This is a genomic window from Bacillus paranthracis (assembly GCF_024296885.1).
Classification (GTDB): Bacteria; Bacillota; Bacilli; order Bacillales; family Bacillaceae_G; genus Bacillus_A; species Bacillus_A paranthracis.
Window position 1 is genome coordinate 4,863,187 of record NZ_CP101135.1, and the last position, 230,686, is coordinate 5,093,872.

The 230,686-nt window shown below is 36.9% G+C and carries 224 protein-coding genes, 1 tRNA gene, 1 pseudogene and 1 riboswitch (1 of these 227 cut by a window edge); of the genes and pseudogenes, 50 read left to right on the forward strand and 176 right to left on the reverse strand.

Annotation, left to right across the window (positions count from 1 at the left end; translation table 11 throughout):
- Positions 1-24: 24 nt before the first annotated feature.
- From NLJ82_RS25285 to NLJ82_RS25300, 4 genes are all read right to left on the reverse strand, one after another.
- Positions 25-258 (reverse strand): mersacidin family lantibiotic, encoded by a 234-nt coding sequence (locus NLJ82_RS25285; protein ID WP_000033706.1) that lies wholly within the window; start codon positions 256-258, stop codon positions 25-27.
- 31 nt (positions 259-289) lie between these two features.
- Positions 290-523, reverse strand: a complete 234-nt coding sequence (locus NLJ82_RS25290; protein WP_000033704.1) for a mersacidin family lantibiotic — start codon at positions 521-523, stop codon at positions 290-292.
- A 31-nt stretch (positions 524-554) separates the two neighbouring features.
- Positions 555-788 (reverse strand): mersacidin family lantibiotic, encoded by a 234-nt coding sequence (locus tag NLJ82_RS25295; RefSeq protein WP_000033704.1) that lies wholly within the window; start codon positions 786-788, stop codon positions 555-557.
- A gap of 293 nt (positions 789-1,081) precedes the next feature.
- Positions 1,082-1,157 (reverse strand) — tRNA-Arg (locus tag NLJ82_RS25300).
- 205 nt (positions 1,158-1,362) lie between these two features.
- On the opposite strand from NLJ82_RS25300, the gene NLJ82_RS25305 reads away from it, so the two are divergent.
- The 8 genes from NLJ82_RS25305 to clpP all read left to right on the forward strand — a co-directional run bounded on the left by NLJ82_RS25305 (position 1,363) and on the right by clpP (position 5,947).
- The gene (locus tag NLJ82_RS25305) at positions 1,363-1,569 is read left to right on the forward strand and encodes a DUF1657 domain-containing protein (RefSeq protein ID WP_000216166.1); all 207 of its coding nucleotides are present in this window, start codon (positions 1,363-1,365) and stop codon (positions 1,567-1,569) included.
- A gap of 93 nt (positions 1,570-1,662) precedes the next feature.
- Positions 1,663-2,148 carry a YhcN/YlaJ family sporulation lipoprotein gene (locus NLJ82_RS25310; protein ID WP_001170598.1) on the forward strand — a complete coding sequence of 162 codons (486 nt, stop codon included), beginning with the start codon at positions 1,663-1,665 and terminating at the stop codon, positions 2,146-2,148.
- A gap of 29 nt (positions 2,149-2,177) precedes the next feature.
- On the forward strand, positions 2,178-2,654 hold the full coding sequence (gene spoVAC, locus NLJ82_RS25315) for a stage V sporulation protein AC (protein ID WP_000095407.1): 477 nt from the start codon (positions 2,178-2,180) through the stop codon (positions 2,652-2,654).
- Positions 2,655-3,671, forward strand: coding sequence for a stage V sporulation protein AD (gene spoVAD, locus NLJ82_RS25320; protein ID WP_000938956.1), 1,017 nt, complete (start codon positions 2,655-2,657; stop codon positions 3,669-3,671).
- Entirely contained in the window at positions 3,668-4,018 is a 351-nt protein-coding gene (gene spoVAE / locus NLJ82_RS25325; protein ID WP_000575919.1) for a stage V sporulation protein AE, read from the forward strand. Before spoVAD ends, spoVAE begins: the two co-directional genes overlap by 4 nt.
- Before the next feature lie 9 nt (positions 4,019-4,027).
- Positions 4,028-4,234 carry a DUF1657 domain-containing protein gene (locus NLJ82_RS25330; RefSeq protein WP_000215890.1) on the forward strand — a complete coding sequence of 69 codons (207 nt, stop codon included), beginning with the start codon at positions 4,028-4,030 and terminating at the stop codon, positions 4,232-4,234.
- A 20-nt stretch (positions 4,235-4,254) separates the two neighbouring features.
- Positions 4,255-5,124, forward strand: coding sequence for a DUF421 domain-containing protein (locus tag NLJ82_RS25335; protein WP_000018916.1), 870 nt, complete (start codon positions 4,255-4,257; stop codon positions 5,122-5,124).
- Positions 5,125-5,365: 241 nt separating this feature from the next.
- Positions 5,366-5,947 carry an ATP-dependent Clp endopeptidase proteolytic subunit ClpP gene (gene clpP / locus NLJ82_RS25340; RefSeq protein WP_001049162.1) on the forward strand — a complete coding sequence of 194 codons (582 nt, stop codon included), beginning with the start codon at positions 5,366-5,368 and terminating at the stop codon, positions 5,945-5,947.
- 314 nt (positions 5,948-6,261) lie between these two features.
- Here clpP and NLJ82_RS25345 read toward each other — a convergent pair whose 3' ends face one another.
- From NLJ82_RS25345 to NLJ82_RS25460, 24 genes and pseudogenes are all read right to left on the reverse strand, one after another.
- Positions 6,262-6,510, reverse strand: coding sequence for an HPr family phosphocarrier protein (locus NLJ82_RS25345; RefSeq protein ID WP_000250307.1), 249 nt, complete (start codon positions 6,508-6,510; stop codon positions 6,262-6,264).
- A gap of 23 nt (positions 6,511-6,533) precedes the next feature.
- Entirely contained in the window at positions 6,534-7,484 is a 951-nt protein-coding gene (gene whiA / locus NLJ82_RS25350; RefSeq protein ID WP_000006561.1) for a DNA-binding protein WhiA, read from the reverse strand.
- Positions 7,485-7,573: 89 nt separating this feature from the next.
- Positions 7,574-8,527, reverse strand: coding sequence for a gluconeogenesis factor YvcK family protein (locus NLJ82_RS25355; RefSeq protein ID WP_000712178.1), 954 nt, complete (start codon positions 8,525-8,527; stop codon positions 7,574-7,576).
- Positions 8,528-8,530: 3 nt separating this feature from the next.
- Positions 8,531-9,412, reverse strand: a complete 882-nt coding sequence (gene rapZ, locus NLJ82_RS25360) for an RNase adapter RapZ (protein WP_000138457.1) — start codon at positions 9,410-9,412, stop codon at positions 8,531-8,533.
- Positions 9,413-9,432: 20 nt separating this feature from the next.
- Positions 9,433-9,891 carry an NUDIX hydrolase gene (locus NLJ82_RS25365; protein ID WP_001190080.1) on the reverse strand — a complete coding sequence of 153 codons (459 nt, stop codon included), beginning with the start codon at positions 9,889-9,891 and terminating at the stop codon, positions 9,433-9,435.
- 228 nt (positions 9,892-10,119) lie between these two features.
- Entirely contained in the window at positions 10,120-10,926 is an 807-nt protein-coding gene (locus NLJ82_RS25370; RefSeq protein ID WP_000455203.1) for a DUF368 domain-containing protein, read from the reverse strand.
- Between the two features lie 164 nt (positions 10,927-11,090).
- The gene (gene trxB, locus NLJ82_RS25375; protein WP_001288072.1) at positions 11,091-12,047 is read right to left on the reverse strand and encodes a thioredoxin-disulfide reductase; all 957 of its coding nucleotides are present in this window, start codon (positions 12,045-12,047) and stop codon (positions 11,091-11,093) included.
- A gap of 84 nt (positions 12,048-12,131) precedes the next feature.
- Positions 12,132-13,643, reverse strand: coding sequence for a tetratricopeptide repeat protein (locus NLJ82_RS25380; RefSeq protein WP_000517738.1), 1,512 nt, complete (start codon positions 13,641-13,643; stop codon positions 12,132-12,134).
- 145 nt (positions 13,644-13,788) lie between these two features.
- Positions 13,789-14,295 (reverse strand): acyltransferase, encoded by a 507-nt coding sequence (locus tag NLJ82_RS25385; RefSeq protein ID WP_001255080.1) that lies wholly within the window; start codon positions 14,293-14,295, stop codon positions 13,789-13,791.
- Positions 14,296-14,318: 23 nt separating this feature from the next.
- Positions 14,319-14,969: a pyrophosphatase PpaX gene (gene ppaX, locus NLJ82_RS25390; protein ID WP_000700963.1), complete on the reverse strand. Its 651-nt coding sequence runs from the start codon at positions 14,967-14,969 to the stop codon at positions 14,319-14,321.
- Between the two features lie 67 nt (positions 14,970-15,036).
- A complete protein-coding gene (lgt, locus tag NLJ82_RS25395; RefSeq protein WP_000924232.1) occupies positions 15,037-15,849 on the reverse strand; it encodes a prolipoprotein diacylglyceryl transferase in 813 nt (270 codons plus the stop codon).
- 24 nt (positions 15,850-15,873) lie between these two features.
- Entirely contained in the window at positions 15,874-16,803 is a 930-nt protein-coding gene (gene hprK, locus NLJ82_RS25400; protein WP_001127250.1) for an HPr(Ser) kinase/phosphatase, read from the reverse strand.
- A gap of 156 nt (positions 16,804-16,959) precedes the next feature.
- Positions 16,960-17,340 (reverse strand): phage holin family protein, encoded by a 381-nt coding sequence (locus NLJ82_RS25405; RefSeq protein WP_001267308.1) that lies wholly within the window; start codon positions 17,338-17,340, stop codon positions 16,960-16,962.
- Positions 17,341-17,452: 112 nt separating this feature from the next.
- Positions 17,453-17,834 (reverse strand): annotated as a pseudogene (locus NLJ82_RS25410) (DUF4275 family protein).
- Between the two features lie 59 nt (positions 17,835-17,893).
- On the reverse strand, positions 17,894-20,770 hold the full coding sequence (uvrA, locus tag NLJ82_RS25415; protein WP_000045569.1) for an excinuclease ABC subunit UvrA: 2,877 nt from the start codon (positions 20,768-20,770) through the stop codon (positions 17,894-17,896).
- A 5-nt stretch (positions 20,771-20,775) separates the two neighbouring features.
- Positions 20,776-22,752 (reverse strand): excinuclease ABC subunit B, encoded by a 1,977-nt coding sequence (gene uvrB / locus NLJ82_RS25420; RefSeq protein ID WP_000441048.1) that lies wholly within the window; start codon positions 22,750-22,752, stop codon positions 20,776-20,778.
- A 275-nt stretch (positions 22,753-23,027) separates the two neighbouring features.
- The gene (locus tag NLJ82_RS25425; RefSeq protein ID WP_000062166.1) at positions 23,028-23,648 is read right to left on the reverse strand and encodes a hypothetical protein; all 621 of its coding nucleotides are present in this window, start codon (positions 23,646-23,648) and stop codon (positions 23,028-23,030) included.
- Positions 23,645-24,406 (reverse strand): MerR family transcriptional regulator, encoded by a 762-nt coding sequence (locus tag NLJ82_RS25430; RefSeq protein ID WP_000260367.1) that lies wholly within the window; start codon positions 24,404-24,406, stop codon positions 23,645-23,647. Before NLJ82_RS25430 ends, NLJ82_RS25425 begins: the two co-directional genes overlap by 4 nt.
- Positions 24,407-24,506: 100 nt before the next feature.
- Positions 24,507-24,734 (reverse strand): hypothetical protein, encoded by a 228-nt coding sequence (locus NLJ82_RS25435; RefSeq protein ID WP_000524119.1) that lies wholly within the window; start codon positions 24,732-24,734, stop codon positions 24,507-24,509.
- A 16-nt stretch (positions 24,735-24,750) separates the two neighbouring features.
- Positions 24,751-25,143 (reverse strand): hypothetical protein, encoded by a 393-nt coding sequence (locus tag NLJ82_RS25440; protein WP_000043107.1) that lies wholly within the window; start codon positions 25,141-25,143, stop codon positions 24,751-24,753.
- A complete protein-coding gene (locus NLJ82_RS25445) occupies positions 25,140-25,361 on the reverse strand; it encodes a hypothetical protein (protein ID WP_001150191.1) in 222 nt (73 codons plus the stop codon). Before NLJ82_RS25445 ends, NLJ82_RS25440 begins: the two co-directional genes overlap by 4 nt.
- Positions 25,362-25,379: 18 nt before the next feature.
- A complete protein-coding gene (locus tag NLJ82_RS25450) occupies positions 25,380-25,769 on the reverse strand; it encodes a hypothetical protein (protein ID WP_001000179.1) in 390 nt (129 codons plus the stop codon).
- A gap of 11 nt (positions 25,770-25,780) precedes the next feature.
- A complete protein-coding gene (locus NLJ82_RS25455; RefSeq protein WP_000538359.1) occupies positions 25,781-25,978 on the reverse strand; it encodes a helix-turn-helix transcriptional regulator in 198 nt (65 codons plus the stop codon).
- A gap of 242 nt (positions 25,979-26,220) precedes the next feature.
- Positions 26,221-27,243, reverse strand: a complete 1,023-nt coding sequence (locus NLJ82_RS25460) for a YeiH family protein (RefSeq protein ID WP_000438458.1) — start codon at positions 27,241-27,243, stop codon at positions 26,221-26,223.
- A gap of 151 nt (positions 27,244-27,394) precedes the next feature.
- Between NLJ82_RS25460 and NLJ82_RS25465 the strand changes: the two genes are divergently transcribed.
- The 4 genes from NLJ82_RS25465 to NLJ82_RS25480 are packed head-to-tail and all read left to right on the forward strand — an operon-like array spanning position 27,395 to position 29,620.
- Positions 27,395-28,288, forward strand: a complete 894-nt coding sequence (locus tag NLJ82_RS25465) for a LysR family transcriptional regulator (RefSeq protein WP_001100005.1) — start codon at positions 27,395-27,397, stop codon at positions 28,286-28,288.
- A 51-nt stretch (positions 28,289-28,339) separates the two neighbouring features.
- A complete protein-coding gene (locus NLJ82_RS25470; protein WP_001219201.1) occupies positions 28,340-28,708 on the forward strand; it encodes a MerR family transcriptional regulator in 369 nt (122 codons plus the stop codon).
- A 4-nt stretch (positions 28,709-28,712) separates the two neighbouring features.
- Entirely contained in the window at positions 28,713-29,258 is a 546-nt protein-coding gene (locus NLJ82_RS25475; RefSeq protein WP_000497632.1) for a flavodoxin family protein, read from the forward strand.
- Between the two features lie 2 nt (positions 29,259-29,260).
- Positions 29,261-29,620: a hypothetical protein gene (locus NLJ82_RS25480; protein WP_000186327.1), complete on the forward strand. Its 360-nt coding sequence runs from the start codon at positions 29,261-29,263 to the stop codon at positions 29,618-29,620.
- A 248-nt stretch (positions 29,621-29,868) separates the two neighbouring features.
- Here the strand turns inward: NLJ82_RS25480 and NLJ82_RS25485 are convergent, their stop codons facing one another.
- The 16 genes from NLJ82_RS25485 to NLJ82_RS25560 form a co-directional block, all read right to left on the reverse strand.
- Complete coding sequence (locus NLJ82_RS25485; RefSeq protein WP_000637525.1) at positions 29,869-30,180, reverse strand: YbjQ family protein; 312 nt, start codon at positions 30,178-30,180, stop codon at positions 29,869-29,871.
- 67 nt (positions 30,181-30,247) lie between these two features.
- Positions 30,248-31,963, reverse strand: a complete 1,716-nt coding sequence (locus NLJ82_RS25490; protein WP_000944630.1) for an ABC transporter ATP-binding protein — start codon at positions 31,961-31,963, stop codon at positions 30,248-30,250.
- A gap of 293 nt (positions 31,964-32,256) precedes the next feature.
- Positions 32,257-33,459, reverse strand: coding sequence for a PDZ domain-containing protein (locus NLJ82_RS25495; protein WP_033670100.1), 1,203 nt, complete (start codon positions 33,457-33,459; stop codon positions 32,257-32,259).
- A 91-nt stretch (positions 33,460-33,550) separates the two neighbouring features.
- A complete protein-coding gene (locus tag NLJ82_RS25500; protein WP_000830291.1) occupies positions 33,551-34,987 on the reverse strand; it encodes a S41 family peptidase in 1,437 nt (478 codons plus the stop codon).
- Between the two features lie 118 nt (positions 34,988-35,105).
- Positions 35,106-35,999 (reverse strand): permease-like cell division protein FtsX, encoded by an 894-nt coding sequence (ftsX, locus tag NLJ82_RS25505; RefSeq protein ID WP_000645018.1) that lies wholly within the window; start codon positions 35,997-35,999, stop codon positions 35,106-35,108.
- Positions 35,989-36,675: a cell division ATP-binding protein FtsE gene (gene ftsE / locus NLJ82_RS25510; RefSeq protein ID WP_000594317.1), complete on the reverse strand. Its 687-nt coding sequence runs from the start codon at positions 36,673-36,675 to the stop codon at positions 35,989-35,991. The genes ftsX and ftsE overlap by 11 nt, the downstream gene beginning before the upstream one ends.
- A 289-nt stretch (positions 36,676-36,964) precedes the next feature.
- Entirely contained in the window at positions 36,965-37,288 is a 324-nt protein-coding gene (gene cccB, locus NLJ82_RS25515) for a cytochrome c551 (protein ID WP_000727968.1), read from the reverse strand.
- 443 nt (positions 37,289-37,731) lie between these two features.
- A protein-coding gene (prfB, locus tag NLJ82_RS25520; protein ID WP_096334510.1) for a peptide chain release factor 2 occupies positions 37,732-38,830 on the reverse strand; the annotation gives its coding sequence in 2 pieces (ribosomal slippage) (positions 37,732-38,757 and positions 38,759-38,830; 1,098 coding nt in all).
- A 144-nt stretch (positions 38,831-38,974) separates the two neighbouring features.
- Complete coding sequence (secA, locus tag NLJ82_RS25525; protein WP_000579382.1) at positions 38,975-41,482, reverse strand: preprotein translocase subunit SecA; 2,508 nt, start codon at positions 41,480-41,482, stop codon at positions 38,975-38,977.
- A 276-nt stretch (positions 41,483-41,758) separates the two neighbouring features.
- A complete protein-coding gene (hpf, locus tag NLJ82_RS25530; protein WP_000671191.1) occupies positions 41,759-42,301 on the reverse strand; it encodes a ribosome hibernation-promoting factor, HPF/YfiA family in 543 nt (180 codons plus the stop codon).
- A gap of 320 nt (positions 42,302-42,621) precedes the next feature.
- Positions 42,622-42,819 carry a cold shock protein CspC gene (gene cspC / locus NLJ82_RS25535; RefSeq protein ID WP_001162041.1) on the reverse strand — a complete coding sequence of 66 codons (198 nt, stop codon included), beginning with the start codon at positions 42,817-42,819 and terminating at the stop codon, positions 42,622-42,624.
- Positions 42,820-42,945: 126 nt separating this feature from the next.
- Positions 42,946-43,650, reverse strand: coding sequence for a ComF family protein (locus NLJ82_RS25540; RefSeq protein ID WP_002028884.1), 705 nt, complete (start codon positions 43,648-43,650; stop codon positions 42,946-42,948).
- The gene (gene comFA / locus NLJ82_RS25545) at positions 43,650-44,999 is read right to left on the reverse strand and encodes an ATP-dependent helicase ComFA (RefSeq protein WP_000900493.1); all 1,350 of its coding nucleotides are present in this window, start codon (positions 44,997-44,999) and stop codon (positions 43,650-43,652) included. The genes NLJ82_RS25540 and comFA overlap by 1 nt, the downstream gene beginning before the upstream one ends.
- A gap of 126 nt (positions 45,000-45,125) precedes the next feature.
- Complete coding sequence (locus NLJ82_RS25550; protein ID WP_000499502.1) at positions 45,126-46,571, reverse strand: C40 family peptidase; 1,446 nt, start codon at positions 46,569-46,571, stop codon at positions 45,126-45,128.
- A 147-nt stretch (positions 46,572-46,718) separates the two neighbouring features.
- Positions 46,719-47,033 carry a winged helix-turn-helix transcriptional regulator gene (locus NLJ82_RS25555; protein WP_000400857.1) on the reverse strand — a complete coding sequence of 105 codons (315 nt, stop codon included), beginning with the start codon at positions 47,031-47,033 and terminating at the stop codon, positions 46,719-46,721.
- A 173-nt stretch (positions 47,034-47,206) separates the two neighbouring features.
- On the reverse strand, positions 47,207-48,049 hold the full coding sequence (locus NLJ82_RS25560) for a DegV family protein (protein ID WP_000844764.1): 843 nt from the start codon (positions 48,047-48,049) through the stop codon (positions 47,207-47,209).
- Positions 48,050-48,288: 239 nt separating this feature from the next.
- Between NLJ82_RS25560 and NLJ82_RS25565 the strand changes: the two genes are divergently transcribed.
- Both NLJ82_RS25565 and NLJ82_RS25570 read left to right on the forward strand, forming a co-directional pair.
- The gene (locus NLJ82_RS25565) at positions 48,289-48,924 is read left to right on the forward strand and encodes a YigZ family protein (RefSeq protein ID WP_000926695.1); all 636 of its coding nucleotides are present in this window, start codon (positions 48,289-48,291) and stop codon (positions 48,922-48,924) included.
- 74 nt (positions 48,925-48,998) lie between these two features.
- A complete protein-coding gene (locus tag NLJ82_RS25570; protein WP_000392774.1) occupies positions 48,999-50,132 on the forward strand; it encodes an LCP family protein in 1,134 nt (377 codons plus the stop codon).
- A gap of 33 nt (positions 50,133-50,165) precedes the next feature.
- Here the strand turns inward: NLJ82_RS25570 and wecB are convergent, their stop codons facing one another.
- Together wecB and NLJ82_RS25580 are read right to left on the reverse strand one after the other, a co-directional pair.
- Positions 50,166-51,281, reverse strand: a complete 1,116-nt coding sequence (wecB, locus tag NLJ82_RS25575) for a non-hydrolyzing UDP-N-acetylglucosamine 2-epimerase (protein ID WP_000140134.1) — start codon at positions 51,279-51,281, stop codon at positions 50,166-50,168.
- A gap of 74 nt (positions 51,282-51,355) precedes the next feature.
- Complete coding sequence (locus NLJ82_RS25580) at positions 51,356-52,726, reverse strand: UDP-glucose dehydrogenase family protein (RefSeq protein ID WP_000287647.1); 1,371 nt, start codon at positions 52,724-52,726, stop codon at positions 51,356-51,358.
- A 489-nt stretch (positions 52,727-53,215) separates the two neighbouring features.
- Between NLJ82_RS25580 and tagO the strand changes: the two genes are divergently transcribed.
- The 3 genes from tagO to NLJ82_RS25595 all read left to right on the forward strand — a co-directional run bounded on the left by tagO (position 53,216) and on the right by NLJ82_RS25595 (position 58,007).
- Positions 53,216-54,289 (forward strand): UDP-N-acetylglucosamine--undecaprenyl-phosphate N-acetylglucosaminephosphotransferase TagO, encoded by a 1,074-nt coding sequence (gene tagO, locus NLJ82_RS25585; protein WP_000378309.1) that lies wholly within the window; start codon positions 53,216-53,218, stop codon positions 54,287-54,289.
- A gap of 200 nt (positions 54,290-54,489) precedes the next feature.
- Complete coding sequence (locus tag NLJ82_RS25590; protein WP_000597163.1) at positions 54,490-55,227, forward strand: polysaccharide deacetylase family protein; 738 nt, start codon at positions 54,490-54,492, stop codon at positions 55,225-55,227.
- A 104-nt stretch (positions 55,228-55,331) separates the two neighbouring features.
- On the forward strand, positions 55,332-58,007 hold the full coding sequence (locus tag NLJ82_RS25595) for a sigma-54-dependent transcriptional regulator (protein ID WP_000820984.1): 2,676 nt from the start codon (positions 55,332-55,334) through the stop codon (positions 58,005-58,007).
- Between the two features lie 177 nt (positions 58,008-58,184).
- Here the strand turns inward: NLJ82_RS25595 and exsM are convergent, their stop codons facing one another.
- A complete protein-coding gene (gene exsM, locus NLJ82_RS25600) occupies positions 58,185-58,598 on the reverse strand; it encodes an exosporium regulatory protein ExsM (protein ID WP_000207029.1) in 414 nt (137 codons plus the stop codon).
- A gap of 189 nt (positions 58,599-58,787) precedes the next feature.
- On the opposite strand from exsM, the gene NLJ82_RS25605 reads away from it, so the two are divergent.
- The gene (locus NLJ82_RS25605; protein ID WP_000429769.1) at positions 58,788-59,969 is read left to right on the forward strand and encodes a chromate transporter; all 1,182 of its coding nucleotides are present in this window, start codon (positions 58,788-58,790) and stop codon (positions 59,967-59,969) included.
- Between the two features lie 38 nt (positions 59,970-60,007).
- Here the strand turns inward: NLJ82_RS25605 and chbG are convergent, their stop codons facing one another.
- The 5 genes from chbG to NLJ82_RS25630 all read right to left on the reverse strand — a co-directional run bounded on the left by chbG (position 60,008) and on the right by NLJ82_RS25630 (position 64,225).
- Positions 60,008-60,712 carry a chitin disaccharide deacetylase gene (gene chbG, locus NLJ82_RS25610; RefSeq protein ID WP_000593481.1) on the reverse strand — a complete coding sequence of 235 codons (705 nt, stop codon included), beginning with the start codon at positions 60,710-60,712 and terminating at the stop codon, positions 60,008-60,010.
- Positions 60,713-60,762: 50 nt separating this feature from the next.
- Positions 60,763-62,088, reverse strand: a complete 1,326-nt coding sequence (gene celF, locus NLJ82_RS25615) for a 6-phospho-beta-glucosidase (protein ID WP_000145749.1) — start codon at positions 62,086-62,088, stop codon at positions 60,763-60,765.
- Positions 62,089-62,091: 3 nt separating this feature from the next.
- Positions 62,092-62,415, reverse strand: a complete 324-nt coding sequence (locus tag NLJ82_RS25620) for a PTS lactose/cellobiose transporter subunit IIA (RefSeq protein ID WP_000989050.1) — start codon at positions 62,413-62,415, stop codon at positions 62,092-62,094.
- Positions 62,416-62,598: 183 nt separating this feature from the next.
- The gene (celB, locus tag NLJ82_RS25625; RefSeq protein ID WP_001168828.1) at positions 62,599-63,906 is read right to left on the reverse strand and encodes a PTS cellobiose transporter subunit IIC; all 1,308 of its coding nucleotides are present in this window, start codon (positions 63,904-63,906) and stop codon (positions 62,599-62,601) included.
- 16 nt (positions 63,907-63,922) lie between these two features.
- Positions 63,923-64,225: a PTS sugar transporter subunit IIB gene (locus tag NLJ82_RS25630; RefSeq protein ID WP_001023569.1), complete on the reverse strand. Its 303-nt coding sequence runs from the start codon at positions 64,223-64,225 to the stop codon at positions 63,923-63,925.
- Positions 64,226-64,608: 383 nt separating this feature from the next.
- Between NLJ82_RS25630 and NLJ82_RS25635 the strand changes: the two genes are divergently transcribed.
- Complete coding sequence (locus NLJ82_RS25635) at positions 64,609-65,754, forward strand: polyamine aminopropyltransferase (protein ID WP_001123989.1); 1,146 nt, start codon at positions 64,609-64,611, stop codon at positions 65,752-65,754.
- A gap of 27 nt (positions 65,755-65,781) precedes the next feature.
- Positions 65,782-66,153: an adenosylmethionine decarboxylase gene (gene speD / locus NLJ82_RS25640; protein WP_000456819.1), complete on the forward strand. Its 372-nt coding sequence runs from the start codon at positions 65,782-65,784 to the stop codon at positions 66,151-66,153.
- A gap of 92 nt (positions 66,154-66,245) precedes the next feature.
- Here the strand turns inward: speD and NLJ82_RS25645 are convergent, their stop codons facing one another.
- The 5 genes from NLJ82_RS25645 to NLJ82_RS25665 all read right to left on the reverse strand — a co-directional run bounded on the left by NLJ82_RS25645 (position 66,246) and on the right by NLJ82_RS25665 (position 69,182).
- The gene (locus tag NLJ82_RS25645; RefSeq protein WP_000460270.1) at positions 66,246-66,650 is read right to left on the reverse strand and encodes a DUF3021 domain-containing protein; all 405 of its coding nucleotides are present in this window, start codon (positions 66,648-66,650) and stop codon (positions 66,246-66,248) included.
- 3 nt (positions 66,651-66,653) lie between these two features.
- The gene (locus NLJ82_RS25650) at positions 66,654-67,103 is read right to left on the reverse strand and encodes a LytTR family DNA-binding domain-containing protein (protein ID WP_000868207.1); all 450 of its coding nucleotides are present in this window, start codon (positions 67,101-67,103) and stop codon (positions 66,654-66,656) included.
- A 133-nt stretch (positions 67,104-67,236) separates the two neighbouring features.
- The gene (locus NLJ82_RS25655) at positions 67,237-67,554 is read right to left on the reverse strand and encodes a PTS sugar transporter subunit IIA (RefSeq protein WP_000379638.1); all 318 of its coding nucleotides are present in this window, start codon (positions 67,552-67,554) and stop codon (positions 67,237-67,239) included.
- A 9-nt stretch (positions 67,555-67,563) separates the two neighbouring features.
- Positions 67,564-68,865, reverse strand: coding sequence for a PTS cellobiose transporter subunit IIC (gene celB / locus NLJ82_RS25660; protein ID WP_000617774.1), 1,302 nt, complete (start codon positions 68,863-68,865; stop codon positions 67,564-67,566).
- A 14-nt stretch (positions 68,866-68,879) separates the two neighbouring features.
- On the reverse strand, positions 68,880-69,182 hold the full coding sequence (locus NLJ82_RS25665; RefSeq protein WP_001023546.1) for a PTS sugar transporter subunit IIB: 303 nt from the start codon (positions 69,180-69,182) through the stop codon (positions 68,880-68,882).
- A gap of 223 nt (positions 69,183-69,405) precedes the next feature.
- Here NLJ82_RS25665 and NLJ82_RS25670 point away from each other — a divergent pair, with 223 nt between their 5' ends.
- The 3 genes from NLJ82_RS25670 (at position 69,406) to NLJ82_RS25680 (ending at position 72,604) form a co-directional block, all read left to right on the forward strand.
- Positions 69,406-70,623, forward strand: a complete 1,218-nt coding sequence (locus NLJ82_RS25670) for a dicarboxylate/amino acid:cation symporter (protein ID WP_000649370.1) — start codon at positions 69,406-69,408, stop codon at positions 70,621-70,623.
- Between the two features lie 248 nt (positions 70,624-70,871).
- Positions 70,872-72,029, forward strand: coding sequence for an acyltransferase (locus NLJ82_RS25675; protein WP_000194291.1), 1,158 nt, complete (start codon positions 70,872-70,874; stop codon positions 72,027-72,029).
- Between the two features lie 194 nt (positions 72,030-72,223).
- Complete coding sequence (locus tag NLJ82_RS25680; RefSeq protein WP_000609840.1) at positions 72,224-72,604, forward strand: VOC family protein; 381 nt, start codon at positions 72,224-72,226, stop codon at positions 72,602-72,604.
- 53 nt (positions 72,605-72,657) lie between these two features.
- Here the strand turns inward: NLJ82_RS25680 and NLJ82_RS25685 are convergent, their stop codons facing one another.
- The 4 genes from NLJ82_RS25685 to NLJ82_RS25700 form a co-directional block, all read right to left on the reverse strand.
- Positions 72,658-73,476: a class C sortase gene (locus NLJ82_RS25685; protein ID WP_000827782.1), complete on the reverse strand. Its 819-nt coding sequence runs from the start codon at positions 73,474-73,476 to the stop codon at positions 72,658-72,660.
- Positions 73,477-73,594: 118 nt separating this feature from the next.
- Positions 73,595-75,289, reverse strand: a complete 1,695-nt coding sequence (locus NLJ82_RS25690; RefSeq protein WP_000755296.1) for a SpaH/EbpB family LPXTG-anchored major pilin — start codon at positions 75,287-75,289, stop codon at positions 73,595-73,597.
- Positions 75,290-75,312: 23 nt separating this feature from the next.
- Positions 75,313-78,240 (reverse strand): isopeptide-forming domain-containing fimbrial protein, encoded by a 2,928-nt coding sequence (locus tag NLJ82_RS25695; protein ID WP_001028700.1) that lies wholly within the window; start codon positions 78,238-78,240, stop codon positions 75,313-75,315.
- A gap of 525 nt (positions 78,241-78,765) precedes the next feature.
- Positions 78,766-80,766: a YhgE/Pip domain-containing protein gene (locus tag NLJ82_RS25700; protein WP_000676338.1), complete on the reverse strand. Its 2,001-nt coding sequence runs from the start codon at positions 80,764-80,766 to the stop codon at positions 78,766-78,768.
- 135 nt (positions 80,767-80,901) lie between these two features.
- On the opposite strand from NLJ82_RS25700, the gene NLJ82_RS25705 reads away from it, so the two are divergent.
- A complete protein-coding gene (locus tag NLJ82_RS25705; RefSeq protein ID WP_000421897.1) occupies positions 80,902-81,786 on the forward strand; it encodes a LysR family transcriptional regulator in 885 nt (294 codons plus the stop codon).
- 47 nt (positions 81,787-81,833) lie between these two features.
- On the opposite strand, the gene NLJ82_RS25710 is transcribed toward NLJ82_RS25705, so the two are convergent.
- On the reverse strand, positions 81,834-82,919 hold the full coding sequence (locus NLJ82_RS25710; protein WP_001231568.1) for a hypothetical protein: 1,086 nt from the start codon (positions 82,917-82,919) through the stop codon (positions 81,834-81,836).
- 91 nt (positions 82,920-83,010) lie between these two features.
- Positions 83,011-83,160, reverse strand: a complete 150-nt coding sequence (locus tag NLJ82_RS25715) for a hypothetical protein (protein WP_000283184.1) — start codon at positions 83,158-83,160, stop codon at positions 83,011-83,013.
- A 253-nt stretch (positions 83,161-83,413) separates the two neighbouring features.
- Between NLJ82_RS25715 and cydA the strand changes: the two genes are divergently transcribed.
- From cydA to NLJ82_RS25730, 3 genes are all read left to right on the forward strand, one after another.
- Positions 83,414-84,769 (forward strand): cytochrome ubiquinol oxidase subunit I, encoded by a 1,356-nt coding sequence (gene cydA / locus NLJ82_RS25720; RefSeq protein WP_000381967.1) that lies wholly within the window; start codon positions 83,414-83,416, stop codon positions 84,767-84,769.
- Complete coding sequence (locus tag NLJ82_RS25725) at positions 84,762-85,787, forward strand: cytochrome d ubiquinol oxidase subunit II (protein ID WP_000544181.1); 1,026 nt, start codon at positions 84,762-84,764, stop codon at positions 85,785-85,787. The genes cydA and NLJ82_RS25725 overlap by 8 nt, the downstream gene beginning before the upstream one ends.
- 329 nt (positions 85,788-86,116) lie before the next feature.
- Positions 86,117-87,475: an arsenic transporter gene (locus tag NLJ82_RS25730; RefSeq protein WP_000021132.1), complete on the forward strand. Its 1,359-nt coding sequence runs from the start codon at positions 86,117-86,119 to the stop codon at positions 87,473-87,475.
- Positions 87,476-87,729: 254 nt separating this feature from the next.
- On the opposite strand, the gene thiC is transcribed toward NLJ82_RS25730, so the two are convergent.
- Both thiC and lldP read right to left on the reverse strand, forming a co-directional pair.
- Positions 87,730-89,490 (reverse strand): phosphomethylpyrimidine synthase ThiC, encoded by a 1,761-nt coding sequence (gene thiC / locus NLJ82_RS25735; protein ID WP_000814468.1) that lies wholly within the window; start codon positions 89,488-89,490, stop codon positions 87,730-87,732.
- A gap of 113 nt (positions 89,491-89,603) precedes the next feature.
- Positions 89,604-89,719: riboswitch (TPP riboswitch) on the reverse strand.
- A gap of 71 nt (positions 89,720-89,790) precedes the next feature.
- Positions 89,791-91,449 (reverse strand): L-lactate permease, encoded by a 1,659-nt coding sequence (lldP, locus tag NLJ82_RS25740; protein WP_001099329.1) that lies wholly within the window; start codon positions 91,447-91,449, stop codon positions 89,791-89,793.
- Positions 91,450-91,746: 297 nt separating this feature from the next.
- Here lldP and NLJ82_RS25745 point away from each other — a divergent pair, with 297 nt between their 5' ends.
- Positions 91,747-92,064, forward strand: coding sequence for a magnetosome magnetite crystal formation protein family (locus NLJ82_RS25745; protein ID WP_001014115.1), 318 nt, complete (start codon positions 91,747-91,749; stop codon positions 92,062-92,064).
- A 68-nt stretch (positions 92,065-92,132) separates the two neighbouring features.
- On the opposite strand, the gene NLJ82_RS25750 is transcribed toward NLJ82_RS25745, so the two are convergent.
- Together NLJ82_RS25750 and NLJ82_RS25755 are read right to left on the reverse strand one after the other, a co-directional pair.
- Positions 92,133-92,624, reverse strand: coding sequence for a metal-binding protein (locus tag NLJ82_RS25750; protein WP_001139067.1), 492 nt, complete (start codon positions 92,622-92,624; stop codon positions 92,133-92,135).
- A 50-nt stretch (positions 92,625-92,674) separates the two neighbouring features.
- Complete coding sequence (locus tag NLJ82_RS25755; protein ID WP_000435502.1) at positions 92,675-93,040, reverse strand: YkvA family protein; 366 nt, start codon at positions 93,038-93,040, stop codon at positions 92,675-92,677.
- Between the two features lie 545 nt (positions 93,041-93,585).
- Here NLJ82_RS25755 and NLJ82_RS25760 point away from each other — a divergent pair.
- From NLJ82_RS25760 to NLJ82_RS25785, 6 genes are all read left to right on the forward strand, one after another.
- A complete protein-coding gene (locus tag NLJ82_RS25760) occupies positions 93,586-95,514 on the forward strand; it encodes an LTA synthase family protein (protein WP_000665331.1) in 1,929 nt (642 codons plus the stop codon).
- 476 nt (positions 95,515-95,990) lie between these two features.
- Positions 95,991-96,875 carry a D-amino-acid transaminase gene (locus tag NLJ82_RS25765; RefSeq protein WP_002028859.1) on the forward strand — a complete coding sequence of 295 codons (885 nt, stop codon included), beginning with the start codon at positions 95,991-95,993 and terminating at the stop codon, positions 96,873-96,875.
- A 210-nt stretch (positions 96,876-97,085) separates the two neighbouring features.
- A complete protein-coding gene (locus tag NLJ82_RS25770) occupies positions 97,086-98,834 on the forward strand; it encodes a C40 family peptidase (protein WP_000760284.1) in 1,749 nt (582 codons plus the stop codon).
- Between the two features lie 345 nt (positions 98,835-99,179).
- A complete protein-coding gene (locus NLJ82_RS25775; RefSeq protein ID WP_001051014.1) occupies positions 99,180-100,391 on the forward strand; it encodes a NupC/NupG family nucleoside CNT transporter in 1,212 nt (403 codons plus the stop codon).
- Between the two features lie 247 nt (positions 100,392-100,638).
- Complete coding sequence (locus tag NLJ82_RS25780) at positions 100,639-101,394, forward strand: GGDEF domain-containing protein (protein ID WP_000654292.1); 756 nt, start codon at positions 100,639-100,641, stop codon at positions 101,392-101,394.
- Positions 101,391-102,692, forward strand: a complete 1,302-nt coding sequence (locus NLJ82_RS25785; RefSeq protein WP_000988772.1) for a glycosyltransferase family 2 protein — start codon at positions 101,391-101,393, stop codon at positions 102,690-102,692. Before NLJ82_RS25780 ends, NLJ82_RS25785 begins: the two co-directional genes overlap by 4 nt.
- A gap of 146 nt (positions 102,693-102,838) precedes the next feature.
- Here the strand turns inward: NLJ82_RS25785 and NLJ82_RS28710 are convergent, their stop codons facing one another.
- Together NLJ82_RS28710 and opuD are read right to left on the reverse strand one after the other, a co-directional pair.
- Positions 102,839-102,973 (reverse strand): hypothetical protein, encoded by a 135-nt coding sequence (locus tag NLJ82_RS28710; protein ID WP_000833067.1) that lies wholly within the window; start codon positions 102,971-102,973, stop codon positions 102,839-102,841.
- 741 nt (positions 102,974-103,714) lie between these two features.
- On the reverse strand, positions 103,715-105,232 hold the full coding sequence (opuD, locus tag NLJ82_RS25790) for a glycine betaine transporter OpuD (protein WP_001230133.1): 1,518 nt from the start codon (positions 105,230-105,232) through the stop codon (positions 103,715-103,717).
- A 664-nt stretch (positions 105,233-105,896) separates the two neighbouring features.
- Between opuD and NLJ82_RS25795 the strand changes: the two genes are divergently transcribed.
- Together NLJ82_RS25795 and NLJ82_RS25800 are read left to right on the forward strand one after the other, a co-directional pair.
- On the forward strand, positions 105,897-106,769 hold the full coding sequence (locus NLJ82_RS25795; RefSeq protein ID WP_000733324.1) for a cell wall-binding protein EntA: 873 nt from the start codon (positions 105,897-105,899) through the stop codon (positions 106,767-106,769).
- Positions 106,770-106,848: 79 nt separating this feature from the next.
- Entirely contained in the window at positions 106,849-107,151 is a 303-nt protein-coding gene (locus NLJ82_RS25800) for a DUF3910 family protein (protein ID WP_001102524.1), read from the forward strand.
- Between the two features lie 40 nt (positions 107,152-107,191).
- On the opposite strand, the gene NLJ82_RS25805 is transcribed toward NLJ82_RS25800, so the two are convergent.
- The 3 genes from NLJ82_RS25805 to NLJ82_RS25815 are packed head-to-tail and all read right to left on the reverse strand — an operon-like array spanning position 107,192 to position 110,632.
- Positions 107,192-108,571: a zinc ribbon domain-containing protein gene (locus NLJ82_RS25805; RefSeq protein WP_000666874.1), complete on the reverse strand. Its 1,380-nt coding sequence runs from the start codon at positions 108,569-108,571 to the stop codon at positions 107,192-107,194.
- 13 nt (positions 108,572-108,584) lie between these two features.
- Positions 108,585-110,138 (reverse strand): hypothetical protein, encoded by a 1,554-nt coding sequence (locus NLJ82_RS25810; protein WP_000271607.1) that lies wholly within the window; start codon positions 110,136-110,138, stop codon positions 108,585-108,587.
- A 5-nt stretch (positions 110,139-110,143) separates the two neighbouring features.
- Positions 110,144-110,632 (reverse strand): zinc ribbon domain-containing protein, encoded by a 489-nt coding sequence (locus NLJ82_RS25815; RefSeq protein ID WP_001281743.1) that lies wholly within the window; start codon positions 110,630-110,632, stop codon positions 110,144-110,146.
- Between the two features lie 157 nt (positions 110,633-110,789).
- Between NLJ82_RS25815 and NLJ82_RS25820 the strand changes: the two genes are divergently transcribed.
- Positions 110,790-112,409, forward strand: a complete 1,620-nt coding sequence (locus tag NLJ82_RS25820; protein WP_000939166.1) for an SWIM zinc finger family protein — start codon at positions 110,790-110,792, stop codon at positions 112,407-112,409.
- Positions 112,393-115,149: a DEAD/DEAH box helicase gene (locus NLJ82_RS25825; RefSeq protein WP_000610072.1), complete on the forward strand. Its 2,757-nt coding sequence runs from the start codon at positions 112,393-112,395 to the stop codon at positions 115,147-115,149. Before NLJ82_RS25820 ends, NLJ82_RS25825 begins: the two co-directional genes overlap by 17 nt.
- Positions 115,150-115,173: 24 nt before the next feature.
- On the opposite strand, the gene NLJ82_RS25830 is transcribed toward NLJ82_RS25825, so the two are convergent.
- Positions 115,174-115,659 carry a VanZ family protein gene (locus tag NLJ82_RS25830; RefSeq protein WP_001080714.1) on the reverse strand — a complete coding sequence of 162 codons (486 nt, stop codon included), beginning with the start codon at positions 115,657-115,659 and terminating at the stop codon, positions 115,174-115,176.
- A 110-nt stretch (positions 115,660-115,769) separates the two neighbouring features.
- Here NLJ82_RS25830 and NLJ82_RS25835 point away from each other — a divergent pair, with 110 nt between their 5' ends.
- Positions 115,770-115,994: a DUF1659 domain-containing protein gene (locus tag NLJ82_RS25835; protein WP_000257702.1), complete on the forward strand. Its 225-nt coding sequence runs from the start codon at positions 115,770-115,772 to the stop codon at positions 115,992-115,994.
- A gap of 67 nt (positions 115,995-116,061) precedes the next feature.
- A complete protein-coding gene (locus NLJ82_RS25840; protein WP_001197595.1) occupies positions 116,062-116,277 on the forward strand; it encodes a DUF2922 domain-containing protein in 216 nt (71 codons plus the stop codon).
- A gap of 19 nt (positions 116,278-116,296) precedes the next feature.
- On the opposite strand, the gene NLJ82_RS25845 is transcribed toward NLJ82_RS25840, so the two are convergent.
- A complete protein-coding gene (locus tag NLJ82_RS25845) occupies positions 116,297-116,695 on the reverse strand; it encodes a DUF4359 domain-containing protein (protein WP_000747726.1) in 399 nt (132 codons plus the stop codon).
- Positions 116,696-116,889: 194 nt separating this feature from the next.
- Between NLJ82_RS25845 and NLJ82_RS25850 the strand changes: the two genes are divergently transcribed.
- Positions 116,890-117,396: a competence protein ComK gene (locus NLJ82_RS25850; RefSeq protein ID WP_001001401.1), complete on the forward strand. Its 507-nt coding sequence runs from the start codon at positions 116,890-116,892 to the stop codon at positions 117,394-117,396.
- 91 nt (positions 117,397-117,487) lie between these two features.
- Here the strand turns inward: NLJ82_RS25850 and NLJ82_RS25855 are convergent, their stop codons facing one another.
- From NLJ82_RS25855 to NLJ82_RS25945, 19 genes are all read right to left on the reverse strand, one after another.
- Positions 117,488-117,922, reverse strand: coding sequence for a sigma-70 family RNA polymerase sigma factor (locus NLJ82_RS25855; protein ID WP_000801288.1), 435 nt, complete (start codon positions 117,920-117,922; stop codon positions 117,488-117,490).
- A 217-nt stretch (positions 117,923-118,139) separates the two neighbouring features.
- A complete protein-coding gene (gene yknW, locus NLJ82_RS25860) occupies positions 118,140-118,808 on the reverse strand; it encodes a YknW family membrane protein (protein ID WP_000387910.1) in 669 nt (222 codons plus the stop codon).
- 113 nt (positions 118,809-118,921) lie between these two features.
- Positions 118,922-120,124: an ABC transporter permease gene (locus tag NLJ82_RS25865; RefSeq protein WP_000054372.1), complete on the reverse strand. Its 1,203-nt coding sequence runs from the start codon at positions 120,122-120,124 to the stop codon at positions 118,922-118,924.
- Complete coding sequence (locus tag NLJ82_RS25870) at positions 120,121-120,801, reverse strand: ABC transporter ATP-binding protein (RefSeq protein ID WP_000631616.1); 681 nt, start codon at positions 120,799-120,801, stop codon at positions 120,121-120,123. The genes NLJ82_RS25865 and NLJ82_RS25870 overlap by 4 nt, the downstream gene beginning before the upstream one ends.
- Positions 120,798-121,991 (reverse strand): efflux RND transporter periplasmic adaptor subunit, encoded by a 1,194-nt coding sequence (locus tag NLJ82_RS25875; protein ID WP_000249050.1) that lies wholly within the window; start codon positions 121,989-121,991, stop codon positions 120,798-120,800. The genes NLJ82_RS25870 and NLJ82_RS25875 overlap by 4 nt, the downstream gene beginning before the upstream one ends.
- Positions 121,992-122,231: 240 nt before the next feature.
- Positions 122,232-123,566 carry an MFS transporter gene (locus NLJ82_RS25880; protein ID WP_000477605.1) on the reverse strand — a complete coding sequence of 445 codons (1,335 nt, stop codon included), beginning with the start codon at positions 123,564-123,566 and terminating at the stop codon, positions 122,232-122,234.
- Positions 123,567-123,585: 19 nt separating this feature from the next.
- On the reverse strand, positions 123,586-124,620 hold the full coding sequence (locus tag NLJ82_RS25885; RefSeq protein ID WP_001225605.1) for an ABC transporter substrate-binding protein: 1,035 nt from the start codon (positions 124,618-124,620) through the stop codon (positions 123,586-123,588).
- Positions 124,617-125,399: a DUF3919 family protein gene (locus tag NLJ82_RS25890; protein WP_000826593.1), complete on the reverse strand. Its 783-nt coding sequence runs from the start codon at positions 125,397-125,399 to the stop codon at positions 124,617-124,619. The genes NLJ82_RS25885 and NLJ82_RS25890 overlap by 4 nt, the downstream gene beginning before the upstream one ends.
- Positions 125,400-125,465: 66 nt before the next feature.
- Positions 125,466-126,896: a HAMP domain-containing sensor histidine kinase gene (locus tag NLJ82_RS25895; protein WP_000054038.1), complete on the reverse strand. Its 1,431-nt coding sequence runs from the start codon at positions 126,894-126,896 to the stop codon at positions 125,466-125,468.
- Positions 126,897-126,907: 11 nt separating this feature from the next.
- A complete protein-coding gene (locus tag NLJ82_RS25900; RefSeq protein ID WP_000699569.1) occupies positions 126,908-127,579 on the reverse strand; it encodes a response regulator transcription factor in 672 nt (223 codons plus the stop codon).
- Between the two features lie 122 nt (positions 127,580-127,701).
- On the reverse strand, positions 127,702-128,646 hold the full coding sequence (gene manA / locus NLJ82_RS25905; protein WP_000138682.1) for a mannose-6-phosphate isomerase, class I: 945 nt from the start codon (positions 128,644-128,646) through the stop codon (positions 127,702-127,704).
- Positions 128,647-128,663: 17 nt separating this feature from the next.
- Positions 128,664-130,616, reverse strand: a complete 1,953-nt coding sequence (locus NLJ82_RS25910; RefSeq protein WP_000865785.1) for a PTS fructose transporter subunit IIABC — start codon at positions 130,614-130,616, stop codon at positions 128,664-128,666.
- A 143-nt stretch (positions 130,617-130,759) separates the two neighbouring features.
- Positions 130,760-132,706, reverse strand: a complete 1,947-nt coding sequence (locus tag NLJ82_RS25915) for a BglG family transcription antiterminator (RefSeq protein ID WP_001042643.1) — start codon at positions 132,704-132,706, stop codon at positions 130,760-130,762.
- Between the two features lie 159 nt (positions 132,707-132,865).
- Positions 132,866-134,590, reverse strand: a complete 1,725-nt coding sequence (locus NLJ82_RS25920) for a phospho-sugar mutase (RefSeq protein WP_000637920.1) — start codon at positions 134,588-134,590, stop codon at positions 132,866-132,868.
- Between the two features lie 94 nt (positions 134,591-134,684).
- The gene (gene galE / locus NLJ82_RS25925) at positions 134,685-135,677 is read right to left on the reverse strand and encodes a UDP-glucose 4-epimerase GalE (protein WP_001084642.1); all 993 of its coding nucleotides are present in this window, start codon (positions 135,675-135,677) and stop codon (positions 134,685-134,687) included.
- A 117-nt stretch (positions 135,678-135,794) separates the two neighbouring features.
- On the reverse strand, positions 135,795-136,811 hold the full coding sequence (gene galE, locus NLJ82_RS25930) for a UDP-glucose 4-epimerase GalE (protein ID WP_000996526.1): 1,017 nt from the start codon (positions 136,809-136,811) through the stop codon (positions 135,795-135,797).
- Positions 136,812-136,851: 40 nt separating this feature from the next.
- Positions 136,852-137,550, reverse strand: a complete 699-nt coding sequence (locus tag NLJ82_RS25935; protein ID WP_001201611.1) for a sugar phosphate nucleotidyltransferase — start codon at positions 137,548-137,550, stop codon at positions 136,852-136,854.
- A complete protein-coding gene (locus tag NLJ82_RS25940; protein ID WP_001050066.1) occupies positions 137,547-138,518 on the reverse strand; it encodes a DMT family transporter in 972 nt (323 codons plus the stop codon). The genes NLJ82_RS25935 and NLJ82_RS25940 overlap by 4 nt, the downstream gene beginning before the upstream one ends.
- Positions 138,499-140,379: a phosphotransferase gene (locus NLJ82_RS25945; RefSeq protein ID WP_001163831.1), complete on the reverse strand. Its 1,881-nt coding sequence runs from the start codon at positions 140,377-140,379 to the stop codon at positions 138,499-138,501. Before NLJ82_RS25945 ends, NLJ82_RS25940 begins: the two co-directional genes overlap by 20 nt.
- 248 nt (positions 140,380-140,627) lie before the next feature.
- On the opposite strand from NLJ82_RS25945, the gene NLJ82_RS25950 reads away from it, so the two are divergent.
- Complete coding sequence (locus NLJ82_RS25950; protein ID WP_001172488.1) at positions 140,628-142,079, forward strand: oligosaccharide flippase family protein; 1,452 nt, start codon at positions 140,628-140,630, stop codon at positions 142,077-142,079.
- A gap of 64 nt (positions 142,080-142,143) precedes the next feature.
- Here the strand turns inward: NLJ82_RS25950 and NLJ82_RS25955 are convergent, their stop codons facing one another.
- The 39 genes from NLJ82_RS25955 to nuoA all read right to left on the reverse strand — a co-directional run bounded on the left by NLJ82_RS25955 (position 142,144) and on the right by nuoA (position 180,253).
- Positions 142,144-143,811, reverse strand: coding sequence for a hypothetical protein (locus NLJ82_RS25955; RefSeq protein ID WP_000260570.1), 1,668 nt, complete (start codon positions 143,809-143,811; stop codon positions 142,144-142,146).
- 41 nt (positions 143,812-143,852) lie between these two features.
- The gene (locus NLJ82_RS25960; protein WP_000505985.1) at positions 143,853-144,578 is read right to left on the reverse strand and encodes a LicD family protein; all 726 of its coding nucleotides are present in this window, start codon (positions 144,576-144,578) and stop codon (positions 143,853-143,855) included.
- A gap of 41 nt (positions 144,579-144,619) precedes the next feature.
- Positions 144,620-145,438 (reverse strand): SGNH/GDSL hydrolase family protein, encoded by an 819-nt coding sequence (locus tag NLJ82_RS25965; protein WP_001034185.1) that lies wholly within the window; start codon positions 145,436-145,438, stop codon positions 144,620-144,622.
- Between the two features lie 99 nt (positions 145,439-145,537).
- Positions 145,538-146,452, reverse strand: a complete 915-nt coding sequence (gene tagU / locus NLJ82_RS25970; protein WP_000727045.1) for a polyisoprenyl-teichoic acid--peptidoglycan teichoic acid transferase TagU — start codon at positions 146,450-146,452, stop codon at positions 145,538-145,540.
- Positions 146,453-146,563: 111 nt separating this feature from the next.
- Positions 146,564-147,511 (reverse strand): mannose-6-phosphate isomerase, class I, encoded by a 948-nt coding sequence (manA, locus tag NLJ82_RS25975; protein WP_000285522.1) that lies wholly within the window; start codon positions 147,509-147,511, stop codon positions 146,564-146,566.
- Between the two features lie 36 nt (positions 147,512-147,547).
- A complete protein-coding gene (locus NLJ82_RS25980) occupies positions 147,548-148,921 on the reverse strand; it encodes a sugar phosphate nucleotidyltransferase (RefSeq protein ID WP_000767076.1) in 1,374 nt (457 codons plus the stop codon).
- Between the two features lie 46 nt (positions 148,922-148,967).
- Positions 148,968-150,095: a glycosyltransferase family 4 protein gene (locus tag NLJ82_RS25985; protein ID WP_000684574.1), complete on the reverse strand. Its 1,128-nt coding sequence runs from the start codon at positions 150,093-150,095 to the stop codon at positions 148,968-148,970.
- 14 nt (positions 150,096-150,109) lie between these two features.
- On the reverse strand, positions 150,110-151,195 hold the full coding sequence (locus NLJ82_RS25990) for a glycosyltransferase family 4 protein (protein WP_000727309.1): 1,086 nt from the start codon (positions 151,193-151,195) through the stop codon (positions 150,110-150,112).
- A gap of 15 nt (positions 151,196-151,210) precedes the next feature.
- Positions 151,211-152,515, reverse strand: coding sequence for a hypothetical protein (locus NLJ82_RS25995; RefSeq protein ID WP_000375150.1), 1,305 nt, complete (start codon positions 152,513-152,515; stop codon positions 151,211-151,213).
- A 27-nt stretch (positions 152,516-152,542) separates the two neighbouring features.
- Complete coding sequence (locus NLJ82_RS26000; RefSeq protein WP_000703598.1) at positions 152,543-153,376, reverse strand: glycosyltransferase family 2 protein; 834 nt, start codon at positions 153,374-153,376, stop codon at positions 152,543-152,545.
- A gap of 63 nt (positions 153,377-153,439) precedes the next feature.
- Complete coding sequence (locus NLJ82_RS26005) at positions 153,440-154,105, reverse strand: sugar transferase (protein WP_012644719.1); 666 nt, start codon at positions 154,103-154,105, stop codon at positions 153,440-153,442.
- A 27-nt stretch (positions 154,106-154,132) separates the two neighbouring features.
- Positions 154,133-155,005, reverse strand: a complete 873-nt coding sequence (gene galU, locus NLJ82_RS26010; RefSeq protein WP_001045393.1) for a UTP--glucose-1-phosphate uridylyltransferase GalU — start codon at positions 155,003-155,005, stop codon at positions 154,133-154,135.
- A gap of 239 nt (positions 155,006-155,244) precedes the next feature.
- The gene (locus NLJ82_RS26015) at positions 155,245-156,012 is read right to left on the reverse strand and encodes a tyrosine-protein phosphatase (RefSeq protein ID WP_000566190.1); all 768 of its coding nucleotides are present in this window, start codon (positions 156,010-156,012) and stop codon (positions 155,245-155,247) included.
- A 108-nt stretch (positions 156,013-156,120) separates the two neighbouring features.
- A complete protein-coding gene (locus NLJ82_RS26020) occupies positions 156,121-156,822 on the reverse strand; it encodes a CpsD/CapB family tyrosine-protein kinase (RefSeq protein WP_001207168.1) in 702 nt (233 codons plus the stop codon).
- Positions 156,812-157,555, reverse strand: a complete 744-nt coding sequence (locus tag NLJ82_RS26025; RefSeq protein WP_000393168.1) for a YveK family protein — start codon at positions 157,553-157,555, stop codon at positions 156,812-156,814. Before NLJ82_RS26025 ends, NLJ82_RS26020 begins: the two co-directional genes overlap by 11 nt.
- 275 nt (positions 157,556-157,830) lie before the next feature.
- Entirely contained in the window at positions 157,831-158,508 is a 678-nt protein-coding gene (locus NLJ82_RS26030) for a CpsD/CapB family tyrosine-protein kinase (RefSeq protein WP_000467925.1), read from the reverse strand.
- A gap of 519 nt (positions 158,509-159,027) precedes the next feature.
- Positions 159,028-159,462 carry a 3-hydroxyacyl-ACP dehydratase FabZ gene (gene fabZ / locus NLJ82_RS26035; protein ID WP_000931959.1) on the reverse strand — a complete coding sequence of 145 codons (435 nt, stop codon included), beginning with the start codon at positions 159,460-159,462 and terminating at the stop codon, positions 159,028-159,030.
- Positions 159,463-160,032: 570 nt separating this feature from the next.
- The gene (locus NLJ82_RS26040) at positions 160,033-161,034 is read right to left on the reverse strand and encodes a rod shape-determining protein (RefSeq protein ID WP_000457987.1); all 1,002 of its coding nucleotides are present in this window, start codon (positions 161,032-161,034) and stop codon (positions 160,033-160,035) included.
- A 161-nt stretch (positions 161,035-161,195) separates the two neighbouring features.
- Complete coding sequence (spoIIID, locus tag NLJ82_RS26045; RefSeq protein WP_000544012.1) at positions 161,196-161,468, reverse strand: sporulation transcriptional regulator SpoIIID; 273 nt, start codon at positions 161,466-161,468, stop codon at positions 161,196-161,198.
- Positions 161,469-161,775: 307 nt separating this feature from the next.
- Entirely contained in the window at positions 161,776-161,910 is a 135-nt protein-coding gene (locus NLJ82_RS26050; protein WP_000008903.1) for a hypothetical protein, read from the reverse strand.
- A gap of 141 nt (positions 161,911-162,051) precedes the next feature.
- Entirely contained in the window at positions 162,052-162,957 is a 906-nt protein-coding gene (gene spoIIQ / locus NLJ82_RS26055; RefSeq protein WP_001214938.1) for a stage II sporulation protein SpoIIQ, read from the reverse strand.
- A gap of 161 nt (positions 162,958-163,118) precedes the next feature.
- Positions 163,119-163,823, reverse strand: a complete 705-nt coding sequence (locus NLJ82_RS26060) for an ABC transporter permease (protein ID WP_000144473.1) — start codon at positions 163,821-163,823, stop codon at positions 163,119-163,121.
- The gene (locus NLJ82_RS26065) at positions 163,823-164,665 is read right to left on the reverse strand and encodes an ABC transporter ATP-binding protein (protein WP_000170844.1); all 843 of its coding nucleotides are present in this window, start codon (positions 164,663-164,665) and stop codon (positions 163,823-163,825) included. Before NLJ82_RS26065 ends, NLJ82_RS26060 begins: the two co-directional genes overlap by 1 nt.
- A 181-nt stretch (positions 164,666-164,846) precedes the next feature.
- Entirely contained in the window at positions 164,847-165,854 is a 1,008-nt protein-coding gene (locus tag NLJ82_RS26070; RefSeq protein WP_001185948.1) for a LytTR family transcriptional regulator DNA-binding domain-containing protein, read from the reverse strand.
- Positions 165,855-165,952: 98 nt separating this feature from the next.
- Positions 165,953-166,972, reverse strand: a complete 1,020-nt coding sequence (gene spoIID, locus NLJ82_RS26075) for a stage II sporulation protein D (protein WP_000672635.1) — start codon at positions 166,970-166,972, stop codon at positions 165,953-165,955.
- Between the two features lie 209 nt (positions 166,973-167,181).
- Complete coding sequence (murA, locus tag NLJ82_RS26080; RefSeq protein WP_000411260.1) at positions 167,182-168,486, reverse strand: UDP-N-acetylglucosamine 1-carboxyvinyltransferase; 1,305 nt, start codon at positions 168,484-168,486, stop codon at positions 167,182-167,184.
- Between the two features lie 39 nt (positions 168,487-168,525).
- Positions 168,526-169,230, reverse strand: a complete 705-nt coding sequence (locus NLJ82_RS26085) for a YwmB family TATA-box binding protein (protein WP_000767921.1) — start codon at positions 169,228-169,230, stop codon at positions 168,526-168,528.
- Positions 169,231-169,281: 51 nt separating this feature from the next.
- Positions 169,282-169,518 carry a DUF1146 family protein gene (locus tag NLJ82_RS26090; RefSeq protein ID WP_000940742.1) on the reverse strand — a complete coding sequence of 79 codons (237 nt, stop codon included), beginning with the start codon at positions 169,516-169,518 and terminating at the stop codon, positions 169,282-169,284.
- 213 nt (positions 169,519-169,731) lie between these two features.
- Positions 169,732-171,246, reverse strand: coding sequence for an NADH-quinone oxidoreductase subunit NuoN (gene nuoN / locus NLJ82_RS26095; protein ID WP_002081244.1), 1,515 nt, complete (start codon positions 171,244-171,246; stop codon positions 169,732-169,734).
- 7 nt (positions 171,247-171,253) lie between these two features.
- Entirely contained in the window at positions 171,254-172,756 is a 1,503-nt protein-coding gene (locus tag NLJ82_RS26100) for an NADH-quinone oxidoreductase subunit M (RefSeq protein ID WP_000998912.1), read from the reverse strand.
- A complete protein-coding gene (gene nuoL / locus NLJ82_RS26105; protein WP_000568207.1) occupies positions 172,753-174,615 on the reverse strand; it encodes an NADH-quinone oxidoreductase subunit L in 1,863 nt (620 codons plus the stop codon). The genes NLJ82_RS26100 and nuoL overlap by 4 nt, the downstream gene beginning before the upstream one ends.
- 29 nt (positions 174,616-174,644) lie before the next feature.
- Positions 174,645-174,959 (reverse strand): NADH-quinone oxidoreductase subunit NuoK, encoded by a 315-nt coding sequence (nuoK, locus tag NLJ82_RS26110; RefSeq protein WP_000100082.1) that lies wholly within the window; start codon positions 174,957-174,959, stop codon positions 174,645-174,647.
- Entirely contained in the window at positions 174,952-175,476 is a 525-nt protein-coding gene (locus NLJ82_RS26115; RefSeq protein WP_001012803.1) for an NADH-quinone oxidoreductase subunit J, read from the reverse strand. Before NLJ82_RS26115 ends, nuoK begins: the two co-directional genes overlap by 8 nt.
- Positions 175,473-175,892, reverse strand: coding sequence for an NADH-quinone oxidoreductase subunit NuoI (gene nuoI, locus NLJ82_RS26120; protein WP_000677191.1), 420 nt, complete (start codon positions 175,890-175,892; stop codon positions 175,473-175,475). Before nuoI ends, NLJ82_RS26115 begins: the two co-directional genes overlap by 4 nt.
- Before the next feature lie 25 nt (positions 175,893-175,917).
- Entirely contained in the window at positions 175,918-176,919 is a 1,002-nt protein-coding gene (nuoH, locus tag NLJ82_RS26125; protein ID WP_000573430.1) for an NADH-quinone oxidoreductase subunit NuoH, read from the reverse strand.
- The gene (gene nuoD, locus NLJ82_RS26130; protein WP_000621465.1) at positions 176,919-178,019 is read right to left on the reverse strand and encodes an NADH-quinone oxidoreductase subunit NuoD; all 1,101 of its coding nucleotides are present in this window, start codon (positions 178,017-178,019) and stop codon (positions 176,919-176,921) included. The genes nuoH and nuoD overlap by 1 nt, the downstream gene beginning before the upstream one ends.
- Before the next feature lie 4 nt (positions 178,020-178,023).
- Positions 178,024-179,379 carry an NADH-quinone oxidoreductase subunit C gene (locus NLJ82_RS26135; RefSeq protein ID WP_001283192.1) on the reverse strand — a complete coding sequence of 452 codons (1,356 nt, stop codon included), beginning with the start codon at positions 179,377-179,379 and terminating at the stop codon, positions 178,024-178,026.
- Positions 179,376-179,894, reverse strand: a complete 519-nt coding sequence (gene nuoB, locus NLJ82_RS26140; protein WP_000236331.1) for an NADH-quinone oxidoreductase subunit NuoB — start codon at positions 179,892-179,894, stop codon at positions 179,376-179,378. Before nuoB ends, NLJ82_RS26135 begins: the two co-directional genes overlap by 4 nt.
- Positions 179,885-180,253: an NADH-quinone oxidoreductase subunit NuoA gene (gene nuoA / locus NLJ82_RS26145; protein ID WP_000179275.1), complete on the reverse strand. Its 369-nt coding sequence runs from the start codon at positions 180,251-180,253 to the stop codon at positions 179,885-179,887. The genes nuoB and nuoA overlap by 10 nt, the downstream gene beginning before the upstream one ends.
- 290 nt (positions 180,254-180,543) lie before the next feature.
- Here nuoA and NLJ82_RS26150 point away from each other — a divergent pair, with 290 nt between their 5' ends.
- On the forward strand, positions 180,544-183,273 hold the full coding sequence (locus NLJ82_RS26150; RefSeq protein WP_000744981.1) for a putative bifunctional diguanylate cyclase/phosphodiesterase: 2,730 nt from the start codon (positions 180,544-180,546) through the stop codon (positions 183,271-183,273).
- Between the two features lie 74 nt (positions 183,274-183,347).
- On the opposite strand, the gene NLJ82_RS26155 is transcribed toward NLJ82_RS26150, so the two are convergent.
- The 19 genes from NLJ82_RS26155 to NLJ82_RS26245 form a co-directional block, all read right to left on the reverse strand.
- Positions 183,348-184,001 (reverse strand): DUF975 family protein, encoded by a 654-nt coding sequence (locus NLJ82_RS26155; protein WP_000622456.1) that lies wholly within the window; start codon positions 183,999-184,001, stop codon positions 183,348-183,350.
- A 49-nt stretch (positions 184,002-184,050) separates the two neighbouring features.
- Entirely contained in the window at positions 184,051-184,845 is a 795-nt protein-coding gene (locus NLJ82_RS26160; protein WP_000578801.1) for a DUF975 family protein, read from the reverse strand.
- Positions 184,846-184,977: 132 nt separating this feature from the next.
- Entirely contained in the window at positions 184,978-185,379 is a 402-nt protein-coding gene (atpC, locus tag NLJ82_RS26165; protein WP_000847211.1) for a F0F1 ATP synthase subunit epsilon, read from the reverse strand.
- Between the two features lie 20 nt (positions 185,380-185,399).
- Positions 185,400-186,806, reverse strand: coding sequence for a F0F1 ATP synthase subunit beta (gene atpD, locus NLJ82_RS26170; RefSeq protein WP_001032591.1), 1,407 nt, complete (start codon positions 186,804-186,806; stop codon positions 185,400-185,402).
- A 119-nt stretch (positions 186,807-186,925) separates the two neighbouring features.
- A complete protein-coding gene (gene atpG / locus NLJ82_RS26175) occupies positions 186,926-187,786 on the reverse strand; it encodes a F0F1 ATP synthase subunit gamma (RefSeq protein ID WP_000157696.1) in 861 nt (286 codons plus the stop codon).
- Between the two features lie 408 nt (positions 187,787-188,194).
- Positions 188,195-189,703 carry a F0F1 ATP synthase subunit alpha gene (atpA, locus tag NLJ82_RS26180; protein ID WP_000027518.1) on the reverse strand — a complete coding sequence of 503 codons (1,509 nt, stop codon included), beginning with the start codon at positions 189,701-189,703 and terminating at the stop codon, positions 188,195-188,197.
- A gap of 11 nt (positions 189,704-189,714) precedes the next feature.
- A complete protein-coding gene (gene atpH / locus NLJ82_RS26185) occupies positions 189,715-190,257 on the reverse strand; it encodes a F0F1 ATP synthase subunit delta (protein ID WP_000064683.1) in 543 nt (180 codons plus the stop codon).
- Complete coding sequence (atpF, locus tag NLJ82_RS26190; RefSeq protein ID WP_001142617.1) at positions 190,254-190,760, reverse strand: F0F1 ATP synthase subunit B; 507 nt, start codon at positions 190,758-190,760, stop codon at positions 190,254-190,256. The genes atpH and atpF overlap by 4 nt, the downstream gene beginning before the upstream one ends.
- 129 nt (positions 190,761-190,889) lie before the next feature.
- Complete coding sequence (atpE, locus tag NLJ82_RS26195; protein ID WP_000052064.1) at positions 190,890-191,108, reverse strand: F0F1 ATP synthase subunit C; 219 nt, start codon at positions 191,106-191,108, stop codon at positions 190,890-190,892.
- 56 nt (positions 191,109-191,164) lie between these two features.
- Entirely contained in the window at positions 191,165-191,884 is a 720-nt protein-coding gene (gene atpB, locus NLJ82_RS26200) for a F0F1 ATP synthase subunit A (RefSeq protein ID WP_000399870.1), read from the reverse strand.
- A gap of 7 nt (positions 191,885-191,891) precedes the next feature.
- Entirely contained in the window at positions 191,892-192,284 is a 393-nt protein-coding gene (locus NLJ82_RS26205) for an ATP synthase subunit I (RefSeq protein WP_000567600.1), read from the reverse strand.
- Positions 192,284-192,508 (reverse strand): AtpZ/AtpI family protein, encoded by a 225-nt coding sequence (locus NLJ82_RS26210; protein ID WP_001171223.1) that lies wholly within the window; start codon positions 192,506-192,508, stop codon positions 192,284-192,286. Before NLJ82_RS26210 ends, NLJ82_RS26205 begins: the two co-directional genes overlap by 1 nt.
- 26 nt (positions 192,509-192,534) lie before the next feature.
- Positions 192,535-192,648 carry a DUF4024 domain-containing protein gene (locus NLJ82_RS26215; RefSeq protein WP_000232961.1) on the reverse strand — a complete coding sequence of 38 codons (114 nt, stop codon included), beginning with the start codon at positions 192,646-192,648 and terminating at the stop codon, positions 192,535-192,537.
- A gap of 378 nt (positions 192,649-193,026) precedes the next feature.
- Positions 193,027-193,656: a uracil phosphoribosyltransferase gene (gene upp, locus NLJ82_RS26220; protein WP_000517539.1), complete on the reverse strand. Its 630-nt coding sequence runs from the start codon at positions 193,654-193,656 to the stop codon at positions 193,027-193,029.
- A gap of 271 nt (positions 193,657-193,927) precedes the next feature.
- A complete protein-coding gene (gene glyA, locus NLJ82_RS26225; protein WP_000349818.1) occupies positions 193,928-195,169 on the reverse strand; it encodes a serine hydroxymethyltransferase in 1,242 nt (413 codons plus the stop codon).
- A 216-nt stretch (positions 195,170-195,385) separates the two neighbouring features.
- Complete coding sequence (locus NLJ82_RS26230; protein WP_000136362.1) at positions 195,386-195,958, reverse strand: TIGR01440 family protein; 573 nt, start codon at positions 195,956-195,958, stop codon at positions 195,386-195,388.
- Positions 195,959-196,024: 66 nt separating this feature from the next.
- Positions 196,025-196,468, reverse strand: a complete 444-nt coding sequence (gene rpiB, locus NLJ82_RS26235) for a ribose 5-phosphate isomerase B (RefSeq protein ID WP_000869919.1) — start codon at positions 196,466-196,468, stop codon at positions 196,025-196,027.
- 95 nt (positions 196,469-196,563) lie between these two features.
- On the reverse strand, positions 196,564-197,004 hold the full coding sequence (locus NLJ82_RS26240; RefSeq protein ID WP_000832384.1) for a low molecular weight protein arginine phosphatase: 441 nt from the start codon (positions 197,002-197,004) through the stop codon (positions 196,564-196,566).
- Between the two features lie 246 nt (positions 197,005-197,250).
- Positions 197,251-197,748: a PTS sugar transporter subunit IIA gene (locus NLJ82_RS26245; protein ID WP_000473666.1), complete on the reverse strand. Its 498-nt coding sequence runs from the start codon at positions 197,746-197,748 to the stop codon at positions 197,251-197,253.
- A 387-nt stretch (positions 197,749-198,135) separates the two neighbouring features.
- On the opposite strand from NLJ82_RS26245, the gene NLJ82_RS26250 reads away from it, so the two are divergent.
- Positions 198,136-198,522 (forward strand): DoxX family protein, encoded by a 387-nt coding sequence (locus NLJ82_RS26250; protein ID WP_000968618.1) that lies wholly within the window; start codon positions 198,136-198,138, stop codon positions 198,520-198,522.
- A 159-nt stretch (positions 198,523-198,681) separates the two neighbouring features.
- Positions 198,682-199,293 carry a flavin reductase family protein gene (locus tag NLJ82_RS26255; RefSeq protein WP_000949040.1) on the forward strand — a complete coding sequence of 204 codons (612 nt, stop codon included), beginning with the start codon at positions 198,682-198,684 and terminating at the stop codon, positions 199,291-199,293.
- Positions 199,294-199,487: 194 nt separating this feature from the next.
- Here NLJ82_RS26255 and NLJ82_RS26260 read toward each other — a convergent pair whose 3' ends face one another.
- The 14 genes from NLJ82_RS26260 to spo0F all read right to left on the reverse strand — a co-directional run bounded on the left by NLJ82_RS26260 (position 199,488) and on the right by spo0F (position 212,726).
- Positions 199,488-199,766 carry a DUF3935 domain-containing protein gene (locus NLJ82_RS26260; protein WP_000197470.1) on the reverse strand — a complete coding sequence of 93 codons (279 nt, stop codon included), beginning with the start codon at positions 199,764-199,766 and terminating at the stop codon, positions 199,488-199,490.
- A gap of 230 nt (positions 199,767-199,996) precedes the next feature.
- On the reverse strand, positions 199,997-200,545 hold the full coding sequence (locus NLJ82_RS26265; RefSeq protein WP_000142468.1) for a manganese efflux pump MntP: 549 nt from the start codon (positions 200,543-200,545) through the stop codon (positions 199,997-199,999).
- A 77-nt stretch (positions 200,546-200,622) separates the two neighbouring features.
- Positions 200,623-201,663 (reverse strand): L-threonylcarbamoyladenylate synthase, encoded by a 1,041-nt coding sequence (locus NLJ82_RS26270; RefSeq protein WP_000557336.1) that lies wholly within the window; start codon positions 201,661-201,663, stop codon positions 200,623-200,625.
- Between the two features lie 108 nt (positions 201,664-201,771).
- Positions 201,772-202,230 carry a GNAT family N-acetyltransferase gene (locus NLJ82_RS26275; RefSeq protein WP_000758436.1) on the reverse strand — a complete coding sequence of 153 codons (459 nt, stop codon included), beginning with the start codon at positions 202,228-202,230 and terminating at the stop codon, positions 201,772-201,774.
- 49 nt (positions 202,231-202,279) lie between these two features.
- On the reverse strand, positions 202,280-203,146 hold the full coding sequence (gene spoIIR, locus NLJ82_RS26280) for a stage II sporulation protein R (protein ID WP_002092582.1): 867 nt from the start codon (positions 203,144-203,146) through the stop codon (positions 202,280-202,282).
- Between the two features lie 112 nt (positions 203,147-203,258).
- Entirely contained in the window at positions 203,259-204,110 is an 852-nt protein-coding gene (prmC, locus tag NLJ82_RS26285; RefSeq protein WP_001267032.1) for a peptide chain release factor N(5)-glutamine methyltransferase, read from the reverse strand.
- Positions 204,110-205,177 (reverse strand): peptide chain release factor 1, encoded by a 1,068-nt coding sequence (prfA, locus tag NLJ82_RS26290; RefSeq protein WP_000887065.1) that lies wholly within the window; start codon positions 205,175-205,177, stop codon positions 204,110-204,112. The genes prmC and prfA overlap by 1 nt, the downstream gene beginning before the upstream one ends.
- 390 nt (positions 205,178-205,567) lie before the next feature.
- Positions 205,568-206,155 (reverse strand): thymidine kinase, encoded by a 588-nt coding sequence (locus NLJ82_RS26295; RefSeq protein WP_000280862.1) that lies wholly within the window; start codon positions 206,153-206,155, stop codon positions 205,568-205,570.
- 108 nt (positions 206,156-206,263) lie between these two features.
- The gene (locus NLJ82_RS26300) at positions 206,264-206,509 is read right to left on the reverse strand and encodes a type B 50S ribosomal protein L31 (RefSeq protein WP_000643437.1); all 246 of its coding nucleotides are present in this window, start codon (positions 206,507-206,509) and stop codon (positions 206,264-206,266) included.
- 399 nt (positions 206,510-206,908) lie between these two features.
- Positions 206,909-208,180 (reverse strand): transcription termination factor Rho, encoded by a 1,272-nt coding sequence (gene rho, locus NLJ82_RS26305; RefSeq protein ID WP_001053898.1) that lies wholly within the window; start codon positions 208,178-208,180, stop codon positions 206,909-206,911.
- A 405-nt stretch (positions 208,181-208,585) separates the two neighbouring features.
- A complete protein-coding gene (gene glpX, locus NLJ82_RS26310) occupies positions 208,586-209,551 on the reverse strand; it encodes a class II fructose-bisphosphatase (protein WP_000442333.1) in 966 nt (321 codons plus the stop codon).
- 116 nt (positions 209,552-209,667) lie between these two features.
- Positions 209,668-210,957, reverse strand: a complete 1,290-nt coding sequence (gene murA, locus NLJ82_RS26315) for a UDP-N-acetylglucosamine 1-carboxyvinyltransferase (RefSeq protein ID WP_000413260.1) — start codon at positions 210,955-210,957, stop codon at positions 209,668-209,670.
- Positions 210,958-211,289: 332 nt separating this feature from the next.
- Entirely contained in the window at positions 211,290-212,147 is an 858-nt protein-coding gene (locus NLJ82_RS26320; protein WP_001131850.1) for a class II fructose-bisphosphate aldolase, read from the reverse strand.
- A 210-nt stretch (positions 212,148-212,357) separates the two neighbouring features.
- Positions 212,358-212,726, reverse strand: a complete 369-nt coding sequence (spo0F, locus tag NLJ82_RS26325; protein WP_000398594.1) for a sporulation initiation phosphotransferase Spo0F — start codon at positions 212,724-212,726, stop codon at positions 212,358-212,360.
- Positions 212,727-212,927: 201 nt separating this feature from the next.
- Between spo0F and NLJ82_RS26330 the strand changes: the two genes are divergently transcribed.
- Positions 212,928-213,452 (forward strand): DUF2529 domain-containing protein, encoded by a 525-nt coding sequence (locus NLJ82_RS26330; protein WP_000912423.1) that lies wholly within the window; start codon positions 212,928-212,930, stop codon positions 213,450-213,452.
- 30 nt (positions 213,453-213,482) lie between these two features.
- Here NLJ82_RS26330 and pyrG read toward each other — a convergent pair whose 3' ends face one another.
- From pyrG to NLJ82_RS26370, 8 genes are all read right to left on the reverse strand, one after another.
- Entirely contained in the window at positions 213,483-215,090 is a 1,608-nt protein-coding gene (gene pyrG, locus NLJ82_RS26335) for a CTP synthase (protein ID WP_000170452.1), read from the reverse strand.
- Between the two features lie 257 nt (positions 215,091-215,347).
- Entirely contained in the window at positions 215,348-215,881 is a 534-nt protein-coding gene (gene rpoE, locus NLJ82_RS26340; RefSeq protein ID WP_000346281.1) for a DNA-directed RNA polymerase subunit delta, read from the reverse strand.
- A 155-nt stretch (positions 215,882-216,036) separates the two neighbouring features.
- The gene (locus NLJ82_RS26345; protein ID WP_000238597.1) at positions 216,037-216,666 is read right to left on the reverse strand and encodes a TetR/AcrR family transcriptional regulator; all 630 of its coding nucleotides are present in this window, start codon (positions 216,664-216,666) and stop codon (positions 216,037-216,039) included.
- A 64-nt stretch (positions 216,667-216,730) separates the two neighbouring features.
- Complete coding sequence (gene acdA / locus NLJ82_RS26350) at positions 216,731-217,870, reverse strand: acyl-CoA dehydrogenase AcdA (protein WP_000545533.1); 1,140 nt, start codon at positions 217,868-217,870, stop codon at positions 216,731-216,733.
- 21 nt (positions 217,871-217,891) lie between these two features.
- Complete coding sequence (locus NLJ82_RS26355) at positions 217,892-219,022, reverse strand: acyl-CoA dehydrogenase (protein ID WP_001011168.1); 1,131 nt, start codon at positions 219,020-219,022, stop codon at positions 217,892-217,894.
- A gap of 72 nt (positions 219,023-219,094) precedes the next feature.
- Positions 219,095-219,946: a 3-hydroxybutyryl-CoA dehydrogenase gene (locus tag NLJ82_RS26360; RefSeq protein ID WP_000538850.1), complete on the reverse strand. Its 852-nt coding sequence runs from the start codon at positions 219,944-219,946 to the stop codon at positions 219,095-219,097.
- A 49-nt stretch (positions 219,947-219,995) separates the two neighbouring features.
- The gene (locus NLJ82_RS26365; RefSeq protein WP_001998670.1) at positions 219,996-221,279 is read right to left on the reverse strand and encodes an acetyl-CoA C-acetyltransferase; all 1,284 of its coding nucleotides are present in this window, start codon (positions 221,277-221,279) and stop codon (positions 219,996-219,998) included.
- A gap of 9 nt (positions 221,280-221,288) precedes the next feature.
- On the reverse strand, positions 221,289-223,400 hold the full coding sequence (locus tag NLJ82_RS26370; protein ID WP_001086792.1) for a (Fe-S)-binding protein: 2,112 nt from the start codon (positions 223,398-223,400) through the stop codon (positions 221,289-221,291).
- Positions 223,401-223,706: 306 nt separating this feature from the next.
- Between NLJ82_RS26370 and cls the strand changes: the two genes are divergently transcribed.
- The 3 genes from cls (at position 223,707) to NLJ82_RS26385 (ending at position 228,693) form a co-directional block, all read left to right on the forward strand.
- Complete coding sequence (gene cls, locus NLJ82_RS26375) at positions 223,707-224,900, forward strand: cardiolipin synthase (protein WP_000465817.1); 1,194 nt, start codon at positions 223,707-223,709, stop codon at positions 224,898-224,900.
- 32 nt (positions 224,901-224,932) lie between these two features.
- Positions 224,933-225,886, forward strand: a complete 954-nt coding sequence (gene uvsE / locus NLJ82_RS26380) for a UV DNA damage repair endonuclease UvsE (protein WP_000605891.1) — start codon at positions 224,933-224,935, stop codon at positions 225,884-225,886.
- A 128-nt stretch (positions 225,887-226,014) separates the two neighbouring features.
- The gene (locus tag NLJ82_RS26385; RefSeq protein WP_002092573.1) at positions 226,015-228,693 is read left to right on the forward strand and encodes a DUF4084 domain-containing protein; all 2,679 of its coding nucleotides are present in this window, start codon (positions 226,015-226,017) and stop codon (positions 228,691-228,693) included.
- Between the two features lie 17 nt (positions 228,694-228,710).
- Here NLJ82_RS26385 and papR read toward each other — a convergent pair whose 3' ends face one another.
- Together papR and plcR are read right to left on the reverse strand one after the other, a co-directional pair.
- Positions 228,711-228,857, reverse strand: a complete 147-nt coding sequence (papR, locus tag NLJ82_RS26390; RefSeq protein WP_000734741.1) for a quorum-sensing peptide PapR — start codon at positions 228,855-228,857, stop codon at positions 228,711-228,713.
- Between the two features lie 88 nt (positions 228,858-228,945).
- Positions 228,946-229,803: a transcriptional regulator PlcR gene (gene plcR / locus NLJ82_RS26395; RefSeq protein WP_000542922.1), complete on the reverse strand. Its 858-nt coding sequence runs from the start codon at positions 229,801-229,803 to the stop codon at positions 228,946-228,948.
- A 415-nt stretch (positions 229,804-230,218) separates the two neighbouring features.
- Between plcR and NLJ82_RS26400 the strand changes: the two genes are divergently transcribed.
- Entirely contained in the window at positions 230,219-230,542 is a 324-nt protein-coding gene (locus NLJ82_RS26400) for a bacillolysin (RefSeq protein ID WP_012644730.1), read from the forward strand.
- 12 nt (positions 230,543-230,554) lie between these two features.
- Here NLJ82_RS26400 and NLJ82_RS26405 read toward each other — a convergent pair whose 3' ends face one another.
- Positions 230,555-230,686: the end of a response regulator transcription factor gene (locus NLJ82_RS26405; protein WP_000619256.1), read on the reverse strand. 471 nt of this gene lie beyond the right edge of the window; the window shows 132 of its 603 coding nt (coding positions 472-603); its start codon lies beyond the right edge, outside the window; it ends in the stop codon at positions 230,555-230,557.

Consider the following 230,686-nt stretch of genomic DNA (forward strand, 5'->3'; position numbering starts at 1 on the left):
ATCCTCTCGTTTTGGTTTTTTATTTTATTTACAAATCTTAATTGACGTTGTTAACCCGATAATGACTCCCACACAAAGTGGTGTTGTTTCTGGTTGTACATCTGATGCCCCTTGGATTTCCGCTAACTCTTCTTCGCTTAATTCATTTAACGCTTTTCCCGATGGGTGTTTCGGTAAGTCGTTTAACTTCTCTCTTACTTGTGGATCTTTCCATGCCTCTACTAACTCTTCTTTTGTGAACTTGTATCCTTTTGACATTTTATTCATCCTCTCGTTTTGGTTTTTTATTTTATTTACAAATCTTAATTGACGTTGTTAACCCGATAATGACTCCCACACAAAGTGGTGTTGTTTCTGGTTGTACATCTGATGCCCCTTGGATTTCCGCTAACTCTTCTTCACTTAATTCATTTAACGCTTTTCCCGATGGGTGTTTCGGTAAGTCTTTTAACTTCTCTCTTACTTGTGGATCTTTCCACGCCTCTACTAACTCTTCTTTTGTGAACTTGTATCCTTTTGACATTTTATTCATCCTCTCGTTTTGGTTTTTTATTTTATTTACAAATCTTAATTGACGTTGTTAACCCGATAATGACTCCCACACAAAGTGGTGTTGTTTCTGGTTGTACATCTGATGCCCCTTGGATTTCCGCTAACTCTTCTTCACTTAATTCATTTAACGCTTTTCCCGATGGGTGTTTCGGTAAGTCTTTTAACTTCTCTCTTACTTGTGGATCTTTCCACGCCTCTACTAACTCTTCTTTTGTGAACTTGTATCCTTTTGACATTTCATTCATCCTCTCGTTTTTTTTATTTATTTGTTTGTTGTTCTCTACAGTTATAAATTTACAAGATTTAAACTTTTTAGATAACTTCGCAAAATTGCATATTTTTAACATTTTTAAAATAAAAAAATTCCTAACCTACAAAATGTAAGTTAGGAATCTCAGTTCTAAATTCAAGATTAAAGAAACAATAATTGACTAACGATAATATCAAAAAGACCCTTTGCACATGGTATTTTTACTTACCACATACAAAGGGCCTCTCCCAACACAAAATAATATTAAAGTTTATATAACGCGCCCAGAGGGATTCGAACCCCCGGCAGACGTGGTACCGGAAACCACCGCTCTATCCGACTGAGCTATGGGCGCATGGTTATAGAAAACACTTCATTTTCTTCTCATAATAATAGCAATAAAATCCATCTAAATCAATAAAAATATCCCCGTAATCCTTTATGACGCTTAGTTATGAGTATATTAACAAAACACCCACCCCTAAATTTTCCAATCATAAATTCAACCCAACTCACAAATTATAATCTTTGAATTGATATTCCAAAGGGGGCTTCATTCAATGACTGTAATTACGAAATTAAAACAAACTGTTTCTGGATTAAAAAGTGCACAAGCTAGCTTAGAGGGATTCGCTCTTGATACGGATAATCAACAAGCTAAGCAACTTTTCCAAACAGCTGCACAGCAAACACAAACGATTATCGATTCTTTAAACCCACGCGTTGAAGAAGTCCAACAAGAAGAACCACAATACTCACAGCAATAACGAATCAGTCTTGCTGTGAAATAGAAAAAGGATGATATGCAGTCATCCTTTTTCTATCACATTACATATTGCAATAGAAATGGAATGATAAATATGCAAAAACTCGGACTCATAACCGTATTATTTGCCCTTCTATTTAGCTCTTTTACCGGATGTGATAATAGTCCTTTAGATAAAAAAGTGAAAGAAGAAGCAAAACGAACGGAGAAAGAGAAAGGTCCAAAGTTAACAAAAACGAGTATGGAATCCTTTAATCAATCTATATCACAAGGAGCCAAGAAAAGAGCTCTCACTATGGATGAAATTATAAAAAGTACAGCAGTAAATTCAAATTTAGATCTCTACATAGCAGTTACACCTGAGCATCACGAAAGATTTGGATTAAAACCTCTCCGTAAGAAGCTCCAAAAGCAGCTAAGTGATGAGCACCCCACTTTCGATGTTCGTGTAAGTACAGATAAAAAAATCTTTATGTTACTTGAAAAGCTTGAAAGAAAAATTAAGGAAAAGAAAGTATCTAAAGATGAAATTAATAAACAATTAAAATTCATTGGTAAAAAAATGGAGTCTAACACTTAACGCTTTTTAAAAGAAAAGGAAGGTTTGCAATGTCTAGTAAAGATAAAAACTTAACCCCTGTGCAACAGGAATATAAAAAATTCGAGCAAGAACGCGAACCGAAGCGTCCTGTCTTAAAAAACTGTATAAAAGCCTTTTTCGTTGGTGGTTTCATTTGCCTAATTGGGCAACTCATTTCTACTTTTTATATTACGTATTTCGATTTCACTGAACGCTCAGCAGGGAATCCAACAGTAGCAACTCTTATTTTCATCTCGATGTTACTAACTGGGTTCGGCGTATATGATCGTCTCGGTCAATTTGCAGGTGCTGGGACAGCTGTACCTGTCACTGGATTTGGTAACTCTGTTGTCGCCGCATGTATCGAGCACCGGACGGAAGGGTTTGTCCTTGGCGTTGGCGGTAACATGTTTAAATTAGCCGGCTCCGTTATTTTATTTGGTGTATTTTCAGCTTTCGTCATCGCACTTATTAAAACGATTCTCGTTCAATGGGGAGGGCTATAAATGTTACAAGGACACCGAACGTGGGTATTTGAAAACAAACCAGTTATTATTTCGACAGGAGTCGTCGGCGGGCCGTTTGAAGCAAAAGGAAAAATCCCCGAAGACTTCGATATCCTTCATGAAGATTTATGGCTCGGACAAGATTCCTATGAAAAAGCACATAAAATTTTGTTCGAAGAAGCTTGTAGCCGCGCCACTGAAAAAGCAGAACTTCGTAAAGACGATATCCAATTTGTACTCGCAGGAGATTTAATTAATCAAATTACCCCTACAAGCTTTGCTTGCCGTACACTGGGCACTCCTTATCTCGGACTATTCGGCGCTTGTTCTACTTCTATGGAAGGTTTAGCACTTGGGGCGAGTATCGTAAATGCAAAAGGCGCAAAATATTTATTAACTGGTGCATCAAGCCATAACACCGCCGTAGAAAAACAGTTCCGCTACCCTACTGAATATGGTGGACAAAAGCCACCTACCGCGCAGTGGACAGTAACTGGAGCAGGAGCCGCTATTTTAAGCGATACTGGAAACGGCCCTAGGGTAACATCAGCCACAATCGGAAAAGTGGTTGATATGGGATTAACAGATCCGTTTAATATGGGAGGCGCAATGGCTCCAGCCGCCGTCGATACAATTGAGGCCCACCTACGCGAACGCCAAATTGACGCCTCTTACTACGATTTAATCGTAACCGGTGACCTCGGACATGTCGGCCGCGAAATTGCTTATGACTTATTACATAAACACGGAACGAAAGTAACGAGCGAACAGTTCCAAGATTGCGGGCTACTCATTTATAGAGAAGGGCAACCTGTCATAGCTGGGGCTAGTGGACCAGGATGTTCCGCAACAGTCGTGTACGGTCATTTATTAAACAGAATGAAAAGAGGAGAGTTCAAAAAAATACTTGTCGTTGCGACAGGCGCTTTACTATCTCCACTTACATTCCAACAAGAAGAAACGATTCCGTGCATCGCTCACGCCGTTTCAATTGAATTCGGAGGTGCAACGCAATGATTTTTTTCTGGGCTTTCGTCATTGGCGGACTCATATGTGTAATTGGCCAACTTATGTTTGATGTCGGCAAACTAACACCCGCTCATACAATGGCAACACTCGTTGTTGCTGGAGCTATATTAGATGGATTCAATTTGTATGAACCATTAATTGACTTCGCTGGAGCTGGGGCAACCGTACCTATTACAAGCTTTGGTAATGCCCTCGTTCACGGCGCAATGGAAGAAGCCGCAAAACATGGCATCGTTGGCGTTATTACCGGCATGTTTAAAGTAACAAGCGCCGGTGTATCCGCAGCTATTATTTTCGGCTTCATCGGAGCATTGCTATTCAAACCGAAAGGATAAGGTGTTTGTATGACAGTTATTGCTAATGTTAAAACCTGCCTTGCTAGTGTAAGGGGGGCTCAAGCAAGTTTAAGCTCCCTTTCTTTAAATTCACAAGATGAAGAATCAAAACGTGTATTTCATGAATGTATGTTAGAAATGGACAGCATCATCGCTGATTTACAGAATAGAGTTTCAGTATTAGAACGTGAAGAACCTCAATATAAAGGGTTTTAAGTAGACTGGAGGAAATGACTATGTCTCACCTGCCGGAATGGACACTTGTCATTCTTCGCTCTGTATTCATATTAATTATTTTATTCGCTATTACGAAATGGTTAGGGAAAAGACAAATCTCTCAGCTCTCCTTTTTTGAATACATTGCCGGAATGACAATCGGTGACATCGCTGCCCAAGTATCTACAGGGCTCGATTCAAAATTTTTCCACGGCGTCTTTGCGATACTCATTTTCGCTGTGGTACCTTTTTTAACAGGAATCCTCTCTTTAAAGAACAAAACAGCTCGGGACTTCTTTGAAGGGAAATCTACCGTATTAATAAAAGACGGAAAGATACTCGAAGACAACTTAAAGAAAGAAAAATATACAAGTGATGAATTACTGGAACTTCTCCGTGGAAAAGGTGCTTTCAGCGTAGCTGATGTTGAATTTGCTGTCTTAGAACCGAGCGGAGAATTAAATGTATTATTAAAGAAAGATTCCCAGCCACTTACAGCAAAAGACATCGGTTTAAAAGTAGCAAACGAAAAAGAACCACAAACTGTTATTATGGATGGCAATGTCTTAGATGAACCGCTATCCGCAAGTGGACATAACCGCGCTTGGCTACATGCTGAACTAGAAAAGCTCGGTGTTGTTATCGAAAATGTCTTTCTCGGTCAAGTTGATTCATACGGACAACTGACTATCGACATTTATAATGACAAACTACAAATGCCTTCTCCTCAAAACAAACCTTTATTATTAGCATCATTAAAAAAATGTCATGCTGATCTTGAACTATTTTCCTTAGAAACAAAGTCGAAATCAGCGAGCGAAATGTATAGTAAAAACGCGAAACAAATCGAAAAGATTTTAAATAAAGTAACCTATCTTTTAAAAGAATAGATATCGAAAGAACGCTTCAGTCAAAAGGCGTTCTTTTCTTTTTTTCTACAGTTTTTATAACGTTTAAATTTATGTAATTCGGTTATGATGTTGAAGATACATAAGCAGGGAATTTCAAAAACATAGCGAATATTTCATGGTACAACTACATATTTTTTTGATTTAAAGTGGTTTCGTTTGACCTTTATTGACCATAATTGTATTATAAGACTAAGAAAGCTTTATAAGGAGGAAATAACAGATGAATTTAATTCCTACAGTAATTGAACAAACAAATCGTGGAGAACGCGCTTACGATATTTACTCTCGACTATTAAAAGACCGCATCATTATGCTTGGTAGCGCAATTGATGACAACGTAGCTAACTCAATCGTTTCCCAGCTTTTATTCTTGGAATCTCAAGATCCAGAAAAAGATATTCACATCTACATCAACAGCCCTGGTGGTTCTATCACAGCAGGTATGGCAATTTACGATACAATGCAGTTTATTAAACCGCAAGTATCAACAATCTGTATCGGTATGGCTGCATCTATGGGTGCATTCTTACTCGCAGCAGGTGAAAAAGGAAAACGTTATGCACTTCCAAACAGTGAAGTAATGATTCACCAACCACTTGGTGGTGCACAAGGTCAAGCGACTGAAATCGAAATCGCTGCTAAACGTATCCTATTCTTACGTGAAAAACTAAACCAAATTCTTGCTGACCGCACAGGTCAACCACTTGAAGTGCTACAACGCGACACAGACCGCGACAACTTCATGACAGCAGAAAAAGCTTTAGAATACGGTTTAATCGATAAGATCTTTACAAATCGTTAATAGATATTTAAAGCGGAAGCGGCTTATTTAGAGTCGCTGGAGCTGGATACATAAAAAAGCGCCTATTACAGGGCGCTTTTTTATAGTTAAATCTCCGCACGAACATACCCCACTCAGTATCCCTCTAAATATATCGGCGATTTTTCAAATATATCGACCGTAACTCCAATTATATCGGCGATTATTTTAATATATCGACGTTTCGACACAACTTATCGACTTACCGACAATTCTCGACAAGAACGCACATCCCACATACCCCCACCAACAAGCCCCAAACAACAAAAAAGCTATCGCACATGCGCGATAGCTTCTTATTGTACATATGCAGCTAGTGCCTCTAAAGCCTCTTCTGCATCTGAACCTTCTGTTGTAATTGTTATCATGCTACCAGTTCCAATTGCTAAGCTCATAATCCCCATTATGCTCTTTGCATTTACTGTCTTCCCATCTTTTTCGATGAAAATATCTGCATGAAAGCGATTGGCCTCTTGTACAAACAACGCAGCCGGACGTGCTTGTAAACCGTTTTTTAATGAAACCTGAACTCTTTTTTGAACCACAGCTCCATTTCCCCTTTAACCTCTTATTTTTTTGCTACCGTTTCCCCCGCGCGTAATTTCTCTGCAATATCATCAATTTTACGCAAACGATGATTAATACCCGATTTACTAATTTTCCCCCCGGATACCATCTCACCTAATTCTTTCAATGTTACATCTTGATAATCTCTTCGTAATTGCGCAATTTCTCGTAGTTTATCCGGCAATATATCAAGACCAACCGTCTCATCAATATAACGGATATTTTCAATCTGCCTTAGCGCTGCACCAATTGTTTTATTTAAATTAGCTGTTTCGCAGTTCACTAAGCGATTTACAGAATTACGCATATCACGTACGATTCGAATGTCTTCAAATCTTAAAAGTGCATTATGAGCACCTATAATATTTAAAAACTCTGTAATCTTTTCTGCTTCTTTCAAATACGTAATGTACCCTTTTCTTCTTTCCAACGTCTTACTATTTAAATCAAATCCGTTCATCAGTTCACATATAGCATCATTATGTTCCTTATATAACGAAAAGATCTCTAAATGATAAGATGATGTTTCTGGGTTATTTACTGAACCACCTGCTAAAAATGCACCGCGTAAATACGATCGTTTACAACATTTCTTCTCAATTAATTCTTGTGATATATTTCGAATAAATGAAAAGTCGTCTCGAACGATATGAAGATCAGCTAATATTTCGCGTGACTTCTCAACAAGCCTTACGATATATACATTGTTTTTCTTCAATCGCATTTTTTTACGAACAAGTAATTCTACCGTCACGTCATATCCTTTTTTCAAAAGCGTATAAATCCTTCTTGCAATTGCCGCATTTTCCGTTTGAATATCGATTGATAGACGACGATTTGAAAAAGAAAGCGATCCGTTCATGCGAAGTAACGCTGATAATTCTGCTTTCTCACAACATTCCTTCATCTCCAGATTCGTCAACTCTTTCTTTGTTTCTGATGCAAATGACACAGTCAACACCTCCTTATACGATTATTGTGGAACAAAAATCTTGTCCTATATGAAATGAGGAGCGTTACCCCAAACGAGGCAACGCACATCTACAACAGTGAATATAAAATAGAAGCTAGTTTTAATGTATCGTGTCTTACAACACGGTCATCATACTTCGCTAATTGATCTTGAATCACATTAATATTATTTTCAATAAAACGCTCTTCATCTACTACAACTGGTGCCGACATTTCTTCCTCGTATAACTGACGTAATTCACAAGGAATATCACGGTTATTGACAATTGCAGTATCGATAAACGGTTTACCTAAATGATCATGTAACGCCTGCACATGGTCAAACGCAGTATATCCCATCGTTTCACCAGCTTGCGTCATAACATTACACACATATACCTTCTTTGCTTTTGCAGCAAGAACAGCGTCCCCAATTTTGTTAACAACTAAATTCGGTAATATACTCGTATACAAACTTCCTGGACCGAAAACAAGTAAATCAGCTCGTTTAATTTCAGTCAACGTTTCATGTAACGGCTCTACATCTTCTGGAGTTAAAAAGACACGGTTAATTTTCTTTCCGAAATAAGGAATCTTTGATTCACCTGTTACAATTTCTCCGTCTTCTAGTTCCGCATGTAGTACTGCACTTTGATTCGCTGCTGGTAATACACGTCCTCTAACATTTAAAACTTTACTCGTTTCTGTAATAGCATGGAAGAAGTCTCCTGTAATCGAGGTCATACCTGCCAATAATAAATTTCCTAACGCATGACCTTTCAGCCCATCTCCCGTTGTGAAACGATGCTGGAATAAAGCTTCCACCAGTGGCTCTACATCTGATAACGCAACAAGTACGTTACGAATGTCACCTGGGGGTGGAATTTCTAGCTCATCACGTAATCTACCTGAACTGCCACCATCATCAGCGATTGTAACAACTGCTGTAATATCAACCGGATATTGTTTTAATCCTCGTAATAAAACAGAAAGTCCCGTTCCGCCTCCCATGATAACAATTTTAGGTTTTCTCTCTTTTTTCATCCCTTAATGACCCTTTCTCTTCTCCACATCACGATGAGATACATGAACGCTATACTCTGGTTTCAGATGTTTCCCAAGGTATTCTGTAAGCGTAACAGAACGATGCTGTCCACCTGTACATCCAATTGCAATTACAAGTTGACTCTTGCCTTCTCTTTTATAATGAGGCAGCATGAAAGTGATAAGATCAGTCAATTTCTCTAAAAACTTATGCGTCTCATTAAATTTCAGCACATACGATGAAACTTCTTCATCTAGTCCTGTTAATGGCTTCATATGTGGAATGTAATATGGATTTGGTAAAAAACGAACATCAAATACTAAATCTGCATCAATTGGAATACCGTACTTAAATCCAAATGACATAACATTTACACGAAATGCTTGCTCAGTTTCAGTTGAAAATAGGTGAACAATTTTTTCACGTAATTCTTTCGGTTTTAAATCAGATGTATCAAGCACAATATTCGCGCGTGCCTTCATATCTGTTAATAAATTACGCTCTGCTTCGATTCCCTTTAACGGCAGACCAGTTGGTGCAAGTGGATGCGAGCGTCTCGTTTCTTTATAACGAGTTACAAGTGTGCTATCTTTCGCATCTAAGAATAAAATATGAGGAATAATCCATGTACGTTCTGATAAATCATCAAGCGCTTCCCATAAATGTTCGAAAAACTCTCGGCCACGTAAATCAATACCAAGTGCTACTTTATTCATTTTTCCTTTTGAATCCGCCATAAGCTCAATAAACTTTGGCAATAACATCGGTGGTAAATTATCCACACAGAAATATCCTAAATCTTCAAAACTTTGTAAAGCTACTGTCTTTCCAGCTCCAGACATTCCTGTAATAATTACCATTTTTATATCATTATTCTCTGTCATCGTATCCTCTCCTTGACGGTTTAACTCGGATCTAATCGATATGAAAGCAACTCAAAATCTGGGGTATATACAAATGTACCGTAGATTATGCCATTTCCTTTAATTAAATAATCAATAATGTGATAATCTCCTGGTGCCATTGCTAAATCATCAATTTTATCAAATGTATGCCAACCAATGATGCCTTCTTCGCTCTCTAGTTTGTTTTCTCCTGCAAAATCTGTCGCTAAAAAGGAGAACATCATCCATTCAGAAACAACTTTATCACCTTCTTGGATGACAAAGGTGAAGACCCCCTTTAACGCTGGGTTCTTTAAATAAATACCTGTTTCTTCACGATACTCGCGAACAACGGAATCTCTTACAGTCTCACCACGCTCCATTTTCCCGCCTGGTGCAACCCACCAATTCCGGCGAGGTTTTTGGAGTAAGAGTACTTCATTATCTCTAATTAACACACAGTTTGTCACTCTTTGCATGTTTCTTCACCTCAGCTACTTGCAGCAAATTTCTCACTGCATACTCATTTCATTATACTATCAAAAACAGTTTGCTACAACGAAGGAGCCAGTCCTCTTCCGCTAAGCATATGCTACTCAACAATTTTAAAAAAGCTTTCTATAACAAGCAATGTAAATGCCTGGACTTTCAATGTATAGCATGAAAAATCCCCTTAACGATTTTTATCGCCAAGGGGACTCCAGCCCTTACTTCTTACCGAAATAAGTAACAATCGCAAATCCTAAAATAAAGGTAATAATTGAACTTATAATTGAAAACCCTCCAGTTGGAATACCAGGGAACACAATTACAATCGAACCGATAACTAGTCCAATAATTGCCGCAAATGTCATACTTTTATAACGATCTAATAAGAAGCTAATTCCTTTACTACTTACAACAAACCCTACCATAACACCAGCACCAATAACTGCAATTAAAGGTAAGTTGAGTGTAGTTAAAGCATTAATTGCTGTCGGATATACACCAATAATTAATAAAATAAACGATCCGCTAATTCCAGGAAGTAACATCGCCATACTAGCCATCCATCCTGCGAAAAATAAACCAATTGCATTTAAAATTGTTAACGTCGTAATTGGATCTGCTGTCTTATCTGGTTTAAAGAAAGCTGTGATCGCAACAAGAATTGCTGCAACGATTAATAAAACAATATGCTTACCTTTAAACGACGACTTTGCATCAGCTTCTCTCATTAACATCGGTAATATACTAATAATTAAACCGAGGAAGAAAAATTGAGTCGGTTCATAATGATTTGCAAGTAAATATTTAATAACATGACTTAACGTTAAAAACGCTGCTGCCACACCAGCTGCAAGTGGAATTAAAAATCCTAAATGTTTTTTCCATTCACGACTAAAGAATCCGCTAATTGCCGCAAGCAATTGTTCATAAATCCCTAACACAACAGCGATTGTACCGCCGCTCACACCAGGAATTAAATCACTAACGCCCATACAAAATCCACGATATATATTACGCCATTCCATACTGAATAAATTCCTCATTTCTTATAGTGATTTTTCCGTAAAGTCCAGTATATCAATAAGAAAGCTTATAATCCCAATATTTTTTGACAAAACTTTGACATTTTCACACAAAAAAAGAAGAAAGCTCCTATCGGTAGCTTTCTTCTCAAAAGGTATATTACCCCTTATTTTTCTGATACAGTTTTTAGTTCTTCTAATAATTCTTCTACGTAATGTTGCGCACTTTGTGCTGCGATACTACCATCACCTGTTGCAGTTACAATTTGACGAAGCATTTTTTCGCGAACATCACCAGCTGCGAAAATACCAGGAACTTTCGTTTCCATACGCTCATTCGTTTCAAGGTAACCATTTTCGTTTGTAATACCTAGTTCAACAAATGGTTTTGATAGTGGTAACATACCGATGTATACGAATACGCCGTCAGTTTTGACTTCTTTCTCTTCTCCACTGTTTACATCTACAAGTGTTACACTTCCTACTTTACCATTTGCTTCGTTAATTTCTTTTATCGTGTGGTTCCAAATAAAGTCTACTTTTTCGTTTTGGAAAGCACGATCTTGTAAAATTTTCTGTGCGCGAAGCGTGTCACGACGGTGAACGATCGTTACTTTTGATGCGAAGCGTGTTAAGAACACACCCTCTTCAACAGCAGAATCTCCGCCGCCAATAACTACAAGTTCTTTACCTTTAAAGAATGCGCCATCACATACCGCACAATATGATACACCGCGGCCGCCAAGTTCTGTTTCGCCTGGTACACCAATTTTTTTATACTCTGCACCACTTGCAACGATAATTGCACGTGCTTTATATTCTTTTTTACCAGCAATAATTGTTTTGTATTCTTTACCATCGATGACTTCTTTCACATCACCGTATGCATATTCAGCACCAAATTTCTTCGCATGCTCGAACATTTTATTTGATAAGTCTGGTCCTAAAATAGACTCATAACCTGGGTAGTTTTCTACATCTTCTGTATTTGCCATTTGTCCGCCTGGAATACCACGCTCAAGCATTAATGTGCTTAAATTCGCACGAGATGTATATACTGCAGCTGTCATACCAGCTGGTCCTGCACCAATAATAATGACATCATAAATTTTTTCTTCCGACACACTATTCACTCCTATCCATTCCTACACAATTAAGTTACCCTCATTATACTGTTCGCATCATTTTTTTCCCAATGATTTGCTTATCTATGTGTGCGTACGCTTAACAGCTTGCACATACTTTCGAACAGTCGCTACAGATACATTATACACATCTCCGAGCTCCGACTGTGTCATCTTATTTCCTTGTTCACTGCGTACGATATATTCAACCGCAGCTGACCAGCCGTATACATTTGTAAAAACTGCCCCAGATGTATATAAACGTATGAACGTACAAAACCAAAATTGTAAACACTCTTCGATTAATTCATCATCTTTTTTCGTATAATTGTATAAAGCATCCGCGATTCGCGCGCACTGTTCAAATTGCTGTAAATCAGCTGGAATACTCTTATGGCTATTCAGTAAAAAGAAATACTTTGCAAGTTGCGATACGATCGGAACACCATTCTTCGCCTGCGTTACATCAAAGAAGAATCCAACCTTCTCCGGCGTTGATAATTCATTCATTAAATATAAAGCTAGCATTTGTTCCTCTAGCGTCGCACTTTGCTGAAATGATTTTCGTAATTCTTCAAATAACACGTTTTGTCCTTCATCCGCTAAATTCAATGCATTCCACGGTTCTTTTCCCTTTTTATCAGGGTGCAATTCTACAACATGTTGCCACATTTTTTCAGCTACTTGCTGATCTTTCACCATATACGCAGAATATGCAAACCAATAATAAAAACTAACGTCTCCTTCGTATCCTTGACGCTTTAATAATTTGAACCATTTATATGCAGGCTCGAAATGACCAATTGTTGCAAGTGTCGTCCCAAGTTTCAAACGATGTTCAAACGAAATCGGATATACCGAAACTAACTGAGCAGCTAACACCTCTACTTGTTTATGCTCTCCAATTGAATATAGAAAAATAAGTGTATTACAAAGCGCATGTATATTACCAGGATTTTTCTCTAAAATCATTTCCGTTAATTTCAGCGCCTTATCTACATTACCAGATTGAAAATGCGCAATAGCTAAATTATTATGCCCCGACCAAAATTCCGGATAGTCTTTCGTAACAATTTCTAATGTAGCAATTGCTTCTTCCAATTGTCCGTTACGAATATAACGATTGGCTTCTTCCTGCATAACAATTAAATCATCTTCATCCTCAATCTCTTCCGCACCCATCGCTTCTTCTTCCATAATTTCAAGTAATTCTAATGTATCTTCAACAAATTCCTTCTCTTCTGCAACTTCTAAATAGCGATCCGCATACTTCTTCGCCTGCTGAAATAGACCCATATACGCATAATTATTTGCAATAAAATAATAACATTGTTCAAGTTCTGGATTAGATCTAACAAGCTTAAAGAAGGTTTGATTCGACTCTTGATATTCACCAGCCTCAGATAATACTGTTGCTAATTGACATAAAATAAACGGCTCCTTCTCGCTTTGTGCCGCTCTTCGAAAATATTTAATTGCATCTTGCAATTTTTGCCCTTTGTAAGCCCTCATCCCTTTTTTATAAAAGAAGTCCGCTAATTGATTAAAAGAGATAACTTGTCCGTTCTCCTTATATATTCTTTGATTTTTCCCCATATATCCTCCAGTTTTTTGTTTTCTTCGTTCACACATTCTTCTATCTATAAGTATAAACGATTCCGTAAAAAACAAAACAGTATATTATACTCAATTATTTCCTTTTTATTCATTAAAAAAGAAGAGAAATGTTACATTTTTAGCATCAACCTTCTCTAGCATCCATTTCTTCTTTTGTATAAATAACACGCATTGGATTTCCACCTACGAAAGCACCACTCGGTACATCTCTATGAACAAGTGTGCCAGCTGAAACAATTGCGCCATCTCCAATTTTCACACCCGGTAATATCGTTGTATTCGCTCCAATCATCACTTCATTTCCTACGATGATCTCTCCGAGTCGATATTCACGAATTAAATATTCATGTGCTAAAAGCGTTGTATTATAGCCGATAATCGAATTTTCTCCCACAGTTATCTTTTCCGGGAACATAATGTCCGGCATTACCATAAGCGCAAACGATGTTTTCTTTCCTACTTTCATCCGCAAAAATGTGCGGTATAACCAATTCTTGACCGATAAAAAAGGTGTATAACGTGCAATTTGGATAATCATAAAGTTTTTCATTACCTTCCAAAAAGACACTGTTTTATACACATTCCATAATGAATTTTCTCCTGAAACAGGATAGCGCGTTGTCCGTCGCACTTCACTCGCTCCTCTACTTATCTTTACGAACGATTCATGTCGGACAAAATCGGCAATAAATCACTCATTTTATCTAGCATAAAGTCTGGCTTGTAAGCCTCTAAATACGCTCTACCTTTCAATGTCCATGAAACCGCAGCTGTTTTCGTACCTGCATTTTGTCCACCAACAATATCATGATGATTATCCCCAACCATCAATGCTTCTTCTGGTTTCGCATCTAATAACTGAAGCGCTTTTTGAAGTGGCTCTGGATGTGGTTTCACATGCTCTACATCATCAATTGTTACGACAACATCAAAGAACTCATCAAGCTTTGATAGCTTTAGGCCCATCTCAACGGTTTGTCTCGCTTTCGTTGTAACAATACCAACTTTATAACCTTGTTTCTTCAACTCTTGAACTGTTTCATATACAGTTTCATATTCTTCCACTAGTTCATCATGATGATCATGGTTAAATTGACGATAACTCGTAATTAACTCTTCAACCTTACTTTCATCAATCTTACTGAAAGTATCATGCAAAGATGGACCGATAAATGGCAATACATCTTCACGCTTATATTGATCTGGATAATATGTATTTAAAGTATGTAAAAAAGAAGAAATAATAAGTTCGTTTGTATTAATTAACGTTCCATCTAAATCAAATAACACTGTATTTATTTTCATTGCCTTAGTCCTTTCTCTTTCCTGAATATGAAAGAAGCAGCATCTTATAATAAGATGCTACTTTTCTCTAATTTTCTAAATATCTTTTATCAGCTTGCCCCATTTTTCGTCTCACAATAATGAAAATAATAGAAATAACAACAAGTCCAATTGACATTACTTGTGCAATACGAAGTGGTCCTAGCATTAAACTATCTGTACGCAACCCTTCTACGAAGAAGCGTCCTACTGAATACCAAATTAAATATGTGAAGAATAATTCCCCACGGCGCAAGTTCACTTTTCGTAATGCGAGTAATAAAATGACACCTGCAAAATTCCATAATGATTCATATAAAAACGTCGGGTGATAGTAAACACCATCAATATACATTTGATTAATAATGAAATCCGGTAAATGAAGGCCTTCTAAAAACTGTCTCGTTACTTCATCACCATGCGCCTCTTGGTTCATAAAGTTTCCCCATCGGCCAATTGCTTGTCCTAGTAAAATACTTGGTGCAGCAATATCTGCCAACTTCCAGAATGAAACCCCACGGCGTTTTGCAAAAAGAATTCCCGTAATAACAGCCCCGATTAAACCACCATGAATCGCCAAGCCACCTTGACGAATATTAATAATTTGACTCGGGTTTTGCGCGTAATATTCCCATTCAAAAATAACATAGTACATTCTCGCAAATAGAATAGCGATCGGTACTGCAATTAATACAAGGTCAACAAATGTATCTTTTGGAATACCTAGCCTTTCTCCTTCACGAGTTGCTAGCCAAAGACCTAATAGCACACCTGTACCGATAATAATCCCGTACCAATAAACAGGAAACGGTCCAAGTTGGATAGCTACGCGGTCAAGCTGTGGTACAGAACCTAACAGCATATGTATGACCTCCCTCTCCAATGTTTACTCCTGATTTCCTAACTCAATCGCACTCATTAATCGTTCTGAGAACTGCTGTGCTGCATTGACTCCCATACGTTTTAAACGGAAGTTCATCGCTGCCACTTCAATAATAACAGCTAAGTTTCGACCAGGACGAACTGGAAGTGTAATCTTCGTAAGTTCTGTATCAATAATCTTCATCTTCTCTTCATCAAGACCTAAGCGATCATAATTTTTCTTTTGATCCCAAATTTCAAGGTTAATAACAAGTGTAATACGCTTATAATTTCGCACTGCCCCTGCACCGAATAACGTCATAACGTTAATAATGCCTAGACCACGAATTTCTAATAAATGCTCAATTAAATCTGGCGAGCTTCCAACTAACATGTCTTCATCTTCTTGGCGAATTTCTACACTATCATCCGCAACAAGGCGATGACCACGTTTTACAAGCTCAAGAGCTGTCTCACTTTTACCGACACCACTTTGTCCTGTAATTAAAACACCAACGCCGTAAATATCTACTAACACACCATGAACAGCTGTTGTTGGTGCTAACTTACCTTCTAAATAATTTGTTAAACGACTTGATAATCTCGTTGTCGTTTGAGAAGAGCGTAATAAAGGCATGCCCGATTCACGCGATGCTTGCAGCAACTCATCTGGTACATCTTGATTACGAGTTACAATAATACATGGCGTCTCCTCAGTACAAAGCGCTTTCATTCTCTCTTGTTTTTGCTCTGACGTTAACGTGTCAAAGAACGTCAGCTCCGTCTTTCCAAGAAGCTGCACGCGATCAGCTGGATAATATGTAAAAAATCCTGCCATTTCAATACCAGGTCGTGATAAATCACTTGTGTCAATCGGACGATGAATTCCTTCTTCACCACTTATTAACTCCAATTGAAATTGTTCAATTAAATCTTTTGTCCTTACTTTCGGCATATGTATAAACCTCCACTCCGCTGCGGGTTCAGTCTCATTTGATGTAAAATTCCATTCTACCGGATATTGTACCATTTTTTTCTGGAAACAAGAAATACGGTTTCTAATAAATAGAAAAAAACATTTCATACACATCATGAAATGTTTTTCTTTTTGTCATTTTCTCTTTTTTTCATATAAAGGTTCCACAATTGCCTTTTCAATAATCATATTAAAAATTGAAATACAAATTGCCGCAACGATCGCTACACCAAACCCTGATATATTAAATGCATCTCCTAATAATGAATCTGCTATTTTTAACGTAATCGCATTAATAACAATTAAGAAGAATCCGAAAGTTACAACCGTAATTGGTAGCGTAATTAAAATTAAAAACGGTTTTACGAACACATTTAAAACAGCCAAAATAATACTCGCAATAATTGCAGTTTGTATATTTGCTACGTAAAACGCGTCTGGTGCAATCCCTTTTAAAAGTCCCGATACAGCGATTAACACAACGCTATTTACAAGAAGTGATACAATCCATCTCATTTTCTTACACATCCTTTTAAACATATATATTTCATCATACGCTAATAGATAATAAACGCAAGTATCATCCAAATACTTATATCAACTTATTCTACTCTTCATGTTTGTATACCTACCAACATCTCTTTGCGAAATAAGGCCCACACCATCTATGCTCATGCGTTTTCACAAAGGTCCAAGTGAAATCTTTATCTACAATATAAATATCACCTTTATACATATCGTCCCCCTCACACAATATATCCTCCATATGTAATAAACTCGCATCTTTTATTAACAGTACCTCATCACAATGTTGATAGAATATGTAGCAATCCTTTTTCACTTCATTATGAAACGCGTTTTCCGCTTCTTCTCCCTCTAAACACTTCTTTTTCCTCATCACTTACATGATTTGCAAAGTTATCCTCCCAGTGCTTGCGAAAACATACACCCCAACTTTGAAACTCTCTCACCTTCATATTTTTCTTTCTTAAAACATCTATAAACTCCATGTTCTCCCCCTATGAACGAAAAACCGAGTGTCATTGCCACTCGGTTTTTCATAATACCCTTATTGAGATAACTCTACTTCTTTTATCTTCTCTTTCATTCTTGCTTTATCACGATTTAAAATCTCTTTTAAATACTTACCCGTATACGAGCGCTCTTCTTTCACTACTTGCTCTGGCGTTCCGGAAGCAACGATTTGTCCACCTTTGTCTCCGCCCTCCGGTCCAAGGTCAACGATATAATCCGCTGTTTTTATCACATCTAAATTATGTTCAATTACAAGTACCGTCTCACCACTCTCAACAAGACGTTGCAGCACTTCTAGAAGACGTGCAATATCATGCGCATGTAAACCAGTCGTTGGCTCGTCTAAAATGTATAGTGTACGTCCTGTAGAACGACGATGCAATTCAGAAGCTAATTTCACACGCTGTGCTTCACCACCAGATAACGTCGTAGCTGGTTGCCCTAATTTCATATAACCAAGTCCAACATCTACAAGCGTTTGAAGTTTACGCTTAATTTTTGGGATATTAGCAAAGAACTCTACCCCATCTTCAATTGTCATTCCTAATACTTCAGAAATGTTCTTATCTTTATATTTCACTTCTAACGTTTCACGGTTGTAACGTTTACCATGACAAACTTCACACGGCACGTATACATCTGGCAAGAAGTGCATTTCGATTTTAATAATTCCATCACCACGGCACGCTTCACAACGTCCACCTTTTACATTAAAGCTGAAACGCCCTTTTTGATATCCACGCACTTTCGCTTCATTCGTTTGGGCAAACACATCACGAATATCATCGAATACACCTGTATAAGTCGCTGGGTTAGAACGCGGTGTACGACCGATTGGCGATTGATCTATATCGATTACTTTATCTAAATGCTCAAGACCTTTAATCTCTTTATGAGTACCTGGCTTCGCTTTCGCTTTATATAACTTTTGCGCTAACGATTTATATAGTACTTCATTAATCATCGTACTTTTACCAGAACCAGATACACCCGTTACCGCTACAAACGTACCAAGCGGGAATGACATTTTCGCGTTCTTTAAGTTATTCTCCTTTGCACCGACGATTTCCACTTTTCGTCCGTCACCTTTACGTCTTTCAAGTGGAACTGGAATAAACTCTTTACCGCTTAAATACTTACCGGTTAGCGAATTCTCGTCTTGCATCACTTCAGCTGGTGTACCTGCTGATACGACTTGTCCACCGTGAATACCTGCGCCAGGCCCGATATCAAGTAAATAATCAGCTGCCATCATCGTATCTTCATCATGCTCAACAACAATTAACGTATTACCTAAATCACGCATTTCTTGCAATGTACGAATAAGACGATCGTTATCGCGCTGATGCAAACCGATAGAAGGCTCATCAAGAATGTAAAGTACGCCAGTAAGACGAGAACCAATTTGCGTTGCTAAACGAATACGTTGCGCCTCACCACCTGATAAAGTTCCTGCGGCACGACTTAACGTTAAATAATCTAAACCGACGTTCACTAAGAACCCAACGCGCTCCTGAATTTCTCTTAAAATTAAATGAGCAATTTTTTGTTGTTTCTCTGTTAGCTCCACACTTGAGAAGAATTCCTGTACTTCTTGAACAGAATATTTCGTTACATCAGCAATCGTTTTTCCGCCAACGAAAACAGCTAAACTCTCAGGCTTTAAACGTCCACCTTTACACTTCGGACAAGCTTGCTCTGCCATATACTTTTCCATTTGCTCACGAACGTAATCCGAACTCGTTTCACGATAACGACGTTCAATATTTGGAATAACACCTTCAAATAAAATCTCATTTTCCTTTACTTGACCAAATTCATTTACATAGCGGAAATAAACTTTCTCTTCACCGCTCCCGTACAATACTTTATCAAATAAATCTTTCGGTATATCTTTCACAGGCACATCCATATCAACGCCGTAATGATTACATACAGATTGTAAAAGCTGTGGGTAATATTGTGAACTTGTCGGCTCCCAAGGCGCAATCGCATGTTCATTTAATGATAAATCCCAGTTCGGAATAACAAGTTCTAAATCTACCTCTAGCTTTGAGCCAAGTCCATCACAAGAAGGACATGCACCGAACGGACTATTGAATGAGAACATACGCGGTTCTAATTCCCCGATTGAAAAACCACAATGCGGACAAGCATGATGTTCACTAAATAGAAGTTCCTCTTCTCCCATCACATCGATTAACACGCGGCCCCCGCCAAGCTTTAATGCACTTTCAAGAGAATCTGCAAGACGGCTTGCGATCCCTTCTTTTACAACAATACGGTCTATTACAACTTCAATGGAATGCTTCTTATTTTTATCTAACGCAATATCTTCAGACACATCAAGCATTTCACCATCAACACGTACACGAACATATCCTTGCTTCTTAATATCTTCAAGCACTTTCACATGTGCACCTTTACGACCAGAAACGATAGGAGCTAGCACTTGTAATTTCGTACGTTCAGGATATTCAAGGACGCGGTCTACCATCTGCTCTACTGTTTGTGATGTAATTTCAATGCCATGATTCGGACAAATTGGCGTACCAATTCGCGCAAATAATAAACGTAAATAATCATAAATCTCCGTTACCGTTCCAACAGTTGAACGCGGATTACGACTCGTCGTTTTTTGATCAATTGAAATTGCTGGTGACAATCCTTCAATCGTATCTACATCCGGTTTATCCATTTGCCCTAAAAACTGGCGTGCATACGCAGATAACGATTCTACGTATCTACGCTGCCCTTCTGCATAAATCGTATCAAATGCTAATGATGATTTCCCCGAACCAGACAATCCCGTTACAACGACAAGCTGATTTCTCGGAATGGTTACATCAATATTTTTTAAGTTATGTGCTCTAGCACCTTTTACAACGATAAAATCCTTGCTCTTACTCACTCTTTTCACCCTTCCGCTTTTAATTCTAATAGTAAATCTCTTAATTCAGCTGCACGCTCGAAGTCTAACGCTTTTGCTGCTTCTTTCATTTCTGCTTCCATCTTCGCAATTGTCTTTTCACGCTCTTTTTTCGTCATCTTCTTAGCTGGCGTTGCTTCATATGTTTCTGTCTCTTCAGCAGCTGTCGTTGCACGTATCACATCACGCACACCTTTTTGAATCGTTTTCGGCGTAATACCATGCTCTTCATTGTAAGCTTCTTGTATACTGCGACGACGCTTCGTTTCTTCAATCGCAATTCCCATCGATCTCGTTATACGATCTGCGTACATAATAACGCGGCCGTTTTCATTACGTGCTGCACGGCCAATTGTTTGAATTAATGAACGTTCTGAACGCAAGAATCCTTCCTTATCAGCATCTAAAATAGCTACAAGGGATACTTCTGGAATATCTAATCCTTCTCGCAATAAGTTAATACCAACGAGAACATCAAACTTACCAAGGCGAAGATCTCGTATAATTTCAATACGTTCTAACGTTTTCACTTCAGAATGCAGGTAATTCACCTTAATTCCTACATCTTTTAAGTAGTCTGTTAAATCCTCTGACATCTTCTTCGTTAAAGTTGTAATTAATACACGTTCATTTTTTGCAATGCGATCTTGAATTTCTCCTAATAAATCGTCAATTTGTCCTTCAATTGGTCGTATATCAATTGGCGGATCTAAAAGCCCTGTTGGACGAATAATTTGTTCTATTACTTCTGGCGACTGCTCTAATTCATACGGTCCTGGCGTTGCTGAAACGTAAATAACTTGATTCGTTTTCTCTTCAAACTCATCAAATGTGAGCGGCCTATTATCTAAAGCTGATGGAAGACGGAATCCATGATCCACAAGCACTTGCTTACGCGCTTGGTCCCCGTTATACATCGCTCTTACTTGCGGCACTGATACGTGCGACTCATCCATAACAATTAAGAAATCTTCCGGGAAATAGTCTAATAACGTATACGGCGTTGCACCCGCTGGACGAAGTGTTAAATGACGGGAATAGTTTTCAATCCCTGAACAAAAGCCCATCTCGCGCATCATTTCTAAATCATAACGTGTACGCTGCTCTATACGCTGCGCTTCTAACAACTTGCCGTTATCATTTAATTCCTTTAAACGCTCTTCTAGTTCTTTTTCGATATTTTCAATAGCGACCTTCATTTTTTCTTCACGTGTAACGAAGTGAGATGCTGGGAAAATTGCTACATGATCACGTTCTGCTAATACTTCCCCTGTTAACGCATTTACTTCGCGAATACGATCAATCTCATCACCGAAAAACTCAATTCGGATACAATGCTCGTCAAGTGATGCTGGGAAGATTTCAACTACATCTCCGCGCACACGGAATGTACCGCGCTTGAAATCAATATCATTACGCCCATACTGCACATCAACAAGTTCACGAAGCAATTGATTGCGATCCTTCTCCATACCAACTCGAAGTGAAACAACTAACTCGCGGTATTCTTCTGGAGAACCTAAACCATATATACACGAAACACTCGCAACGATAATTACATCATCCCGTTCAAATAATGCAGACGTTGCCGAGTGACGCAATTTATCAATTTCATCATTAATCTGTGCGTCTTTTTCAATAAACGTATCTGTTTGCGGCACATACGCTTCTGGTTGATAATAATCGTAATAACTAACAAAATATTCAACTGCATTATTTGGGAAAAAGTCTTTCAACTCACTATATAACTGTCCTGCTAACGTTTTATTATGAGCCATGACAAGCGTTGGCTTTTGCACTTCTTTAATGACATTTGAAATCGTAAATGTCTTACCCGTTCCTGTCGCTCCAAGCAACACTTGCTTTTTCTTTCCACTATTAATTCCCTCTACAAGCTTCTCTATAGCTACCGGCTGATCACCTTGTGGGGAATACGCTGAGACAATTTCAAATTGACGTTCCAAGAAAATCCGACCTCCTCATAAAAATCTGTATTATTATTTTACCACGAATGCCCATAAAAAACCTAAAAAAACGAACAGATATTCGGTAAAGTTTTCGACAATATATATAGAAAAAGGAAGGAGAGTACACTTCCTTCCTTATCAAATCTTCTTCCGCATGAACAAACAATAAGCACCACACTAATTAAGATTCCACTTCATTTAAAATCAGCTCTTTTTCCTACTGTCATCCTCTCCTATACAAACTATCGGTATACTAAAAAAGCTACTTTCCTCTAAGAAAGTAGCTTCTCTTTCCCCTTCTCCTTCTTCGGAAAAAGAACATATGAAAATGAAATAACTGTATCCACTAAAAGTATAATCGCCCAAACTTGGCTAACCCGACTCGCTGCTTTATTTAAAACAATTCCCGTTTCTAACCAATTACGCCATTGTTCAACCGGGGCAAGACCGTACAGAAAGAAAAAGAAAATATGCACAACAACAAACAAACTAAGGTGCAATACCCAATTTTTTATTTCCTGCTTCGCATAAGCCATACCTGTTAATTCTACCTGTTCTTCTATAATAGGCGCCGGCTCATTCCGCCATTTCGCAACTAATTTTTGCGCAAATATATCAAGCTTCTTCAAATCCTTTTTCCCGTAAAAGACTGCATACAATAAAATGATTACAGTAATGATTTGAAAGTTAGAAAACTTTCCTGTTTGATAATAGTCCACTACCCCTAAAGTTAAAATAAACACTTCATTTACGAGTAGCACAATTCCCATAATAAAACTCGCCTTTTTCAAACGAAATCCGTAACGGAGTAAAAAGAAACCGATAGCCGCTAACCAAAATACAATTTCTGCCCCAATTAAAAAATACCAACGATATTCTGCGAGCATACTCATTTAGCCCTCTCCTTTTCATCATAGATACGAAAAGCTTCATCCATATATAGTAAAAGTTCTTCTTCAATCGGATACAGACTCATTTTCTGTGAATCTTCCTTCGATTTTCTAACTTCCCATAACTTATCTAAAAACGCTTCATCACCATTAGCCATTTCTAAACATTTCTGCATTAATCTCTTCGTTGCCCCTTGTACCTCATCACTAGCTACTTCTTTACCGTCTTTCATAAAAGTACGGAATTGCTTTAATAAATCTACCCATTCTAAAACATTCGGATCTTCCTTACTCATGTTTGGTAAATTATGAAGCAATTTTTGTTCTTCCTTTGAAAATACTTCATTTTGAAATATTTCACGTATACGAGAAGACTGCTTCGAAAGCTGAATCAGTTCAAACATAACTTTCCAATCGAGTTCTCCTTCCACATCTACCGAATAAACAACTGCTTGTAAAACACTCTCCATTCGATTAAATTTCTTTTGTTCTTCTTGTACAAACCGAAGTTGTTTTTCAAGCGAATTTTTTAAATCTAGCTCACCTTTTACTAACATATTCGCAGTTTCTTTTAATGAAAATCCCATTTCCTTTAAAAACAAAATTTGTTGCAAACGAATAACGTCCGCTTCACTATATAACCGATGTCCACCCTCTGTTTTACCACTCGGCTTTAATAAATCTATTTGATCATAATAACGTAATGTACGTACCGTAACCCCTGTTTCTCTCGTCAATTGTTGAATTGAAATCACTACCATCACCTCTTCTCCTTCATTATAAAAGATGACGTTACGTAACTTTCAAGTGTTTTGTAAAAAAAATACAAAAGGCTGTTTATATGCTTCGTATAAACAGCCTTTACGGAAATAACCCCTTTTGCACAGCACGACCACAAAATAAAATAAGTGCCCCAACAACAACACTCGTTGCTGTTTTATGATAATGAGCTGAAACTAATAAATAATACGATAAACCTACAGTACCAAGCATGATACAAATACTCGGCACTGGATTATGAGAGAAGTTCTGCATTCCCCAAAACAAAGCAAAAATAGCCGTAGCGACACATAATACTGGTAATCCCATCCCAGTTCCCCTTTTTCTATCTATTCCTTGTTGCTAACACGCTCGTCGATGCCATACTTATTAATAGACCAAAAATAGCAATATATAATAACTCATTTACATGTACTACTGGCCTGTCTAAATACTTATTTACACAAAGATACATAATGAACAAGAAAACGAAGCTTGTCATACTAATCGTAAAATATGACTTCATCTTATTCACAACTCGCTCATCAATCGACGGTATTCCCTCTTCTTTCAAACGCTTCTGTTCTCTATATTCCGCAATGCCATATAAAATGACTAGTGCTACATTCGATATGAAAATAGTTCTCCATGAAATACTTAACATTATTAAACTCGCATTTAAAATAAGCTCCGCTAAAAATAAACTTCCTATAAACCTTATAACATCTTGCTTACTCATACATGATCCGCCTCTTTTTGATTTCTATACTTCCACTTCGGCCAATAGTTCACAAGAAAATACACCCACAGTCCTAGTACAAATAAAACAAACGGCATACCAGCACTTCCGTAAACAATTAAATTGTACAAACTCCATATGGCTAAACTAATCGCTAAAAACAACCCTAAATATTTAAACGCTTTATCTGACTGAAATCTCTCAAACTCATCTTGCATTTTTCATTCCTCCTATCACTATGCTCGTTTGCCTACCATAACTCCTATGATGAGACTACCCGCAAATAAGGCACTGCATATCAGAAATATTTCTTGCACTGGTATAACAGTCCTGCCTATTACTTTACTCGCAACAATATAAATAATAAGAAACAGAAATGCGAATACAAATGAGACGTTTACATGCTTTTTTATATTTTCATTTACTCGCTCATCTATATCGGGAAGTTCTTCTTTTCTGTACTTACGATTTTTGTAATTTGTATACAACACTAGAAATACAATCGCTAAAATATTACTACATACGAGCGGTAAAATTGGTATAGCCGGATTCATAATATGAACTATAACGTCTCCCAAAAACAATCCAAAAGTCGCACCGATCACTAACTTTTTCGTATCGTTCATTTTTCCTCCCCTTACTCTAGCGTAAATATTTCTTCCACCTTCACTCCAAAATATTTGGCAATTTTTAAGGATAACTCTAGACTCGGATTGTAATGATGGTTTTCAATCGCCACGATTGTCTGCCGCGTCACCTGCATCGCCTTTGCCATTTCAACTTGCGTTATATGATGTTGCTTTCTTAATTCTTTAATTTTATTTTTTACACCCATAGGCTCCACCTTCAAAAGTAAAGATATCTTTACTTGAATTATAAATATTTTCCAATTATAAGTAAAGATATCTTTACTTATAATTGGAAAATATTTCACTGAACATCCACTCTAACAAAGTACAAGAGTAATTCAATTTATATCGGCGATTTTTCAAATATATCGACTTACTGACGTCCGTAGCAAGATAAGCATAAGAAAAAGCTGTCCCTAAATACCTTCGGGAACAGCTTTCTCCTCTACTACATAAATCCTAACGCATATACAAGAACATATCCAAGCACCGATAAGCAAACCGAGCCAATTAGCCCTGCCACGAATGCTTTGCTTCCTAACTTACGGAACGTTTTAAACTCTACATTTAAGCCAAGCCCTGCCATCGCCATTGCGATAAGCATATAAGCGATGACTACAATATATCCCGCAACAACTTCTGGAATCACGCCAAGAGAATGCACCGCACTCATCGCTAAAAATCCGAAAATGAACCACGGAATTGGAAGGTCGCGCCATGATCTTTTTTCCTTGCTTCCCTCACTCTTACCAAACCATAGACCAATTAAAATCGCTACTGGTACAAGCATTGCAACGCGCGTTAACTTCACGATAACTGCGATGTCTACAGCCGTGCTTCCTCCTGGCGCCGCAGCTGCGATAACATGAGCGATTTCGTGCAGCGTCGCACCCGAGAATACACCGTAGCCGTACGGAGAAAAGCCAAGCACTGGATATAATAGCGTATAAATAAGCGTAAATATCGTACCTAAAATAGCAATGATTGCAGCCCCAACTGCTGTTTCATCATCTTTTGCTTTCACTTGCGGCGCAATTGCCACGACCGCTGCCGCGCCGCAAATTGCTGTTCCACATGCTGTTAAAATCCCAAGTTTCTTTTCTACCTTAAATACTTTCGTTAGTCCGTATACAACGAAAATCGTAAATGTAATAACAACCGCAGCGATAACCAATACTTTCGGCCCTGCCTTCGCAATATCAACAAGATTTAATCGCATTCCAAGTAAGATAATCCCAAAGCGAAGCAACTTCTTACTCGCAAAGTTCGTCCCCGCAATTGCTTCATGAGGGACTCCAATTGCCGCACGCCAAACCATCCCAATTAGAATAGCAATTACTAATTGTCCCATAATATTTAAAAATGGAAGCTCCGCTAAATATTTCGCCACGATTGCGATTAATAGTGTAATCCCAATTCCTTGCGAAAATCCAAAACGCTTCTTCTTTTGTATAACAAGTGTTTGTTCCACTTTGAACCACTCCAATAATCGTATTGGAACATGCATGTTCTTTCTACTTACATTATAAGAGAGTTTCTATAATAAGTTTAATACCAATACCAAATCTCTATCATCAGAAATACTTATGATAAGATGATAGAAAAAGAAAGGAGCAGATAATATGAACGTAGACATTTTAAAAATTTTTGTTACTGTCGTTGAGCAGAAACATTTCTCCCGTGCAGCAGAATTATTAAACCTTTCACAGCCTGGCGTAAGTATGCACATTCGCAACTTAGAAAACGAATTTGGAACTACACTCATTCAGCGATCCCCGAAGCACGTTCAAGTGACCGAGGCCGGAAACATATTATATATACACGCAAAGCAAATGCTCTCTCTTTACGAAGATGCCAAACAAGAAATTAACGAACTACATAACGTTGTAACAGGAACGCTTCGCATCGGTGCTAGTTTTACAATTGGCGAATACTTACTTCCAAAAATACTCGCTAATTATGCCAATGAAAATCCACGCGTCGAAGTTCATACCTTTATTTCAAATACAGAAGACGTTTTGCAAAGCCTTCGCTCTAATCAAATTGATATCGGCTTAGTGGAAGGGCAAGTCGTATACGCCGACGTTGATGTTGAAACGTTTATGCAAGATGAAATGAAACTCGTCGTCCCGCCAAACCATCCACTACTCCGCACAAATGAAATAAATGAAAGGACACTCCAAGATCAAGTGTGGGTATTAAGAGAAAGCGGTTCTGGAACACGTGCTTATAGTGATCGCTTTATTCATCAACACCATTTAAAAATGAAACGATTCTTTACCTTTAGTAGTATCCAAAGTGTAAAGGAAGCTGTCGCTGCCGGGCTTGGCATCGCTATCCTTTCTGATTGGACTGTACGGAAAGAGCTACTGGCAAAAGAACTATTCCACGTCGAAGTTCCAGATGAACAACTCATCCGTCCATTCTCCATCGTGCGCGGCAAATATTTTATTCCGTCTAAAGCTATTCAAGTGTTTCTAAATCATGTAAATTCTTTTGCGAAAAAACAGCATTGACCTTCACATTAGTGTGAAGGTTTACAATACATGTAAAAGGAGTGAAACGCATTGCGAATTGGGGAGTTATCAAAAGAAACTGGCGTTAGCGAAAGGTCACTAAGACATTACGAAGAAAAGGGATTGCTCCCTTCGAAGCGCCTCGCAAATGGCTATCGTGATTTTGACGAAAGTGCCATCGAAAAAGTGGAGCTTATTCAAATGTACTTACAAATTGGCTTAAATTTAGAAGAGACGGCAAGGATGCTGCGCTGCCTTGAAATTGAACCGCACTTATACGACAATCCGTGCAGCAGCATCCTTACACTTTATGAAGATAAACTTAATGAAGTAACAAAGCAAATCTCATTGCTTTCCAATATTCAAACGAATTTGCAAAAACACGTTTCACTCCTAAAACAAGCAAAAGAAAAGGAATGATTACATGTTTGTTATACACGGCAGTTCAAGACAAAATGGAAATACGGAAGCTTTAACACATATGATGGTTGATGGAATTGAAACAGAACAAATTTATTTACGTGATCACACAGTCTATCCTATTACAGACCAGCGTCATGATGCAGAAGGATTCCAACCTGTAGATGATGACTACGAGCAGTTAACGAAACGCATGTTAGAGCACGACACAATTATCTTTGCTACACCATTATATTGGTACGGGATGAGCGGTCATATGAAAAACTTCGTCGATCGCTGGTCACAAAGCTTGCGCGATACATCTCTTCATTTCAAAGAAAAAATGAAAGGTAAAAAAATGTACATTGTTATCGTTGGCGGCGATAATCCGAAACTAAAAGCATTACCGCTTATCTCCCAGTTCCAATACATCTTTGATTTTGTTGGTTCATCATTTGAAGGTTATATTATTGGGGATGCGAATGGATTAGATGAAATTCAAAATGATGCTGAGGCGATAGCTAAGGCACAAGTTTATAATAACGAATTCAAAAATCACAAGCTGAAATAAGTTTGACAAACTATTTAGACTTAGCGACGCAAGAAGAATTAGAAAGCATGTTACAAGAGTATCCTGGCACTATACTTTTCATCAGCCATGACCGTGCCTTCATTCGTTCTGTTGCAGACCATATTCTACAAGTAGATGAGAGTGAACCAAGAGTATTCCACGGTAATTACGAGCAATACACAAACAGAACAACCGGGGATTCTGTAAACGTTACTGAACAAGAATTATTACGATTACAAACAAAATTAACAGAAATCATCGGCCGAATTTCCATACCAAATCAGCACGATGACATCAAATCTCTCGAACAAGAATACGAAACATTATTAGTTCAAATCCAGAAATGTAAAGAAGCACTCTAATGTCTTCCCTATATATCGACGGGACCTGCCGCATTTCCCAAGAAATATTGAAACTTCGACATATAAAGTAAAAAGCCGTGCACCAGCACGGCTTTTTACTTTATCCCGCATTAACGGGCAGTAAGACTCCCACCTCAAAATTCGGTTAAGGCAAAGAAGGTAGATGGGAGACCAACTGCCCGTTAATGCCCGATTGGTTCAACTAATAATCAGTGGGGAACAAACACCCCACTGATTAAAGTTTCACTTTATATACGAACAGCAGTCCCGCTCACCGCGACCATTAACATCCCTTCGCGAACTACTTCGTAATCCACGTCGATGCCAACAATTGCATTCGCATTTTTTTGTCTTGCGAGAGTTTTCATTTCTTCCATTGCGATGTCACGTGCTTCTTTCAATTTGCTTTCGTAAGCGCCTGAGCGACCGCCGACAACGTCACGAACAGAGGCAAAAAGATCACGAACGATATTCGCGCCCATAATCGCTTCTCCATTGACGATATCGATATACTCAATAATTTCTTTTCCTTGAATTGTAGACGTTGTTGTTACAATCATACTTTATTTCCTCCCATATGAGATTTCCATCTACTTATATGGTGTGCTAATTGGGCAAAAATTATATTTACGAACTAAATTGCGCTTCGTATAATCTGCTATATCCTCCGCCTTGTTCAATTAATTCATCATGTGAACCTTGTTCTGCAATCCCATCTTTATTTACAACGACGATTCGATCTGCATTTTTAATCGTTGCAAGCCTATGAGCGATAACTAATGTTGTACGACCGACAGATAGTTCAGCAAGTGATTTTTGAATCGCAAGTTCCGTCTCTGTATCTAGCGCAGAAGTTGCTTCATCTAATATTAAAATTGGCGGATTTTTCAAGAACATACGAGCAATCGCTAAACGTTGCTTCTGTCCGCCTGACAGTTTCACGCCGCGCTCACCGATAACAGTATCTAAACCGTCTGGTTGTGAGTAAATTAAGTCTTCTAATTGCGCACGTTTTACTGCCTGCCAAATTTCAGCCTCTGATGCTTTTAAATTTCCGTAAGCAATGTTTTCACGAATTGTTCCTGAGAATAAGAACACATCTTGCTGCACAATTCCAATTTGCTTACGGAGTGAAGATAACGTCATGTCTTTCGTATCAATACCATCAATTTGAATCGATCCAGATGATTGCTCATAAAAACGTGGTAATAGGCTACATAACGTCGTTTTCCCAGCTCCAGATGGTCCAACGAACGCAACCGTTTCACCTGCGTGGATTTTCAAACTAATATCATTTAAAATCGGTTCTTTATTTTCATAACCGAACGTAATGTTGTTATATTGAATATCACCGTGTACATGCCTCACTTCCATTGCATCTTTAGAGTCCACAATATCTGGCTCTGTTTCAAGAAGCTCTACATACCTTTTAAAACCGGCGATCCCTTTCGGATAGCTTTCGATTACCGCATTAATTTTTTCAATTGGACGGAAAAAAATATTCGTTAATAGAACGAATCCGATAAATCCACCGTACGTTAATTCTCCTTGCAGAACAAACCACGTACCACATATTAAGACGAAGAGCGTTACGAGACGCATAAGCATATAACTAATTGACGAATTTAGCGCCATAATTTTATACGCCATTAATTTCGTTGTACGGAAACGAGCATTATTAACAGCAAATTGCTCTTTCTCAAACTTTTCATTTCCGAATGCTTGTACAACGCGGATACCACCAACGTTGTTCTCAATACATGCATTGAAATCAGCAACATCTGAGAATAAACGTCTAAATGTACCTGTCATTTTTTTATTGAAGTAAAGTGCCAACCATAATAAGAATGGAATAACGAAGAACGTTAATAGCGCTAACTTCCAGTTGATCATCATCATAAATGAAAATGCCCCAACTAAAGTCATTACGGCGATAAATAAATCTTCTGGCCCGTGGTGAGCAATTTCCCCAATTTCCATTAAATCGTTTGTAAGGCGTGAAATTAAATGACCTGTTTTATTATTATCAAAAAATCTGAATGATAGCTTTTGAATATGATCAAATAATTTCTGCCTCATATCCGTTTCAATGTTAACGCCAAGCATATGCCCCCAATATGTAACAACGTACTGTAAGCCTGCATTTAACATATACACTCCAAGTAAGCCGACACAAGCCCATAAAATAAGCGTCCAGTTTTGCCCTGGCAATAACTTATCAATAAATTGATTTACGATAAGCGGGAAACCAAGTTCTAGTAATCCTGCGACGACCGCACAAGAAAAGTCGAGTATAAATAAACCTTTATACGGTTTATAGTAAGAAAAAAATTTACGTAGCATATCTTCCCTCCATTTTCCAAAATTAAAAAGACTCCCTAAATGATAACCATTATCAAATAATTATTCAAGTTATCCGTCTATGAAACTGAAAATAAGCTTTGCAATAGTTGTCGTTTTTGGCCGGAAAGTCGATATATTCGAATAATCGCCGATATATTTGCAAAATCGCCGATATATTTCAAGTTGCGCTGATATATTCGGAAAATCGCCGATATAAATTTCATTTACTAACTACCTTCCCCCGCCCCAAAAACAAAAAAAGGTATCACCACAAGGTGATACCTTTTCTTCTATTACATCGCTTCCGAATCCCACTCATGCTCCTGCTGAACAAACACAATACCTAATTCGTGATGTCCACCAGCGTATAATGCCGTTTGAGCAAGGCGAAGTTCTCCATTTGTATCTAAAACTTCTAACTTACAAAATGCTCCTGTCGTCTTCGTTTGAAGCGCATCATAAAATTCCTCAGCACTTCTTGGAATGACTCCATTTACTTTCGTAATCATTTCTCCAGGCAGTAAATTCAGCTCTGCTCCAATTGTATTTGGAATTGTATCTAGTACAACGAGTCCATCATTACGTGCAGCGAAGTACGCTGGTCTTGTTTCATCCGCAATTTTCTCTTGCATGGAAATTGTAAAACGTCCAAGCATTGCAACGCCCATTGCAATAATGGCAAGTACGTGCCACCAATAACTTGCGATTCCTAAAACAAGCACAAGTCCTGCTAATCCGTACACACGTCTTCCTGTAAATAATAAAGCTTCCGTCGGCTCATAACTTCTAATCCTTCTCATAAATCCAATTAAAAATGGAACGAGGAATAAAGAATATGTATCAGAACCGATTGAAACGACAGGCCACCATGAAATAAACTGCGTTACTGCGTCACCTGGTACGAGAATAAAAATAGGAACGATCCATAAACGCTTTGATTCGTGTAAACCAATCTTTAGTCCACGCTTACCCTTCCTAATCTTCGGCGTCGAATATCCTACTGCATTTTTAGAAATCAACAAGCCCTCTACAACGAGCATAATGCCTAGCAAAATAGCAAGGGACACAATTGTATTCTCTTCCCCTTCCCCAAGCTGTAAGAAGGAAACTGGTAGCTTAGAAGATAATAGAACACATACAATCGCGATACTATATGTATAAGCTGCTGATAAATATCGATACATAGCAGTTAATCCAAACAGTAACGTCCAAAGTAAAATGGCCCATAAGCTCGCTTTAGAAACAACAAGTCCGAGCCCAATTGTAATAATAGATACTACTAATCCGTATTTAACTCCCGCAAATAAAGATGTTCGCAGTTCAAACCAAATATCATAAACTTTAAAAGAAAAATCTTTTCGTTCTCGTAACATACGTAAGTATCCAACGAAGATACTACTTATTAAAAATACATAGACAGCAGGGTGTAAGAAAAAACGTCCAACTGCCCGCATTATTTCAAAAATCCATGCCTCCACGAACCCATTCACCACCATTTATATCATTCTTTCTTTTTATATTATCATAACTGGACAAACGTTTGTTTAACACAAAAAAATACAGGCAGCAAACTGCCTGTATTTCTTTTTATTTCGCCATTAATTTTAATGCTGACTGTAATTGTAGATCATTTTCTCCAGAACGGATTTTTTCAATAATTTTCGTTTGAATCGCCTCAGCTGTCTTTTTGTCGAGCTGTCCTGTCGCTTCCATCTTATTCGCATTTTGGAATGCTTTCAGGGCTGATTCTGTCTCTTTACTAAAGTAGCCATCTTCACGTCCTGGTACATACCCTAAACTCTTAAGCATTTCTTGGGCATGTTTTACTTGTACATCATTTGCATTGTATGAAAGTGTCTTTTCAATTTGAATTGGTGTCGCATGATAATAATCTGGTTGTTTCACTTCTACAGTTGGCTTGATTCCTTTTTTATGAATCCAGTTTCCATCCGGTGTTAACCATTTGAACATCGTTAATTTGATATTGCTACCATCTTTAAATGGAACAGCTTGCTGAACAGTACCTTTGCCAAACGTTTTTTCACCAATTAAATCGTATCCTTCTCCCTCTTTTAGCGCACCCGCTAAAATCTCTGAAGCAGAAGCACTTCCATTATCAATTAATACTGAAATTGGATATGGCTTTCTCTCTTTTAGTTCCGTAGAGAATTTCTTCTTCTCACCATTTCTTTGCTCTACTTGTAGCATCGGCTTTTTATCCGTCATAATTTCTCCTAGTATCTCTTCTACACTATTTAAGTAGCCACCTGGATTACCACGTACGTCAATAACTAAGCCTTTTATGTTTTTCTTCTCTAACTCTTTTAACTGATCCTTAAATTCTTTCGCTGTATTTTCAGCAAAAGAAGTGATTTGCATATAACCGATATCTTTTCCACTCTCTTGTTTCACAGAGCTAAACACTGTGAAGATTGGAATTTTTTCACGCTTAATTTTAAATACAATCGGATCAGCTACTCCTGCACGCTTAATTTCAATCGCAACAGTCGTTCCTTTTTTACCACGAATCTTTAATACTGCTTCTTCACGTGATAAATCTTTCACACTATTTCCATCTACAGATAAAATTTGGTCATTCGGTTTAATTCCAATCTTTTCTGCTGGTGAGCCTTTAATTGGAGATACGATAATAAGCTTACCGTCCGTTTTGTTCACCTCAGCCCCAATCCCTTCTAACTCGGGATCAAGCGATTCACTAAACTGTTTAGCCGTTTCTTTATCCATATACGTGGAATAAGGGTCCTTCAGCGTAGACAACATGCCTTGTATTGCACCTTCGACTAATTTTTCATCTTTCACGTCTTCCACATAACGTGAATCAATTAGTGCATACGCCTCATTAATTTTTGCCAAACTCCCTTGCGCAGTGCTAGCGTTTCCATTCGAAATTGTTTGCGTTACTTCTGCTGGGTTAACCCCAAATAAAGACATACCCGCAAACATTCCGCCAGCACCAATTAAAAATGCAACAACCATTCCAATAATTGCAACTCTACGTTTCAATGCGGAATTCCCCTTTCCAAAACACACAGGTGGTGTAGCAAAAGGCATCACACAGTGTGTGATGCCTTTACCTATTTCTACTATATGATAAGCTTGTACGAATTATGTTTGCAACTTTTTATACTTTTAAGAAGCGACGAATTGACATTACACTTCCCCACATACCGATTAAAGCCCCGATTAACACTAGTAAACCAGCTAATTGGAATACGAATGGGTTGTATGGTAGAAGTTCGAAAATTGTTCCGCCAAGTTTTTCGTTAAACACACCTTGCAACGAATTATACGTAACTAGAATTAAGCCAATTGGAATAATTGATCCTAATACTCCTAGGAATAATCCCTCTAATAAGAACGGCCAACGAATAAACCAGTTTGTTGCACCTACAAGTTTCATAATTTCGATTTCTGTACTACGAGCATAAATTGTAATTTTAATTGTATTAGAGATTAAGAACATCGCTGTGAATAAAAGACCAGCAATTAACACAATCCCGATGTTACGACCAGTTTTTACAGTATCAAATAATCGTTCAACTTGCCCTTTTCCGTACTGAACATTACTTACAAACTGCATTTTTTCAATCTTTTTCGCAATTGTTGCTGTATCTGTTGGTTCTTTTGCTTTTACAACGAATACGTTTTTAAGTGGGTTATCTTGTTCAAATAACTCAAATGTCTTTCCGCTATCGCCTAAGCTTTTAATTAAACGTTTTAACTCTTCTTCTTTAGAAGAATATTTAATAGAGTCTACTTTTGCAATCTTACTCATATCATCTTCTAATTTCTTTTGATCAGCTTCTTTTGCTGCTGGATCAATGTGTACACGAATTTCTACATCTTGCTCTACTTTCGTCGCAAAATGGTTCATATTCATAATCGCTGTTAAAAAGACACCTACAAGTAATAATGTAACTGTTACTGCACTAACAGAAGCAAACGTCATCCATCCGTTACGTGATAGATTCTTTACACCTTCTCGCAAATGTCGACTAAGGGTCTTAGCCTTCATATCCGTATCCTCCCTCCATCTCATCTCGAACAATTTTTCCGCCTTCAATCGCGATTACACGATGACGGATTGTATTTACGATATCTGCGTTATGTGTCGCCATAACGATCGTTGTACCACGCTCATTAATGCGCTTGAAAATCTTCATAATATCAAGAGCTGTTTCAATATCTAAGTTACCTGTTGGCTCATCGGCAATTACAACCTTTGGTCTATTAACAATTGCTCTCGCAATCGCAACACGTTGCTGCTCCCCGCCTGAAAGTTCGCTTGGAAGTGCGTCTGCACGATCTTCAAGACCTACAAGACCTAACACTTCTGTTACACGCTCACGGATTGCATCTGGCTCTTCTTCAATTACTTCTAAGGCAAACGCAACATTCTCATATACCGTTAATTTAGGTAGTAATTTAAAGTCTTGGAAAATCACGCCTAATTGACGACGGAAATATGGAACGTCTCTTTCTGCTAATGACTCGATAGTAAGACCATTTACATTAATTGATCCTGTAGATGGCTTCTCTTCACGATACATCATTTTAATAAATGTAGATTTTCCGGCTCCACTCGGTCCAACTACGTATACAAACTCGCCTTGTTTAATGTTAACTGTGAGACCAGCAATGGCTTTCATACCATTCGGGTACTCCTTATAAACATTCGTCATTTTTATCATTATTTATCACCCAATACTTAATGATTTTTTTCGAAATACTTTTCTGTACATTTGAAAATAAAAGCTAAACCTTTATTCTCTTTTAAACCACTCTTGTTGAAGGTAGTCTACTTATACTCTTTTTCTAAGCAATACTACTCTATGTAATATATTTCAGCAAAATTCTACAAACCTCATTGTAACATCAAACGGTTTCCAGTTTGGATACATTTTTGTTACAGTTATGTTACATTCCAAAAAAAGGGAAACGAGTTGATTATATGAATCAACTCGTCCATTTTACCCCTTTTTATTTATGTTCAGCTAACCACTCAGCTACTTTTTTCGCATCTTCACCTTGAATAAGTCCTGGCGACATTGAACCGCGACCTTTTTTAATAATTTCTTCGATATCTGCAGCGTCGTACTTCCCGCCTACTTTTCTTAAATCAGGTCCAGTTGCTCCTGATAAATCTGTTGCGTGACACCCAGCACAACTTCTTTGGAAAATTTGTTCTGCACTGTCTGTACTTGCAGACTGGTTCGAAGGCTTACTCTCTTCTTTATTTCCACACGCTCCTAAAGCAAAAACGACTGATGTTCCTAGCGCAATAGCCAATAATTTCTTTTTCACTTCTATCGCTCCCCATTGTTGATATTCTTTTCATTCCTAACACACTCATTTTCATTATAAGCATTATCTTTATATAGAAAAACTAAGGTGTATTTCATATTCTTCAAAAATAAAGTGAGAACCCTAATGATATAAAGCTTTTATAAGTTGTTTCAATTCTGTGAACAACTTATAAACTTCTATAAAGGATTCTTTTTGAACGGGAATTTAGAAAAATTCTGTAGAAAGCCTTACTCTATTGCCAATCTGTTTTACTATTTTCTACTTTTTACAAAACAATATACAACATTGTATGCTACATATAATCCCATCAAAAAGAGAAGTTGTCGTTTCCAACTTCTCTTCCTCTGTACTTCATCCATATAAATAAAATAGCACTCTTTATGTCCTCTATATCCTCAACGTGCGCCAACAATTTTGTTGGCTTTTTTTCACTTAGCTTATTAGATGCGAGAACGTAAGTAAGCATCAATAAACGGATCAATTTCTCCATCCATAACTGCTTGCACATTACCGACCTCTGTATTTGTACGGTGGTCTTTCACAAGAGAATATGGGTGGAATACGTAAGAACGGATTTGGCTACCCCATCCGATTTCTTTTTGTTCTCCGCGAATTTCATCTAACTCCGCTTGTTGCTCTTCTAATTTCTTTTGATATAATTTCGCTTTTAACATTTTCATCGCATGCTCACGGTTTTTAATTTGAGAACGCTCTGACTGACACGTTACAACCGTATTTGTCGGTGTATGCGTAATACGAACTGCTGAATCTGTCGTATTGACGTGCTGTCCACCTGCTCCACTTGCACGATACGTATCAATTTTCAAGTCTTCTGTACGTATTTCAATTTCAACTTCATCATTGAATTCAGGTACAACTTCACAAGATACGAACGATGTATGACGACGGCCTGAAGAATCGAATGGTGAAATACGTACAAGACGATGCACACCTTTCTCAGCTTTTAAATAACCGTAAGCGTTATGACCTTTAATTAATAAAGTAACGCTCTTAATACCAGCTTCATCACCTGGTAAGTAGTCAACAGTTTCTACTTTAAACCCACGTTTTTCAGCCCAACGTGTGTACATACGTAATAACATAGAACCCCAGTCTTGTGACTCTGTTCCACCTGCACCTGGGTGTAATTCTAAAATGGCGTTATTTTTATCATAAGGATCACTTAATAGTAACTGAAGCTCATACTCATTCATTTCTTGAATTAAGCCTTTTACTTCTGATTCAAGCTCCTCATGTAAATCTTCATCATACTCTTCTTTTAAAAGTTCATGCGTTATTTCTAAATTTTCGAATGTCTCATCTAACTGACGGAAACTCCCAACCATATCTTTTAACGCATTTGCTTCGTTAATGACAGCTTGTGCGCCTTGTTGGTCATCCCAAAATCCTGCGCCCATCATTTTTTCTTCTAATTCTGCAATTTGTTTCTCCTTAGTAGGGAGGTCAAAGAGACCCCCTAAAAGCCGCTAATCTCTTAGCCATTTTCTCTAATTCCTGTCTAATTTCTACTAATTCCATTTCCTTCACCTCTATGTAATTGCTGTTACTTTCGCATGAAAACAAGGGAAACTCTCTCCACTTATGACGGAGAGAGTTTAATCCTTCTTAATTATACATTTTTGATGTAAAAGTTTGCAAAGCAGCCTGGGCTACCGCCCTATATTACTTCCCAATGCCACAGCAGTTTTTATATTTTTTACCACTACCACATTTACATAAATCGTTGCGGCCCACTTGGTCACCTTTTACAACTGGTTTTTTCTTCGCCTCTTCGCCATCGCTAGATGGGTGAACAGCTTCACCTTGAACAACTTCTTGACGCTCTAAGTTTTGTTCAATTTCAGCTTTCATAATGTAACGAGAAATTTCCTCTTCAATAGAAGCAATCATTGATTCGAACATTGCGAACCCTTCCATTTGATACTCACGAAGTGGATCAATTTGACCGTAAGCACGTAAATGAATACCTTCACGAAGGTGATCCATCGCATCGATATGCTCTGTCCATTTCGTATCTACAACACGGAATACAACAACTTTTTCGAACTCACGCATTTGCTCTTCTGGCATAAGCTTCTCTTTTTCGTTGTAACGCTCTATTAATTTCGCGATAATTGGCTCGCTCATTTCCTCTGGAGCAAGGCGACGTAATTCTTCTTCTTTCACATCTCCTTCTTGCAGAAGGTTTGTATTTAAGTAGTCAACAAGACCTTTAATGTTCCAATCTTCTTCAATTTCCTCTTGTGTATGAAGTGCAACCGCACGCTCTACTGTAGATTTCATCATACCTTCAATAATACCGCGTAAGTTCTCAGACTCCATTACCTCTTGACGCTGTTTGTAAATAACTTCACGTTGCTGACGAAGTACATCATCATATTGTAGTAACTGCTTACGTGCATCATAGTTATTTCCTTCTACACGTTTTTGCGCAGATTCTACTGCACGAGAAACCATTTTACTTTCGATTGGCTGAGAATCATCCATACCAAGGCGATCCATCATCGCTTTCATATTATCAGAACCGAAGCGACGCATTAGTTCATCTTCCATTGATAAGTAGAACTGCGTAACACCTGGGTCCCCTTGACGACCAGCACGACCACGTAACTGGTTATCAATACGACGACTTTCGTGACGCTCTGTACCGATAACGGCTAAACCAACGTTTTTCACATCGTCTCCAAGCTTAATATCTGTACCACGACCTGCCATGTTCGTCGCAATCGTTACAGCGCCTTTTATACCTGCTTCTGCAATGATATCCGCTTCACGCGCATGGTTTTTTGCATTTAAGATGTTATGACGTACACCTTTACGCGTTAACATTTTTGAAATAAGTTCTGACGTTTCGATCGCAACTGTACCGACAAGAACTGGTTGCCCTTGTTTATGACGATTTACAATATCCTCAACAACAGCATTAAATTTACCTTCCATTGATTTGAAGATTAAATCTGCACGGTCATCACGAATAATCGGTTTGTTCGTTGGAATTACGATAACGTTCATATTATAAATGTTACGGAATTCCTCTTCCTCTGTTTTCGCTGTACCAGTCATACCAGATAACTTTTCGTACATACGGAAGTAGTTCTGGAATGTAATTGTCGCAAGCGTCATACTTTCATTTTGAATTTCTACGCCTTCTTTTGCCTCGATAGCTTGGTGTAACCCTTCGCTATAACGACGACCTTTCATAAGACGACCAGTAAATTGGTCTACAATTACGATTTCGCCTTCTTGTACAACATAATCTGTATCACGATGCATAACAACGTGCGCACGAAGTGCCTGATTAATATGGTGAAGAAGCGCTACATGTTTTAAATCAAATAAGTTTTCAATATGGAAAGCTTTCTCCGCTTTCGTAATACCATCTTCTGTTAACATTACATTTTTCGTCTTCACATCAAATGAATAATCTTTTTCATTTTCTAACGTACGAACGAATGCATTTGCAAACATGTACAGCTCTGTTGATTTTTGAGCTTGTCCAGAAATAATAAGTGGCGTACGCGCTTCATCGACTAAGATAGAATCGACTTCATCGATAATAGCAAAGTGCAGTGGGCGTTGAACGCACTGCTCTTTATATAAAACCATGTTGTCACGTAAGTAATCGAATCCAAGCTCGTTATTTGTGCTATACGTAATATCAGCAGCATAAGCCTCTTGTTTCTCTTCGCGTGACATACTGTTTAAATTAATTCCTACTGTTAATCCTAGGAACTCATGAAGTTGTCCCATTTCGCTCGCATCACGTTGTGCTAAATATTCATTGACTGTAACAACGTGAACACCTTTTCCTGTTAAAGCATTTAAATATACAGGTAATGTAGATGTTAACGTTTTACCTTCACCCGTTTTCATCTCAGAAATATTCCCTTCATGTAAGGCAATACCACCCATTAACTGTACACCATACGGACGCATTCCAAGAACACGAGTCGCAGCTTCACGAACAACCGCAAAAGCTTCAGGTAGTAAATCATCTACTGTTTCACCTTTTGTTAGACGTTCTTTAAATTCAAGCGTCTTCCCTTTTAATTGTTCATCAGTTAATGGCTTAATAGATGACTCTAATGCATCAATTTGCTCAACTGTTTTCTGCATACGTTTAATTTGGCGTTGATTTACATCAAACACCTTTTTTAAAATACCGATCATAGGAAATACGCTCCTCTTTTTATTAAAATAAAACTTCCGATTGTTTTTTCTTTTTCTCTATTACAATCAGTCGTTATAAGAATCAAATGTATGTTATGCCAATTTTTCTCCTAATTAAAAAAACTAAAATGTATATACCTAATGATAATTGTAACACTTGTCTTATAACTATGACAACAATCGGCCGAATGTCTCGTTCTAAATTAAGAAAACTTTTAAAAAAAATCTATTTTCAGCAAAAAAAAGCGCAGCCATTTCGGCTGCGCTTTTGAATTATTATTTAGTTTCGATTAAACCATATTTCCCATCTTTACGGCCATATACAACATTAGTTTCATTTGTATCAGCATTTGTGAAGACGAAGAAATTATGTCCTAGCATATCCATTTGTAAGATCGCTTCTTCAACGTCCATCGGTTTTAAATCGAATCGTTTTGTACGTACAAGTTCCAGTTGATCCTCTTCTACCTCATCCAGGACAGCTACTGCTTCTGGAAGGATAAAGTTCGTTTTCATAGAACCTTTCTCACGTAACTTACGATTTACTTTTGTTTTATGTTTACGAATTTGTCGCTCAAGTTTATCAACTACTAAATCGATAGCAGCGTACATATCACTATTAGTTTCTTCTGCACGAAGTAATAAATCAGTAAATGGAATTGTTACCTCGACACGTTGCTTGTCAGAGTATACTTTTAAATTAACTTTAATCTCTGGGAATGTATCAAAATAACGCTCTAACTTACTTAGTTTTTTCTCTACATATTCCTTTAATGCTGGAGTTACTTCAATATTTTCACCACGAATGTTGAATTTCATAGATGAATTCCTCCTTTCAAGCCTATGTACTATAATTTCGACACCGGCTTAAAAACTCCTTCTAACTTTTTTAAAAAAATTAGTGGAATTGCGATTTTTTTATCGTTTTTTGTTGAAATGAAAAGATGCATCGTTTCTATCTTTATTTTATCCTATTAACATCGTGAATAACGAATATAACTGTGGACAATTCGTTACAGAAAAGAAACAACTTTTTGACAACTCCATTCATAACAAAAACCCCTTGCAAAAAACAAGAGGTTCTACCATATATATAACGTTGCCACAAACGCAGCTTTCTCTTCCCAAAAACAATATACCTACAGTTTTACAACATTAGCTGCTTGTGGTCCACGTGCTCCCTCTACAATATCAAACTCAACTTGTTGCCCTTCTTCTAATGACTTATATCCATCTTGTTGAATAGCAGAAAAATGAACAAACACATCATCACCGTCTTCACGCTCAATAAACCCAAATCCCTTTTCTGCATTGAACCATTTTACTCTTCCTTGCATGTTCATTCCATTCCCTTCACTCTAAAAATCAGGGCATTTGCCCCATAATTTCACTATAACGAATGACAACTTACGAAGTCAAAGAAGACTTATCGTCTTTTTATTATCTCTTTCGACAGTTACAGATCAACTTCTACAGAGCGTCAAACTAGAAACTTCGCTTGCTCCTTTATCATAGAAAAGACTTCCAATTTGTCTCACTGTAATTCCTGTCGTATATACATCATCAACAAGTAAAATATGTTGTCCATGAAACATCTCTTCTCTCTGAAAATAAAAAGGATTACTTCCCGAAAGCCTTTCTTTACGCGACTTCTTACTTTGCTTTTCTGTTTCCTTCCTTCTTAATGATGAATAAAAATTTTTGACAGGCAAACAAGCTGCTAATAACTCTGCTTGATTAAAACCTCGTTCATATTCCCGTTCCCTACTAAGCGGAACAGCAATAACGGTTGAAACGTCCGTAAAATACTTTTGAAATAACTCCCGAAAAGATTGATAAAAAATACGAACTAACTCCGCATCACCTCGAAACTTAAATTGCGCTAGTATACCTTTCATATCATCATTGTACACGTACAACGAACGATTTTTAAAAGGACGATATCCTTCCTCATTCCTCCATCTTACACAGTCCATGCAAATGTCATTTTCTTTATATCGAGTAGGTAAGTCATCTAAAGGACGACCACAATCCATGCAAATTCCTCCTATAATATAGGAAAGTTTTTGCTCACATCTATCACATACATATTTTTTTGGGGACCTTACAAAGAAGGTGTACCAACTAACTGTTTCCACCATATACTCATCACAAAGTAAACAATGCATTAATCGATCAATCCTTGTTCTTTCGCATTTTTGTTCATACTTTGAATATGTTTTTTCGCGCGTACCATTGCCTCTGTCTTACCGTAATGAAAATACATAACCTCACCATATGGCTCTTCAAAACTACGCCCCGCTCGGCCTGCAATTTGTACGAGCGCACTCTCTGAAAAAATTTCTTCTTCAGCTCCTAACACAGCCACTTGTAAGTTCTTCACAGTTACTCCTCTTTCTAAAATTGTCGTTGTAACTAATAACGGAATGTCTCCCTTTCTGAAAGATGCTACTTTTTCTTTTCTCATCGAATCTTCTGCATGCACGCCATCGATTCTATTATCCAACCCTTTCAACAACTGACTTATTTCTTCTATATATCGCACATGAGGAACAAATAAAAAAATAGGATACTTTTTGTTTAAGTTCATTTTTAACCATTGTAGTAACACGCGAGGAATTTTTTTATGATGGAGGCTTTTCTTCCAATTTCCGCACCAACTAAATAGAGGAACTGGTAACGGGTGACGATGGTATCGTCCTGACACAATAACACCTTTTTGTTTCCCCTTTCTGAAATTACGCTTCCATTTTTCATCAGGGGTTGCAGTTAAATAAATACGCGCTGCTTTCTCTTTCATTGCTTGCCTAACTGCATACTGTAACATTTGATCCGCATGATACGGGAAGGCATCAATCTCATCTACAATCATCACATGAAACGCTCTATAGTAACGTAACAGTTGGTGAGTCGTTGCAACGACTAACGCTGCATCTTTTTTATGATCTACACTCCCTCCGTATAAAGCAGCTACAGTTATACTTGGAAACACTTCTTGTAATCTCGGCGCTAATTCCAGTACAACGTCCGTCCTTGGCGTTGCGATACACACTCTTTCTCCTTTTTGGAGCGCCTCTTCTATACCGTAAAATAACATTTCTGTTTTTCCAGCCCCGCACACAGCCCAAATAAAAAAAGATTCTTTCTGCTTAATCGCTTCTATAACTCCTTGCGCCGCCAACTCCTGACCAATCGATAAAGCCCCATTCCACTGTAATGGATTTAGCTCCCTGTCTCCGTTTCTTTCATGAATTCCGCGAACAAGTACAGCACATTCACTAACTCTCCCCATCGTGATACACTTCCGGCAATACGCGCATGCTTTACCGCACCTTTTACATAAAAATGATGCAAATAGCCGCTGCTCTATATTTCCGCAGCGCTGACATATATATTTAGAAGTATTCTTCGTTATACCTTGTACACATACAACCTCTCCCCTCTTTTTCAAATCACTTAATTCTCTCCGTAAATCTGAAGAGAGTTCTTCTAATAGCAACTGTTTTCCACCAAGCATTAGCAATCACCTCCAGCACTACTATAAGCCTTTCTTATAATCTCGTAAAAACGCAAAAAAGCCGATAACCTACTTATAAAATAGTAAGCTATCGACTTTATACACGTTTTTTATTCAATTATAATCCTATAATCTACCGTAACCTAAGAAATGCTTTTGGTTGTAAGAGCTATTTACGCTACCGTAAGTAACACCTGTTGATTCATCAGCAGCATGGATCATTTGACCGCCACCAATATAAATACCAACGTGAGATACGCCTGCTCTGTAAGTACCTTGTAAGAAGATAAGATCTCCTGGTTTTGCTTCAGATGGGCTAATCTTTTGTACAGAGTTCCATAAACCTCTAGTATCTTGACGACCTAAACCGTAAACATAAGAGATTAAACCACTGCAGTCAAATCCACCATTTGAAATTGACGCACTACCCCATACGTATTTTAAACCTACTAAGCCTTTAGCTTTTTCAACAACATCTTGTCTTCCGCCACCATTGTCAGCTGGTACTACTGGGGCTGGTGTTGCTTTTTTCTCTTCTTTTTTCTTAGGCTCTTCTTTTTTATCTTGTCCGTCATTGTTTGCTGGAGCTGCCGGCTCTGCTTGTGTTTGTGCTGGCTGAGCTGGAGCCTGTGACGGTTGTGCTGGAGCTTGTGCTTGTGCTTGTTGTGCAGCTTGTTCTGCTTGTTTTTGAGCAGCAACTTCTTGTGCTGCTTTTTCTTGTGCTTCTTTTTCAGCAATTTGCTGTAATTTTAATGCCTGTTGTTCAAGCTCCTTCAATTGTTCTTCCGTACTTGTCATTGAAGTTACAACTGTATCCATTTTACCGCTTAAATCGTTTACTGCCGCTGCTTTTTTCGCTTTTTCAACATCAAGTTCTTTTTTAGCAGTTTCAATTTGAGCTTGTGCTTCTTTTAATTCTTTTTGCTTTGTTTTTACCGTTTCAACATCTTTTTTCACGTTCGCTTGATCTTCTTGTTGTGTTTTCATGATGTCTTCGTCAGACTCAAGAATTTTAGAAACTGAATTTAAACGATCAACTAAATCTGCAAGATTTTTAGAGTTTACAAGAACTTCTGTTACAACGTTTGTGTTTGGTTGCTCTTGAAGTGCAACTAAACGTTTTCTTAATAACTCCTCACGTTTTGCAATTTTCGTTTGTAATTCTGCAATATCTTTATTTTTCTTTTCGATTAATTGCTCAGTGTCCGCAACTTTTTTCGTTGTTTCATCAAGCTTTGCAGCATTCTCTTGAACAGACTTATCTAAACCTTGAATTGTTTTGTTTAAGTCATTCATTTGTTTTTGTAATTCATCACGTTCTTGTTGTTGTTTATGTAAAGTGTCATTTTGTGTATTAATTTGTGATTTCACGTCAGAAATTTTATCTTCAGCAAATACATTTGGTGTTAGTCCTGAAAACATTAACCCTGCCACTAATGCGCAAGATGCCATTTTTAGCTTTTTCATTTTATTTTTTACACCGCTTTCTTTTTTCTTTTTCCGTATATAACCTATAAAATTTATACCATAATTCGGGATTTTTTTTGCTAATGTTACGCTTTTGTAAAACAAATGTAATATTATATGTAACACTATCGCAAAATATGCATATTTTTGTATATATGTGTAGAGTTTTAAAAGGTTTTTATAAGCAAAGAAAAAAACGCAAGGTTTCCCTTACGTTTTATTAAATATACTAATACGGATGAAATCAAAACGTTATTTCATCCATTTCTCAGCCCAATTTTGGACTTCATCCATAACACTTTCTAACGCTTTTCCCTTGTCCGTTAAGCCGTACTCGATTCGAACTGGTACTTCTGGATAAACATTACGAACTACAATGCCTTCGCTTTCCAATTCCTTTAAACGCTCTGATAACATACGATCGCTCATATTCGGTATAATATCTGCGATTTCTCTAAAACGTTTTGACTCTTCCAGCAAAGATTTAATAATTAAGCCAGTCCATTTCTTACTAAGCAAAGTAAAAGCTGACTCAAACTTTGGACATAAACAAGAATTATGCTCCATATGTTTCACCTCTCTTCTATTATAATATAGTTTCTTGTAAAAAGTAAGTTATAAAACTTTCCTCATTATTTTATTTTACGTACATTTTACCATTTCCAAATATTAACTTGTCAACTTCACGTAAAATATCCGTAAAAAAACCCTCTTCCGAAAGAGAGCTTTTTATATCTTTATTACTTCGTATACCATCCAAGACCTAGTGCACCTTCACCTAAATGCGTTCCAATTACAGCACCGAAATAACCTGTGCGGATTGTAACATGAGGATATTTTGCTTCTAATTCTGCCTTCCATTCATTCGCTTCCTCTTCACGTTGTGCATGAATGATAACTGCTTCCATAGGTACACCTTTACTTGCTTGCTCATCAAAAATTTCAATGATACGTTTTAACGCTTTTTTACGCGTACGAATCTTTTCAAACGGGATAATGATTTTGTCTCTAAAATATAAAACCGGCTTTACTTGTAACAGACTACCGATGAAAGCTTGCGCACTATTTAATCGGCCTCCACGTTGTAAATGGTGTAAATCATCTACTACAAAATAAGCGTCCATCGTTTTCTTCATTTCATCAAAACGGGCGATAATCTCTTTTGGATCCTTCCCTTCGCTTGCTAGCTTTGCACCTTCACGCACGTAGAATCCTTGTACTTCACAACTAATTTCAGAGTCGTACGTATATACATCAATACCCTCTACCATTTGACCAGCTGTCGTTGACGTTTGATATGTACCACTAATCCCACTTGAAAGATGAATGCTAATAACTGCATCATAATCCTTAGATAATTCTTCATATAGCTCAACAAACTTTCCGATTGCTGGTTGAGAAGTTTTCGGAAGCTCTTCTTGCTCACGTACTTTTACATAAAAATCATCTGCTGAAATTTCAGCTTCTTCTTGATAAGATTCCGTTCCAAACACAACGTTTAATGGAATCATATATATATTGAGTTCATCACGAATATGCTTCGGTATATATGCTGTACTATCAGTAACAATAGCTGTTTTCATTTTCGTACCTGCCTTATAAAAAAGTTTTTATTTCCTAATTTTACACGAAAACTAAAAATGGTGCATCCATACATGAAAATGCGGGTTTGAAATTATACTTATCATCTCGACAAATTACAACAAAAAGGTAAAATACTCATCAAAAATTTCAGCTTATTTATAAAAAATGTTTGAATATAAAAACGCCCGCTTTTAAAATGTAAAGTACTAGTCATTTTGATGGATAGGGGCGTATACAAGTGTTATTACAATATTTAACAATAAAAAACTACGGTGAACACGAAATTGTTATTCAAAAATCAAGATTCATCTGTTATGTTAGTCGTGCTACAACCGAAGAAGAGGCTCAAGAATTCATACAAAAAATCAAAAAACAAAACTGGAATGCAACACATAATTGTTCTGCTTATTTAATTGGCGAACAAGATCAAATTCAAAAAGCAAATGATGATGGTGAACCTAGCGGTACAGCTGGCGTACCTATGTTAGAGGTACTAAAAAAACGCGGTTTAAAAGATACCGTCGTTGTCGTTACCCGCTATTTTGGTGGCATCAAACTGGGCGCTGGTGGATTAATTCGCGCATATGGAAAATGTACAAGCGAAGGCATTAATCATGTCGGTGTTGTCGAGCGAAAATTAATGCGTGTTATGCAGACCGAAATTGATTACACATTACTTGGCAAAATTGAAAATGAATTACGCAATTCAAAATATGCCATTAAAGATATACATTACCTCGAAAATGTCACATTTGATACGTATGTAGAAGAAGATGGAAAACAACCATTCACGGATTGGATGATTGAATTAACAAATGGGAAATGTACAATTACAGAAGGAGATATGTTGTACTTAGAACAAGATGTTATCTAAGAATAAATACTGTATCGCCTTTAAAGATTAATGTAGTGAATTACTTTCCTACAAATGAACTAAGGAGATTATATATGGAAGAACGTTATTATCATCTCCAAAATAGCAGAATAAAAAAGAAACGAAGAAGAAAGTTTTTCTACTTCCTTATTTTCTTATTTTTATTTGGCAGTGTAGGACTTTATATATTAAATTCCTACTCTTCTCTCATGGGGATGTATAGTGGTTTTACTCGTGAAAAATCGGATTTAAGAACCGAAGATGTAGAAATTACAAAGGAGCCTTTTACACTCCTTATTATGGGTATAGAAGATTATGCAACAGACGGTCAAAACGGTCGTACAGATTCATTAATGTTTGCGACAGTCAATCCGAAAACGCAAAAGATTTCGCTTATGAGTATCCCTCGTGATAGTCGCGTTCCAATTGTCGGAAAGAATAAAGAGGACAAAATTAACGCTGCGCATGCTTACGGCGGAGAAGAAATGGCAATCAAAACTGTCGAAGGTTTTCTAAAAGTGCCTGTCGATCATTATCTTAAAATTGATTTCCAAGGCTTTAAAGGTATTGTTGATGCTGTTGGCGGTGTTACTGTTGATGTCCCCTTCGATTTTTGGGAGCGTTCAGACGTGGATTACTACAAAAAAATCGAATTTAAGCAAGGACAACAAGAATTAAATGGTGAAGAAGCACTCGCTTACGTTCGTATGCGAAAGCAAGATCCGAATGGCGACTATGGCCGGGCTGCTAGACAAAGACAATTACTAGCTGCTGTTGTTCAAAAACTAAATTCCACCTCTACCGTATTTAAAATTAAAGATTTGACAGCAGTCGTTGGAAAATATATAAAAACTGACATTCCTATTTCTGATGGCCTTGCTCTTTACAAGAAACTTTCTGGGTTTGATCCTTCCACAATACAAACACTCAAACTTGAAGGAGAAGACAAAAAAATAGGTGGTATTTATTACTTCCTTCCAGATCCAAACGGTGTTGAGGCAGTACGTAACGAAATTAAAAAAGAACTAGGAGAAAAGGTAACCACGCAAGAAAATTCAACAACAAAAACGGAATCCACTCCTTCTTCAAATTCGAACTCTAACGAGAAAGCGAAGAAAGAAACGAATCAGAATCAGAACAAAACACCAACTGATCCCCCTCCTTCTACGAATGCTCATGCAGAGTGGATTATGAGAAATCAGCAATAAAACAGCCAAATCGCATGCGATTTGGCTGTTTTTTTATTTATTAAAATGTTTTAAGATTGCTTCTACAATACGCTCTGATGCACGACCATCACCGTACGGATTAGATGCTTTTGACATCTTATCATGAGCTTCTTTGTCTGATAACAACTCATCAGCAAGACTAAAGATTGTCTCTTCGTCTGTTCCCGCTAATTTCAACGTACCTGCTTCAATACCTTCTGGACGCTCTGTTGTATCACGAAGAACAAGAACCGGTACACCAAGTGACGGAGCTTCCTCTTGTACACCACCAGAATCAGTTAACATTAAGTATGAACGAGCTGCAACATTGTGGAAATCAATTACATCTAGCGGCTCAATTAAATGAATGCGGCCATGATCGCCTAAAATATCATTTGCAGTTTCACGAACAACAGGGTTCATATGAACCGGATACACAACTTGTACGTCTTCATGCTTATCAACAAGACGCTTAATTGCACGGAACATATTACGCATTGGCTCTCCTAGGTTTTCACGACGGTGAGCTGTCATAAGTACAAGACGATCACTTCCAAGTTTCTCTAGTACAGGATGACTATATGTTTCTTTTACAGTCGTTTTTAGTGCGTCAATCGCTGTATTTCCTGTTATGAAAATGCGTGATTCATCTTTATTTTCTTTCTGTAAGTTCGTTGCTGATTTTGCTGTAGGTGAGAAATGAAGATCTGCCATTACACCTGTTAATTGACGATTCATCTCTTCTGGGTATGGAGAATATTTATCCCATGTACGAAGTCCTGCCTCGACATGACCTACTGGAATTTGATTATAGAAAGCAGCTAAGCTTGCGATAAACGTTGTCGTCGTATCACCATGTACAAGTACGATATCCGGCTTCGCTTCTTTCATTACTTTATCCAAACCTTCTAAACCACGCGTTGTAATATCGATTAAAGTTTGGCGATCCTTCATAATATTCAAATCGAAATCTGGTGTAATTCCAAAGATACTTAATACTTGGTCTAACATTTGACGATGTTGTGCTGTTACAGTCACAATTGATTCAATTTTCTCTGGATGCTTTTGCAACTCTAATACAAGAGGTGCCATTTTAATTGCTTCTGGACGTGTCCCGAAAATTGTCATTACTTTTAAACGTTCAGTCATTTCATTGCCTCTTTTCTTTCACTAGTTACAAATCCTATTATGACATATAAGAATATACATGAATACATACCTTTTTAACGAATAACGGAAAAATCCCTCTTACAAATACGTTCTCTTCCAATAGAATAATAATCTATCTCTTGCTTCTTGACATCCTCATCAGTATAACAATTCCTTCCGTCAAATAAAATAGGTTCTCTCATAAGTTGGGCATACTTTTCTAACGGATAAGCCCGGATACTCTCCCACTCTGTCACGATAAAAGCCGCACTCGCTCCTCTAATCGATTCATCTATACATTCGCTATATTGTATAGCCTCCCCAAAGATATTTTTCATATTTTGAATCGCCTTCGGGTCATATAGCACTATGTCTGCACCTATATTCATTAATTCTTGTATCATAATAAGGGACGGTGCTTCTCTTATATCATCTGTATTCGGTTTAAATGCTGCTCCCAGCACTGCAATCCGCTTCTTGTTCATATTTATTACTTTCTTCGCTTTCTCAATCAATAATAGCTGTTGTTTATTATTTACTTCAATGACGGCTTTTAACAAACGAAAATCATGTGCCACATTCCCTGCAATTTGCACAAGCGCTTTCGTATCTTTCGGAAAACACGATCCCCCGTAACCAATGCCCGCATTTAAAAAAGACGACCCAATTCTCTTATCCATTCCCATTCCTTTTGCAACATCTAATACATTAGCTCCTACCTTCTCACATATATTTGAAATTTCATTGATAAAACTAATTTTTGTCGCTAAAAAGGCATTCGATGCGTATTTAATCATCTCTGCACTTTTTATATCTGTAACATACGTTTGCAAATGTAATTTACTATATAAATTCTCAACTTTTCGCGCCGCTTCCTCATTATCAGCTCCAATTACAATACGATTTCCCTGAAAAAAATCGTAAATCCCTGAACCCTCCCGTAAAAATTCGGGATTCGATACAATATGTAATTCATGCCTATTTTGTAATGTCTCCTCAATCCATCCCCTCATAGCACCATTCGTCCCTACAGGAACAGTACTTTTTGTAACAACAATAATGTCTTTAGTCGCATATGCTCCAATATCAAAACATGCATTTTGAATATATGTTAAATCTGCTGTCCCATCTAATAACGATGGCGTTCCAACTGCAATAAATATAAATTCTGCATCATAAAATGCTTCTTCTTTACTTGTTGTAAAAGTTAAACGATTATTCTCACACGCATCATGTATTAATTCATATAAGCCAGCTTCATAAATAGGCAGATCCCCTTGTTTTATCCGTTCAATTTTCTCATCATTTATATCAAAACATGTAACCGAATGTCCCAATACTGCCAATCCTACTCCTGTAATCAATCCAACGTATCCGGTACCTATTATCGTAATTTTCATTTCCTTTTCGCACAGGAATATACAATAGAAAATATACGAATACATAGAATTTCCCCTGTGCTTCCCCCTCTCACATTAAAAATGAGAAAACTCTTTTACTTCTTTATTATATGAATTGCATTCTTCATTCTTTTTTAAGTTTTTGTAAAATTAAATATTGTCCATAAAACCAATAGAAATTTTACCGAGATTAAAGCTGCACGTTCAGGCTTGAAAAATTCCCATATTTTAACACGGAACTTACTCATTTCTACGTGTAACACTTATAATATTGAAATAAAATTATTCGCTATTAAAGAGAAAGAGAAAATGTCATATTCCAAAGCCCAATACGATTAACCTTCTCAAACGATTCAACATTCTGTATACCATTGTCATATATTCTATCCGCTTCCATTTACCATAAAACGAAAAAAAGATTGAATTCTAATCTTTTTGTGATACCATATGTTATGAGCCTGTAAATAAACATCATAATTTTCAGATAAATATATTAAAAAAAATTACGTTAGACTATAAAAGGGTGGGGTATTAATGGACTCACAAGTGATTTATGCCATTTTGGCATCTTTCATCACTGTACTCGTCGTTACTCCTTTAGTTATTAAGTTAGCTTTTAAAATAGGAGCAACAGATAAGCCAAACGCGCGTAAAGTGCACCAAAAGATTATGCCTCGTCTTGGCGGGTTAGCAATATTTATTGGTGTGGCTGTTGGATTTGTTGTCGGTGGCTTATACGAACAAAGAATGTTATCGATAACGCTAGGTGCGATTATCATTGTAATCATCGGTATTTTAGATGATATGTACGAGTTATCTGCGAAGGTAAAATTCGGTGGACAACTATTAGTTGCCATTATGATTGTAAAAAGTGGATTATTAGTGCAAGTATTATATATTCCGATCCTCGGGGATACTGAACTTGGATGGCTTGCTTACCCAATTACAGTATTTTGGATTGTAGGTATTACAAATGCCATCAACTTAATTGACGGCTTAGATGGATTATCCGCTGGTATTTCATCTATCGTACTGGCAACGCTAGCATACATGGCCTTCACTAGCCCATGGGGTACTGGAACGGCTATCATTTTACCTCTAGCACTAATTGCACTTGCAAGTACAATTGGATTTTTATTCTACAACTTCCATCCAGCAAAAATTTTCATGGGAGATACAGGAGCACTATTTTTAGGATACTGTATTTCTGTTATATCGTTACTTGGATTATACAAAAGTGTAACGTTATTCAGCTTTATCGTTCCAGTTATCATTTTAGGCGTACCTGTATTTGATACGGCATTTGCAATTATCCGTCGTATCGTAAATAAAAAACCTATTTCAGCACCAGATAAATCGCATTTACATCACCGTTTACTTGCAATGGGCTTCTCACATCGCAAAACGGTACTAATTATATACGCGTTTGGTATCTTCTTTAGCGTAAATGCTATTATTTTTACTAGTGCAACATTATGGTTATCCATTATTCTTCTTTTCGTTTTAATCTTCTTTACAGAAATTATTGCTGAAGTAATTGGACTTGTACATGAACGTTACAAACCACTTATTTCCTTTTATAAAAAAGTGAAAAAACGCGAAGACTAATTGTAGTATAGCCTTTACTATTATGAAATATTCAAATAGCATCCTCTTTCTTATAAGAGGATGCTATTTTTTATTCATTATTTTACATTTCCAAAATATAGCTTGTTTGAGAGTTCCACTATTGGAGAAAGATATACATAATAAGAAAAGGATTATATTTTCTTTTTTACATCTTGATTGTCAAACTGAGGGTGAATGTTATGATCAAGCGAGTATTTCAATACATTATTTTATTTTTAACGATTACTATGTACGCGTCATCTCATGCAGGAGCGACTACCATTCCCCCTGCTGAACATCATCCAAATACCGAAACTACCTCTTCTACCAAAAAAATCGCGTACTTAACATTTGATGACGGACCAAACAAATATACTACGCAAATTTTAAACATCTTAAAAGAAAAGAACGGAAAAGCAACTTTCTTTGTTATTGGTGGAAAAGTTCCACATTATAAAAAGACAATGCAACGATTAATTAAAGACGGACATTATATCGGGCTTCACAGTATGTCACATGATGTAAAACGCCTTTACACCGGTGATCCATCTGCTTTAATTACAGAGATGGAACAAACACAAAGCATCGTTCAGCAAGTTACAAAATTAAATTCACATCTCGTTCGTGTCCCGTATGGTAGCATGCCTTATTTAAAAAAGAATTACCGTGATGCACTTGTATCAGCCCAGTATAAAATGTGGGATTGGACAATCGATACATACGACTGGAAAAGCTATGATAACCCTTCTGCCATACTAGAAAGGGTACGTAATCAGAGCGATGAACAAGTCGAAGTAATTTTAATGCATGATTCGAGTGTAACCGTACAAATACTGCCACAAGTAATTGATTACTTACAGTCACAAGGATACAAGCTTCTTCCCTATAATCCATCTTCTCATCTCGAAGTAAACTTTTGGAAAGACACAAGATTGTAACAGCTTTAGTGCCTATGTGCTAAAGCTGTTTTATTTTTCTCTTCCCACCCTTCCCATTTTTGTGTAAAATTTTAAATAGTGATGAAGTTTCGAGGTGAATAGAAATGAAACGAATAGATCTCATTTTTAACGCAATACAAAAAAGCAATTATACAGAAGGTGTAACTGCATCAGAACTCGCTACCCTGTTGCAGCTAGATCGAGCCAATGTAAGTAGCGACTTAAACAAACTCGTAAAAGATAAACGTTTATTAAAAACAAATACGCGTCCTGTTCGTTTTTATATAGAAACGAACACTTCGTTGGAAACGCATTCAAAAGAAGCAACTTCATTAGATACATTTGCAGTTGAAAATACGAGCCTTAAAATCGCAATCGAAAAAGCGAAAGCTTCTATTCTCTATCCTCCAAACGGTATGCATACTTTACTGCTCGGAGAAACAGGCGTCGGAAAATCCATGTTTGCTTCTTTAATGCACGAATATGCAATTGAAGTTGAACAGCTTCCTAAAAATGCACCATTTATTGTCTTTAACTGTGCTGATTATGCAAATAACCCACAGCTACTACTCGGGCAAGTATTTGGGATTAAAAAAGGAGCGTATACAGGGGCAAGTGATCAAAAAGGGTTAATTGAAAAAGCACATGAAGGAATCCTTTTCTTAGATGAGGTACATCGCCTTCCTCCAGAGGGACAAGAAATGCTTTTCACCTTTATTGACCGCGGAGTATATCGCCGCCTTGGAGAAACAGAAAACGAACGTAAAGCACAAGTATTAATCATTACTGCAACAACAGAAGAACCAAATTCATTTTTATTAAAAACATTTACAAGACGTATACCAATGACTGTCACGCTGCCACCACTTCGTGAGCGTACACATAAAGAACGTTTTGCTTTACTGCAACTATTTTTCACAAATGAAGCAATTCGCTTGCGAAAAGAAATTCACGTTAGCCCGAATGCAATGCGTGCTTTCGTCTTTTACAATTGTCCCAATAACATCGGCCAATTAAAAACGGATGTACAAATTGCCTGTGCGAAAGCCTATTCTGACTTCGTGACAAAGAAACGTGATTCTGTCTATGTTTCAAGCACAGACTTACCTTGGTATATGAAAGAAGGACTATTCATTGAAAGAAAGAGCCGTCATCTATACCAAATACCGAATGAAACATTTATATTTACAGGTGATGAAGGTTGGAGTAATCATAAAATAGAAAATGAAAAACAGTCTTCTATTTACGATTATATTGACTATAAATATGAAGAACTTCAAGCTCGTGGTATTGAAGAGGAAGAATTAGAATTACTAATAGAAAATGATATTCAAAGCTTTTTCGTACAATATTTTAACCAAATGTCAAAAAAGACAAGTCATGAAAATGTTTTTAAAATTGTAGATCGTAATATCGTTTCCGTTTGTGAAAAAATTGCTGAACTTGCTGAAAAACATTTATCCAAAACGTTCGATGAAAAAGTATTTCTCGCTTTAAGTTTACATGTACAGACAACTCTACAACGTTTACAGGCCGGAAAACAAATTCATCACCCGCAATTAAATCAAATTCGTACGAAATATAAAGAAGCTTTTTCCGTAGCTATGCAATGCATTCAACTACTGGAAGACGAATTACAAATAACAATGCCTATCGATGAAGCAGGCTTTTTAACAATGTTCTTCGTTGTTGATCCAATTCCTGCCTCACAAACAGAAGTAAAAGTATTAATATTAGCGCACGGCAACGGCATAGCAACAGAAATGGCAAACGTCGCAAATGAACTGCTCGGCATTGACGAAGTAACCGGTATCGATATGCCGTTACATGAATCGCCGAAAGATTTCTTAGAGCGTGTGAAAGTGTATATGAAAACACTCCAAAATGTAAACGGGCTTCTCTTACTCGTTGATATGGGATCTCTCGCTTATATTGGTGATATATTAGAAACTGAGTTCAAAATTCCAGTGCGTGTTCTTTCCATGACAAGCACTCCACATGCACTAGAAGCGGCTCGAAAAGCTCAGCTTGGCTACTCGTTAGATGCATTATATGAAACGGTGAAGAACTTAACACCGTTTTACTTAAACGTACAAGAAGAAAAGAAAAAACCACTATCACCAATGAAATCTGTTATTTTGACAGCTTGTTTAACTGGGGAAGGCAGTGCTTTAGCTATTCAAAAAATGTTGGAGAACTATTTGCGATTTGACAAAGACTTAATTGAAATCATTCCGATTAGTATCGTCCATGAAAAAGATTTAACGAAAATGATTGAGAACATAAAAAAAGAGCGGAATATCATTTGTATTGTTACGAATTTTGATGTACAAGTGCCATGCTTAACGTATCATTTCCAAGACATTGTAAACTACACAGCGATTCAGCCAATTCAAGAATTAATTACGTATGAAGAAACATATGCAAAAATGGCTGATATCCTGGAACAACAAATGCAGCGTAACGACGGAGCATTACTTATCAAAACAATTCGTTACGCATTAAATACAATTCAAGAATTAATTTCCTTACAGCTAACTCCTGACAGTTTAATGGGTGTTATTCTGCATATGAGCTGTATGGTTGACCGTCTTCAAAAGGGAGAAAGCCTTCTCCCTCATCCAGATAAAGAGAAACGAAGACAAGATGAATACTGGATGTATATGAAAGTAAAAAAAGCATTGCAGCCAATTGAAAATACATTTGAAATACAAATACCTGATGACGAAGTGTTTTATGTTATGGACTTCTTCATTAAAAATCAGCCTGTAAAAAATTAATCGTGGCAGTTTTGTAATATATCGACCGTAACGCAGATTTCATCAGCGATTTTCAAAATATATCAGCGCAACTCGAGTTTTATCAGCGATTTTTCTAATATATCGATTTACCGTCAATAATCGCTAAAATTCGCACCTTATAACAGAAAAGGCTGTTCAATATGAACAGCCTTTTTGCTACTTCTTTACTTTCCTAATTCTCCCCCTTATTTCGCCCTTCTTATGGGACTTCGTATAAACATTTACATATACATTCGCCTGAATGATTTCTTGCAGTAAGCTATCAAACGCTCGCCCCTGTAAAGGCCCTTCAAAATCCCCCACATTAACTACACCAGTGACGACTCCTTCATTAACACTAATACCTTGCTTTAATGGACCAAATAAACTTAAAACAATTGGACCAATTTGGTTTGCTTTCCCTAAATGAATTTGGCATGATGTAACTTTTTCGATGTTTTTCAATATGACCCGATATTGCAACTTCTTTAAATCCTCACTAAATATAAACTCTGCTACGCCATAAGCTTCTGTATTTACAGGAGGTATTTCCCTCTTACCTGTTAACCTCGCAAAGAAATGTGTTGTCATACGGGCATTCTCCTTATATAAATTTCCCAGCACTACTTCTACTACTTTATGGTTTATACATAATCATTTATGACTTTTTCAAGTGTTAATTACGAAGAAAAGATTCACATAATCTTTACATTAGAATCGTTCCTTTTTCTTTACTACCTCTTGTATAATGCACTTAGAAAAACATTCTAGGAGGTCGTTTTGGAAAATAACAAATACACTTTTCACACATTATTAGAGATTTTTCTCGTCTCATTTAAATTAGGAATTACTTCGTTTGGTGGCCCCGTCGCCCATCTCGGCTATTTCCACCATGAATATGTAGAAAAAAGAAAATGGATGGATGAACGAATCTATGGAGATTTAGTAGCACTATGTCAATTCCTCCCTGGTCCTGCTAGCAGCCAAGTCGGTATGGGCGTTGGATTATTAAGAGGCGGGGTATTCGGAGCTATTATTTCATGGATTGGGTTCACTTTACCGTCTGTGCTTGTTTTGGTTTTCTTCGCCTCATTCCTTAATCAGTTCGACCTTGGAAGTGCTGGCTGGATTCATGGGCTAAAACTTGTAGCAGTCGCTATTGTCGCTCATGCCATATGGGGAATGGCGCAAAAATTAACGCCAGACCGAAATCGTGCGACGATTGCAATTGCAACTGCCTCAATCGCCCTATTATGGCCAAGTAGCTGGACACAAGTCACTCTCATTATCATATCTGGCTTTATCGGCTGGCTTTTATATCGCAACGAACCAATTAGTCAATCTCAACATATAAAAGTACCTATTTCAAAAAATATAGCAGTTTCTTGTCTCGTCTTATTCTTCGGACTATTACTACTGCTACCAATATTAAGACCGTTCTCTTATTACATCGCTTTATTTGATAGTTTCTATCGCTCTGGCGCACTTGTATTTGGAGGCGGACACGTCGTCCTCCCCCTTCTTGAAGGTGAGTTCGTACAAAACGGAATGATGACGAAAGAACAATTCCTAGCTGGATACGGATTAACACAAGCAATGCCAGGACCACTATTTACATTCGCCTCTTATATAGGAGCAGTGTTAAACGGGACGCTTGGTGCCATACTTGCAACAATTGCGATCTTCCTTCCTGCTTTCTTACTCGTTATTGGTGTTTTACCCTTTTGGGACAGTGTGAGAAAAATATCTTTCATACAAGGCGCACTACTTGGAGTCAATGCGGCCGTTGTCGGTATTTTATTAGCAGCTTTTTATGACCCGATTTGGACAAGCACGATTATGAACGCTGTAGATTTTGTTTTTGCATCTCTTCTATTTTGCTTGCTCGCTTTTTGGAAAACACCACCTTGGGTTATCGTTATACTTGGAGCCTTTGGCGGATATATTCTATCCATTTTGTAAATAAAAAAAGACGGCATAATGTAGCCGTCTTTTTTCTATTAAAACTTTACAAGCTCTATTCCTTCAGGCAACTCACTCTCTGTTAAAATACGCAATTCTTTCACGCGATCCATTACGTAAGAAGAACGCTTCACAAGCTCTGGGTCAATATAAGCTGGATGAACCATAATTTCTACCGTATGTTCACCTTGTACTCTTTCTTTTAACTTCGCAAAGTAATCTTCCGTCACACCATCTGCGTAAAAATCACTGTAAAATACGTCAGAAAATGGGCGTACTGCTCGCTCTTCTTCACAACGACGAATTGGAACATTATATTTAACAGCTAACCTTTCAAGAACATCGTGCAAAATTGGCAATCCATGCACGTGATGATGACTATCTAAATGAGTTGGTTTTAATCCGTAAGATAGGAATTTCTCAATTTGAGCAGTCCACTCTCTCTCAACTTCCTCTGGATTTACTTTCCCTTCCCATACGACACTTTGTTTATGAAACAATCCATCGCTACTTACAAGTGATGGTACGTCTCCAAGAAGCGGTTTCCCTGCCGTTAATACGAGATGTACGCCTACCCCTAACGTTTTATACTCTTTTGCTAAGCGTACCGCATGCTCTGTTCCTGGCATATTCATCATCATCGTCGTTGAATTTACAAGTCCATTTATATGTCCATCAATAATGCCGTAATTTGTACCTTCTGTAAGACCGAAATCATCTGCATTTACAATTAATTTAATCATCGTAAACCTCCTAATAGGATAAAAAAAAAGCGGGCTAAATAGCGCCGCTTTTATTTCTCTACCTTTTTGAAGAACTGCGGAAGATATTCTTTATGCGCTTCCAACATTTCATCTAAAATTTGTTTTGCCACTTTATCTGATGGTACAAGTGGGTTAATTGTCATAGCAAGCAGCGCTTTATGATAATCCCCTGTAACAGCAGCTTCAATTGTTGTGCGCTCAAATGATTTAATTTGTTGTACTAAACCGCGAACTGGTACTGGAAGATCTCCAACTGCAATTGGTTTTGGACCTTCTTTCGTAATAATACAGTTCACTTCAACAGCCGAATCATGTGGCAAGCTTGCAATTGTTCCGTTGTTTCGTGTATTAACAGGCTGGATATCACCTTTATTATTGTAAATAGACGTAATTAAGCTACATGCTGCATCACTATAATAAGCTCCGCCACGTTTTTCTAATTGTGGTGGTTTAATATCTAAATTCGGGTCTTTATATAACTCGAATAAATCATCTTCTAATTGTTTTACTACTTCTGCACGTGTACCTTTTTCAACCGAAGCTTCTTTCTCTTCTTCTAGCATTTCACGTGTTTTGTAGTAGTAACGATGGTATGGACATGGAATTGCACGAAGGCCGCGAATAAAGTCTGGCTCCCAGTTAAGCGCAGCGATATTTTCCATCGTAATTTGCTTTTCTGGATCTGTTACAAGTTCTAACACACGATCCATTACACTTACGCCATCTAAGTATACGTCTAATCCATATACCATGTGATTTAAACCTGCAAAATCAACGTGAACACGACTTGCATCTACTTCAAGCAATTTTGCAAGACCCATGCGGATTCCGATTGGAACGTTACATAGACCAACTACTCTTTGAATATTTGTATAACGAAGAACAGCTTCTGTTACCATACCAGCTGGGTTTGCAAAGTTAATTAACCATGCGTTCGGACAAAGCTCCTCCATATCCTTACAAATATCTAAAATAACAGGAATCGTTCTCAATGCTTTGAATAAACCACCAGGACCATTCGTTTCCTGACCGATTACATCATATTTTAACGGGATTGCTTCATCTTTTGCGCGAGCTTCTAATAAACCTACGCGAAGCTGCGTCGTTACGAAGTCAGCATCTTTTAATGCTTCGCGACGATCAAGCGTTAAATGTACCTCAATTGGTAAACCAGATTTTTTTACCATACGTTTCGCTAAGTTACCAACGATTTCTAACTTTTCTTTTCCTGCCTCAATATCTACTAACCAAATTTCACGAACAGGAAGCTCATCATAACGTTTAATAAATCCTTCAATTAACTCTGGTGTATAACTAGATCCACCGCCGATTGTAGCAATTTTAATTCCAGTCATGCTTTATTCCCCTTTCGCTTCAAGCTTTTTATAAAGATCGATAAACTCTGCTGCTAATTCTTTTACTGTAATCGCATTCATTAAATGATCTTGTGCGTGAATTAAAAGAACACTAATCTCTGTTTTTTCTCCTCTTGCTTCTGATTGTATGAGCTCTGTCTGGAAATGATGCGCTTCATTAATCGCTTCTTTCGCCTTTACCATCGCTTCATCAGCCTCTGCCATTTTCCCCTGTTTGGCAAATTGAAGTGCCTCCATCGCAAAGCTTCGTGCATTACCACTATTTAAAATCAATTGGAATGGAATTTGTTCTGCTGTAGTCATCATAATTACCGCCCTCTCTATTATCGTTCAACCGATTTACATACCCCTTCAGTTTGAACATTTCTATTAAAATATTAATTTATGAATGATAGTTTGGTGTTCTTGTAGATGGATCTCATCTTTTTGAACATGATATAAAGGTGATTGTTCTCACAGATAGTGTTATCTGTGAGAACAATTACTGTGTTACATAGGTACAGAGTTGTTATTTCCTTGTGCTGCTGCTTTTTCAGTACGAACAACAGAACGATCGCATAATACAACGAATGGATAATAGATTACCATCGCAATTACAAAGTTGAATAACTGTAGAATTGCGCCTGAAAGATGCCCACCTGTTACAAGATAACCACTAATAATTGGTGGTGTTGCCCATGGAATCATCGCAACTGTTTTTGGTACCCAACCAATAGATATAGCTGTATAAGAAGTAATTACTAATACGATTGGTGTTATGATAAACGGCAAGAATAAAACTGGATTTAAAATAATTGGTGTACCAAAGATTACTGGTTCGTTAATGTTGAATGCACCTGGACCAATTGATAAGCGAGATACACCGCGTAATTGTGCACTTTTTGCTACAAGTAATACAACTACTAAGAACGCTAATGTTGCACCAGAACCACCAAGATATACGAAAGTATCAAAGAATGGTTTTGTAACGATGTTTGGAACATCAAATGCAGATGTACCACCTTGGAATAACTTCATGTTTTTCTCTAATGCCGGTAAGTATAATGGCTCAATAATACCACCAACAATATTCGGACCATGTAAACCGAAGAACCAAAGAAGATGAACAAGGAGTACAATGACAATTGCACTTGGTAATGTCCCTGCTAAACTTTGCAGTGGTGATTGAATCGTATTAAAGATAAATTCATGAACACTTGTACCAGCTAATTTCACTGCTAATTGAATACCTGCAACTACTGTTAAAATAACAAATGCTGGAACTATAGCTGCAAAAGATCTTAAAACTGCTGGTGGTACTCCATCAGGCATTTTAAAAGTAATGTTTCTTTGTACGAAGAAACGGAATACTTCAGTAACAAGGAGTGCCACAATAATTGCTACGAATAACCCTTGTGCACCTGTCCAAACTAAGTTCAATCCGCCTTCTTTCGGTGTTGTTGGCGTAAGAATAATTAACGCACCAAATGAAATAATACCTGCTGACAAACCATCAACGCCGTAAGATTTTGCTAAGTTATAACTTGTTGTAAATGCTATGATTAGTGCTAGAATCGCGAAAGAACCAGTCCACATTCCACCGCCAACTTGTTTCCACGTTTCACCAAACAAACCTTTCATGAAATCTTGGAAAGCTTCAGATGGAAAACCATTAATTAGTGATGCCAGTGCACCAACTAAAATAAGTGGCATAACTGCAATAAATCCGTCACGGATCGCAGCTAAGTGACGTTGCGATCCGATTTTACCAGCGACAGGAACAATATATTTCTCCATAAATGCAATAAACTTTTGCATTTTGCTTCCCCCCTAATTATTTTTTAAGTGTTAATGCATGATCTAAAACTGCTTCTCCATTCATCATGCCGTAGTGCATTGGATTGATAACGTCGATTCCAACGTTTCTCTCATCAGCAAGCGTTTTCATTGAAGAAAGCATGTAACGAACTTGTGGTCCTAATAATAATACGTCTGCTTGATCGATATTTGTTTTTACTGCATCCCCAGATACAGCCCAAATCTTTCCTTCTAAACCGCGAGCTTTTGCAGCCGCTTCCATTTTTGTAACTAGTAAACTTGTAGACATCCCTGCTGAGCAACATAATAAAATATTCATTTGAAAATCCCCCTTGTGTAGTATAAAAAATTTATATTTTATTTATTTTTCTTTACGCTATTTATTAATGCAATTAGCGTGCCAACTTTTTAAAACCACTAAAATCAGCACTTTTTCGACTATTTCCTTTGTGTGTTAACGCTTTCAATTAGTGTGTCGATCAAAAAACACACAGTGTGTTATAAAACAACACGCTTTTAACACATAACTGTATGAAAATAGATTAGTGTTTAGTTGTCTAGTTGTGTTTAAAACAAAAAAAACACTAAAAAATTTTTTTAGCGTGAAAATCTATTAAAAAAACTCCTCTATCTATTGTCCAAGCAAACTCTACTAAATCACATAGAATAGAGTAAAGTAACACAATTCGAAAGGGGATTCCTATGCCAAAACATAGAAAACAAAGCAAAATAAAGATTTATAGAATAACAAGCTATAAAAAAGACAAACGTTCTGAATTAGACTCTAACAAATTTGAACTAGAACAGCAGAAAATAGAAAATAAGCAGGACAAGCACGGTAAACAAGGCAAACAGGACAAACAGGACAAACAGGATAAACAGGATAAACAGGACAAACAGGATAAACAGGACAAGCAAGCACAAACGGAAAATGTAGTCATAGTACCCATGGATTCACACAACCTAGATATATGGGATGAAATTTCTTTAAAAGAAATACAAGCTGGTGAACATACAAGTTTATTGAATGAAAAAAGCAATTATCAAAATATTCATTTGCTACAAGTAAGCGATATCCGTTTATATTTGGACAAGCAACTACAATTCAGTTCCGTCGATGAGCAAATTTATCATGAAGCTCTTGTGCATCCAATTATGTCAAAAGTAATTGATCCAAAACGTGTTCTCATATTAGGTGGTGGCGATGGTCTTGCCCTGCGAGAAGTTTTGAAATATGAAACTGTGCTACATGTAGACCTTGTTGATTTAGATGAGGTAATGATTAATATGGCACGTAATGTTCCAGAAATAGTATCTTTAAACAACAATGCATTTTTGGATAGTCGCGTGAATGTGCACGTATGTGATGCGAAAGAATTTCTAAATTCTCCTTCATCCTTATACGATGTAATTATTATTGATTTTCCTGATCCAGCAACAGAAATTTTAAGTACTTTATATACAAGCGAACTTTTTGCTCGGATAGCTACATTCTTAACAGAAGGCGGAGCATTCGTCTGCCAATCTAATTCACCTGCTGATGCACCTCTAGTATATTGGAGTATCGGTAACACAATTGAACATGCGGGATTAACTGTGAAAAGTTATCATACAATCGTTCCGTCTTTCGGAACTGACTGGGGATTTCATATTGCCGCTAATTCTGCCTATGTACTCGATCAAATTGAGCAATTATATGTAGTGCCAACACCTCGAACATTACCTTCTCTTCTTTCTCCTTTATTTCAATTTAGAGAAGAACATTTAGAACAACGTAATCTCGCTCTTTTAAACTCAGAATCGAATCTTGTCCTACATCAATGTTACAAACAGGAAATGGAATTTTAACAACATTATAGTAAGGAGCGCTACCTTATGGAATATTCTACTTTCGGTAAGCATATAATAGTAGATTTATGGGGAGTGGATTTTTCCCTATTAGATGATATTTACTTTTTAGAACATCATTTAGTTCACGCTGCTGATCAATCTGGTGCTCACGTTTTAAACGTAAGTACAAAAGAATTTAATCCGCATGGTGTTACTGTTTTAGTTTTACTATCAGAAAGCCACCTCTCTATTCACACTTATCCAGAAAAAAACTTTGCCGCCATTGATTGTTATACGTGCGGTACAACCGTTGAACCGCAAATAGCGATTGATTATATCGTAAGTATATTAAAACCAAATGAGATGCATATAAAAAAACTGATTCGTGGTATAGGAGAAATTGTTACTGTCGATTAAATATCACTCTTACTCATTTGTAAAAAGGAGGATTGTAAATACCATCAGTGGAACACATATTCCACTGATGGTCCAGACACATACATATTTTTTCACCTTAATTGATGATTTAATTTTTCTATTTTTCGCTTCCAATATAACGTCATCATCAACCATATAATGAAGTAAATAACAATAAAGCTTCCTATACAAACGAGAATTGGGCCGAAACGATTTGGAACCCACCCAATCCAAATGGCTGTAGGTAAAAATGTTCCTAGTAAAACAATAAAGTGAATCATCGTCTGCTTTAATATGCTCCATTCCTCCTTTTCAAAAATAAATGAAGCGAAAGAGAAGATAAGCCCTACTATATTGGCCGTAACTAAATACATAATTAATGTTTTTGTTTCTACTGTTTCCATTCCTTTTACATAACCAATCCATAAAAACAATAGACTATATACCATCGCCATCCCGAGTCCAAAGGCTATTTTATTAACTATTCTATCAAACATCTTTTAACCTCCTCCTATATTTAAAGCTTCTTTAATGAGCGGTACATATTTCCTTGAAACATATTCTTTCATTCCATTAGAAAAATGGGCACACATACTGCCACTAAAAGACATTTCAAAGCTTTTGACATGCCCTAAATTTGCAAGTATCGACTTAGAAAATCTAGCAAAATGCTTTGCAGCTAACTGCTCTTCTAATTCATATAGGCGAGCCTTCACCTCAAGACTCCCTTTCTTCGTTTGCGCCATAACTTTTCTCTCTTCTGTATAGAACCAATAAATATCATTTAAATTCAATAAATAATACTGCTGATTTAACACACCAACAATTTGATTCACATTCCCTCCTTCAATTATTTTTAAAATCTGCTGAATTTCATCTGTCACTTCTTTTGTTTTTATAATAATTTCTACTTCGTCTTGTGATGGGTCCAATTCGATGCGAACTTTCATCTACTTCCCACCCCCTTTACAACTTCATTTTTACATAAATTTGGAAATAATAAATAAAATTATGCGTAAGTGGTTCTCTTTTCGCCATAACAGTATCTTTACGAAACATAAAAAAACCTTGCATAAGCAAGGTTCATTCAGTCACTGACATCTTCCTATATAATTCTACAAATTCACTCGCTAATTCCTTCACCGTAATTGCATTCATTAAATGATCTTGTGCGTGCACCATCAGAAGGGTAACTTCGGTCTTTTCACCACCGGCTTCTTTCTGTATGAGATCCGTTTGTACACGGTGTGCCTCTTTTAATTCCTCTAACGCTTCTTGTAATTTCGCTTCTGCTTCTGTAAACTCTCCACGCTTCGCGCAATCAATTGCTTCCATTGAACAACTTCTCGCATTTCCCCCATGCAAGATTAAGTGAAAGGCCTTCGTTTCTATCGTATCCATTTTAGTTCTTTACTCCCCCTTTTCTTCCGCCACTTTTTGTTTATCCCATATTTTTAAGAACGGTAAATAAATGAAGAATGCAAGCGCAAAGTTAACAAGTTGTAAAACAACACCTGAAATTTTCCCACCTGATCCTAAATATCCACTAAATAGAATTGGTGTCGTCCAAGGAACAGCAGCACCGCTCGGACGAGCAACTAATCCCCATTCCATTGCAAAGTAAGAAACAATTGTTAACACAACTGGAACCAATATAAATGGAATTAATAAAATTGGATTCATGACAATCGGCATCCCAAAAGTTACCATCTCATTAATATTAAATATACCAGGCGCAATTGACAATCTACCTATACTTTTTAATTGCTGACTTCGGGCAAATAATAACATTCCTACAACTAAAGCAAGCGTTGCACCAGATCCGCCCATATAAATCCATAAATCAAAAAACTGTGCAGTAATCGTATTTGGTATATCTTGCCCTGCTTGGTAAGCAATTCGGTTTTGATCCATTAACGACAACCAAACGGGACTCATTACACCACCAACAATAGTAGCTCCATGAATTCCACATGACCAAAGAACATGAACGAGAATAACAGCTATTATTGCGCCCCAAAGACTAGCACCAAGTACACTAAGTGGTTCCTGTAAAATTTGCCCTACAATATTATGGATACTGCCAAAAGAAGTATTTTCTATAATTAAGCGTAAAAGCCAAATAACCGTTACAACAATAAATCCTGGAACAAGCGCGGCAAATGAACGTGTCACAGCTGGCGGAACTGTCTCTGGCATCTTTATAATTATCTTTTTTTGTACAATAAACCGATAAAGTTCAGTAGATATAAGTGCAATAATCATTGCTACAAATAACCCTTGGCTTCCCATTAATACAGCTGGGATAGCACCTTCTACAAGTACACTCTCTTTTGTACTTGGTATAATATATGCAACTTGAAATGGCGTCGCAAGTAAAAACGTCACAAGCGACAATGCCCCGGATGCTAAAGCGTCCACTTTATAATATTCTCCAAGTCTGTAAGCGATTCCAAAAACAGCTATTAAAGCCATTATATTAAAAGTTGCACTAACTGGATACCCCAAAGCCCTCTGCCAATTCTCCCCAAACAAACCTGCCATAAAATCATTATAACCTGGTATTGGTAAAGCACTAATGATGAGGAAAAATGATCCTATAATTAAGAACGGCATCGTCAATACAAGTCCATCACGAATTGCTAGCAAATGCCTCTGCTCTGCAACCTTTCCTGCTACCGGCATTACATATTTCTCTAAAAACCGTATCATCTATCCCACTCTCCTCATGGTTTCATTGACAAAGCTGCTTGCAAGATAGCTTCCCCATTACAAAGTCCGTAATGAACGGATTGAATGACATCAACAGGTACCCCTTTCTCCTTACATAATTCCTTCATTTTCGGTAATAAATAACGTACTTGTGGCCCAAGTAAAAGTACATCGGCTTTATCAATATGGCTATTTACTTCAGAACCTGATACAGCCCAAATCTTTACCTCTATTCCTCTTGCCTCTGCTGCTTTCTCCATTTTAGTAACAATCAAACTGGAAGACATTCCCGCTGCACAGCAAAGCAAAATATTCATCTCGCTTCCCTCCCCCTTCTTCTCAACCTAAATGATGGCGCATCCCTTACCACAACTAGGTTACAAATATATATGTCTAGATTTCCTGCTGTATGCCGAGCTTAAAAACAAAAATTTCTCGGTTTTCACGCTATTCCATCTATCCGTATTCTCCTAGTAAAGAGGACTTTAACTCGCTATAATAATTCAGTATGATTTTTTTAATTGATAGGAGGATATATTTATGAAGGCATATCGCTTTCCACTTATTTTATTATCTTCTATCCTAATTGGTGGTTTCATTGGTTATTTCATGGGTGCCGATGCAGTTGCTTTAAAGCCGCTTGGTGACATTTTCTTAAACTTAATGTTTACGATTGTTGTACCGTTAGTGTTCTTTAGCATCGCGTCATCTATTGCTAATATGGATGGATTAAAACGTTTCGGTAAAATTATGTCTAGTATGGCTGGGACTTTCTTATTTACAAGTATTTTAGCTGCTATTTTTATGATTATTGTCGTGAAAGTATTCCCGCCAGCACAAGGTGTTGTATTAGAACTAACCCAACCTGACAAAGCTGAAAAAGCAGTTAGTGTTGCAGATCAAATCGTCGGTATTCTAACAGTATCTGACTTCTCGAAGTTACTATCTCGTGAAAATATGTTAGCTCTTATTTTCTTCTCTATTTTAATGGGGATTGCAACTTCAGCAGTTGGTGAAAAAGGAAAACCATTCGCTACATTCTTACAAGCTGGTGCAGAAATTTCAATGAAAGTCGTATCTTTCATTATGTACTACGCTCCAATCGGACTTGCTGCTTACTTCGCAGCATTAGTTGGTGAATTCGGACCGCAGCTTCTTGGAACTTACTTCCGAGCAGCAATGGTATACTATCCAGCATCTCTCATTTACTTCTTTGTATTCTTTACGTTCTATGCATACCTTGCAGGTCGCAAGCAAGGTGTACAAGTATTTTGGAAGAACATGGTCTCTCCTACAGTTACATCTCTTGCAACTTGTAGTAGTGCCGCAAGTATTCCAGCGAACTTAGAAGCAACGAAGAAAATGGGTATCTCTTCTGACGTTCGTGAAACAGTTGTCCTTCTTGGATCTACACTTCATAAAGACGGCTCTGTTTTAGGCGGCGTATTAAAAATTGCTTTCTTATTCGGTATTTTCAACATGGAATTCGAAGGACCGAAAACATTAGCAATCGCACTTGTTGTTTCTCTATTAGTAGGAACAGTAATGGGCGCTATTCCAGGCGGCGGTATGATTGGTGAAATGTTAATCGTTTCTTTATATGGCTTCCCGCCAGAAGCATTGCCAATTATCGCAGCAATCAGTACAATCATTGATCCTCCTGCAACGATGTTAAACGTAACAGCAGATAACGCTTGTGCCGTAATGACAGCTCGCCTTGTAGAAGGTAAGAACTGGATCAAAAACAAATTTGCTTAATAGATAGAAAGAGGATGCTCGTTTTGAGCATCCTCTTTTTGTCGTTATTTGTTGATAAGTCGATATCCCTTGTCGAAACGTCGATATATTGAAAAAATCGTTGATATATTTGAAGTTATGAACGATATATCTGAAAAATCGTCGATATAATCCACTCCGCCACAAATTTGTTAAAATCTTCACAAATATTCCACATCCATTATCCATTCTCCGTACTATAATCATGTATGGAAAAGGAGATGGACATAATGACTCAAAGCGCACCAGAATTTAAAGTTTTGCAAAGCATTGCATTCCTTGCTGTCGTTTTGCAAAGTTCGTTATTATATACAATGAATCAAGAAAATGTCTTACTTGAGCAATCCCTCATTATGGGCATGCTATTTAACCTTGCAAAATTTTCAGCACCTGCATTCATATTTATCGTCGGCTTCCACTTAATTCGTCACTATACAAAGCAATTAGTATACAAAGAATATATTTCCGAAAAAGCTGCACATTTACTCATTCCTTATCTCTTCTGGTCTATTCTTTACTTATTAACAACAAACGATATGATCACATTACAAGGCGGAATAAAAAGTTTATTACTCGGAACAGCCGCACCCCATCTTTGGTATGTGATTATGATGTTTCAAATTCACCTACTGTTCCCTTTACTGTGCACACTATTTTATTGGTTTCAAAAACGAACAGAAAATAAAAAAGACATATATAAATATATGACCGTCTTTGCTTGCCTATATTTCCTCTTAATGTGGTATTCTTCGCACTACATTTTTAATGGCGAGAAATTGACTAGCTCAACCATTTTACATTATACAGACCGTTCCTTCTTCTTCTACTCATTCTATTTCGTCATGGGAGGAATCGCTGCTGTCGCACTAAAAGCGTGGCGTACATTTGTCATAAAACATATTCCGCTTATTACAATCTTATTTTTTATCTTATTTTTATTCATCAATTATGAGTTATTTAGTTTTTACGGCGCAAACTCTATTCATTTAACCGTTTCGACTTATTTAAAGCCATCTATGTTTTTATATATCGTATGCGAAATTATCATACTTTACGTGCTTTCTATTACAATCGTACAGAGACGCGGTTTCTTATATAAAGCTTTACGATTTATCGGGAATTACACATATGGTGCTTATTTAGCTCACTTTTTCTTCTTGCAACTATGTACAAAGTTTCTTTCTCTATTCACACTGCAAGAAAACACAATATTATATAGCCTATTATTATTTACAATAACAGCCACAATCTCGATTTCAGCAATGGTCATATGCAGTGCACTACCATTTCATACGTGGATTACAGGTCCTTCTCCTAGGGCAAATATGAGATGGGCGAAGATTGTACTTCGGAAAAATCACGAAAAGGTATTCAAACCATATCTTTGATATAATAAAGTGAAACTTTAATCAGTGGAGGAGTTCTTCATCCCCCACTGATTATTAATTGAACCAACCTGGCATTTACGGGCAGTTGATTCTCCACCTAACTTCTTTTCTTTTGCTGAATGTTGAGGTAGGAGTCTTACTGCCCGTTAATGCGGGATAGAATTTCATACAAGAAAAGAAAGTAGGATACACCTATGATTAATCAAATTGGACAAATTATGTTATATGTAAATAATCAAGATGAAGCCATGCAATTTTGGACTGAGACAGTAGGATTCCAAATTATTGCGGAAGAAAATAACGGACAAGGTTTTCGCTGGATTGAAATTGCACCGTCAAAAGAAGCAGGAACAAGCATCGTTCTTCACGATAAAGAGTTAATTGCAAAGATGCAACCTGAATTAAACTTAGGTACTCCTTCACTTATGTTCTTCTCTAACAACTTAGATCAACTATATAAAGATCTTTCTAAGAAAAACGTTACTGTTGGACAAGTTGTAGATTTACCTACTGGCAGAGCTTTTAACTTTGCTGATAATGAAAACAATTACTTTGCGGTAATGGAACGCAAATAATAGGCCAAAAAATGGTTCTCCTTTCATACATATACATTGAAAGGAGAACCATTTTATATTTTCTCTATAGTTTTACGCTTCTTTCTTCTATATAAAGCAATTAGAAATGCACCTACAATGATAGCACCTGCTCCTATCATTCGTTTATCTACTCCAACAACTTCCTTAATCTTTTCTTTTTCCTTTTCGTCATACGGAACACGGTGTCCTCGAACGAGCAACCTATGCGTGTTTACACCATATGGCGTACATGTAATTAGTGTCACATAATCCTGATTTTCAGCTACTGTTAAATCATCCGTTTCTTCTGGTAGCACTACTTTAATTTGATCTACTTTATATGCTAATACTTTATCTAAAGAATGAATATAAAAAATATCCTCCTCTTTTAATTTATCCAAATCTGTAAATAATACAGCAGATGGCAACCCCCTATGTCCAGTCAAAATAGAATGTGTTCCTCCTCCGCCAACTGGCAAAGAGGAATTCTCTATATGACCTACCCCTCTACTTAAAACATCCTCAGACGTTCCATGATATATAGGAAGCTTCACATTAATTTTAGGAATTTCTACATAGCCCATTACTTCTCCTACATTCAACATATCTACGTAAGAACTGGAATTTCCACTCTTATCGGAACGAAATGGGTCTGTAACGGTCTGTCTCTCCTGTTGTAGTTTCTCATTGTACTCTTTCGCTTCTTTTTCTTTACGTTTAATTTCTTCCCTTTGCAGCTCTTTCACCTTTTTGTCATATGTACTTACTTCAGAATAATGCGCTCTTGTCGCTAACCAATTACTCACCGTCGGGTATAAAAAAATACTAAGTCCTACTAAAAAGATGCATCCAAAAATAATATTACGTTTCATAATATACCCCTTTATTATGCATATGTAGTTCCATTTATCTCGCTATTTACCTAGCAGTAAATAACGAAAAGAGGAAGATGTTCTTTCTCCCTCTTTTCTCCCTATACTCGTACGCTTATTAAGCTTTTCTTCTTAAGAACATAAACGCTGCGCCCATTAATACAAGGCCAACTACTGTGAAGAGAATTGTCCCAATTCCACCTGTTGCAGGAAGAATCCAGCCACTCTTATTATTTTCTACAGTTAATTTCACCGTTTGGTTATCCTTATCAATCTTAACTTTAATTGGCTCTCTTAATTTTTGATAAGATTTCACTTCACCTTTATCCGTATACTTCGGTGCTTCAATTTCAACGATTTCGTATTCACCGTAAGGAATGTTGTTCCAATTAATTATCCCATCTTTATCAGATACGCCGACAACGTCAACACCTTTTACTTTTACAACTTTACCATCTTTTCGTAATTCAAATTTCGCACCTTCTAAAGCATCTTTAGTTGCACCGTCAATTTTTTTCAATGAAATTTTGCCATCAGTTACGATAACCTTTACAGGAGGTGTTGTTGTTTCATCGTCTGGTGGTGTTACTTTATCACCAGTTTCATAATCGATTTTTGCTATATTTTCTATTACTGTTCCACCGTTAATATCTCCATTTACTTTCGCCTTGATTTGCAAATGTAGTTCTTTTTTATCTTTTAACGCTGCAAAATTCTCTACAGTCACTGTCACTAATTGACCTGCAGCAGTCTTTTCACCTAACGTCACTTTTACAACATCAGAAGATACTTTTTCACCATCAATTGTAACAACTGGTGTACCGATAATTGTTAATCTTGGATCCACGTTATCTGTTATTACGTATTTCTTGTACAGATGAATATCACCTGGTAGTTTCGTTTTAATGTCGTATGTGAATTCTTCATCTACGTTAATTGGTAAACCATTTAAATTACCGTTAATCTTCTTATCAATTGTCGGTTTTTTATAGTTTATAATTTTATCTAGTTTTACAATTTCCCCATAGCCTGCTTGACCGTCTTTAGGGAATGCACCTGATTTTTCAACTTTAAATTCATATTTTTTAGGATCTAAAACATACCCTTCTAGTGCTTTTGACTCTTTGAAATAATATTCTCCATACAATAAACCGTCAACGCGGATTTTACCATCCTTATCTGTCTTTAGATCCTTTAATTCTTTTCCTGCTTTATCTACTACTACTTTATCAGTCCCTTTATGATATAGCGTGAACTCTACATCTTTTAATGGTTTTCCTGCATCGTCTACTTTCGTTAATTCTACTGCTCCACGCTTGATTTCATTTTTTGGATAAATATGAACGTCGTAGTTTAATTTTTTACCTTCTTTATCAGTCATTGGGATATCAATTGTATATGGCTCTGTATTTATATTTACGTTATCTGGACCGCTAACTTCTTTCACTAAGTAACGACCGATTGGAAGGTCCTTAAAAGTTACTGTACCATCTTCACCTGTTACGTCGCTAATAGGTGTTGCATTGTCAACTTTCTCAACAGCTTCTTTTACAATTTCTCCATTTCTTTCAATCACTTTAAAAGTTGCAACTTTTACAACTTCATACTTTACTCCTTTTATCGGTGTTGCCCCTTCAGGAACTTTCTGACCAGGTTCACCAGTTCCTTCTTCACCTTTTTGTCCATCTTTTTCATGCGCATATTTATGAATCGTTAAAGACCCTTTTGTCGGAACCTCATTTGCTGCAAATGCACTTGGCAGCGTTGAAAGCATTAATATAAATGCTAAAACCATACTAAATACCTTTTTCATACTCGTATTGCCCCCTTTATATTTTATAAATTACTGTCCCCTTTTCGGAAATAGAGAAATAGCGTTAACACAATGAGCAATGTGCTAAATAAGTAAATGAGATTTGTTCCAAACCCTCCTGTATTCGGAATGACCCATTCACTCTTGTTGTTCTCTACTTTCAACTTTTGCAAAGGTGATGTAAGTTCTACATGAATTGATTCCTTCAAGATCATGTAACCTGTCGGTGCTTTTATTTCTTTAATTTCATATTTACCGAATAATAGCGGTTCAGAAATTGCTTTTCCACTTTCATCGGTTACTAATTTTCCGACTACATTTCCATCTTTATCGATAATTTGAAACTCTGCATTTTTCAGTTTCAACGTATGATCCTTTGCATCTACTTTTTCAATTTCAATCTTCCCTGACGGAGGAGGTTCCACTGCTATTTCTACTGATGGTTTTTGTGGAGAAATATTATCTCCTTTTACCGTACCTACGTTCAGTATTTTTTTATCTTCATAACCATCTTTTATCTTCACTTGAAATACGATTGTATGCCATTCGGTATCTTGAATGTCGCCTAGTTTCCCTATTACTTTTCCAGCCTTATAATGACCACTGTCAGTATCTTCGGCATCCGTTACTATATTGCCATCCACCCGAATTGATCCTGGTACATATTCCACACCTTCTGGCAATTGGTCTTCTACTAAAGAATTTCTTATGATGCTATCTTTGACTGTATTACGAACCTTAATCGTATATTCAATCGTATCTTTTACTTCATACTTCTTACCTTGTTGTAAGTTCTTTACTTCTTTCACTGATTCCACTTTCGGATTCTTATAATCTACTTTTACTAGTTTTTCAGGTTCCTGCGGTGTAATGTTCTCTCCCGTTACCTTCGCTTTATTTACTATTTCTTTCCCTGCTTGATTCGTTTTCACTTTCACATGGAACACTACTGTATGCCACTCTGTATCTCGAATATCTCCAAACTTCCCGGTTATTTTTCCAGTCTTATAATGGCCACTATCCCCATCTTCAGCATCTGTGACAACCTTCCCATCTATTCGAATCGTCCCTGGCACATATTCCACACCTTCTGGTAATGGATCCTCAATAATAGCATTGTTTATCACGCTACTCGCCACGTTATTACGCATTTTCACTGTATATTCAATCGTATCTCCGACTTCATATATGCTCTTACCTTGCTGTAAGTTCTTTGCTTCTTTTACCGTTTCTAGCTTTGGATCTTTCGGTTCTATTACAATAGATTTCTCTGGTTCTTGTGGTGTAATATTCTCACCTGTTATTTTTCCTATGTTACGAATCGTTTTATCTAACTGATCCAATTTTACTTTCGCTTGGAAGGTAACTGTATGCCATCCTGTATCTGTAATATCACCTAAATTCCCAATCACTTTACCTATCGTATAGTGGCCGCTATCTTGATCTACAGCGTCCGTCACCGCTTTTCCATCTACTTTAATGGTCCCTGGTACATAATCTACCCCGTTTGGTAATGAATCTTCTATTATAATCTTTTTCGCGATGCTATTCTCAATTTTGTTACGCATTTTAACTGTGTATTCAATTGTATCTCCGACCTCATACCTACTCTTACCTTGTACATTTTTCACTTCTTTAACCGACTCTATTTCAGGGTTTCTTGCAATAACCTCGTTTACAACTTCATTGGAATTTGTATATTCCTTTGAGCCCTTCAATAAGTTGCCATAATCTATTCTTGCCTTATTTGTAACTTGCTTTCCAATATAACTTGGTAAAGCCCTTACTTTAAATTGAACTGTAATTCCATTTGGATCCTCTTCTGTATTTTGTACATCGCCTAATTTAACAGTGACTTTTTTGTCTTTATAAAAGCCTGCATCATTATCTTCTGCATCTGTTATAGCTTTTTCGGTTCCATCAGCTTTTAGTTTTATGGAGCCCGGTACATATTCTGTTCCATCTGGAATCATGTCAGTGAACATTGCTTCACCAGCAACATCTCCGCCGTGGTTTTTAACGTTCACTGTATACGTCAACTCATCTCCCGCATACACTTTTCCTTCTGGACTTACAGATTTTGTTGCCGTAACACAAGGTTCTGTTCCTAGGAAAATATCATCTAGGAAATTTCCTACTGATAGGACATTTCCGTATGTTTTTACAGCCTCAAAACCAAATCGAGTTAACGTTTGACCTGCTGGAACTGTATAAGTCCCGCTATAGCGACCCCACGCTTTATTATCATCTTCCATCGTTTGAATAGTAGGTAAGGAAGTAATATTCGCACTTGCTGATCCGATACGAACTCGCATCGTATCTTTCCCATCTCTTCCCCTATGAGCTAATCTCCAATAAATCGTTTGCCCTGGAGTCGTTTTCACATCTTGATATAACATGCCAGGTTCCCTTGCATTTAGTTCGGCAAATTGCTCTCCTTCTGCTGGAAGTGGTGAAGGCAATGGTATTCTATCTCTCGTTCTCCAAATTTCGATTACTTTATAGCGATCTGTCGTTCTCCAGCCCTCTACATTATCTTGATCAATAAAGAAGTCTTTCGTTATCCTTGGCTTTTCAAATCCACCATTTTTAAGTACAACTCTATTTTGCTGAACGCACGTGTTATCTACTAAACTTGCTGGTGCAATATCTTTTATCCAGGAAGACGTCCCAATCCGTTCCTCTCCAACCTCTACAGGAATATCCTTTGCTACATTGTGCTCATAAGGTGGACCTGGATCAAAATCTTTCACAGCTTCTGGATTTGGCTGCTCTTTTACAGAACCTATCTCTATATCTTTCGGTTGTTCTGTTATAGAATCTGTCTCCGCATGCATCGTCATGTTGTCAATAAAACTGATAGGTATATCCGCGAACACTAATAAAAGCATCAACAGTACTAAAAAGGTTTTTTGTCTTCTTAGCTTCTTTTTTCGCCTCCATATGTTCATATACGATATCCCACTCCTCCCCAGACTTCTTGACTTATTACTACGGCATTTGCATTGTACTTTCCATGTCAAACAGGAAAATTAATTTACATCATTAAGAGTGAGGATCGGTAATTTCCAAAGGAACGCTTCATCCTTATATGTATAAGAAAATTTACTGAATGATCATCCAGTAAAAAGTTCAAACAAACCAACATATAAACTATGTATGTCTCCTTTTCCTACCTTAAAAACAGTTGAATACCTTTCCCATCATGTAAAACAATGCCAATATTTAATTTGTACGTTCATTATATTTATTTCAAAAAAACTTTTCCATAATATTCTAACAATTGGCATACTCCAATTTTAGAATATTCAAAACACTTAAAGCGTACATATATAGAAAAACAAATTAATTAATCTCACCATACATCTCTTCTCTTATATAGGAACTGATGTATAAAAAAATAAAACAATGTGCTTTTTGCTACAAGAAAAGCAAAAAGAAGCCATCCAAAAAAAATCGGATAACTTCTTTTTATTTTAAGAAACTTTTTCTACATTCGTTTCCCTATGTTGTATATGGCTCGTGATCCAAGCAATTCCACCAGCAACAACGAGATAGCATAACAATATTAAAATTTGCATTTGTAATTGCGACCAATCTCCTAAAGAAATCACATCTTGTAGTCCTCTAAGAGAATGAGACATCGGGAGAAATTGTCCAATTTTGCTAAGAACAGCTATATTTAATTCTCCTGGGAAAGTACCCCCGCTCGTCGCTAACTGCAGGACAAGAAGCGTTACCGCTAAAAACTTTCCAACAAGACCAAATACTGTTACTAACATAAGAATAAACGTCATAAACGTAAAGGAAATAACGATACTTGATAAAACAAAGAGTGGCACACTTGCAACTTCTAATTTCATAACTCCTAGCACAACTACATCTACAAGCAATGCTTGAATAAGTCCAATTACATATACCAATCCTAATTTATTAATAAAATGTACTGTTCCACTTACTTTCATATTTTGTCTACGGCCAAGCGGTAAAATATTCGACGCCATAATTCCGCCAACATAAAACGCAAGCGATAAGAAATATGGTGCAATACCTGAACCGTAATTAGGTACGTCAGAAACTGTTGACTTCACTAATTGAACCGGCTCTGAGAACATCGTATTGCGTGCATCATCATTGCGAACATCTGCTATCTTCGCTGCACCCTCTCCTAATTTCGTAGAAAGTTCTTTCGCACCATCGTCAAGTTTAACAAGTCCGTTCGTTAACTGATCAACACCATGATTCAGCTCTGTTCCCCCGCTCGCAAGTTGATTGACACCTTCTTGTAATGATGTAAACCCAGTTCCCCATTTCGTAAATCCACTAGCTAAATTCGCCGCATTATCTGCTATCTTTTTCGTTCCAGCAGTAGCCTCATTTAACTTAACTCCGAATGTATTTATACCTTCTTCAATCTTATGTTGACCATCCGCAAGCTTCTTTGCACCTTGCGTCAATTGTTGCTGGCTATTATTTAAGGTGTTTGTTGCTTTAGCTAATCCATTAGACGTAGCAATAATCTTTTGAAAAGCAGGGTCTTGCTGCACTTCTGGATGACTTTTCACGTACTCTTCTAATTGTTGTTTTACACTATCTGCTGCATTGTCCGCTTTCACTTGCCCTTCAGCAAGTTTCTCACTTCCGTTCACCCATTCATTTGTACCAGCACTTAATTCACTAACCCCTGATTGTAAAGTTTTTTCACCTTGTGTCAATAACTCCATCCCGCTATGAAGTGAGGTTGCTCCTTGACTTAGCCCATTTGCTCCGTCAGTTAAGGCAGATTGGCTAGAAGCAAGTTTGTCACTTCCCTCTTTCACTTTTGATGTCCCGTCACTTAAACGATGAATACCATCTGCGAGCTGATTTGCCCCATTTCTTGCATCTGTCGTTCCTTCATGTAACTTCCCAGCACCATGACTTGCATCATTCAACCCTTGTGCTAAGTCTTGAAACTTTGAAAAGACACCTTCTGTATAAGATTTCGTAATACTATTTGAAATTTTTGTTTTCATATTTTCAACAGCTGTCGTTCCAATTTGCGCTGCTACAAAGTTTTTACCCGGATTTACTTTGTACTGCAATTGTGCTGGTTCTGGTTTTTCATTCATAAGTGTACTTACCTTTTTAGAGAAATCGGCTGGAATCGTAACAACCATATAGTACTTATCTTCTTTTAGCCCTTCCTCAGCATTTTTTTCTGATACGAAATGAAAAGCCAGTTCCTTATTCTCTTTTAAATTTTTTACAAAATCGTCTCCTGCATGAATTGTTTTCTCATCCATCGCGGCACCTTTATCTAAATTTACAATCGCAACAGGTAATTTATCTAATCGTCCGTACGGATCCCAATATCCAGCTAAAAAGAATCCTGAATAAATTAAAGGAACGATTAATAAAAAAATTAAAGCGATACGTCCATGTTTATGGTGCCACATCGCTTTCCAATCTTTAAATATAAGTTGAATTCCTTTCATGAAACATACTCCTTCTCCAAATTTAACACCATTAGAATGGTTTAACAGATTTACTATACACGTCCATTTCCATACTGTATAATACATCTTTAATTATCAATTCATTCCTTTTGGTCTATAGAAAGGAGAGTCAAAATGGAACTTCTTCAACTAAAATACTTTCAAACAGTCGCAAGATTAGAGCATATGACAAAAGCCGCTGAAGAATTGCATATCGCACAACCTTCGCTCAGCAAAACAATTGCTAGATTAGAAAAGGACTTAGGCGTTCCGTTATTTGACCGCCAAGGGCGACAGATTACATTAAACGCTTTCGGGAAAGTATTTTTAAAACGAGTAGAGCGTATTTTTCATGAATTAAGTGAAGGCGAACGAGAAATTAAAGATTTAGCTGACTTACAACAAAGCTCTATTACGCTTGCTGTTTCTATTCCAAGAATATTACCAGAACTAATCGGTTCTTTTTTACTAGAACATCCTAACGTTCGATTCCAGCAATTTCTCGCATCTACTCCTTCTATGAAACGACAACTAGATAATATAGAAATTGACTTTTGTATTTCTTCTGTGCCAATTGAAGGCGAGGAAATTATTTGGGAGCCACTTATTACAGAAGAAATTTTCTTAGTCGTCCCTTCAGGCCATCGTTTATCAGGACGTGAAAGTATCTATCTGCATGAAGTAAAAGATGAACCGTTCATTAGTATGAACACTGGTTACGGATTTCGGCACTTAACGGATGAATTTTGTAAAGAAGCTGGCTTCACTCCACATATCGCCTTTGAAGTAGATGAACCAACCGTGATTAGCGACCTGATTAAGCAAGGCCTCGGCATCGCCTTTGTCCCAAGTTTAACTTTATTAAAAAACTCTACTTTAGCATTAAATAAGTTACGTATTATTGAACCAAATTGTGAGCGAACGATTGGGTTAAGCTGGTCAAAAAAACGTTACTTATCGAAAACTGCTCAGAAATTCCGTGAATTCGTAATTGATTACTTCTCCAATATTAGGACTTAAAATGATATTAAACAATAAAAGATGCCATCCCCATAGGGTGGCACCTTTTATTTTTCACTCTTCTCTAATTCTATTTCAGCTAAAAGCGGCAAAACATTATCAAAAATATGCGTATTGTTATTTTCGCCTGTTACATATCCACCGTAATATCTACTAAATACGTTGTCATTTCGGAATGTGGCCATATGATCATATAATTCCTTTGCGAAATTTGTATCACCTGTTTGTAGTACGTACAAAATCGTTAATCCGTAAGCGGCTGGCGATTCATAATTCACAGTTTGTTTTCCCGTTTCTAAATTGTAACGACCGTATAGCTTTCCATCCTCCTGGAATTTCTTCTTTATAAATTCCAAATAAGCATCTGAGGAAAGACCACCTAAACTACGATGATATGCAACGTATGATTGGTCAATAAGATTCACTTCTTTATCGTACGTAAATGTACCATCTTCTTTATACTCTTTCGGGAATGCCCATCCATGCCTTGGGTAATCTGCTAAAAATTGAACGACTTCCTCATATTGCTGAGCAGAAACTTTACCATACTTTTTCATATAAGAGAACGCGCGCGGATTTATATATGACGTTGTTGCAAAATCATTTTGTTTCCTTGCATCTGCATCATAATAATCAACATAATAATTATCCTTCTTATTATAACGAATTACAGCATCACTCAATTGATCTGCCAAGTTTTTATAGCGCTCTTCCTTGTACATTTCATAAGCGCGATATAACTGTTCTATAATACGAAGGTCATCAATAAGTGCATTTGTAGCTGACTGCATTTCTCCCTTTTCAGAGATTTTCCATAAAACAATTTGGTCCTTATGTACAAAGTTATTTTGAATAACCTTAACTTGTTCATCGAATAACGCTTGATCATCTTTATCCAATGTATATTGTAGCCAAAGTCCTGCTGATTCTGATAAAGCTTCACGGCCTTTCGCTTCACCGGTACCTGCTTTTGTATCTTCTAAACGATATGTAGCAAGCGTCCCATTTTCATTCATCATATGTCTTAAAATAAAATGCTCCGTACGGTTTCCTTGCAAAGCTGACCAAAATACAATTCCACCTAAAGCGATTAAAAGAATAACTCCAATCACTATATATATACGTTTCCGCAAACTTTTCACCTCCCTAGTAAGGCTATCCTTAATTTTACCAGAACATACGTAAATGTAAAAAAGACAATCTATTAGATTGTCTCCCGTTCCTCTATCCCTCACAAGCCTCTTTAGAAGGTCTATATAGCGATTCTACGAGTCGATCATACTCACTACGCGTAATCTCTTTATTATATAGCTTCAGTAATAAATCTCTATGCTCTTTTGAAAATGCCATCTTTTTAATGACTTCAGGATACATAAAACATCCTCTCCATTTCACATAAACTTCTTTACCCTAAAACAGAACTTATGTTCGCATAAAAGATTATAAAATATTCCTTCCTAAAAAACAAACAAAATATTATTAAACATTAACTTCTTTTTATTCATAATATTCAATCATCATATTAACATATCCATTTTTTAAATACATATATATTTTTGGTAGTTTTTTTGAATAAATCTTCCAATTCAATCAGAAAATAATGGCAAAAAAGAAGAGGAGTTTACATATGGATACGGTAACATTAGCAAGAGCATTTTTCGGTTCTTCACTAGCATTCCACATTATCTTCGCAACACTTGGTGTCGGACTTTCATTAATGATTTTTATAAGTGAAATACTCTATCACTGGAAGAAAGATTCCGACTACGCCATTATGGCAAAAAGATGGACAAAGGCCTTTGCCATCCTTCTCGGTGTAGCAATTCCAACTGGAACAATCGTTGGTGTGCAAATCTCACTGCTTTGGCCTGGTTTTGCCAAAATTGTTGGGCAGGTTATTTCTGTTCCCTTTCAAATTGAGATTTTCGCCTTCTTTTTAGAGGCTTTGTTCATGTCCATTTATGTATATGCAGCTGACAAACTACCTCCATTCATGAGATTAATCTCGCTATTCTTCGTCATGATTGGTGCCACGGCATCCGCCGTGCTTATTACATCGGCAAATACATGGATGAATACACCCGCGGGCTTTTCAATGGGACCAGATGGATCAGTTTTTAACGTTGATCCGTGGAAAGCTTTCTTTAATCCGAGTTTTGGCACAAGCGCATTCCACGTTGTGATTACAGCCTATGCAACTGGAGCTGCCGTCATTGCCTCTATCGCTGGATTTAAATTATTAAAGAGGAATTTAAGTAAACGTGAAGTGGCGTATCATAAAAAAGGGCTACTATTAGGACTCGTCGTAACATTTATTACAGGTGCTACGATGTGGCTTTCGGGACACGAATCGGCAATTGCCTTACATAAGCATTCCCCTGAAAAACTGGCATCTGCTGAAGCTTTATTTGAAACGACATCACATGCACCGTTATCCATCGGCGGAGTTGTAGATCCTAACACACTTGAACTAAACTATGCACTAGAAATTCCGAACATGCTTAGCCTACTAGTGGGACTAGACCCTAACACCGTCGTAAAAGGTCTAAATGAATTTCCACAAGAAACATGGCCACCATTTTACACACATACATTGTTCAATTTAATGGTTGGCACTGCTGCCTTTACCTTTGCAGTTGCAGCAATTGCCCTCTTATATTGGTACTTTGTTTACCGAAAAAAAGGGGCCGAACTACCGAAGTGGCTTCTTTGGGGAGCTGCCGCATGTGGACCAGTTATGATGCTTGGCATTGAATTCGGATGGATTTTCAGCTGTAGCGGTCGTCAACCGTGGACCATTTACGGTATGCAACGTACAGTCGACGCTTCTACACGCGCTGATTTTGTCGGTCCTTTATTTATTCTATTCATCATTTTATATATTGGACTCGGTATTTTAACAGTCTTTGTGCTACGGACATTCTTTAAGAAACATCCGCTTACAAATGATTTACATCACGAAGGAGGCGATTCTCGTGCATGAGGAAAGTATTGCAATCATCATCTTATGGGCCCTTATTTTCGTATACAGTATATTAGGATCCATCGATTTTGGAGCAGGTTTTTGGGGCATGGTATACGCAAAACATCCAACGCTCGCTGCCAAGCTTGCCAACCGATACTTATCACCGACTTGGGAAGTAACAAATACGTTTCTCGTCTTTGTCGTTGTCGCATTTCTTGGCTTCTTTCCGAAAGCAGCCTTTACTCTTGCGACAGTAATGTTCGTGCCCGTTATGTTAATTTTAGTACTCGTGGCAATTCGCAGTACATTTATGGTATTTGCTTATTCTCTGCCGAAGTACCAACACCTTCTTCGTATCATTTCAGGTATTACAGGGCTCTTAATTCCAGCTCTATTAATTACCGTTTTACCAGTTACAGAAGGTGCCTATATTACAATGTCTGAAGGAAAAGAAGTACTCCTATATGGAAAACTTCTTTCTAGTCCTGTTATTTATTGTTATATGCTCTTTGGACTAACTTCGGAACTATTTCTTTCCTCTCTCTTTCTTGCTGATTTTGCGAGAGAACAAGGTTCAGAAGATGCATATAGAATTTATAGAAGAAACGCGATTATCCTTGGTCCTGCAACGCTCGTTACGGCGATTATTGCCCTCGTTGTAATGGATCCGGAAACACACTGGCTTATGCAAGGGCTAATAAAGCAATTCACATGGTTTACAGTTTCTATCGTTTTATTCATTATCGGATACTCTTCTCTTTGGTGGACAAACAAGAAGTATGACACACTAGGATACCCTCGCATTGCCGTTTTAGCAGTCGTCGCTCAATATGCATTTGCAAGTTATGCTTACGGCGTTGCGCATTTACCGTATATTATTTATCCTGATGTAACTGTATTTACAAGCTTTACAACGGTCGAAACATTCTATGCATTGCTTATTCTATATGCAATTGGGATTGCAATTTTATTACCAGGATTTATTTTCTTCTGGAATTTATTCTTGAAGGATCGAACTTTTTTGAAGGAAAAATAATATTGTAGGGCCTGTTCCAAAAGGTATTTTGGGATGGGCTCCTTTTGTCATGTTTTGTCGATAAGTCGATATAATTTAAAAATCGCTGATATATCTCCATAATCACCTATATAAATTTTATTTACTATCTTACTGCCCCATTAATTTCTAGACTCCTCTCACAATAGTTATTTCACTAAGAGAGATACTTGTCCCATAACTTGAAAAACACATATTCATTGCACTCCGGTATACGTCTAGTTCTTCTTATTTTTTGCTGAATATACTACCAATACAAACCTTAAGACAAGCTACATTACTTTAAGGAAAAGTAGAAAGGTAGGTAAAATATGAGCATTGAAATATGGATTACTATTATTGTATTCTTCTTAACAATGATTGTTATCTTTTGGCGACCTCGTGGTTTAAATGAGGCGTGGCCGGCAGCAATTGGCGCTGGCATTATCCTGATTACTGGACTTGTATCAAAACCAGACGTCATGGACATTATTAGTAAAATTGGCGGTGCCTCCATAACAATATTAGCGACCATCGTTATGGCGGTTATATTAGAAAGCTTCGGATTCTTCCACTGGTCCGCAGCGAAACTTGCAAACTTAGCAAAAGGCTCCGGGCGCCGCTTATACTGGTATATTCAATTATTATGTTTTCTTATGACTCTTTTATTTAATAACGACGGTAGTATTTTAATTACAACGCCAATCTTAATTCTTCTCCTAAAAAATCTTCAATTAAAACCGCATCAACAAATCCCTTATTTATTAAGCGGTGCTTTAATCGCTACTGCATCTAGTGCACCAATTGGTGTAAGTAATATCGTAAACTTAATCGCATTAAATATCGTGAATATGACTCTTTATATGCATACTGCTATGATGTTTGTACCTGCAACATTAGGACTATTGTTTATGTCATGGCTTATGTATACGGTTTTGAAGAAAAAACTTCCGAAAAAATTGCCTGTTTCTTCATATGATATTGAAGAAATATTCTTCACGAAAAACTTTCATCCGTTAAAAGGAAAAAATTCAGTTGATACGAAACAAAAACGGACAAAGTTCATGCTAAAAGTATTAGGCTTCGTCTTCCTTATGCGCTGTCTTCTATTCGTTGCATCCTTCTTATCCATCCCAATCGAGATTGTTGCCGTACTCGGTTCACTCGTTCTTCTCATTTGGAGATGGTACTACTTACGAACGAACCCTGTCGACATTTTGAAAAAGACACCTTGGCACATTTTGATTTTTGCTTTCTCTATGTATGTCATTATTTACGGGCTCCACAACGCAGGATTAACAGCAGCGCTTGTCCAATGGCTTGAACCAGTTGTAAGTCAACATCTGCTTTATGCTAGCTTTGCAATGGGTGGACTCGTTTCTCTCCTCTCCAATGTCTTCAATAATCACCCTGCACTTATGATTGGTACCATTACGTTAACAGAAATGGGATTAGATCCAGTCACATTAAAAACTATCTATCTCGCAAATATCATTGGTAGTGACATCGGTTCACTATTATTACCAATCGGTACGCTAGCTTCTCTCATTTGGATGTATATCCTGAAACAAAACAAAATTAAAGTAAAATGGAAAGACTATTTAAGTGTATCCCTTATCGTTATTCCACTCACAACAGTCGTTACATTATTCCTCTTATTCTATTGGGTACATCTCTTCTTCGCCTTATAAAGTGAAACTTTAATCAGTGGGGGTTTTGTTCATCCCCCACTGATTATCAGCCCTAACCAATCGGGCTTTTACGGGCAGTTGCCCCCCACCTAACTTCTTTGCTTCCGCTGAATTTTGAGGCGGGGGTCTTACTTCCCACAAATAGCGGGATAAACAACAGAAGCCCGCTTTGCTACCGTCTTAGCAAAGCGGGCTTCTTCTATATTTAAGTTAGGTACTACAGTGTGATCAATCAAGTAAAGAGGTGTAACGTGTTATTGGTATAAATGACTACCAGTGTCTTTAAATTCTTTCGCTTTCTCTTTCATTCCCTTTTCAATTGCTTCTGTCGTTTCTAAATCATTTTCTTTCGCGTATTCACGAATATCATGTGAAATTCTCATACTACAAAACTTCGGTCCACACATGGAACAGAAATGAGCTGTTTTTGCGCCTTCTGCCGGCAATGTTTCATCGTGATATTCCATCGCACGTTCAGGATCTAAAGATAAATTAAATTGATCGCGCCAACGGAATTCAAAGCGAGCTTTTGAAAGTGCATCATCGCGCTGATGAGCCGTTTTGTGCCCTTTCGCCAGATCGGCCGCATGCGCAGCGATTTTGTACGTAATAACACCTTCGCGTACATCATCTTTATTCGGTAAACCTAAATGTTCTTTCGGCGTTACATAACAAAGCATCGCCGTCCCAAACCAGCCAATCATCGCAGCTCCTATTGCGGATGTAATATGGTCATAACCTGGTGCAATATCTGTCGTTAACGGTCCAAGTGTATAGAATGGCGCGCCCTGACAAATATCAAGCTCTTTCTCCATATTTTCTTTAATTAAATGCATCGGTACATGCCCAGGCCCTTCAATCATCACTTGCACATCATGTTTCCAAGCGATCTTCGTTAATTCACCAAGTGTTTCAAGCTCAGAGAACTGTGCTTCGTCATTTGCATCTGCAATTGAACCTGGGCGTAATCCATCTCCAAGAGAGAACGAAACATCATACTGCTTCATAATTTCACAAATCTCTTCAAAATGAGTGTATAGGAAGTTTTCTTTATGATGGAATAAACACCACTGCGCCATAATCGAACCACCGCGCGAAACGATACCTGTCGTACGCTTTGCAGTAATTGGAATGTAACGAAGTAATACACCAGCGTGAATCGTAAAGTAATCTACGCCTTGCTCCGCTTGCTCAATTAACGTATCACGATACACTTCCCACGTTAAATCTTCTGCAATTCCGTTTACTTTTTCAAGAGCTTGATAGATCGGTACAGTTCCAACTGGTACAGGCGCGTTACGAATAATCCACTCACGCGTCGTATGAATGTTTTTACCTGTAGATAAATCCATAATCGTATCTGCACCCCAGCGAGTAGCCCATGTCATCTTCTCTACTTCTTCCGCGATAGAAGAAGATACAGCAGAGTTTCCGATATTTGCATTCACCTTCACGTGGAAATTACGTCCAATAATCATCGGCTCTGCTTCCGGATGGTTAATATTTGCTGGTAAAATAGCGCGACCTTCCGCAATTTCCTTACGAACAAACTCCGGCTCTACTCCTTCACGAATCGCAACATATTCCATCTCAGACGTAATGATGCCATTACGTGCATAATGCATTTGCGTAACATTTGCACCTTGCTTCGCTCTAAGCGGTTTGCGATCCATCTGCGGGAAAACAGGTGTATGTTTCGAAGCCACCTTCACACCGTCATCCTCTGGTTTTACTTCGCGCCCTTCGTATGCCTCTACATCTCCGCGCTCTAGGATCCAAGAGTGGCGCGGCGTTGGAATCCCCTTTTCCAGCTCCACTTTATACGCGGGATCCGTATAAGGACCGCTCGTATCATACACACGAATTGGCGGATTCGGGACGCCATTTGTATCGCTTTGTTCAATCTCACGCATCGGCACCTTCATACCTTCTCGTGGTCCATCCACATACACTTTCTTACTTCCTGGTAAACTCGATTTCAATTCAATTTGCTCAGCTGAAACAGACTGTTTCATAACCTTTGTTGCCCCCCTGTACGTGACAAGGACGAGATATGGCCAGCGTATGCCAAAATAAAAAGAGCCAGGTCCATAAAAAAATAAGGACCTGGCTCATAAAAGACATCATTATGTAAAGCCGTTAACTTCCCTACGCTGGTACGAGCCAGATCAGGTCCAAAGGGTTAAGAAGTTCACGCGCTTCTCTCTCAGCCTACGCATACGTTAGGCACCCCTAGTTTATCACTGATTTAATTTTCAATACTTTCTCATCATACACGATAATCTGAAAAATGCAAAGTTTATTTCTTTTGTTGTTTATGGAATCATCCACGTTAAATAATATGCCTGTACATACGTCATAATACCAACAATAATTACGAAGAATAAACTATGCTTCACTGTAAAGCGGAATAAATCTGATTCTTTCCCCGCAAGTCCAACTGCTGCACAAGCAATTGCAATCGATTGTGGAGAAATCATTTTTCCAGTTACACCGCCCGTTGTATTTGCTGCAACGAGGAGTACTTCAGATACACCGACTTGCTGCGCTGTAATTGCTTGTAAATTTGAGAATAATGCATTCGCTGACGTATCAGACCCTGTTAAGAATACACCAATCCATCCTAAGAATGGTGAGAAGAACGGGAATAGTCCGCCAGTTCCTGCTAGTGCTAACGCTAGTGTAGAAGATAGACCAGAATAGTTTGCGATAAATGCAAATCCTAATACGAATCCAATAGATAGAATTGGCATTTTAAGTTCACTTAAAGTTTCTTTAAATGTTACCACTGCATCTTTTACACTCATTTTCAAAATAAACATGGAAATGAGACAAGCAATTAAAATTGCTGTTCCCGTTGCTGATAATACATCAAACTTCAAAATTGCCTCGTAAGGCGTCGCTTTATTTACAATAGGCTCTGCTTTCATTACTAAATTGTGCAAGCCTGGAATTTCAAACTTAAATACAAGGCTTTCTAACGCGCCTCCTGGAACAAATAATGCTTTAAAGAAACTTTGGCTCCAAACCACTACCATAACCGTTAATACGATAAATGGAGACCATGCCTTTACTACTTTTCCTAACGTTAATTTCGGCATCGATGCCGCTGTTGTTGCAGCTGCTTCTCTATTTGCTTGCCCAGATTGATAAATTTCTTTCGGTTGCCATACTTTTAAGAACAGCGCTAAACTAACTAAACTTACAAGTGCCGACGTAATATCCGGAAGTTCTGGTCCTAAAAATGTCGCTGTTATGAACTGCGTAATGGCAAACGAACTACCCGCTACAAGTAAAGCAGGCCACGTTTGTCTTACCCCTTTCAACCCGTCCATTAAAAATACGATAAAGAATGGAACAAATAATGATAAGAATGGTAATTGATGTCCAGCCATTTGTCCAATTTTATGTGGATCAATACCTGTTACTTGTCCAGCAACTGTAATCGGAATTCCCATCGCTCCGAACGCTACTGGTGCAGTATTTGCGATTAAACAAAGACCAGCTGCATATAAAGGATTTAACCCAAGACCTGCAAGGAGCGCCGCCGTGATCGCTACCGGTGCCCCAAATCCTGCTGCTCCTTCTAAAAATGCTCCGAATGAAAATCCGATTAAAATAACGAGTAAACGGTGATCATTTGTAATAGATAATACAGATGCACGAATCACATCGAATTGACCTGTTTTCACAGAAATTTTATATAAAAATACCGACATAACGATGATCCAAGCGATTGGCCATAATCCGTATAAGAAACCGTATCCTGTTGCTGCCATCGCCATCGTGAACGGCATCTTATAAGCGAACAGCGCTACTAAAATTGTAAGTACAACCGTAATAAACCCTGCCACATACCCCTTCATACGGAAAACTGCTAAAGCTAAGAAAAAAAAGATAATCGGAATAAGTGCGACCGCCGCCGAAATCCAAATGTTTCCGAACGGATCATAAACTTGTGTCCATGTATTCATTGTTCTCTCCCCCTAAAGAATCCCCTTTTAAGTAGAATAACCTCATCAATAGACTATCAGGTCATCATACCTTTAAACCTAAAAATAAAAAAACGTTTAAGAAAACGTTTTCAACAACTTTCTTTTATACTGTACCATAACAATTTCCATTTAAAAAGATTTTTTTGAAAATTTTATTATTTAACGAAAAAATCTTACAAAATCGTCATGTTCTTGTCATGTTCATCGATAGAAGGCTCGCTACCTTTCCTGCATAATAAAGGTATAACAACGGATATTATTTATGAGGTGATATATATGAACGGAAACAAAATATTAGCAGCTTTATCATACTTTAGTGTATTATTTGCCCCTATCTTATTCCCGATTATTGTGTGGATTGTGGGAGATGTGGAAACGAAACCACATGCAAAACGTGCTCTATGGACACACATTATCCCAAGTATCGCTACATTCATTGGCATGATTATTTTAGGAGTTATGGGTCTTGGATCTGATCAACCGGATGTAACACTGGGCATCGGTACAATGATTGTCTTATGTATTTGCGGAATCATTAGCTTATACTACTTCATTTGGAACATCGTGAAAGGTATTAAAGTACTGAAAGCTTAATTTCCTTTTTAAACAAACGTTTGATTAAAAAGAAAAACCGTCCCAAAATACCTTTTTGGGACGGTTTTTTATCTTCTGCGTTTCTTCTTTTTTCTCATCATTTTCTTACGGCGCGTATTCACTTTATCCGCTATAATGTGAAGCGTGCTTGCCACAACAATTCCCATTACGAACGTTACAATTTCAACCTCATGTTCCTTCGCCATTTCTATTAAATTTCCGTCAAGCGCGATTACATTTAATAGGAACAAAAACGGAGAAAACACAATTAACATGTATGCAATACGAATCGCATCACCAAGTATAATTGTGTGTGTAAAGAAGGAGCGATGCGGCATCACCTTCTTATACGGATACCAAAATATACGCAGGAATCCCCATTTATTATACGCATTACTATACGTATCTAAATCCGGTGTTAAAAATGTAGTACCTACTAAAAAGCCAATTGCAAAAGTTAATAAAAAATCAAAATTTGTTAGTCCATACGAAAAGAGCAGAAACAAAACAACCGGAAGGGATATTAAGTTTATTTTCGTATGCGTTCTTCCTGATGGCATAATGCACTTCCTCGCTTACGTTCGCCCTGTCACCATGTGACAGTTCTCACCTATTGATCTAATTTCTGATCGATAAAGGATGTGTCTATATCCGAACCAAACCATTCTGCCAACTTCACTCGCGCCTTATCTTTTACATCATCATCGACGTATAGCGACGCTTGTAATAACGCAGCCATTAACGCCCCTAAATCATCCGTATAACCAATTCCAGCAACGAAATCTGGAATCGCATCAATCGGTGCAATAAAATAAGCAAGTGCTCCAATTACAATAATTTTCACTCGTTTTGGAACATCTGGTTTCTGCAAAACGTAAAACAACAATAAACTTGCATAAATAACTGACTGCCCTGCTTGCTTTGCGACATGTTTTACTTTCTTCCAAAATGCTTCAACTGAAAATTTTTGCTCCATGTAAAGGCCTCCCTATTTTTTAAAAGAAATAAGCTACAATATGTTTTCAGTAAAAGTTCATCAAAATTACACATAATCTATCAATGAACTTTCATTGTAACAAACAAACTCAAAAAGAACAAGTGTTCGTTAATTTTTACATATTCCCCTTCATATAATAGGTTTCTAGATAACCACTTACCCATTGTCATTTCTTATTTCTCAACAAGAGATTTTTCACTTTCACTTAACATTCTGCTCTACCTTTGTTATATTTTCTAGTTGACGGACATATAAACGAATGTTAAAGTTTTCTCTGGTAGTGACAAATCTCATACAAAAAATGTAAAATGTTATAGTGTTTCTCAGAAATGAATTTTGTTGTATAATACAGAAATGACGTTATGCTTATGAGTAACACAAGAAACTAAAAGGGTATGCATAGTTATAGTCGTATATGGGTGAATATAGAACCTCTAATTATGGCCAAGAAAACTATGTATTTTTTATTTTAGCATTTTTCGCTCCAAAATCGACCAAGCCTGATAGAGAAAGGGTGGAAATGAATGAAAGAAACCTTGAAATCACAATTTCAAAATGTGCGTTTCACTGCATTCGTAGCTTTAGCCTTATGGTTGAAGACATATCTTATTACACGCACAAGCTTTGATTTAAAACTTGAATCTTTCATGCAAGAATTCATTTTATTCCTGAGCCCATTAGCAGCATCATTACTGCTTGTTGGTCTTGCATTATTTGCAAAAGGGAAAAAACGTAACTATATAGCACTTGGAATTAATTTTGTCTTAACAATCGTTCTTGTTGGTAACGTAATGTTCTACGGATTCTACAATGACTTCGTTACTTTACCAGTACTAGGACAAACATCTAACTTCGGAAGTTTAGGTTCTAGTGTAAAAGAATTGTTTAACTACAAAATTATCCTCGCATTTGCTGATATTATCGTATTCTTCATTTTATTGAAGAAGATGAAGAATTTTGCACCGACAGAACGTGTAGCACGCCCAATGCGTTCCCTATACTTCGTGTCAACAATTGCTATTTTCTTCGCAAACTTAGGATTGGCAGAAGCTGAGCGTCCAGAACTATTAACACGTTCATTCGACCGCGTTATGCTTGTTAAAAACTTAGGTTTATATGTACACCAAGTGTATGATCTTGGCTTACAAGCAAAATCAAGTTCACAAAAGGCATTTGCTGACGGTAGTAAGTTACAGGAAACAGAGAACTACGTAAAAACAACGCAAAGCAAACCAGATCCAAATATGTTTGGTACTGCAAAAGGGAAGAACGTAATCGTTGTCTCTCTTGAGTCATTACAAACATTCTTAATTGGTGCAACAGTTAACGGACAAGAAGTTACACCATTCTTAAACCAATTTACGAAAGAAAGTTATTACTTTGATAACTTCTTCCATCAAACTGGGCAAGGAAAAACATCTGATGCTGAATTCTTAGTAGATACTTCAATGTATCCACTAGACCGTGGTGCTGTATTCTTCACACACGGTAACAACGAATACACAGCAACTCCAGAAATTTTACGTCAGCAAGGATACTACACTGCAGTATTCCACGCAAACAACGCAACATTCTGGAACCGTAACATTATGTATCCGGCACTTGGTTATGATCGTTACTACAACGAGCTTGACTATAAGATTACGCCAGAAACGAAATTAAACTGGGGATTAAAAGATATCGAGTACTTTGATCAATCTATCGATATGTTAAAACAAGTGAAGCAACCGTTCTATACTCGCTTCCTTACTTTAACAAACCATTACCCATTCACTTATGATGACAATACAAAATTAATTGATGAATACAATTCTGGTGATGGCGTATTTGACCGTTACATGGTAACAGCTCGCTACTTAGATGAAGCAATGAAACACTTTATTGAACGTCTAAAAGCAGAAGGTATTTACGACAACTCAGTTATCGTATTCTACGGTGACCACTACGGTATTTCTGAAAACCATAACCGTGCAATGGCACAGTTCTTAGGAAAAGAAGAAATTACTGCGTTTGACCATATGAACTTACAAAAAACACCGATGTTTATTCACGTTCCAGGTCAAAAAGAAGGTAAAACAATTTCAAAACCAACTGGTGAAATTGACATTAAACCAACTATTCTAAACTTACTTGGTGTAGATTCTACGAATGACGTTCGATTCGGTCATGACGTATTCTCACCTGACAATAAAGGATTCGTTGTTCTTCGTGATGGTAGCTTCGTTACAGATAAGTACATGTACACGAACAGTACATTCTACGACCGTGCTACTGGCGAAGTTGTACAACTACCAAAAGAAGAATCTCAACCACTTATTGATCGTGCCCAAAATGAATTGAGCATGTCTGACAAAATCATTGAGGGTGACTTACTTCGCTTCTCTGAAAGCAACAAGATCAAAACTGGTGAAGTAAAGACAGCTATTAAAGAAGAAAAGAAGAGCGCTGAGTAATCTCAGCCTCTTTTTTTATATTCCTCCATACAATTACTTATATTCATTAACTTTAACATTACATAACCTTTACCAAATATTCATATAAAATTAATGAAGTATCTCTATAATAAAATATGTAAACGAGGTTCTATATATTTCTTATCTCTCATCTGTAATAAGATCCCTTAAAGAAATATGTGAATCGTTTATTTCTACTTTCTTATAATTGTCTTTCAATATGTTTTGTTTCCATACACAAAACATTCAATAAGACGATGTCCCTATGAAAGATAGCTACCCTCCTTGTGCAGCATTCCATAAGAATGTTGCTTTTTTTATTTAAAAGCAGGATTCTTATTTCTTATTTTCGAATTTGTATATACGAAATGCTGTAAATCACTACTACTTCTCTACCATTTACCAAAACATATACGTCATATGTAGAGAATTGCTTACATAAAAATTAGTATTGTGACTTCTTTACTTACGAAAGGATGGGATCGAAATTGGCATATGAAAGATTTGTACTTTGGAATGATGCAGTTATTGATACAACGAAACAAAAAACGTACATAGACCTTGAGGAAAGAGGCTTGCAGTTTGGGGATGGTGTCTACGAGGTTATTCGTCTATATAAAGGGAACTTTCACTTATTAGATCCGCATATCACAAGATTATATCGCTCCATGGAAGAAATAGAATTAACACTCCCTTTCTCAAAAGCGGAACTGATTACCCTACTTTATAAACTAATCGAAAATAATAATTTCCACGAAGATGGAACGATTTATTTGCAAGTATCTCGTGGTGTACAAGCTCGTACCCATACGTTCTCATATGACGTCCCTCCAACAATCTATGCCTATATTACAAAGAAAGAAAGACCAGCGTTATGGATTGAATATGGTGTACGTGCCATATCAGAACCGGATACGCGCTGGCTACGCTGTGATATTAAATCATTAAACTTATTACCGAATATATTAGCTACTACGAAAGCGGAACGAAAAGGTTGTAAAGAGGCCCTTTTCGTACGAAATGGTACTGTAACTGAGGGCAGCCACTCTAACTTCTTTCTCATTAAAAACGGAACTCTTTACACACATCCAGCTAATCACCTTATTTTAAATGGCATTATTCGTCAATATGTTCTTTCTTTAGCGAAAACCCTTCGTATTCCAATACAAGAAGAGCTTTTCAGCGTTCGTGATGTTTATCAAGCGGATGAATGCTTTTTTACAGGAACGACGATTGAAATTTTGCCGATGACTCATCTTGATGGAACCGTAATCCGAGATGGTCAAGTTGGCCCTATCACGAAAATGCTGCAACGATCATTTTCTCAGAGTTTGTTACAATCCAATATGTCATCTTCTTAAACACGAATAATTTCTATCCTTTCTACATTCAATATATGTATTTAAATGGAAATCAAGGTATAGATTTATGCCTTGATTTTTTCTTGTAATCTTTTTGTCATATTCAGATTCCCGCATAAGTCTTGACAGTAATCGACATGCTCTTTAGAATTTTTAACAGTTGGTAAATATTTCTTCACTACATTACAGACAGAAAGGAATCGACAAATTATGAAAAAATACCTTGCCGGTCTTGCGGCAGTGTCTGTAGCAGGAGGAGCAGCACCTACACTTGATAGTGTTCAAGCTGCCCCTGAACAAAATACACAAAAAGCTGCTACAACTGTCCAAGCTTCTGCATCAAACAGCTCATCTTATAAGGTTAACGCTGACGTATTACATGTTCGTGCAGGATCAAGTACTTCTCACGACATCATCTCGCGCGTTTATAACGGTCAATCACTAAACGTGATTGGCGAAGAAAATGGTTGGTACAAAATTAACATGAATGGAAAAACAGGCTTTGTTAGTGGTGAATTTGTATCAAAAAATGGTGCGAGCAATTCCAATGTAAGTACAACAGGTGGAAAGAATAAAGTTACTGCTGATGTATTACGTGTACGTACCGCTCCTAACACTTCTAGTTCTGTTTCAGGACGTGTATATGAAGGACAAACATTAAACGTAATTGGTCAAGAAAATGGTTGGGTAAAAATCAACCATAATGGACAAGTAGGTTATGTAAGTGGTGAATTTGTATCTGGCGTTTCTGCTAATACAGGTTCTTCAAACAACAATACGAATAATAACAACCAAGAATCTGTAAAACCAGCAAGCGGAAACTATACAGTAAATGTATCTTCCCTTCGTGTTCGTACAGGTCCTAGCACTTCTCACACAACTGTAGGTTCTGTTACAAAAGGACAAGTCGTACAAGTTGTTGGCGAAGTTCAAGATTGGTTCAAAATCAATTATGCAGGCCAAACAGCTTACGTAAGCAAAGACTACGTAACAAAAGGCGGTTCTAGCGATAACGCTACACAAGGAAACAACCAAAATAATAACCAAAACAATAATGTAACTGTTCAAACTGGTGGTACTTATGTTGTTAACGCAACATCTCTACGCGTTCGCACAGGCCCTGCTACTTACCATAGCGTAATTGGTGGCGTATTAAATGGTACGACATTAAACGTAATTGGCTCTGAAGGTAGCTGGTTTAAAGTTAACTATCAAGGAAAAACAGGCTACGTTAGTAGCGAATTCATGAAATTCGTTAAAGGTGGCACTACTACTCCTGAGCAACCAAAACAACCTGAACAACCTAATCAAGGTGCAATTGGTGACTACTACATTAATGCTTCTGCCTTAAATGTACGTAGTGGTGAAGGTACAAATTATAGAATCATAGGCGCACTTCCACAAGGACAGAAGGTTCAAGTAATCTCTGAAAACTCTGGATGGAGCAAAATTAACTACAACGGTCAAACTGGTTATATCGGCACACGTTACCTTTCTAAAACACCAGTTGGCGGCGCAGTAGATAATAAGCCTAACAACAATCAAAATAACAATCAAAACAATAACAACAATAACAACAATACAGGTAATAATAGCGGCAACAGTTCTTCTATACTTGCATATGCAAAAGGAATGCAAGGCGTACCATACGTTTGGGGCGGAACTTCTGCTAACGGTGTGGACTGCAGTGGCTACATCTACCACGTATTTAAGAAATTTGGTCATAACATTAGCCGTCAAAGTGTTGCGGGATATTGGGGTAGCCTACCACAAACTTCAAATCCACAACCAGGTGACTTAATTTATTTCCAAAACACTTATAAATCAGGTCCTTCTCATATGGGTATTTACCTTGGGGGCGGATCATTTATCCAAGCTGGAGATAAAGGTGTAGCAATCGCTTCATTAAGCAATTCTTATTGGAGTAAGCACTTCTTAGGTTATACGAAAGCACCTTAAGTTATATTTTTAGAGCCTTCTAGATTACTAGAAGGCTCTTTTTAATGTGTATAACCTATTTCTTCAAAAAAATAATGTATCTATTTTCCTATTTCATACACTATATTCTACAATAATGATCCATAACGTTATCATAATGTATATTTTTACATAAAAAACATAACCTATTTCATGTCTAATCATTTTATATGTGTTTTTTTGAAGAATTTTCTTTTTATTTAAACTTTTTGTTAGACGTTTGACCTCTGATGTCCATTATGATAAGTTACTTAAGATGTTATATTTGCAGAAGTATAGACAACTGTTTTATACATTTTTTTACTATGAGGAAGGAGCATACACTGCATGAATCTTTTATGGGGAATTGGCGGCGTGATTGGAGTATTAGCAATCGCTTTCTTACTATCTTCCAACCGCAAAGCTATTAATTGGCGCACGATTTTAATCGCGCTAGCATTACAAATGTCATTTTCATTTATCGTATTACGATGGGATGCCGGAAAAGCAGGTTTAAAACACGCTGCAGATGGCGTTCAAGGATTAATTAATTTTTCTTACGAGGGAATTAAGTTCGTTGCTGGGGATTTAGTCAACGCAAAAGGCCCTTGGGGATTTATCTTCGTTATTCAAGCACTACTTCCAATCGTATTTATTAGTTCATTAGTAGCAATCTTATATCATTTTGGTATTATGCAAAGATTTGTTAGTATCGTTGGTGGCGCATTAAGTAAACTTCTTGGAACTTCTAAAGCAGAAAGTTTAAACTCAGTAACAACTGTATTTTTAGGACAAACTGAAGCTCCAATCTTAATCAAACCTTACTTAGCACGTTTAACAAATAGTGAATTCTTCGCTATTATGGTAAGCGGTATGACAGCTGTTGCTGGATCAGTTCTTGTCGGCTATGCAGCAATGGGTATTCCGTTAGAACACTTATTAGCAGCAGCAATTATGGCAGCTCCATCAAGTCTATTAATTGCGAAACTTATTATGCCAGAAACAGAAAAAGTAGATAATAACGTTGTACTTTCTACAGAGCGTGAAGATGCAAACGTTATTGACGCAGCAGCACGTGGTGCATCAGAAGGTATACAACTTGTTATTAACGTAGCAGCAATGTTAATGGCTTTCATCGCATTAATCGCTTTATTAAATGGCCTATTAGGATGGGTTGGCTCTTGGTTCGATATTAAACTTAGCCTTGATTTAATCTTCGGTTACTTACTATCACCATTTGCAATTTTAATCGGGGTTTCTCCTGGTGAAGCTGTACAAGCAGCAAGCTTTATCGGTCAAAAACTTGCAATCAACGAATTCGTTGCATACGCAAACTTAGGACCACATATGGCAGAGTTCTCTGCAAAAACAAATCTAATTTTAACATTTGCAATCTGTGGATTCGCAAACTTCTCTTCTATCGCAATTCAATTAGGTGTAACAGGAACATTAGCTCCTACTCGCCGTAAACAAATTGCACAATTAGGGATTAAAGCAGTTATCGCTGGTACACTAGCTAACTTCTTAAACGCAGCAGTTGCAGGTATGATGTTCCTATAAAATAAAGCAAGTCCCCTCTTTCTAAAGAGGGGACTTTTTATTTTCTTAGTATATATTAAATACTTTATGCCGAAATATAAAAACATTATGATACAATAATTATCAAGTCTGTTTATTTTTTCTTACAAAAGAGGGATACTACTTATTGTTGCTCTCTCAAAAAGAATATAGTCATCCGGTCTATTTCTTAATAATTGCGCATACTACAAGTATCCTTGTATGAATTATCTTTAAGGAGGAAAGTTTTGTGAAAGATAACTTCTATAAAGTCCTCTCTATGTGGATTTTACAAATTTTATTTTATTTTACAACTGTACATGTAACGCAATATGAGCATGCTCTCATTTTTACAATTATATATGTAATTGTTAATGTACTATTTCTATTTTTGCCTGATAAAACTGCATTTGTTTTCTTCATATTAGGAACCATTATTTCGGTATTCTACCTGTTCTACCAAGCATGGCTTTACTTATGGAGTACATCAGAACAATGGGAATACATTATTACTCACTTCCTAATGGCAGCAAATTTCTTCATTGTATATATCTCCACTCATCTATTAAAGAAGGTTATTCATGAAAATAAAGAATTAACCGAACGTGTGAGAACGTTAGAACAATACATCGGAGAATCGAAATTATTAACAAGACAAGAATTTGAGAGACGACAAGCATTATTAATCAATGCAATGAATCGTCGTAATGAAACAGGCGTTATGATTTATTTTGATTTCACTTCCTTTAGTAAATATACGAAGGAAAGTGTTATGGACCGTGTAGCTTCCTTATTAGTTGAAACGGTAAGAGCTGACTTTGACCTTGCTGCTAAATATGATAATAATACGCTCGTTATTTTATTACAAAATACAAATGAAGCCGGTGCTGACATTGTAATGAACCGCCTAAAGCCAAAAATGGAACAATGGCTTGCTGCTGAAGCGATCCAAGATATAAAAATTTCACGCGAGCAAATTGGGAACAAAGGACAGACGTTATTATGATGACACTCGTTATACTTCTTTTATTCCTTCTATTTTGCGTACTCGTTTTTTGGATCAGCATCACATTTTCAATTAAGTATGTACTTATTTTTACAGCCTTTCTATTCTCTGGCTTACTCGTTTACTATTCTTTCTTAACACTCGCAGGTTTAGTTCACCGAAGTAGGAAACGAAAAGATCGCACGCTAGAACATTACCCAAGCGTTGATATTTTAATACCAGCTCACAATGAAGGCGTCGTTATTAAGGATACTTTAGAGGCGATGGCAAAGATTGAATATCCAGGCAAACTAACTGTTTATTTATTAAACGATAACTCGCAAGATGAGACACCTGAAATTGGTGACGATTTTGACAAAGCTTATGCTCATATTCGTCACATTCGCGTTCCCCCTGGTGAACCAAAAGGAAAATCACGTGTATTAAACTATGGCCTTAGTATTTCAGATGGTGAATACTTCTGTGTTTATGATGCAGATAACCAGCCTGAACCACATGCACTGCGAATGCTTGTAGAACACGCTGAAACAACCGAGGATGCTGTTGGAGCTGTTGGGCATGTTCGTACTGTAAATGAAAAAAGAAACTGGCTAACACGAATGATTTCGTTAGAATTTCAAATCTTCCAGCTCCTTATGCAATCCGGACGCTGGTTACTATTCCAAACAGGTTCACTAACAGGAACAAACATGCTTCTTCGTCGCGCTGCATTAGAAGAGCTTGGCGGCTATGACCCTTATGCAATTGCTGAAGATGCTGAATTAACATTACGAATTACACAAAAAGGTTATCTCCTGCCAATCGTTCCAGAGTCAATTACATGGGAACAAGAACCTGAGCATTTAAAAATCCTTATTAAGCAGCGTACACGTTGGCTTCAAGGGAACTTGTACATTTTAGAAAAAATGTTTTCTTCATTAAGTTTCTTTAAAGGAAAACTGCTCGTCCATTCTTTACAACAAGTTTTAGTATATGTTGTATTTTGGTTATTCTTAATCATTTCGAACGTTTGGTTTGTAATTGGGTTACTCGGGATATTCCAAATTCAATATAGCATTCCGCTACTATTCATGTGGTATGTCGCATACATTACATATGTTTCTCAATTATTTAGTGCCCAGAGTGTGGAACGAACCTTTACACCAACTAATATTTTTATTAGTGTGATCATGTACTTTACGTACGCACAGCTCTTTACGTACTTATTCATTCGTAGCTTAATTTTATACTTACGTGCAAAGAGCAAGAAACAAGTCATTGGCTGGGATAAAACAGTTCGATTCAAAAAGGATAAATAATAAAAATAAGCACAGAGCGCCGTATGCTCTGTGCTTATTTATTGCCGTATAAAATATATATCAGACAATACCCCTTAGCTGAAAGTAATTTCACGTCCATCCCCCAACGAACGATCGACCTTCATTTATATACGAAAAAGTGATTGCTATTTTTGTAGAACCAATTGCTTCTCTTGTTGCTCTTTACGCGTTTCAGTCTTAGGTTCCGTGCTTTCTTGGACACTACGATGTGCCACACGTTTCAAACAAATATGCTTCCACTTTCTTTCGTAACGTTTCATTATTCTAGATGTCCCCCTTGAATACGCTTTAAAACTATTTGAAATCGCTTACAGGAAATAATATAGCACATATATATAAACGTGACAACACATTTCCGACAATTTTTTGTCAAAAATACGAATAGAATCCACCATATATCGAACATTGTCGAAATGTATCGATTTTTCTCCATATAAAAGGCATACTACTAATATATTGACACTCCCACGGCTAAAGCCGCAAGCTGACTAACGTCAGTGGGATTCTTGCTACCAAAGGCGACGTCTATTTCTAGTATCGCTGACGTGCAAGATTGCGGTGTGCCATCACCACTCCGTATCCAGTGCATCTAGCAGATACGGCACTCGTTCTATTACCAAACGAGTCAGATTTTGAGTTCTCAAATGTGTTTTAGCGTCTTGTACTTGACGACTCAATACATTTTACGGAGCAGAAGAATTTGTTACTCCAACCTCGTATGTATTCTGTTTTCAGAGAACAAGATTGTTTTAGAGACTTTCACTTGTCTGTTATGAAAATTATACCATTTCAAATACCCGATGTACAGAACATACTTTCGGTATTTTATCTGTACATCGCATTTGACCTCACTATCATCCCACCCCTAAAGGGGGTACTATCGCACCGTAGTGGGCTTTCCTATTCGGAAAATCTGTAAAGTATTTTATTTCCCTTACTTGCAGTTCAAGTTCCTTCTATATAAAAAAGAGCTGATACATAATCAACTCTTTTTCCTTCTATTATTTATGACGCTTCATACGTCCTTCTTTTTGTAACTCTTTAAATAATGCTGCCATCATAAAGAAAATAACGAAGACGAATGGGAATGCTGCAATGATAGCTGCCGTTTGTAAGGCTTCTAATCCACCTACATATAATAAGATAGAAGCTAGAGCAGCTAAAACGATACCCCAGATCATTTTAATGCGATTTGGTGGATTTAAACTACCATGTGTCGTTAACATCCCTAAAACGAATGTCGCTGAATCTGCAGATGTAATAAAGAATGTAGAAATAAGAAGAATAGCTAGAACAGATAAAGCCGATCCAAAGCTTCCCATCTGGTCAAACATAGCGAATAACCCTACTTCTGTTCCCATCTCTTTCACTTTTTCAAAAATATGTGCATCACCGAACAGCTCCATATGAATACCAGTTCCGCCGAAAACAGAGAACCAAAGGGCACCAATTACGGTCGGTACGAGTAACACACCGATAACAAACTCACGAATGGTACGTCCTCGTGAAACACGAGCAATAAATGTACCTACGAATGGTGACCATGCAATCCACCATGCCCAATAGAAAATTGTCCACGATTGAATCCATTGGTTTCCACCTTCATCTAATGGACTTAATCGGAAACTCATGCTTGGTAATTCCTGAATGTAAGCACCAATTGTTGAGGTGAAGTAATTCATAATAAAGTTTGTTGGACCCGCAAATAATACAATAATCATAAGTGCAAATGCCAAAATAATATTCGTATTACTTAAATATTTAATTCCTTTATCAAGACCTGTTTGCGCAGATAACATAAATAACACTGTTACGATTGCAATAATAACTAACTGAGTCGTTAATGAATTCGGGATGGATGTTAAATAACTAACACCACCGGCAATTTGTTTTGCACCAAGACCTAATGATGTTGCCACGCCAAACACAGTCGCGAAAACAGCTAACACATCAAATAAATGAGCAATACGTCCATGGTCCCCGCCTTTAAATAACGGTCCTACTGTCGCACTAATTGTACTTGCTTTTCCTTTTCTAAAAGTAAAGTAAGCAATACAAAGCGCTACAAATGCATATAGTCCCCAAGGATGTAATCCCCAATGGAAAAATGAAAAACGCAGTGCAAGACGTGCACTTTCCTCAGTTGCACTCTCTCCAAACGGAGGTGCATACAAATGGTTTAATGGTTCCGCAACGCCCCAGAAGACTAAGCCGATACCCATACCAGCACTAAATAACATAGCAAACCATGTCATATAACTATAATCAGGCTCGTCATCATCTTTACCTAAACGAATAGAACCGTATTTCGAAACAATTAAAAAGATAGACACACCTAAAATAATAGAAACAGAAATAATATAGAACCATCCAAACTTACTAACTAATGCAGTTTGAATTGCGGTTGTTACATTTCCTAGGCTACCTTTTCCCATAATAGATTCGGGAATAATCCCCCAAAGTGTAAATGCAATACATAATGTTAATGAAACGATGAATGTTTTTGTCAGTTTCCTCATCAAATCCCCCTTCGTAGGTTTTACTTTTATAAATAACATTAATTCCGATATGTAAAATCGGATAGAAAACTATAATTTTGCGGTGATTTTCTTACTTTCACCTTCACCAACTAGAATTCTGATGGACAGCCTTACCTTCCGGATAATCTTTTCACTCTGCAAGAGCTATAAGATCGAAATACTGCTGTCAAATTGTGCGAGAAAAATGCGGATGGGAATGTATTTTCCCAAAAAAGGATGTGTTACAGATGTAAAAAAGGGCATTTTTCTTCCTTGCAACCCTTTCTTTTTGTAACAATTATGCGGTTTTTTTGCTAGTATATAGCACGTGTTTATAGTTTCACAAACGAAATGTTTATGTTTATATAACTATATTACCCATAAAACGGTAAAATACTCAAGGAATGTAATCGTTTAGTAAACATCATGTAACACTTATGTAATATTTTTATTTACGCCGAAAACAATATGTTGTATTAAATATTTTGAATATAATCAGAAACCTACTAAACATATAGAATGAAAAACGCTTTCCTCTATTTTTTGTTATATTACAGCATGTTAACGACTTATTACGAATGGTTTGTAATTGTGTGTTTTCCCGAAATCCGAAAAAATCTGTTGCTATAATGAGGACACGAAAACAAACGCAATGGAGGCTATCATGAAAAAATTAATTGGTATAGCAACAGCAGCAGTTTTTGGTCTTGGGATTTTCACATCATCTGCTAATGCAGAAACTGTTGTAACAACAGACGTACTAAATGTACGCGAAAACCCTACTACTGAATCAAAAGTTGTCGGTAAATTACTAAACGGTAATAAAATAGATGTTCAAAATACAGAGAACGGATGGTCAAAAATCACTTTAGATGGTAAAGACGCATTCGTAAGTGCAGAGTTCACTAAAAGCATCTACTACGTAACAGCTAACGTATTAAACGTACGTGCTGAAGCGAACACAAACTCAGAAATTCTTGGGACGCTTAAGAAAGATGATATGATTGAAACAACGAACCAAGTACAAAATGAGTGGTTACAATTCGAATATAACGGAAAAACAGCTTACGTTCACGTTCCTTTCTTAACAGGTACAGCACCTGTTATTGAGAAACAAGAACAACCTGCTCCTGCTAAAGCTGTAGCACCAGCTAAAGCACCTGCAGCACAAGCAAAACAAGCTGCTAAGCCTGCTGTAAAAGCTGCTAACACTAGCGCACCTGCTGGTGGTCGTGAGTTAACAGTTGTAGCTACAGCATATACAGCTCATCCGAGCGAAAACGGTGGCACATATGGCGGCCGTGTATTAACTGCAATGGGTCATGACTTAACAGCGAACCCAAACATGAAAATGATCGCTGTTGATCCGAAAGTAATCCCATTAGGATCTAAAGTATGGGTAGAAGGTTACGGAGAAGCTATCGCTGGAGATACTGGCGGTGCAATTAAAGGTAACCGTATCGACATCCTACTTGGATCAGATAGCGCTGCTCAAAAATGGGGCCGCAAAACTGTTAAAGTGAAAATTTTAAAATAACCAATGACTGCTAAGGCCAGTTCTCTTTGTTGAGAGCTGGCTTTTATTTTTTTATAATAGTTATAAGGAGGCTATACTCATGAATGTACAAGCAAAAGTAGACTGGATCGGTACACCAAAACCGTATATATATAAAGATGAAGTAACATATGACGCTACTTCTATTGATTTTTCACTCGCTGGCGACGACAATCGCTATAAATTAATTGTGCTCAAGTCTGAAGAAAATACACATTACAAATTTGTCCAATATGGAGTCAAACCCGGCTCACAAAAGCCATTCCCTATCGACATTCCATTTGAACAAAACATGTTACCAATTATAGAGCAAATATTACATGATCCATATGTACAAGCGATATTAAAAGAGACGCGCTTCTAATCGAAAAAAGACTATCTCAATCATGAGATAGTCTTTTGCATTAATGAGTTGGACCAGATACTTCCTCTGATTTCAACGTATTATTCGCTCCAAGAGAATGGTACAATATCTTTCCATTTCCATTCACAGTAACGATATGATCATTATTAAAGCTTTTGAACTTCACAGAGCCATCACCGTAACGAATATGATACTCTTCATATGTCGTTACTTTATATTTCGTAGCACTTTGACGCTCTACATTACGAATTTCCATTGTTAATAAATCTTCTGTAATTCCTTTTTTGTGTAAATACTGTATATAATCACGGTCTTCCTTGTACGATTTCCCGCTCTTATCATAATTATTTTCAATTAGGCTAAAATCATTTAATGAAATCGCACGCACATTATCATAAAGATGATTTCGTACAAAGTCGCCGACAGCCGAACTTGATGTTTCTTTCGGGAATTTTAAGTAATACGTGCTCTGGTCTCCGATTTTAACACTTTCAGATTTCATCACACCAAAATCAGTAGTTTTCTCTAAATGTACTTCTACTGTTTCATCTGTGGATACAGGACCAAGCTTATAACTTCCATAGCTTAATTTTCCACGTTTTTTTCCATTCACAAATACAGTTGCATCATTTTCATCAGAAGAAATGGTTACATAATTTCCTTCTAATGATAATGTCACATCCACTTTCGCCTCTTTTTCATCTGCCAAGTCCACTTCTTTTTCTGTTTCTAACTCAGTTAGTTCCGTCTTCGCTTTTGCCTTTACAACGTAAGAACCAGGGAAATATGGACCAACTTCTTTTGAAGTTTTATCACTCGATAACTCTGTCTCTTTCTTATCATTCACATATATTTCAGCGCTTTTCGCAGTTGTGCTTACATTCATATAATAAGATTTCATATTAAATTTATATTTCGGATATAAGAACCATTCTTTACCGTCTTCTATAATTTGACCATCTTTAAATGATGCTTTATCACTTGCTAGTTTTTGATCTACTGTCTCTCTTTGTAAATAAGATAGCAGTTCTTTATTATAAGAAGGATTTTCTTTTAAATAACGGATATATCCTTTAATATCGTCAACTTTCACTTTCAAACTCGGATCATCTACTTTTACAAACTCATCAATTGCATTCGCATCTTTCTTTTGGAATGCTTCAATCATAGCATTGACCTGCTTTTCTTTCGAAAACTTGCTTGCTCCAAATTTATACGCACCAAACAATATAGCAAAGATAACAACAAAGCCTATAAGTAACATTATATTTTTCTTACTTTTCACTGGCTTTATTTCTCGTTGTACTTCTGAACGAGAAGAAGTTGCCTGATCAGCAATTACATCTACCTTACTTCCACACTCGGAACAAAAGTTCAAATGATCTGCAACTTGTTTATTACATTTCCCACAAAACTTCAAATGGCTCTCCCCCTTATTTTTTCCCTAACTTCATACCGGCGAATGTTAATGCGTAAGAAAGAAGAAAACTACCTACTATTAAATACAGCGCGCTACTTTGAATAGAAAACAATGGACCGGAAATCCCAGCAAATTCTTTCATCACTTCTTTACTCCCTGAGGCCTCAACATGAATTTTGGCCAATCCATTTACACAAAGCATCATCACAGTATACACCACACTAAACACAGCGATAGTTACGTACATATTTTTCATCGGATATTGAGCCAATTTCATTCCAGCTCTAAATAGTAAAATACATGGTAATAAAATTAATAACCCCCACCAGTGCATATAGGAATTAAAGTCATCAATTTCTTTTACTCGTTGAAGATTAGCTCCGTTAGCAATTTCCAAATCTTTTAATGACGTACCATTTATTGATATTCCTGACGTATAAGATAAATGCAATGGCCCTTTTTCCATTGCGTATCTTCTCATTTCTCTATCCATATCTCCCCATTCAATTGCTGTTGGAGCAAAGTGAGCCATATTCCACATGTATGGTGTTGCTTCTAATGAAATGAATGTTTTATATGTTTTCTCTGGAAAATCAATTGGTCCCACTGACTTTGAACTGCTAAATAAAATTGTAATAAGTATAATACCAAATGTAATAAGCAATCCTTTTAATACAGTTACCACACTATAATAAATAGATGTTGCATATGGAATACTTCGACTTATAGAAGATAATAGACGGTGTGGCCCGGCTTGAATACACATACCAATAAAGGTAAATAATAAACCAAATATAATGCCATACAATAAACTACTAACATGTGAATAACCAATACTGATTGTCATCGTTTTATAGAATTGAGAAATTGTCGTAGAAGAACCTGCAATAAAGCTAACAATACACAAGAAAATTCCATATACGATACCGATAACACTCGATGTTAGTAACTTCTCACGCCAAATAGCAGAAGGGTTGCTTTTCTCTACAAAGAATCCAATTCCACCTAATATAAGTGCCGGAATTGCTAACAAGATGAACAATGGGAAATGAAGGATAAATGACATCGTATATGCTCCGCTCCCACTAACTTCAAGGCCTATTAAATGATACATTAAAATTAATGGTGCTATGCCAATGAAAGATTGATTAACAGTAGTCTCATTCAGTATACCGTCCATCTTTGTGAGCATCGTTCTCACTAGATCGTTAATCGCCGCATCGACAACTAAGCTACCAATCCAACCGGCTATAAACATACATGCAATTGCAAGCCCACCACCAAGTAAACCCTTTTTCAAAGTGCTTCCAGATGGACTTACATGCAATTGTAAACCTTCGTCTGGTAATCTTGTTTTCATTTCTTTTTTTATAATACCTAATAAGGAATCCCCGCATTTCTCACAATATGTAGCGGTCCCTTTACTTTCCACTCCACAAGTTCGGCAATACTTTGAGTCTTTCGGTGCTAACGTAACTTCACTTTCTACACTACCTGTACTTGATCCATCATATGTACAATAATTCGCTACATCCGATTGTTCTAAACCACAAGTTTTACAATACATGTTCCTCACTCCTTACTTTGCTTCATACCACAAACTGGACAGAATGTAGCCTCTGTTGCAATTTGTTCACCACATGAAGTACATGATTCATTTTCATCATTTTTTGATTGAAGGAGTAACTCATTTTCTTTCCCACACTGTCCACAAAACTTATCATTTACTGATAAGGGACCGCCACAGCTACATTGCCCTTTCTGTCCTTGATTCTGTAAATTAGCTATTTGCTTACGCGTATTATAAATAGCTACATCCAGCTCTTGTACTGGTTCTATAATATTTTTTAACACATCTACTCGAACTTCATCATTGCGGAGTTGCATATAGGCCATTTGACCAAGTTCCAGCAAAATTTCCGTTTTCGCCTGTAGTTTCTCTTGCGTAATTTTCTTTAATTGCGCAACCTCTTGAGCTACTTGTAATTTCATCTTCCCTTGCTCGATTCCCTCTTGCAATTTGTTCATACCGCTACCAAACTTCGATTGTAAATCTGACAAAACCTAATCCCTACATAAATATATAGTAATATACAAAATTAACATTTTATATATTACCATGATTTTCAAGTAATGTAATCTAAATTTCATTTTTTCTGTTTTGAGCATTTTTTGTTTATAATGGTAAAGGAAAGAAATATGTGTACGGAGGAATATTATGCTGCAACACTCAATTACGAAAGATGAAATTATGATGATTGCGAATGAGTTCGTTCAAGGACTAGATCCACAGCAAACAGCTGATCAGGAACATGTCGCTACAGCTCGGCACCTATATCGTAGTGGTGTTGTCTACAACGTTGACTTTGATGGCTATACGCTATCAGGAACTGTAGATGCTGAAGGCAGCGTATATAGCGTCCATATCCCGATTCGTAACGTCGCTGAAAGCTATTGCGATTGCTTCGCACCAACGCAGTGTGAGCATATGCTCGCTGTGTTACTATCGGCAGCATCTAGTTTCGGGCAAGTAGGAGATGTATTAACTTTATTCAAAAATAATACGAAACCTTCCCTTCCTCCTATTCGAACTGCAAGACAAGTATTGCAATCATCAGCTTTTGAAGAAACGGATTATAAAAGTTGGCAATCATATTTTGATAACGAATATGAATCATTTAAAAAAGAACAAGCTCGGCTTACTTATAAACAAATGTATTTTCTTATGAGTATTTTTACGGACTTCTATACGAAACTCGAGCGGAAAGCTCCGCGTATCGTTGTGATACATGAATTGTTCAGGTTACATGCAGCGCTTTATTGCTTTCAAAAATTATTAGAAGAAATTCAGGACTTTGAAGCAAATAAAACGTATTCTTATCATCAGCCTGTTAACGTCGTTCGCCTATTTGTAGATAAGGTGGAATCCATCGTTCGGGACTTACAATCAGAAGCGATTCCTTCAGAGTCCGAAGCAATTTTGCAAGAAACAGCTCGTCTCGTTCACGAAGTATTCTTCTCCACCGATGCCTATACGCAAGAGAGGTTCTTTATTTATCGTCACATATGGAGTGAACTGTTACACAATAACGAGCAACTACAAGAAGAAGAAAAACGAATCGATACGAAAATGAATCCACTTTCCAAAGCGTTAGCATCTTCTCACCTACTCTTTTTAAATGACGAAGATCGATTAGCGATGGACTTACTAAAGAAACAACCTGCTTCTGTTGTAAGTCTGTACTTCTATTGGTTAGAGGAATTATTAAATGCAATGAAATGGGATCGTGCGAAAAACTGGCTTTCCTTTACGTATAAACAAGTGAAGAAAACGATACATGAGCACGAAAATACAATTTTTATAAAAGATATCGTTCGCTTATTTGTTATCATGTATGAAACGTATGCAACCCATACAAATGAACAAGCTGGATTCGAAATGATTTTGCAAGAGCTATTACCATATAGTTTCGCAAACTATGAACAATACGTACTGGCGAAAAAGCAGTATCGCACATGGGCAGAACTTCAGCTCTTACACGGTTTTGAAGCGATTGAACTTTTGAAAGAACCGCTGAAAGATATTGAGAAGGAAGCACCAGAAGCAGCCCTTCCTCTTTATCACCTTGCTGCTACCGAAGCTATTGAAGAGCGAAATCGCAAATCATATAGACGTGCAGTTCGTTACTTAAAGAAATTACGTACATTATATAAACGATTAAAGCGTACCGATGAATGGGATGCTTTCATTATTCACATCGCAAACTTACATTCACGTCTACGTGCACTACAAGAGGAATTACGGAAAGGAAAATTAATCGATGATCAATCAAACTGAAGTAACAATTAGGCTCCAGCACGTTAGTCACGGTTGGTTCCTTTGGGGAGAAGATGATAGCGGTACTCCATTATCCGTAACAAGTTGGAAACGAAATGCATTTACATGGCACTCCACTTCCTTCTACGGCACGTTTCTAAAAGAAGCAAGCTTTGAAGGAAGACAAGGTGTTATGCTAACAAACGCACAAGCATTTGAATACATCGCGAATAAACCGATGAACTCCTTTGCCCGTATTCAAATGAACGGCCCTATTACAGCACTTACGGAAGATGCGAACGAATTGTGGGATGCCTTCACAAGCGGTAGCTTCGTACCTGATATGGAGCGTTGGCCTAAACAACCATCTTGGAAAGTTCAAAATACTCCAATCGAAGATGAAACATTGGCATCTCTTTTCTCAGCTGCAGTAAATGAAAGCATATTACAAGATAACCGTTCAAATGACGGATGGGAAGATGCAAAGAGACTTTATGAACATTACGACTTTACGAAAAGACAATTAGACGCAGCACTACATGAAGAAGATTGGCTTCGAAAAATTGGTTACATTGAAGATGACCTTCCCTTTACAATCGGACTACGACTACAAGAGCCGCAAGAAGAATTTGAAATGTGGAAGCTTGAAACAATTGTTACACCAAAGCGCGGGGCACATCGCATATATGTATATGAAAGTATCGATTCTTTACCAAAACGATGGCACGATTATGAAGAACGTATTCTTGAAACACAAGAAAGCTTCAGTAAGCTCGTACCGTGGTTAAAAGAAGGGGATACATTCCGAAGTGAACTCTTTGAAACAGAAGCGTGGAACTTCTTAACAGAAGCAAGTAACGAATTACTCGCCGCAGGTATTACAATCTTATTACCATCGTGGTGGCAAAATTTAAAAGCGACAAAACCAAAATTACGTGTGCAACTGAAGCAAAATGCTACGCAAACGCAATCTTTCTTCGGCATGAATACACTCGTTAATTTTGACTGGCGCATTTCAACGAACGGCATTGATTTATCAGAAAGCGAATTTTTTGAACTCGTTGAACAAAACAAACGGTTATTCAATATAAATGGTCAATGGATGCGACTAGATCCAGCCTTTATTGAAGAAGTACGAAAGCTCATGAACCGTGCTGATAAGTATGGACTTGAAATGAAAGATGTCCTTCAGCAACATTTATCCAACACGGCTGAAACAGAAATTGTAGAAGAAGATAGTCCATTTAACGATATTGAAATTGAACTAGATGGATATTATGAAGAGCTATTCCAAAAACTATTGCACATTGGAGATATTCCAAAAATAGATGTCCCTTCTTCACTAAACGCCACACTCCGTCCGTATCAACAACATGGCATTGAGTGGTTATTATATTTAAGAAAGCTTGGATTTGGTGCATTGTTAGCTGACGACATGGGACTTGGAAAAAGTATTCAAACGATTACTTACTTACTATATATAAAAGAGAACAATCTCCAAACAGGTCCTGCCTTAATCGTGGCACCGACATCTGTTCTTGGAAATTGGCAAAAAGAATTTGAGCGTTTCGCACCAAATTTACGCGTTCAGTTACATTATGGAAGTAATAGGGCGAAAGGAGAATCATTTAAAGACTTCCTTCAATCAGCAGATGTTGTATTAACGTCTTATGCATTGGCTCAGCTTGATGAGGAAGAACTTAGTACGTTATGCTGGGATGCTGTTATTTTGGATGAAGCACAAAATATTAAAAACCCACACACGAAACAGTCTAAAGCAGTGCGAAACTTACAAGCAAATCACAAAATCGCATTAACTGGAACACCGATGGAAAACCGCCTTGCCGAGCTTTGGTCTATTTTCGACTTCATTAATCATGGATACCTTGGCAGCTTAGGACAATTCCAGCGCCGCTTCGTCTCACCAATTGAAAAGGACCGTGACGAAGGAAAAATCCAACAAGTTCAACGTTTTATCTCGCCGTTTTTACTGCGTCGTACGAAGAAAGATCAAACAGTCGCATTAAACTTACCAGATAAACAAGAACAGAAAGCTTACTGTCCACTAACTGGTGAACAAGCTTCCTTATATGAACAACTTGTTCAAGATACATTGCAAAATGTAGAAGGATTAAGCGGAATTGAACGACGCGGATTTATATTACTCATGCTGAACAAACTTAAACAAATTTGTAATCACCCTGCTCTTTATTTAAAAGAAACAGAACCGAAAGACATCATCGAACGTTCCATGAAAACGAGCACGCTCATGGAACTCATTGAAAATATAAAAGATCAAAATGAAAGTTGTTTAATCTTCACGCAATACATCGGTATGGGGAACATGCTAAAAGATGTGTTAGAAAAACATTTCGGTCAGCGCGTCCTCTTCTTAAACGGTAGTGTACCGAAGAAAGAACGTGACAAAATGATCGAACAGTTCCAAAACGGAACGTATGACATCTTCATTTTATCGTTAAAAGCAGGTGGTACAGGGTTAAACTTAACAGCTGCCAACCATGTCATTCACTACGATCGTTGGTGGAATCCAGCGGTAGAAAACCAAGCCACAGACCGTGCATATCGTATTGGTCAAAAACGTTTCGTTCACGTTCATAAACTGATTACAACGGGGACACTTGAAGAGAAAATCGATGAAATGTTAGAAAGAAAACAGTCATTAAACAACGCCGTCATTACAAGCGATAGTTGGATGACCGAACTATCTACAGATGAGCTAAAAGAATTACTTGGTGTATAAACAAAAGGAGCTAATCTCACAAGATTAGCTCCTTTTTCTATTCCAAAACCAATTACTTATTACAATCCCTGTTAATCCGCCGCACGTATCCAGTAATGAATCTTGCCACATCGGTGTACGATCTCCCGTAAACCATTGATGAATTTCATCAAATGTTGCGTATCCCGCAACGAAAAGGAGAGCGTATATAAAACACCTTTTTCTCGAACAACCTGATCGATGAAAAGCGTAATACGTCAATGAACCGAGCATAAAGAACACCATAAAATGAGCACCTTTACGAAGGAAAAACTCAATAAATCCGCCTACACCTTTATTTGCAATACTAACAGGTGTACCACCGCCGTAATCGATAGATACCCATGAAAAATGCTCTTTCACAAACTCCACATTTACATATTGTTCAATATCCGAACGCATATCCTGCTTTTTATACGGTTGTGCCGAGGAATAGAAAATCAGCCCCATCCATAGTAAAACAGGAATCCAAAATAACCATTTACGATTCATTCTTCCGAAACCCCTCTCTTATTCTTTTAAGAGTACCAAAAAAAAGAATAAATTTCACGCCAAAACATGACATTTGCATCCTATTTATATAGTGAAAGGGGGTGATAAACATGGCAGTCGAAACAATCGTAATGGATTTAACTTTACGTCTCGTCTTAAACAATGGATTAGATAAGAATGGAAAAACAGTTTTTAAGAACAAACAATTTAAGCGCGTAAAAACAAACGCAAACTTAGAGAAAGTACAAACCGTAGCTCGTGCTCTAGCTTCTCTACAAGCATCACCACTTCACGCTGTACAACTTGTTAGCACATCAGATCTTTCTAGCCTTTAAGGTGGCAATGTAATCAGTGGGGATGTCCCCACTGATTACAAGATAAATAAAAAGGAGGAAACAACGTATGCAAGTACTAGAATTAATTTTCGCGAAAGAAGATGGAAAAACAGTTGTCTTTTCTATCGAGAAGCCGATCACACCTATTGATGCACAAGTCGTAAATCAAGTAATGGATACGATCCTTGCCTCATCTGTATTTTCATCAATTAATGAAAATACCCGAAAAAAAGGAGCTCGTCTCGTAGAAAAGACTGTATCTGAAGTTCCCATTACCTTATAGACCAAAAGACGAATCTGCATCATTTTGCAGATTCGTCTTTTTTCTTCGGCATTTCAATTGGAATAAAGATTTTTGAAAAACCGACGCATACATATTTATAATGTTCTCCGCCGATATCAAATTCCGTCTTATATGTTGAGAAGAATATATAATCATCTCGCTTCGTATAATGATCGATTAATAATCCAACTTGCGGCTCAACATATTTTTTCGCCAACTTCTTACCAGCCGATGCTAAATCGCCAAGGAGACCCTCTTCATTTTCCTTTTGAACTTCATCTAGCTTCTTACTTACATCATTACGTTTCATAAACTGCTTTGCTGCCCAATCTGTATATTCACCTTTACTCGGATTACTATTTGCTAAATATACTAGAAGAACAACAACTAGAGCCATAATAATATACCTTTTCTTCATACTATCTCACCGCCTACTCTTTTCTATTTTCATATATATGTACAAGCGATGCAAATTAGAAAGACTATCATCTATTGATTGTAAACGAATAGCCAAAATTTACAATATGAAATGAAAGATTAACAATCAATTTACTTAATTCGTATATAATTATATCTAGAATTATTACCATTTATAAAGGGGGAATCAAATTTATGAATGAAGAAAATGATATTATTATTTCTAATTCTACAATGATGCTGGAACCATACAAGCACCCTTATTATCGTACCAAAATTATCGACAGTAGCGGGAACCATCTTTACTCCTGTCAAACTGCTCTCCAACTCATCAAGCAATCTTGTCTAGCCAATGTTCATTCTACTTATCAAGGCAGACGTAATGCAGTTCAAACAAACTTTAAGTTCAAACAAAATGTTCCAATTCCAATTAATCATAGAGAATATATTTGTGCTTTCCCAACAGAATCTCCTTCTTCTCCAAACTGTATATGGCTGTTTTATAATCATATAGATGACATAGAATTTTTGAAAAAAAGTAAAAAAGCTACTATTCATTTTTCAAATGGCACAACTACAACTATACATATCAGTCCCCATAAGTTAAAACAACAATTATTAAAAGCTGGATATGTATTATCACGTATGAACATGCAAGATTCACTACAATTTAAAAACCTCTTATTACATTTACTACCTTAACAAAATAAGTAGAATGGAAAGCAATATCCCTTGCCTTCCATTCTTATGATACTATTTATCCTCTTAAGCTATTTCGCATTTTCTCAAGCGCCTACCGATATATCCACCTCACTTGATAATAGGTCATCTCTGTCTCTAAAGCGATTTCCCCCATCGTCTTTCCTACAAAAAAACGTTCAAAAATAATATACTTCTCCTTCTCATCTAATACACTCATAAAATCCTTCACTTTCATTTCAATATCTTCAAAACGAAAGATATCCTCATACTCTCCTACACATACACACTTTTCTTGCACTGTGAATTCTTTTTTCAACCTCTCTAATATATAACCACGTACCGTTACAACTGCATATGCAGGAAAACTCCCTTTCTCCGCATCAAACTTTTCATACGCATGCCAAAGACCGATTAACCCACATTGATAATACTCTTCATAATCTTGATAAATCCCTAACTTCTTTATTTGATTTACGATCATTCCCTCATACAAAACAACTGCCTCTTTAAAAGTTGCTGGCTTCACACAGTACCCACTTCTAAAAGGTATACCTCTTTGTTATTCCGCCGGTACCTCCACAATATAAAAATAAAGAGGGGAATTCACTGTGAGTAATTTTAAATAGTATCGCTGAAATTTGAAATTACAATGGGTAGAATTTGAAATTTTGTTGGCGCTATTTGAAATAAGGGTAAAAATAAAAAAGGTGACTCCGAAGAGCCACCTTTTTTATTTTATTTCCTTATTGGAACATACCTTGTAAAGCTCCCATTCCAAGAGTTAAGACAAAGAAAACAATAGTAATAATTGTTGCCTGTTTTTTAGTTAAGCCTGCTGTAATTTGAAGACCTAGCCATGTAACCACATATCCCCAAATTGTAAACACTTCAAATTTATCTACAATACCTTTTACAACACCACTACTCGAGGCGAAAACTGGTCCTAGGCCAGTGTACATTTCTTGACCCGATCCGCCTAAAATATAGGCTAAAATTATATTTATTAATACACCAATTAATGTAATAACACTTGAATATACAGTAATCGCCAATAATTTTTTATAAGAAGTATCATTGCTCATAAACACCATTAATACTTTATACACCACAGCACTTATTAAGAAACTAAACCCCATACCAAGGGCACCTACACCGAATCCCATACCATATGTCATTCCAGCTGAAACAGTAACACCTAGTTCCTTATTAAGCTTAATAGCTTCAGGTGTTAGAGAATATACATAAGCAGCAAATCCACCAACAAGTCCACCTAATAAAACAAGTATCCAAAATGCACCCCAAACTGCATTACTAGTCTTCATTCTCTCAAACTGTTCACCTGGAGAAGTAATCATCCCAAACAATGACGGCTTCTTTCCACCTGCATCTTGCGTATTAATATTTGCTTCCATTATAACGCCTCCTTCTATTTATATAACCCGTTCTAACGGGCGGTTCACTTCCTCATATAGAGGCTACGAACCGCCCACTAGAACGGTAGTGTATAGTTCTACTACACTAGTAATTACTCATAACGTAATGCTTCAATTGGATCTAATTTCGCAGCTTTGTTTGCTGGAATCAATCCAAAGATAATACCAAGTGTCATAGAGAACAGTACGCCTCCAACGACAACTTCCCATGAAACGAGTGGTGGCCATTTTGCGAACGTGGAAACGATATATGCTCCGCCATATCCAAGACCAATTCCGATCAAACCACCTAGAAGCGTTAACATAACTGCTTCAATTAAAAACTGTAATAAAATTTTACTACGCGTTGCTCCAAGTGCTTTACGTATTCCAATTTCGCGCGTACGCTCCGTTACAGATACGAGCATGATGTTCATAACACCAATACCACCAACGACTAATGAAATACCAGCAATACCGCCGATAATCATCGTCATAATATTAGTTACCTTAGAAACATTTTCCTGGAATTCTTTTAAGTTTACCAGTTCATATTTACCTGGAATTTCACTTGGCTTACGACTATTTAATACATCAACAGCCTGTTTCCCAGCTGCTTCTAAATCGTCTACATTTTTAGCTTGAATTGCGATGTTTTGAATCTCATCTGTTCCGTATAAAACAGGCCATAACGTAAGAGGGATTAGCGCTTCTTCCATTTCAAATCCCATAAACTCATTATCTGAGGTATACACACCAACAATTTGCATTGGCTGCCCCTTCATCTCAATAATTTGTCCAACTGGGTTTACGTCCTTAAATAACGTTTCTTCTGTTTTTGTGCTAATCATCACAACGTTATTTGCATGAGTAATATCTGATTCACTTAAAGTACGTCCCTTTACGACCTTTACTTTATTAACTGCAAAATATTCATTATCAAGACCAATAACATTCAGATTTGCCTTTTTATCATTTACATCAAGCACCTCTGAATTCCGGTTTGTCGTAATAACGTGTGAAACATCTTTCACTTGTTTTACTTCCAAAATATCCTCTTCCGTTAACTTTGGCATTTCAAATCCACCCATAGCAAACTCATCATTAATATCTGGTTGAAATTGAATTGGCATAAGATTATTACCACCAGAACCTGCGAATTTCGACTTCAGCATTGCTTCCCCGCCTTGCCCAATTGCAACGACAGTAATAATGGAACCAACACCGATAATAATACCGAGCATCGTAAGAGCTGAACGCAGTTTATGAGCTAAAATAGAAGAGAGGGCAATTTTTATACTATCTAGTAAACTCATACCGCACACCTTCTATCTTCTGTAATTTTCCCGTCTCGCAGTACAATGCGGCGGGAAGAATACGCTGCTACTTCCTCTTCATGCGTAACCATAACAATCGTCGTACCTTCCGCATTAAGCTTCGTGAAAATATCCATAACTTGCTCACCAGACTTCGTATCAAGTGCACCAGTCGGCTCATCGGCCATAATGAACGTTGGATTATTCGCAATCGCTCTTGCAATTGCGACACGCTGCTTCTGTCCACCTGACAATTCGTTCGGTAAATGATGCACGCGGTCCGCTAATCCAACTTTACCAAGCGCCTCTAAAGCACGCTGGCGACGTTCTGCTTTCTTTATGCCACCATATACGAGCGGAAGCTCAACATTTTCGACTGCTGAAAGACGCGGCAGCAAATTAAAGTGCTGAAACACAAAACCGATATATTCATTACGAATTAAAGCAAGCTTTGACTCGTCTGCTGTTAAGATATTCACATCATTGAGCATATATTCGCCTTCTGTTGGACGATCTAAACAGCCGATAATATTCATAAGCGTTGACTTACCAGAACCAGACGGTCCCATAATTGAAACGAACTCCCCGCCTTGAATTGTTAAACTAATACCATGCAAAATCGGCACTGCCAATTTTCCTTGATAATACGTTTTAGCAATATTATTTAACGTAATCATTTCTCTTTCACTTCCATTCCGTCATACACATCGTCGGAAGGATTTTTAACCACCTTTTGCCCCACTGTTACGCCTTCAGTAATCTCTGTCCAGTCTCCATCAGTAGAACCTTTTTTCACATTCTGTTTGCGAAGCTTCCCTTTATCCTCAACATAAACAAATGCATCATCGTCTTTTTCTACGATGCTCTTAGTCGGAACAGCAACCATCTTCTTATTCTCTAAATTTACTTGCAGAGAAACGTGATAACCTGGAGATAAACCATCTTGACTATCTAGACTTGCTTTATATGTATATTGAGACATATTTTGAGTCGCTTCACCCATACCGCCAGCTTGCGCCATCTCTGCACTCGTTGGGAATTCACTTACTTCTGTAATCTTACCTGTCCACTTCTTCTTATTATTTGCTTTCGCAGTTACAGTAAATGTTTGATCCTTTTGAATTTGTGATTTTTGAAGCTCCGTTAACGTACCTTGAATTTGGAATGGATCTTTAGAAGCCACTTGTAAAAATGCTTTCCCCTGACCACCTACCGCTTGAGATGAACTTTGCGCCGCATCTTTATCTAACTTTTGAACGACACCAGCAAAATTACTATAAATCGTAAGCTCTTTCTGCTTTTTACTTAACTCTTCTTTCTGCAACTTCCCTTTTTCTTTCTCAAGATCAGTTGTCTTTTGCGCTATCTCTAACTCACTTACTTGCTCTTCCATCGGATCTGTTACTTCTTTCCCAGCTCCGCTATCTTTCGCTTTCTTAATTTCTTTCTTCAGCGAATCAATTTTCTTCTTCCCTTGATCATAACGCATATCTGCCATCTTCTGATCAAGCTCAGCTTGCTTCATTTGAAGATTAATCTCTTCATTATCATAAGAGAATAACTTCGCACCTTTCTCAACCTCTTGTCCTTCTTTTACCTGAATATCTTTCACTTTTCCTTTAGTCGGATCCGCATAAAAACTTTCAATATTCCCAGGTTTCACCTGACCAGAAATTAACTTCGTATTATTCAGCTTACGCTCCGTTACCTTCTCGAAACTTACAGCATCAGCAGATGTTGATGCCCCCTTCTTCTTACCTTGCATAACAAAAATATTAACTGCTGCTACAATAACAATTAGTGCAATAACCCCGATAATAATCCATTTCTTCTTCTTGTTTGGAGTACGAACCGTATTTGGTACCATATTCTCTCTCCTTTTTATAACTTAATAGTTTAATATAAAAATTGTATAAAACTTTCTGAAAATGAATTACATATTATTACATTCTTTTTACAAAGTTTTACACATCCATTTATATTGTAACAAAAATTCCAATGATTAGAAATATGACATTATATCTTTTAAGATAGATTTAAGGAAAGATTATAGTAATATAAGAAAAGCTATCCAAAATAATAATTGGATAGCTTTTCAAACAAAATATTACGCCGCTTTAGGCGCTTTGCTTTCATGTCCACGTTGAACAATGAACAAGAAGATCGTTGATAAAATAGCACCTGTTAATAGTAAGATGAAGCATCCATCCCAGCCAGAACGATCAACAATAACACCGATTGCTGCGTTTGCTACAAGACTTCCGCCTACGTAACCGAACAGACCACACATACCAACTGTCGTACCTACTGCAAATTTTGGTACTAATTCCATCGCACTTAAACCGATTAAGAATTGTGGTACATAAATTAAACAACCGATAATAGAAACTGCAATACTTACAACAAGTATACTAGTTGCTTGCCAATATACAAACGTACCAATAACAACTCCGACCATACTAATGATACATAATGGCATACGTTTTCCTTTAAATAATTTATCACTTAAAAGACCAACGATTAATGAACTTGGAATTGCCATACCTTCAAAGATTGCATACGCCGCATGTGCTTCATTTTTTGAGAAACCTTTAACTGTCGTTAAATAAAGTGGAACCCAGTTAATAACGCCGAAACGAATTAAATAAACGAATGCATTTGCAATACATAAGAACCATACAAATTTATTTTTCACTACATACTTCATTAAAATTTCTTTTGGTGACATCTTGTTAGCATGATCTGCTTTTTCAAGATTTTCATAGTCATTACGATACTCATCAATTGGAGGAAGACCTTCTGATTCTGGTGTATCCTTCGCATTAATCCAAACAAGAACTGCAATTACCATTGCGATAATCGCTGGGAAAATAAACACGCCGCCTTGCCAATGGTTTTCACCAAAAATACCTACACCAATTCCGACAAGTGGTGGCACAAGCATTCCACCAACGTTATGTGAAATATTCCAAAGACCTGTTTTCGTACCACGTTCTTTCTTCGAGAACCATTTCGTCATAACGATACTACAAGGAGGTGCACCCATACCTTGTACAATACCATTCACAACAAGTAATGTAACGATCATCCCAAATGAAGATGCAAAACCGAAGCAAATATTTACAAGACCTGATAAGAATAAACCGACTGCGATAAAGCGCTGGGCGAAAGCTTTATCTGATAAATTCCCCATAAAGAACTTACTAAATCCATAAACAATTGCCATTACTGAACCTAGTAGACCAATTTGAGCTGTACTAAAACCATATTCTTGTACTAAATACGTACTTGATAACGTAAAGTTACTACGAACTAAATAATAAGCAGCATATCCAACTGAAATTCCGATTAACACACGAATACGTAGTAATCGATATACACGGTCGATCATATCCGCAGGCAATCTTTCAATTGCAGGTGCTGGCTTGAGCCATTTAAACATATTCTTTCGTCTCCTTTTCTCACTTCTGAGAGAGACGTTGTCTATTCCATATCTCGATTATTCCACTATTTGATATATGTTGGTTCGTTCTTCTAACCGGCTGTCCTTCTATTTCTTTCTCGTTCTTCGCAAACATCGTTGGTACGCCAAACGAAACCTTTTCTAAAATGTGACCCGCTTCTTCTGATAAACAATAATCAATAAATAAATCCGCAATAATACCATTCGGTGCACGCTTTAGTTTCGAAATCGCATTAACAGATAGCCCTGTTTGCTCAGGTACGATACTTACAACTGGAAAGCCTTGTTTTTGAAGCATTCTCTGATCTCCCATGAAATTGATGCCTATCATATACTCACCACTCGCAACAAGCTCTACTGGCATGTAACCATTCACCGTTACTTCACCAACTTGCCCTGCAAAGTTCTTAACATATTCTTTCGCTTCCTCTTCACCTACAGTATCAATAAGTGATTGAAAAAACGTATATGCTGTTCCTGAAACATTTGGATCTGGAATGACAATCTTTTCCTTATATACTGGATTTAATAAATCTTGCCACCTTGATGGATAAGGAAGTCCGAGCGGTGCTAATTCTTCGTTCCACCGCTCTTTATTAATCGCAATTGCCAGCTTCTCTACTTCATAACCGTACCAATAGCCGTCTTTATCTTTAACAGTTTTTGAAATACGGTTCGCATGCTGGCTCGTAACAGGAATAGATAGTTTTTTTTGCTTCATCATTTGATGCGCATCTACCGTACCGCCAATAATAATATCCGCTTTCGGATTTCCAGCTTCCTCTTCTACCCTCCGAAGAAGCTCTTCTGTCGAAAGACGAATAAATTCATACGTACAGCCGCGTGGTTTACAAAATGATGAAAGCAACGCTTCCCCCACTTCCTCGCGAGCCGCTACATACGCAACAAGATGACGATCATCCAAAATAGGGAGACCACTTTTATTATATTTAATAGAGGTCGTATCTCGAGAGCAACTAGACATCGCTCCTCCAATTACTAGCAAAAAGAAGAAAAAGGCTATCTTTCTCATAACACATTCTCCTTTACAAATACATTTGCGAGGGAGCTTTTCATATACATAACATTCCCATTATTATCACCGAGATATTGCACAACAAAATACGATGGATACACAGAAATAGTAAGAATGTCTTCACGCTCATTCTTTATACGCTTACCAGTTTTATAAGCGGTAATATAAGCAATCGGTTCATTCTGTGATTGTAATAACTTCTGAATTTCTCCGTAATCTGTAATTTGCTTTGCATACCGAATCGAATCAAGTATGTGCGTAACATTCACCGCACGTTCTACATCACCTTGACGTACTATGACATCCTGTGCTGACGCAAAAAAATCATGAATACGTTCTGGTGTGTAATACAGGCTTAACAAATACGTTTGCAATGCTGAAATCATTGGATCCGTACCATTCTTTCCGTATATATCAGCCCCGTACTGGAACAAGTCACCTACTGCAAAAGTACGTTTCTGTCCATTCAAGTACGTTACTTCTCCAGTAAATACTTGTTCTTGATTCTTAGCTTCACTCGGATTGATTTGAATTCGGTCAAAGAATGAAACAATCGTATGCAAACGAACTTCATCCGTTATAACAATTTCTCCCCACTTTTCATGCCTAACCTTCATTTCAGTAGGCAGGGATTCATTCACTCTTTGTAAAACAGCTTGTTTGTCATTCACAATTGTGATCCGATTATATATTTGCTTCTCCATCACATAAAACAAAATAAGAGAAACAATGATACAAAAGACAAACATAAGAATTTGAAATGATAGCCTTTTCATTTCTGCCTACCTCCAAGATAAAAAAACGTTGTTTCGAAAATATCGCATAATTGTTTCATAAATGTATCATTTAACCGCTTTCAAGTTTTTTATGTCTTCCATCCGTCTCGGAAGTAAGAATGTAATAAATATGGTAGTACCAACCTCTTCACTACTCTCAATTCGCATACTTCCGCCCTGCTTATTCATAATCTCCTGACAAATATACAAACCGTACCCATTCCCGTAACTAGAAGAAAGTACCTTCCCTTCTGGCGATTCATTCCACTCTGCCAGCACCCCTTCATCTATACCAATGCCATCATCATGAACAAACACCTTCGCCTCACGTTCATTTACAATGACATTCATACGAATTTGCGCAGCGTCGCTATATTTTATCGCATTATCAAGCACATTTAAGAAGATCTGTTTCGTCTTATCGAAATCGGCAACAACATGTACATCTGTTAACTCATTAATAACTTCAATCTCAAATTTCTGCAAGCGAGGTTTCACGATTGAAACTGCTTCTTCGGCTAACTCCTTTATATTCACAACTGTAGGTGATATTTCAAACGTACTCGTCCCGTACTTTGAAGACTTAAGTAATTCCTCTACAAGTGATAATAAACGCTCACTTTCTACAGCGACATAACGCAAGCTCTCCTGTATATCTTCCTTCGCCTTTAACTTCGGAATTAAATCCACATAGCCAATAATCGCCGTTAGCGGTGTTTTTAGCTCATGCGTAATACGGTCTAAGAAATCTTTCTGCTTCTCTTTCTCTTCCTTCAATTGCTTAATATGTAGTTCAATCCCATCAGCCATCGCATTAAAAGACGCTGAAAGCTGCGCAATTTCCACATATTCATTTAGCTCAATCTTACTTTTATAATCACCATTCGCAAGCCGGTGCGCCATTTGTCTTAACTGATCAATCGGCTTATGAAGAGACTTTGCCAAACGAATTGCAAAGAAAATACCTGCAGCTACGAGGCAAAGAGACGTCATTAAAAACGTCCAACCGACATTTGTTAAAACTTCCTTCTCACCCGTTAACTCATTTATAAAACGAACACTACCAATGACATCGTTTCCATAATAAACCGGGCTTGAAAACAAAAGAATTGGAGCTGGGTCTCCCTCTTCAAACACATAAGATTTCTTTCCCTTCAAGGAACTCTCGATATCAATATTCCGATGAAGAAGCGCTCCCTTTTGCGTATCCGCCACAACATCTCCATTCTTCCCAATCATCTGTACACGGACATCCATGCGCTTCGCTAAATACGAAGCAATTAAAAGTGAATTCGGACCGAGCGTCTCTACCTCTGCTTCCTTCTCTAAATAATTCATCGTATAAATTTGTGCTTCTACACTTAACTTTTCTAAAGAATTTGCCGCATTATGATACATATTCTTTTCTAACGTAATATAAACAACTGCGTACAAAAGGACAAAAATCGGGATTAATAGTCCAACGATTCCAAACACCATATTTCTTTTTAAAGACATACCATCACCACTTAACAATCCAGTTTATAGCCAACGCCATAAATCGTCTTAATATATTCCCCGCTCTTCCCGAGCTTCTTCCGCAGTCTTTGTACCATAATATCAACCGCTCTCGTATTTCCGATATATTCAAATCCCCATACTTTCTCAAGTAACTCATCTCTCATAAATACACGTTGCGGATTTGAAACAAACAACTGACATAAATTAAACTCTCTGTACGTTAACTGAACCTCTTGTCCACTCACATGCACTTTTCTTTCCTTAGGACAAATCGTTATCTCTCCCGCCTCGATTACTTCATGACTTACCGTTACCTCTGTCTTCTTCACGCGCCGCGCCATATTCTTAACCCGAAGAATAAGCTCCGCATAATTAAATGGCTTCGTCACGTAATCATCAGCACCCAGCTGCAAACCAAGCAATTTATCATTCATCTGACTCTTCGCAGTTAACATGAGCACTGGAATATCCCGATCCTTCTCCCGGAACAAACGAAGTAACTCATACCCATCTGTATCCGGAAGCATAACATCCAAAATCAAAACATCCGGCCCTTCCTTCCATCTCTCTAAAGCTTCTCTCCCGTCAGCCGCCGTAAGCACTTCATATCCTTCCATCTCAAGCTGCATCCGAATCAAATTACGAATACTCGACTCATCATCCACTACAAGTATTTTCATTGTTCTCCTCCTTCCAACCTGTATTATAGTACAGTTTAGTATAGCAAAAATCCTATAAAAAAAGAGAGGGTATTGTCGAACATATTTTGTCGACGATACTCTCTCCTGTTATATTTCATCTCTTATACGCTCGCAATAATAAATTCAGCACGTCCTACCACCCTATATTCCCCAAAATCACTTGGTAATATGAGATGATCTCCTTGCTCCAATTGATACTTTTCAGTACCGTGTATTAGCTCGCCTTCTCCATCTATTACACTTAAAAGAAGAAATGGTTTTTTTTGCGTTAAGTTAACCACTCCATCTAATTGCCATTTTTCCACTGAAAAATAAGGACATTCAATAAATTTTGTTACATATAAATCTTCTATTTCTTTATATTGAACAGATTGTTGCATTGAAACAAATGGTGTCTCTATTACTTCCATACTTTTCTCAAGGTGGAGTTCACGCAGTTTCCCCTCTGAATCTCTTCTATTATAATCATATAACCGATAAGTAGTATCAGAGTTTTGTTGCGTTTCTAATATTAAAATACCTTCACCAATTGCATGAACAGTCCCGCTTGGAACAAAGAAGAAATCACCTGGCTTCACCTTTACACGTTGTAATAGCTTGTCCCACTCTTCTTGCTCCACCATCTCTACTAGTTTATCCTTTGTCTTTGCATGATGCCCATAAATAATTTCAGCACCTTCTTTACAATCAATGACATACCAGCATTCAGTTTTTCCTAGCTCACCATTTTCATTTATACGTGCATATTCATCATTTGGATGCACTTGAACAGATAAGTCACGATTTGCATCTAAAATTTTTGTAAGAAGAGGGAAACAATCCCCCTCAATATCCCCAAATAATTCTCGATGATTATTCCACAATTGTCCTAAAGACAAGCCTTTATACTTTCCATTTTTAACTACACTTTGTCCATTTTGATGCGCAGCAAAAGCCCAACATTCTCCCGTTTGTTCTGATGGTATTTCATATCCGAAAGAAGTTAATTTCGTACCACCCCAAATTCTTTCTTTAAAAATGGGTGCAAAAAATAACGGTTCTGTCATGATTAAAATCCTCCATTTTATACGATGTCATCTAATAACTTATGTGCTTCTTCTTTTGTTTGGACAGATATTAATCTCTCTCTATAACTATCATCCATAAGTTTTCTTGAAAGCATTTGAAGAATCTTCAAGTGCTCATTTCCTTCACTCTCTTTTGGAACTGCAATCATAAATATTAATTTTGCATCCGTTCCATCTAAACTCTTCCAATCTACCCCTGATTGTTTAATTCCAAATACAACACTCGGTTTTTTTACTGCATTCGACTTCCCATGAGGAATCGCAATATTCATTCCAATGCCTGTACTACTCTCTGCTTCGCGACTCATAATTGCTTGCTTAAACTCAGAATCAGAATGTAAAGCACCTACGGCATTTAATTTCCCAATCATTTCATCAATAATATCGTCACGTGTCTCTCCTGCCAAATTAACATCAATTAGCTCCAAACTCGTTATATCTGTTAACTTCTGAATTTCAACCTTTTCAGCTTTCTGTTCTATTCCTTGTTCTTGAACTTCCGTTACTTCCTTAGTTGCTGAAACTTCTTTCATTTCTTTTAATTCCTGTGTTTCTTCAGGTTTTGAAATATCTTTCTTTAATACATTCACAATAACCGCTGTAACAATAGAACCCGCAATAATAGCAACAAAGAACATAAATACGTTATCTACCGCTCCTAGTACCGCAACGATCGGTCCACCATGTGCTACTCTATCTCCTACGTTACCAATCATTGCAATAACTGCACCTGTCATGGACCCCGCCATAATACTTGGAATAACACGTAATGGATCCTGTGCTGCAAAAGGAATAGCTCCTTCTGTAATACCGAATAAGCCCATCGTAAATGAGGCTTTCCCCATTTCCTTTTCAGCTTCTTGGAACTTTCTCTTTCCTATAAACGTAGCAAGTCCCATCCCGATTGGTGGAATACAAATCGCTGCTGCAATCGGTCCCATAATTTCATAATTTCCTTCTCCAATCATTGCGGAACCAAATAAGAATGCCACTTTATTTACTGGACCACCCATATCAAATGAAATCATTGCACCTAAGATTAATGCTAAAAGAATTGAACTTGAACCTTGCATACCAGCTAACCAAGCTGTTAATGATTCAAATACTTGTGCTACAGGAGCACCGATAATAAATACAAATGCTAAACCAACAATAAGTGACGTAAATACCGGAATAATAATAATTGGCATAATTGGTTGAATTGCTTTTGGTACCTTTAATTTTTTAATTCCTAAAGCAACATAACCGGCTAAGAAACCTGCGATAATGCCACCTAGGAAACCAGCTCCACTCTCACTACCATAAAAACTTCCCGTTGCTGCAATATATCCGCCAATCATACCAGGAACAAGTCCAGGTTTATCCGCTATACTGTAAGCAATATATCCAGCTAGAATTGGAACCATAAATGCGAATGAAGCCCCACCTATTTGCTCAATTGTTTTCCAAAAAGAACCTTCTGGTATTACTAAACCACCAGGAGTTTTTTCGCCGCCAAGTGTCAATGCGATCGCAATTAATAATCCACCTACAACAATGAAAGGAACCATGAATGATACACCATTCATTAAATGACGGTATATAGGATTTTGTTTTTTTCCTTGCAAATCATTTTCTGTTTTTTTCACATCTGAATGATAAACAGGAACATTACCATCCACTACTTTTTGAATGAGCTCCTCTGGCTTACGAATACCATCTTTAACTCCTACAACTAATAGCTTTTTACCTATGAATCTATCTTTATTTACTACTCGATCTGCCGCTATAATGATGCCATCTGCTTCACGAATCTCCTGCTCAGTAAGTTCATTCTCAACACCTATACCACCTTGTGTTTCAACTTTCATTTGAATTCCTAATTTATCCGCTGCTTTTTGTAAATTTTCTGCAGCCATATACGTATGGGCAATCCCATTCGGACACGATGTAATCGCTAGTACTTTCATTTTAATCCTCCTCACCTTTATGTAAGCGCCTACAAATAATATATATCAATATTCGATTCATAAAAGTTTTCTTTTTTACCGTAACCTCCGGAAAAAACATTATTTTACCGGAACAAACAAAAAAGTAAGGCTTATCGCCTTACCTATTCATATCTTAAATAAGATAAAAACTTCATTATATTCTTTTCCTTTATAAGCTTCTGGACAAACACAGGTTGTTCACTTATAAAAGACAACTCATGAAATAGCTGCTTCGTAACTTCCTTACCATCACTCTTAACTGCTAACATAAATACGAGCGATACTTTCTCTGCTCCCCAGTCCAACGGCTCCCTAAGCGTAGCAACTGCAATCACGGATTCTTTAATTAGCTTAGGGCTTCCGTGCGGGATGGCAACCCCTGCACCGATTGTCGTTGCTGACATTCTATCTCTAGCAATCGCATTTTCAATATATTCTTTCTCTACATATCCCTTTTCATAAAGAGACCTCGCTAATTTTTCAATTAATTCGTAACGATGCTCTACCTCTTGTTGTAAAAAGACTAAAAAAGGAGTTGTGTAATTCAATAATACAAAGTCCTTATTTCCGTTAGACGGTCGTTCATCTAATTTCTTCATAAATTCCTCTAACTTACTTTCTTCACTCCGCTCTAATAAAGGAGATACAACAAAATGAGGAATATTTAACTGCGGAAGATCTATCGTAGAAATAATAAGCTCTACCTTTTTATTTTTCATTAAGTATTCTTCTAAATCGGACTTTGCAATACAATCCAGCACATGGACATGCCGGAATTTCCTTTCGATTTTTGTCCGTAATAATTGCGATATCCCTATCCCCATATGACAAACAATAATTACATTTTTTGATACCTTTTTATCACTCAAACGCTCCATTGCCGCCTGAAAATGCAAAGTAAGATAAGCTGCTTCTTCCTCCGGGATTTGTAGACTTAATGATTGATTAATATCATCCAGCTCATGAATTAACATATCAAACATATACGGATACATTCGCTTAATTTCATGAAGCATTGGATTTGAAACAGAAAGATTATATTGCAAACGATTTAACGTCGTGTACAGATGCATCTGTAATCCCTCTAGTAAAAATGGATCCTCCCCGAAATCGATTTCATTCAATTTAGACATACGCCCTATTAAATGTGATACAACTTGTGAGAGTATAGGATTATTCACATTTAACTTATCTCTTTCCCATTCATCTTGATAACGAAATTTCCCGCCTAAAATATGAATGGCTAAATAAGCTATCTCTTCTTCAGTGAAATGAACCGTAAATACAAACTCTAACCTTGTTAAAAAATCTAGTGTCCAACCATACTCTTTCGTCTCTCGTACAATCTTTAAATCATCATTAGACATTGAAATTGGTTGTTTTAACTTCATCCTCCGCACCATGATTAACGTATGTAATAAAAGATTTTCTAACGTATCATCTGTAAAAAATATAGCATACCTTTTTTGTAACGCCTTCAATTCTGTCATTACAAATTCAATTTCATGATACAAAAATTGCTTTTTAATAAATTGATTCATTAATTCACGATTATGAATTAAATCTGATAGTTTAGCTAATGCCTTCCTCTTACTTCTCTCATCGCTCTCTACCGTTAATCCAATTCTTTGCTTTACAACTAAATCTAACCCTAGTTCCTCAAGCCACGTTTCAATTCTATCTAAATCTTTCTTAACCGTAGCTCTATTAACAAAATACTGCTCAGCAAGCTCCTGCACTGTAACTGGTTTAATATTCATCAACAAGCTATACGCAATTTGCAACACTCTCTCCTCGTCTGATGCATAGCCTATATCCTGTTGTACAGCATACAATTTATTGAACAAACTGAACTTATCGTAATCCGTAATTTCTAAACAGACACCTAAACCCGGTCTCCGAATAAGAAGTGCATCTGAATACTTCTCTACATATTCCCCAATCACCTTAAAGTCATTACGAATCGTCTTCTCCGAACAACCAATCCTATCAGCAAGCTCCTGCACTAACGAATACTCATTAGACTCAGATAATAAAAATTGTAAAATTTCCTGTTGCCTTTTATTCATCTGCTTCACCTGTTTCTTCTATCCTTTGTACCCAGTATGTTACTAACTTAGTGCATTTATCATAACATATTAGTGGATTTCTGAATGAGGGGATTTTATTGTTTGGAATTTGTTCATAAAAAAAGAGTTCGATACATAATCGAACTCTTTTAAAATTTATTATAAACGATTCATAATGTCTTCTTTAATAGTAAGTAACTTTTGTTCACTATTTTGTAAAGAACTATCTTTTACACCAAAGTAGAACTTAATCTTCGGTTCAGTTCCAGATGGACGTAGGCAGAACCATGAACCATCCTCTAATTGATATTTTAACACATTTGATTTCGGTAAGTGAATCTCTTCTTTATGTCCATCTTGTAAAGATGTAACGATGCTTGCTTTATAGTCTTCAACTGCTACAACTGTTAAGCCCGCTACTTCTTTCGGAGGATTTTCACGGAACGTTGCCATCATCTCTTGGATTTTTTCCGCTCCATCTTTTCCTTTTAGCGTTAACGACACAAGGTCTTCACGGAAGAAGCCGTACTTCTCAAATACTTCTAATAGGCCATCGTATAACGTTTTACCTTGTGATTTGTAGTATGCAGCTACTTCACATGCGAATAGGACAGATTGTACTGCATCTTTATCACGGCAGAATGGGCGGATTAAATAACCATAGCTTTCCTCATAACCGAATTGGAATTCATATTGTCCGCTTTCTTCATACTGTCTAATTTTCTCACCGATAAATTTAAATCCAGTTAACGTATCAACTGTATCTAAACCGTATGTTTTCGCGATTGTACGACCGATTTCAGACGTTACGATTGTTTTTAATACGACACCGTTCTCTGGTAGCGTTCCGTTTTCTTTCTTTTGAGATAATAAGTAATCAAGCATTAATGCACCTGTTTGGTTACCAGTTAATACTTGGAACTCACCATCGTGATTACGAACTGCTACACCAAGGCGATCTGCGTCAGGATCTGTTGCGATTAATACATCCGCTCCTACCTTCTCACCGTCACGAATTGCATATTCAAATGCTGCATGCTCTTCTGGGTTCGGTGATTTTACTGTAGAGAAGTTCGGATCTGGTAACTCTTGCTCTTTTACAACTGTTACATCTGTAAATCCAACTTCTTTTAAACCACGGCGTACAGAAATATTTGATGTTCCGTGTAGTGGTGTGAAGACGATTTTTAAATCTTTGCCGGCCTTTTCCACCATTTCTTTATTAATAATGACATTGTTCAATTCTGCAGCATATGCATCATCGACTTCTTGTCCAATAATATGTAATAAACCGTCAGCTTTTAATTGCTCCACATTAGCAACCTCAACTGTTAACTCGTCTTCTACTGCGTTTACGTAGCTAATTAATTCATCAGCTTCTTTCGGAGGCAACTGTCCACCATCTTCACCGTATACTTTATAACCGTTATATTCAGGCGGATTATGACTTGCAGTAAGAACGATTCCACTCACTGTATGTAAATGACGAACTGCGAAAGAAAGCACTGGCGTTGGACGTAAGCTTTCAAACACATATGTTGTAATGCCGTGTGCACCTAGTGTAGCAGCAACTTCCATTGCGAACTCAGGTGATTTATGACGAGAATCATAGGCTACAACAACACCGCGTTTTTTCGCTTCTTCACCTAACTTTTCGATAAAGCTTGCTAATCCTTTTGTCGCTTTACGAACTGTATATACGTTTAAACGGTTCGTACCAGCACCAAGTTCACCACGCATACCACCTGTGCCAAACTCTAGATTTTTATAAAAGCTATCCTCGATTTTCTTCTCATCTTGCTTCATATTTTCTAGCTGTTCTTTTAATTCTGCATCTAATTGTGCGTAAGAAAGCCAGCGACTAAATTCTTGTTTCCAAATCATATTATTATCCTCCAATTTCAAATTAAAAAGGTATGCTTTAATACACATACCTTAAAAATAGTAAATTAATTTTTTATATTAAAATTTAGACTTATTATTTCTCATACCCATTAGGTTTCTTCTGATGCCAATTCCAAGCATGCTCAATGATTGTCTTCACATTTACATACTGAGGATCCCAACCTAACTTCTCTTTCGCTTTCTGAGAAGAAGCAACTAAACGTGCTGGATCTCCCGCACGGCGCGGTGCTACTTCAGCTGGAATTTCATGATTTGTAACTTCACGAACTGCATCAACAATTTCTTTTACACTGAAACCATTACCATTTCCTAAGTTATAGAAATCACTCTCTCCGCCGTTCTGCAAGTCTTTAAGACCTAAGAAGTGAGCTGCTACTAAATCTTCAACGTGAATATAATCACGGATACAAGTACCATCTGGTGTATTATAATCATCACCAAACATCATAATCTTCTCACGTTGCCCTAACGCCACTTGCAATACAAGAGGAATTAAATGCGTCTCTGGACGGTGATCTTCCCCAATAATACCATTTGGAGTTGCACCCGCCACGTTAAAGTATCTGAAAATCTTATAACGTAAATTAGAAGCTTGGCTATACCAATGAAGCATCTTCTCGATTGCTAACTTCGTCTCTCCATACGTATTCGTTGGATGTGTCATCGTTTCCTCAGTAATAAGGTCTACATCTACCTCACCATACGTCGCCGCAGTAGAAGAAAAAATAAACTTATCTACCTTAAACTCATCCATTACCTCTAATAAACAAAGTGCACCATACACATTGTTATTATAATATTGAAGAGGCTTCTCCATACTAACTCCAACTAAAGAATCAGCTGCGAAATGCATAACCGCCTCAATATTTTCTTGTGTAAACACATCTCTTAAAAATGCTTTATCACGAAGGTCACCATTATAAAACTTCGCACCTTCCGTAATTGCATCCTCATGACCCGTTTGTAAGTTATCTACTACTACTACAGATAAACCTTCGTCTACTAATTTTTTCACGGCGTGAGAACCGATATATCCAGCTCCGCCACAAATTAGAATTGAATTCATTGTATACCTACTTTCCTCATAGCTAAATTTTTAGGTTTAGAACTATTTAATTTATAATATATTATACTATAGACATCTATCCCTATTACCTATAGTGTGTACACTAAAACCTTAATGCTATTTTGTGATATACCCATCTTTATTATTTGATTGCCATTTCCAAGAATCTGCACACATTTCTTCTAATCCCCGTTTTGCTTCCCATCCTAGTTCACGCTTTGCCTTTGATGCATCTGCAAAACATACCGCCACATCACCAGGACGACGCTCCGTAATTTTATAAGGAACTTTCTTGCCCGAAACTTTTTCAAATGCTTCAACCATCTCAAGTACACTATAACCTGTGCCTGTACCAAGGTTATAAGCATCTACTCCCGTTGTATTCAGTACTTTTTCAAGTGCCTTTACGTGACCATTCGCTAAGTCGACAACATGTATGTAATCACGAACGCCCGTACCATCCTTCGTTGGATAGTCATTTCCAAATACACTTAATTCCTTTAGTTTACCTACTGCCACTTGTGTGACATATGGCATTAAGTTATTTGGAATTCCATTTGGATCTTCTCCAATTCTTCCACTCTCATGTGCACCAAATGGATTGAAATAACGAAGTAATGCGATACTCCATGCCGCATCTGCAAATGCTACATCACGCATCATCTGTTCAATCATTAATTTCGTTTGACCATATGGATTTGTAGCACTTAATGGAAATTCTTCCGTAATTGGTGATGTTTCTGGAATACCATATACAGTTGCTGATGAACTAAAAATCATCTTCTTCACATTACGCTTTTGCATCACGTCACATAATACTAATGTGCTAATAATATTATTATTATAGTACATTAATGGCTTTGCTACCGATTCCCCTACAGCTTTTAAACCTGCAAAGTGAATAACAGCTTCAATTGTATTTTCCTCAAAAATTTTATTCAGTGCCTCGTAATTCTCAAGATCCTCTTTATAAAACTTAAATTGTTTTCCTGTTAACTCTTTCACTCGATTGATAGATTCTACTGAGCTATTTGACAAATTATCTACTACAATAATTTCATAATCATTATTCAGTAATTCCACGCATGTATGACTACCAATATATCCTGCTCCACCTGTTACAAGTATTGCCATGATTATAGTCCTCCAAAACAATTAAATATTTAAGTGACACTTAATTCCCTATTATAGCAAGCTTTCTTTCAACCATTTGTAGATCTTCAAGTGAATCAATTTCAAAACTATCATTTTTATTGATTTCATATAAGCGAACATCTAGATTTTTAATATTATCTTTCACGATATTATCCCAATATAATTCACTAAAATCTTCTTGAGTAACTACCTTTTCAATTTCTCTCACTATATAAGTTGCATCATTTTCAGACCAATATGAAATACCGCATAAAATATAATCATTGTGACCATTACCAACTTCAATATCATATACTCTATTATTTACATCATATTTAATAATCCACTCGTTACAAAAATCTTCTTTTTTCGCACTAAAATATAGAGATGACTTAGGTTGTTCAATAAATATATTACGATGCAAATATACATCTGCATCAACTACATATGCATTTGATAAATATTCTCTCACTAAGTACATAGTATAAATATTATTGTATATATTATATTTGTCATTATATACAATTTTAATATTTTCATATTTATCAGTAAGATAATTAAATTTTTCTGATAGATATCCAGTAACAATAATAATCTCTTCCATACCTTTTTCCTGTAAAAATTCAATTTGACGTTCTAACATAGGTTTACCATTTACTTCCACCAAAGATTTAGGTTTTGTTAAAGTCAATGGACGTAATCGTGTTCCCATGCCCGCTGCTAATAAAATCGCTCTCACGCTGCTTCACCTCTATATTTTTTCTTTCTAAACTCTTGTGAATCCGAAACTGTTAAAACAGCTCCCATAACAATCAGTAAACAACTAATTATTAATCCAACTGAAAGGGAAGTGCCTAGTATAAATATGGAAATTAAAATTGACCAAGCTGAATATGTAATATTTAATGCCATCGCTTTAGTAGGCCCCAATTCACGAATTGCTTTATAGTAAAAAACATATGACGCAGTTCCCACTAATGCAATAAAAATGATTAAAATAAAATCACTACTAACCACAACTTCTCTTGTTAAAAAATGTCCACCTAAAGAAGGTAAAATTACCAATCCATACGTAATAGATGAAACAAGCTGACGAATTTGTAAAGCTTCTTCTGGAGAAACTTCATTATCCTTCATACCGTATGCACAAATTACACACTCCAATCCCCAGCCTAAAACACAAATTAAAGAAAATAAAAAGCCTAAAATATAGCTTTCTGTGGAATTACTCACTCCTGTAAAACCTAATATAGTAATACCAGCCATACTAATTATAAGTCCTAACCAATTCCAGGAACGTAAACGTTCTTTGAGAAATATAAATGCAAAAAAAGCTCCTACCGCAGGGTATATTGCCGAAATGGCAGCTGTATACGATGCACCGATATACTTTACAGCTAACACATAAAAAGTCATACCTAACGGTCCACCTAACAATGCACCCAAAACAACAAATCGTCCACTTCTTGTTTTCAATTTTGAAAGTGCAGTCGCTAGGCTACCTTTAATTGCCATATAAACTATCATCCATATTGTAGACATAAAATCATGTAAAAAAGTGCTAACTAGAGGCGCAAGAAATATAACCTGTTTCGTCTCTAACATAATTGTTGAAGACAAAATGATTCCAATTAATACCGTATCTACAGCCCAAGCAAAGCCTGAAAAAACACCATATAGGATACCCTTACTTTGCTTTAGGTTCATAACAATATCCTCCATAATACTCTATAAATAATTGTATATTTTCTTTGGCTCGACGATAACGATCCATCCCATACGTACCAAAATCACTTCCTGTAGCTTCCTTGATTTTTGTCCAAATACTCCATAAAAAATCTTGAAAAATCTTATTCATTAATATTCTTTTTTTATGTAAAACCTCTATTTTTCCATTAAAATAGTACTTTAAGAACAGCTCCTCTTCTTCAACCGAAAAACCACTTTCTAGGCAATGAGCAGCAATATCCCACATTGGATCATTTAGCCCACCATATTCCCAATCAATTAAATAAATTTTATTTTCTCCACTTTTTACAAAGTTTTCAGGAACAGTATCGTTATGACACGGTGTTACCTTAATTTTCATATCCTCATAAACATCTCTTAATTTCATAACTTTTCTTTTAACTTGTTCATAATCATTAAAATTATCACCCCTTACTTTATCTAATAGTCCTTCATACTGTTCAATTTTTTCAAATACATTAAAACTATTGCTCATTAATGCATTCGAATTATGTAACTCCTTTAAGACTGCAGCTGTTAGCATCATATTATCATTACGTTTTGCAGTTTTTGGATTTAATGTTTCTGCATTAGGGATAAATTCCGCCAATTTCACACCTGTTTTTTCATTAAAATAAATTAGTTCTGCATCAATTCCTAGCTCACTTGCAAACTTTGAATTTACCATTTCATCATATCGGCTAATCATATTCTCAGTACCACTTCCAGGAATACGCAATACATATTCCGAATCATCCACACATACTTTAAAATTAGTATTAGTCATGCCACCAAATGGTTGAATGTCTGTAATTTTATCTTCCTGAATCCCTAATCCTTCTACAATACATTGCTTTATTTGCTTCTCTTTAAATTCGGCTTCCTTTCGCAATAAACGAGGATAGATTGTATTTTTAACAATTTCATATTGTTGTTTTGTATCAATCTCCGCCCATACAACATTTTGTAACTTCACGTACCCAATGTCATACGTTCTTGCAATATCTAAAAGTAAATATTCGTAATTTACATATGGATTTTGATTACATGCAAATATTTCTAACATTTGCTCAAAAACATCATATGAAACCTTTGAAATCCCAATCATTTCTCCATCAATACGATTTAATTGGTGAAAATCTTTAGAAATTTTATATAAATGTCCTTCTTGAATTTCAACAAAGGCCTCATCCCCAGAACCACTCTCATTTGTGATTAATACACAATCTCTTTCAGGATGCTTTAATACTTGCGCAATTGCATTTTCTTCTATTAGAATATCATCTTCAATTAATAAAAAATCATCATCGATTATTTCTTGAGCACAAGCAAGTGAAGCCATTGATCCTGTCCATTTGTATTCCTGATTCTCCACAAAATACAAGTTTTGATGTTTATTCCATGAAACAAATTTCTCCTTTTTGTACCCAGAAATAATAACTATCTTTTCAATACCATTATTTTTTAATATATCAACATTTCTATTTAAAAGTATTTTATCTCCTATAGACAATAAACCCGACGGCATCTCTAGCTCTTTCCGACTCCCAGCTGCTAAAATTACTGCCTGCTTAACCTTTTTATAACCAACTTGATTTATTTTAATTTTCTTTTTCTGAAGAATAGCTAATTCCCTTTGCAAAAAGGAAAACCCATTCTCCTCTAAATAATAACTTATATGCTTCCCTTTCTTCTCACTGGAAACATATTTTTTCTTTACTAGATCGCTAATAATATAATTGACCTTCCCTATCGAAATCCCACAATATTCCGCGATTTTTTTCTGATTTAGGTTTGGTTCTTGATTAATAATTTCTAATACACTTAATATATGTTGCACAACGAGGGCCCCCATAACATCGATGATATATTCATTTTTTGAATGTATCATCGATGTTATCATTAATAATTTATAATGTAAATGTTTTATAAAATTTAATTTCTTATTGTCCAAGAATATGTTATATATTACAATTATCTAGTTGTAGTTAACTTATGGTTTTAAATATATGTATAATATCCTATTTAAAAATCAAATATTTTTATGCTGTTTCTTATTGAAAACATCTAGAAGGGTTTGCTATAAAAATGCAAAAATCACTATTCAAAAATATTATTTACAAAGTATTACTTAATCTATTCAACTTGATTCTTCCAATACTGGTAGGCCCTTATGTCTATCGTACACTTGGGGCCTCTTCTATTGGAAACGTACAGTTCTCAGAATCTATTTTCAATTACTTTTTTATTTTTGCAGTTTTTGGAGTATACCAATACGGTATGCGAGAAATGAGCCTTATTAAACATGATAAAGAAAAAGTAAGCAAACTTTTTACAAGTTTATTCACAGTTACATTCATTACTAGCATACTTTCTCTAATCGTGTACCTTATATTCTCCTATATAGGCTATCGAGAAAGCATTATATTCCCTATATTACTTATTTATGGAATTAATTTCATCGGATCTATTTTCTATGTGGAATGGGTAAATGAAGCTTATGAAAATTATGATTTTATTACAATCAAAACTATAATTGTTCGAATTTTTTACGTAATATTCCTTTTTGTTTTAATAAAAGGTTCCGAAGACTATCACAGCTATGCTTGGTTATTGGTACTTTCAACCTTCCTTAATAACATCATTAGTTTTATTTATGTAAAACGCCGTGTTTCATTTAATTTTCAAGATATTGGTATTTCAAAACACTTAAAGCCATTATTTTTGGTTGTTATATTTTCAAACGCAAACATTTTATATACACAACTTGATCGCTATATGTTAGGACAGTATGTTGATACTAAATCTGTATCTTATTATGCTATGGCACAACAAATTATGAGTATTATCCATATGTTAATGTTAAGCATCATTCAAGTAACTATTCCTCGTTTATCTCATTTATCTGGAAATGAAGATAATGCTTCTTACATCAACTTATTGAATACTATTTCAAAAATTTATTTATGCTTCTTATTCCCAGCCTCGATTGGACTATACATTGTATCAGATGTTGGTGTGTATATTTATGGCGGAGCTGAATTTATTAATACTAGTACTGTCTTATCAATATTTTCCCTTTATATGATTTCCCTTGGCTTTGAATCTATTTTAGCCAATCAAGTTATCTATGTAAAAAAAGGAGAAAAAATGCTGGTTAAACTTATTTTTATATGTGGAGGGTTAAATTTATTTCTAAATATCACGTTGGTAAAATTAAACATTTTGTCACCATCTTCAGCTATTTTAACTACAACCTTATCTAATTTTTTACTGTTTACACTAGAATATATTTATATAAGAAAAGGATTAAAGATAAATTTCCGTTTATTTGAGTTATCAAAAATAAAATATGGATTTTATTCCCTATTATTTATCCCAACTTCCTATTTTATTCGATTATTTATCGCAGATCCAATCCCATTATTTATCACTTTAATCATAACTAATAGTCTACTCTATACACTTATTCTAATCTTGACAAAAGATGAGATTCTAATGCTATTTATAAACAAAATCAAAACTCGCTTTAATAACTAGACCTTCATTTATTAACCAAATAAAAAAATCATCCGTGACCTCTTCAAGTCACTAGATGATTTTTTTATTTTCCAATCAAACCATGCCCATGTAAATCCTCTATTAATTTCTTCATAGTACTAGCCAGCTCTTGTAATGAAACCGTTTCAGTGTCCCATTGACCATTGTTTCTATTACCACCTGGAATTTCCCATTCTTTTTTTCGTGCTCCTAAAACCTGAGATCCATTAATTTCTAAAGCCCCTCTATGAATCCTTATGATACCGTTTTGACTGATGGTTAATAGAGTTTTAGTGAATTCCTGATCAATCAACTCCATTTCACCCGATGCACTCATTCGAAGATACATTTTATTAGCTATATCAGATGAATCGACAATACATAATGCTCCTTCTATTTCTCTACTATCCACAAAAATAGTCCTCATTGATTTATCTGCACTTTTAGTTAAAAAGGAGTGTTCATTAGCTAAACGTCCCTCACACGTCGAAATATTATTATATTGAAATTTCCTTACATCCGCATTATTTGTAAAATTAAAAGCTACATTTTCTCCACAGCGAATATTTGAGGCCACAAAATTCGAAACTAACTCGTCAAATAAAAAACCATATGGTACATTTGAATTAATATAAAAATTATTATCTGTATTTTTTAATAAAACACTATTAATCCATGCAGAGGAAAATCGATTATTTGCTACATTTTCCAACCTTATAGCAAAGCGCTTTTTCTCCATATCCTGTATATCAAACCCATCTACTCCGCCACCAATTAAATTAAAAACTGTCGTCGCAATCTGACCACATAGGCCATGAATATAAATTCCATGCTGCGCATATCCATTCCTTAGTTTATTTGCAATAATTAAGACATTATGGAGATAGTATCCTCCAATATCTTCTGTTGTTTTTCGTTCAATCTCAATTCCATTTCCTCCAAAAAATTCAACAAATGTAATTTGTACATCTCGAAAATGTAATTCAGCCCCTAAGTCACCTTGATGATAGATGCCAGATTTTTTTGGGTTCCGATGAGATAATTTTTCAACTTCATAACTATGTGAATTTGTTGAATATATACCATATCCTCCACCATAAATATTAATATTCCTGAGAGGTCCAGTTACAAATTTATCTACTTTAAATGCTATCTGGTCCTCATTTCCTAATTCCATTTCAATATCTACATTTTCAATTATTGCTTGTGAATGCTCCTTAAAAGAACAATCGAATAACACTCCTTTACCTCTAAAGAATATTGTAGAGTTCTGAAAATTTATTTTTTGTCCAGCCCTGACTTTAACTGTTGATTTAAATATATATTGCCCTCTTGGGAATACAATTGGTTTCTCTATATCTACAGCATCTATTACCTTTTGTAAAACCTTCGAATAATCTATATCCGATTTTATTTCAATGTCATCTAAATTAACATATACTTTTCCCATTATCTCATTAATTATATTAGATCTCTTTTCTAGTGATTCCATTACTTGCTCTGAATCATTGTCTAATAAGCATTTATCTAATCTATCTAACTTATTCAAAATAATATTCTGCGTATCAATAATTTGAGAAATATAATTACTTTGCTCATCAATAATTGTATTTATTTCCTTAACATTGTACTTATAAATTTTTTTTACCCCTAAAAATTCCCTTAACTTTTTAATCATAAATTTTCTATTTACTCCTTTTAATAAAAATAAAAAGGATAATTTCACCACCACTACGGTAATTATCCTTTCAAATTTAATAATTTTAAATCATATTATTTATAAATCGCCTTTATACCATTAACCTCTATAGCTTGGATATTATTACCTGAATTAGCGTAATCCCACTCATCATCTTTTATCATAAAATTAGGACCATAGTTCTCAACAAGATATTGTTCAATGTTTATAGGACTTGGAAATTTTTCACCTTTAAACTCTATCTCATTAACTCCTAAAAATGTTGAAGTTGCTGTCTTTGCCTTCCAGCCCGTGACTATCTTATTATTTCCGTTTTCTTTTTTAATCATATTATCTGTTTCTTCAAAAAAATAACACCAGATTTTTTGTGTTTCCTCTAATCGATAATAATAAAATATATCAATATGCGCCTCTTTATACGTAAAAGTTTGTTCAACTATATTACCATTAATTCTAAATTCTCTTAAGGTCTTAATCCCCTTTCCATTTAGTGTTTTTTCTAGAGCTCTTTTTTTCTCTTCACTCACATTAAATGTGCCAAGATCCATGTCTAAATCATGCTCTATAAAGTCTTTTTCTCTAACTGCGCCTAATAATGTACCATAATCTAACCAAAATTCTTGTTTATGCTCTTTAAAGCTTTCTTTCATTAATAATAAACATTCTATTCCATAATTTTTAATGGCATCCCTTTTCCATTGCATTTTTCTATTAAAACGATATTTTAAGGGTTTTTTTAATATTGCATACATTAATTTATTACTTTTAATATATGTTTTAATTTTTCTTTTAAATCCCATTTTAAACTCTTCCTCACTTTATCTATTTAATTGATAACAGATTATTTCGCAATAAAATAATCTATTATATAATTCGCCCAAACCTCATATCCTTTAGCACTTGGGAAACCAAATTCTTCTTGTAGGTACGGTAGAATAGCCTTTGTTGTCGCATCAGGCCACGCTCCCCAATGATCTACATATGTATAGCCATTTTGCGTCGCAAATTGCTTTAACGCCTCAATTGCCTTCGGATAATTCTTCGCACCATACACTGGGTTTGATGGTTGAATCATAATTGTAGCACCCTTTGCACTAGTAGAAAGTGCTTGCACAAATTTCTGCGTACTTGCAACTGAGTTTCCATTACCAGTTTTACCATTGTCGGTAATAAATGGCGGTTCGAATAAAATCACATCTGGCTTTTCTTTCGCAATCTCTTTATCACGCTTATTTGCGATTAACTCATCTGTGCTTTCGCCCTTATATTCCTTTACCGTCACATTCCATAAACCTTTACCGTAAGCAGTTTCTAAGTTAGCCGTTAACTTAGCTGCCCAAGCATCTTTTGCAGATGAAGAAGCTTCATCACCAACAATAACAAGGTTTACTGCCTTTTTATCCTCAGCGGCTTTCTGTAACTTCTCTTTCACTTCATCTGGTAAATTCTTCGCATATGCTTCATTAAAAGATGACTTTGCATCTTGTTTCTTCTCTGATTTCTTCGCTCCACTATCTTTTACGTCAGCTTTTGTTTTCGTTACTTCACTCGTCTGCCCTGTTGCATTCGCAATCTTCTTATTCCAATATAATTTACCGCTCACAACCGAAGCGACAAACAATACAAAAATAACTAGGACAAGTACTGCTTTCTTATTCATCGATTCACCTCATCTATTATTCTCACAACATATAATACTAATATAAATTCACGTAAAAATAAACCCAACTCCTACCAAAGGAGTTGGGTTATTCCATAATTACTTAGCCACTTCAAGATGAGCTCTTAACTTATTCGTAATATCTTGTTTCGCTGCATCTGGAACATAGTAGTACCAAATACCATCAGCGGCTTTGTGGCCGTCCCCTGGGATTTGGATTTCTTCACTGTTCTGCATGCAATCTTTATAGTTCTTTTGAATATCAAACATTTGCTCTTGCGTTAAACTTGTTTTAACGTTTTTCTCAATCGCTTTTAATACATCACCGTAACTTGCTAGGGAAGATACACTTGCCCCTTTTTTGATTACTGCTTGAATAACTTGACGTTGGCGCATTTGACGACCAAAGTCACCACGAGTATCTTGGTATCTCATTCTAGAATATAACAATGCTTTCTCGCCATTTAAATGCAAATCACCTTTTGCATAATGAACACCGTCAATTGTAAAGTCCATATCATTATTAATATCTACTCCACCAACAGCATCAACAATATCTTTAAATCCTTCCATATTCACTTCAATATAATGATCAACAGGAACGTTTAAGAAATTTTCCACTGTTTTTACTGACATATTGATTCCACCGAAAGCATAAGCGTGATTAATCTTATCTTTCTTACCTTTTCCTACAATCTCTGTATAAGAATCACGTGGAATACTTGTAATCTTCATCGATTTTTTGGATGGATTTAGTGTAAATAACATTAAAGAATCCGAACGCCCTTGATCCTCACCACGTTGATCCACACCCATCATTAAAATTGAAATAGGCTTTTTATCAGATACATCGACTTTTTCTGAACGTTTATCCGATTTATCACGATCTAACGGCTTATGAACTGCATCTAATGTGTTAGATACATTAGAATATACATGATAAGCATACGCTCCGCCACCAATAATGAGTACTCCTATTATACCGAGAATCCAAAATAAAATTTTCTTTTTCATTTCTATACCCTCTTTGCTTATAATTACAAATAAAATACTAAGACTTCTTCATTATATTATAGCAATAATACTAAATGATAAAGTGAAATCACAAAATTAATGTGACCTACCCTACGGATGAGAGACCATTAAAGTCACATTTCCTTTTACAACAAAACTTTCAATTCCGGCTGGAAGGATAAAATGATCTCCTTTTTTTATACTAAATTCACCACTTACAGTTCTCAACATAGCTTCGCCTTCAATTACACTTGCTAATTGAAATGGTTGATTCTGTTGAAAAGATGCTTCCTCTTGAATCTCCCATTTATAAACAGAAAAATACTTTTCTTGTACATATCTAGTAACAATAGCACCATTCTCTTTTTCAATTTCAGGATAAACTTGATAATCATCATGAGGAATCATCGATACAGCAATTGATTTTTCAACATGTAGATCTCGCTTGTTTCCATCACTATCCATACGATCATAATCATACACACGATATGTTGTATCTGAACTTTGCTGTGTCTCTAATACTAATGTTCCTTCACATAGCGCATGGATGGTTCCGCTTGGTACATAGAAAAAATCTCCGGGTTTAATTGGTATTCGACGTAGTAATCGATTCCACTCGTTATTTTCAATTCTGCTCTTAAATTCTTCTTTAGTTTGAGCAGTATGCCCGTACACCATTTCAGCATTTTTTTTACAGTCAATAATATACCAACATTCTGTTTTCCCTAACTCACCATTTTCATGGATATTTGCAAATTCATCATTAGGATGTACTTGTACAGATAAATCTTTTTTTGCATCTAAAATTTTAGTTAATAAAGGGAATTGCTCAGCTTTATAGTTTCCGAATAATCCCCTATGTTTATCCCATAGTTGCTTTAATGTTAAACCTCTATATTTACCGCTCTTTACAATACTTGGTCCATTGAAATGAGCAGAAATTCCCCAGCATTCCCCAGTTGTTTGTGAAGGTAAATCATAATTAAATCCTTTTAGAGCTTCCCCTCCCCAAATTCGTTCCTGTAATACTGGTTGAAAAAATAATGGTTCTCTATACAAAATAATTCCACCTCTAGCTGCTTTTACTACTAATTTTTACTTCTTTAAATAACAAACTTCCTCTATTTCGTTCCAATGCATATAAATTCGAACAATATCTTCCTCAACTAATTCGCTACCTGATTGCACTTCAATAAACTCTAAGTCTGTAACAGCTTTGATTGCATGCTTCTGTCCAGGTTGAATTTCTAATACATCCCCAGAACGAACAACTCGTATTTCATCATCTAATACGAAAATACCTTCACCTTTTACAATTGTCCAAACTTCACTTCGATTATTATGATATTGATAGCTTAGATTTTTACTAGCTGTAATGCCTATACGTTTCGTTAATACTTCATTTCCATCATCATATTTAGTGTGATCTAGTACACGATACCAGCCCCAGCGACGTTCTTCATACATTGGTCTTTGATCCCAATCCCCCACTAATTCTTTCACTCGAGGGCTTGCATCTTTTTCTGAAACTAAAATACCATCTGGACTAACCGCTACAATTATATTAGAGAGACCTAATACCGAAACTGGTATATCTAACTCATTAATAATATGATTTTGCTCACACTCAACTCCCATATTTCCCTTACCGAGGATATTCGTCCCCATTTCTTCTGTAAGAGTATTCCAAGTTCCAAGATCTTTCCATGGACCGTTATAAGGAAGCGCAACAATATTTTCTGTTTTCTCTACTACTTCATAGTCAAAACTTATCTTTGGTAAAGTTTCATATTGTTGAACTAACACATCATATTGAACTGGAAGTCCTTTTTGATCTAATAGGGAGATAATTTTATCTAATTTAAATGCAAATACACCACTGTTCCAAAGTGCATTTTGTTTTAGTAACTCTTCCGCCTCAGCAGTAGCTGGCTTTTCTTTAAAATGACTTACTTGAATAAGTTCCTGTGTGCTTTTCTCTACATTCGGAACAATATAACCGTATTTTTCAGATGGATATGTAGGAGTAATCCCCATTAAACCTAGATCTGCATTTGAAGAGTTTAGTGTCTTTTCCAAATCCAATAGCCTTTCAAAGAAACTATTTTCTACATATGGATCTACTGGTAATACACCTATAACCTCTTCCAGATCAACGTGCTCTTTAGAATATAAATACGAAGCAGCAAGAGCGATTGCCGGGAATGTATCACGTCGTTCTGGCTCAATAATAATAGGTACACCATTTCCTAGCTGACTATTAATCATATCTACTTGAGATTTACTTGTAGCAATAACTGCATCATTTTCAATCCCTAAGCTTTTCAATTGTCCCCATACTCTTTGAACCATTGATTGCATTTCATCATTTTCATTTTTAAGTACTTTTAAAAATTGCTTAGAACGCGAATCATTTGATAATGGCCAGAGACGTTTTCCTGAACCACCAGATAATAATATTAATTTCATATTTCCACTCCCTTACCAAAAATAAAAAGGTGAAGATACTATCTCCTCACCCTAGAAATTTTTCTTTATATTTTTCCTCTACAATACTTCTAATCTCTTCTCTAAATCTCTCTGGAGAAAATCTTATAGCATTCTCCCTACAGTTAGATGGAGTAAACTTATCATAGCTTTTTTCAAATTCATTAATCTTCTCAATAATACTTTCAACAGTCTGCTCTTTAAAGAATAGACCAGTGGGTTTCTCATGATTTAAATCTAAAACAGTTTCTGTAGCTCCACCCTTACCATATGTAATAACAGGTGTACCACAAGCCTGTGCCTCAACTGGCGTAATACCAAAATCCTCTTCTGCAGCAAAGACAAATGCTTTTGCACGCTGCATATGACTTTTTAACACTTCAAATGATTGATAACCTAGAAGTTGAACATTGCTTTTAGCTTTTGCTTTCACCTTCTCAAAATCTGGTCCATCTCCGATTACAATCAATTTTTTATCTGGCATATGTGAAAAAGCTTCAACAATTAAATCAATTTTCTTATATGGTACCATACGTGATGCAGTTATATAAAAATCTTCTTTTTTCTCATGCAGTGTAAACGCAGAAATATCAACAGGTGGATAAATAACATCCGATTCTCTTCTATACACTTTCCATATTCTACGCCCAATAAACTTAGAGTTACCAATAAAATAGTCTACGCCATTTGCAGTTCGGTAATCCCAATTTCTTATTTTATGTAAAATAGATTTTGTTAACAGTCCCTTAAGGCCTTTTTCCAATTTTGCCTCTTTTAAATATTGATGCTGTAAATCCCATGCATAACGAATAGGTGAATGTACATACGATATATGCAATTGATCTGGTCCTGTTAAGACCCCTTTTGCTACAGCATGAGAACTAGAAAGAATAACATCATACTTTGATAAATCTAACTGTTCAATTGCTAAAGGCATTAAAGGAAGATAATTTCTGTACTTTTTCTTAGCAAAAGGTAATTTCTGAACAAATGTTGTACTAACCTTTTTATTCTTGATAAATCCACGATCTTTTTCATCTAAAAAATCTACTAGACTAAATATATCTGCTTCTGGAAAAACTTCAAGCATTTGTTCTAATACTTTTTCCGCACCAGCGTATGTTACTAACCAGTCATGAACGATAGCTATTTTCATACTCCAAAATTCTCCTATGCTAATTCTTTAATATAATTTATTAAAATTCTAGCAGCTAAGCTCCAACGATATTCTTTAGAAAATTCAAGGGCTTTGCTAGCTTGATTCACACGTAATATCTTATTTTCATATACTGATTCAATCTTATTAAGAAGGTCTTCTGGACTATTAGGATCAAAATAAATTGCATGCTCCTTACATATCTCAGGTATAGATGCTGCGTTAGATGCAATAACTACACACCCCATACGCATAGCTTCTAATGGGGGCAATCCAAACCCTTCGTATAATGAAGGGAATATAAAAATTCTCGCATTTTTATATAGAGCAACTAATTCCTCATCTGTCACATATCCTACCCATTTTATATTATGCCCAACTGAACTAGCCCCATCAGCAAAGATACCTGTTTGATTTCCACCTGCAATAACTACTTTTCCACTAAATCTCTTTGATTTAGCCAGTGCTTCTCCTATTACCCTAAAGTTTTTATTTGGATTCATACTACTAACCGCCAATATATAGTCATCTGCTTCCAAATCATTTTTACTAAGAATTTTTTCATCTGGATTAATATCGACTACATGATCTACACCATTGTAAATAACCCCTAATTTATTATCCATTTTTGGATAATACCTTAAAAGCTCTTCCTTTGAAAAATTAGAAACTGTGACAATTCTTCTAGAATTCCTTGAAAATTGTTTATATAGAAGTTTATACCAAAGTACAAACTTTTTTGAAAATCCTTCTGGTGCACTGCAAATAGCAGCATCATGAATCATAACTAATTGATTTTTCTTAATCATAGGTCCTGTATTGCATAGATTAATTAATAATTCTTTCTTCACAAATAAAGGCAGTTCAATTTGTTCCCATAAGTGTCCTTTTAGTATCCCTATAGATCTAATTTCTATATTTTTAAAAACTACATCTCTACATTCACAATTTGGAACCAAAATAATTATTTTATATTGACTAAAAATATTGCTTTTATTTAAAGTAATATCTAACTCTTTTACTATCTGTTCTGCGACTCTTTGCACGCCAGTTACATTTTGCGTTAAAAATCTACCATTTATATATATTTTTTTTTTCATTTTTAGCATCCTATTTTACATTTTATTTGTTTTTTGAACTTTCATCAAAAACATTCTGATAAATACATAAGTATATATACCGAAAAATATAGTTACCCATAAATCAGTTCTTCCTAATAAACTTAAATATGAAAAGAAAATAACTGCCGCAAGAGGGGACCTTTTAGAAATCATAAACACAATGGTATTTATTACAACATAAATCAATCCAAAAAATACATAACCATTCTCATTAAAGTTTAATACAGCTTCCCCAATTGGATGTGCTGCAATACCAACATTGGTAAGCCCTAAATTAAATGTACTTAGCCCTAAAGGAATATATTCCTTTGGTCTAAGCATTCCCGGTAATAAGGACCAAAATCCAGCTTGGTATCCTGAGGTTTCTACTATATTTCTTTTGGCTTCACTACCTAATACTTCAAAGATAAAATGTGAATACTGAGGTAATATAAATTCATGAAAGGACATTATTAAATTATCAAATCCAACCCATCCTTCTCTCAATAAAGGTAGTAGCAATAATAACAATACAGCAAAGACACCTAATACCATTTTCTTCATCCTAGAAATACCACTAAATAGAAAAACAGCTATTATACATATATATATTTCCTTTCGGGCTCCTACCAATAATAGTGGTAGCCAAGCAAACAACACAATATTTAAAATAATGAACTTCTTTCCATATTCAATTTGTTTATTAATAACATACGTTATTAATATTATACTTAAAGGAATCATAACAATTTGATGATAAAATCCTACTTGTTCAAACAAAATCGTAGCATAAACTCGAGGGTTCTCTAATAAAGCTTTTATACCTATTACAAATATTATCCTATACCAAAAATATAATCCCATTATACCTAAAAGAGCCAACATCATTTTTAATTTACCATATGGTAAATTAAAAATGATGTTAATAAATTCTCTTTCAATAAAACTAACATCTGGAAATTTCAACATCATTTTTAATAATAATAAAGTTAAATGGCATACAATAATAACAACCAAACTTTTACTAGTTACTTCAAATATAATGTACTGAGGAATTTCAAAGTACATAAAACCTAAGGAAGCTGCTATAAAAGCCGATACTGAATACAATGAAATAAACATAGTTATTATACCAATTAACCCTATACTACTTTTAGGAGAAATCAAAATTTGAAAACCTAAGACAAATAACCATACTAGGCTCATTTGTAATAAGTTACTTTCATTAATATCTACAGATACATACCAAACTATCATTAAAATATTAATAAAGACCAAAATTAAATTAAGTAAGATTTTATTAAAAGCCTTTCGATCCATATATTCTCATCCTTATGATAAATGTTCTTATCTTGCTAAATACCCTTTTATTCGCCCTTTAAACGAAGCATAATAATATTTCATTTTCCCTATACTGTATATAGATATAAAAATACCTATTCCTGCTTTTATAATTGCTTCAAATTTTTTCAAAGGATGATAATTATGCTTATTCAAAACTCTTAAATAACCTGCTCCATAATAATAAGCACGTTTACAGGTTTTTTCATTATATTCAATTAATGGATTTTCATGTAAAACTATAATTTTAGGTACATAATACCCTTTAAACCCCGCTCCTAAGCACCTTAATATAAAGTCAGTTTCCTCTCCTGATCCAAATATAGTCCCTGATCCAGCCCCTAATTCTTCATCAAATCCACTTACTCTTTCTAATATCTCTTTTTTACAAAATAGTGTAACTGATACTCCACATACCCATGCATTATTTTTATTAATCTCGCAAGGCTTTTCATTAAATTTACTAACAGAAATATTTCCATTATCATCATTACACATACCCGTCACAAAATGGTATTGAGGGTTTTCCTTTAGAAAGTCCATCACTTCTTGTAGTGTATTCTCTCTATACTTACAATCATCATCTGGGAATGCAACAATATCCCCTTCAACCTTTTCCAATCCTATATTTCTTGCTTTAGATAAGCCAGGACTAGATTTAATATATTTAATGGTAAATAGTTTTTTATATCCTTCAATTAGATTTTCTACTCTATCATGTTCATTCTGATCGACCACTATCAATTCAAAATTATTGTATGTTTGTTTTTTTAGAGATTCTAAAAAAAGCCTGATATCCTCCAACCTACCAATAGTTGCCATCACTAGAGATATTTTCATAAAATATGTCTCCTTAACTAAATGTCTCTTACAATTAAATCTGAATTACACATGTTATATTCATTAATAAGCACCTTTCCTCATTACAACTTGTATTGCTGTTAAAACAAGGATTTTTAAATCTAGCAATATAGATTGATTATCCACATAATATAATTCTATATCAACTCTCTCTGGATATCCTATATCGCTCCGACCACTAACCTGCCAATAGCCTGTCACCCCAGGTTTAGCTGATAAAAACTTTTCTTTTTTCTCTCCGTACTCTAATAGTTCTTCTTCTACTACAGGTCGAGGCCCTACTAAACTCATCTCACCTTTTATTACATTAATAAATTGTGGCAACTCATCTAAACTAGTTTTACGTAAAAATTTCCCTATTCCAGTTATTCTAGGGTCCTCATGCGGTTCTAGTTTATAATTATTTTCTATGTACTTTGTATATAATTTTTTGTCTTCTTTAAGTTTTTTATCTGCATTGATAACCATAGATCTGAATTTATATATATAAAATACTTTTCCGTTTCTTCCAATTCTCTTTTGTTTAAAAAATACTGGCCCTCTCCCATCACCAAATCCATACAATATAGGAATCAAAATGAAAAATGGTGAGAAAATTATAAATCCAATAATAGCACCTAAAATATCTACTCCCCTCTTCATAACAGCATTCATTACATTTTGTTTAGAAATACTTTCATCTTTATTTATTACATAGGTTTTATTCATTTTTGGTTCGCCCAAATCTTTCACTCCTTAACGATCATTATTTAATTTTTTTTTGATAAACTCTAAGAGATTTTGCCTTAATTCCCTATTTTTTAATGCCAATTCAACTGTTGTTTTAATAAATCCTAGCTTTTCCCCAACATCATAACGAGTTCCTTCAAAATCATAAGCAAACACACGTTGAATTTCATTTAATCTTTGAATTGCATCTGTTAACTGAATCTCTCCACCAGCACCCGTTTGTTGATTCTCTAGGAACACAAAAATTTCTGGCGTTAACACGTAACGACCCATAATTGCTAAATTTGATGGTGCTGTACCTTCTGCTGGCTTTTCAACAAATTGACGTACTTGATAACGACGATTGTTTTGTTCAACTGGATCGATAATACCATAACGATGTGTTTCATTTTCAGGTACTGTTTGTACACCGATAACTGATGATTGTGTACCTTCATATTGATCCATTAATTGACGTAAACATGGCGTTTCTGCTTGTACAATATCATCGCCAAGTAATACGGCAAATGGTTCATTTCCAATGAATTTACGTGCACACCATACTGCGTGTCCCAGGCCTTTCGGTTCCTTTTGTCTTATGTAATGAATGTTAATTCTTGAAGAAGCTTGTACTTTCTCAAGCATTTCATACTTACCTTTTTCTAAAAGGTTTTGTTCTAGTTCAAATGAATGATCAAAATGATCTTCAATCGCGCGTTTTCCTTTTCCAGTAACAATAATAATATCTTCAATTCCTGATTCTATCGCTTCTTCTATTATGTATTGAATTGTTGGTTTATCGACGATAGGTAACATTTCTTTCGGCATTGCTTTCGTTGCTGGTAAAAATCTCGTCCCAAGACCAGCAGCTGGAATAATTGCTTTTCTTACTTTGTTCAAATATATCCCCCACATTTTTATATTTATATGTAACAATAACAAAAACCCTACCTATAAGGTCATAATTATAACTCCATAGGTAGAGTTTCTATCATAAATAAATTATTGGGCATCTAACCCATCCTCACACCATACTCCCGACAACAAGCGTCTAAGGTAGGCATGAAATACAATTTCTACCCACAGTACGACCGAGTGCCTCCATTGATAACGGTTAGGAGACATCACCAATTCTTTATTTAAAAAATACCGAACAATTTTTTGCGTCGAATTTGTTCTGGATCTTCTTTATAAATTGCTTTACCGCTAATGATTAAATACGGATTCTCTCTTAAATCATTCATAACAGTTGCGCCGAATTCTTTCTCTATAAGTGCATAACTTTCTGCTAGATGAAATCCTCTTGATGTTGTATTATGTGCATCCGATGCGATCATATGGGTTAAATTATGTTCCACAAGCTGCAATGAAAATTTTTTGATTTTTTTACCAAACTTACCTAGTAAACTACCTGCCGTTACTTGTGTTAATGCACCTTTATTAACAAGGTTATATAACTTAGCTGGTCGCTCGATTAACTCGGCATTACGTTCAGGGTGAACGATAATTGGGATCATTCCTTTTACACGTAGTTCATACAAAAGTTGTTCTGCATAACGAGGTACATGATTAGATGGAAATTCAATGAATATGTATTTGTTTGTTTCATTTAACGTAACGATTTTACCAGCTTCATAGTCTTCTAATAAATCACCGTATAACCTGACCTCCTGCCCTGGTAAAACTTTCAGCGGGATTTCATGTTTTTCTAATTCATCATTTAATTGCTTCACTTGATGAATAATAGAAGTACGCTCATTTACATATTTTCCATTTTGATGATGTGGTGTTGCGACAATTGTATGTATTCCTTCTACCACAGCTTGTTGCGCCATCGCTAAACTATCTGTTACTGTCTGTGCACCATCATCGATGCCATGTAAAATGTGACAATGTAAATCAATCATTTATTTTCCTCCCTCTCTCATAGTAATCTTTTTCCCCTTGAATATGAGACTTCTCTCATATTCAAGGGGAAAAAGGAGATATGTTCCTGCCATATCTCACTCTTTTAATTAATTAGTACCGTAGTAATAATATAAGCTTTGTTCGCGCTCACGATCGTTCAGGACGACGCCTAACAGTTTACCTTTTGCTGATTCTAATAAAGCTTTCGCCTTTACTGCGGTTTCTTTCTCTGTCAATTCACTACGAACGACAAGAATAGAAGCATCACATACATTTGCCATAATTTGCGCATCGGTAACGGCTAAAATCGGTGGTAAATCAAAAATGATCAAATCGTACATACTGTATGCTTGTGCAAGAAGCTCTTGCATCGACTTCGAACCTAATAACTCTGCCGGATTAGGTGGAATTGGACCACAAGCTAAAAAGTGCAGATTATCAACTGATGTTGTTTGTACACATTTCTCTAAACGTTCACTATGTGTTAATACGTTCGTCAATCCGAAAATATTATCTACTTGAAACATTTGATGCATCGCTGGTTTGCGCATATCTGCATCAATTAATAATACTTTCTTTCCTTGTTGGGCGAACACGACTGCCATATTCGCTGTCGTCGTTGTTTTCCCTTCACTCGGGTTCGCAGATGTTACCATTAATGAATGTAAATTCGTATCAACAGCTGCAAATTCGATATTCGTTCGAATATTACGATATTGTTCTGAAATTGGTGATTTCGGTTGTTGATGAGCAATTAATTGACGACGTTGACGATGATTCTTTTTCTTTTTAAATAAATTAAGAGCCAATTGTTTGTCCCCTCACTTTTCTTGATGATGGAGCATGTGATTTCACATTTGTTGTTTCTTCATCCATACGAGCTACAATACCTAACACTGGTAAACCAAGTAAGTTTTCTACATCTTCTTCTTTTTTTACTGTATTATCTAAGTATTCTAGTAAGAATGAAAGACCAACTGCAGCCATTAAGCCAACAACGAAGGCAATTGCCACATTTAACATTGGACGTGGTTTAATTGGAGATTGATTTTCCGTAACTTCTGCTTTGGACAGTACTGTTACGTTATCCACGTTCATAATTTTTGCAACTTCACCTTTAAATACATCTGCAGTAGCATTTGCAATATCGCGAGCTAAACTTGGACTTTTATCTTGCGCAGTTACTGTTACAACTTGCGAATCTTTTTCATTCGCAACCTCAATTTTTTTATTTAGGTCCTGAATTGTTATATTTAATCCTAGTTTCGACTTCACTTGATCTAAAATAACAGGACTTTTAATAATAACTTTATATGTATTCGTTAGTTGAATATTTGACTGAATTTCCCCCAACTGAATAGCTGTCCCTTCTTGTTTCTTTTGGTTAACAAGAATTTGCGTAGAAGATTGATAGATTGGTGTCATAAAGAAGAAGCTAATGATAGCACTTACTATAGCGGCACCAAAGGCGATTATGAGGATCATTGCTAGACGCTTTTTTAAGATAAGAAATAACTCTTTCAAACTAATTGTTTCTTCCATAAGTTCCTCCAACTTTCTAAAATTTGCACATAAGAAAAATTATAACATATTCATCTTACATTTTTTTATTTTAATAAATTATTTAATACGAGCTCATAACAAACAAATATAATCTTACAAAATAATCTTAAATATGACAACACATTCCATCGATTTCCCAAAACTTCCATTATATCATTATTTTCATATAGTTAAATAAAAAATTAATAAAAAATTCAAAAAAGCCGATAAAAATATTTATCAGCTTTTAAATTTACTATTACATACATTATTCTCTAATAATATCCATATTGTTCCTTTTCTTCCCTCTTATCATTTAAAACAACACCAAGTAATTTACCAGAAGCTTTGTCTAATATTTGCTTCGCTTTTAAGATTTTATCTTTTTCTGTTTTTTCACTACGTACGACCAGTACGATTCCATCACATTTGTTCGCTAAGAGTTGTGCATCGGTAACCGCAAGGACTGGTGGTGTGTCGATTAAAATAATATCAAACATGTTATATGCTTCTAGTAATAGCTCATCCATTGCCCGGCTACTTAATAGTTCAGCTGGGTTTGGCGGTATTGGACCTGAAGCCATTAAATAAACATTCTCTATATCTGTTTTTTGAATACATTGCATGAATTTCGCTTGTCCTGATAATAGGTTCGTTAAGCCATTAGGGCTATGAACAGCAAATAAGTTTTGAATTGTTGGCTTACGTAAGTCTGCTCCAATTAACAATACCTTTTTCCCTTGTTGACCGAAAACAACTGCTAGATTGGAAACAGTCGTTGTTTTTCCTTCACCCGGATTTGCCGAGGTGACAACAATAGAACGAATACTGCTATCTATAGATGTAAACTCAATGTTTGTACGGATGTTACGGTATTGTTCCGCAATACGTGACTTAGGCTCTTTATGTGTAATTAATTGTCGTAATGGTTTTCTTTTTTTTCTCCCGAACATGGTACGATCTCCTCTTTTCAAAATGCGACACTTTCCCCTTTATCTCTCTATGTTCGATATGCTACGCCCATTTTTCATTTACTGATACTGTTAATTTTACCCATCACTTTCTTCTACACTTCATCATAACCAATCATAATAAGCTTTGTCCTATCTCATAACCTTTATAATGTGACAAGCGCGTCTCTATTTTTATCGCGCTATCATTTATCCCGCTTTAATGGGCAGTAAGACCCCCACCTCAAAATTCAGCGAAAGCAAAGAAATTAGGTGGGGGATCAACTGCCCATAAAAGTCCGATTGGTTCAACTAATAATCAGTGGGGGATGAAGAAAACCCCCACTGATTAAAGTTTCACTTTATCTTAATTCCAAGATATTTATAGCGTCATTATATACGAACTTCCATTCATTTACAACAAGAATTCTGATTAATCTGTATTTTAATGTTTCGGACAAAAAATATATGAATGAAAAAAAATTCTCCTGCATGTTGCAGAAGAATTTTTTTCATTCACATCTATTCTTTTTTATCACCAATCGCAAATGTAATTTCAGCTTCACATGCAACTTCACCATCTACTGTTGCGATTGCTTTTCCTTTTCCGATTGGACCACGTACACGTGTCATTTCTACTTCTAGACGAAGTTGATCACCTGGACGTACTTGTTTTTTGAAACGACAATTGTCGATACCTGCGAAGAAAGCAAGTCTTCCGCGGTTTTCTTCTTTCTTTAATACAGCAACTGCTCCAACTTGTGCTAATGCTTCTACAATAAGTACACCGGGCATAACTGCGTAGTCAGGAAAGTGCCCGTTAAAGAATTCTTCGTTTGCGGATACATTTTTAATTCCAACCGCTCTTTTTCCTTCATCTACTTCTAATATTTTATCAACAAGTAAAAATGGATAGCGGTGAGGAATGATTTCTTTAATTTGTTCTATATTTAGCATATAACAATCGCCCCTTTTGTAATATTGGTCTTACCACTTGGACATATTGTCTATTATCCCATTTTGTTTATTGTTTGTCATTATAAAGTGAAACTTTAATCAGTGGGAGATTCACCCCCACTGATTATTAGTTGAACCAATCGGGCTTTTACGGGCAGTTGATCTCCCACCTAACTCCCTTGTATTCTCCAAATTTAGAGGTGGGAATCTTACTGCCCGTTAATGCGGGGTAAAGTGAAACTTTACTTCCTATTTATAAAAAAATGCATACACTCTATTTTCTTAAAATAGTTGCATATCCTTGCAACTGACACGGAGGTAGAAAAGAGTGTATGCCCAGATTAGGGAAAGGCAATATGTATTTGAACATGATTTGCCTTAATGTCGTATTCGACTCATTATATTATAAACGTTTTCAAATACGGAAATATTAAATTTAACCATATATATGAATATTTTACCTATATTCTTCGTTTTTCTTTATTTTTCTTCTATTTTCTCAAAAAATCGAAATAAAAAAATAAAAATACAAAAAAAAGAACTAAGGTTTACACCTTAGTTCCTTTCACTTTATCGTAAAGCACGCTTTGGTAATCTATCGATATTCTCTAACATAATACCTGTACCAACCGCAACGCAGTGCATTGGGTTTTCAGCAATTAATACTGGTACTTTTAGTTCTTCTGCTAGGAGCATGTCAATGCCGTGTAGTAAAGCTCCACCGCCTGTTAGAATGACACCGCGGTCGATGATGTCCGCTGATAATTCTGGTGGTGTGCGCTCTAGTACGCCTTTTGCAGCTTGTACAATAACAGCCGCATTTTCTTTTAATGCTTCTGTAATTTCTTCTGAACATACTGTAATTGTGCGTGGTAAACCTGTTACCATGTCACGTCCGCGAATTTCAAGTTCTTCGCTACGTGCACCTGGGAATACTGTACCAACTTTAATTTTAATATCTTCTGAAGTACGTTCCCCGATTAATAGCTTATACTTACGTTTAATGTAGTTTAAGATCTCCATATCAAACTTATCGCCAGCCATTTTGATAGAGGAAGAGGTAACAATATCACCCATAGATAGTACAGCGATATCTGTTGTACCTCCACCAATATCAACAACCATGTTACCGCTTGGTTGGAAGATTTCCATACCAGCACCAACTGCGGCTACTTTTGGTTCTTCTTCTAAAAATACTGTTTTACCACCTGAACGTTCAGCAGCCTCACGAATTGCTTTTTGTTCTACTGATGTGATATTTGTTGGACAACAAATTAAAATGCGAGGTTTTGAAAAGAAGCTCTTTACGTCCAATTTGTTAATGAAATACTTTAACATTGCTTCTGTAATTTCGAAATCTGCGATTACACCATCTTTTAGTGGACGAATGGCTACAATATTACCAGGCGTACGTCCCACCATACTTCTTGCTTCTTCACCTACTGCTAATACTTTGCCTGTGTTACGATCAATAGCAACAACAGATGGCTCATTTAATACAATACCCTTACCTTTAACATGGATTAATACGTTAGCCGTACCTAGGTCAATTCCGATATCTCGCGCAAACATTCCCGTTTTTTCCTCCTCGATATTCAAAATCAGGTTACACCCGAATTCTTTTACACCTAATTTCTGATTTTATCATAAATTTAACAGAAACGTAATATTCGCAAAAAGAATTCTTCTGAAAAATATTACCGAATTGAAACGGAATGTTTACGATCGCATATTTATTGACGTACCGGCTTTTCTACATCTTCTTTTCTATACTTTTGCTTTGTTGCTTCTCCGCCTCTTAAATGACGAATAGACTTATGATAATCAAGAATTTCTTTCACTTCATTTGCGAGCTCTGGATTAATTTCTGGTAGACGTTCCGTTAAGTCTTTATGGACTGTACTCTTTGATACCCCAAATTCCTTTGCAATGACACGCACTGTCTTTCTTGTCTCCACGATATACTTACCAATCTTGATAGTTCTCTCTTTGATGTAATCGTGCACACCACTCGCCTCCCTAAATTGGATGTGAGAAGGGTGAAATGAGCCTCGCTGCATACGACTTAGAAGTAAGTGTGAGTGCTGTTTGTAAGCGTTAAACATTCTTGGATTTATAATGAAATGATTCACGATTTCTCACCTCAAACACTCTCTTTGCTTTGGTTTATACCATTGTATTGCCCGCACTACTGATATATGCTACATGTTCACTATTTTTGCGGACTAAGTTAAGAAAAATTACGTTTTTTTGTGAGAAATACGTTAACAGTGACTATTTTGGCGAAAAAAATGACACCTTGTATACAAGGTGTCATTCTTCTCGCTCTAACTCTTCTTCTAACAATTGATGGTGGGGAACCTCTTTCTTACCGGCAATGTAATAATATAAAGTAAATAAAACAAACAATAAAATAATAGCAGTCGACAGAACAAACAAAAATGACACAGTATCCCCTCCTTTTTGTAATATATATTCGAGAATCTCGTCATTTTTCCTTGTTATTGCAACTTTTTTCTCGAAATTGAGTATTTTTATATGGAAATAAAAAAATCAGCTCTCCTAGTGAGAACTGATTTTTTCACTTTCTTATTCTTGTGAAGAAGAACTGTTAGATGATTCTGTAGAACCATTTGTTGATTTTTCTTCTTTCTTCGGTTCTTCTTTTTTGTCACTAGTTGAACCGCTAGTTGATTTCTCTTCTTTTTGAGACTTGTCTTCTGTTTTACTTTCTGGTTTCGTGCTCGTTGACTTTTCTTCTTTTTGAGATTTGTCATCAGCTTTTTTACCAGAAGCGTTCGTTGCCTTTGCAGCACCTGCATCAGCTTTAATTTCTGCTACTGACTTATTTAAGTAGCGCTCAGGGTTCACAGCCACATTGTCTTTACGTACTTCAAAGTGAACGTGAGAACCTGCTTCTTTATTCATGGCACTTAGACCGGATTTTCCTAATACTTCACCTTGTACAACTCGTGCACCTTTTTCTACTTTCACACTGCCTAAGCTTTGATAAGAAGCTGCTACACCATTTCCGCTATCAACTGTTACAACATAACCAAGAAGTGAATCTTTTTCAGCTTTCGTTACTGTACCACTTAAAGCAGCTGTAACATTGAATTCTTTTCCATTCTTCGCAGCAATGTCAATTCCTTTGTTCGGGGAATATGTGTTGTTATAAAAGACAAGTGCTTTTTCTTGTTCCGCCTCAGTTGCTGCATCTTCATAGAACTTCTTCTGTACAACTACTTCCGCACTCGCGGCAGCTGGCATTTTCACTACTTCTGAAGACTTCGTTACTGGTACTGCTGGATCTTCCGTTTGTGTATACGGCGTTGCTTGATCTTGGTTCGGAGTCTTCTTCGGATTAGCTCCTTGGAACCATAGTGCAACCATTAAAATTACCGCTGCACAAGCAATGTATAGTGCCGGAAATACCCATCTTTTTTGAAATAAATGTACTACCTTTTGCGACTTTTTATTATTTCTTCCTCGCATTCCATCATCACCTCAGCAATCATTTTGAACAATATTCACGCATCCTATACAACCTATAACTAATTACTTTTCGACAAAATTTGTAAAAATATGTATAAGAATTGTAAGATTTCCGAGGAAATGATAGAAAAAAGAAAAAACTGAGCATTTCGGCTCAGTTTTTAATCTAATTGTTTCTTTTTATACACGATTAAACATGCAATAAGTGAAATAATAAGCCAAGCTCCAACATTTATCATATGGCCACTAATACTACTAAATCCTGCACCCTCTACTAAGCTTTTAATTGCCTTTTCGAGATGAGATGTTGGAAGATAACTAATCATTGTCTTAATTACTTTATTTTCAACCATTGGCTCAAATTGTACAGCTAAATACATCGTCATTAATATTGGCATTCCAATTAGTGATGTTTGTGGGACAGACTCAGCTAGTAATCCAATCATCGTTCCAATTAAAGTAAATAGAATTGTTCCACATAAGAAAACAAATGCTAGTAATAAGAAATTTCCACTTAATTGATCCAAAATGAATAAGTTTACAATAGAAATACCTAACGTTAAACATACTGTTAATATACTTTTCCCAAAAAGAACTTCAACAGATGAAGCTGGTGATAGCATTAACACACGTAACGTATGCTTTTCTTTCTCTTCTGCAATTACCATTGATTGAACAAACCCTGCAACAAATAGAAAGGCCATTAAAGTAATAATGCCAACCCCTGCACTCCCTTGTCCAAACCTACTATATATAAATGCAAATATAATTGGTAAAGATGCCATTAGCAGCACTTGTGAATTCGTCTTAAAATCCTGTACTTCTTTTCTAAAAATAGCTGATACACGTCTCATTGAAAATGTCATTATAATCCCCTCCCAGTAACTTCAATAAAGATATCGCCTAGCGTTGGTTCGTGTGAATGAATCGATAGTAACTCGCCTTTTTTCATCCATTCTGAAATACGTTTTGCACCTAATTCATCTTTTTGTACCGTTTCTTTCTTCTTATCCTTTAACACGACTTGTATTTGATCTTTCGCGTATTTTAAGCGAAGGTTCTCCGGTGTATCAAGCGCTACAATTTCTCCGCCGCATAGAAAGGCAATGCGGTTACAAAGCGTCTCTGCTTCGTCCATATTGTGCGTTGTTAAGAAAATTGTCGTCCCTTCTTTATTTAAGTCTTTTAAGATTTTATGAATGTTTTGTACGTTAACTGGATCAAGTGCAGATGTTGGTTCGTCTAAGAAGAGGATATCTGGTTTATGAAGAATTGCTCTAGCTAATGTGACGCGCTGCTTCATTCCTTTTGATAATTTCTTTACTAATGTTTTTTTATCATCTAATAGATTCACTTGCGTTAGCACTTCATCGATTCGTTCTTTTTTACAATCGTATAAGTCACAAAATAATAGTAAGTTATCATAAATGCTAAGCCTTTCATATAAGCCACTGTTGTCTGTTAAAATACCAATTCGTTTATAATCGATGCTGCTTGGCCCTGTAATATCTTTCCCTAATACTTTTACCGTTCCAACGCTATGAAGTAATTGAGAAGTTAATATTTTTACTGTCGTCGTTTTCCCAGATCCACTCGGTCCGAGGAATCCAAAAATTTCTCCTTGCTTCACCTCAATATTTACATTTCGAAGTGCCGTTTTTTCGTTGAAACTTTTCATTACATCTTTCATTTCAATTGCCAATGTCATCTCGTCATCCCCTTTGTTTTTTTCTTTTATAGATGAAAGTCGCTTTAGCGCTTTTCGTTTGTTTGTTTCGCTTTTCTTGACTCAATCATATGAAAATCAAAGGGTTTACGCAGTAAAATACCGGTAAAAGGAGTATTTTTACCGGTGAATGAATCGTATTTTGAGCTTATTGGAGTACTTTTTATAGCCCAATTACACCTTTCAACTCATCCATTCGTCCTTTCGAAAGCGGAATTGAACTTTTTCTTTCGTCGTCTAAAATTAAGCTGAAACTGTTACGAGTCCAAGTAATTACTTCTCGTACTCTTTGTAAATTCACAAGGTAAGAGCGATGACATCTAAAGAAACCAAAACCTGTTAATCTCGCTTCTAGTTCACTTAATGTTAATGCACATACGAAATCACCTTCGCGCACATGAATATGTGTTACTCCGTTTTGCGTTTCAATAAAATGAATTTCCATCGGGTCTAATAAAATGATTTTATCGTTCACTTTCGCTGGTATTCTTTCTAACTTCATTTGCGGAATCATTTGAACGACTTTTTCTTCATCGACCTCTTCTGCTTCCTCTTGTTCGATTTCTACTTTTTTCACACCATCATTGTTTAATATGTATACATCTTCTGTTAACGAAAGGGCGTCCGATAGAAACGATGATGTAATAAAAATTGCCTTTCCTTGCTCTTTCATTTTCATAATTGCTTTTCGAATCATAATCGTACTCTCTGTATCTACATTTTGCTCTGGTTCTTCCAAAATAACTAAATCTGGATTATGAATCATAACTCGCCCAATATGGAGACGACGTTTCTCTGAAAATGATAGTTTTTCTATTTTAACGTTTAATTTATCTAAAAGGCCGACATATTGTACAACTTCTTCTATACTCATATTTGATTCATACAGCCCTAATAAAAACTTATAGTATTCCTTTACCTTCAAACGATCATATGCTTCATCTTTCAAAAAACAAAAGCCGATGCGAGAATAATTTCTCTTTCCAATCGCTTCATCTTCAAATAGCACATTGCCAGTTGAAGCTTCTTCCTCACCAATAATAATACGGTGTAACACTTTAGCTGTATGGTTATTACATTGCAAAACAACACATTGCCCCTTCTCAACCTTCAGTTCAACTGCCGGTAACTGGTTCGTCTTACCTAATTGTTTCAACTCCAGTAACGCCATTTTGTCTCCCCCAAATACTTTTTATCTTATTATACCAAACAATTAATGGAAAATTATGATATTTTAAACAAAAAGCAGGTGCCAGGAGACCCTGACACCTACTTCTTCACCATCAACTTACCTTCATAATCGTTCATCGTCTTTATTTCAACGCCTTTGTAGTAATGAGCGACGATATCTGTATATTTCTTGCCTTCTGCTGCCATGCCGTTCGCGCCGTATTGGCTCATGCCAACGCCGTGACCGAAGCCCTTCGTCGTAACAACGATTTTATCTCCCTCTTGTTTCCACGTGAAATCAGAGGAGCGTAAATCTAATTTGTCACGCACATCTCTTCCGGTTAATGTTTTCCCTTGAAATGCTACATCTTTTACACGTTTTCCTTCCGTACGCCCTTTAATGTCGCCAACTTTTCCGTCTGCTAACACTTTCACACCGAGACGTTTTTGAAAGTCAGCTACGGTAAAGGTTTGCTCACTCGTAAATTTCGGAGAAGCTTGATCCCACGGACTATCTACACTCTTTAAGTACGGATAATCATTTCCCCAATAATCGGCTGCATTTTCTGTCCGGCCATTACTCGTTGAGAAGAAGGATGCTGAGATTGGCTTTCCGTCATACGTTAAAACTTGTCCTGCGGTTTTCGAAACAGCTTCTTCGATTTTCTTCAAATTATTTTCGTAGTTATTGCCCCATTGTTTTTTCAATTCTTCTTTGCTTTTGTACACTTGATCTTTCACCGTATCTGTCACGTCCGCATTGTTTTTCTTACCTCCGCTTAGCATACGCTGCACGACAAATGTTCTCGCTGCTAATGCCTGCGCCTTTAGCGCCTCTATTTCAAAACTGGCATTCATCTCAGAAGCTACTACACCGGTCACATACTCCTCCATAGGTAATGACTCTACCTTTTTCTGTTTCTCGCGATATACAGCAACTTGAACCGCTGTATCCACTTTCCCTGGAGCTGGTATACTTTCTATCGCTGGAGGAGTTTTAGAAGCTGCTTTTTCCTCTACTTTTGCTTTCGCAAACGGAATGACAAGAGCAGCAGGTACAATGATAACGAGCGCTATGAGAAGCGCTACTGTAATAAAAAGTGGCTTTGAAAATTTCATCTTATTTCCCCCAATATGAAAAAGCTTTACTCCATTCATTCTTATGGAACAACTCTTTCTTTTAGAACATACTTAAGGGGGAACCATATAAAACAAAAATTTTCTAAATATTTTTACTGGTACGTGCATAAGTATAGAATTTCTTGACTATAACAGTAATAAGCCCAAAAAAATAGCCTCTATGTCAAAAGACATAGAGACTATTTCAATTAAGCGTGAAGATCAGAAACTTCTTGTTCTTTCACTTCTTCTACTTTTTCGTTTACACGTTCAATAGTTGCACCTAATGCAGCTAATTTCTTATGGAAGTTTACATAGCCACGGTCAAGATGTTTTAACTCAGTTACACGAGTGTAACCTTCTGATACTAAACCAGCTAAGATTAATGCAGCTGCAGCACGTAAATCAGTTGCTGCTACTTCAGCACCTTGTAAGCTGTTTGGACCGTTCATAATAACAGAACGACCTTCGATTTTAATATCAGCATTCATACGACGGAATTCTTCAACGTGCATAAAGCGGTTTTCAAATACCGTTTCTGTAATCATACTTGTTCCTTCAGCTTGTAGTAATAATGCCATCATTTGTGATTGCATGTCTGTTGGGAAACCTGGGTGAGGCATAGTTTTAATATCAACCGCTTTTAACTTATCTGGGCCGATAACACGTACACCTTCATTTTCTTCGATAATTTTAACACCCATTTCTTCCATTTTCGCTGTAATTGAGCGTAAATGTTCAGGTACAGCATTTTCAATTAAGATGTCTCCACCAGTAATTGCCGCTGCAACCATGAATGTTCCCGCTTCAATACGGTCAGGAATAATAGAGTGGTTTGCACCATATAATTTATCAACGCCTTCGATACGAATCGTTCCAGTTCCAGCTCCGCGTACTTTCGCTCCCATCGCATTTAAGAAGTTAGCTAAGTCAACGATTTCTGGTTCTTTCGCTGCGTTTTCAAGGATTGTTGTCCCTTTTGCTAATGTAGCTGCAGACATAATGTTTTCTGTCGCGCCCACGCTTGGGAAGTCTAAATAAATTTTAGCTCCTTTTAGTTCTCCCTCAACGTATGCCTCAACAAAACCGTTACCAACCTGTACTTTTGCTCCCATTGCTTCGAAGCCTTTTAAATGTTGGTCAATTGGACGTGAACCAATTGCACATCCACCAGGAAGTGCAATACGAGCACGACCGTTACGTGCTAATAAAGGTCCCATTACTTGAACAGATGCACGCATTTTACGTACATATTCAAATGGCGCTTCAATGTTTAGCTCTTTAGAAGCATCGATTGTTACTTTGTTATTTTCAAATACGACTTCAGCATTTAAATGACGTAATACCTCATTAATTGTGTATACATCAGACAAAACTGGTACTTCAGATAGTACATTCTTTCCATCACTCGCTAATAGGGCTGCAGCGATTATAGGTAATACAGCATTTTTTGCGCCCTCAACACGCACTGTGCCGTTTAACCGCTTTCCGCCACGGACGATGATCTTTTCCAAATTATTCCCCTCCGTGTCCTTTTTTCAGTATCTATTCACTCAATACTCAGAAGTTATGATCGGTGTGCCAACCACAATTGTATCTTTGTTGTCTGTAGAACGTATTGCTATTTGCACATTTATTTTCTCTCTATTTGTTGAAAGAGCGTCATCCCACTTTTTATTGTATGCGGAGACTGACACAAATGCTCTTTCTTCTATCTGTTCGATCGCTCTTGCTGAAAGATCTTTCAAAACCTGATTGGTTTTATTTTGCAAAACACCTTCAATCTTATCATTCAGTACACCTTGAACACAAGTGTAAATTATAGGTTTTTCACTAAAAATTTTATTCGTTTTCTGAATGTACTTCGGGTCCCATTTTGCCCCGCTCACTTCAAAAATAATGAAAGTGTTTTCTTTAGTATTTTCCTTACTCCAAGTTACTACTACTCGTTCTTCATAAGAAGAAAACTTTTTATAGGATGTAGCTTTATATCCATCTGGAGATTGCTCTAATTCCCACTTTTGAATATTCGCCTTGTCCTTCACATCGTTTAACAACTTTTGAAACGTATGTATATTAGAAATCGTTTTTGTTTCTCGCGCTAGCCATGACCATTTTTCTACTTTAGCATCATTTTTCTCTACAGCTGCGATCATGCTCTCCATCTTCTGTTCATCGCTCATTGGTTTCATCTCTCTATATCCAACCAAAAATAAAACAACACTAAGTGCAACAATAAGAATGGCTTTAAGCTTCAATTTCATCCCCTCCTATCCCCATTGTTAACGGAGATTTGAGGTTCTATACACTTACTTTACTAAATACGTTAAACTCTTTGAATAGCCTAAATAATCAAGGAAAAAGTTACTTACAGATGTCCCAATTGCAATTGTAATTAAGATGAGTAATACTCTCGTCTGCATCACCTTTCCAGGCTTCATTAAACGCTCAATGTGAATACCTTGTAAGGCCCACCACGTAATGGTAATAAACAATAAATGCGAAACGATGGCAATCAGTGCTTGTTGCCCTAAAAGATGTGCCAAAAAACCGACCCCTTTTTACCTAGCTACTACTTACGAAATCTTATAAAAACGATACCATAATAAGTAGAAGCCACACTTTTTCAAATACAAATAAGCATCTTACATGTTACATCGTAATTTTTCTCTTTAAAAGCGTATACTTATATGCATCTTCAATTGTAATTCACACAAAATAAAAAGCGCAGAGTAACGACTCCACACCTTTTATTTTCACTATTGTACCACGTTCCCTAAGAAGAAGAAATCTTTCATTAATGGAAAATATTCATAAAAGAAATTGTATCCAATCATCGGCATAATCCCTAGTATTACAATCGAAATTGCGCAAAGGCTCATCACAACCTTTATATTGAGTGGCAAACGAATTTTCTCTTCTACTTCTCCCGTACGGAAAAACATTTGCTGTAAAATACGGAAATAATATACGAATGAAATGACTGTCGTCCCCATCATAATAGAAGCTAGTACGTAATGAGCTGGCTCTACATGAAGGGCCCCTAAAAAGATGTTAATTTTCCCAATGAAACCAGCTGTTCCTGGTATCCCCGCTAGCGATAAAATAAAAATCGTCATCACGATTGCTGTAAATGGCGACCTTTTATATAATCCGGTGAAAATGGTGATATTTTCTTTGTCGCTTTGTAAGATTAAGGCGTGGATAATTGCAAACACGCCTATATTCATAAGCATATACGCAAGCATGTAAAACCACATGCTATCCATCGTAAATGGCGATAATGCTACAAGCGGTACGAGTAAATATCCTGCATGCGCGATTCCTGAATAAGCAAATAAGCGTTTTACGTTATATTGCTTTAATGCGACTACATTTCCAATAATCATCGTAATACTAGCTAGCACAGCGATGTATATGCTCATACGTCCGTATAAAGATTGCATGTCTCCTTGCACCGATACACTTGCAAAAACCATGAGGAACAGACGCATAATGAGTAAGAACCCAGCAATTTTAGAAATTGTTCCAAGAAAAGCAGTAACAGGTGTAGCCGCTCCCTCATACACATCAGGCGCCCACATATGAAACGGCACTGTAGCAATTTTGAATGAGAGCCCAACGAGTAATAGTAAAAATGCAAGAGCTAGCAATAATTGAATGCCACCAGCCAGTTCCCCAGCAAATACCTTTTGCATATCCACAATATTAGTTGATCCTGTGATGCCGTATAAATAACTCATTCCAAAGAGCGTAATTGCCGTTCCAATTCCTCCATTAATGACATATTTCATTGCTGCCTCATTTGATGCACGGTTCTTTTTTCGTATTCCTACTAAAATGTAGGAAGAAAGTGAAAGCAATTCTAAACCGACGAAAAGTGTAATGAAATCAACGCTAGAAGCCATAAACATCGCCCCAAGGAGCGCCATTAAAAATAAGTAATAATATTCTCCCTTATCTTCAATTGGATTTTTCTTATCATCGCTCATTGCGATGCATAAAATGAGAGCAGCCCCGCCTAACAACAACGTTTTAAATCCTTTTGAAAATCCATCTAACACAAACGATCCATTTAAAATATCTCCCGCTGGTTCACCGTATAGCGTAATTAATGATACGATCGCTAATACGATAGCTGCGATTGCACCAAGCGCTACATACCTATGGTTCAGCTTAAAAAACAAATCACATATGGAAAGAAGGATGGCAGCTCCGAGAATGATGAATTCTGGCACCATGAGATGCCATGATAAGCTAAGTAACGTATTCATATCCACCCTACTTCACCCCCAATGTTTTCAATGTATTTTGAAGCGGATCCCCTAGTATTTCTGGCATTACTCCAATTGCAATAATGCAGAAGATAAGTAGCAAAATCGGGACATACTCCCATCCGTGTATATCAGCTTTCGCTTCCCACTCTTTCTTACCAAATGTTACTTGAAGGGTTGCTCTTAATACGTATACAGCAGTTAAAATGATGCCAAGTACTCCGGCCGCAGCAATAACTGGCTCCGCTTGGAATAAACCGAGAAAGGCAAGAAACTCGCTAACAAATCCAGACATTCCCGGCAATCCAAGCGATGCCATTCCTCCCGCTAAGAAGAAACCGCTAAGTACTGGTACACTTTTTGCAAGTCCGCCAAGCGCTGTAATATTTGATGTTCCAAAACGCTGTTCTATAACACCAAGTAAGAAAAAGAGTAAGGCTGCAATTAAACCGTGCGAAACAACTTGGAATAAAGCGCCTTGTGTACCTGGTGCATTTAACGCCGCAAGGCCCATTAATACAATACCCATATGCGAAATACTAGAATAAGCAAGCACCTTCCGAAAGTCTGTTTGAATGAGCGCTAAGAAGGCTCCGTACAATAAATTGATAACTCCTAAAATCGCAATGAGCGTTGCAAACTCGCGAAAGTATTCCGGAAATAGTCCCTGTCCGAAGCGGATTATACCGTATGCTCCAATCTTCAGTAAAACACCTGCATGAAGCATAACGACAGCCGGATGTGCTTCAATATGTACATTGACCATCCAGCGATGTAACGGGAAAACGGGTAGTTTAATCGCAAAAGCAATCATTATGCTAAGAAACAAGCCGAACTGTAAGCTATTTGGGATAGCCATTCCTCCACCAGCACCTACACTCGTTAATATTTCTTTAAGCTCTGTAATATTTGTTGTACCTGTTTTCGCAAATAAAACCGAGAAAACGATAAGCAAAATAGCGGAGCCAATACCGTTATATATTAAATAACTATAAGCAGCCTTTTCACTCGACAATTTCCCCCACTTCCCAATTAATAAAAACATCGGTGGCAATGTAATTTCAAAGAAGATAAAGAACAACATTAAATTTTGAGCAGCGAAGACACCGAGCATCCCTATTTCTAACATGAGTAACAGCATATAAAATGCTTTCAAATTCCTTTTAATCGTAAATGCCGCAATTGCTGCAAGCATCGCTAGAAGGGCCGTCAGTACCATCATAACGAGCGATAAACCATCAATACCAAGCTCGTAATAAATGGAAAACCACCTTTTATCCACCGCTGCAAAATCCCCAAATTTAATCCATTTCACTTTTTCATCAAATAGAGACAAACTCTTTCCGGAAGCATATGTACAAGCGAGGACGATAGCCATTCCGAATGGAAGCACCGTTCCAAATAAACCGAGCGCTCGCACTGTACGTGATTCTTTTTTCGGTGTTAATGTAAGTAAGAGAATTCCTAAAAGCGGGGAAAAAATGAAGAACGTTAATAACAAATCATTCATCGTAAATCCCCTCCCGTATAGAGCAAAATAATGAAGAGTACTGCAAGTGAAACAGCTGTTACAGTCCCGTACACTTGTACATTTCCGTTTTGGAGTCTAGAGCCAATTGCACTTATCCCTTTCACTAAACTCCCTATTAAAACGGCAATTCCTTCGACTACATACACTTCAAATAGGCGAAGCACATGAGCGATTCCTTTCGTAATAGGAAGCACCGTCATATTGTATAGTTCATCCACATAATATTTTTCTTTCAAAAGTTTATAAAGAGGCGAGTCCTCGCCACCAGCCCAATCTCTAGCAATAGATTTCTTGCCATATATGACATATGCAAGAGCAATCCCTGTCAAAGAAACGAGCGTCGCAACAATCATAATCCAAACTGGTCCGTGTGCCTCTCGCACTTTAAATGCTACATCTTTCGTAAGCCAATCCCCGAGAAACGTTCCAAACCAGGGTGTATTTATATAGCCTGCCACGACTGCAAGAACGCCAAGGACAATCATCGGATACGTCATGATGCGGGGCGATTCATGCACATCTTCCTTCATCTTCGCTTCCCCAGTAAAGACAAGAAAGTATAGGCGGAACATGTAGAATGCTGTTAGGAATGCTGCAAGTATCGCTAAGACGAATAAAACATAATTGCCGTTCATCCAAGCTGCCGCTAAAATTTCATCTTTACTAAAGAAACCGGAAAGGAGTGGCACACCACTAATTGCAAGAGTACCGATTAAAAATAAGGCACCTGTTACTTTCATCTTCTTCTGTAAACCGCCCATTTTATTAATGTTTTGCGTATGCACGGCATGAATGACACTTCCTGCCGCCAAAAATAGCAACGCTTTAAAAAAAGCGTGTGTCGTTAAATGGAACACACCAGCTACATAACCGGCAGATCCGAGTGCAAGCATCATATACCCGAGCTGGCTAACTGTAGAATAAGCAAGTACTCTCTTTATATCCGTTTGTACAAGACCGATGGAAGCTGCAAAGATTGCAGTAAAGGCGCCAACAATTGCTACCGTCTGCATCGCCACCGCACTTGCTGAAAATAGCGGAAACATCGTTGCCACTAAATATACGCCAGCTGCGACCATTGTCGCCGCATGAATAAGTGCCGAAACAGGCGTCGGCCCTTCCATCGCATCCGGTAACCACGTATGAAGCGGGAACTGACCCGATTTCCCCATCGCTCCGATAAAAATTAAAATCGCCGTTATTGTAATCATTGTCGGAGTCAGATCACCCGTATGAATCGCTCTAAAAATTGCGTCATATTCAAAACTACCTGCATGCCAGAAAATTAAGATCATCCCAATAAATAAACCGACATCGCCAATACGTGTCATAATAAAAGCTTTTTTCGCAGCAGCCTTCGCTTCTTCTTTAAAGAAATAAAAACCGATGAGTAAGAACGAACCAAGGCCGACTAACTCCCAAAATATATAAAGCTGTAATAAATTCGGTGATATAACAAGCCCGAGCATCGCAAATGTAAAGAGTCCTAAATAGGCATAAAAGGTTGGTAATCTTTCCTCACCTTTCATATAACCTTTCGAATACACGTGTACAAGTAAACTCACAAGTGTAACGATAAACAACATTAAAGCCCCTAATGCTGTCACTTCAAAGCCAAATGATATATCAATATCTCCAGCTCTAAGCCATACCCACTTATGCTTCACTGGTACTGTCGTAAATCTTTCTATTAATACAAGTACCGCAAATATAAAGGAGAGAAAGACGAAGAAAATACTAAGTACACTGCTTCCTTCTCTAATTTTCTTCCCGAATATAATTAATAACAAAAACGAAACAAGCGGGAAAAGCGGTATGAGCCATGCATAATCGATCATTGTTTCCTTCCCCCTTTTCGGTCACAATGTTATCCTTTGAGCGTATCCATTTCATCTACATGAACTGTCGTACGATTACGATATAAAGCAATTAAAATGGCGAGTCCTACCGCCGCCTCCGCTGCTGCTACAGCCATCGTAAACAGAGAGAAAATTTGCCCTGTTACATTTGGGAACAAACCTAATTTACTAAACGCTACTAAGTTTAAATTGGCTGCGTTCAGCATTAATTCAATACAAACTAATACAATCACCGTATTTCGCTTCGTTAAAGCTCCAAACAAACCGATGCAAAATAAAATAATCGCAAGCGTTAAATACGCAGAAGCAGGTACGCTACTCATTGGAATCCTCCTCTTTCTCATCCTTCTTCGCAAGAATAATTGCGCCAACAAGTGCTACAAGTAAAATAACTGAGGTTAGCTCAAATGGAATAATATATTTTGAATAGAGAAGTGTACCGATTTGAAGTGTGTTTTTTTCATGGAGAGGTAAACTTCCTTGTGTGCTTTCATTTGCAAAATCAATATTGTTAACAGCGAAATACATAACGGCCCCAAATGCTACAACCGCAAAGAAGATAATCCATTTTCGAAGAGTAAGACGAGATTCATTTTCTGCATTATGTTTCGTTAACATAATGCCAAAAATCATAATAATGGTGATCGCACCCGAGTAAAGTAAAATTTGTGCAACTCCGATAAATTCAGCTGATAAAAGAAAGTACAAACCTGCAATGCTGAGAAATGTCAGAACGAGAGCTAGCATCATATGCATGACTTTCGTTAAATTCAACATAAGAACGCCGCCGATAATTGCAGATAAGGATAGTATAAAGAATGCTATAAACTCGCCATTCATGCTTTATTCTCCTTCCTGACGTTTTCATCGTTTTCATCAAGCCACTGCAAATTTTTAAATAAGTCATCTCGTGAATATTCCGCGAGTTCAAAGTTATTTGTCATAACAATCGCTTCTGTCGGACAAACTTCTGTACATAAATCACAAAGAATACAAATTTCAAAATTAATATCGTACGTGTCGATAATTTTTCCTTTTTTCGTAGGATCCGGATGTTTTTTCCCCGTTAACTGAATACAGTCTGTCGGACAAATGTTGGAGCACTGGTTACAAACGATACACTTTTCTGGATAAAACTTTTGGATCCCTCGAAAACGATCTGGCAATGGCAACGGTTGATTCGGATAATCATAAGTCACCTTCTTCTTACTCAAATTGCTTAATGTATATTTTAATCCTTTAAATAGTCCTTTCATCTCTTACTGGCACCCCCTTCATAGATTAGAAGAATAACTCCTTAATCAATGCCGTTAAGAAAATATTTGCAAGTGCAATTGGCAATAATACTTTCCAGCCAAACTCCATTAACTGATCACCTCTTATACGCGGAAACGTAACGCGGAACCAAATTAATAGAAAAACTACACTGCTAAACTTTAAAGCAAACCATACGGCACCTGGGATGAATCCAAGGAACATAACTGGATTCCATCCGCCTAAAAAGAGCACAGTAATTAAAGATGCCATCCCGAAGAAATATACGTACTCTGAAAGCATGAAAAACGCCCAGCGAAACCCTGAGTATTCCGTATGATATCCAGAAACAAGCTCCGACTCAGCTTCTGGTAAATCAAACGGCGTCCTATTTAACTCTGCTACCGCTGCGATTAAAAATACGACGAAACCGATTGGTTGCACGAAAATGTACCAAACATTCTCCTGCGCTGCTACGATTTCATTTAAATTTAAGCTACCAGCTAACAAAACGATCCCAATTACACTCATTACGAGCGGAATTTCATAAGAAATCATTTGCGCCGCTGCACGCATCCCTCCTAAAAGGGAATATTTATTATTCGATGCCCATCCTCCGGTTACGACACCAATCGTCGTAATGCCAGAAACAGCAATGTAATACAGTAAGCCTACGCCAATATCCGCGAACTGAAATTTATCAGTAAATGGGATAACTGCAAGCACCATAAATGCTGGTGCGAACGCAATGACAGGTGCTAATATAAACAACGGTTTATCTGCCGCCTTCGGAATACTATCTTCTTTCAATAATAGTTTTAAAACATCGGCTACCGTTTGCAACAGACCAAACCGGCCCCCGACTTGGTTTGGCCCAATCCGCCCTTGCATAAAACCCATCACTTTCCGTTCTGCCAAAATACCATATGTAACGAAGCCAAGGACTGCAAATAATAGGAGCACCGCTAATCCGAAAAAAATGAAGAAATTCGTCCAGCTAGAAGGTGATTGTAAGAGCGTTTCAATCATTAGCCATCAACCTCCCCAAGTACAATATCCACTCCACCTAAAATCGTAATTAAATTGGCGATGTTTTCACCTTTCAATAACTTCGGTAAAATTTGCAAATTGTAAAAAGACGGCCTGCGAAACTTCAAGCGGTACGGCTCTTTCTTTCCGTCACTAGCAATATAGCAACCAATCTCTCCTCGCGGCGACTCTATACGGACGAATGCTTCCCCTTTAGGAGCCTTAATAATTTTCGGTACTTTCGCAAGTACTGCTCCTTCTTTCGGGAACTGCTGGACTGCTTGCTCGACAATTTTTAACGACTCCTCAATTTCCTTCATGCGGCAAACGTAGCGATCCCAAGCATCCCCCACGCTCCCAACAGGAATATCGAAATCAAAACGGTCGTAAATGGAGTACGGTTCATCCTTGCGAAGATCCCAGTTTACTCCGGTGCACCGCAAATTCGCTCCGCTTAAAGAATACGAAATCGCTTCCTCCGCGCTATATATACCAACGCCTTTTACACGATTTAAGAAAATCTCATTGCCGCTAACAAGATCATGATACCCTGCCAATTGTTCTCTCATATAGGGAACAAATTCTTCCACTTTTTCAATCCAACCATCCGGTGCATCCCACTTTACACCGCCAACTCTCATATAGTTAAAAGTAAGCCGTGCACCGCATAATTCGTTTAATAAATTAATAATCATCTCTCGTTCACGAAACGCGTACAAAAACGGGCTAACCGCTCCTATATCAAGAAGATTTGTCCCCCACCAAACAAGGTGGCTCGCAATCCTTCCAAGCTCCATTGCAAGTACTCGCAAGTATTCGGCCCGCTCCGGGATTTCAAGCCCCATCATCGTCTCTACAGCATGGCAAATGACGTAATTATTCGTCATAGCCGATAAATAATCCATCCGATCTGTATAAGGGATAATTTGCGTATACTGTAAGCTCTCTGCAATCTTTTCGGTCCCGCGATGCAAATATCCAATAACCGGTGTAGCTTCTTTAATAACTTCCCCGTCAATTTTAATAACGAGCCTGAACACACCGTGCGTACTCGGATGCTGAGGACCTACATTCAAAAGCATTTCTTCCGTACGGATCATTTAGCTACACCTCCACATCATACGGTTCATAATCTTTCCTAAGCGGGTGCCCTACCCAATCATCAGGCATTAAAATACGTGATAAATTCGGATGTCCCTTAAATACGATACCAAGCAAATCATACGCTTCCCGCTCTGGCCAATCTGCCCCTTTCCAAAGCGCTGTCACCGATTCCACTTGCGGTGCTTCCCTATCCAACTTCACCTTCACCGCTACTGACTGTTTCTTTCCATATGAAAATAAATGAACATACACTTCCATATGTGTCATAAAATCCGTCGCATGTAGCTCTGACATATAATCAAATGCAAGTCCCTCATGGAATCGCAGTAACTCCATTACTTCATAATATTTTGAGGGCTCCACTACAAGAGTTGGTACATCTTTGGAAAGTTTATTAATGTAGCAATCTACTAAAGCATCCTCTCCTACTTTTCCCTTAATAACTTCAACATACTGATTTAAATACGGTTGATTCACAGATGGCTCTTCCTGCTTCGTCTCTTCTTCCTTCTTACCTTCAGCACCCTTCATCTTCGCCCTTGCAGCCGCTGCCGCTTTTGCCTTCGCTGCTGCAATTGCCTTCGCCTTTTCATCCCCCGAATCCCCATTACCTTGCGATGCTTTCTGCTTCGCTAACGCCGCTGCTTTTGCTTTCGCGGCGGCGACTGCCTTCGCTTTCGCCTTGGCCTTTTCTTCTTCCGTCACTTCTTCTGTTCCTTCTCTTTTTTGCTTCGCTAACGCCGCTGCTTTCGCTTTTGCGGCTGCTGCTGCCTTCGCCTTTGCTTTGGCCTTTTCTTCTTCTGTTCCTTCTTCTGTTCCTTCTCTTTTTTGTTTCGCTAACGCCGCCGCTTTCGCTTTTGCAGCCGCTGCTGCCTTCGCTTTGGCCTTTTCCTCTTCCGTTACTTCTTCTATTCCTTCTCTTTTCTGTTTCGCTAACGCCGCCGCTTTCGCTTTGGCAGCCGCTGCTGCCTTCGCTTTGGCCTTTTCCTCTTCCGTTACTTCTTCTGTTCCTTCTCCTTTTTGTTTTGCTAACGCCGCCGCTTTCGCTTTGGCAGCCGCTGCCGCCTTCGTCTTCGCTTTGGCCTTTTCCTCTTCCGTTACTTCTTCTATTCCTTCTCTTTTCTGTTTCGCTAACGCCGCCGCTTTTGCTTTTGCCGCCGCGGCTGCACGTCGTTTTGCTTCTTCTATAGTCATATCGTCATTTTTTGGTAGCGCTTTCTCTTTTTCGCGATTTTCTTCCTCAAGTTTACTTATTTCCCCACCATGTTTCGCAACAAGACGCTTTCTCGCCTCTTCTTTCGCACGCCTAGCCGCTTCTCTTTTTAAATCCTCTAAGTCTTTGTTAGGATCACTCATTTATTCGTCACCTGCTTTCCAGTCTTTGCTTCGTAACGAATTTTTTCTTTTAATTTATTAATTCCATAAATTAAAGCTGCAGGATTTGGTGGGCAACCAGGGATATACACGTCAACTGGCACAATTTGATCTACACCTTTCACAACAGCGTACGAATTTACATATGGACCACCTGCTGTCGCACAAGATCCCATTGCAATAACCCATTTCGGTTCAGGCATTTGGTCATATAAGCGCCGAACAATAGGAGCCATCTTCTTCGTTACCGTTCCCGACACAATCATAACGTCCGATTGCCTTGGTGAAGTCCGAAAAAATGACCCAAATCGATCTAAATCATAATGTGATGAACCTACTCCCATCATTTCAATTGCACAGCATGCCAGTCCGAATGTCATCGGCCATAAAGAATTACTTCTCGCCCATCCTTTCAACTGTTCCAATGTAGAAAAAAAGATATTTCGTTCTAATTCCGCTCGCTCATTTGGATGTAATTCCTCAAAATTTATAACCATTGTAACACCTTCTTTTTCCAAGCATACGCTAATCCAACTAGCAACATTACAACAAAGATGAGCATTTCAATCAGTGCAAATAAACCGAGGTTGTCATATGCAACAGCCCATGGATATAAAAATAAAGTTTCTACATCAAAGATGACAAACAATAAAGCAAAAATATAATAACGAGCATGAAACCGAATATTCGCATCATGAAAAGGCTCAATCCCGCTCTCATACGTCGTCGCTTTCGCTGCACTTGGTTTATTTGGGCGCAGCATCCTTCCTAATGTAAGAGCCACTACCGGCAGCAATATACCTAATAGCAAGAAAATCAAAACGATCATATAACTATTTTCATATACACTTGCCATTGTGAAACCCTCCCCCCTAAATTAAGAACAAGTTCACTTAGTAAACAATATGTCCTAGTTGCAGTAATTATTATTTTTAAATTTTTCTAAATAATGCAACTATTTTAATCATTATAGCAAACTTCAAATTCCTATGTCGATATGTTGGGGACAGAAACGAGAATTATTAAAATCTGTTTTTATAACTGGCTATACTTGCGCAAAATAAGTATATAGGTTATATATGTTTTTTAAGAAACTATAAAAAATACAAAAGAGGAATTTATATGTATATACCGTGGGTGAGATAGATGAAAAAACAAACACATGTAAGTATTCTTATAAGCATTACATTGCTATCTATAGTAATTCATTACGTGGCAATGCCTTTTCTATATGAATACTCATTTCCCTTTCAAATATTAATTGGAATGAGTACTTTATTCATTGATATTATCGCTTGTAGTTATATACTTTATTTTTTAAATATGAAAGAAGGGTTACCTCGTTTATTTTGGGCGATATTATGCGTTGGAACTCTCTCTTATTTCATTGGGGATATCGTCGTTGCCTATCAACGTTTAATTTTAAAGGACTACTATACATTCGTTGATCCGTCCGACTTTTTTTATTTACTTTTTTTAATTAGCTTTGCATTCGCCTTTCTATATGAAATCATTTATAACCGAGATTTATTAGAAAAGCTTTTTATGATATGTGATATTTGTATTATTGTTACAGCACAATTCACTTTAAGTTACTACTTACTTATTGAAAGAACCATTCACATTTCTTCAACATCCTATATCGACATATTTGTTCAACTTACTTATCCAATGACCGATTTACTCTTTTTCCTCATAGGAATTAACCTTTTATTCAAACCACTTTCCTTATTACCGAAAAAAGTTGGTGCGCTCCTTGGTAGTGCTTTAATTTTGTATGCGACTACAGATGCGATTTATGCTTATATCAAATACTTCACACCCGAATATTCTATGTTTACAATTACTCCTCTCTATCAAGTAACTTTAGTGCTAGTAGCAATCGCCTGTATTCTTCATACAAAAGAACCTGAAAGACAAGAACAAGTGCTATTAACACCTAAATTTGGGGAAGCGATCAGATTATCATTACCTTATATTTCTGTCGTAATGCTTATTGTTTTCATATTAGTCGAATATGTTTTCGCGCCTATTATAGTAATTGGGCTTATGATAACTTTCTCCTTCGTTCTCATACGCCATAGTTTAGTTCGAAAACAAAATAAAATATTATTATTAGCCCAAATGCAATTCAACTCAGAACTCGAAAAACAAATTGAACTGCGTACAGAAGATTTAGTAGAACAAAAAAATGAACTGTATCATAACCAACAAATGTTTAAATCTTTATACGAGCATCATCCAGATCCAATCTTCACATTAGATTTATACGGTAATTTTCTTAAAGTGAATAACGCTGGTACGACTTTACTCGGTTATCAAACGAATGAATTATTAAATCAGCCTTACTATTCACTTACGTATGAAGAAGATTTGGAAGAAATCGTTAATGCCTTTCATCGCGTAAAAAAGGGGAAATCTATTTCTTTAGAAATACGGGCATATCATAAAAATAGAGATATTTACTACTTGCATGTGACAGCTGTTCCTATCTTTTTAAAGGATCATATTTCTGGAGTTTATTTAATGATTAAAGATATTACGGAAAGCAAACAACAACAAGAACAAATTAATTTTCTAGCATATCATGATACACTAACAGAGCTTGCAAATCGACGTGCATTTCATCAATATGTAGAACAAGCAATTGCGCGATCCAAAATATCAAAAATGCCTTTTGCTGTTATGTTTCTTGACCTAGATCGCTTTAAAGTTATTAACGATACCCTCGGTCATAGGGTAGGAGACCTTCTATTAATTGCAGTAGCAAAAAGACTCGAAAGTATAGCGACACCAAATATGAAGCTTGCCCGATTAGCTGGAGATGAGTTCACAATCCTAATCGAAAATTATAAAAAGAGGCCAGATGTAAAAAAAATAGCTGATACAATTGTAGCAGCCATGAACGAACCATTCGAAATTGAAAATCAACATTTACAAATCTCACCGAGCATCGGGATAGCAATATACCCTGAAGCAGGTGAAGATCCATTATCGATTTTACAGCATGCTGATATGGCCATGTACGAAGCAAAAAATAAAGGAAAAAATGGTAGCTCTCTGTACACGAAAGAATTGTATAAAAAAATGGAACGAAAAGCTCGAATTGAAAAAGATTTACCACTCGCTTTAGTAAACGAAGAATTTTATCTTGTCTATCAACCACAAATTGATATTACTACGAAAAAGATTATTGGTGCTGAAGCATTACTACGCTGGAAACACCCACTCCTTGGTGACATTCCGCCATGTGAGTTCATTCCAATTGTAGAGGAGACTCCTCAAGTCATTCCACTTGGTCATTGGGTATTAAATGAATCTTGTCGTCAGCTAAAAATATGGCATACTTTTGGCTACAAAGATTTAAAAATAAGTGTTAACTTATCAGCTAAAGAGTTCCAGCAAAATAATTTAATCGAGAACATTTTACAAATAATAACAGACGTTAAAGTCGATCCAAAAGATGTAACACTTGAATTAACAGAACGAATTGCAATGATCGATGAAAAGGAAACGTTATCAAAGCTAAAACAATTAAAGGAATATGGTATTCAAACGTCCATCGATGACTTCGGAACCGGCTATTCTTCTCTTGCTTATTTATCCATTTTCCCTATTGATACATTAAAAGTACCGAGAGAATTTACACAACTCGCCGATCATCGCCCTGAAGAAAGGGCCATCGTTTCCACTATCCTTTCTCTTGCAAATACGTTAAACCTATCTGTCGTTGCTGAAGGAATTGAAACAGAAAAACAACTTAAGTTTCTACAAAAGAACAACTGTAAATATATGCAAGGTTACTATTTCAGTAAACCACTTACTAGTCATCAATTTATAAAATTTCTACAAAAAACACCTAGTATGAACCAATAACTCATACTGGGTGTTTTTATCATGCTATTTGCGGACTACAAAGCTATTCATCGACGCAGAGTGTCCGACTCACTTTATAATGTCGGAATTTTTTTCTCGTAATATTCCTCTGCAATCTCTTCATAAAAAGCTGCTGACGTCGTATAAAAATATGGAATTAGCCATAAGAATCCAATCCCGAGTGTAATACAACTTAATATAAACCAACCAATAAAACTCAAACATAAAATGAAATACTCCATCTTATGTCCATCCATCATACGACGGCTTTCTGTAATCGCTTGATTTATAGAATACTCAGGGTGATCATTTATGATAAAGTACGTCATCGCATAAGAAAATGATTTAATAATGCCTGGAATAATAAATAGTAAAAACCATAAAAACAGATAAATATTTACTACTATATATAATAAAAATGACTTTATAAACTTACTTCCCTCTGTAAACCATCTGAATATATGCCCAATACGCGCCTCTTTTTCACGAATAATATGCAGCGCTAAACAATAACCACCTAGCGTTAATGGACCTACTATCAATATTGTAATGACGTCTACTGAAAGTGAGCTTTTTACTTCTTTCCAATCCCAAACCTGAGCAAAAATGAAATCAATACTTAAACTAAAAGCTGAAATAAGAATCGAAATCAGTAATGTTGCCCCGACAGCTAAGCCCCATTTCCCTTCTAATGAATCCAGCGCTTCTCCTTTTAAATCACTAATCATGTTTAGCCTCGCCTCCTATACACAATAATTCTATTAGTATAGCATACTCCTACTGCAATTCACCCTTTGAAATATAGCGGTAAAAATGCGCTGTCGTTGTACTCACGTACGGACTAAGCCATAGAAAACCTATTCCAAGTGTAAAAATCGCTAAAATAGCCCACCCTATAAAGCTTAGCCATAAAAGAAATAGATCTAATTTATGCCCCTTCATCAGATTCTTACTTTCTTTCATTGCTTGCGAAACACTGTATTCCGGTTTTTCAACCATCACATAATATGTCATCGAATATGAAAAATACAAAATAGCCATTACAATAAACGAAATAGCTAATAAAATAAAGAAAACAATTATAAATGATGGATTTGCATTCTCATCAAGAAAACCTAATAGCCCAAATACAATCGTTCCTAACATCGGAACCCATGTACCTGTATATAACAAAATTGCAAGCATAGCCCACATTGTTTTCATCATTCTTTTAAAGCCACGAAATCCTTCAAATAAATAATCCACTCTAGCATCTTCTCGTTTGCTTATTTGTAGAAACAAATTCGTATGACCATATGTGGTAATGCCATAAGCCACATAACTTAAAATTATCATAAGGCAGTAAAAAACCCCAAACGTAATAGCAGCTCCAATTGCCATTGTTTCTTCTTCAATTGAACCAGTTAAAATAGATGCTAAAATAAATATTATAACTCCTGGAATTAATACTATAAGCATTACAGCCATTGAAACGACGTAACTTACAATATGATATAAAATCGTTGATCCAACACCTAGTCCCCATTTTCCTTTTAAAGAGTGCAATGCTTCTCGCTTCATTTCACCGATCATTTATTCATCCCCTTTATAAATTGTTGTACATTCTCTACTTATACGAGCACCAATATAATTATACCATTTTTGTAAAATTATCCATTAACTACATAAAAAAAATCCGTAAAGGCTTTGCCTTTACGGATTTTTTTATTTCATATCGGAAACGTTTAAACGGTTCACAGCGCGTTGTAATGCCATTTCTGCACGTTTAAAGTCAACATGTGCTTGTTTATCTTGCAGACGTTGCTCAGCACGACGCTTCGCTTCATTTGCACGATGGATATCGATATGGTTTGCTTCTTCAGCAGATGATGATAATACAGTTACTTTATCTGGACGAACTTCGATAAAGCCACCACTTACCGCTACATAATCAGTGTGTCCACCATTTTTCAGACGAACTGCACTAATTTTTAATGGTGCAACAGTTGGAATGTGACCTGGTAAAATCCCCATTTCCCCACTCTCTGCTTTTACACTTACCATTTCTACTTCTTTTTCGTAAACCGGTCCATCAGGAGTTACAATACTGACTGGAAATGTCTTCATACTTCGTCCCTCCTAAGGCCTTACGCCATCATTTTCTTCGCGTTTTCAATAACTTCTTCAATGCCACCAACTAAGCGGAATGCATCTTCTGGAAGGTCATCATATTTTCCTTCTAGAATTTCTTTGAAACCACGAACTGTGTCTTTTACAGGTACGTAAGAACCTTTTTGACCTGTAAACTGCTCCGCTACGTGGAAGTTTTGAGATAAGAAGAATTGAATACGACGAGCACGATGTACAACTAACTTATCTTCTTCAGATAACTCATCCATACCTAAGATAGCAATGATATCTTGAAGCTCTTTGTAACGTTGTAAAGTTTGCTGTACTTGACGAGCCACTTCATAATGCTCTTCTCCTACGATTTCTGGAGAAAGTGCACGAGATGTAGATGCTAATGGATCTACGGCTGGGTAAATACCCATTTGTGTTAAACGACGCTCTAAGTTTGTTGTTGCATCTAAGTGAGCGAACGTTGTAGCTGGTGCTGGGTCAGTATAGTCATCGGCTGGTACATATACCGCTTGGATAGACGTGATAGACCCTTTATTTGTAGATGTAATACGCTCTTGTAATTGACCCATTTCTGTTGCAAGTGTTGGTTGGTAACCTACCGCAGATGGCATACGGCCAAGAAGGGCAGATACTTCAGAACCTGCTTGCGTGAAACGGAAGATATTATCGATGAACAGAAGTACGTCTTGTCCTTGCTCATCACGGAAATATTCAGCCATTGTTAAGCCTGTTAATGCAACACGTTGACGTGCTCCAGGTGGCTCGTTCATTTGTCCGAATACCATCGCAGTTTTCTTAATTACGCCAGAATCGCTCATTTCGTGGTATAAGTCATTACCCTCACGAGTACGCTCACCTACACCAGCGAATACAGAGATACCACCGTGCTCTTGTGCGATGTTGTTGATTAACTCCTGAATTAATACTGTTTTACCTACACCGGCACCACCGAATAGGCCGATCTTACCACCCTTAATGTAAGGAGCAAGTAAGTCTACTACTTTAATACCAGTTTCAAGAATTTCTACTTTAGTAGATAATTCTTCGAATGCAGGTGCTTGACGGTGAATTGGATCACGACGTACATCCGCAGGAACCTCACCATCTAAGTCAATAGCATCACCTAATACGTTAAATACGCGACCAAGTGTTGCATCACCAACTGGTACAGAGATTGCTTTACCAGTATCTTCTACTTCTGTGCCACGAACAAGTCCATCTGTGGAAGACATCGCAACTGTACGAACTGTATCATCACCTAAATGAAGTGCAACTTCAAATGTTAAGTTAAGTTCACCGTTTTCGTTGCTCTGTTTTACCGTAAGGGCGTTGTAGATTTCTGGTAGCTTTCCGCCATCAAACTTAACGTCTACAACCGGACCCATGATTTGCGTAACGCGCCCTTTATTCATCGGGTTCCCTCCTAGCTTTCTTTTAATTAGCCAACTTTCTACGAACAGTTAGCTTTTCATTTTTTATTAGTTTATAGCTTACGCGACTCTTTTGACAGAGCCGCCTACGCTTTTTATTACTATTCTAACGCTGCTGCTCCACCAACGATTTCCGTAATTTCTTGCGTAATCGCTGCCTGACGCGCACGGTTGAATGAAAGTGTAAGTGAATCGATAACTTCCATTGCGTTGTCTGTAGCACTCTTCATTGCTGTCATACGCGCTGCGTGCTCACTTGCTTTACCGTCTAGTAATGCACCGTACACTAAGCTTTCTGCGTATTGTGGCAATAGTACTTTTAAAATTTCTTCTTCAGAAGGTTCGAATTCATAAGCTGTCGTCGGTTTATCAGACGCCACATCAGTAAGCGGTAAAATTTTATTTTCCGTTACTTCTTGTGAAATTTTACTTACGTAATGGTTGTAGTAAATATACAGCTCATCATAAGCACCATCTGCGAACATCGCAATTGCTCGAGAAGCAAGGTCTTTAATATCAGTAAATGATGGGTGGTCAGATAATCCAACTACTTCATCAATGATGTTAAAGCCGCGACGTTTTAAATAATCACGTCCTAGTCGTCCAAGCACAATAATTGAATATTGGTTTGAATCCATATTATGACGTTCACGAATTACGTTACTTACTGTACGTAATACGTTACTGTTATAACCACCTGCTAGTCCGCGATCAGATGTAATAACGATGTATCCTGTACGCTTTACAGGACGCGCATTTAGCATTGGATGATTAATTCCTTTACTTCCTTGCGCAATGCTCGCTACTACTTCTTGAATCTTTTCCATATACGGAACGAAAGATTTAGCATTTTGCTCTGCACGGTTTAACTTAGATGCAGATACCATCTCCATCGCTTTCGTAATTTGACTCGTTTTCTTTGTCGAGTTAATCTTCGCTTTTATATCGCGTAAAGATGCCACAGGTTTTCACCACCTTTTTTCCGGAAGTTGGCACGATTAGTAAGAATCCTCTTCCTAATCTACGTTGCAAGATATTCTTGCTCATGATTGAAGGAAAAGAATAGGTGCACCTACTCTTTTCCTTTACATAACCGTCAGCAATCTCAGAAATTGAGATGCCTTTATATATTATCTAGCTCCAGCGGCTTGAATGCTCGGTGGCTTCACTTCTTCCTACGAGGCAAAAACCGCCTCTTCGTCAGAAGCTCCATCCCCCTCACATTCAGGACGAGCCGCTTCCGCTTTTATTAATCTAGTTCCGCCTCCTAGCCCCTTTCGTCTAAGAACCTTCCCCACGAGAAGGTAAAAATCACCTTCTGTGGGAAAGAACCTTAGCCGATGGGGCTAAACAGTCGGCTTCACTTTTTATTACTCAGAAGCTACGAATACTTTTTTAAATCCGTTAATTGCTGCTGCAAATTTGTCGTCATCCGCAAGTTTCTTAGTTGTGCGGATTTCTTCTAATAAGTCAGTCGCATTAGAATCTAACCAAGCATGGAATTCTTCTTCGAAACGAGTGATATCTACTACTGGGATATCATCTAGGAATCCACGTGTTAAAGCGTAAAGAATGATAACTTGTTTCTCTACACGTAACGGTTTGTGTAATCCTTGTTTTAATACCTCAACAGTACGAGCACCACGGTTTAGTTTCGCTTGAGTTGCTTTATCTAGGTCAGAACCGAACTGAGCGAACGCTTCTAACTCACGGTAAGATGCAAGGTCAAGACGAAGTGTACCTGATACTTTACTCATTGCTTTAATCTGAGCAGATCCACCTACACGAGATACAGAAGTACCCGCATCGATCGCTGGACGTACGCCAGAGAAGAATAGGTCAGATTGTAAGAAGATTTGTCCATCCGTAATTGAGATTACGTTTGTTGGGATGTAAGCTGATACGTCCCCTGCTTGTGTTTCGATGAAAGGTAGTGCAGTTAAAGAACCGCCGCCTTTTGCATCACTTAATTTTGCTGCACGCTCTAATAAGCGAGAATGTAAGTAGAATACATCCCCTGGGTAAGCTTCACGACCTGGAGGACGACGTAATAGTAATGACAGCTCACGGTAAGCTGCTGCTTGTTTTGATAAGTCATCATATACTACTAATACGTGTTTACCATTGTACATGAACTCTTCACCCATTGTTACACCAGCGTAAGGAGCTAGGTATAATAATGGAGCTGGTTGAGAAGCAGATGCAGTTACAACGATTGTGTACTCTAATGCACCATGCTTACGTAGTGTTTCTACTACGTTACGTACAGTTGATTCTTTTTGTCCGATAGCTACGTAAATACAAATCATATCTTCATCTTTTTGGTTAATGATTGTATCAAGCGCAACTGCTGTTTTACCTGTTTGACGGTCACCGATGATTAACTCACGTTGACCACGGCCAATTGGTACAAGAGCGTCAATCGCTTTAATACCTGTTTGAAGTGGCTCATGAACAGATTTACGATCCATTACACCTGGTGCTGGACTTTCGATTGGACGAGTGTTTGTTGTATTGATTGGGCCTAAACCATCAACTGGTTGACCTAATGGGTTTACAACACGACCAATTAGTTCTTTTCCTACTGGTACTTGCATGATGCGACCAGTACGACGAACTTCGTCACCTTCACGGATTTCTGTGTAAGGTCCTAAAATGATAATACCTACGTTGTTTTCCTCTAAATTTTGTGCTAGTCCCATAACGCCGTTAGAGAACTCTACAAGTTCACCAGCCATAACGTTATCAAGACCATGAGCACGCGCGATACCGTCACCAACTTGGATAACTGTACCAACATCACTAACTTCGATTTCAGACTGATAGTTCTCGATTTGTTGCTTTATCAGTGCGCTAATTTCTTCAGCTCTGATGCTCATGTGCTTCACCCCTATCTATTCTTCATTAATTCACGCTGAATACGTGCTAATTTTCCTTGTAAACTTCCGTCATAAATGCGATTTCCAATACGTACTTTAATGCCGCCTAGTAAATCTTCATCTACAACATTTTTTACGCGAATTGCATCTTTTCCTGTTCTCTTTGCAAATGCTTCTGCAATGTTAAGCTTCTCTTCTTCCGATAGAAGACGAGTAGAATATACAGTTGCGTCCGCTACGTTACGTTCTTCATTAGCAAGAACAACATATTCATCTGCAATTTCAGGTAAGATATCAATGCGCTTGTTATCAATTAAAATATATAACGTATTTAAAATAGATTCAGAAACAGACCCGAATACGTTTGCAAGAAACGTTTTCTTTTGTTCCTTTGAAATGTTCGGTTGCGTTAAAAAGCTATGTAGTTCTCCGTTCTTTACATAAACGTTTTGTACAAGGCGTAATTCCTCTTCAAACATTTCTAATACGTGTTTTTCTTTAGCAATTTTAAAAAGAGCGACAGCATAACGTTTTGCTACAATCCCATTGCTCATCGCGCTTCTCCTACTTCTTTAATATAATCGCGAATTAACTTCACTTGATCTTCTTCTTTTAATTCTTTTTCAATTACTTTAGAAGCAATTTGAACAGATAAAGAAGCAACTTGTTCTTGTAAAGCAGCAATCGCTTGCTCTTTTTCGCGTTGAATTTCTTGTACAGCAGATGCTTTAATTGATTCTGCTTCTTCTTTCGCAGCAGCAACAATAGCATCTTTTTGATCTACAGCTTGTTTTTTCGCTCTTTCGATTAACTCTTGTGCTTCAACACGTGATTGTTTTAACATTTCACGTTGTTCTTCTACTAACTTCTTCGCTTCAGCGTTACTTCTTTCTGCAGCGTCGATTTCATTAGTAACATGCTCTTCACGTTCTTTCATAATCCCCATTAAAGGACCCCACGCGAATTTGCGTAGCATTACTAATAGAAGTAAGAAAATGAACAATGTATAAGCAATCGTTCCAAATGGAATGGCAGCCCCTAATAATAAAGTTGGCACAAGGATTCACTCCCTTCAAAATATCTAAATTGATCATATGAAAAAAAAAGACATACGTTTCGTTCATAAAGCAATGGCGAAGAAAGTTCGGAAAAACACTCTTCGCCATCTATGTAAGGGGAGTCTCCCTTATTTGTTCATTACGATGAATGCAATAACTACACCGATGATTGGAAGTGCCTCAACTAAAGCAACCCCGATGAACATAATTGTTTGAAGTGCGCCTTTTAATTCTGGTTGACGAGCAACACCTTCGATTGTACGTGATACGATAAGACCGTTACCAATACCTGCACCTAATGCTGATAAACCAATTGCAATTGCAGCTGCGATTACACCTAAACTCATTTAATTTGTCCTCCTTTGTATTATAAAAAAATAAATTTTTTCTTACTTAAATTATATTAATGGTCATGACTTACTTTATGAGCCATATAAACCATCGTTAACATAACGAAAATAAATGCTTGGATTGATCCAACGAATACACTGAATCCCATCCATGCTAACATCGGCACAAGTGCACCTAATGCTCCAAGGAATGATGCTCCGCCCAGCTTAGCAAGTAATCCTAATAAGATCTCACCTGCATAAATGTTACCAAATAAACGAAGACCTAACGTTAATGTGTTAGCAAACTCCTCAATAACCTTTAATGGGAATAAGAATTTCATAGGTTGGAAATAACCTTTTACGTATTCTTTCGTACCCTTCATCTTAATTCCATAATAATGGGTGAGGGTAACTACCATCACGGCTAATGTTAATGTAACTGCTGGATCAGACGTTGGTGATCTCCACCATGCAATATGTTCGCCAGCTTCAGTTGCTGAATACATGAATGGTAAACCAAGGAAGTTCGATACGATGATAAACATGATAAGCGTAACGCCAAGCGTTAAGAAACGTCCACCTGTTTTCCAGTCCATCGTACTATTGATAATCCCTTTCACGAAGTCAAACACCCATTCCATGAAGTTTTGCATTCCTGTTGGGCGAAGAGCTAAGCTGCGAGTTCCGATAACAGCGATTAAGAAAACAATAACTGCTGCTACAGTAACCATCATAACTGATGACAAATCGAACGTTAAACCTAGAAATTCAACTAATTTACCGTGTTCCACTAGTAATTCACCTCTCTTCCCTGCTCTTATACTCTAAATAAAGAAAATCTATGATCATGACAAGGTATCCTGTCAGCAATCCTACACCTAAGCCCCACATCGCAATTAACTCTTGATATTTGGCTGCAAATAAAATTAATAACCCAATCGTGGCGAATCTTGAATATGTACTTACCGCTGTCGCCTTAAACTTCACGTTTTCTCCATTTGTCACGCGATCCAACAGCTTGTCTGTCCTACGTGCAATGATGCGCAAACTAAGAAAACTGAAAATCGTTCCGATAATCAGTCCAAGAAATACATCCTTGTAAGAGGTGAATCCCCATCCTAGCACTAGAAGCGCAAGCAAGTAGTACATATATTTCTTTTGTCTTTGGACAAGTCCATGTACGTCTATCATCATTGCTCTCCCGAATAGTAATGTCGAATGAGTCGAATCATTGCGTATACCCCTGTTCCTAATCCGAGTAATAACCCTATAATAAGAAACAATGGAAACGTTCCAACCTTATTATCAATCCACTGCCCACCAAAGATCCCAACAAGAATAGAACCGACTAACTGAGCAAGAATACCTGACATTAAAGCATAAGCTTTTATATGGCTGCGATCGTTTTTTTGCAAGGATTCATCCCTCCAATATGTAACCCTCATTCACGATGTGTTAATAATAACTCATTTTTTTGCATAAATCCTATACAAAATAAAAAGTTTACATTTTCGTCACGGAATAGATGTATTTTTGTCACTGAAAGCCCTACCATCTATCCCCGTTGTTAGCATACAATAGGGTATTAACAGTGTCAACGAGAAATCGTAAAAAATCAAAAAATTTGAGTATTAGTCATTTCCTCCCAAAAATGAAAACGTTCCCCTTCTAAATACTGGTTAGAGATATGCAATTTCTAACAGTTTTCTCTTTATAATAGAAGGAAATGTTCACAAGTTTGTCACTATTATATTTTTACGATATAACGCTTTCCTTCCATAATATAGTGCTCTTTAGACGTAAGACTTCTATATTATATGTGATGTGTATGCAACTTATGTTGTATATACTATGTATATTTATCCTCTCCCCTCCCCTACTTGCTTACATCAAAAAAGACGAGCTGAGGAATCCCCCCTGCTCGTCAGTTGTCTTACTTCGTTCCGAATAAACGGTCACCAGCATCACCAAGACCTGGTACTACATATCCGTGGTCATTTAATTTCTCATCTAATGCTGCTACATAAATATCAACATCAGGATGTTCTTCTTGTACTACTTTTACTCCTTCTGGAGCTGCAACGATACACATTAATTTAATTTGTTTTGCGCCGCGCTTTTTCAGAGAGTTAATTGCTTCAGCTGCAGAACCACCTGTTGCTAGCATCGGATCTAGTACGATAAAGTCACGCTCTTCTACATCCGTTGGAAGTTTCACATAGTATTCTACCGGTTGCAATGTTTTAGGGTCGCGGTATAAGCCAACGTGTCCTACTTTTGCTGCTGGAATTAATTTCAGAATTCCATCAACCATTCCTAAACCTGCACGTAAAATCGGAATTAAACCAAGTTTTTTACCAGCGATCACTTTTGTTGTCGCTTTGCTTACAGGAGTCTCAATTTCAATGTCTTTAAGTGGAAGATCGCGAGTAATTTCAAAAGCCATTAAGCTTGCTACTTCGTCCACTAATTCACGAAAATCTTTCGTACCTGTATTCTTGTCGCGAATATATGTAATCTTATGTTGAATTAACGGGTGATCAAATACATACAGTTTTCCCATGTGAATCTCTCCTTTAGATGATATTCATGCGTTTGCACGCTTTTTTACACTATTTACGATTGTAAAGAAAACGCTACTAATATTCAAGGGCAAATTTGGAAAAGTCATGATTTCCGATGAATCTATCTAGTATCTTTACCAATTATGGGAGCTGTATCCTTCATTATATCGCCAAAATTTATTCATCATTTGTATACATACTTAAGGAACAATATATGTCCACAAAAAAGACTGCTAAAACAATTATGTCTCAGCAGCCTTCTTCAATCTATTATAGATCTGTGTACATTGGGAATTTGCTCGTTAACGCTTCTACACGCTTACGCGCTTCTTCTAATGCAGCTTCATTTTCATGATTTTTTAATGTGTAAGCAATAAGTGACGCAATTTCATCCATTTCTTCTAAACCGAAACCACGAGATGTTACAGCTGCTGTACCGATACGTACACCACTTGTTACAAATGGGCTTGCTGTTTCAAATGGAATTGTATTTTTGTTCACTGTAATACCAACTTCGTCTAATACGTGCTCTGCTACTTTACCTGTGATTTCTAGGTTACGAACATCAATTAGGATTAAGTGATTGTCTGTTCCACCAGAAACAAGTGTAAGTCCTTCTTTTTGAAGACCTTCAGCTAAGCGGTTCGCATTGTTAATGATATTTTGTGCATATGTTTTGAAATCATCTTGAAGTGCCTCACCAAACGCAACAGCTTTTGCAGCGATTACGTGCATAAGTGGACCACCTTGAATACCAGGGAAGATTGATTTATCAATTTGTTTTGCAAATTGCTCTTCACATAAAATCATACCACCACGTGGACCACGTAATGTTTTATGTGTTGTTGTTGTAACGAAATGTGCATGTGGCACTGGATTTGGATGTAAACCAGCCGCTACTAAACCTGCGATATGTGCCATATCAACCATTAAGTATGCGCCCACTTCATCTGCAATCTCACGGAATCGTTTGAAATCGATAACACGAGGGTATGCACTTGCACCTGCAACGATTAATTTTGGTTTATGTTCTTTCGCTTTTGCTAATACATCATCGTAATTAATACGGTGAGATTCAGCATCCACGCCATATTCTACGAAATTATATTGTACTCCACTGAAGTTAACAGGGCTTCCGTGTGTTAAGTGACCACCATGAGATAAATTCATACCAAGTACTGTATCGCCTTGCTCTAAAATCGTGAAGTATACTGCCATGTTCGCTTGTGCACCAGAATGCGGTTGAACATTTACGTGCTCTGCGCCGAAAATTTCTTTTACGCGATCACGTGCGATATCTTCTACTACGTCTACATGTTCACAACCACCATAGTAACGTTTCCCAGGATATCCTTCAGCATACTTATTCGTTAAAACAGAACCTTGCGCCTCCATTACTGCTTCACTTACGAAGTTTTCCGAAGCAATTAACTCAATCTTCGAACGCTGTCTTCCTAGTTCTGCCTCAATTGCAGCAAATACCTTTTCATCTTGACGTTTTAAATGATCCACCAAAATCCCCCTTTTCTGAACGAATTACATCGATTCCCAACAGTTTTTTCTTATTTATTCAGAAAAAACGAAAATTCAGGTTGTAATTCTTTCGAACCTTCATGTTTTCAACTACATTCTAACATGACTTTCTATATCATAAAAGAAAAAAAAGACCGAAAATCGGTCTTTTCTTTCTTCTATAATAAAGTCAGACAACATACCTTATTCATAACTTTAACGGCAAGTGATAGTCTCTTCCTTCGCCGCATAAACAGCACGTGCTCCACCAATTAGCTTTCCACGTGTTGTTGCCATCGTTACATGTGCACTTCCAATTTCCTTCACACTAGTACGAACCGGAACAGCTACGTGCTTTAAATGCATACCGATAAATGTATCACCAATATCCATTCCCGCATCTGCTTTAATAAACTCAATTACTACCGGATCCTTCAAATTGTGATAAGCATATGTTGCTAATGCACCACCTGCTGATCTAACAGGCGTAACTGTTACAATTTCAAATTGATATTTCATCGCCAACTCTTTCTCAACTACTAAAGCACGGTTTAAATGCTCACAACATTGAAACGCCAACTCAATACCTGTTTGTTCTTGAAATTGTTTTAACTCAGAAAAAATCGCCTCTGCTACTTCCATCGTTCCTGATGTCCCAATTCTTTCTCCTAGCACTTCGCTCGTACTACACCCCACTACAAAAATTTGACCACTTTGTAATGAAGCTTGTTCTTGGAAATCAGAAAGCGAAATTTGTAGCTGTTCTCTTACCTTTACGATTTCTGTCATTACGCCTCTTCCTTTCACAGGTTGGTTCACCAAATTATATTTCCTACTGCTTCTAGTTAGAATCTATTACTTTGCTTCGTATGTTTTAATTTTTCCTACGCGGTTTTCGTGACGGCCGCCTTCAAATTCAGTTGTTAACCAAATTTTTGCGATGTCGCGTGCTAGACCAGCACCAATTACACGCTCGCCCATTGCTAACATGTTTGTATCGTTATGCTCTCTCGTTGCTCTCGCACTGAAAGTATCATGAACTAAGGCACAACGAATACCATTTACTTTGTTTGCAGCAATTGACATACCGATGCCTGTCCCACAAACTAAAATACCACGATCTACTTCGCCATTTGCTACCATTTCCGCTGCTGGAAACGCAAAATCAGGGTAATCAACAGAACCAGCTTCACATTCACAACCTAAATCAATATATTCAATATTTAACTCTTCTAATAAACTTACAAGTTCTTTACGGATATTCATACCGCCGTGATCAGATGCTACTACTACTTTCATTTTTACCCCTCCAAAGTTTCAATCCATTATCTTCATTCTCACTTAACCCTTTAATGGGACGAAGTGATCTCCAATATCGTATTATACACGAAACATCAACCTTCTGAATGTTTTTTCAGTAAAGTTTGTACAAGTTTTTCCATCTCTTCTAATGTTTCTTTATAAATAGAGAGAGATCCGCCGAACGGATCTGAAATATCCTTACTCATCCCCTCAGTTACTCCATATAATGTATCTACTTTCCCTTCAACACTTGGATAATGCCCAAGGATAATTTCCTTATGGTTTTCCGTCATTGTTACTACAATATCTGCCCAATCAATTAAGGCTTCGTTTACCTGCTGCGAAGCATGATCGATTGCAATTCCCTTTTCAGCTAAAGCTTCCTTTGCATGTACCGACGCATCACTTCCAGGATAGGCGAAAACACCAGCAGATTGCACTTCAAACTTACCTTCTCCATAATGGCGCAGTAACGCCTCAGCCATCGGACTACGGCATGTATTTCCAGTGCAAACAAATAATACTCGTTTCATCTAAACCCACCCCTTTTCTCTATTTCCTTCCTTTTATCATAGCGTACATTACAATAGAACAAAAGAAATGTGAATATACGAAAGGCGCATTTCTCTTATATTTTTTCTAAGAAAAATGCGCCTTATCCACATATATGTGAAACCCTATTTCCAAGTGCCCAAAGTATTTTACCATATATAAGGAACAGACTACAAAACAAAATAAGGAATCCATTTCATACGAAACGGATTCCTTTCATGTGATAATTATTTCATTGTAACTTTCATTACTTCTGTTGAACCTTTTGTAGCAGTTACACCTACAGTTGTCTTAATAGACTCAGCTGCATCTGTGTTTGTAATAACGATTGGAGTAATTGTGCTTTTCGCTTTTTCACGAATTAATTCTAAGTCGAATGAGATTAATTTATCTCCAGCTTTTACAGCTTGTCCTTCAGAAACGTGAGCTTCAAAACCTTCGCCTTCCATTTTTACAGTTTCTAATCCAACGTGGATTAAAATTTCTGTACCGTTTTTCGCTTTAATTCCAATTGCATGTTTCGTGTGGAATAATTGTACGATTTCGCCATCAACTGGAGATACAACTACACCTTCAGTAGGATCGATTGCAACACCGTCACCCATCATACGACCAGCGAATACTGGATCTGGTACTTCTTCAATATTTTTCACCGCTCCAGTTAATGGAGCTACAATTGTTTCTTCATTTGTTTTTGAACCAAGACCGAATAATTTTTTAAACATAGGATAGTCCTCCTTATAATTTACCTAAAAGTTTATAGGGCAATCTCTATTAAAGATCAGAATAAACGTAAGACTTCATACTTCGAATATTATACTGTAAAAACGCTTTCGAAATAAATTACGTCATTACTACTAGACTCTTATTGTAGCGTCTCACAAAATTCCAGTCAATTCTGATTGTCTGAATAACAATAAGAAGTTAACTTCTACTTATATTTTCTCTTTTTTTACCTAACTTGTCTAGAGGTCTTTACTACATTTTATTTTTTGTTGTTAATTTGTAAAATTTTTTTCAAACTTTTTCCGAAATCCACTTGACTAAAGTAAGTAACTATTTTATTATTACTTACATAAGGTAAGTTAATAACTTTTAGGAGGTTTTCAAAAATGATGGATTTCGGTCTTCTAATTATTCGTCTTATTATAGGTATTACATTCATGGGTCATGGTGCTCAAAAATTATTTGGTTGGTTCGGCGGTTACGGTTTAAAAGGAACAGGTGGCTGGATGGAATCAATCGGTTTACGCCCTGGTGTATTTATGGCATTTATGGCTGGCGCAACTGAACTATTAGGTGGTTTCTTATTCGCATCAGGTATTTTCACTGCAATCGGTTCATTATTTATCGTTGGAACAATGTTAATGGCGATCTTCACTGTTCATGGAAAAAACGGTTACTGGGTAACTCAAAATGGATATGAATATAACTTAATGTTAATCGCTGTTGCAATTGGTGTAGCTTTAATCGGTCCTGGCGCATACGTTTTACTATAATTTTTATCTTGAATTCGAGATTATTTAGGTGGAACTTACTTCATTGTGGTTGAAGTAAGTTCTTTTTATGTAATAAAAATATTATTTTCAGCAGGAGTTTTCCACTAACATCTTGTAAACAAACAATAAGTCGTCATATTTAGAAAGGGGATTTCAATCATGTTATCCATTAATCCAAATGAACAATCGGAAAAAGAGAATTACAAATTACTTACAGGAAGTATTATTCCACGCCCTGTCGCATTCGTTACTTCTGTAACAAAAGACGGCGTATTAAATGGAGCACCATATAGTTATTTCAATATTGTTGCTGCTAATCCGCCACTTATCTCAGTTTCTGTACAACGAAAAGCTGGAGAAAGAAAAGACACTTCCCGAAACGCAATTGAAAAAGGAGAATTTGTCGTACATATCTCTGATGAATCATATGTAGCGGCAATTAACGAAACAGCAGCAAATCTCCCTCCAAATGAAAGTGAAATTGAATTAGCAAAATTAACACCAATTGAAAGTGATGTCATCTCCGTTCCAGGTGTAAAAGAAGCAAATATTCGAATGGAATGCGTGCTAGAACGCGCAATCCCCCTTGGCGGAACAGAAGACTCACCAGCTTGCGATTTACTAATCGGACGCGTCGTTCGTTTCCATGTCGCAGAACACCTATACGAAAATGGACGCATTCATGCCGAAGGACTAAAACCAGTAAGCCGCCTAGCAGGACACAACTACGCAAAACTAGGAGAACAATTTGAATTAGTGAGGCCAATCTAAAAGCGGAAGCGGCTCGCTCAGAATCGCAGGCTATTTGGAACTCTCGACCTTGAAGCGCTTTTTGCTTCGAGCGAGAGAGTGAAATGGCCGGAGATTCTAGCCGCTGGAGCTGGATAATATCTAAAAGTAAAGGCGGCTTGATTCCTTCCACCACTCAAACATAAAATCCCCTGCTAAATAGCAGGGGATTTTTATCATTGTAATTCTTCCTTCTTTTCTTCTAAAGCCGGTATCTTCTCTTTTTTCGGTTTCCCAAGCTTAATTACGAAGAAGTAAAGGGAAAGCAATGTAATAAGAAAAACAATTAAAAACGGGTATGGAGAATAAAAAGCACGCGCTGCCTCCGTTTTCCCCGCAACAAACTTCAATGACTCAATATCTAAAAACTCAGCAAACATTTGTACACCGAGCATACTAAACCAAAAAACAAAAAAACTAATAATAATACCAAAAACTTGCTTCAATCTCGTCATCCATCTCATCCTTTCTATATGTTTAATTTTTTAGCGCAATCAGTATAGTACAAACAAAACTATGCACAGAAAGGAACTATCCTATCATTCGCGAATTAATTTAATCCAACCTAAAATTGAAATTTGTAAAATAATACCCCAAATAATAAGCAGTCGTAACCATCTAGGAAAAAAGTTACAAATCGAATATACCATTCCAATAATTTGTTCATAACGCCCTCCCCCTAAAATTATATAGGAAAAAGGAGATATAATCCAAATCCAACCAAAATGATACCACCTACTATCTCACCATATGTACCGAGCATACCTTTCGCATGCCTGCCAATGAATAAACCAGTCCACGCTAATAACATACTAATAAATCCAAAGAGTAATATCGTAATAACTGTCTGTGCTCCGTAAATACCAAGACTAAGCCCTACTGAAAAACTATCTATACTAACACCAAATGCAAATACGAATAAACTAATTCCAATAGGGGCTGTTCTAGTCTCTTCATTCTCTAAAATAGAGGAATACACAATATAAAATCCTAGTCCTATTAATAATATAGCACCTGCAAAATGTGCAATGTCTCCATACTGCTCTGATAAAAAACGACCTAATACCATCCCAATAAATGGCATGATAATATGAAATATCCCTATCGTCACACCGATATACAGGATCTGTCTTATCTTTAAGGCCATCATTCCCATACCAAGACTCACCGAAAATGCATCCATCCCTAAGGCGAATGCCATAATTATTAAAGGTATTAGCTGTTCAAACGTCATTCATGTCCCTCCTCGGACGTGCTACTTCACAATATGCTTATCCGAGGAGAAATATTCTGTTTGCTAATCGTACCTTATCATTCAGTAATAATATGATGTCCTGCCGCTTTTGTTAAGCGATTCATAATCGCGTTTCCTATTCCTTCATTCGGGAACGATTCACTAAAAATAACATCCACTTCACTTGCATCAAACGTTCTAAGTACATCATATAATTTAGTCGCAACGCTAGCTAAATCACTTCGAACACCACATGATAATACAACATCCGCATTATATATATGGTGATACTCTTCTGTCGTTAATACACCTACTTTGAATCCTTCTTCCTTCTTCTCATCCACAAGGCGCTGGATAAACTCACGTGATCCTTCAACGATACTGAGCGGCGCTTTCGGTGCATAATGTGTATACTTCATTCCAGGTGATTTCGGTTTTTCCTTCTCATCCTTTAGAGCCGGATCTAAAGAAACCGTGCCAATCACCGCTTCCAATTGTTCTTTCGTAATCCCACCCGGGCGTAATATCGTTGGAACAGCGCTCGTACAATCAATTACAGTCGATTCAACACCGACTCCTGTTGCACCACCATCTACAATACCTGCGATTTTCTCATTTAAATCTTCATATACGTGAGATGCTAACGTCGGGCTTGGACGACCTGAACGATTCGCACTCGGTGCTGCAACAGGTACATTTGCCTCTTCAATAAGAGCAAGAGCTACCGGATGATCAGGCATCCTCACTCCAACTGTATGAAGTCCTGCCGTCACCTTCTCTGAAATTCCTTCTTTTCTAGGTAAAATAATTGTTAACGGACCTGGCCAAAAATGCTCCATCAACTTCTCTGCAACTGGCGGAATTTCCTTCACAATACCATCTAACTGCGATTTTGTACCGATGTGGACAATAAGTGGATTATCACTCGGTCTTCCTTTCGCCTCAAAAATTTTCGCAATCGCTTCATCATTCATCGCGTTTGCACCTAGTCCATATACCGTTTCTGTAGGGAAGGCAATCGCCTCATTTTCCCTTAATAATTTTGCTGCTTCTTGTAACTGTGGATAATATTTTTTTCTTTCCACAACATTATCCACAACCCACATATTTGTATGCATTTTTTCCCACGTCCTTTTCTACCCTGAAATACTTGTCTATTTTTAGTTTACTATGAGATTTATCCAAAAGACAAACAAGGTTTATCCACAAAATGTGGATAAACCTAATTAATCCGTGGATAACTTTGTGAATAGCTGACAATTTAGTATTATTGCATTTGGCTCTTTTATATTTTTACAAAAGTGTTCTAACTGTCGAATTCCCTCTGGTACGTCCTCTTTCTCTATAGTAACAAAGTCAAAAAACTGAAAGATTGTTATAGATTGTGGATGATTTGTTAGTAAGTACAATTGTCGAATATTTTTTTCTTTCATATACTGCAAAAACATTTCAAAAAAATATAAGAAAGTCTGTTTATCCACATTAGGTGTGAATAAACAAGAACGAATAAGTGCGTTTTTTTCACTTTGTTCATATCCGATGACTGCCCGTATTTCTTCCGCCTCTTCCAAAATCATAAACTGTGCGTACAACTCATTTATTTTATCATCTTTTTTATTAGCTTGTCCGAAAAAAGAATGCAATCTTTCCACATCTGCCTTCGTCGCAAAATATACCTTCTTCATAATAAATCCCTCCTCTTTTTTATATATGAGAAGGGATTTACGAATAGTACTATTTAGAGAATAAAGATGTAAAAGCTTCTACAATAAATAACTTAACTTCCGGCTTTTCTTCTTCCTCTTCTACTTTTACATACTCATTTCGCTTTTCTTGTTTTTGTTCCACAGGTTTCTCCACTTTTTCCACAGTTTTTGTTTCCTCTTTACTTGCAGGTTGTTCTTCTACTTTCGTTTCATTTTTTACTACTTTTTTTTCAGAAGCTGTTACTTTTTTTGCGACTTCCTGCTTTACAACTTTCTTTTCTTTCACCTCATCCTCTTTTTTCTCTTCTGCATTTACTACTTCTTCATCATCTATTTGTTTCACTTGCTCCTCTTCAGGAGATTCAGCCTTCACAACATGTTCTTCTTTCCTTACAGCTGTACCACTTGAGAAATCTAAGAAACACATCGGTGGAAATAATACACACCACCAGTTTGCCCCTTCACCTTCCCCAATTGTAATTAAGACTGCTTCATATTCCCCTGCCGGATAAATAAAATTCCCATATACCTTTGTAGGAAACTTTACATTTTTACTGAATTTCACTTGAAATGAATCTTTACTTCCTTCTTTTTTTAACGTATTTGCCACTGTTTTTTCTATTTCTGGAATATGACTTTGAATGACCTTGCGCGCTTCTTCAAATGAAGTTAAATCAGCTACCCATCCATCAATTTGTGCTTTTACTTCATCACGCACTTTGCGCTTTAACGCCTGGTCTTTATCTGAATCACTATTTGCTAAAATCCGTAATCGAACGGCCTCTTTCGGAATAACTGAAGGCCCCTTCGCATCAGCTTTCATATATCCAAACTGCACAAGTAACTGTGCACCAATTAATAATAGAAGAAGATAAGCAATAACTTGTTTTTTCATTTCCTCCACCGTCCCTTCTACAAACATTGTGGACAGACTTTCATCTTTCTAAACTATTAAATTCAAAATCTATATGAATTTTTCCACAAAAAAATAGAGTAAGGTGTAAACCTTACTCCATCTCCGCAAATACCATACGATCTTTTCCATTAATATCAAAAACAACCTCAACATGAGCATGTGGAAAAGCTTGTTGTAAAAGCCCTTTCACGTCCTCACCTTGCCCTACTCCAATTTCAAATGCGACAATAGCTTTCTTCTGCAATACATTCGGCAACTCTTCCATAAAGCGGCGATAAAAATCTAATCCGTCTTCACCACCAACAAGCGCTCTCTTTGGCTCATGCTCTTTCACCACAGGAGAAAGTCCACGCCAATCTTCTTCCGGTATATATGGCGGATTTGAAACGACAACATCTAACTTTTGACCCGTTTCATAAAATGGTGATAATAAATCACCATGATAGAACGTTACTTCTGCGCCCAAGGTTTTCGCATTTTCTTTTGCGACTTTAATTGACTCCTGTGCAATATCTACCGTATACACATGAAGATTTTTATTTTCTAAAGAAAGCGTAATCGAAATCGCTCCGCTACCTGTACCAATATCTGCTACATGTAGTTTCTCATCATTAAAATGACGATCGATTCTTTCTAACACTCCCACTATAAGCTCTTCTGTTTCCGGTCTTGGTATTAATACTTCTTCATTCACAAAGAACGATCTTCCATAAAACATCTCATGACCAATCATATATTGAATAGGAATACCTTCTACATGCTTGTGGATAAACTCTGTAAAACTTTTTTCTTGTTCCGCAGTTATTTCTTCACGCATGTTCATCAATAATCCTGTTCTATTCGTCTTTAATACATGACAAAGGACAATTTCTCCCGCATTTTCATCTCGTCCATTCTCCTGTAAAAAAGAAGAAGCCCATTTCAGGGCTTCATAGACACGCATTACTCAGCTGCCTCCATCCTTTGAGCCTGATCTTCCATTACTAAGGCATTGATGAAATCATCTAACTTACCTTGTAAGATTTGATCTAACTTTTGAATCGTTAAACCGATTCGATGGTCTGTAACACGGTTTTGCGGGAAGTTATACGTACGAATACGCTCTGAACGATCACCCGTACCAACAGCTTGTTTACGGTTTTGATCATACTCAGCTTGCGCTTCTTGTCTAAACTTATCATAAACACGTGCGCGTAATACTTTCATCGCTTTTTCTTTATTCTTAATTTGTGATTTCTCATCCTGACATGATACAACTACACCAGTCGGTAAATGCGTTAAACGTACCGCTGACATCGTTGTATTAACGCTCTGTCCACCAGGTCCACTAGAAGCGAATGTATCAACACGAACATCTTTCTCATGAATATCAATCTCTACTTCTTCTGCCTCTGGTAATACAGCTACAGTTGCTGTAGATGTATGGATACGTCCACCAGATTCCGTTTCAGGAACACGTTGTACACGGTGAGCGCCATTCTCGAATTTCAGCTTCGCGAAAGCACCTTTACCGTTAATCATAAAGATAATCTCTTTATATCCACCTAACTCTGTATAGCTAGCCTCGATAATCTCCGTTTTCCAACCTTGCACCTCAGCATAACGGCTATACATACGGTATAGGTCACCAGCAAATAAAGCGGCCTCGTCGCCACCAGCAGCTCCACGAACCTCAACGATAACGTTCTTATCATCGTTAGGGTCTTTTGGTACAAGTAAAATTTTCAGACGCTCTGATAATGTTTTTTCTTGTGATTCTAACTCAGAAACCTCTTCTTTTACCATTTCACGCATTTCTGCGTCTAACTTATCTTCTAACATTGCTTTCGCATCTTTTAATTGCTCACGAACATCCTTATACTCACGATACACCTCTACCGTTTCCTGTATATCAGACTGTTCCTTTGAATATTCACGAAGCTTATTTGAATCACTAATAATTGCTGGGTCGCTTAGCAATTCATTTAACTTCTCATAACGATTTTCTACAGCTTGCAAACGATCTAACACATCATTCACCTCTACATCCTAGTATCTAATACAAATAGTATATGGTACTTACTCAAAAAAACGCAAATTATATTTAAAAGTGGCGGTGGCTCGTTCAGCTCTGACCAGCTAAAGTTCTTTCGACCTAAAGGTGCTTTTTACCTTTCGGGCGGAAGGTTCTTAGATGCGAAGAGCTAGCCACCAGAACTAGATATATTTAAAAGCGTAAGCGACTTGCTCAGAATCGCAGGCCATTGGAACCCTCGACCTTGAAGCGCTTTTTGCTTCAAGCGAGAGAGTGAAATGGCCTGCGATTCTAGCCGCTGAAGCTAGATATCACACTTAAAGCGCAAGTGGCTCACACCACTTACACTCTCTATTCTGAAAAAAACCCGCCTTGCGCAGCGAGTTTTACTTATCTTTGTTTGTAGGAACTGCATGACAATGACGACAGCGTGGTTCATACGATTCTGAAGCACCAACTAAAATAATCGGATCATCAAATGCCGCTGGTTCTCCATCAATTAATCGTTGTGTACGACTTGCCGGAGATCCACATGCAGAACATACTGCTTGTAGTTTTGTTACATGTTCAGCAATCGCCATCAGCTGAGGAACTTGTCCAAATGGTAGACCACGGAAATCTTGGTCTAAACCAGCTACAATGACACGATAGCCACGATTTGCCAATACTTGCACCACTTCCACAATGTCCCCATCAAAGAATTGCACCTCATCGATTGCAATTACATCCATTTCTTCAGTGATATGTTCAAATATATCTTTTGAAGCTGAAACAGGAACTGCTTTTACCTTTAATCCGTTATGTGATACAACGTCTTCTTCACTATAGCGATTATCAATACATGGTTTAAATACAATTGCATGTTGTTTCGCAAATTGCGTACGACGCACACGGCGGATAAGCTCTTCTGATTTACCAGAAAACATACTACCGCAAATCACTTCAATCCAACCGTTCTGATTTATTAAGTACATGAAGATCTCCTTTCATCTACTTTTTAATTAAAAGTAGGGTAAAGGTATAATATTTTCGCAAAAAAAACAGACAAGCGAATAGATACACTTGCCTGTTTTATGTTTTTATTACTTAAGACCGTATTTCTTATTGAAGCGGTCAACGCGTCCGTCTGCAGTAGCAAACTTCTGACGTCCAGTGTAGAATGGGTGAGAATCAGAACTGATCTCAACTTTTAGTAATGGATAAGTGTTACCATCTTCCCACTCAACAGTTTCGTTAGATCCTCTAGTAGATCCGCTTAAGAATTTGAAGCCTGTGTTTGTGTCCATGAATACAACTTTCTTGTAATCTGGGTGAATTCCTGCTTTCATTCTTTTCATCTCCTTCCGCCCTGAATCATTTTCGAAACAGAGTTTTTCATCTTCAGCTGCATACACAACTATATTGATGAAACACATATGATGAAATTATAACAAGGCTAACTTCATTTTGCAACTACCTGTTTTTGTCTTTTTAATTTTAAAAGCAGAAGCGGCTCGCTCAGAATCGCAGGCTATTTGGAACTCTCGACCTTGAAGCGCTTTTTGCTTCGAGCGAGAGAGTGAAATGACCGGAGATTCTAGCCGCTGGAGCTGGATATTATCTTAAAATGGAGGCCGCTCATCCAACTAGAACCAACTAATGCCCTTCCACTCATCTCTCTTTAAGATCACCTAAAAAACATAAAAAACTCGCTTACCATAAAATAAGCGAGTCCCAATCTTTTCCCTTTACTTCGTTGTTACATATCTTTTCGAATCTGCAACAATGTTTTGTAAAAATTCTTCATTTGTCTTTGTTTGACGAAGTTTACGTAAGAAACCTTCAACAAAGTCTGGTGTATCACGCATTGTTTTACGAATACCCCATAGCTTGTCTAAATGTTCTTTCGGAATTAATAGATCCTCTTTACGTGTACCAGAACGACGAATATCAATTGCCGGGAAGATACGACGCTCAGCTAATGAACGATCTAAATGAAGTTCCATATTTCCAGTTCCTTTAAATTCTTCGTAAATTACATCGTCCATACGAGATCCTGTATCAACAAGAGCTGTTGCTAAAATTGTTAAGCTACCGCCTTCTTCAATATTACGTGCAGCTCCAAAGAAACGCTTCGGTCTATGGAAGGCAGCTGGGTCGATACCACCCGATAATGTTCTACCACTTGGCGGAATAACAAGGTTGTAAGCTCGCGCTAAACGGGTAATACTATCCATTAAAATGATAACATCTTTTTTGTGCTCTACAAGACGCATTGCACGTTCTAACACAAGTTCTGCTACTTTAATATGATTTTCTGGTACTTCATCAAAAGTAGAGCTTACAACATCTCCTTTAACAGAACGTTCAATATCTGTTACTTCCTCTGGACGCTCATCAATTAAAAGAACAATTAATTCAGCTTCCGGATGATTTGTTGTAACACTGTGTGCGATTTCTTTTAATAGACTAGTTTTACCAGCCTTTGGAGGCGCGACAATTAAACCACGTTGTCCAAATCCAACTGGTGCAATTAAATCCATGATGCGTGTCGGTAACTTTTTCGGTTCCGTTTCCAATTTCATTTGGCGATCTGGGTATAATGGTGTTAATGCAGGGAAATGCACACGCTCTTTTGCTGACTCTGGATCATCTCCGTTTACAGCTTCAACTTGTAATAACCCAAAGTAGCGTTCATTTTCTTTCGGAGGTCGTACTTTACCAGAAACCTTATCTCCATTACGTAAATCGAAACGACGAATTTGCGAAGCTGAGATATAAATATCTTCTGAGCTTGGAGAGTAGTTGATAGGACGTAGGAATCCAAATCCTTCTGATTGAATAATTTCTAATACGCCTTCCATGAAGAAGAAACCTTCTTTTTCTGCTCGAGCTTTTAAAATGGCGAAGATTAACTCTTTTTTCGTTAATTTGCTATAATACGAAATTTTAAATTCTTTCGCAAGCTCGTATAACTCTTTTAATTTCATGTTTTCTAATGCTGCAATTGACAAATTCATTCAGACACCACACTTTAACGTTATTCTCTTTTCACATGGGTAAAGGGAAAAAATACGGAAGGCAAATAATTAATAATGAAAGGCAATAAGTTCAAGTAGGGTAATATTCACTATTGTAACCCTTTTATCTAGTTTTAATCAATACGTTGAAACACAAATACAAGAAGCGAAGACAAGAAAATTTGTCTTCGCTTTTTATTTAATCCAGCTTCAGCGGCTAGAATGGTCGGTGGCTAGAAGGATCAGTCATTTCACCCCTTCTGAGCAAGCTGCTTACGCTTTTTACTCAATCCAGTTCCAGCGGCTAGAATCTCCGGTCATTTCACTCTCTCACTCGAAGCAAAGAGCGCTTCAAGGTCGAGGGTTCTAAATAGCCTGCGATTCTGAACGAGCCGCTTGCACTTTTTATTTAATAACCAAGTTCGGTTTTTTATTTAAGCTGTGACGTCCGTCTACGAAGCGTACTGTGCCTGATTTTGCGCGCATAACAAGGGATTGTGTTGTTCCTACGCTACCTTTAAATTGAACGCCGCGTAATAGTTCTCCGTCTGTTACACCTGTTGCTGCGAAGATTGCATCGTCACCTTTTACTAAGTCCTCCATGCGAAGGATGCGGTTGATGTCGTCTATGCCCATCTTTTTGCAACGCGCCAATTCAGCGTCGTTTTGTGGTAATAATTTCCCGTGAATTTCTCCACCTAAACATTTTAATGCAACTGCTGCTAACACACCCTCAGGCGCGCCACCAGAGCCGAATAAAATATCTACACCTGTACGATCAAATGCGGTGTTGATTGCACCAGCTACGTCTCCATCATTAATCAATTTAATGCGAGCACCAGCTTTACGAATTTCTTCAATAATTGCTTGATGACGTGGACGGTTTAAAACTGTCGCTACAACATCTTCAATATCTTTGTTTTTCGCTTTCGCAACTGCACGTAAGTTATCGATAATAGGCGCATCAATATCGACCGCCCCAACTGCTTCTGGGCCAACCGCGATTTTATCCATGTACATGTCAGGAGCATGTAACAAATTACCATGATCTGCAATTGCAATAACAGCAAGAGCATTCCATCCACCAGCTGCTACAATGTTTGTCCCTTCTAAAGGATCAACTGCAACGTCTACACGCGGACCATATCCTGTACCTAATTTTTCTCCGATATATAGCATTGGTGCTTCATCCATTTCACCTTCACCAATTACAACTGTACCTTTCATCGGAATTGTATCAAATACATCACGCATAGCTGATGTTGCTGCACCGTCTGCCTCATCCTTTTTCCCGCGTCCCATCCAACGCGCTGATGATAAAGCTGCAGCCTCTGTTACACGTACTAACTCCATAGATAAACTTCTTTCCACGATAATCCCTCTCCTTTAAGTCTTTATATTTCTGCCGTATTTTGTGAACCGTGTTTTTCTATAAAGTGTACTTCCGCAAGTAGTGATGCTTCGCTTCCCCCTCGCGGAAGTATCACTTATGCGTTCTTCATTTCTTCAATTTCTTGCTTTGTCATTTGTTCTCGCCAAATGTTTGCACCAAGCCCTTTAAGCTTGTCTACTATATTTTCATAGCCACGATCAATATGCTCAAGTCCGGTTACTTCTGTAATTCCATCCGCCATCAATCCTGCAATAACAAGGGCTGCTCCAGCTCGCAAATCACTCGCTTTCACTTTTGCACCTTGTAATAAAACAGGACCAGTTACGATAGCTGACCGACCTTCTACTTTAATTTGCGCATTCATACGACGTAATTCATCAATATGTTTAAAACGTGCGCCATAAATCGTATCCGTTACAACACCCGTTCCATGCGCCTTTGTTAAAAGTGTTGTAAATGGCTGTTGTAAATCTGTTGGGAAACCTGGATATACAAGCGTTTTTATATCAACTACTTTTAATCTTCTATCACCGTTCACTGTAATCTGGTCATCATTCGTTTCAACTTGGACACCAGCTTCTCTTAATTTTGCAGTAACTGACTCCAAATGCTGAGGAATAACATTATCAACTGTTACTTCTCCTCCTGACGCAGCACCTAAAATCATATACGTACCCGCTTCAATACGATCTGGAATGATCGTATGATGACAACCGTGCAATGAATCCACACCATCAATTCGGATTACATCTGTACCAGCACCTTTAATACGTGCCCCCATGCTAGTTAACAGTGTAGCTACATCAATAATCTCTGGTTCTTTCGCTGCGTTTTCAATAACAGTTCTACCTTTCGCTCGTACAGCTGCTAGCATAATATTAATCGTAGCTCCTACACTAACAACATCTAAATAAATACGTGCCCCTCGTAGTTCATCTGCTCTTAAATAGATAGCACCTTGTTCATTCGTAACATGTGCACCTAACGCTTCAAATCCTTTAATGTGCTGATCAATCGGCCTCGGTCCTAAGTGACATCCACCTGGAAGCCCAATAACAGCTTTTTTAAAACGGCCAAGCATCGCACCCATTAAATAATAAGAAGCACGCAATTTTTTCACTTTTCCATTTGGTAAAGGCATTGCAACCATGTTAGAAGGATCGACTACCATCTCTTCCTCCTGTCCATACGTTACTCTTCCTCCAATTTCCTCTAGTAAGTCTCCTAACATTTTCACGTCCGAAATATTAGGGACACCACCAATAGTTACTGGAGTATCTGCTAAAATTGTCGCTGGAATTAGTGCAACGGCGCTGTTCTTTGCACCACTCACGCGAATTGTTCCATTTAAAGCTCTTCCGCCTTCAATTAGCAATTTTTCCATATTGAGCTCCCTTCTTGTGAATGTATTTACTTTCTATATTTTTATAGAAAGCTCCCCCTTAAGAATCTCAATCACTCTTTCCACCCTAACACTCAATAAATAGGAAACCATCATCTTCATTTCTCCTGTAATACAAAAAGATAAAGATTAACTATTTATCGAATTTACTTTATCAATTTAGATACATTATCACATTTATTAATAGGACTATGCACATTATTTTCTATTTCAAAAACAAAATGATAAAATCTTTAGACTTGTTCACGCTTTCATTATACAACGAAAGGAAACCGTCTAAAAGAGTAGACGGTTTCCAAAACGGAATTTTATTCTTACGCTTTACCGTTAGAACCGAATTCGCGAATTTTACCAATAACAGTTGCTTTGATAGCGTCGCGGCCAGGTCCGATAAATTTACGAGGATCGTAAACTTCTTGGTCTTTGTTTAATACTTCACGAACAGCTTTTGTAAACTCAATTTGGTTCTCAGTGTTTACGTTGATTTTTGAAGTACCTAAAGAGATAGCTTTTTCGATATCAGCAGTTGGGATACCAGTACCACCGTGTAATACTAAAGGTACGCCAGTGAAGTCACGAACTTGTTCCATTTCAGCGAATCCTAAGTTAGGCTCACCTTTGTAAGGACCGTGTACAGAACCTAAAGCTGGAGCTAGGCAATCGATACCTGTTGCTTCAACAAGGTGCTTACACTCAGCTGGGTCAGCGTAAATTACGCCTTCAGCGATTACGTCGTCTTCTTGTCCGCCAACTGTTCCAAGCTCAGCTTCAACAGATACGTTACGAGCGTGTGCGTATTCTACTACTTTTTTAGTAGTTTCTACGTTTTCTTCGAATGGGTGGTGAGAAGCGTCGATCATTACAGATGTGAAACCTGCATCGATTGCTTCTTTACATTTTTCGAAGCTTGAACCATGGTCAAGGTGAATCGCTACAGGAACAGTGATGTTCATTTCTTCGATTAAAGCTTTAACCATAGCTACAACTGTTTTGAAACCAGTCATATGACGAGCTGCACCCTCAGATACACCTAGGATTACAGGAGATTTTTCTTCTTCCGCAGCAGCTAAGATAGCTTGAGTCCACTCTAAGTTGTTCATGTTGAATTGACCAACTGCGTATTTTCCTTCTAGTGCTTTGTTTAGCATTTCTTTCATAGAAACTAAAGGCATGGTGAATCCTCCTAAAAAACGTTTTTTGTATCCGATAAGTTCTTATCGCTGGTAGTATGACCAGAATAAGGTAAAATATGTATATCTACATACCGGACTTTTTTCTACACTCAATAGGATAACAACTTGTACTCAAAAACTCAACCGTATTCACCTGCACAATAGTCCATGTAAACGCTTTTTTCCATATTTTTTATAAAAAATTCATTTTTAAGCCTCTACAGCGAGTTCATTTCTCACCGCTTGACGAATTTCATCAATATCAAATGGTTTAGCAAAATGCATTAAAGCACCTAAATCTTTTGCTTCTTGGATCATATCAAGCTCTCCATAAGCAGTCATTAAAATCACTTTAATACTCTCATCAATTTCTTTTACATGCTTTAAAATCTCTATACCATCCATACCTGGAATTTTCATATCTAACACAACTAAATCTGGATTATCTTTTTTCACGATATCTAAAGCTTGAAATCCATTCGCTGCTTGGAATGTCTGATAACCTTCTTTTTGGAACACTTCATGTAATAACACACGAATGCCATATTGATCATCAACGATTAAAATTTTCCCTTCCATAACTCCCAACCTTTCTGTGTAAGTACAAGATTTAAAGCTTCTTATATCTTAACGATTAATTTTCGCTATTCTTTACCAAATTCCTTCCTATTTCTTTCTTATTTTACCGTTTCCTATTTTGTTATGCCACCTTCGATTTCACCTTTCTAAAAAAATAAACTATAATGAAAGCCGGTAAACACGTACGAAGGGAGTAACATTATGTTAAAAATTTTTTCAACCCAATTAAGCGGTTATTTCTCCAGAGTTTCTCAAAAAGAGGAAATGAATATAGAAGATAGCGCCCGTCTACTTGCTCAAGCATTAGTTGGCGAAGGTTTCATTTATTTACATGGTACAAATGAAATGGAGGGCGTTGTTGCTGAAGCACTATTCGGTGCTGAACCAATGAAGCAAGCAAAACGATTATTTGAAAATGGTAAGGAAGTAGAAGTAACTTCTGCAGATCGTGTGCTTCTTATTAGCCGTTTTTCAACAGATGAAGAAGTTGTAGCAATAGCAAAAAAACTGCAAGCAGATGGACACTCTATTGTCGGCATCTCTGCTATTCAAGAAGGCACTGAATCACTAGAACAATATACAGATGTACATATTGATACAAAGCTGTTAAAAGGTCTTATTCCAGACGATGAAGGTAATCGCTACGGATTCCCAAGCTTAATGATAGCTTTATTTGCATATCACGGAATCAAATTTACAATCGATGAAATGTTAAATGAATATTAAAAAAAGCGCCCTATTTCAGGCGCTTTTTTATTACTTGCTCTCTTTATTCGTAATAGATGCTCTTACGAAGTCATGGAACAATGGCTGTGGACGGTTTGGACGAGAAACAAGTTCTGGGTGGAACTGTGCTGCCACGAACCAAGGGTGATCTTTTAATTCAATGATTTCAACTAGACGGCCATCTGGGCTTGTACCAGAGAATACAAATCCTGCTTTTTCCATATCCGGACGGAATTGATTGTTGAACTCATAACGATGACGATGACGCTCATATACAACCGGCTCATTGTAAGCATTGTATGCATTTGTTTCTTCAGCAAGCTTACATGGGTATAGACCAAGACGAAGTGTACCACCTAAGTCTTCTACATCTTTTTGTTCTGGTAATAAGTCGATGATTGCATAAGGTGTGTCAGGATTGATTTCAGAAGAGTTAGCTCCTTCTAATCCTAATACGTTACGTGCGAATTCGATTGATGCAAGTTGCATACCTAAGCAAATTCCTAGGAATGGAACTTTGTTTTCACGAGCATATTGAATTGCAACGATTTTACCTTCTACACCACGATCACCGAAGCCACCTGGTACAAGGATACCATCTGTGTCTCCTACTAATTCTTGTACGTTCTCTGCTGTTACGTGCTCAGCATTTACCCATTTCACTTCTACATCTGTGTCGAAAGAGTAACCCGCATGACGAAGTGCTTCTACAACAGAAATGTATGCATCTTGAAGCTCTACGTATTTACCAACAAGAGCGATTTTTGTTTTCTTAGAAAGATTACGCACTTTTTCAACTAGCGCAGTCCACTCTGTCATATCTGCAGCTGGATTGTCTAATTTTAAGTGATCGCAAACGATTTGGTCCATATTTTGCTCTTGAAGAGATAATGGAACTGCATATAAAGTATCTGCATCGCGTGCTTCAATAACTGCTTTTGTATCAATGTCACAGAATAATGCAAGCTTGTCTTTCATATCTTGAGAAACAGGCATTTCTGTACGAACAACGATAATATTTGGTTGAATACCTAAACTGCGAAGCTCTTTAACGCTATGTTGCGTTGGTTTTGTTTTCATTTCACCCGCTGCTTTTAAGTACGGGATTAACGTACAGTGAATGTACATTACATTGTCACGACCGATGTCGCTCTTAATTTGACGGATTGCTTCTAAGAATGGTAGAGACTCGATGTCACCAACAGTTCCACCGATTTCTGTAATAACAACGTCCGCGTTTGTTTCGCGACCAGAACGGTATACGCGCTCTTTAATTTCGTTAGTAATGTGAGGAATAACTTGAACTGTTCCTCCTAGGTATTCACCACGACGCTCTTTTTGAAGAACTGAAGAGTAAATTTTACCTGTTGTTACGTTGCTGTATTTGTTTAAGTTGATGTCGATGAAACGCTCATAGTGACCAAGGTCTAAGTCAGTTTCTGCACCATCATCTGTTACGAATACCTCACCGTGTTGGTATGGGCTCATAGTCCCTGGGTCTACGTTAATGTATGGATCAAACTTTTGAATTGTTACGTTTAAACCACGATTTTTTAAAAGTCTTCCAAGAGATGCTGCTGTAATACCTTTACCTAAAGACGATACTACACCGCCTGTTACAAAAATATACTTAGTCATGAAAAAGCTCCCTTCTATTTTGCTGTTATATAATCACCGTTGCAAAGGGCAACGTATGTAGATAACACTGTATCCATCTTATTGTTAGACTCTTTTTATTTTCTAAACAAAAAACAAAAAAGAAAATTGCTCCCCTCATCACATAAAGTAATAAGTAGGGAGCAATTTTCTTTTATATTTACACTTTAAAAGTATTATCGTCCTTTTTTAAAGAGCCCAAAAATGATTCTACATGGACGATAATGAAAAGTCAAGAACTACAGTTCTTCCTCTTCTTCTTCTTCAGTTTCATCATACTCAAGTTCTTCTTCAGCGAAGTCATCTTCATCGTCATCTAAATCATCAAGATCATCGTCGTCTCCGTCTTCGTCTTCAAGAACCTTGTCCAAATCTTCTACATCATCATCTTCGTCTTCATTTCCGTCTACATCATCAAAGTCATCTTCATCTTCTTCAATGTAGTCGTCAAAACCGTCTTCTTCAACTTTACGTTTCTTCTTCGGTTTTGGTTGAGGCAAGATTTCTTCATCAATTTGCTCATATGGGTACCAGCTACGTAATCCCCAACGATTTTCTCCTAAATTAATGAAACGCCCATCGATGTTTAAGTCTGTATAAAATTGTGCGATTTTCGCATTAACTTGCTCTTGAGATAGTCCCAGCACTTGAGCGATTTCTTGAACCAACTCGTTGAATGTCGTTGCTTGTTTTTTATCCCCTAAAACGCTATGTACAACTTCAATCATTGAACATTCTTTTAGCTCTTCTGGTGAATATTGCTTAAAATCCACTTATGCGGCACTTCCTTTCATCAAATATAACCTTATATATAACGGCCTGCTTAAAAAAATCCATACTATTCATTATAAACAAAAGTCGCACAAATATGCTACAAAAAAAAACGGGAAACTTTTATAGGGTAGTAAAATTATAATTTGTGCATTCCTTATTTCGGAAGCATATGGGCCCCTTGCAATACATACCTAATTTGCATGTCTGTATATTCTTCGAGCGTATATAGCTTTTGCAACGCCCAACGTCGAAATCCCCACATCTGTCCTTGTATAAAAATATTATGCGCAAGAAGCTGTATTTCTTTTTTATTTAATGTAAATGTTCCATTTTCCGTACACTGTTCTAAAATATTCTCAAACATTCCTACCATTTGAAACTCCTTTTCTAATACATACGGGAGTGATTCTTTCGGTAAAAAACGTACCTCTTGATACATTATTAATACTTCTTCCTGCAATTCGTCCATCACTTTAAAGTAATTCGTTATTGCTATCTTTAAACTCTCTATACTCCCTTTTTCTGTACAAACTACTTCCTCTAACCTTTCTTTTACATGTTCATAAATACTATCACAAACTAAATACAAAACATCATCTTTTGTACGAATGTATTCATAAAGCGTACCAATACTAAATCCAGCTGCCTTTGCAATCTCTCTCGTTGTTGTACGTGGAAATCCTTTTTGCTTAAACAATTGCACCGCACCTTTAATCATTTGTTCACGCCTTAACGCGACTAATTTTTCATCTTTCACTGATGCGTGCACATTATGTTTAACCATCCCCTTCACCTCTCTATTATTTTTTGGAAGGAAAAAGCGTAGGAAAATACCTACGCCCTTGATCCTACTTCGTTAACATACGAGAAATTACGAGCCTTTGAATCTCTTGTGTTCCTTCATATATCTGTGTAATCTTTGCATCTCGCATGTATCGCTCTACTGGATAATCTTTCGTATAACCGTAACCACCAAATACTTGTACCGCTTCCGTCGTCACCTTCATCGCTGCATCACCTGCAAATACTTTTGACATCGCTGACTCTTTCCCATACGGAAGCCCTTCCGATTCCAGCCAAGCTGCTTGATATGTTAGAAGACGCGCCGCCTCCACATCCGTTGCCATATCTGCAAGTTTAAAGCCAATCCCTTGCTGCGCCGCAATCGGCTTCCCAAACTGATGACGCTCTCTTGCATATTCTACGGAAGCATCTAAAGCCCCTTGTGCAATACCGACCGCTTGCGCCGCAATACCATTACGGCCACCATCTAATGTTTGCATCGCTATCTTAAACCCTTGTCCTTCTTCCCCTAGTAAATTCTCTACAGGAATACGGCAATCTTCGAACATAATTTCAGTTGTTGGTGAAGAGCGAATCCCTAATTTACTCTCCTTCTTCCCAACTGAAAATCCTGGTGTATCACTTTCCACTATAAATGCACTCGTGCCACGCTGTTTCGATTCAGGATCAGTTAATGCGAAAACAACATAAATATCAGCAATACCACCATTAGTGATAAATATTTTTGATCCATTTAATACATAATGGTCTCCATCTCTTTTGGCGATCGTCTTCATTCCACCAGCATCCGATCCAGACCCTGGCTCCGTTAAGCCGTACGCACCAATTTTCTTTCCTTCAGCCATCGGTCGTAAAAATGTTTGCTTTTGTTCTTCTGTTCCAAATTTAAAAATTGGCCAACCAGCAAGTGAAGTATGTGCAGACAATGTTACACCTGTAGAAGCACATACGCGTGATAATTCTTCAATAGCAATTACATACGCCAAGTAATCGCTTCCAATTCCGCCGTATTCTTCAGGCCACGGAATTCCGGTTAAACCAAGCTCTGCCATTTGATCAAATAGCGCACGATCAAACCTCTCTTCTTCATCACGTTCAGCTGCTGTCGGTGCTACTTCGTTCTTAGCAAAGTCCCGAACCATTTTTCTTATCATTTCATGTTCTTCTGATAGTTTAAAATGCATGCCCGTCTCCCCCTTGTGCTTTTATAAAGCCCGGCTAATAACAAGTTTCTGTATTTCACTCGTTCCTTCATATATTTGCGTGATTTTCGCATCACGGAAAAATCTTTCTACTGGATAGTCCTTCGTATAACCGTATCCCCCAAATACTTGCACCGCTTCAATCGCAACTTCAACAGCTGTTTTAGAAGCGAATAATTTCGCAATAGATGCTTCCTTACCACATGGTAATCCTTGCGCTCTTAGCGATGCCGCCCTATATACGAGTAATCGCGCCGCTTCTACACTAGTTGCCATATCTGCAAGTTTGAAGCCAATCCCTTGCTGCGCCGCAATTGGCTTTCCGAATTGCTCACGTTCTTTCGCATAATCAATCGCACATGCAAGCGCCGCTTCAGCAATTCCTAATGCTTGCGCCCCAATCCCAATTCTTCCAACATCTAAATTCGCCATTGCTACCTTAAATCCTTGTCCTTCTTCACCAAGTAAATTCTCAGCCGGTACCTTCATATCCTCGAACGTAAGTTGTACAGTGCGAGAACCGAGCAGTCCCATTTTATGCTCATCTTTACCGATAATTAAGCCTGGTGTATCTTTCTCTACTATGAATGCAGAAATCCCACTCTTTCCTGCCTCTGGATTTGTAGAAGCGAATACAATATATGTACTTGCTTCACCACCATTTGTAATGAACACCTTCGATCCATTAATAATGTAATGATCACCTTTCTTCACAGCTCTTGATTTCAAACTTCCTGCATCCGATCCTGCATTTGGTTCTGTTAATGCAAATGCCCCTAAATATTCACCAGTCGCAAGTTTAGAAACGTATTTCTCTTTCTGTTCTTCTGTTCCGAAATATAAAATCGGGTTCATTCCAACTGACGTATGTACAGCTAAAATTACACCAACCGTTGCGCTTACCTTTGAAATTTCTTCAATTGCTAAAATGTAAGAAATAAAATCCATTTCTGCCCCGCCGTATTTTGCAGGCGCTGGAATTCCCATTAATCCAAGCTCACCCATCTTCTGCAAAATCTCTTTTGGAAACACCCCTTGTTCCATACTAGGAACAAAGGGAGCAATTTCCTTCTGTGCAAAATCTCGAACCATTTTTCTCATCATTTGTTGCTCTTCATTAAAACGAAAGTTCATATACTCCGCCTCCATTTGCTATAAATCCTTTTAATAATTTGGTAAGACCACTATTTTGTAACAAAGGGGGATTTATTCGTAAACGTAGAAACCACGACCTGTTTTACGTCCTAACCATCCTGCATTTACGTACTTACGCAGTAATGGACATGGGCGGTATTTACTATCACCTAAACCTTCATGCAACACTTCCATAATATATAAACACGTGTCTAAACCGATAAAATCAGCGAGCGTTAAAGGACCCATCGGGTGATTCATACCAAGTTTCATTACTTCATCAATCGCTTCTTTCGTCGCTACACCTTCATATAACGTATAAATTGCTTCGTTAATCATCGGTAATAAAATACGATTCGATACAAATCCTGGGAAATCATTTACTTCAACTGGTACTTTGCCAATTTCCTTCGTAATATCTTCAATTGTTTTGTATACCGCATCATCTGTAGCCAAACCACGAATAATTTCAACAAGTTTCATAACCGGAACCGGATTCATAAAGTGCATACCGATTACTTTTTCCGGACGTTTCGTTACCGCGGCAATTTCTGTAATTGGCAAAGATGACGTATTTGTCGCTAAAATTGCGTGTTCTGGAGCAATTTCATCTAAATTCGCAAAGATTTTCTTTTTAATATCCATTTTCTCGACAGCTGCTTCGATAATAAGATCCGCTTCCTTCACACAATCTAAATCAAGCGTTACTGCAAGACGGTTTAATGTCGCTTCCTTTTCTTCTTCCTTCATGCGCCCCTTTTCTACTTGGCGTGCTAAGTTTTTCGTAATAATAGCCAATCCTCTATCTAATTGCTCCTGTTTTAAATCTTGTACCTTCACATCGTATCCTGCTATTGCACATACTTGCGCAATTCCTGATCCCATTTGTCCTGCACCAATTACAACAATTTTTTGTACACCCATTTCTTCTTCCCCCTTAATTTTTAATAAACTATATATCTTCTAATCTTAATTAGTGAACTTCAATCATCACTGCATCGCCTTGACCGCCACCACTACAAATCGAAGCAATTCCAATTCCACCGCCGCGTTGCTTAAGTGCATGGATTAGTGTAACGATAATGCGCGCTCCGCTTGCTCCAATCGGATGTCCCATCGCTACTGCGCCGCCATTTACATTCAATTTTTCTGGGTCAATTCCTGCGATTTCTGTACTTGCAATTGCTACTGCTGCAAATGCTTCATTAATCTCGAATAAATCGATGTCTTCAATTGTCTTACCTGTTTTTTCAAGCAATGCGTTAATTGCATAACCTGGCGTTCTCGGGAAATCTTTAGACTCCACTGCAATTGCTGTATGTGCCAAAATTGTCGCTAACGGCTTTCTTCCTTCTTGCTTCGCTCTGTCTTCGCTCATTAATACAAGTGCAGCACCACCATCGTTTAAGCCTGGTGCATTACCAGCTGTCACTGTCGCTGTTTTATCAAATACAGGTTTTAATTTTGCTAACTTTTCAATTGTTGTATCCGCGCGTGGCGCCTCATCCTTTGCAACGACAATAGGATCGCCTTTTCTTTGCGGAATCGTTACTGGCACGATTTCCTCTTCAAAACGTCCTTCATTATGTGCTGAAACCGCACGCTGGTGGCTACGATATGCCCATTCATCTTGCGCTTCGCGAGAAATTCCATCTTCCTTCGCAACTTCTCCGCCATAAACACCCATGTGTATACCTGAAAATGCGCATGTTAAACCGTCAGCAACGTTTAAATCAACGACTTCGTTGTTGCCCATTCTATATCCCCATCTTGCTCCTCGTAAAATGTAAGGACTGTTACTCATCGACTCCATACCACCAGCTACAATCAATGATTGATCGCCAGTACGAATAATTTGATCCGCTAACGTAACCGCACGAAGCCCCGATGCACAAACTTTATTCACTGTTTCCGTCTGCACTTCCCAAGGGATTCCAGCAGCCCTCGCCGCTTGGCGCGATGGAATTTGCCCCTGCCCACCTTGAATAACCGTTCCGAATATAACTTCCTCAACATCACTAGCAGAAACATTTGCTCTTTCAAGCGCCGCTTTAATTGCAATCCCTCCAAGTTCTGTTGCTTTTACATCTTTTAAAGATCCTCCAAATTTTCCAACTGGTGTTCTTGCAGCACTTAAAATAACTGTTTTACTCATGTTTCTTTCCCCCATTTCATTTTTTAACACTGAGCGCTCGCTCGGTATCCCTACGTTGAGAAGAGGTGCAATCATTGCACCTCTTTCTAAAGTTGTATGCATTCCTACAAACTAGATTGCTTCTTTCTTCTGTCCAATCACTGAGCGTTCTAAAATCTCTGTTACATCGAGAGTTTGAACTTTCTCTTCAACTTCTTTCGCTTTCGTCCCATCACTAATCATCGTTAAGCAATAAGGACATCCTGTGCCGATAATGGATGGCTGTACAGCTAATGCTTGTTCTGTACGAGCAACGTTAATACGTGAACCTGTTGTTTCCTCCATCCACATTAAGCCACCACCTGCTCCACAGCACATTCCCGTTTCACGGTTACGTGCCATTTCTACAAGATTCACACCAGGAATCGCTTTCAAAATGTCACGCGGGGCTTCGTATACTTCGTTGTATCTTCCTAAGTAGCAGGAATCATGGTACGTAACTGTTTCCTCAATAGCGTGAACCGGTTTTAAGCGTCCTTCTTTCACCCACTGAGCTAACAGTTCTGTATGATGATAGACTTCTGCTTGCAAGCCAAAGTCCGGATACTCATTTTTAAATGTGTTATAAGCATGAGGGTCAATCGTAACGATTTTCTTCACTCCTGCTTTTTCAAATTCCTCGATATTTTTTGTCGCCATCTCTTGGAAGACAAATTCATTACCAAGGCGGCGCGGTGTATCTCCAGAATTCTTCTCTTTATTACCGAGTATCGCAAATGAAATGCCTGCTTCGTTCATCAACTTCGCAAATGATATCGCAATCTTCTGACTACGATTATCATATGATCCCATTGAACCAACCCAGAATAAATATTCGAACTCCTCGCCAGCTTTTGATTTTTCTTTTACAGTTGGAACCGTTACTTCATCATCACCTTGGCGCCAAGTTTCACGCTCTTTACGGTTTAGACCCCACGGATTCCCTTGACGCTCGATGTTTGTCATCGCACGCTGTGCTTCCGCATCCATCTTTCCTTCTGTTAAAACGAGATAGCGGCGTAAATCAATAATTTTATCAACGTGCTCATTCATAACCGGACACTGATCCTCACAGTTACGACACGTTGTACAAGCCCAAATCTCTTCTTCTGTAATAATATCTCCGATTAAACTCGGATCGTAAGCGAGTGTTGTAGCTGCAGATTCTTGTTGTCCTTTCCCAGCTGCCATCATCGCTAACTGATTTCCTTGTGTATTATTAAAAGCAACTACTGGAACCCACGGTGCTTTTGATGTCACTGCAGCTCCTTTATCAGTTAAATGATCGCGAAGTTTTAAAATTAAATCCATCGGCGATAACATTTTACCTGTTCCTGTTGCCGGACACATATTTGTACAACGACCACACTCTACGCAAGCGTATAAGTCAATAAGCTGATTTTGTCTAAAATCTTCGATTTTACCAACACCAAATGTTTCTTGTGTTTCATCTTCAAAATCAATCTTTTCAAGTTTCCCTGGATTTGAAAGACGGCCGAAGAAAACGTTAGCTGGTCCCGCAATTAAATGCGCGTGTTTCGATTGTGGAACATAAACTAAAAATGTTAACAAAATTAGTAAATGCACCCACCAAGAGAAATAGAACACAGAAATGGCTACGGTTTCATTTATCCCTGAGAAAACGTAAGCGATTGCAGAAGCGATTGGCTCACTCCATGAAAGCTCCTCGCCATGCCATATAATTCCCATCCCATTACCGAGTAGCACAGAAATCATTAAGCCACCGATAAAGATAAGAACAAGTCCTGATTTGAAATTACGTTTTAAACGAACTAGCTTCTCAACATAACGTCGATGAAAAGCCCAAAAGACTGCAATTAAAATAACAAGTGTGACAATTTCCTGGAAGAATGTAAATGCAGGGTATAGTGGTCCAAGTGGAAGATGTGATCCTGGTGCGAGTCCTTTCCAAACGAAGTCAATTGCTCCAAATTGGACAAGAATAAATCCGTAAAAGAACATAACGTGAATAATGCCGCTCTTTTTATCTTTCAGCAGCTTTTTCTGACCGAAAACATTGACCTTAAGGAGATCCCAACGCTCTTTAAAACGACGGTCAAATTCAATCTTTTTTCCTAACTGTATGTAGGCCATCCTCGTTCGTATAAGATACACAAACAAATATCCCGCATAAGCAATAACAGCAATGGCAGCCAGCCAATTCATGATCAGTAAGCTATTCATTTTTATGCTACCCCTCTCTTTGTAAGCCCTCTTTCTTTTTTAGAATCTTCAAAAACATATAATTTTCTGAATTTTATCCCCTACCTTCATTATATAATGAGTGAGCATTCAGTCAACAGTTTTTTGTTATACAACAACATATTTTTTAATAAAGCTGTTTATTTCGGTGAAACTATAAAGTGAAACTTTAATCATTAGAAGTTATTTACTCCCTACTAATTATTAGCCCACAAATAACCGAATAAAATGAATGTTTGATTTATAAAAAACAAATGGTGAAAAGACCGTGAAGGAGGGAATTTACTCATGTTCTTCTTATCTCTCTTATTAATAGGTATTGCTCTCTGGATTGTAATTGATCTTTCTTATGGGAGAATTGTTCATTTAAGGCGTGTACGTTCTCGTTCTTTCCCTTTACGTCAAAGTGATTTTCACCTTTATACATACGGAAAAGATTTGTATGACACTCTATTTACTGATATAAAACAGGCGAAACACCATGTGCATGTTTTGTTTTTCATTGTAAAAAACGATACAATCAGCCGAGAATTTTTAAAGTTACTTATTGATAAGGCAAAGGAAGGAATTGAAGTAAGACTTTTACTCGATAGATTGGGAAGCCATCATTTATCAAACGAGGCCGTTCACTCCCTACAAAAACATGGTGTCTCTTTTTCATTTTGTCACAAAGTAAAGTTTCCTTTTCCTTTCTTTTCTGCAAATCAAAGAAACCATAGAAAAATTACAGTTATCGACGGGAAAATTGGTTACATTGGGGGATTTAATATTGGTGAAGAGTATTTGGGACATAATGAGCGGTTAGGATTATGGAGGGACTATCATTTACGTCTTACAGGCGAAGGAGTACAAGATTTACAAAAGCAATTTTTACATGACTGGTTTGATGATACAAACCAAAATTTATTGGACGCTTCTCTTTATTTTCCGAAACAGCAACCCGGTACTATCGAACATCAATTTATTCCAACTGATGGTGCCTATTTACAACATACTTTTTTACATTTAATTGAAGGTGCAAAAAAGGAACTCTTTATCGGTACACCCTATTTCATTCCTGGAAGAAAAATTATGAACGCATTATTAGAAGCACGAAAACGCGGGGTTCAAATCACGATTCTCGTTCCAGAAAAAGCGGATCACCCCCTTGTTCGAGAAGCAAAATTCCCATATTGCCGAAAGTTAATACAAGCTGGCTGTAATATTTACGCATTTCAACAAGGTTTTTTTCACGCTAAAGTTATTATAGTTGATGACTATATCTGTGATATCGGAACTGCAAACTTTGATATGAGAAGTTTATATATTAACCATGAAATCAACTGCCTTTTATATGATGAACATTTTATACAAACAGTAAAAAATAAATTCCACGAAGATCTAGAAAATGCGTCATTACTTTCCTTGAAAGATGTTAGTCCGAATTCTCTCATTAATAGAGGCAAAGAATGGATAGGAACAATACTTGCTTTCTTCCTATAGGAAAGATAATGCATAAAGGAGATGTATTCATTATGATTATGCGTTTCGGATATGTCTCACATGCAATGGCACTCTGGGACTGTTCTCCGGCTAAAACGATGACATTTACAAGCTTTCAAAAGCTTAGTAAACAAGAACGAGAAGATAAATTATACGATGTTACGCGGCAGAATCTTGAGCATACAATACGTATTCTTCATTACAATATAGCGCATGAAATTCCATTATATCGCTTATCTTCTTCCATCGTCCCACTTGCAACACATCCCGAAGTCGAGTTTGATTACATCGGATTGTTCACACCGCTTTGGCGTACAATTGGGGCGTTAATTAAAGAACATAATTTACGAGTAAGTTTTCATCCGAATCAATTTACACTATTTACAAGCGACAAACCACACATTACGACTAACGCTATTACAGATATGACCTATCATTATAAAGTATTAGATGCAATAGGCATTGCAGATTCTTCTTATATTAACATCCATGTAGGTGGTGCCTACGGAAATAAAGAAAAAGCGGTTGAACGTTTCCATGACAACATAAAAAAACTTCCTGCACATATAAAGAGGCGAATGACACTTGAAAATGATGATAAAACATATACAACTGCTGAAACTTTATCTATTTGCCAAAAAGAAAAGATCCCATTCGTATTTGATTATCACCATCACATGGCAAATCTTTGCGAAGAACCGTTAGAAGAGTTACTTCCTGCAATTTTTGAAACTTGGTCACATACAAATATCGTTCCTAAAGTTCACATTTCCTCTCCTAAATCAAAAAAAGAATTTAGGGCTCACGCGGAATATATTGATTTAGAGTTTATTAAACCTTTCTTACACGTTGCAAAAAAAATCAATCATAATTTCGATATTATGATTGAAAGTAAACAGAAAGATTTAGCGATGCTGCAATTCATACATGAATTATCCTCTATAAGAGGGGTAAAAAGAATAAGTAGCTCAACATTACAATGGTAAATTGTAATGTTGAGCTATTTTTTTCAAAAAAAGTAATTTTTTTAGTAAAAAACACCCTATTTTATATGCTATGATTGGAATTAGCATTTTCCACCTGTGATTCAACTTTATTGAAACGGAGTCATAATATGATTAATCAAAAAAAATACGTACACTTTGTCATAATGTACATAATTATATTTTCTCTTTGGATATTTCTTATCCCTAAGGACTTAAATATAAAAGAAATTGGAATTCTCTTCTTATTTTGTTTTGCTACAATCTTTTCTTGCTATTGCCTATATAAAGCAATTAAGAAAATGAAGCGCGGTGACAAATTATTTTGGGTTTTGGTACTATGCACTTGCCTATGTGGATTGACAATGGAGATAACTCTATTTCTTCATTCACTTTCTATATATGACCAAGTCATATTCTCATATAAGGCATTGCCCTTTTTTATCGTACAATATATTTTGCTCTTTTCTGGCTTTGCTATAAAGTTCATAAAACATTATTCTATTAGAGGACTAGCTCAATTTTCATTCGATAGCATCTTTATCGTTATTATGAATATTTATTTTACCTTAACTTTTATTTTGGACATTTCAAGCTTTCGTATGTTAACAACAGATACCTGGGTTTTAATTGGATATTTTATTGCACAATCATTAGTAATCTACGCCGTAATTAGTCTATATAGAAGAGAAGAATATTCTTCTAGCAGAATTTCATTAATTATCGGCTTTACTATTATACTCGTGTACGGATATATACACCTGTTTCAATTAAACGCAGGGATAAAACCTTCTTCTGAAGTCTCTTACTTAATACATACTGCTTCGATTTTATTAATTGGTTTGTCATCCATACTATATATTTTAGATAAACCAATACAGCATGAAACGAAAACAAAATATTATCGGTTTGATTATGTGCGCTTTATATTACCTTATTTTAGTATAATCATTACTTTTTCTTTTATTATCTTTCAACCTTGGGATGATAAGTTCATGTTGATCGGTCTAGTATTATCTCTTATCTTATTATTCTTACGACAACTTTATATGTGGAAAGATAATCAGGCACTAATCGATACATACGAGCAGTTGACTACACAACTAGAAGATAAAGTAGAAGAAGGTGCATCTGCTTTATCAAAAAGTGAACAACGTTATAAATCTTTATTCGAAGATCACCCGGATGCTGTTTTCTCTTTAAATATGTATGGTATTTTCCAGCAGTCTAATACAGCTTGCGAAAGCTTATTTACTGCCTACTATTGTGAAGTAGAAAGCTATTCTCTTTTACACTTTATTGACCCAAAAGACCATGATTTACTGCAGAAAGCTTTACAACTAACGAAAGAAGGTAGACCACAAACTTTAGAAGTTCGTACAAAAGAAAAGGAAGGTTATTACTATTACCTTCACATTACACTCATCCCTACTTTCATAAACAAAGAAGTTGTTGGGATGTTCGGTATAGCACGTGATATTACAACTTTATATGAAAAACAAAAACAAGTAGAACATTTAGCCTTTCATGATGCACTTACCGGATTACCAAATCGCCGTAAGTTTGAAAAAGATTTAAAAAACATTTTAAATACCGCTCAGGCTAGCGCAAATGATGTTGCCGTCATGTTTCTTGATTTAGATCGATTCAAAAAAATTAACGATAGACTCGGTCATGACGTCGGAGACTTGTTATTAATTGAAGTAGCAAAACGATTACGCAGTTGCCTACGTTCAAAAGATGTCGTTGCTCGCCAAGGCGGAGATGAGTTTACAATTCTATTACCAGATATGTACTCAGAAAAAAGTGCGGCCTTTATAGCTGAACAGATTTTAAATATTTTAAACAAACCATTCTTCATTAAAGATGAAGAACTGTCTATTACACCAAGTATCGGAATTGCAATGTACCCTGATTGTGGAACTGATGTAACAGCATTAATGAAAAATGCTGATATGGCTATGTATCGCGCGAAAGCAAATGGAAAAAACCGATTTGTTTTCTTCTCAAAAGAAATGAGTATCGCTCAAAATGAGAGTAACTTCTTAGAAGGAGAACTTTCAAAAGCATTACAACAAAATGAATTTTTCCTTGAATACCAGCCACAAGTAAGCACAAAAACAAAACAAGTTATTGGTTTTGAAGCATTAATTCGTTGGAAACATCCAAAGCTCGGTATCGTATCCCCAGCCCAATTTATCCCTCTAGCAGAGGAAACTGGATTCATTATTGAACTTGGAAATTGGATTTTACGTACTGCTTGCTTAGAAGCGAAAAGATGGCATAATCAAGGTTTCTCTCACTTAAAAGTCGGTGTAAATTTATCTGTAGTTCAATTTAATCATGCAGATTTAATCCCAACTATTTCAAAAGTTTTAGAAGAAACAGAGTTAAAACCAGAAGCACTAGATATCGAAATTACAGAAAGTATCGCCATTAACCAAAATCAATCTGTAGTTGCAAAACTAGAACAACTTCAAAATCTCGGTATTCAAATTTCAATTGATGACTTTGGAACTGGTTATAGTTCTTTAGCTTATTTAACAAAATATCCAATTAATACATTAAAAATTGCTCGAGAATTTATTTGCGGAATTACAACTAGTCCTTTAGAGGAAGCGATTATTTCTTCCATTATTACACTATCAAAAGAACTAAATTTAGAAGTTATCGCAGAAGGTGTAGAAACCGAAGAACAATGGAAGTTTTTATATGAGCAAAACTGTGACCACATTCAAGGATTCTTTATTAGCAAGCCCGTTTCTAGTAAAGACGTTTGGAGGTTACTCCACAAAAAAACAACCGTCTAAGTAAGACGGTTGTTTTTTTAATATTCAAAAGGTAGGTCCGAAGCTAATTGTACCTCTTGATCATTATGAGAAATTACTTGGCTTTTCTCTAAAGCTGTATCTGTTAATGAAATACCCCATGCCATTGCTAACGTTAATAAACTACCAATAAGTAATTTTTTCATATTCCATCACCCACATTTTTTCTTTTAATATATCATGAAAATTTATCCATGCCGTATGCAATTATGCATATCCATTTTTTAGGGTTATTCATTGATTGATTTTATTTACGATTGCCTCTTTATATGCATGCATTTCTAATATATCAAAAAAGAAACTTGCTTTCTTATATGTATCTTCAATCTCTGCCTCATCATACTCCAACCTTTCTAGACATTCACCTCTTTGATAGTACAGCTGCCCAATTAATGCCATACTATTAATTCGGCAAGATATTTCAATCGCCTTATTCACTTGATATAAGGCTTGTTCATATTGATTATCTAAGTATAATGCTTTTGCATGATTATATCTTACCTTCACGTCGAATTCTTCATTATCATGCAATGACTCTAATTGTTTCAATATACCTTCAAATAACTCAATACTCTTCTTAAAATAGCCATTTTCAGCATAAATATTTGCGATTGCATTTTCTATATAGAGGTTTTGGTATACATCTATTCCAGCTAATTGTTGGTTTAACAATTTTTTCAATTCTAAAATACAATATTCGTAATCAATTTTCTTCAACATGTAAGCTGCTACATGATATTGCCATTGAAGAAACTGCTGGAATTCGGGATGATATTCTTCCTTTTTCAGCTCATTCCATACTCTATTATAAATCTCTTTATATTTTTTTTGCTTACATAGCGTAATGACTTGATCTTTAAACTGCTTTTTTCTCTCAATATCTGAATAAATGAGTACCTCATAAAAATGAATAATGGGAACTTGTAACTTTGCTGCAATACCTTGCAATATATCCATACTTGGGTATACTGCGCCTGATTCAATTCGGCTCACTTCCGATTGATGACATATGTTCTCGGATAACTGTTTTTGTGTTAATCCCCGCATTACCCTAATTTTCTTAATTTCACTTCCTAATTTTTCTGCGTGCATACTTACTCACCATCCCATTATAACAATATAATTTGTTAAGTTGTCATACCACTACAATAATGTGAGTTCGACAATTTTTGACATGAAATAATGCATAATATATATAAAATTCGGCAAATTCTTCATACAATTCGTCTCACATATAATAATAGATTAGTGGTTTTATAAATAAATTATAGAAGATTCGTCCGTGCCTTCGTTACATTCGGTCTTCTTTTTCCTTTATTAGCAGTAGCAGAAGTTATTCACACCCAAGAATTAGGCAGAAATGAAGTAAAATTTGAAATTACTTAGCCTAATTTAACGCTTAAAAAATTACACAACCTCAAAATGATACGAAAAAAACATACTGAAAAAGTATTTAAAAGGTGAGATAAATGAGGCAAAAGCTCAACAAAAGTGAATGACAACTGAAATGAATATAGATTCCCAACCTACAAATAAAGCAACAAAAGAAAATCAAACCGAAGCTCGCCTTGCACAAACATATAAAAACTATAAAGTATATGGCCAAGATCTCATTGTAAAAGTAGATAAAAATGGAGTAATCACAACTGTTAGTGGTAAAGTTGTCCAAAACTTAGATCAACAACCTAATCTTACTATAACAAATTTTTTGTCGAAAAATGAAGTAAAATCTAAATTACACGATATACTTCAAATCCTGAGCGATGCGACTGTGACGAAACTCTCTATCGAAATACTTGTTTATAAGAAAAAAGAAGTTTACCATTCATAGGTAAACTTCTTTTCATATCCATCCCTTTTCTTCCGCAATTGTAATTGCCTCAATTCTATTTTTCGCATCAAGCTTCGTTAATACTTCAGAAATATAATTACGTACTGTACCTGGCGAAAGATAAAGTGCCTTGGCAATTTCATT

Excerpts from the sequence above, each read along its gene's own strand:
- NLJ82_RS25285 (WP_000033706.1), bottom strand. The coding sequence starts at position 258 with ATGTCAAAAGGATACAAGTTCACAAAAGAAGAGTTAGTAGAGGCATGG.
- NLJ82_RS25290 (WP_000033704.1), bottom strand. The coding sequence starts at position 523 with ATGTCAAAAGGATACAAGTTCACAAAAGAAGAGTTAGTAGAGGCGTGG.
- NLJ82_RS25295 (WP_000033704.1), bottom strand. The coding sequence starts at position 788 with ATGTCAAAAGGATACAAGTTCACAAAAGAAGAGTTAGTAGAGGCGTGG.
- NLJ82_RS25305 (WP_000216166.1), top strand. The coding sequence starts at position 1,363 with ATGACTGTAATTACGAAATTAAAACAAACTGTTTCTGGATTAAAAAGT.
- NLJ82_RS25310 (WP_001170598.1), top strand. The coding sequence starts at position 1,663 with ATGCAAAAACTCGGACTCATAACCGTATTATTTGCCCTTCTATTTAGC.
- spoVAC (WP_000095407.1), top strand. The coding sequence starts at position 2,178 with ATGTCTAGTAAAGATAAAAACTTAACCCCTGTGCAACAGGAATATAAA.
- spoVAD (WP_000938956.1), top strand. The coding sequence starts at position 2,655 with ATGTTACAAGGACACCGAACGTGGGTATTTGAAAACAAACCAGTTATT.
- spoVAE (WP_000575919.1), top strand. The coding sequence starts at position 3,668 with ATGATTTTTTTCTGGGCTTTCGTCATTGGCGGACTCATATGTGTAATT.
- NLJ82_RS25330 (WP_000215890.1), top strand. The coding sequence starts at position 4,028 with ATGACAGTTATTGCTAATGTTAAAACCTGCCTTGCTAGTGTAAGGGGG.
- NLJ82_RS25335 (WP_000018916.1), top strand. The coding sequence starts at position 4,255 with ATGTCTCACCTGCCGGAATGGACACTTGTCATTCTTCGCTCTGTATTC.
- clpP (WP_001049162.1), top strand. The coding sequence starts at position 5,366 with ATGAATTTAATTCCTACAGTAATTGAACAAACAAATCGTGGAGAACGC.
- NLJ82_RS25355 (WP_000712178.1), bottom strand. The coding sequence starts at position 8,527 with ATGAAAAAAGAGAGAAAACCTAAAATTGTTATCATGGGAGGCGGAACG.
- rapZ (WP_000138457.1), bottom strand. The coding sequence starts at position 9,412 with ATGACAGAGAATAATGATATAAAAATGGTAATTATTACAGGAATGTCT.
- NLJ82_RS25365 (WP_001190080.1), bottom strand. The coding sequence starts at position 9,891 with ATGCAAAGAGTGACAAACTGTGTGTTAATTAGAGATAATGAAGTACTC.
- NLJ82_RS25370 (WP_000455203.1), bottom strand. The coding sequence starts at position 10,926 with ATGGAATGGCGTAATATATATCGTGGATTTTGTATGGGCGTTAGTGAT.
- NLJ82_RS25380 (WP_000517738.1), bottom strand. The coding sequence starts at position 13,643 with ATGGGGAAAAATCAAAGAATATATAAGGAGAACGGACAAGTTATCTCT.
- ppaX (WP_000700963.1), bottom strand. The coding sequence starts at position 14,969 with ATGAAAATAAATACAGTGTTATTTGATTTAGATGGAACGTTAATTAAT.
- lgt (WP_000924232.1), bottom strand. The coding sequence starts at position 15,849 with ATGCTGTTAGGTTCTGTACCACAGCTTGACCGCGTAGCTATCCAACTT.
- hprK (WP_001127250.1), bottom strand. The coding sequence starts at position 16,803 with ATGCCGAAAGTAAGGACAAAAGATTTAATTGAACAATTTCAATTGGAG.
- NLJ82_RS25405 (WP_001267308.1), bottom strand. The coding sequence starts at position 17,340 with ATGAGATGGATTGTATCACTTCTTGTAAATAGCGTTGTGTTAATCGCT.
- NLJ82_RS25425 (WP_000062166.1), bottom strand. The coding sequence starts at position 23,648 with ATGAGTATGCTCGCAGAATATCGTTGGTATTTTTTAATTGGGGCAGAA.
- NLJ82_RS25430 (WP_000260367.1), bottom strand. The coding sequence starts at position 24,406 with ATGGTAGTGATTTCAATTCAACAATTGACGAGAGAAACAGGGGTTACG.
- NLJ82_RS25435 (WP_000524119.1), bottom strand. The coding sequence starts at position 24,734 with ATGGGATTACCAGTATTATGTGTCGCTACGGCTATTTTTGCTTTGTTT.
- NLJ82_RS25440 (WP_000043107.1), bottom strand. The coding sequence starts at position 25,143 with ATGAGTAAGCAAGATGTTATAAGGTTTATAGGAAGTTTATTTTTAGCG.
- NLJ82_RS25445 (WP_001150191.1), bottom strand. The coding sequence starts at position 25,361 with ATGCAAGATGAGTTTGAGAGATTTCAGTCAGATAAAGCGTTTAAATAT.
- NLJ82_RS25450 (WP_001000179.1), bottom strand. The coding sequence starts at position 25,769 with ATGAACGATACGAAAAAGTTAGTGATCGGTGCGACTTTTGGATTGTTT.
- NLJ82_RS25455 (WP_000538359.1), bottom strand. The coding sequence starts at position 25,978 with ATGGGTGTAAAAAATAAAATTAAAGAATTAAGAAAGCAACATCATATA.
- NLJ82_RS25465 (WP_001100005.1), top strand. The coding sequence starts at position 27,395 with ATGAACGTAGACATTTTAAAAATTTTTGTTACTGTCGTTGAGCAGAAA.
- NLJ82_RS25475 (WP_000497632.1), top strand. The coding sequence starts at position 28,713 with ATGTTTGTTATACACGGCAGTTCAAGACAAAATGGAAATACGGAAGCT.
- NLJ82_RS25485 (WP_000637525.1), bottom strand. The coding sequence starts at position 30,180 with ATGATTGTAACAACAACGTCTACAATTCAAGGAAAAGAAATTATTGAG.
- NLJ82_RS25490 (WP_000944630.1), bottom strand. The coding sequence starts at position 31,963 with ATGCTACGTAAATTTTTTTCTTACTATAAACCGTATAAAGGTTTATTT.
- NLJ82_RS25495 (WP_033670100.1), bottom strand. The coding sequence starts at position 33,459 with ATGGTGGTGAATGGGTTCGTGGAGGCATGGATTTTTGAAATAATGCGG.
- ftsX (WP_000645018.1), bottom strand. The coding sequence starts at position 35,999 with ATGAAGGCTAAGACCCTTAGTCGACATTTGCGAGAAGGTGTAAAGAAT.
- ftsE (WP_000594317.1), bottom strand. The coding sequence starts at position 36,675 with ATGATAAAAATGACGAATGTTTATAAGGAGTACCCGAATGGTATGAAA.
- secA (WP_000579382.1), bottom strand. The coding sequence starts at position 41,482 with ATGATCGGTATTTTAAAAAAGGTGTTTGATGTAAATCAACGCCAAATT.
- hpf (WP_000671191.1), bottom strand. The coding sequence starts at position 42,301 with ATGAAATTCAACATTCGTGGTGAAAATATTGAAGTAACTCCAGCATTA.
- cspC (WP_001162041.1), bottom strand. The coding sequence starts at position 42,819 with ATGCAAGGAAGAGTAAAATGGTTCAATGCAGAAAAGGGATTTGGGTTT.
- NLJ82_RS25540 (WP_002028884.1), bottom strand. The coding sequence starts at position 43,650 with ATGCATTGTTTACTTTGTGATGAGTATATGGTGGAAACAGTTAGTTGG.
- comFA (WP_000900493.1), bottom strand. The coding sequence starts at position 44,999 with ATGCTTGGTGGAAAACAGTTGCTATTAGAAGAACTCTCTTCAGATTTA.
- NLJ82_RS25555 (WP_000400857.1), bottom strand. The coding sequence starts at position 47,033 with ATGGAGCATAATTCTTGTTTATGTCCAAAGTTTGAGTCAGCTTTTACT.
- NLJ82_RS25560 (WP_000844764.1), bottom strand. The coding sequence starts at position 48,049 with ATGAAAACAGCTATTGTTACTGATAGTACAGCATATATACCGAAGCAT.
- NLJ82_RS25570 (WP_000392774.1), top strand. The coding sequence starts at position 48,999 with ATGGAAGAACGTTATTATCATCTCCAAAATAGCAGAATAAAAAAGAAA.
- wecB (WP_000140134.1), bottom strand. The coding sequence starts at position 51,281 with ATGACTGAACGTTTAAAAGTAATGACAATTTTCGGGACACGTCCAGAA.
- NLJ82_RS25580 (WP_000287647.1), bottom strand. The coding sequence starts at position 52,726 with ATGTATTCGTATATTTTCTATTGTATATTCCTGTGCGAAAAGGAAATG.
- tagO (WP_000378309.1), top strand. The coding sequence starts at position 53,216 with ATGGACTCACAAGTGATTTATGCCATTTTGGCATCTTTCATCACTGTA.
- NLJ82_RS25590 (WP_000597163.1), top strand. The coding sequence starts at position 54,490 with ATGATCAAGCGAGTATTTCAATACATTATTTTATTTTTAACGATTACT.
- NLJ82_RS25595 (WP_000820984.1), top strand. The coding sequence starts at position 55,332 with ATGAAACGAATAGATCTCATTTTTAACGCAATACAAAAAAGCAATTAT.
- exsM (WP_000207029.1), bottom strand. The coding sequence starts at position 58,598 with ATGACAACACATTTCTTTGCGAGGTTAACAGGTAAGAGGGAAATACCT.
- chbG (WP_000593481.1), bottom strand. The coding sequence starts at position 60,712 with ATGATTAAATTAATTGTAAATGCAGATGATTTCGGTCTTACAGAAGGT.
- celF (WP_000145749.1), bottom strand. The coding sequence starts at position 62,088 with ATGACTGGAATTAAAATTGCTACAATCGGCGGTGGATCTAGTTATACA.
- NLJ82_RS25620 (WP_000989050.1), bottom strand. The coding sequence starts at position 62,415 with ATGATGACTACAGCAGAACAAATTCCATTCCAATTGATTTTAAATAGT.
- celB (WP_001168828.1), bottom strand. The coding sequence starts at position 63,906 with ATGCAAAAGTTTATTGCATTTATGGAGAAATATATTGTTCCTGTCGCT.
- NLJ82_RS25630 (WP_001023569.1), bottom strand. The coding sequence starts at position 64,225 with ATGAATATTTTATTATGTTGCTCAGCAGGGATGTCTACAAGTTTACTA.
- NLJ82_RS25635 (WP_001123989.1), top strand. The coding sequence starts at position 64,609 with ATGCCAAAACATAGAAAACAAAGCAAAATAAAGATTTATAGAATAACA.
- speD (WP_000456819.1), top strand. The coding sequence starts at position 65,782 with ATGGAATATTCTACTTTCGGTAAGCATATAATAGTAGATTTATGGGGA.
- NLJ82_RS25645 (WP_000460270.1), bottom strand. The coding sequence starts at position 66,650 with ATGTTTGATAGAATAGTTAATAAAATAGCCTTTGGACTCGGGATGGCG.
- NLJ82_RS25650 (WP_000868207.1), bottom strand. The coding sequence starts at position 67,103 with ATGAAAGTTCGCATCGAATTGGACCCATCACAAGACGAAGTAGAAATT.
- NLJ82_RS25655 (WP_000379638.1), bottom strand. The coding sequence starts at position 67,554 with ATGGATACGATAGAAACGAAGGCCTTTCACTTAATCTTGCATGGGGGA.
- celB (WP_000617774.1), bottom strand. The coding sequence starts at position 68,865 with ATGATACGGTTTTTAGAGAAATATGTAATGCCGGTAGCAGGAAAGGTT.
- NLJ82_RS25665 (WP_001023546.1), bottom strand. The coding sequence starts at position 69,182 with ATGAATATTTTGCTTTGCTGTGCAGCGGGAATGTCTTCCAGTTTGATT.
- NLJ82_RS25670 (WP_000649370.1), top strand. The coding sequence starts at position 69,406 with ATGAAGGCATATCGCTTTCCACTTATTTTATTATCTTCTATCCTAATT.
- NLJ82_RS25675 (WP_000194291.1), top strand. The coding sequence starts at position 70,872 with ATGACTCAAAGCGCACCAGAATTTAAAGTTTTGCAAAGCATTGCATTC.
- NLJ82_RS25680 (WP_000609840.1), top strand. The coding sequence starts at position 72,224 with ATGATTAATCAAATTGGACAAATTATGTTATATGTAAATAATCAAGAT.
- NLJ82_RS25685 (WP_000827782.1), bottom strand. The coding sequence starts at position 73,476 with ATGAAACGTAATATTATTTTTGGATGCATCTTTTTAGTAGGACTTAGT.
- NLJ82_RS25690 (WP_000755296.1), bottom strand. The coding sequence starts at position 75,289 with ATGAAAAAGGTATTTAGTATGGTTTTAGCATTTATATTAATGCTTTCA.
- NLJ82_RS25695 (WP_001028700.1), bottom strand. The coding sequence starts at position 78,240 with ATGAACATATGGAGGCGAAAAAAGAAGCTAAGAAGACAAAAAACCTTT.
- NLJ82_RS25700 (WP_000676338.1), bottom strand. The coding sequence starts at position 80,766 with ATGAAAGGAATTCAACTTATATTTAAAGATTGGAAAGCGATGTGGCAC.
- NLJ82_RS25705 (WP_000421897.1), top strand. The coding sequence starts at position 80,902 with ATGGAACTTCTTCAACTAAAATACTTTCAAACAGTCGCAAGATTAGAG.
- NLJ82_RS25715 (WP_000283184.1), bottom strand. The coding sequence starts at position 83,160 with ATGTATCCTGAAGTCATTAAAAAGATGGCATTTTCAAAAGAGCATAGA.
- cydA (WP_000381967.1), top strand. The coding sequence starts at position 83,414 with ATGGATACGGTAACATTAGCAAGAGCATTTTTCGGTTCTTCACTAGCA.
- NLJ82_RS25730 (WP_000021132.1), top strand. The coding sequence starts at position 86,117 with ATGAGCATTGAAATATGGATTACTATTATTGTATTCTTCTTAACAATG.
- thiC (WP_000814468.1), bottom strand. The coding sequence starts at position 89,490 with ATGAAACAGTCTGTTTCAGCTGAGCAAATTGAATTGAAATCGAGTTTA.
- lldP (WP_001099329.1), bottom strand. The coding sequence starts at position 91,449 with ATGAATACATGGACACAAGTTTATGATCCGTTCGGAAACATTTGGATT.
- NLJ82_RS25745 (WP_001014115.1), top strand. The coding sequence starts at position 91,747 with ATGAACGGAAACAAAATATTAGCAGCTTTATCATACTTTAGTGTATTA.
- NLJ82_RS25750 (WP_001139067.1), bottom strand. The coding sequence starts at position 92,624 with ATGCCATCAGGAAGAACGCATACGAAAATAAACTTAATATCCCTTCCG.
- NLJ82_RS25755 (WP_000435502.1), bottom strand. The coding sequence starts at position 93,040 with ATGGAGCAAAAATTTTCAGTTGAAGCATTTTGGAAGAAAGTAAAACAT.
- NLJ82_RS25760 (WP_000665331.1), top strand. The coding sequence starts at position 93,586 with ATGAAAGAAACCTTGAAATCACAATTTCAAAATGTGCGTTTCACTGCA.
- NLJ82_RS25765 (WP_002028859.1), top strand. The coding sequence starts at position 95,991 with ATGGGATCGAAATTGGCATATGAAAGATTTGTACTTTGGAATGATGCA.
- NLJ82_RS25770 (WP_000760284.1), top strand. The coding sequence starts at position 97,086 with ATGAAAAAATACCTTGCCGGTCTTGCGGCAGTGTCTGTAGCAGGAGGA.
- NLJ82_RS25775 (WP_001051014.1), top strand. The coding sequence starts at position 99,180 with ATGAATCTTTTATGGGGAATTGGCGGCGTGATTGGAGTATTAGCAATC.
- NLJ82_RS25785 (WP_000988772.1), top strand. The coding sequence starts at position 101,391 with ATGATGACACTCGTTATACTTCTTTTATTCCTTCTATTTTGCGTACTC.
- NLJ82_RS28710 (WP_000833067.1), bottom strand. The coding sequence starts at position 102,973 with ATGAAACGTTACGAAAGAAAGTGGAAGCATATTTGTTTGAAACGTGTG.
- opuD (WP_001230133.1), bottom strand. The coding sequence starts at position 105,232 with ATGAGGAAACTGACAAAAACATTCATCGTTTCATTAACATTATGTATT.
- NLJ82_RS25795 (WP_000733324.1), top strand. The coding sequence starts at position 105,897 with ATGAAAAAATTAATTGGTATAGCAACAGCAGCAGTTTTTGGTCTTGGG.
- NLJ82_RS25800 (WP_001102524.1), top strand. The coding sequence starts at position 106,849 with ATGAATGTACAAGCAAAAGTAGACTGGATCGGTACACCAAAACCGTAT.
- NLJ82_RS25810 (WP_000271607.1), bottom strand. The coding sequence starts at position 110,138 with ATGTATTGTAAAACTTGTGGTTTAGAACAATCGGATGTAGCGAATTAT.
- NLJ82_RS25820 (WP_000939166.1), top strand. The coding sequence starts at position 110,790 with ATGCTGCAACACTCAATTACGAAAGATGAAATTATGATGATTGCGAAT.
- NLJ82_RS25825 (WP_000610072.1), top strand. The coding sequence starts at position 112,393 with ATGATCAATCAAACTGAAGTAACAATTAGGCTCCAGCACGTTAGTCAC.
- NLJ82_RS25830 (WP_001080714.1), bottom strand. The coding sequence starts at position 115,659 with ATGAATCGTAAATGGTTATTTTGGATTCCTGTTTTACTATGGATGGGG.
- NLJ82_RS25835 (WP_000257702.1), top strand. The coding sequence starts at position 115,770 with ATGGCAGTCGAAACAATCGTAATGGATTTAACTTTACGTCTCGTCTTA.
- NLJ82_RS25840 (WP_001197595.1), top strand. The coding sequence starts at position 116,062 with ATGCAAGTACTAGAATTAATTTTCGCGAAAGAAGATGGAAAAACAGTT.
- NLJ82_RS25845 (WP_000747726.1), bottom strand. The coding sequence starts at position 116,695 with ATGAAGAAAAGGTATATTATTATGGCTCTAGTTGTTGTTCTTCTAGTA.
- NLJ82_RS25850 (WP_001001401.1), top strand. The coding sequence starts at position 116,890 with ATGAATGAAGAAAATGATATTATTATTTCTAATTCTACAATGATGCTG.
- yknW (WP_000387910.1), bottom strand. The coding sequence starts at position 118,808 with ATGGAAGCAAATATTAATACGCAAGATGCAGGTGGAAAGAAGCCGTCA.
- NLJ82_RS25865 (WP_000054372.1), bottom strand. The coding sequence starts at position 120,124 with ATGAGTTTACTAGATAGTATAAAAATTGCCCTCTCTTCTATTTTAGCT.
- NLJ82_RS25870 (WP_000631616.1), bottom strand. The coding sequence starts at position 120,801 with ATGATTACGTTAAATAATATTGCTAAAACGTATTATCAAGGAAAATTG.
- NLJ82_RS25875 (WP_000249050.1), bottom strand. The coding sequence starts at position 121,991 with ATGGTACCAAATACGGTTCGTACTCCAAACAAGAAGAAGAAATGGATT.
- NLJ82_RS25880 (WP_000477605.1), bottom strand. The coding sequence starts at position 123,566 with ATGTTTAAATGGCTCAAGCCAGCACCTGCAATTGAAAGATTGCCTGCG.
- NLJ82_RS25885 (WP_001225605.1), bottom strand. The coding sequence starts at position 124,620 with ATGAGAAAGATAGCCTTTTTCTTCTTTTTGCTAGTAATTGGAGGAGCG.
- NLJ82_RS25890 (WP_000826593.1), bottom strand. The coding sequence starts at position 125,399 with ATGAAAAGGCTATCATTTCAAATTCTTATGTTTGTCTTTTGTATCATT.
- NLJ82_RS25895 (WP_000054038.1), bottom strand. The coding sequence starts at position 126,896 with ATGTCTTTAAAAAGAAATATGGTGTTTGGAATCGTTGGACTATTAATC.
- NLJ82_RS25900 (WP_000699569.1), bottom strand. The coding sequence starts at position 127,579 with ATGAAAATACTTGTAGTGGATGATGAGTCGAGTATTCGTAATTTGATT.
- manA (WP_000138682.1), bottom strand. The coding sequence starts at position 128,646 with ATGACAGAACCGTTATTTTTTGCACCCATTTTTAAAGAAAGAATTTGG.
- NLJ82_RS25910 (WP_000865785.1), bottom strand. The coding sequence starts at position 130,616 with ATGAAAGTACTAGCGATTACATCGTGTCCGAATGGGATTGCCCATACG.
- NLJ82_RS25915 (WP_001042643.1), bottom strand. The coding sequence starts at position 132,706 with ATGAATAAAAGGCAACAGGAAATTTTACAATTTTTATTATCTGAGTCT.
- NLJ82_RS25920 (WP_000637920.1), bottom strand. The coding sequence starts at position 134,590 with ATGATTTGGAAACAAGAATTTAGTCGCTGGCTTTCTTACGCACAATTA.
- galE (WP_001084642.1), bottom strand. The coding sequence starts at position 135,677 with ATGAATTCAATTCTAATTTGTGGCGGAGCTGGATATATCGGTTCTCAC.
- galE (WP_000996526.1), bottom strand. The coding sequence starts at position 136,811 with ATGGCAATACTTGTAACAGGTGGAGCAGGATATATTGGTAGTCATACA.
- NLJ82_RS25940 (WP_001050066.1), bottom strand. The coding sequence starts at position 138,518 with ATGAACCTAAAGCAAAGTAAGGGTATCCTATATGGTGTTTTTTCAGGC.
- NLJ82_RS25950 (WP_001172488.1), top strand. The coding sequence starts at position 140,628 with ATGCAAAAATCACTATTCAAAAATATTATTTACAAAGTATTACTTAAT.
- NLJ82_RS25960 (WP_000505985.1), bottom strand. The coding sequence starts at position 144,578 with ATGGGATTTAAAAGAAAAATTAAAACATATATTAAAAGTAATAAATTA.
- NLJ82_RS25965 (WP_001034185.1), bottom strand. The coding sequence starts at position 145,438 with ATGAATAAGAAAGCAGTACTTGTCCTAGTTATTTTTGTATTGTTTGTC.
- tagU (WP_000727045.1), bottom strand. The coding sequence starts at position 146,452 with ATGAAAAAGAAAATTTTATTTTGGATTCTCGGTATAATAGGAGTACTC.
- NLJ82_RS25980 (WP_000767076.1), bottom strand. The coding sequence starts at position 148,921 with ATGAAATTAATATTATTATCTGGTGGTTCAGGAAAACGTCTCTGGCCA.
- NLJ82_RS25985 (WP_000684574.1), bottom strand. The coding sequence starts at position 150,095 with ATGAAAATAGCTATCGTTCATGACTGGTTAGTAACATACGCTGGTGCG.
- NLJ82_RS25990 (WP_000727309.1), bottom strand. The coding sequence starts at position 151,195 with ATGAAAAAAAAAATATATATAAATGGTAGATTTTTAACGCAAAATGTA.
- NLJ82_RS25995 (WP_000375150.1), bottom strand. The coding sequence starts at position 152,515 with ATGGATCGAAAGGCTTTTAATAAAATCTTACTTAATTTAATTTTGGTC.
- NLJ82_RS26000 (WP_000703598.1), bottom strand. The coding sequence starts at position 153,376 with ATGAAAATATCTCTAGTGATGGCAACTATTGGTAGGTTGGAGGATATC.
- NLJ82_RS26005 (WP_012644719.1), bottom strand. The coding sequence starts at position 154,105 with ATGAATAAAACCTATGTAATAAATAAAGATGAAAGTATTTCTAAACAA.
- NLJ82_RS26015 (WP_000566190.1), bottom strand. The coding sequence starts at position 156,012 with ATGATTGATTTACATTGTCACATTTTACATGGCATCGATGATGGTGCA.
- NLJ82_RS26025 (WP_000393168.1), bottom strand. The coding sequence starts at position 157,555 with ATGGAAGAAACAATTAGTTTGAAAGAGTTATTTCTTATCTTAAAAAAG.
- NLJ82_RS26030 (WP_000467925.1), bottom strand. The coding sequence starts at position 158,508 with ATGTTCGGGAGAAAAAAAAGAAAACCATTACGACAATTAATTACACAT.
- fabZ (WP_000931959.1), bottom strand. The coding sequence starts at position 159,462 with ATGCTAAATATAGAACAAATTAAAGAAATCATTCCTCACCGCTATCCA.
- NLJ82_RS26040 (WP_000457987.1), bottom strand. The coding sequence starts at position 161,034 with ATGTTTGCGCGAGATATCGGAATTGACCTAGGTACGGCTAACGTATTA.
- spoIIQ (WP_001214938.1), bottom strand. The coding sequence starts at position 162,957 with ATGCGAGGAAGAAATAATAAAAAGTCGCAAAAGGTAGTACATTTATTT.
- NLJ82_RS26060 (WP_000144473.1), bottom strand. The coding sequence starts at position 163,823 with ATGACATTTTCAATGAGACGTGTATCAGCTATTTTTAGAAAAGAAGTA.
- NLJ82_RS26065 (WP_000170844.1), bottom strand. The coding sequence starts at position 164,665 with ATGACATTGGCAATTGAAATGAAAGATGTAATGAAAAGTTTCAACGAA.
- NLJ82_RS26070 (WP_001185948.1), bottom strand. The coding sequence starts at position 165,854 with ATGGCGTTACTGGAGTTGAAACAATTAGGTAAGACGAACCAGTTACCG.
- spoIID (WP_000672635.1), bottom strand. The coding sequence starts at position 166,972 with ATGAAATTTTCAAAGCCACTTTTTATTACAGTAGCGCTTCTCATAGCG.
- nuoN (WP_002081244.1), bottom strand. The coding sequence starts at position 171,246 with ATGAATACGTTACTTAGCTTATCATGGCATCTCATGGTGCCAGAATTC.
- NLJ82_RS26100 (WP_000998912.1), bottom strand. The coding sequence starts at position 172,756 with ATGAATGATTTGTTATTAACGTTCTTCATTTTTTCCCCGCTTTTAGGA.
- nuoL (WP_000568207.1), bottom strand. The coding sequence starts at position 174,615 with ATGATCGATTATGCATGGCTCATACCGCTTTTCCCGCTTGTTTCGTTT.
- nuoK (WP_000100082.1), bottom strand. The coding sequence starts at position 174,959 with ATGAGTAGCGTACCTGCTTCTGCGTATTTAACGCTTGCGATTATTTTA.
- NLJ82_RS26115 (WP_001012803.1), bottom strand. The coding sequence starts at position 175,476 with ATGAATGGCGAGTTTATAGCATTCTTTATACTATCCTTATCTGCAATT.
- nuoI (WP_000677191.1), bottom strand. The coding sequence starts at position 175,892 with ATGAAAGGACTATTTAAAGGATTAAAATATACATTAAGCAATTTGAGT.
- nuoH (WP_000573430.1), bottom strand. The coding sequence starts at position 176,919 with ATGATTGAAACGCTCTTACAATCACCTTCTAGCTGGACGAATTTCTTC.
- nuoD (WP_000621465.1), bottom strand. The coding sequence starts at position 178,019 with ATGATCCGTACGGAAGAAATGCTTTTGAATGTAGGTCCTCAGCATCCG.
- NLJ82_RS26135 (WP_001283192.1), bottom strand. The coding sequence starts at position 179,379 with ATGAGTGATCCTAACAAAGACTTAGAGGATTTAAAAAGAGAAGCGGCT.
- nuoB (WP_000236331.1), bottom strand. The coding sequence starts at position 179,894 with ATGGTTATAAATTTTGAGGAATTACATCCAAATGAGCGAGCGGAATTA.
- nuoA (WP_000179275.1), bottom strand. The coding sequence starts at position 180,253 with ATGGCAAGTGTATATGAAAATAGTTATATGATCGTTTTGATTTTCTTG.
- NLJ82_RS26150 (WP_000744981.1), top strand. The coding sequence starts at position 180,544 with ATGAAAAAACAAACACATGTAAGTATTCTTATAAGCATTACATTGCTA.
- NLJ82_RS26155 (WP_000622456.1), bottom strand. The coding sequence starts at position 184,001 with ATGATTAGTGATTTAAAAGGAGAAGCGCTGGATTCATTAGAAGGGAAA.
- NLJ82_RS26160 (WP_000578801.1), bottom strand. The coding sequence starts at position 184,845 with ATGATCGGTGAAATGAAGCGAGAAGCATTGCACTCTTTAAAAGGAAAA.
- atpC (WP_000847211.1), bottom strand. The coding sequence starts at position 185,379 with ATGAAGACATTTCCAGTCAGTATTGTAACTCCTGATGGACCGGTTTAC.
- atpD (WP_001032591.1), bottom strand. The coding sequence starts at position 186,806 with ATGAATAAAGGGCGCGTTACGCAAATCATGGGTCCGGTTGTAGACGTT.
- atpA (WP_000027518.1), bottom strand. The coding sequence starts at position 189,703 with ATGAGCATCAGAGCTGAAGAAATTAGCGCACTGATAAAGCAACAAATC.
- atpH (WP_000064683.1), bottom strand. The coding sequence starts at position 190,257 with ATGAGCAATGGGATTGTAGCAAAACGTTATGCTGTCGCTCTTTTTAAA.
- atpE (WP_000052064.1), bottom strand. The coding sequence starts at position 191,108 with ATGAGTTTAGGTGTAATCGCAGCTGCAATTGCAATTGGTTTATCAGCA.
- NLJ82_RS26205 (WP_000567600.1), bottom strand. The coding sequence starts at position 192,284 with ATGATAGACGTACATGGACTTGTCCAAAGACAAAAGAAATATATGTAC.
- NLJ82_RS26215 (WP_000232961.1), bottom strand. The coding sequence starts at position 192,648 with ATGGTAGGGCTTTCAGTGACAAAAATACATCTATTCCGTGACGAAAAT.
- upp (WP_000517539.1), bottom strand. The coding sequence starts at position 193,656 with ATGGGAAAACTGTATGTATTTGATCACCCGTTAATTCAACATAAGATT.
- NLJ82_RS26230 (WP_000136362.1), bottom strand. The coding sequence starts at position 195,958 with ATGACAGAAATCGTAAAGGTAAGAGAACAGCTACAAATTTCGCTTTCT.
- rpiB (WP_000869919.1), bottom strand. The coding sequence starts at position 196,468 with ATGAAAGTAGTAGTAGCATCTGATCACGGCGGTATGAATATCCGTAAA.
- NLJ82_RS26240 (WP_000832384.1), bottom strand. The coding sequence starts at position 197,004 with ATGAAACGAGTATTATTTGTTTGCACTGGAAATACATGCCGTAGTCCG.
- NLJ82_RS26245 (WP_000473666.1), bottom strand. The coding sequence starts at position 197,748 with ATGTTTAAAAAATTATTCGGTCTTGGTTCAAAAACAAATGAAGAAACA.
- NLJ82_RS26250 (WP_000968618.1), top strand. The coding sequence starts at position 198,136 with ATGATGGATTTCGGTCTTCTAATTATTCGTCTTATTATAGGTATTACA.
- NLJ82_RS26255 (WP_000949040.1), top strand. The coding sequence starts at position 198,682 with ATGTTATCCATTAATCCAAATGAACAATCGGAAAAAGAGAATTACAAA.
- NLJ82_RS26260 (WP_000197470.1), bottom strand. The coding sequence starts at position 199,766 with ATGACGAGATTGAAGCAAGTTTTTGGTATTATTATTAGTTTTTTTGTT.
- NLJ82_RS26265 (WP_000142468.1), bottom strand. The coding sequence starts at position 200,545 with ATGACGTTTGAACAGCTAATACCTTTAATAATTATGGCATTCGCCTTA.
- NLJ82_RS26270 (WP_000557336.1), bottom strand. The coding sequence starts at position 201,663 with ATGCATACAAATATGTGGGTTGTGGATAATGTTGTGGAAAGAAAAAAA.
- NLJ82_RS26275 (WP_000758436.1), bottom strand. The coding sequence starts at position 202,230 with ATGAAGAAGGTATATTTTGCGACGAAGGCAGATGTGGAAAGATTGCAT.
- spoIIR (WP_002092582.1), bottom strand. The coding sequence starts at position 203,146 with ATGAAAAAACAAGTTATTGCTTATCTTCTTCTATTATTAATTGGTGCA.
- prmC (WP_001267032.1), bottom strand. The coding sequence starts at position 204,110 with ATGCGTGTCTATGAAGCCCTGAAATGGGCTTCTTCTTTTTTACAGGAG.
- NLJ82_RS26295 (WP_000280862.1), bottom strand. The coding sequence starts at position 206,155 with ATGTACTTAATAAATCAGAACGGTTGGATTGAAGTGATTTGCGGTAGT.
- NLJ82_RS26300 (WP_000643437.1), bottom strand. The coding sequence starts at position 206,509 with ATGAAAGCAGGAATTCACCCAGATTACAAGAAAGTTGTATTCATGGAC.
- rho (WP_001053898.1), bottom strand. The coding sequence starts at position 208,180 with ATGAATTTGTCAATTGCAGCATTAGAAAACATGAAATTAAAAGAGTTA.
- murA (WP_000413260.1), bottom strand. The coding sequence starts at position 210,957 with ATGGAAAAATTGCTAATTGAAGGCGGAAGAGCTTTAAATGGAACAATT.
- NLJ82_RS26320 (WP_001131850.1), bottom strand. The coding sequence starts at position 212,147 with ATGCCTTTAGTTTCTATGAAAGAAATGCTAAACAAAGCACTAGAAGGA.
- spo0F (WP_000398594.1), bottom strand. The coding sequence starts at position 212,726 with ATGGAAGGGAAAATTTTAATCGTTGATGATCAATATGGCATTCGTGTG.
- NLJ82_RS26330 (WP_000912423.1), top strand. The coding sequence starts at position 212,928 with ATGTTAAAAATTTTTTCAACCCAATTAAGCGGTTATTTCTCCAGAGTT.
- pyrG (WP_000170452.1), bottom strand. The coding sequence starts at position 215,090 with ATGACTAAGTATATTTTTGTAACAGGCGGTGTAGTATCGTCTTTAGGT.
- NLJ82_RS26345 (WP_000238597.1), bottom strand. The coding sequence starts at position 216,666 with ATGGTTAAACATAATGTGCACGCATCAGTGAAAGATGAAAAATTAGTC.
- acdA (WP_000545533.1), bottom strand. The coding sequence starts at position 217,870 with ATGCATTTTAAACTATCAGAAGAACATGAAATGATAAGAAAAATGGTT.
- NLJ82_RS26355 (WP_001011168.1), bottom strand. The coding sequence starts at position 219,022 with ATGAACTTTCGTTTTAATGAAGAGCAACAAATGATGAGAAAAATGGTT.
- NLJ82_RS26360 (WP_000538850.1), bottom strand. The coding sequence starts at position 219,946 with ATGGGTGTACAAAAAATTGTTGTAATTGGTGCAGGACAAATGGGATCA.
- NLJ82_RS26365 (WP_001998670.1), bottom strand. The coding sequence starts at position 221,279 with ATGCATACAACTTTAGAAAGAGGTGCAATGATTGCACCTCTTCTCAAC.
- NLJ82_RS26370 (WP_001086792.1), bottom strand. The coding sequence starts at position 223,400 with ATGAATAGCTTACTGATCATGAATTGGCTGGCTGCCATTGCTGTTATT.
- cls (WP_000465817.1), top strand. The coding sequence starts at position 223,707 with ATGTTCTTCTTATCTCTCTTATTAATAGGTATTGCTCTCTGGATTGTA.
- uvsE (WP_000605891.1), top strand. The coding sequence starts at position 224,933 with ATGATTATGCGTTTCGGATATGTCTCACATGCAATGGCACTCTGGGAC.
- NLJ82_RS26385 (WP_002092573.1), top strand. The coding sequence starts at position 226,015 with ATGATTAATCAAAAAAAATACGTACACTTTGTCATAATGTACATAATT.
- papR (WP_000734741.1), bottom strand. The coding sequence starts at position 228,857 with ATGAAAAAATTACTTATTGGTAGTTTATTAACGTTAGCAATGGCATGG.
- plcR (WP_000542922.1), bottom strand. The coding sequence starts at position 229,803 with ATGCACGCAGAAAAATTAGGAAGTGAAATTAAGAAAATTAGGGTAATG.
- NLJ82_RS26400 (WP_012644730.1), top strand. The coding sequence starts at position 230,219 with ATGAATATAGATTCCCAACCTACAAATAAAGCAACAAAAGAAAATCAA.